Annotated in this window: 201 protein-coding genes, 1 tRNA gene and 1 pseudogene (2 of these 203 only partly in view); 119 read left to right on the forward strand and 84 right to left on the reverse strand. The window is 66.2% G+C overall.

Going from position 1 to position 230,686, the window contains the following annotated elements; all coding sequences use genetic code 11:
- The 3 genes from hpaI to ASE30_RS01775 all read right to left on the reverse strand — a co-directional run.
- A protein-coding gene (gene hpaI / locus ASE30_RS01765) for a 4-hydroxy-2-oxoheptanedioate aldolase (protein ID WP_057282541.1) crosses the window boundary here: on the reverse strand, positions 1-5 show its 5' portion. Its footprint begins 796 nt before the window's first position; the window shows 5 of its 801 coding nt (coding positions 1-5); its start codon is at positions 3-5; its stop codon lies off the left edge, out of view.
- Positions 6-77: 72 nt separating this feature from the next.
- Positions 78-536, reverse strand: coding sequence for a homoprotocatechuate degradation operon regulator HpaR (gene hpaR / locus ASE30_RS01770; RefSeq protein ID WP_057282542.1), 459 nt, complete (start codon positions 534-536; stop codon positions 78-80).
- Between the two features lie 117 nt (positions 537-653).
- Positions 654-1,289, reverse strand: coding sequence for a hypothetical protein (locus ASE30_RS01775; RefSeq protein WP_057282543.1), 636 nt, complete (start codon positions 1,287-1,289; stop codon positions 654-656).
- A 435-nt stretch (positions 1,290-1,724) separates the two neighbouring features.
- Between ASE30_RS01775 and radA the strand changes: the two genes are divergently transcribed.
- The 3 genes from radA to ASE30_RS01790 all read left to right on the forward strand — a co-directional run bounded on the left by radA (position 1,725) and on the right by ASE30_RS01790 (position 4,410).
- Positions 1,725-3,086: a DNA repair protein RadA gene (gene radA / locus ASE30_RS01780; RefSeq protein ID WP_057282544.1), complete on the forward strand. Its 1,362-nt coding sequence runs from the start codon at positions 1,725-1,727 to the stop codon at positions 3,084-3,086.
- A 98-nt stretch (positions 3,087-3,184) separates the two neighbouring features.
- On the forward strand, positions 3,185-3,964 hold the full coding sequence (locus tag ASE30_RS01785) for a sulfite exporter TauE/SafE family protein (RefSeq protein ID WP_057282545.1): 780 nt from the start codon (positions 3,185-3,187) through the stop codon (positions 3,962-3,964).
- 206 nt (positions 3,965-4,170) lie between these two features.
- Positions 4,171-4,410: a hypothetical protein gene (locus ASE30_RS01790; RefSeq protein WP_057282546.1), complete on the forward strand. Its 240-nt coding sequence runs from the start codon at positions 4,171-4,173 to the stop codon at positions 4,408-4,410.
- A gap of 206 nt (positions 4,411-4,616) precedes the next feature.
- On the opposite strand, the gene ASE30_RS01795 is transcribed toward ASE30_RS01790, so the two are convergent.
- From ASE30_RS01795 to ASE30_RS01805, 3 genes are all read right to left on the reverse strand, one after another.
- Positions 4,617-5,573, reverse strand: coding sequence for a 2-hydroxyacid dehydrogenase (locus tag ASE30_RS01795; protein WP_057282547.1), 957 nt, complete (start codon positions 5,571-5,573; stop codon positions 4,617-4,619).
- Between the two features lie 90 nt (positions 5,574-5,663).
- Complete coding sequence (locus tag ASE30_RS01800) at positions 5,664-6,635, reverse strand: tripartite tricarboxylate transporter substrate binding protein (protein ID WP_057282548.1); 972 nt, start codon at positions 6,633-6,635, stop codon at positions 5,664-5,666.
- A 74-nt stretch (positions 6,636-6,709) separates the two neighbouring features.
- Complete coding sequence (locus ASE30_RS01805) at positions 6,710-7,711, reverse strand: tripartite tricarboxylate transporter substrate binding protein (protein ID WP_057283217.1); 1,002 nt, start codon at positions 7,709-7,711, stop codon at positions 6,710-6,712.
- Between the two features lie 223 nt (positions 7,712-7,934).
- Between ASE30_RS01805 and ASE30_RS01810 the strand changes: the two genes are divergently transcribed.
- The 6 genes from ASE30_RS01810 (at position 7,935) to garL (ending at position 14,664) form a co-directional block, all read left to right on the forward strand.
- Complete coding sequence (locus ASE30_RS01810; protein ID WP_057282549.1) at positions 7,935-8,864, forward strand: dihydrodipicolinate synthase family protein; 930 nt, start codon at positions 7,935-7,937, stop codon at positions 8,862-8,864.
- 133 nt (positions 8,865-8,997) lie between these two features.
- Entirely contained in the window at positions 8,998-9,771 is a 774-nt protein-coding gene (locus ASE30_RS01815; protein ID WP_156407506.1) for a FadR/GntR family transcriptional regulator, read from the forward strand.
- A 50-nt stretch (positions 9,772-9,821) separates the two neighbouring features.
- The gene (locus ASE30_RS01820) at positions 9,822-10,934 is read left to right on the forward strand and encodes an Ldh family oxidoreductase (protein WP_057282550.1); all 1,113 of its coding nucleotides are present in this window, start codon (positions 9,822-9,824) and stop codon (positions 10,932-10,934) included.
- A gap of 85 nt (positions 10,935-11,019) precedes the next feature.
- The gene (gene araD, locus ASE30_RS01825) at positions 11,020-12,765 is read left to right on the forward strand and encodes an L-arabinonate dehydratase (RefSeq protein ID WP_057282551.1); all 1,746 of its coding nucleotides are present in this window, start codon (positions 11,020-11,022) and stop codon (positions 12,763-12,765) included.
- A 47-nt stretch (positions 12,766-12,812) separates the two neighbouring features.
- A complete protein-coding gene (locus tag ASE30_RS01830) occupies positions 12,813-13,814 on the forward strand; it encodes a tripartite tricarboxylate transporter substrate binding protein (protein ID WP_082601416.1) in 1,002 nt (333 codons plus the stop codon).
- Between the two features lie 82 nt (positions 13,815-13,896).
- A complete protein-coding gene (gene garL, locus ASE30_RS01835) occupies positions 13,897-14,664 on the forward strand; it encodes a 2-dehydro-3-deoxyglucarate aldolase (protein ID WP_057282552.1) in 768 nt (255 codons plus the stop codon).
- Positions 14,665-14,710: 46 nt separating this feature from the next.
- On the opposite strand, the gene lysA is transcribed toward garL, so the two are convergent.
- On the reverse strand, positions 14,711-15,943 hold the full coding sequence (gene lysA / locus ASE30_RS01840) for a diaminopimelate decarboxylase (protein WP_057283220.1): 1,233 nt from the start codon (positions 15,941-15,943) through the stop codon (positions 14,711-14,713).
- Between the two features lie 111 nt (positions 15,944-16,054).
- On the opposite strand from lysA, the gene ASE30_RS01845 reads away from it, so the two are divergent.
- Positions 16,055-16,969, forward strand: coding sequence for a LysR family transcriptional regulator (locus tag ASE30_RS01845; protein ID WP_057283221.1), 915 nt, complete (start codon positions 16,055-16,057; stop codon positions 16,967-16,969).
- 176 nt (positions 16,970-17,145) lie between these two features.
- Here ASE30_RS01845 and rpsT read toward each other — a convergent pair whose 3' ends face one another.
- The 10 genes from rpsT to ASE30_RS01895 all read right to left on the reverse strand — a co-directional run bounded on the left by rpsT (position 17,146) and on the right by ASE30_RS01895 (position 25,433).
- Entirely contained in the window at positions 17,146-17,409 is a 264-nt protein-coding gene (rpsT, locus tag ASE30_RS01850; RefSeq protein ID WP_025135824.1) for a 30S ribosomal protein S20, read from the reverse strand.
- A gap of 274 nt (positions 17,410-17,683) precedes the next feature.
- Positions 17,684-18,646 (reverse strand): FecR domain-containing protein, encoded by a 963-nt coding sequence (locus ASE30_RS01855; RefSeq protein WP_057282553.1) that lies wholly within the window; start codon positions 18,644-18,646, stop codon positions 17,684-17,686.
- 193 nt (positions 18,647-18,839) lie between these two features.
- Complete coding sequence (murJ, locus tag ASE30_RS01860; protein ID WP_057282554.1) at positions 18,840-20,399, reverse strand: murein biosynthesis integral membrane protein MurJ; 1,560 nt, start codon at positions 20,397-20,399, stop codon at positions 18,840-18,842.
- A 247-nt stretch (positions 20,400-20,646) separates the two neighbouring features.
- Positions 20,647-21,405 carry a 3-hydroxyacyl-CoA dehydrogenase gene (locus ASE30_RS01865; protein WP_057282555.1) on the reverse strand — a complete coding sequence of 253 codons (759 nt, stop codon included), beginning with the start codon at positions 21,403-21,405 and terminating at the stop codon, positions 20,647-20,649.
- A 147-nt stretch (positions 21,406-21,552) separates the two neighbouring features.
- Positions 21,553-22,209: an adenylate kinase gene (gene adk, locus ASE30_RS01870; RefSeq protein ID WP_057282556.1), complete on the reverse strand. Its 657-nt coding sequence runs from the start codon at positions 22,207-22,209 to the stop codon at positions 21,553-21,555.
- Between the two features lie 91 nt (positions 22,210-22,300).
- Positions 22,301-23,065: a 3-deoxy-manno-octulosonate cytidylyltransferase gene (gene kdsB, locus ASE30_RS01875; RefSeq protein ID WP_057282557.1), complete on the reverse strand. Its 765-nt coding sequence runs from the start codon at positions 23,063-23,065 to the stop codon at positions 22,301-22,303.
- A gap of 10 nt (positions 23,066-23,075) precedes the next feature.
- On the reverse strand, positions 23,076-23,258 hold the full coding sequence (locus ASE30_RS01880; RefSeq protein WP_057282558.1) for a Trm112 family protein: 183 nt from the start codon (positions 23,256-23,258) through the stop codon (positions 23,076-23,078).
- A 98-nt stretch (positions 23,259-23,356) separates the two neighbouring features.
- Positions 23,357-24,403: a tetraacyldisaccharide 4'-kinase gene (gene lpxK / locus ASE30_RS01885; RefSeq protein WP_057282559.1), complete on the reverse strand. Its 1,047-nt coding sequence runs from the start codon at positions 24,401-24,403 to the stop codon at positions 23,357-23,359.
- Positions 24,400-24,813 (reverse strand): biopolymer transporter ExbD, encoded by a 414-nt coding sequence (locus ASE30_RS01890; RefSeq protein ID WP_057282560.1) that lies wholly within the window; start codon positions 24,811-24,813, stop codon positions 24,400-24,402. Before ASE30_RS01890 ends, lpxK begins: the two co-directional genes overlap by 4 nt.
- Positions 24,810-25,433: a MotA/TolQ/ExbB proton channel family protein gene (locus tag ASE30_RS01895; RefSeq protein ID WP_057282561.1), complete on the reverse strand. Its 624-nt coding sequence runs from the start codon at positions 25,431-25,433 to the stop codon at positions 24,810-24,812. The genes ASE30_RS01890 and ASE30_RS01895 overlap by 4 nt, the downstream gene beginning before the upstream one ends.
- A gap of 350 nt (positions 25,434-25,783) precedes the next feature.
- Here ASE30_RS01895 and xseA point away from each other — a divergent pair, with 350 nt between their 5' ends.
- The 5 genes from xseA to pcaF all read left to right on the forward strand — a co-directional run bounded on the left by xseA (position 25,784) and on the right by pcaF (position 32,807).
- The gene (xseA, locus tag ASE30_RS01900) at positions 25,784-27,154 is read left to right on the forward strand and encodes an exodeoxyribonuclease VII large subunit (protein ID WP_057282562.1); all 1,371 of its coding nucleotides are present in this window, start codon (positions 25,784-25,786) and stop codon (positions 27,152-27,154) included.
- 177 nt (positions 27,155-27,331) lie between these two features.
- Positions 27,332-27,910: a superoxide dismutase [Fe] gene (sodB, locus tag ASE30_RS01905; RefSeq protein ID WP_057282563.1), complete on the forward strand. Its 579-nt coding sequence runs from the start codon at positions 27,332-27,334 to the stop codon at positions 27,908-27,910.
- 290 nt (positions 27,911-28,200) lie between these two features.
- Positions 28,201-29,907, forward strand: coding sequence for a methyl-accepting chemotaxis protein (locus ASE30_RS01910; protein WP_057282564.1), 1,707 nt, complete (start codon positions 28,201-28,203; stop codon positions 29,905-29,907).
- 135 nt (positions 29,908-30,042) lie between these two features.
- Positions 30,043-31,437: a chloride channel protein gene (locus ASE30_RS01915; protein ID WP_057282565.1), complete on the forward strand. Its 1,395-nt coding sequence runs from the start codon at positions 30,043-30,045 to the stop codon at positions 31,435-31,437.
- Between the two features lie 164 nt (positions 31,438-31,601).
- Complete coding sequence (pcaF, locus tag ASE30_RS01920; RefSeq protein ID WP_057282566.1) at positions 31,602-32,807, forward strand: 3-oxoadipyl-CoA thiolase; 1,206 nt, start codon at positions 31,602-31,604, stop codon at positions 32,805-32,807.
- 110 nt (positions 32,808-32,917) lie between these two features.
- Here pcaF and ASE30_RS01925 read toward each other — a convergent pair whose 3' ends face one another.
- Entirely contained in the window at positions 32,918-33,343 is a 426-nt protein-coding gene (locus tag ASE30_RS01925; RefSeq protein ID WP_057282567.1) for a DUF192 domain-containing protein, read from the reverse strand.
- 201 nt (positions 33,344-33,544) lie between these two features.
- Positions 33,545-33,790, reverse strand: a complete 246-nt coding sequence (locus tag ASE30_RS01930) for a cold-shock protein (protein ID WP_006220277.1) — start codon at positions 33,788-33,790, stop codon at positions 33,545-33,547.
- Between the two features lie 226 nt (positions 33,791-34,016).
- Here ASE30_RS01930 and clpS point away from each other — a divergent pair, with 226 nt between their 5' ends.
- The 13 genes from clpS (at position 34,017) to ASE30_RS01995 (ending at position 57,105) form a co-directional block, all read left to right on the forward strand.
- Positions 34,017-34,331 (forward strand): ATP-dependent Clp protease adapter ClpS, encoded by a 315-nt coding sequence (clpS, locus tag ASE30_RS01935; RefSeq protein WP_057282568.1) that lies wholly within the window; start codon positions 34,017-34,019, stop codon positions 34,329-34,331.
- A 167-nt stretch (positions 34,332-34,498) separates the two neighbouring features.
- Positions 34,499-39,727, forward strand: coding sequence for an alpha-2-macroglobulin (locus tag ASE30_RS01940; RefSeq protein ID WP_156407507.1), 5,229 nt, complete (start codon positions 34,499-34,501; stop codon positions 39,725-39,727).
- Entirely contained in the window at positions 39,724-41,943 is a 2,220-nt protein-coding gene (pbpC, locus tag ASE30_RS01945) for a penicillin-binding protein 1C (protein ID WP_156407508.1), read from the forward strand. Before ASE30_RS01940 ends, pbpC begins: the two co-directional genes overlap by 4 nt.
- 55 nt (positions 41,944-41,998) lie before the next feature.
- Positions 41,999-44,311: an ATP-dependent Clp protease ATP-binding subunit ClpA gene (clpA, locus tag ASE30_RS01950; protein WP_057283224.1), complete on the forward strand. Its 2,313-nt coding sequence runs from the start codon at positions 41,999-42,001 to the stop codon at positions 44,309-44,311.
- On the forward strand, positions 44,311-45,627 hold the full coding sequence (locus ASE30_RS01955; RefSeq protein WP_057282569.1) for a PqiA/YebS family transporter subunit: 1,317 nt from the start codon (positions 44,311-44,313) through the stop codon (positions 45,625-45,627). Before clpA ends, ASE30_RS01955 begins: the two co-directional genes overlap by 1 nt.
- Positions 45,628-45,665: 38 nt before the next feature.
- Positions 45,666-47,330 (forward strand): intermembrane transport protein PqiB, encoded by a 1,665-nt coding sequence (locus ASE30_RS01960; protein ID WP_057282570.1) that lies wholly within the window; start codon positions 45,666-45,668, stop codon positions 47,328-47,330.
- A 6-nt stretch (positions 47,331-47,336) separates the two neighbouring features.
- Entirely contained in the window at positions 47,337-48,050 is a 714-nt protein-coding gene (locus tag ASE30_RS01965) for a membrane integrity-associated transporter subunit PqiC (protein WP_082601418.1), read from the forward strand.
- Between the two features lie 155 nt (positions 48,051-48,205).
- Entirely contained in the window at positions 48,206-52,027 is a 3,822-nt protein-coding gene (putA, locus tag ASE30_RS01970) for a trifunctional transcriptional regulator/proline dehydrogenase/L-glutamate gamma-semialdehyde dehydrogenase (protein WP_057282571.1), read from the forward strand.
- A 241-nt stretch (positions 52,028-52,268) separates the two neighbouring features.
- Positions 52,269-53,414: a branched-chain amino acid ABC transporter substrate-binding protein gene (locus ASE30_RS01975; protein ID WP_057282572.1), complete on the forward strand. Its 1,146-nt coding sequence runs from the start codon at positions 52,269-52,271 to the stop codon at positions 53,412-53,414.
- A 229-nt stretch (positions 53,415-53,643) separates the two neighbouring features.
- The gene (locus ASE30_RS01980) at positions 53,644-54,495 is read left to right on the forward strand and encodes a branched-chain amino acid ABC transporter permease (protein WP_369819294.1); all 852 of its coding nucleotides are present in this window, start codon (positions 53,644-53,646) and stop codon (positions 54,493-54,495) included.
- The gene (locus tag ASE30_RS01985; RefSeq protein ID WP_057282574.1) at positions 54,492-55,580 is read left to right on the forward strand and encodes an ABC transporter ATP-binding protein; all 1,089 of its coding nucleotides are present in this window, start codon (positions 54,492-54,494) and stop codon (positions 55,578-55,580) included. Before ASE30_RS01980 ends, ASE30_RS01985 begins: the two co-directional genes overlap by 4 nt.
- The gene (locus ASE30_RS01990) at positions 55,577-56,380 is read left to right on the forward strand and encodes an ABC transporter ATP-binding protein (RefSeq protein WP_057282575.1); all 804 of its coding nucleotides are present in this window, start codon (positions 55,577-55,579) and stop codon (positions 56,378-56,380) included. The genes ASE30_RS01985 and ASE30_RS01990 overlap by 4 nt, the downstream gene beginning before the upstream one ends.
- Positions 56,377-57,105: an ABC transporter ATP-binding protein gene (locus ASE30_RS01995; protein ID WP_057282576.1), complete on the forward strand. Its 729-nt coding sequence runs from the start codon at positions 56,377-56,379 to the stop codon at positions 57,103-57,105. Before ASE30_RS01990 ends, ASE30_RS01995 begins: the two co-directional genes overlap by 4 nt.
- A 48-nt stretch (positions 57,106-57,153) precedes the next feature.
- Here ASE30_RS01995 and ASE30_RS02000 read toward each other — a convergent pair whose 3' ends face one another.
- From ASE30_RS02000 to ASE30_RS02010, 3 genes are read right to left on the reverse strand one after another with little or no spacing between them, the layout of a single operon-like run.
- Positions 57,154-58,437 (reverse strand): CaiB/BaiF CoA-transferase family protein, encoded by a 1,284-nt coding sequence (locus tag ASE30_RS02000; protein WP_057282577.1) that lies wholly within the window; start codon positions 58,435-58,437, stop codon positions 57,154-57,156.
- A 20-nt stretch (positions 58,438-58,457) separates the two neighbouring features.
- Positions 58,458-59,258 (reverse strand): enoyl-CoA hydratase/isomerase family protein, encoded by an 801-nt coding sequence (locus ASE30_RS02005; protein WP_057282578.1) that lies wholly within the window; start codon positions 59,256-59,258, stop codon positions 58,458-58,460.
- Positions 59,259-59,302: 44 nt separating this feature from the next.
- Entirely contained in the window at positions 59,303-60,298 is a 996-nt protein-coding gene (locus ASE30_RS02010) for a tripartite tricarboxylate transporter substrate binding protein (RefSeq protein ID WP_057282579.1), read from the reverse strand.
- Between the two features lie 127 nt (positions 60,299-60,425).
- Between ASE30_RS02010 and ASE30_RS02015 the strand changes: the two genes are divergently transcribed.
- Positions 60,426-61,133, forward strand: coding sequence for a GntR family transcriptional regulator (locus ASE30_RS02015; protein ID WP_057282580.1), 708 nt, complete (start codon positions 60,426-60,428; stop codon positions 61,131-61,133).
- Between the two features lie 76 nt (positions 61,134-61,209).
- Here the strand turns inward: ASE30_RS02015 and ASE30_RS02020 are convergent, their stop codons facing one another.
- Entirely contained in the window at positions 61,210-62,493 is a 1,284-nt protein-coding gene (locus ASE30_RS02020; RefSeq protein ID WP_057282581.1) for an MFS transporter, read from the reverse strand.
- A 132-nt stretch (positions 62,494-62,625) separates the two neighbouring features.
- Here ASE30_RS02020 and ASE30_RS02025 point away from each other — a divergent pair, with 132 nt between their 5' ends.
- Complete coding sequence (locus ASE30_RS02025; protein ID WP_057282582.1) at positions 62,626-63,237, forward strand: TetR/AcrR family transcriptional regulator; 612 nt, start codon at positions 62,626-62,628, stop codon at positions 63,235-63,237.
- Between the two features lie 181 nt (positions 63,238-63,418).
- On the forward strand, positions 63,419-63,640 hold the full coding sequence (locus tag ASE30_RS02030) for a hypothetical protein (RefSeq protein WP_057282583.1): 222 nt from the start codon (positions 63,419-63,421) through the stop codon (positions 63,638-63,640).
- A gap of 82 nt (positions 63,641-63,722) precedes the next feature.
- Here ASE30_RS02030 and ASE30_RS02035 read toward each other — a convergent pair whose 3' ends face one another.
- Both ASE30_RS02035 and ASE30_RS02040 read right to left on the reverse strand, forming a co-directional pair.
- Complete coding sequence (locus ASE30_RS02035) at positions 63,723-65,012, reverse strand: Nramp family divalent metal transporter (protein ID WP_057282584.1); 1,290 nt, start codon at positions 65,010-65,012, stop codon at positions 63,723-63,725.
- 132 nt (positions 65,013-65,144) lie between these two features.
- Positions 65,145-65,570 (reverse strand): OsmC family protein, encoded by a 426-nt coding sequence (locus tag ASE30_RS02040; protein ID WP_057282585.1) that lies wholly within the window; start codon positions 65,568-65,570, stop codon positions 65,145-65,147.
- A 305-nt stretch (positions 65,571-65,875) separates the two neighbouring features.
- Between ASE30_RS02040 and ASE30_RS02045 the strand changes: the two genes are divergently transcribed.
- The 6 genes from ASE30_RS02045 to ASE30_RS02070 all read left to right on the forward strand — a co-directional run bounded on the left by ASE30_RS02045 (position 65,876) and on the right by ASE30_RS02070 (position 71,451).
- The gene (locus ASE30_RS02045) at positions 65,876-67,030 is read left to right on the forward strand and encodes an ABC transporter substrate-binding protein (protein ID WP_057282586.1); all 1,155 of its coding nucleotides are present in this window, start codon (positions 65,876-65,878) and stop codon (positions 67,028-67,030) included.
- A gap of 177 nt (positions 67,031-67,207) precedes the next feature.
- On the forward strand, positions 67,208-68,122 hold the full coding sequence (gene ehuB / locus ASE30_RS02050) for an ectoine/hydroxyectoine ABC transporter substrate-binding protein EhuB (protein WP_057282587.1): 915 nt from the start codon (positions 67,208-67,210) through the stop codon (positions 68,120-68,122).
- 9 nt (positions 68,123-68,131) lie between these two features.
- Positions 68,132-68,785: an ectoine/hydroxyectoine ABC transporter permease subunit EhuC gene (gene ehuC / locus ASE30_RS02055; protein WP_057282588.1), complete on the forward strand. Its 654-nt coding sequence runs from the start codon at positions 68,132-68,134 to the stop codon at positions 68,783-68,785.
- Positions 68,782-69,453: an ectoine/hydroxyectoine ABC transporter permease subunit EhuD gene (gene ehuD / locus ASE30_RS02060; RefSeq protein ID WP_057282589.1), complete on the forward strand. Its 672-nt coding sequence runs from the start codon at positions 68,782-68,784 to the stop codon at positions 69,451-69,453. Before ehuC ends, ehuD begins: the two co-directional genes overlap by 4 nt.
- The gene (gene ehuA, locus ASE30_RS02065) at positions 69,450-70,220 is read left to right on the forward strand and encodes an ectoine/hydroxyectoine ABC transporter ATP-binding protein EhuA (RefSeq protein WP_057282590.1); all 771 of its coding nucleotides are present in this window, start codon (positions 69,450-69,452) and stop codon (positions 70,218-70,220) included. The genes ehuD and ehuA overlap by 4 nt, the downstream gene beginning before the upstream one ends.
- Before the next feature lie 118 nt (positions 70,221-70,338).
- Complete coding sequence (locus ASE30_RS02070; protein WP_057282591.1) at positions 70,339-71,451, forward strand: NADH:flavin oxidoreductase/NADH oxidase; 1,113 nt, start codon at positions 70,339-70,341, stop codon at positions 71,449-71,451.
- Between the two features lie 73 nt (positions 71,452-71,524).
- On the opposite strand, the gene ASE30_RS02075 is transcribed toward ASE30_RS02070, so the two are convergent.
- The 3 genes from ASE30_RS02075 to ASE30_RS02085 all read right to left on the reverse strand — a co-directional run bounded on the left by ASE30_RS02075 (position 71,525) and on the right by ASE30_RS02085 (position 73,443).
- A complete protein-coding gene (locus tag ASE30_RS02075) occupies positions 71,525-72,175 on the reverse strand; it encodes a dUTP diphosphatase (RefSeq protein ID WP_057282592.1) in 651 nt (216 codons plus the stop codon).
- Between the two features lie 93 nt (positions 72,176-72,268).
- Complete coding sequence (locus ASE30_RS02080; protein WP_057282593.1) at positions 72,269-72,793, reverse strand: hypothetical protein; 525 nt, start codon at positions 72,791-72,793, stop codon at positions 72,269-72,271.
- A 14-nt stretch (positions 72,794-72,807) separates the two neighbouring features.
- A complete protein-coding gene (locus ASE30_RS02085; protein ID WP_057282594.1) occupies positions 72,808-73,443 on the reverse strand; it encodes a DedA family protein in 636 nt (211 codons plus the stop codon).
- Between the two features lie 106 nt (positions 73,444-73,549).
- On the opposite strand from ASE30_RS02085, the gene ASE30_RS02090 reads away from it, so the two are divergent.
- From ASE30_RS02090 to ASE30_RS02115, 6 genes are all read left to right on the forward strand, one after another.
- Complete coding sequence (locus ASE30_RS02090; RefSeq protein ID WP_057282595.1) at positions 73,550-74,590, forward strand: metal-dependent hydrolase; 1,041 nt, start codon at positions 73,550-73,552, stop codon at positions 74,588-74,590.
- A gap of 138 nt (positions 74,591-74,728) precedes the next feature.
- Positions 74,729-75,496 (forward strand): IclR family transcriptional regulator, encoded by a 768-nt coding sequence (locus ASE30_RS02095; RefSeq protein ID WP_057282596.1) that lies wholly within the window; start codon positions 74,729-74,731, stop codon positions 75,494-75,496.
- 69 nt (positions 75,497-75,565) lie between these two features.
- Positions 75,566-76,270, forward strand: a complete 705-nt coding sequence (gene pepE / locus ASE30_RS02100; RefSeq protein ID WP_057282597.1) for a dipeptidase PepE — start codon at positions 75,566-75,568, stop codon at positions 76,268-76,270.
- Complete coding sequence (locus ASE30_RS02105) at positions 76,267-77,196, forward strand: DUF1177 domain-containing protein (RefSeq protein ID WP_057282598.1); 930 nt, start codon at positions 76,267-76,269, stop codon at positions 77,194-77,196. Before pepE ends, ASE30_RS02105 begins: the two co-directional genes overlap by 4 nt.
- Positions 77,193-77,882: an AroM family protein gene (locus tag ASE30_RS02110; protein WP_057282599.1), complete on the forward strand. Its 690-nt coding sequence runs from the start codon at positions 77,193-77,195 to the stop codon at positions 77,880-77,882. Before ASE30_RS02105 ends, ASE30_RS02110 begins: the two co-directional genes overlap by 4 nt.
- A 119-nt stretch (positions 77,883-78,001) precedes the next feature.
- The gene (locus tag ASE30_RS02115) at positions 78,002-78,991 is read left to right on the forward strand and encodes a tripartite tricarboxylate transporter substrate binding protein (protein WP_057282600.1); all 990 of its coding nucleotides are present in this window, start codon (positions 78,002-78,004) and stop codon (positions 78,989-78,991) included.
- A gap of 33 nt (positions 78,992-79,024) precedes the next feature.
- Here the strand turns inward: ASE30_RS02115 and coaBC are convergent, their stop codons facing one another.
- From coaBC to ASE30_RS02135, 4 genes are all read right to left on the reverse strand, one after another.
- Positions 79,025-80,221: a bifunctional phosphopantothenoylcysteine decarboxylase/phosphopantothenate--cysteine ligase CoaBC gene (gene coaBC, locus ASE30_RS02120; protein WP_057282601.1), complete on the reverse strand. Its 1,197-nt coding sequence runs from the start codon at positions 80,219-80,221 to the stop codon at positions 79,025-79,027.
- Positions 80,222-80,377: 156 nt separating this feature from the next.
- The gene (gene lspA / locus ASE30_RS02125) at positions 80,378-80,908 is read right to left on the reverse strand and encodes a signal peptidase II (protein WP_057282602.1); all 531 of its coding nucleotides are present in this window, start codon (positions 80,906-80,908) and stop codon (positions 80,378-80,380) included.
- Positions 80,909-80,910: 2 nt separating this feature from the next.
- Positions 80,911-83,772: an isoleucine--tRNA ligase gene (gene ileS / locus ASE30_RS02130; RefSeq protein ID WP_057282603.1), complete on the reverse strand. Its 2,862-nt coding sequence runs from the start codon at positions 83,770-83,772 to the stop codon at positions 80,911-80,913.
- Entirely contained in the window at positions 83,762-84,727 is a 966-nt protein-coding gene (locus ASE30_RS02135) for a bifunctional riboflavin kinase/FAD synthetase (RefSeq protein WP_057282604.1), read from the reverse strand. Before ASE30_RS02135 ends, ileS begins: the two co-directional genes overlap by 11 nt.
- A gap of 134 nt (positions 84,728-84,861) precedes the next feature.
- Here ASE30_RS02135 and purN point away from each other — a divergent pair, with 134 nt between their 5' ends.
- Together purN and ASE30_RS29845 are read left to right on the forward strand one after the other, a co-directional pair.
- On the forward strand, positions 84,862-85,518 hold the full coding sequence (gene purN, locus ASE30_RS02140; RefSeq protein ID WP_156407541.1) for a phosphoribosylglycinamide formyltransferase: 657 nt from the start codon (positions 84,862-84,864) through the stop codon (positions 85,516-85,518).
- A gap of 1,019 nt (positions 85,519-86,537) precedes the next feature.
- Positions 86,538-87,941, forward strand: a complete 1,404-nt coding sequence (locus ASE30_RS29845; protein WP_057283227.1) for an RsmB/NOP family class I SAM-dependent RNA methyltransferase — start codon at positions 86,538-86,540, stop codon at positions 87,939-87,941.
- A 23-nt stretch (positions 87,942-87,964) separates the two neighbouring features.
- On the opposite strand, the gene ASE30_RS02150 is transcribed toward ASE30_RS29845, so the two are convergent.
- Together ASE30_RS02150 and ASE30_RS29850 are read right to left on the reverse strand one after the other, a co-directional pair.
- Complete coding sequence (locus ASE30_RS02150; protein WP_369819283.1) at positions 87,965-88,345, reverse strand: hypothetical protein; 381 nt, start codon at positions 88,343-88,345, stop codon at positions 87,965-87,967.
- A 350-nt stretch (positions 88,346-88,695) separates the two neighbouring features.
- Positions 88,696-88,872 carry a hypothetical protein gene (locus ASE30_RS29850; protein WP_369819301.1) on the reverse strand — a complete coding sequence of 59 codons (177 nt, stop codon included), beginning with the start codon at positions 88,870-88,872 and terminating at the stop codon, positions 88,696-88,698.
- Between ASE30_RS29850 and ASE30_RS02155 the strand changes: the two genes are divergently transcribed.
- The 3 genes from ASE30_RS02155 to ASE30_RS02165 are packed head-to-tail and all read left to right on the forward strand — an operon-like array spanning position 88,792 to position 92,530.
- Positions 88,792-89,928 carry a fatty acid desaturase gene (locus ASE30_RS02155; protein WP_369819295.1) on the forward strand — a complete coding sequence of 379 codons (1,137 nt, stop codon included), beginning with the start codon at positions 88,792-88,794 and terminating at the stop codon, positions 89,926-89,928. The two genes, ASE30_RS29850 and ASE30_RS02155, sit on opposite strands and share 81 nt — an antisense overlap.
- Complete coding sequence (locus ASE30_RS02160; protein ID WP_057282607.1) at positions 89,925-92,219, forward strand: UvrD-helicase domain-containing protein; 2,295 nt, start codon at positions 89,925-89,927, stop codon at positions 92,217-92,219. The genes ASE30_RS02155 and ASE30_RS02160 overlap by 4 nt, the downstream gene beginning before the upstream one ends.
- Positions 92,220-92,224: 5 nt before the next feature.
- Entirely contained in the window at positions 92,225-92,530 is a 306-nt protein-coding gene (locus ASE30_RS02165) for a chorismate mutase (RefSeq protein ID WP_057282608.1), read from the forward strand.
- Positions 92,531-92,609: 79 nt separating this feature from the next.
- Here ASE30_RS02165 and ASE30_RS02170 read toward each other — a convergent pair whose 3' ends face one another.
- The 5 genes from ASE30_RS02170 to dapC form a co-directional block, all read right to left on the reverse strand.
- Complete coding sequence (locus ASE30_RS02170; RefSeq protein ID WP_156407510.1) at positions 92,610-94,541, reverse strand: ABC-F family ATP-binding cassette domain-containing protein; 1,932 nt, start codon at positions 94,539-94,541, stop codon at positions 92,610-92,612.
- Positions 94,538-95,434 carry a 50S ribosomal protein L3 N(5)-glutamine methyltransferase gene (gene prmB, locus ASE30_RS02175; RefSeq protein WP_057282610.1) on the reverse strand — a complete coding sequence of 299 codons (897 nt, stop codon included), beginning with the start codon at positions 95,432-95,434 and terminating at the stop codon, positions 94,538-94,540. The genes ASE30_RS02170 and prmB overlap by 4 nt, the downstream gene beginning before the upstream one ends.
- A gap of 90 nt (positions 95,435-95,524) precedes the next feature.
- On the reverse strand, positions 95,525-96,664 hold the full coding sequence (gene dapE / locus ASE30_RS02180) for a succinyl-diaminopimelate desuccinylase (RefSeq protein ID WP_057282611.1): 1,140 nt from the start codon (positions 96,662-96,664) through the stop codon (positions 95,525-95,527).
- Positions 96,664-97,485 (reverse strand): 2,3,4,5-tetrahydropyridine-2,6-dicarboxylate N-succinyltransferase, encoded by an 822-nt coding sequence (gene dapD, locus ASE30_RS02185; protein ID WP_057282612.1) that lies wholly within the window; start codon positions 97,483-97,485, stop codon positions 96,664-96,666. Before dapD ends, dapE begins: the two co-directional genes overlap by 1 nt.
- Before the next feature lie 24 nt (positions 97,486-97,509).
- The gene (gene dapC, locus ASE30_RS02190) at positions 97,510-98,706 is read right to left on the reverse strand and encodes a succinyldiaminopimelate transaminase (protein ID WP_057282613.1); all 1,197 of its coding nucleotides are present in this window, start codon (positions 98,704-98,706) and stop codon (positions 97,510-97,512) included.
- Positions 98,707-98,753: 47 nt separating this feature from the next.
- Here dapC and ASE30_RS02195 point away from each other — a divergent pair.
- Positions 98,754-98,840: transfer RNA gene (locus ASE30_RS02195), tRNA-Leu, on the forward strand.
- A 133-nt stretch (positions 98,841-98,973) separates the two neighbouring features.
- Here the strand turns inward: ASE30_RS02195 and ASE30_RS29350 are convergent.
- A pseudogene (locus ASE30_RS29350) lies at positions 98,974-99,135 on the reverse strand (BrnA antitoxin family protein); the annotation flags it as partial.
- A 194-nt stretch (positions 99,136-99,329) separates the two neighbouring features.
- Between ASE30_RS29350 and ASE30_RS02200 the strand changes: the two are divergent.
- The 6 genes from ASE30_RS02200 (at position 99,330) to ASE30_RS02225 (ending at position 104,404) form a co-directional block, all read left to right on the forward strand.
- Positions 99,330-99,779 (forward strand): hypothetical protein, encoded by a 450-nt coding sequence (locus ASE30_RS02200; protein ID WP_057282614.1) that lies wholly within the window; start codon positions 99,330-99,332, stop codon positions 99,777-99,779.
- 258 nt (positions 99,780-100,037) lie between these two features.
- Positions 100,038-100,769 (forward strand): aquaporin Z, encoded by a 732-nt coding sequence (gene aqpZ / locus ASE30_RS02205; protein WP_156407512.1) that lies wholly within the window; start codon positions 100,038-100,040, stop codon positions 100,767-100,769.
- 242 nt (positions 100,770-101,011) lie between these two features.
- Positions 101,012-101,869, forward strand: coding sequence for a 3-deoxy-8-phosphooctulonate synthase (gene kdsA / locus ASE30_RS02210; protein WP_057282615.1), 858 nt, complete (start codon positions 101,012-101,014; stop codon positions 101,867-101,869).
- 66 nt (positions 101,870-101,935) lie between these two features.
- Positions 101,936-102,244: a hypothetical protein gene (locus ASE30_RS02215; protein ID WP_057282616.1), complete on the forward strand. Its 309-nt coding sequence runs from the start codon at positions 101,936-101,938 to the stop codon at positions 102,242-102,244.
- A gap of 167 nt (positions 102,245-102,411) precedes the next feature.
- Complete coding sequence (locus tag ASE30_RS02220) at positions 102,412-104,061, forward strand: intermembrane transport protein PqiB (protein WP_057282617.1); 1,650 nt, start codon at positions 102,412-102,414, stop codon at positions 104,059-104,061.
- Positions 104,062-104,146: 85 nt separating this feature from the next.
- Positions 104,147-104,404, forward strand: coding sequence for a hypothetical protein (locus ASE30_RS02225; RefSeq protein WP_057282618.1), 258 nt, complete (start codon positions 104,147-104,149; stop codon positions 104,402-104,404).
- A 13-nt stretch (positions 104,405-104,417) separates the two neighbouring features.
- Here the strand turns inward: ASE30_RS02225 and ASE30_RS02230 are convergent, their stop codons facing one another.
- The gene (locus ASE30_RS02230) at positions 104,418-104,726 is read right to left on the reverse strand and encodes a hypothetical protein (protein WP_057283229.1); all 309 of its coding nucleotides are present in this window, start codon (positions 104,724-104,726) and stop codon (positions 104,418-104,420) included.
- A gap of 136 nt (positions 104,727-104,862) precedes the next feature.
- Entirely contained in the window at positions 104,863-105,447 is a 585-nt protein-coding gene (locus ASE30_RS02235; RefSeq protein WP_057282619.1) for a TetR/AcrR family transcriptional regulator, read from the reverse strand.
- A gap of 92 nt (positions 105,448-105,539) precedes the next feature.
- Here ASE30_RS02235 and ASE30_RS02240 point away from each other — a divergent pair, with 92 nt between their 5' ends.
- Together ASE30_RS02240 and ASE30_RS02245 are read left to right on the forward strand one after the other, a co-directional pair.
- The gene (locus ASE30_RS02240) at positions 105,540-106,730 is read left to right on the forward strand and encodes an MFS transporter (RefSeq protein ID WP_057283230.1); all 1,191 of its coding nucleotides are present in this window, start codon (positions 105,540-105,542) and stop codon (positions 106,728-106,730) included.
- Between the two features lie 62 nt (positions 106,731-106,792).
- Positions 106,793-107,191 (forward strand): RidA family protein, encoded by a 399-nt coding sequence (locus ASE30_RS02245; RefSeq protein WP_057282620.1) that lies wholly within the window; start codon positions 106,793-106,795, stop codon positions 107,189-107,191.
- Positions 107,192-107,207: 16 nt separating this feature from the next.
- Here the strand turns inward: ASE30_RS02245 and ASE30_RS02250 are convergent, their stop codons facing one another.
- Positions 107,208-108,119 carry a LysR family transcriptional regulator gene (locus tag ASE30_RS02250; protein WP_057282621.1) on the reverse strand — a complete coding sequence of 304 codons (912 nt, stop codon included), beginning with the start codon at positions 108,117-108,119 and terminating at the stop codon, positions 107,208-107,210.
- Positions 108,120-108,239: 120 nt separating this feature from the next.
- Between ASE30_RS02250 and ASE30_RS02255 the strand changes: the two genes are divergently transcribed.
- From ASE30_RS02255 to ASE30_RS02270, 4 genes are all read left to right on the forward strand, one after another.
- Positions 108,240-109,397: a DSD1 family PLP-dependent enzyme gene (locus ASE30_RS02255; protein WP_057282622.1), complete on the forward strand. Its 1,158-nt coding sequence runs from the start codon at positions 108,240-108,242 to the stop codon at positions 109,395-109,397.
- Positions 109,398-109,422: 25 nt separating this feature from the next.
- Positions 109,423-109,809 carry a RidA family protein gene (locus tag ASE30_RS02260; protein WP_057282623.1) on the forward strand — a complete coding sequence of 129 codons (387 nt, stop codon included), beginning with the start codon at positions 109,423-109,425 and terminating at the stop codon, positions 109,807-109,809.
- A gap of 399 nt (positions 109,810-110,208) precedes the next feature.
- Positions 110,209-111,300: an autotransporter outer membrane beta-barrel domain-containing protein gene (locus ASE30_RS02265; protein ID WP_082601420.1), complete on the forward strand. Its 1,092-nt coding sequence runs from the start codon at positions 110,209-110,211 to the stop codon at positions 111,298-111,300.
- A 75-nt stretch (positions 111,301-111,375) separates the two neighbouring features.
- Entirely contained in the window at positions 111,376-111,648 is a 273-nt protein-coding gene (locus ASE30_RS02270) for a hypothetical protein (RefSeq protein WP_057282625.1), read from the forward strand.
- A gap of 21 nt (positions 111,649-111,669) precedes the next feature.
- On the opposite strand, the gene ASE30_RS02275 is transcribed toward ASE30_RS02270, so the two are convergent.
- A complete protein-coding gene (locus tag ASE30_RS02275) occupies positions 111,670-111,969 on the reverse strand; it encodes a DUF2513 domain-containing protein (RefSeq protein ID WP_057283231.1) in 300 nt (99 codons plus the stop codon).
- A gap of 125 nt (positions 111,970-112,094) precedes the next feature.
- On the opposite strand from ASE30_RS02275, the gene ASE30_RS02280 reads away from it, so the two are divergent.
- The 5 genes from ASE30_RS02280 (at position 112,095) to ASE30_RS02300 (ending at position 114,708) form a co-directional block, all read left to right on the forward strand.
- A complete protein-coding gene (locus ASE30_RS02280; protein ID WP_057282626.1) occupies positions 112,095-112,493 on the forward strand; it encodes a hypothetical protein in 399 nt (132 codons plus the stop codon).
- Between the two features lie 93 nt (positions 112,494-112,586).
- Entirely contained in the window at positions 112,587-112,907 is a 321-nt protein-coding gene (locus tag ASE30_RS02285; RefSeq protein ID WP_057282627.1) for a hypothetical protein, read from the forward strand.
- A 368-nt stretch (positions 112,908-113,275) separates the two neighbouring features.
- Entirely contained in the window at positions 113,276-113,479 is a 204-nt protein-coding gene (locus ASE30_RS02290) for a cold-shock protein (protein ID WP_006220190.1), read from the forward strand.
- 135 nt (positions 113,480-113,614) lie between these two features.
- Positions 113,615-114,178, forward strand: coding sequence for a DUF924 family protein (locus ASE30_RS02295; RefSeq protein ID WP_057282628.1), 564 nt, complete (start codon positions 113,615-113,617; stop codon positions 114,176-114,178).
- A gap of 323 nt (positions 114,179-114,501) precedes the next feature.
- Complete coding sequence (locus tag ASE30_RS02300; protein WP_006225311.1) at positions 114,502-114,708, forward strand: cold-shock protein; 207 nt, start codon at positions 114,502-114,504, stop codon at positions 114,706-114,708.
- Positions 114,709-114,810: 102 nt separating this feature from the next.
- Here ASE30_RS02300 and ASE30_RS02305 read toward each other — a convergent pair whose 3' ends face one another.
- Positions 114,811-115,356 (reverse strand): TIGR00645 family protein, encoded by a 546-nt coding sequence (locus ASE30_RS02305; protein WP_057282629.1) that lies wholly within the window; start codon positions 115,354-115,356, stop codon positions 114,811-114,813.
- 259 nt (positions 115,357-115,615) lie between these two features.
- On the opposite strand from ASE30_RS02305, the gene ASE30_RS02310 reads away from it, so the two are divergent.
- The 5 genes from ASE30_RS02310 (at position 115,616) to lon (ending at position 122,612) form a co-directional block, all read left to right on the forward strand.
- Complete coding sequence (locus ASE30_RS02310; RefSeq protein WP_057282630.1) at positions 115,616-116,371, forward strand: M48 family metalloprotease; 756 nt, start codon at positions 115,616-115,618, stop codon at positions 116,369-116,371.
- A 164-nt stretch (positions 116,372-116,535) separates the two neighbouring features.
- Complete coding sequence (tig, locus tag ASE30_RS02315) at positions 116,536-117,846, forward strand: trigger factor (RefSeq protein ID WP_057282631.1); 1,311 nt, start codon at positions 116,536-116,538, stop codon at positions 117,844-117,846.
- 4 nt (positions 117,847-117,850) lie between these two features.
- A complete protein-coding gene (gene clpP / locus ASE30_RS02320) occupies positions 117,851-118,504 on the forward strand; it encodes an ATP-dependent Clp endopeptidase proteolytic subunit ClpP (RefSeq protein ID WP_057282632.1) in 654 nt (217 codons plus the stop codon).
- A gap of 102 nt (positions 118,505-118,606) precedes the next feature.
- Positions 118,607-119,905, forward strand: a complete 1,299-nt coding sequence (gene clpX, locus ASE30_RS02325; protein WP_057282633.1) for an ATP-dependent Clp protease ATP-binding subunit ClpX — start codon at positions 118,607-118,609, stop codon at positions 119,903-119,905.
- A 256-nt stretch (positions 119,906-120,161) separates the two neighbouring features.
- Positions 120,162-122,612 (forward strand): endopeptidase La, encoded by a 2,451-nt coding sequence (gene lon, locus ASE30_RS02330; protein WP_057282634.1) that lies wholly within the window; start codon positions 120,162-120,164, stop codon positions 122,610-122,612.
- Positions 122,613-122,713: 101 nt separating this feature from the next.
- On the opposite strand, the gene lexA is transcribed toward lon, so the two are convergent.
- Together lexA and ASE30_RS02340 are read right to left on the reverse strand one after the other, a co-directional pair.
- Positions 122,714-123,364, reverse strand: a complete 651-nt coding sequence (lexA, locus tag ASE30_RS02335) for a transcriptional repressor LexA (protein WP_057282635.1) — start codon at positions 123,362-123,364, stop codon at positions 122,714-122,716.
- A 155-nt stretch (positions 123,365-123,519) separates the two neighbouring features.
- The gene (locus ASE30_RS02340) at positions 123,520-124,719 is read right to left on the reverse strand and encodes an amino acid aminotransferase (protein ID WP_057282636.1); all 1,200 of its coding nucleotides are present in this window, start codon (positions 124,717-124,719) and stop codon (positions 123,520-123,522) included.
- 75 nt (positions 124,720-124,794) lie between these two features.
- Here ASE30_RS02340 and uvrB point away from each other — a divergent pair, with 75 nt between their 5' ends.
- The 11 genes from uvrB (at position 124,795) to ASE30_RS02395 (ending at position 134,379) form a co-directional block, all read left to right on the forward strand.
- Positions 124,795-126,861 carry an excinuclease ABC subunit UvrB gene (uvrB, locus tag ASE30_RS02345; protein ID WP_057282637.1) on the forward strand — a complete coding sequence of 689 codons (2,067 nt, stop codon included), beginning with the start codon at positions 124,795-124,797 and terminating at the stop codon, positions 126,859-126,861.
- Positions 126,862-127,111: 250 nt separating this feature from the next.
- Positions 127,112-127,603 (forward strand): low molecular weight protein-tyrosine-phosphatase, encoded by a 492-nt coding sequence (locus tag ASE30_RS02350; protein WP_006386176.1) that lies wholly within the window; start codon positions 127,112-127,114, stop codon positions 127,601-127,603.
- A 193-nt stretch (positions 127,604-127,796) separates the two neighbouring features.
- Complete coding sequence (gene iscR, locus ASE30_RS02355) at positions 127,797-128,336, forward strand: Fe-S cluster assembly transcriptional regulator IscR (RefSeq protein ID WP_057282638.1); 540 nt, start codon at positions 127,797-127,799, stop codon at positions 128,334-128,336.
- A 21-nt stretch (positions 128,337-128,357) separates the two neighbouring features.
- A complete protein-coding gene (locus ASE30_RS02360; RefSeq protein ID WP_057282639.1) occupies positions 128,358-129,569 on the forward strand; it encodes an IscS subfamily cysteine desulfurase in 1,212 nt (403 codons plus the stop codon).
- A 33-nt stretch (positions 129,570-129,602) separates the two neighbouring features.
- Entirely contained in the window at positions 129,603-130,007 is a 405-nt protein-coding gene (iscU, locus tag ASE30_RS02365) for a Fe-S cluster assembly scaffold IscU (RefSeq protein WP_006225297.1), read from the forward strand.
- 2 nt (positions 130,008-130,009) lie between these two features.
- Positions 130,010-130,333 carry an iron-sulfur cluster assembly protein IscA gene (gene iscA / locus ASE30_RS02370; protein WP_057282640.1) on the forward strand — a complete coding sequence of 108 codons (324 nt, stop codon included), beginning with the start codon at positions 130,010-130,012 and terminating at the stop codon, positions 130,331-130,333.
- A 3-nt stretch (positions 130,334-130,336) separates the two neighbouring features.
- The gene (gene hscB / locus ASE30_RS02375) at positions 130,337-130,849 is read left to right on the forward strand and encodes a Fe-S protein assembly co-chaperone HscB (RefSeq protein WP_057282641.1); all 513 of its coding nucleotides are present in this window, start codon (positions 130,337-130,339) and stop codon (positions 130,847-130,849) included.
- A 72-nt stretch (positions 130,850-130,921) separates the two neighbouring features.
- Positions 130,922-132,784 (forward strand): Fe-S protein assembly chaperone HscA, encoded by a 1,863-nt coding sequence (gene hscA, locus ASE30_RS02380; protein ID WP_057282642.1) that lies wholly within the window; start codon positions 130,922-130,924, stop codon positions 132,782-132,784.
- Between the two features lie 9 nt (positions 132,785-132,793).
- Entirely contained in the window at positions 132,794-133,135 is a 342-nt protein-coding gene (fdx, locus tag ASE30_RS02385; RefSeq protein WP_057282643.1) for an ISC system 2Fe-2S type ferredoxin, read from the forward strand.
- Complete coding sequence (gene iscX, locus ASE30_RS02390; RefSeq protein WP_057282644.1) at positions 133,135-133,329, forward strand: Fe-S cluster assembly protein IscX; 195 nt, start codon at positions 133,135-133,137, stop codon at positions 133,327-133,329. The genes fdx and iscX overlap by 1 nt, the downstream gene beginning before the upstream one ends.
- A gap of 165 nt (positions 133,330-133,494) precedes the next feature.
- On the forward strand, positions 133,495-134,379 hold the full coding sequence (locus ASE30_RS02395; protein ID WP_057282645.1) for a methylglyoxal synthase: 885 nt from the start codon (positions 133,495-133,497) through the stop codon (positions 134,377-134,379).
- Here the strand turns inward: ASE30_RS02395 and ASE30_RS02400 are convergent.
- Positions 134,372-135,331, reverse strand: a complete 960-nt coding sequence (locus tag ASE30_RS02400; protein WP_057282646.1) for a LysR family transcriptional regulator — start codon at positions 135,329-135,331, stop codon at positions 134,372-134,374. The genes ASE30_RS02395 and ASE30_RS02400 overlap by 8 nt on opposite strands.
- Positions 135,332-135,457: 126 nt before the next feature.
- Between ASE30_RS02400 and ASE30_RS02405 the strand changes: the two genes are divergently transcribed.
- The 3 genes from ASE30_RS02405 to ASE30_RS02415 are packed head-to-tail and all read left to right on the forward strand — an operon-like array spanning position 135,458 to position 138,455.
- Positions 135,458-136,432 (forward strand): tripartite tricarboxylate transporter substrate binding protein, encoded by a 975-nt coding sequence (locus ASE30_RS02405; RefSeq protein WP_057283232.1) that lies wholly within the window; start codon positions 135,458-135,460, stop codon positions 136,430-136,432.
- Between the two features lie 23 nt (positions 136,433-136,455).
- A complete protein-coding gene (locus tag ASE30_RS02410) occupies positions 136,456-137,667 on the forward strand; it encodes a CaiB/BaiF CoA-transferase family protein (RefSeq protein ID WP_057283233.1) in 1,212 nt (403 codons plus the stop codon).
- Positions 137,664-138,455: an enoyl-CoA hydratase/isomerase family protein gene (locus tag ASE30_RS02415; protein ID WP_057282647.1), complete on the forward strand. Its 792-nt coding sequence runs from the start codon at positions 137,664-137,666 to the stop codon at positions 138,453-138,455. Before ASE30_RS02410 ends, ASE30_RS02415 begins: the two co-directional genes overlap by 4 nt.
- Positions 138,456-138,457: 2 nt before the next feature.
- On the opposite strand, the gene ASE30_RS02420 is transcribed toward ASE30_RS02415, so the two are convergent.
- On the reverse strand, positions 138,458-139,261 hold the full coding sequence (locus ASE30_RS02420) for an enoyl-CoA hydratase/isomerase family protein (RefSeq protein ID WP_057282648.1): 804 nt from the start codon (positions 139,259-139,261) through the stop codon (positions 138,458-138,460).
- 227 nt (positions 139,262-139,488) lie between these two features.
- On the opposite strand from ASE30_RS02420, the gene ASE30_RS02425 reads away from it, so the two are divergent.
- The 8 genes from ASE30_RS02425 (at position 139,489) to ASE30_RS02460 (ending at position 147,971) form a co-directional block, all read left to right on the forward strand.
- Positions 139,489-140,313: an ABC transporter ATP-binding protein gene (locus ASE30_RS02425; RefSeq protein ID WP_057282649.1), complete on the forward strand. Its 825-nt coding sequence runs from the start codon at positions 139,489-139,491 to the stop codon at positions 140,311-140,313.
- Entirely contained in the window at positions 140,313-141,191 is an 879-nt protein-coding gene (locus tag ASE30_RS02430; RefSeq protein ID WP_057282650.1) for a branched-chain amino acid ABC transporter permease, read from the forward strand. The genes ASE30_RS02425 and ASE30_RS02430 overlap by 1 nt, the downstream gene beginning before the upstream one ends.
- 3 nt (positions 141,192-141,194) lie before the next feature.
- Positions 141,195-142,232, forward strand: a complete 1,038-nt coding sequence (locus ASE30_RS02435; protein WP_057282651.1) for a branched-chain amino acid ABC transporter permease — start codon at positions 141,195-141,197, stop codon at positions 142,230-142,232.
- Positions 142,233-142,284: 52 nt separating this feature from the next.
- Entirely contained in the window at positions 142,285-143,466 is a 1,182-nt protein-coding gene (locus ASE30_RS02440; protein ID WP_057282652.1) for an ABC transporter substrate-binding protein, read from the forward strand.
- A 61-nt stretch (positions 143,467-143,527) separates the two neighbouring features.
- Positions 143,528-144,322: an ABC transporter ATP-binding protein gene (locus ASE30_RS02445; RefSeq protein WP_057283234.1), complete on the forward strand. Its 795-nt coding sequence runs from the start codon at positions 143,528-143,530 to the stop codon at positions 144,320-144,322.
- Positions 144,319-146,163 carry a long-chain fatty acid--CoA ligase gene (locus tag ASE30_RS02450; RefSeq protein ID WP_057282653.1) on the forward strand — a complete coding sequence of 615 codons (1,845 nt, stop codon included), beginning with the start codon at positions 144,319-144,321 and terminating at the stop codon, positions 146,161-146,163. Before ASE30_RS02445 ends, ASE30_RS02450 begins: the two co-directional genes overlap by 4 nt.
- Positions 146,160-147,314, forward strand: coding sequence for a thiolase family protein (locus ASE30_RS02455; protein ID WP_057282654.1), 1,155 nt, complete (start codon positions 146,160-146,162; stop codon positions 147,312-147,314). The genes ASE30_RS02450 and ASE30_RS02455 overlap by 4 nt, the downstream gene beginning before the upstream one ends.
- Positions 147,315-147,320: 6 nt before the next feature.
- Positions 147,321-147,971: a TetR/AcrR family transcriptional regulator gene (locus tag ASE30_RS02460; protein ID WP_057282655.1), complete on the forward strand. Its 651-nt coding sequence runs from the start codon at positions 147,321-147,323 to the stop codon at positions 147,969-147,971.
- Here the strand turns inward: ASE30_RS02460 and ASE30_RS02465 are convergent.
- The 6 genes from ASE30_RS02465 to ASE30_RS02490 form a co-directional block, all read right to left on the reverse strand.
- Complete coding sequence (locus ASE30_RS02465; protein WP_057282656.1) at positions 147,955-148,275, reverse strand: hypothetical protein; 321 nt, start codon at positions 148,273-148,275, stop codon at positions 147,955-147,957. The genes ASE30_RS02460 and ASE30_RS02465 overlap by 17 nt on opposite strands.
- Positions 148,276-148,290: 15 nt before the next feature.
- Positions 148,291-149,814, reverse strand: coding sequence for a lysine--tRNA ligase (gene lysS / locus ASE30_RS02470; protein WP_057282657.1), 1,524 nt, complete (start codon positions 149,812-149,814; stop codon positions 148,291-148,293).
- Positions 149,815-149,824: 10 nt separating this feature from the next.
- Positions 149,825-150,580, reverse strand: coding sequence for an SDR family oxidoreductase (locus tag ASE30_RS02475; RefSeq protein WP_057282658.1), 756 nt, complete (start codon positions 150,578-150,580; stop codon positions 149,825-149,827).
- A 42-nt stretch (positions 150,581-150,622) separates the two neighbouring features.
- A protein-coding gene (gene prfB / locus ASE30_RS02480) for a peptide chain release factor 2 (protein ID WP_156407514.1) occupies positions 150,623-151,727 on the reverse strand; the annotation gives its coding sequence in 2 pieces (ribosomal slippage) (positions 150,623-151,645 and positions 151,647-151,727; 1,104 coding nt in all).
- A 102-nt stretch (positions 151,728-151,829) separates the two neighbouring features.
- Positions 151,830-153,530 (reverse strand): single-stranded-DNA-specific exonuclease RecJ, encoded by a 1,701-nt coding sequence (gene recJ / locus ASE30_RS02485; protein ID WP_057282660.1) that lies wholly within the window; start codon positions 153,528-153,530, stop codon positions 151,830-151,832.
- Positions 153,512-154,453 (reverse strand): hypothetical protein, encoded by a 942-nt coding sequence (locus ASE30_RS02490; protein ID WP_057282661.1) that lies wholly within the window; start codon positions 154,451-154,453, stop codon positions 153,512-153,514. Before ASE30_RS02490 ends, recJ begins: the two co-directional genes overlap by 19 nt.
- Positions 154,454-154,631: 178 nt before the next feature.
- Here ASE30_RS02490 and ASE30_RS02495 point away from each other — a divergent pair, with 178 nt between their 5' ends.
- The 3 genes from ASE30_RS02495 to ASE30_RS02505 are packed head-to-tail and all read left to right on the forward strand — an operon-like array spanning position 154,632 to position 157,404.
- Entirely contained in the window at positions 154,632-155,864 is a 1,233-nt protein-coding gene (locus ASE30_RS02495; protein WP_235515186.1) for a lipoprotein-releasing ABC transporter permease subunit, read from the forward strand.
- Complete coding sequence (locus ASE30_RS02500) at positions 155,857-156,546, forward strand: ABC transporter ATP-binding protein (protein ID WP_057282663.1); 690 nt, start codon at positions 155,857-155,859, stop codon at positions 156,544-156,546. The genes ASE30_RS02495 and ASE30_RS02500 overlap by 8 nt, the downstream gene beginning before the upstream one ends.
- 39 nt (positions 156,547-156,585) lie before the next feature.
- Positions 156,586-157,404, forward strand: coding sequence for a TatD family hydrolase (locus ASE30_RS02505; RefSeq protein ID WP_057282664.1), 819 nt, complete (start codon positions 156,586-156,588; stop codon positions 157,402-157,404).
- Between the two features lie 35 nt (positions 157,405-157,439).
- On the opposite strand, the gene ASE30_RS02510 is transcribed toward ASE30_RS02505, so the two are convergent.
- The gene (locus ASE30_RS02510) at positions 157,440-158,822 is read right to left on the reverse strand and encodes an ATP-binding protein (RefSeq protein WP_057283235.1); all 1,383 of its coding nucleotides are present in this window, start codon (positions 158,820-158,822) and stop codon (positions 157,440-157,442) included.
- Positions 158,822-159,535, reverse strand: a complete 714-nt coding sequence (locus tag ASE30_RS02515) for a response regulator transcription factor (protein WP_057282665.1) — start codon at positions 159,533-159,535, stop codon at positions 158,822-158,824. The genes ASE30_RS02510 and ASE30_RS02515 overlap by 1 nt, the downstream gene beginning before the upstream one ends.
- A gap of 212 nt (positions 159,536-159,747) precedes the next feature.
- On the opposite strand from ASE30_RS02515, the gene ASE30_RS02520 reads away from it, so the two are divergent.
- The 5 genes from ASE30_RS02520 to ASE30_RS02540 all read left to right on the forward strand — a co-directional run bounded on the left by ASE30_RS02520 (position 159,748) and on the right by ASE30_RS02540 (position 165,513).
- On the forward strand, positions 159,748-161,769 hold the full coding sequence (locus tag ASE30_RS02520) for a ligand-gated channel protein (protein WP_057282666.1): 2,022 nt from the start codon (positions 159,748-159,750) through the stop codon (positions 161,767-161,769).
- Between the two features lie 38 nt (positions 161,770-161,807).
- Positions 161,808-162,758 (forward strand): siderophore ABC transporter substrate-binding protein, encoded by a 951-nt coding sequence (locus ASE30_RS02525; RefSeq protein WP_082601421.1) that lies wholly within the window; start codon positions 161,808-161,810, stop codon positions 162,756-162,758.
- 82 nt (positions 162,759-162,840) lie between these two features.
- Positions 162,841-163,782: an ABC transporter permease gene (locus ASE30_RS02530; protein ID WP_057283237.1), complete on the forward strand. Its 942-nt coding sequence runs from the start codon at positions 162,841-162,843 to the stop codon at positions 163,780-163,782.
- Positions 163,783-163,828: 46 nt separating this feature from the next.
- Positions 163,829-164,758: an iron chelate uptake ABC transporter family permease subunit gene (locus ASE30_RS02535; protein WP_057283238.1), complete on the forward strand. Its 930-nt coding sequence runs from the start codon at positions 163,829-163,831 to the stop codon at positions 164,756-164,758.
- A complete protein-coding gene (locus ASE30_RS02540) occupies positions 164,755-165,513 on the forward strand; it encodes an ABC transporter ATP-binding protein (protein WP_057282667.1) in 759 nt (252 codons plus the stop codon). The genes ASE30_RS02535 and ASE30_RS02540 overlap by 4 nt, the downstream gene beginning before the upstream one ends.
- 60 nt (positions 165,514-165,573) lie before the next feature.
- On the opposite strand, the gene ASE30_RS02545 is transcribed toward ASE30_RS02540, so the two are convergent.
- Positions 165,574-167,691 (reverse strand): 5'-nucleotidase C-terminal domain-containing protein, encoded by a 2,118-nt coding sequence (locus tag ASE30_RS02545; RefSeq protein ID WP_057282668.1) that lies wholly within the window; start codon positions 167,689-167,691, stop codon positions 165,574-165,576.
- 74 nt (positions 167,692-167,765) lie between these two features.
- Positions 167,766-168,581 carry a hydroxyethylthiazole kinase gene (gene thiM, locus ASE30_RS02550; RefSeq protein WP_057282669.1) on the reverse strand — a complete coding sequence of 272 codons (816 nt, stop codon included), beginning with the start codon at positions 168,579-168,581 and terminating at the stop codon, positions 167,766-167,768.
- Positions 168,582-168,759: 178 nt separating this feature from the next.
- Here thiM and ASE30_RS02555 point away from each other — a divergent pair, with 178 nt between their 5' ends.
- The gene (locus ASE30_RS02555; RefSeq protein ID WP_057282670.1) at positions 168,760-169,395 is read left to right on the forward strand and encodes a glycoside hydrolase family 19 protein; all 636 of its coding nucleotides are present in this window, start codon (positions 168,760-168,762) and stop codon (positions 169,393-169,395) included.
- A gap of 13 nt (positions 169,396-169,408) precedes the next feature.
- Here the strand turns inward: ASE30_RS02555 and ASE30_RS02560 are convergent, their stop codons facing one another.
- From ASE30_RS02560 to ASE30_RS02585, 6 genes are all read right to left on the reverse strand, one after another.
- Complete coding sequence (locus ASE30_RS02560) at positions 169,409-170,362, reverse strand: Bug family tripartite tricarboxylate transporter substrate binding protein (protein ID WP_369819296.1); 954 nt, start codon at positions 170,360-170,362, stop codon at positions 169,409-169,411.
- 46 nt (positions 170,363-170,408) lie between these two features.
- Entirely contained in the window at positions 170,409-171,446 is a 1,038-nt protein-coding gene (locus ASE30_RS02565; RefSeq protein WP_057282672.1) for a uroporphyrinogen decarboxylase family protein, read from the reverse strand.
- A gap of 242 nt (positions 171,447-171,688) precedes the next feature.
- Positions 171,689-172,138, reverse strand: a complete 450-nt coding sequence (locus ASE30_RS02570) for a PA2169 family four-helix-bundle protein (RefSeq protein ID WP_057282673.1) — start codon at positions 172,136-172,138, stop codon at positions 171,689-171,691.
- A 221-nt stretch (positions 172,139-172,359) separates the two neighbouring features.
- Positions 172,360-173,646, reverse strand: coding sequence for a M28 family peptidase (locus ASE30_RS02575; RefSeq protein WP_057282674.1), 1,287 nt, complete (start codon positions 173,644-173,646; stop codon positions 172,360-172,362).
- A gap of 49 nt (positions 173,647-173,695) precedes the next feature.
- Positions 173,696-174,673 carry a tripartite tricarboxylate transporter substrate binding protein gene (locus tag ASE30_RS02580; protein ID WP_057282675.1) on the reverse strand — a complete coding sequence of 326 codons (978 nt, stop codon included), beginning with the start codon at positions 174,671-174,673 and terminating at the stop codon, positions 173,696-173,698.
- Between the two features lie 125 nt (positions 174,674-174,798).
- Entirely contained in the window at positions 174,799-175,722 is a 924-nt protein-coding gene (locus ASE30_RS02585; RefSeq protein ID WP_057282676.1) for a LysR substrate-binding domain-containing protein, read from the reverse strand.
- Positions 175,723-175,924: 202 nt separating this feature from the next.
- Between ASE30_RS02585 and ASE30_RS02590 the strand changes: the two genes are divergently transcribed.
- Complete coding sequence (locus ASE30_RS02590) at positions 175,925-178,300, forward strand: DNA internalization-related competence protein ComEC/Rec2 (protein WP_235515164.1); 2,376 nt, start codon at positions 175,925-175,927, stop codon at positions 178,298-178,300.
- A 58-nt stretch (positions 178,301-178,358) separates the two neighbouring features.
- Here ASE30_RS02590 and ASE30_RS02595 read toward each other — a convergent pair whose 3' ends face one another.
- The 6 genes from ASE30_RS02595 to ASE30_RS02620 all read right to left on the reverse strand — a co-directional run bounded on the left by ASE30_RS02595 (position 178,359) and on the right by ASE30_RS02620 (position 185,244).
- On the reverse strand, positions 178,359-178,859 hold the full coding sequence (locus ASE30_RS02595) for a hypothetical protein (RefSeq protein WP_057282678.1): 501 nt from the start codon (positions 178,857-178,859) through the stop codon (positions 178,359-178,361).
- A gap of 196 nt (positions 178,860-179,055) precedes the next feature.
- A complete protein-coding gene (locus tag ASE30_RS02600) occupies positions 179,056-180,411 on the reverse strand; it encodes a four-carbon acid sugar kinase family protein (protein WP_057282679.1) in 1,356 nt (451 codons plus the stop codon).
- Positions 180,408-181,685 carry a ribulose-bisphosphate carboxylase large subunit family protein gene (locus tag ASE30_RS02605; RefSeq protein ID WP_057282680.1) on the reverse strand — a complete coding sequence of 426 codons (1,278 nt, stop codon included), beginning with the start codon at positions 181,683-181,685 and terminating at the stop codon, positions 180,408-180,410. The genes ASE30_RS02600 and ASE30_RS02605 overlap by 4 nt, the downstream gene beginning before the upstream one ends.
- Before the next feature lie 34 nt (positions 181,686-181,719).
- A complete protein-coding gene (locus ASE30_RS02610; protein ID WP_057282681.1) occupies positions 181,720-182,259 on the reverse strand; it encodes a VOC family protein in 540 nt (179 codons plus the stop codon).
- Between the two features lie 72 nt (positions 182,260-182,331).
- On the reverse strand, positions 182,332-184,212 hold the full coding sequence (locus ASE30_RS02615; RefSeq protein WP_057282682.1) for a TRAP transporter large permease subunit: 1,881 nt from the start codon (positions 184,210-184,212) through the stop codon (positions 182,332-182,334).
- A gap of 9 nt (positions 184,213-184,221) precedes the next feature.
- Positions 184,222-185,244: a TRAP transporter substrate-binding protein gene (locus ASE30_RS02620; RefSeq protein ID WP_057282683.1), complete on the reverse strand. Its 1,023-nt coding sequence runs from the start codon at positions 185,242-185,244 to the stop codon at positions 184,222-184,224.
- Positions 185,245-185,356: 112 nt separating this feature from the next.
- On the opposite strand from ASE30_RS02620, the gene ASE30_RS02625 reads away from it, so the two are divergent.
- Positions 185,357-186,418 (forward strand): LacI family DNA-binding transcriptional regulator, encoded by a 1,062-nt coding sequence (locus ASE30_RS02625; RefSeq protein ID WP_057282684.1) that lies wholly within the window; start codon positions 185,357-185,359, stop codon positions 186,416-186,418.
- A gap of 257 nt (positions 186,419-186,675) precedes the next feature.
- On the opposite strand, the gene ASE30_RS02630 is transcribed toward ASE30_RS02625, so the two are convergent.
- On the reverse strand, positions 186,676-187,524 hold the full coding sequence (locus tag ASE30_RS02630) for a class I SAM-dependent methyltransferase (RefSeq protein WP_057282685.1): 849 nt from the start codon (positions 187,522-187,524) through the stop codon (positions 186,676-186,678).
- A 161-nt stretch (positions 187,525-187,685) separates the two neighbouring features.
- On the opposite strand from ASE30_RS02630, the gene ASE30_RS02635 reads away from it, so the two are divergent.
- The 3 genes from ASE30_RS02635 (at position 187,686) to ASE30_RS02645 (ending at position 198,265) form a co-directional block, all read left to right on the forward strand.
- A complete protein-coding gene (locus tag ASE30_RS02635) occupies positions 187,686-189,683 on the forward strand; it encodes a transcriptional regulator (protein ID WP_235515165.1) in 1,998 nt (665 codons plus the stop codon).
- Between the two features lie 180 nt (positions 189,684-189,863).
- Positions 189,864-196,724: an autotransporter outer membrane beta-barrel domain-containing protein gene (locus ASE30_RS02640; protein ID WP_057282687.1), complete on the forward strand. Its 6,861-nt coding sequence runs from the start codon at positions 189,864-189,866 to the stop codon at positions 196,722-196,724.
- Positions 196,725-196,888: 164 nt separating this feature from the next.
- Positions 196,889-198,265: an MmgE/PrpD family protein gene (locus ASE30_RS02645; protein ID WP_057282688.1), complete on the forward strand. Its 1,377-nt coding sequence runs from the start codon at positions 196,889-196,891 to the stop codon at positions 198,263-198,265.
- Positions 198,266-198,379: 114 nt separating this feature from the next.
- On the opposite strand, the gene ASE30_RS02650 is transcribed toward ASE30_RS02645, so the two are convergent.
- The gene (locus ASE30_RS02650; RefSeq protein WP_235515166.1) at positions 198,380-199,108 is read right to left on the reverse strand and encodes an IclR family transcriptional regulator; all 729 of its coding nucleotides are present in this window, start codon (positions 199,106-199,108) and stop codon (positions 198,380-198,382) included.
- Positions 199,109-199,269: 161 nt separating this feature from the next.
- Here ASE30_RS02650 and ASE30_RS02655 point away from each other — a divergent pair, with 161 nt between their 5' ends.
- The 7 genes from ASE30_RS02655 (at position 199,270) to ASE30_RS02685 (ending at position 208,668) form a co-directional block, all read left to right on the forward strand.
- Positions 199,270-200,715 (forward strand): FAD-binding oxidoreductase, encoded by a 1,446-nt coding sequence (locus ASE30_RS02655; RefSeq protein WP_057282689.1) that lies wholly within the window; start codon positions 199,270-199,272, stop codon positions 200,713-200,715.
- 80 nt (positions 200,716-200,795) lie between these two features.
- Positions 200,796-202,160, forward strand: coding sequence for an adenylosuccinate lyase (gene purB, locus ASE30_RS02660; protein ID WP_057282690.1), 1,365 nt, complete (start codon positions 200,796-200,798; stop codon positions 202,158-202,160).
- Between the two features lie 36 nt (positions 202,161-202,196).
- Positions 202,197-203,198, forward strand: coding sequence for a tripartite tricarboxylate transporter substrate binding protein (locus ASE30_RS02665; RefSeq protein ID WP_057282691.1), 1,002 nt, complete (start codon positions 202,197-202,199; stop codon positions 203,196-203,198).
- A 76-nt stretch (positions 203,199-203,274) separates the two neighbouring features.
- Positions 203,275-204,138: a sulfurtransferase gene (locus ASE30_RS02670; protein WP_057283240.1), complete on the forward strand. Its 864-nt coding sequence runs from the start codon at positions 203,275-203,277 to the stop codon at positions 204,136-204,138.
- 6 nt (positions 204,139-204,144) lie between these two features.
- Complete coding sequence (locus tag ASE30_RS02675; protein WP_057282692.1) at positions 204,145-206,463, forward strand: molybdopterin guanine dinucleotide-containing S/N-oxide reductase; 2,319 nt, start codon at positions 204,145-204,147, stop codon at positions 206,461-206,463.
- A 78-nt stretch (positions 206,464-206,541) separates the two neighbouring features.
- Complete coding sequence (locus tag ASE30_RS02680; protein ID WP_057282693.1) at positions 206,542-206,997, forward strand: MarR family winged helix-turn-helix transcriptional regulator; 456 nt, start codon at positions 206,542-206,544, stop codon at positions 206,995-206,997.
- 144 nt (positions 206,998-207,141) lie between these two features.
- Positions 207,142-208,668, forward strand: coding sequence for an MFS transporter (locus tag ASE30_RS02685; RefSeq protein ID WP_057282694.1), 1,527 nt, complete (start codon positions 207,142-207,144; stop codon positions 208,666-208,668).
- A 13-nt stretch (positions 208,669-208,681) separates the two neighbouring features.
- Here the strand turns inward: ASE30_RS02685 and ASE30_RS02690 are convergent, their stop codons facing one another.
- The 7 genes from ASE30_RS02690 to ASE30_RS02720 all read right to left on the reverse strand — a co-directional run bounded on the left by ASE30_RS02690 (position 208,682) and on the right by ASE30_RS02720 (position 217,554).
- Entirely contained in the window at positions 208,682-209,959 is a 1,278-nt protein-coding gene (locus ASE30_RS02690) for a nitrate regulatory protein (protein WP_057282695.1), read from the reverse strand.
- A gap of 13 nt (positions 209,960-209,972) precedes the next feature.
- Complete coding sequence (gene cobA, locus ASE30_RS02695) at positions 209,973-210,752, reverse strand: uroporphyrinogen-III C-methyltransferase (RefSeq protein ID WP_057283241.1); 780 nt, start codon at positions 210,750-210,752, stop codon at positions 209,973-209,975.
- A gap of 17 nt (positions 210,753-210,769) precedes the next feature.
- The gene (locus ASE30_RS02700) at positions 210,770-212,518 is read right to left on the reverse strand and encodes a bifunctional protein-serine/threonine kinase/phosphatase (protein WP_057282696.1); all 1,749 of its coding nucleotides are present in this window, start codon (positions 212,516-212,518) and stop codon (positions 210,770-210,772) included.
- A 13-nt stretch (positions 212,519-212,531) separates the two neighbouring features.
- The gene (locus ASE30_RS02705; protein ID WP_057282697.1) at positions 212,532-213,344 is read right to left on the reverse strand and encodes a formate/nitrite transporter family protein; all 813 of its coding nucleotides are present in this window, start codon (positions 213,342-213,344) and stop codon (positions 212,532-212,534) included.
- Positions 213,345-213,393: 49 nt separating this feature from the next.
- Positions 213,394-213,744, reverse strand: coding sequence for a nitrite reductase small subunit NirD (gene nirD, locus ASE30_RS02710; protein ID WP_057282698.1), 351 nt, complete (start codon positions 213,742-213,744; stop codon positions 213,394-213,396).
- Complete coding sequence (nirB, locus tag ASE30_RS02715) at positions 213,744-216,305, reverse strand: nitrite reductase large subunit NirB (RefSeq protein ID WP_057282699.1); 2,562 nt, start codon at positions 216,303-216,305, stop codon at positions 213,744-213,746. Before nirB ends, nirD begins: the two co-directional genes overlap by 1 nt.
- Before the next feature lie 361 nt (positions 216,306-216,666).
- Positions 216,667-217,554 carry a LysR family transcriptional regulator gene (locus ASE30_RS02720; RefSeq protein WP_057283242.1) on the reverse strand — a complete coding sequence of 296 codons (888 nt, stop codon included), beginning with the start codon at positions 217,552-217,554 and terminating at the stop codon, positions 216,667-216,669.
- A 228-nt stretch (positions 217,555-217,782) separates the two neighbouring features.
- Here ASE30_RS02720 and ASE30_RS02725 point away from each other — a divergent pair, with 228 nt between their 5' ends.
- On the forward strand, positions 217,783-219,414 hold the full coding sequence (locus ASE30_RS02725) for a GMC family oxidoreductase (protein WP_057282700.1): 1,632 nt from the start codon (positions 217,783-217,785) through the stop codon (positions 219,412-219,414).
- On the opposite strand, the gene cfa is transcribed toward ASE30_RS02725, so the two are convergent.
- Positions 219,396-220,586, reverse strand: a complete 1,191-nt coding sequence (gene cfa / locus ASE30_RS02730; protein WP_156407515.1) for a cyclopropane fatty acyl phospholipid synthase — start codon at positions 220,584-220,586, stop codon at positions 219,396-219,398. The genes ASE30_RS02725 and cfa overlap by 19 nt on opposite strands.
- 340 nt (positions 220,587-220,926) lie before the next feature.
- On the opposite strand from cfa, the gene ASE30_RS02735 reads away from it, so the two are divergent.
- From ASE30_RS02735 to greB, 3 genes are all read left to right on the forward strand, one after another.
- Entirely contained in the window at positions 220,927-221,793 is an 867-nt protein-coding gene (locus ASE30_RS02735) for an alpha/beta fold hydrolase (protein WP_369819297.1), read from the forward strand.
- A gap of 68 nt (positions 221,794-221,861) precedes the next feature.
- Positions 221,862-222,707, forward strand: coding sequence for a 3',5'-nucleoside bisphosphate phosphatase (locus ASE30_RS02740; protein WP_057282702.1), 846 nt, complete (start codon positions 221,862-221,864; stop codon positions 222,705-222,707).
- A gap of 68 nt (positions 222,708-222,775) precedes the next feature.
- Positions 222,776-223,327, forward strand: a complete 552-nt coding sequence (greB, locus tag ASE30_RS02745) for a transcription elongation factor GreB (RefSeq protein ID WP_057282703.1) — start codon at positions 222,776-222,778, stop codon at positions 223,325-223,327.
- A 124-nt stretch (positions 223,328-223,451) separates the two neighbouring features.
- Here greB and ASE30_RS02750 read toward each other — a convergent pair whose 3' ends face one another.
- The 3 genes from ASE30_RS02750 to ASE30_RS02760 all read right to left on the reverse strand — a co-directional run bounded on the left by ASE30_RS02750 (position 223,452) and on the right by ASE30_RS02760 (position 226,400).
- On the reverse strand, positions 223,452-224,480 hold the full coding sequence (locus ASE30_RS02750; protein WP_057282704.1) for a DctP family TRAP transporter solute-binding subunit: 1,029 nt from the start codon (positions 224,478-224,480) through the stop codon (positions 223,452-223,454).
- Positions 224,481-224,562: 82 nt separating this feature from the next.
- Positions 224,563-225,861: a TRAP transporter large permease gene (locus ASE30_RS02755; RefSeq protein ID WP_057282705.1), complete on the reverse strand. Its 1,299-nt coding sequence runs from the start codon at positions 225,859-225,861 to the stop codon at positions 224,563-224,565.
- Positions 225,858-226,400, reverse strand: a complete 543-nt coding sequence (locus ASE30_RS02760; protein ID WP_057282706.1) for a TRAP transporter small permease — start codon at positions 226,398-226,400, stop codon at positions 225,858-225,860. The genes ASE30_RS02755 and ASE30_RS02760 overlap by 4 nt, the downstream gene beginning before the upstream one ends.
- A gap of 353 nt (positions 226,401-226,753) precedes the next feature.
- Here ASE30_RS02760 and purL point away from each other — a divergent pair, with 353 nt between their 5' ends.
- Positions 226,754-230,686 carry the 5' portion of a phosphoribosylformylglycinamidine synthase gene (purL, locus tag ASE30_RS02765; RefSeq protein WP_057283244.1) on the forward strand. 117 nt of this gene lie beyond the right edge of the window, so 3,933 of the gene's 4,050 nt are visible here — the first part of the coding sequence; its start codon is at positions 226,754-226,756; its stop codon lies off the right edge, out of view.

The raw sequence follows: 230,686 nt of genomic DNA on the forward strand, positions 1-230,686 counted from the left end.
TCCATGGACTGCGGGCCGATTGGATGAAATGACAGTGGGCGGAACCTGGCCTGCATGGCGTGGCCATGCGATCCAGGCTAGGTGGATTCGTGCGGCCCGGGAGCGTCGCGCCGGATCAGATCGGCCATGGCGTCCACGTCGCGGTACAGGCGGTCCAGCAACTCCTTGCCGATCTTGTCTTCGATTTCCTGGTACTTCGCATCCACCAGGGGGCGCATGCGGTCGATGAGCTTGTTGCTCTTGGCCGTCAGGGAAATTTCCTGGCGCCGCTGATCGGCATTGGAGCGCGCGCGCTTGATCAAGCCCTGCTCTTCCATGCCGGCCAGCATGCGGGTGAGGCTGGGGCTCAGGATCTGGCAACGGCGGGCGATCTGGTTGGGTTCCATGGCGCCCGCTTCGCTCAAGGTGCGCAACACCCGCCATTGCTGCTCGCTGACGCCGGCCGCGTGCAAAATCGGACGGAAATGCGCCATCAGGGTTTCGCGCGCGTATAGCAGCAGGTGGGGAAGATTGCGGTGGTTGAAGCTCGGACTCATGGCGGCAATGTTAGCAAGAAGCCATCCGAAAACTGACCAGATTTACTGCGCGGCCGGCCGTCGTAACCGTTGTATGAACGGCCACGGCGGGGGCCTGTTTTGGGGCCGGATCGGCGGTCACGCCGGATTCTGCCGGGCCAGTTCCTGCAGGTCGTCAGGCAGGGCGAAGTCAGGCGCGCCCTGCTGCAATTGGCGCAACGCCTGCACGGCTTCTTCTTCGCGGTCGTTCACGATCAAGGCCCGGATCTGGGCCACGCTGGCCTCGATGTCTTGTTCGGTGAAGGCCACGGGCGCAGCGGGGGCGGCAGGTTCGGCCTGCGCGCTGTCGGCGGCGGCCGCTTCCGGGGCGGCGGGACTTTCCGCCGTGGCGGGAGAGGGCGGGCTTGGAGCGGGTTCGGCCTGGGGCGCGACGACGCGCTGCATGACCGGCGCGGCCGGCTGAGGCTCCGCAACAACGGGTTGCGGCGCGGGAGCGCGTGCCGGTGAGGCGTCGGATTCTTGCGGGGCGATCAACTGCGTGTTGAGGTCGGGCAGGTCGTCGGCTTCGCGCATGTCGGTCCAGGCGAAGAGGCCCGCCACCATCACCGCGCATGCGGCCGCGCCCCACCCGGGGTGCCAGCTATGGCCAGGGTGCCAGCGCCGCCGCACCGCCGCGTCCAGTTCGGGACTGGTCCCGGGGCCGGGCTTGCGATACAGGGCGCGCAGATCCCGTTCGTCGTCTTCATCGTAAGGGGGGCGATAGGTAATGCTCATGCGCGTACTCCTCGCGCATACGCCTAGTGGCCGGGCGTATGGCGTTTGACCTCTGCGTGCGCCGCGCCGGTGGTCCGGCGATCTCGTCGTGGCTCGGGTCTTGTTCCGGTGTAGGCGGCCTCGTGGAAGGCCGCAAGTTGATTGCGCCGCGATTTCCGCTGCCGCGCCCCGGGGGGCGGCTTGGCTTGAGAATGCCGTCCTGGACTGGACGGTTCGACAATGCGCTGCACCTTTCGATTATGCGCGATTTGAAAAGATCCGGCAGGAAATTTCTTGTGTTTGCATCATGTAACTTCGGGCCGTCCCTTTTTGTGAAAGCAAAATGACAGCGGGCCGCGCCGATGCGGTGCGCACTGGATTCAACGCGGGCTGAAAAACGCGCGCTGCCGCGGCCGCCCCGCGCCGCCGCGCCGGGTTGCCGGTACACTTTCGCGCATGGCCAAATCCCGAACCGTATACGTGTGCGCCGACTGCGGCGGCACTACCCCGAAGTGGCAGGGCAAATGCCCGCATTGCAACGCCTGGAACACCCTGGAAGAAACGGTGGAATCGTCGACGCCCGCCGCGTCGGCCCACCGCTATGCGCCCCTGGCCTCCACCAGCCCCGTGCGCAGCCTGTCCGAGATCGAGGCCCGCGAAACGCCGCGCCAGCCCACCGGACTCGAAGAGTTCGACCGTGTGCTGGGCGGCGGCCTGGTCGCCGGCGCGGTGGTGCTCATCGGCGGTGATCCCGGCATCGGCAAGTCGACGCTGCTGCTGCAGGCGCTGGCCTCGCTTTCCGAAACCTCCAACGTGCTGTATGTGACCGGCGAGGAATCCGCCGAGCAGGTGGCGCTGCGCGCGCGCCGGCTGGGCTTGCAGACGGGCAATGTCAATCTGCTGGCGGAAATCCGGCTGGAAGCCATCCAGTCCGCGGTGTCGGAGCAAAAGCCCACCGTTGCCGTCATCGACTCGATCCAGACCCTCTACAGCGGCGAACTCAGCGCCGCGCCAGGTTCGGTGTCGCAGGTGCGCGAATGCGCGGCGCAACTGACGCGCCTGGCCAAGCAGACCGGCATCGCCATCGTCATGATCGGCCACGTCACGAAGGACGGCGCGCTGGCCGGCCCGCGCGTGCTGGAGCACATCGTGGACACGGTGCTGTACTTCGAAGGCGATACGCATTCGTCCTTCCGGCTGGTGCGCGCCTTCAAGAACCGGTTCGGCGCGGTCAATGAGCTTGGCGTCTTCGCCATGACGGACCGGGGCCTGCGCGGCGTGGCCAATCCGTCCGCCTTGTTCCTGTCGCAACACGAGCAGCAGGTGGCGGGCTCGTGCGTGATGGCTACCCAGGAAGGCACGCGTCCGCTGCTGGTCGAGATCCAGGCGCTGGTGGACAGTTCCCACGCGCCCAACCCGCGCCGCCTGACGGTGGGGCTGGAAGGCAACCGCCTGGCCATGCTGCTGGCGGTGCTGCACCGGCACGCGGGGGTGTCCACATTCGACCAGGACGTTTTCGTCAATGCGGTGGGCGGCGTGCGCATCACGGAGCCCGCGGCCGACTTGCCGGTCCTGCTGGCCATCATGTCCTCGTTGCGCGACAAGCCTTTGCCGCGCGGGCTGATCGCCTTCGGCGAAGTCGGCCTGGCCGGCGAGATCCGGCCCGCGCCGCGCGGTCAGGAGCGTCTGCGCGAAGCCGCCAAGCTGGGATTCTCGATCGCCTTGATCCCCAAGGCCAACGCGCCGCGCCAGCCTATCGAGGGGCTGGAAATCTGGGCCGTGGACCGCTTGGACGGCGCGCTGGACAAGCTGCGCTGATTCCTCGGATCCGCCACGCACCGGCCGCAAGCGACGGCCTTTCTTCTTCACTTTCTGATTGCCCGGTCTGAATCCGGCCGGGCCTGCTGGAGCAAGACGTGAGTCTGTATGTTATCGCCGCGTGCCTGGCTGCGGGCGGCCTGATCGGCTTCATGGGCGGCGTGCTGGGCATCGGGGGCGGCCTGATCGCCATCCCCGCGCTGGTCCTCTTGATGGGCATGTCGCAACAGTTGGCGCAAGGCACCGCGCTCATCATGGTCCTGCCCACCATCATGATGGCCGTTCGCAAGTACAACCAGCAGACGCGCATCGACAGGCGCGTCGCCCTGGCGGGCGCGGGCGGCGCCGTGGTGTTCACGTGGGTGGGCGCGCGGCTCGCGCTGGGCATCGATTCCAGCGTCCTGCGCCAGAGCTTCGCGGTGTTCCTGTTCTTCATCGCGCTGTTCTATGTATGGCAGACATGGCGCGCATCCCGGCCGGCAGCGCGGCGTGCGCAGGCGCCCAAGCGCGACGCGCCCGTCTTCACGCCGCGCCGGGCCAGCGTGCTGGGCATCCTGTGCGGGACGCTTGGCGGCTTCTTCGGCGTGGGCGGCGCGGTGCTGGCCGTGCCCATCATCACCTCGGTCTTCCGGCTTCCGCAGACCACTGCGCAGGCGCTGGCGTTGAGCATGGTGATACCGGGGTCCACCATCGCGTTGATCACCTACACCTGGGCTGGCCAGGCGAACTGGATGGTCGGCGCGCCGCTGGCCATCGGCAGCCTCTTGCTCGTGCCTGTCGGCGTGCGGCTTGCGTACCGGCTTCCTGAACGAAAGCTGAGAGCCTGCTTCGCGCTCATGCTGTTCGCAACGGTGGCGCTGCTCGCTTTCGAGGCCTAGCGCGGGACTCGCCCACGCTCGCCGCGCGGCCAGTGAAAGCGCCGTGAAAGCCTGCTTCATGACCAGGCGTTAGCGGCGGAAAATATATGGTTCCGCGTTGAACCTTCTTGCGGAGAGGGCTTCAAACGGGGTACGGGCCAAGCGGCGATGTTGCCGCCCCGTATCGGAAGAAGGCCATTGGCCTTCACCATCCAGGAGTTCATGAAATGACGACTCACTCCCGTATTGCTGCATTCTTATCCACTTCGGCCTTGTGCCTTGGTCTTGCCGCGGCGCCGTCTGCGTTCGCGGCCGGCGCCGATGCCAACGCCAAGTCGGGCGAGACCAAGTCCCAGGCGCAGCACAAGCATCACAAGTCCGACAAGACGTCCGCCAAGCATGGGACGGAAAAGTCGGGTGGAGCCGCGAAGATGCACTCGTCCGGCGCCACGACGCCGGCGAAGTAATCGCGACGGGCGGCAACGCTCAAGTTCCTTTGCGCAAGAAGACTTCCGGTTCCCGCGGGGCGGAAAGTCGAAAGCCTCTCGGTATGGGCGCCGAGAGGCTTTTCTTTTTGTGGCGCACGGCTTGTGGCGCACGGCTTGTGGCGCACGGCCTGTGGCGCGCGGCCTGTGGCGCGCGGCCGCTTTCGCGGCCGCGGAGCGCATCCGCCTTATTCCACCGGTGTGACCACGCGGCCGGTCTCGAAAAATGCCTGCAGGTTTTCGAACATCATGTTTTCCATCGCCAGGCGCGTTTCTTCCGTGGCGCTGCCGATGTGCGGCAACAGCACGGCGTTGTCGCTCTTGACCAGGGCTTCGGGCACCTTGGGCTCGTGTTCGAACACGTCGAGCGCGGCGCAGCCCAGCTTGCCGGCTTCCAGCGCGGCGACCAGCGCCGTTTCATCGATGACGGGGCCGCGCGCGATGTTGACGATGATGCCCTTGGGGCCCAGCGCTTCCAGCACTTCGCGGTTCACCAGATGGCGCGTGCTGGGGCCGCCGACGGTGGCCACGATGAGGAAATCGGCCCACTTGGCCAGCTCCGTGAGCGACGCCTCGTAGCCGTAGGCGATGTCGTCGCGCTTTCTGCGGTTGTGATAGCGCACTTCCATGTCGAAACCCGTGCCGCGCTTGGCGATGGCTTCGCCGATGCGGCCCAGGCCCACGATGCCCAGCTTCTTGCCGCTGACGCGCAGGCCCAGCGGGATGCTGCCATGCACCTGGCCCCATTGGCCGGCCCGGACGAAGCGTTCGCCCTGGCCCATGCGGCGGGCGCCGGCGATCAGCAGGCCCCAGGCCAGATCGGCGACGCAGTCGGTCAACACGTCCGGCGTGTTGCTGACCAGCACGTTGCGCTGACGGGCGGCTTCGACGTCGATGGTTTCGTACCCCACGCCCCAACTGCAAATGGCCTTCAGGTCGGGCAGGGCGTTGATGAGCTCTGCGCTGGCGCCGAAGTTGGCCGACGTGACGACGGCGGTGACGCCCTTGCCGTGCTCTGCCAGCGCAGCCTTGCGGTCCGGATACTTCCACAGTTCGACGACGTCGTAGCCGTCTGCAAGACGCTTGTTGGCGGTGGGGGAGCCGGCCAGCGAGCCGACCTGGATGATGCGTTGCTTGGTGGTCATGTTGTCGTACGGTTGGGTGGCGAAGCGTTCATGCTACTTGATCAGGCTTGATTCCGGATGAGGGGATGCCACGGGCATCCCCCCTCTGGCTTATTCAAGCTGGATGTTTGCCTTCTGGATCACGTCCTTCCAGCGCTTGACTTCGGCTTGCTGGAATTCGGTGAACTGCTGGGGGGTGTTCGCGACCACTTCAAAGCCCAGGCCTTGCAGGGTCTTCTCGGTCTGCGGGTCGCGCAAGGCCGTCCGCAAGGCCTTGGCAAGCTGCTCCACGACAGCCGGCGGCGTGCCCTTGGGCACGGCAAAGCCCTGCCAGGAATACACCACCATGTCCTTGATGCCGGCCTCCGTCAGCGTCGGCACGTCGGGCAGATCCGTCGCGCGCGCGTCGCCGGTGATGGCAAGGGCCTTGAGCTTGCCCGCCTTGATGTGGTTCTGCACGGCGCCCAGGTTCTGGAACGACACGTTGACCTGCCCGCCGAGCAGGTCGGCGATCGCGGCGCCGCCTCCCTTGTAGGGCACGTCCACGCCCGTGCTCTGCGTGCGTTGGCGGAACAGCACGGCAGACAGGTGGTCGGACGACCCGGTGCCCGACGACGCGTACGACACCGTGCCCGGGTTCTTCTTCGCGTAGGCGACCAGTTCGGCGACGGTGCTGGCGGGAAAGCTGGTTGCCGCCACGAGCACATTGGGATTGCGCACGGCCTGCGTCAGGTACGCGAAGTCCTTGCTCGGGTTGTAGGCCAGATTCTTGTAGAGCGCCTCGTTGATGGCGAAGGTGCCGATCGAGCCGACCATCATGGTGTAGCCGTCGGGCGTGGAGCGGGCCAGCGCCTGGGCGCCGATGGCGCTGTTGGCGCCGGGCTTGTTCTCGACCACGAAGGTCTGGCCCAGAAGCTTCGACAGCGCTGGCGTGACCGAACGCGCGGTGATGTCGGACGAGCCGCCCGGGACGAAGGGCACGATCATGGTGACGGGTTTTTCGGGGTAGCCGGCGGCCTGTGCCGCCGGCGCGCCAAGCACAATGGCGCCCGCCGCGACGGCGGCGCTGATCAGTTTGTTCATGGAGTCTCCTGGTTCGCGTGATGATGAAGAGCCCGCCGCTCACGCGTTGCGGGCGGGCCCGGATCAACGCCGGGTCAGTCGACCTTGGCGCCGGATTTCTTTACGACCTCGGCCCACTTGACGGTTTCCTGAGCCATGAACTGTTTGAATTGGGTGGGGGTGTTGCCCGATGGCGTGGCGCCCTGGGCCTGCAGCTGGGCGCGCACGGGCTCCTGCTGCAAGGCGGCGGCCACGTCGCGCTGGATCTTCTGAACGATTTCCGGCGGCGTGCCCGCCGGGGCCAGCAGGCCGAACCAGCTCGACGCGTCATAACCCTTGACGCCGGCCTCGGCCAGCGTGGGGACGTCGGGCAGGGCGGGCGAACGGTTGGCGGTGGTGACGGCCAAGGGGCGCAGCTTGCCGCCCTTGATGAAGCCCATGGACGAGGGCAGGTTGTCGAAGATCAGGTCGGCCGACCCCGCCATCACGTCGGTCAGCGCGGGACTGCTGCCCTTGTAGGGCACGTGCGTCATGCGCGTGCCTGTCATGCTCTGGAACAGCTCGCCCGACAGGTGCGTGGAAGTGCCGTTGCCGGTGGACGCCATGTTGACGCTGCCAGGGTTGGCCTTCAGGTACTTGATCAGGTCCGCCACCGTGCGGATGCCGTGCTTGTCGGCGAACTTGGGGTTCAGCTCCAGGATGTTGGGCACCGGGATGACCAGGGTGACAGGCACGAAGTCCTTGACCGGGTCGTAGGGCAGCTTGGCGTAGACGGACTGATTGATGGCGTGCGTGCTGACCGTGCCCATCAGCAGGGTGTAGCCATCGGCCGTGGCGCGCGCGGCTTCCGCCGTGCCGACGTTGCCGCCGGCGCCCGCCTTGTTGTCCACCACCACGGGCTTGTTCCAGCTCTTGCCCAGTTCGGCCGCCACCACGCGCGCGGCGATGTCGGCGGTGCCGCCGGCGGGGAAGGGCACGATGATCTTCACGTCGCGTTCCGGGTAGTCCGCCAGGGCCGGCGCGGCCGGCAGAAGAAAGGCGGTGGCCGTCAGCAGGGCGGCCGCGATGAATCGGCCTCTCGCAGGGGCTGCATGCATGGAATTCGTCTCCTCGGTGTGCGCGTGGCCGCGCATCGTTTCTGGGGGTATTCCGCTCCCGGCGCCGCCGGGAGTTTTGACGCCGCATGACGCCCCGGGCGCCCTGCGTGTGTGCTGCCGATCTACTTGTAAAACAAATATAGGTATTGAGGTTGTGCTTGTCAACCAAGTATACTTTTTTCACCCTACTTATTTGACAACTGGATCAGCCAGGAGCCCGTCCATGAAAACTTCTCCGGTCACCGCCCAGGACCTGCAGCGTTCGGTCATCGCCGTGCCGCCCCTGGCCCGCCATGCCGACCTTTCCTTGAATGTAGCGGCCAACCAGGCCCTGCTCGGCCATCTGGAAGCGGGCGGCGTGCGCAACGTGATGTATGGCGGCAATGCCAACTTCTACAACGTGGGCGTCAGCGAGTACGCGCGCATCGTGGACATGCTGGCCGAACTGGCGGGCGCGGACACGTGGATCCTGCCGTCCGTGGGGCCCGACTACGGAAAGATGATGGACCAGGCCGCGATCCTGCGGTCGCGCGCTTTCCCCACGGCGATGCTGCTGCCCATGGCCTTCCCGTATACCGACGCCGGCCTTGCCGACGGCGTGCGCCGCTTCACGGACGCGCTGGCCAAGCCGGCCGTCGTCTACATCAAATCGGCCGACTACCTGGCGCCGGAGACGGCGGCGCGCCTGGTCGAAGAGGGCCGCATCGCCGCCTTCAAATACGCGGTCGTCCGCGACGATTTCTCTCGGGATGCCTACCTGTCGGCCATGCTGCAAGCCGTGGATTCGCGCTGGATCGTCAGCGGTATCGGCGAACGTCCGGCCATCGTCCACTATCGCGACTTTGGCTTGAAGAGCTTCACCTCGGGTTCGGTCTGCGTGGCGCCGCGCGGTTCGATGCAACTGCTGCATCTGCTGCGGGACGGCCGCTACGATGAAGCCGAAGCCGTGCGCGAACACTATATGGGCCTGGAAGACTGCCGCGACAGCATCAGCCCCATCCGCGTGCTGCACGATGCGGTTACCTTGTCCGGCGTGGCGGACATGGGACCGATGCTGCCGCTGCTGACGGGCATCTCCAGCGCCGAACGCGAGCGCGTGGCGCCCGTGGCGCGTGCGTTGGCCGCCTGGGACCGCGAGGCCGCGACGGCGTGAGCGTTTGCGCAATGGCCGGGCCGTGCTGCCTTCGCCGCGCATTGACGTTACGATGAGCGCTCTGCGCGCGTCGCGGACAGTGTCATAGGGCCTGTCCGCGGCGCGCGAACAGGCCCTATCCCCAGGAGGTTCCGTGGCCCGACCCAAAGCATCGCCCCCGCCCGCGCCATCCGCGCCCGCCGCGCCGGAGGTTTCGGGCGCGCCGGTGCTGGAACGCGGGCATCGGGTGCGGCTGGCGGACCAGCTTTACGGGCAGATCTTCGAACAGATCGTGTCCGGCGGACTGAACGTCGGCGACAAGCTGCCGTCCGAAAATGAAATATCCGAACGCTTTGGCGTATCGCGCCCCGTCGTGCGCGAAGCGCTATTGCGCCTGCGCGCCGACGGCCTCATCACGGCGCACCAGGGCCTGGGCACCTTCGTCAGCCATCAGCCGGCGCCCCGCCTGAAGACCTTCAATGACGTGCAGAACGTCAGCGCCTATCTGCGGGCCCAAGAGGTCCGCGTCGCGCTCGAAGGCGATGCGGCGCGCCTGGCGGCCCTGCGCCGCACCGACGAACAGCTCAACAAGATCACCGAGGCGCATGCGGCGTTCGCCGACACCCTGGCCCGCGGTCAGGTGTCCGCCGAAGCGGACCTGGCCTTTCACGCCAGCATCGCGGAGGCGAGCGGCAACGATTTCTACCTGGGCGTGCTTGAGAGCATCCACGAATCGATCAGCGGCTTCATGCGCCTTACCTTGAATCTGACGCGCACCGGTTCCCGGCAGCGCGCGCAACGCGTGGTCGATGAACACGCCACCATCCTGGACGCCATCCGCGAACAGGACGGCGAACGCGCCCGCGTCGCCATGCAATTCCATCTGGGCCAGGCCCGGCACCGGCTGGTGGATCGCGACCGCGACTGACGCCCGTTCCTGGCCCGCCACGAAAAACCAAGGACTACAGGAGACAAACAGTGCGAGGGAATGGATCAATTGCGGCGGCCGTGCCGGTGGAGCAGGTGCAGGAACAGATACTGCAGGTGCTGATGGCGTGGGGCATGGCCGAGGACCTGGCGCTCACCACCGCGGGCCTGATGGCGCGGACGGACCTGCTGGGCATCGATTCGCATGGCATTTCCATGCTGCCCGCCTACGAAGAAAAGTGGCGCGCGGGCTCGCTGCGCCTCGATGCCCGCGCCCGCGTGGTGCGCGACGGCGGCGCCAGCGCGCTGATAGATGGCATGGGCGGGCTGGGCTATCCCGTGGCCGCGCAGGCCATGCACCTGGCGGTCGACAAGGCCCTGGAACACGGCGTGGGCGCGGTGTCGGTCTGCAACTCCCATCACTTCGGGGCGGCTGGCGTGTATGCGCGCATCGCGGTCGAACGCGGCGTGGTCGGACTGGCGACCAGCAGCGCCAACGGCGTCATCATGGTGCCCACGCGCGGCGCCATGCCCATGCTGGGCACCAACCCCATCGCCTTCGGCGCGCCCGCGGCCTATAACGAACCCTTTGTGCTGGACATGGCGACCACCACTGTCGCGGCCAACAAGGTCAAGGTGTACGACTTCCTGGACAAGCCCTTGCCGCCGGGATGGGCGGTGGACGGGCGGGGCGGCGCGGTCACGGATGCGGGCGCCGCCATGGAATTCATTTTCAAGCACCCCGAAGGCGGCCTGACGCCGTTGGGCGGCACGCCTTCCATGAGCAGCCACAAGGGTTACGGCCTGGCGATGATGGCGCAGATTCTGGGCGGCACGCTCAGCGGCAGCGCCTTTGCCGCGCGGCGCGCGTCGACCCGCCGTCCGGGCGAGCCGGACGACGTGGGGCATTTCTTCCTGGCGCTCAACCCCGACGCCTTCCGTGCGGCCGGCTCGTTCGAGTCCGACATGGACGACATGATCGACGCCCTGCACGACACGCCGCCCGCGGATCCGGCCGAGCCGGTGCTGGTGGCTGGTGAGCCCGAAGCCGCCGAACGCGCGCGCCGGCTAGGCCAGGGCATTCCCATTTCCGCGGCCCTGGCCGAGCGCCTGCGCGGCATCTGCGAGCGCGCCGGCACACCGTATCTGCTGGACCCCGCCTGAATCCCCATTCCGATCACGGGCCTGTGCATGGCTGTCTTCAGCGTGAACCGGCCCTAACCCCGCCAAAGAGCAGAGGATGCGAGACATGAGCAATTCCGACAAGCGCAAGAAGCCCGAAGACCTGCGCAGCCACCGCTGGTACGGCGTCAAGGACCTGCGGTCCTTCGGTCATCGTTCGCGCACGGCGCAGATGGGCTATCACCGGTCGGACTACGCCGGCAAACCAGTCATCGCCATCATCAATACCTGGAGCGACATCAACCCCTGTCACAGCCATTTCAAGCAGCGGGTCGAAGAGGTCAAGCGCGGTATCTGGCAGGCGGGCGGCTTTCCGGTGGAAATGCCCGCCATGAGCCTGTCCGAACCGTTCCAGAAGCCCACGACCATGCTCTACCGCAACCTCCTCGCGATGGAAACGGAAGAACTGCTGCGTTCCTATCCCGCCGACGGCTGCGTGCTCATGGGCGGTTGCGACAAGACGACTCCGGCGCTCATCATGGGCGCCGTGTCGATGGACCTGCCCACGATCTTCGTGCCCGCCGGCCCCATGCTGCGCGGCAACTGGAACGGCAACACGCTGGGCTCCGGCTCCGACACATGGAAGTACTGGGCGGAGCTGCGGGCCGGCAATATCACCGAGGAAGACTGGCAGGGCGTGGAGGACGGCATTGCCCGGTCTCCGGGGCACTGCATGACGATGGGCACGGCGTCCACCATGACGGGCGCGGTCGAGGCCCTGGGCCTGTGCTTGTCGGGGGCGTCGTCCATCCCCGCGCCGGACTCGCGCCATGCCCAGATGGCCAGCCTGACGGGCAAGCGCATCGTGGAAATGGTCTGGGAGGATCTGAAGCCGTCCGACCTGCTTACCGCCGCCTCCTACGACAACGCCGTGCGCACGGTGCTTGCCCTGTCGGGGTCGACGAACTCGGTGGTGCATCTGATCGCCATGGCGCGGCGCAGCGGCTTCGCGCTGGACCTGGACCGCTTCGATCACCTGGCGCGCACCACGCCGGTGCTGGCCAATCTGCGCCCGGCGGGCAAGTACCTGATGGAAGATTTCTATTACGCCGGGGGCCTGCGCGCAATGCTGGTGCAGTTGGGCAGCCTGCTGGACACCGGGCAGCGCACGGTGGACGGGCGCACGCTGGGCGAGAACATCGCCGGCGCGCGCATCTTCAACGAGGACGTGATCCGGCCGCGCGCGCAGGCGCTGATCGAATGCGACGGGCTGGCGGTCCTGCGCGGCAACCTGGCGCCGGACGGCGCGGTGATCAAGCCGCCCGCCATGGAAGCACGACTGCAGGTTCACACAGGACGCGCCGTGGTCTTCAAGGACTACAACGACATGGCGGCGCGCATCGACGACCCGGACCTGGATGTGGATGCCGACAGCGTCATCGTCCTGCAGAACGCCGGGCCGCAAGGCGCGCCCGGCATGCCGGAGTGGGGCCAGTTGCCCATTCCGCAGAAGCTGCTGAAGGAAGGCGTGCGCGACATGGTGCGGATATCGGATGCGCGCATGAGCGGCACCAGCTATGGCGCATGCGTGCTGCACGTCGCGCCGGAGGCCTACGTGGGCGGTCCGCTGGCGCTGGTTAAGGACGGCGACCGAATCACGCTCGACGTCCCCGCGCGCCGTCTCGAACTGCTGATCTCGGACGCCGAGCTGGCCGAACGCCGCGCCGCCTGGCAGACACCGCCGCCGCGTTTCGAGCGCGGGTATGGCGTGCTGTACCTGAAGCACATCGGCCAGGCGGACACGGGCTGTGATTTCGATTTTCTTCAGAGCGAGACGCGCGCCACGGCCGCGGGCGAGCCTGAAATCCACTGACCCGGATACCGGGCGCCATACTTAAAAAAACCAACGAGGAGACAACCATGCAACACGATAAGCAATCTGCGCGCAGACGCCTGACCGTCCTGGCCGCGGCGGCAATAGGGGCGATGGCGATGTTGCCGGGCAGCCTGATGGCGCAGACCGGAACGTGGCCCGCCAAGCAATTGAAGCTGGTCGTGCCGTTCCCCGCGGGCGGCAGCACCGATTCCGTGGGCCGCCTGCTGGCCGCGGAGCTGTCCAAGGAACTGGGCCAGACCGTCGTCGTCGAGAACAAGGGCGGCGCCAACGGCAACATCGGCTCGGACGCCGTGGCCAAGGCCGAGCCTGACGGCTACACGCTGCTGCTGTCGGGCGTCGGGTCCAACGCGGTCAGCTACGCGGTCTACCAGAACATGCCGTACCGCAACAGCGACTTCTCCCATATCTCGCTGCTGGCCACCGGGCCCAACGTGCTGGTGGCCAACACGGAGTTTCCCGGCAAGACGTTCGCGGACTTCATCAAGCTCGCGCGCGAGAATCCCGGCAAATACACGCACGCCAGTTCCGGCAGCGGCTCGTCGGGCCACCTCGCCATGGAGATGCTGAAGCAGGACGCCAAGATCGATCTGGTCCACGTGCCCTACAAAGGTGGCGCGGCGGCCATCACGGACCTGATCGGAGGACGCGTTGCGGTGCTGTTCCTCAACCAGGACGCGCTGCTGCCGCAGGTCGCCTCCGGCAAGGTGCGCGCGCTGGCGGTGGCCAGCGCCAAGCGCAATCCGGCCTATCCCGACACGCCGACGGTGGCCGAGTCGGGCTATCCGGGCTTCTCCGCGGAGTCGTGGTTCGGCCTGTCCGCGCCCGCGAAGACGCCGCCCGCCGTGATCCAGCGCCTGAACCAGGCGACGGTGAAGGCGTTGTCCTCGCCCGACGTCCGGCAGAAGCTGGAAAGCGTGGGCTTCGTGGTGGTGGGCGACGATCCCAAGTCGTTCTCGGCGTTCGTCGATGCCGAGATCGCCAAGTGGAGCAAGGCGGCCAAGGCCTCCGGCGCCAAGCTGGACTGAACCTGGCGTCCGGCGCCCCGGCGGGTGCCGGACATCCGCATCGACGCGCACTGTTTTTGTTTTTCCTTACTAGAAGGCGGCAATGAACTCACCTCTACCCAACCGTTTCCGGCAACGCATCCTGGCCCGCGAACGGCTCATCGGATTCTGGATGTGCATGTCCAGCCACATCACCGCCGAGCTCGTCGGGCTGGCGGACTTCGATTGGCTGCTTCTGGACGGCGAGCACTCGCCCAACGAGGTGCCGATGTTCCTGCAGCAGCTCCAGGCCCTGCAGGGCAGCGCCAGCGCCGCGGTGGGCCGTCCATCGTGGAACGATCCGGTCCAGATCAAGCGCCTGCTGGACATAGGCTTCTACAACCTGCTGATCCCCTTCATCGAATCCGAGGCGGATGCGCGCCTGGCGGTGGCCGCCACGCGCTACCCGCCGCAGGGTATCCGGGGCGTGGCCGGCGCGCAGCGCAGCAACCGCTACGGCACGGTGCCGGATTACCTGCAGACGATCAACGACAACATCTGCGTGCTGCTGCAGATCGAAAGCCGCCCGGGGATCGAGGCGGTGGACGAGATTGCCTCGGTCGAAGGCGTGGACGGGGTGTTCATCGGACCGTCCGACCTGGCCGCGGCCCTGGGCCACATCGGCAATCCGGGCCATCCCGAGGTCCAGGAAACCATCCGCCACCTGCATCAGCGCGTGTCGGCCCAAGGCAAGGCCGTGGGCATCCTCGCGCCCGTGCATGCGGACGCGCGCCGCTACCTGGATATGGGCATGCACTTCGTGGCGGTGGGCACCGACCTGGGCGTGTTCAAGCAGGCCACCTTCGCGTTGCGCGAGGCCTTTCCCACCTGAAGCGGCAAGCGTGCAATGGCGCCCGGCAAACGCCGGGCACCATTGCCTAGCCTTCCAGCGCGAGCAGGTCGCCGACGGTCTGGCGGCGGCGGATCAGGCGGGCTTCGCCCTTGTCCAGCAGGACTTCCGGGGCCAGCGGGCGGGTGTTGTAGTTGGATGACATCGACGAGCCGTAAGCGCCTGCATTGTGAAAGACCATGAAGTCGCCGATGCGCGGCTGCGGCAGCAACTGATCGGACATGACGCCGCCTTCGTTCTGGGTGAACACGTCGCCGGACTCGCACAGCGGGCCGGCCACGGCGATGCGTGTTTCGGGCGCGTCCGGCGCCGCTGACCCGTCCGGCGCGTGCACCGAGATGCGGTGAAAGCTGCCGTACATGGCCGGGCGCATCAGGTCATTGAAGCCCGCGTCGACCAGCGCGAAGTCACGCTCGGGGCGCCGGTTGATCGAATGCACTTCCGCGACCAGCACGCCGGACTCGGCGACCAGGAAGCGGCCCGGTTCGATTTCCAGGCGGACATCGTGGCCCAGATACTGTGCGATGCGCTTGCGTGCCGCATCCCACTGTTCGAAGTAGTGATCGCAGTCGATGCGCGGTTCGCCTTCACGGTAGGGAATCGACAGCCCGCCGCCCGCCGAGATGGCCTCGATGTCGTGGTCCAGCGATTTCACCACGCTGACCATGGCGTCGCACACGCTGGACAGATGGCCGTAGTCGACGCCGGAGCCGATGTGCATGTGTACGCCGACCAGCTTGAGCCCATGGCGGCGCACGATGGACACCGCCTCGGCCACATCGTCGATCCATATTCCGTGCTTGCTTTGCGGGCCGCCCGTATTGGTCTTGTTGCTGTGGCCATGGCCAAAACCCGGGTTGATGCGCAGCCACACCCGATGGCCTGGGGAGGTCTGGCCGATACGCGACAGCATGTCCAGCGAACCTGCATTTACGGTGATGTGGTGCTTGAGCACGGTGGCAAGCGTGGCGTGGTCGATCAGGTCCGCGGTGAAGACGATGCCTTCGGGCTCGCTGCGCGGCTCGAAGCCGGCGGCCAGGCTGCGTTCGATCTCTCCCAATGACACCGCGTCGACGACCGCGCCTTCCGAGCGCATCAGGCGCAGGATGTGCACGTTGGAGCAGGCCTTCTGAGCGTAGCGGATGGTGTCGAAGCGGCGCAGTTGCGCGATGCGTTCGCGGATGGTGGCGGCGTCGTACACCCATAGCGGCGTGCCGTGCTCGACGGCGAGTTGGGTGAGTTGGCGCGGATCGAATGCCATGGCGTGCTGGACCTTGTTGAATGAAGCGAAGGCGGGATGATGCCTGGGATGGGCTATCCAGTAAAATGCTTTGATGTTGAAGATCGATTCATTTCTGATATGGAATGCGCCATGCTGACGCATCGGCATATCGAGGTGTTCCGCGCGGTGATGATCGCCGGCAGCGTGACGAAGGCGGCCGACCTGCTCAGCACCTCCCAGCCGACGGTCAGCCGCGAGCTTGCGCGCATGGAGCAGTCCATCGGTTTCGCGCTGTTCGAACGGATAGCAGGGCGCCTGCGGCCCACCGTGCCGGCGCTGGCGCTGTTTGAAGAGGTGCGGCAGTCTTATGCCGGGCTGGAACGCGTGGCGTCGGCCGCGGCGCGTCTGCGGGCGTTCCGGGGCGGGCAGCTATCGGTGATCGCGCTGCCGGCGTTCTCCCATTCCATCCTGCCCGATGCCTTCCAGCGGTTTCACGGCCGGCATGCCGGGGTGAGTCTGTCGGTGGAAACGCAGGAATCGCCTTTGCTCGAGGAATGGCTGACCGCGCAGCGCTACGACCTGGGCCTGACCGAACACGACTCGGTGCCGGCCGGCACGCGGGTCGAATTGTTGCTGCAGGTGGACGAGGTATGCGTGTTGCCGGATGGCCATCCGTTGCTGGCGCGGCCGGCGATCGGCCTCGCTGACTTCGACGGACAGGCGTTCATCAGTCTTTCGTCCAGCGATCCCTACCGGATCCAGATCGATGAGGCATTTGGCGAAGCCGGGGTGCTGCGGCGGTCCATCGTTGAAACGCCCACCGCGGTGTCCGTCTGCACCTTCGTGCGGCAGGGGTTGGGCGTGGCGATCGTCAATCCGCTGACCGCGCTGGACTTTGCCGGCCGTGGATTGCATATTCGCCCCTTGACGCGCTCGTTCCCGTTTCGGGTCAATGTCGTGTTTCCCGAACATCGGCCCGGCAACCCGTTGGTGGACGCATTCATGGCGTCGCTGCGCGAGGCCGCAAGCGCCATCAAGGAAGGGCTCGCCGCCCGGCAGGGTTAGTGCGCGACGCCGCAGTCACGCCACCGCAGTCACGCCATCGCAGTTCACGCCACCGCAGTTCACGCCAAATTAATCCGCACCGTAACCCGAGCAGGCAACAAAAAAGGATGCCCGGGGGCATCCTTCTTCATTTGCCGTATTCGTGACGCCCCAAAAAGCAGGGGCGGCAGAATGGCTTAGGCCAGCGCCTTGATGGCGGCAGCCAGGCGGCTCTTGTGACGAGCGGCCTTGTTCTTGTGGATGATGTTCTTGTCAGCCACGCGATCGATCACGCTGGAGGCCTTCTGGAACACGTCGCCAGCCGCAGCCTTGTCGCCAGCGGCGATGGATTGGCGAACGCGCTTGATGGCGGTGCGCAGCATCGAGCGCAGGCTGGAATTGTGCTTGTTGCGCTCAACGGATTGGCGAGCGCGCTTGCGGGCTTGGGCGGTATTGGCCATGTTGCTATATAAGTTGAATTCGGCAAAGTCGAACATTGTAGCAAGTCCCTAAGGGATTGCAAGCTTTTAATGTCGCTTCAACCGATGGAGCGCCCGTCAACCGGGCGGGGGGCGCTGATGGGATGAATCCCAGGGTTGGAGAACCCTTGCGGGTGGTCCTCATGGGTTGGTCATGAAAGCCCTGAGGAAAACCCGCGGCGCCTACTGGATAAAAACACCGTAATGAGTATACAACGGAAGCGCCCCCGGGATACAGCCGATATCGCCTTCGTTGTCAGGTGGCGACGCTGATCGACACGAACCAGGGGGTGAAACGGCGCACGTGGATGGGCATCTGCTCTTGCAGGCTGTCCAGCGCCGCGTCGGTGTCGTCGAGCGGAAAGTGGCCCGATACCGGCAAACCGCCCGCGGCCATCGACACGCGCAGCGAACCGCTGCGGTAGGGGCGCAAAGCGGCGATCACTTCGGCCAGCGGACGGCCCCGGGCGTCGACCCAGCCGGATTCCCATGCGGCTTCGGCCATCAGTTCGGCACGCGGCGTATCCATGCGGGCGTTGTCGAAACGCGCGCCGGTCCCGGCGCGGATGGTGCCGTGTGCGCCTGACATGGTTTCCACTTCGACTTCGTGTTCGTGCACCGCTACCACGGTACGCTGGGCCTGCTGGCGCACCATGTAGCGCGTGCCCAGGGCGCGGACCGTGCCTTGCGCGGTCTGGACGAGGAACGGGCGGCGCGCGTCGGGTGCGACCGACACCGTGACGGCGCCGTCCAGCAGCCGCACCTGGCGATACGCCGGGGTGAAGTCCAGGTTGACGCGGCTGCGCGCGTCCAGCAGCAGTTGGCTGCCGTCGGACAGGAGGTAGCGGCGGCGTTCGCCCGTGGCCGTGGCGGCGTCGGCGGCCACGTTGTTCAGCGGGTAGAAGGCGTTGCCGACATAAGCCGCAAAGGCGCTGGTTCCGACGAGCGCAAGCGAGCCGGCCAGGAAACGGCGGCGAGGCGGCACGATGGCCGGCGGAGGAGGGATCAGCGGCTGGGCGGCTTCCCCGGTGGCATACCCCGCGGGGTAGGCGTCACCGAGCCGGCCGAACGTCGACCCTGCCAGTGTGCCCGTCAGTTGTTGCCAGGCATTTTCATGGACAGGGTCGGCAGCTCGCCACGCCAGGAAGTCGTTGTAGTCCTGCGCGGTTGCCTTGCCGGAGCGCAGCAACAGCAGCCAATTGATCACCTGGTCCGCCATGGGTTGTCCTTGGGCGTACTTCACTTCATGTTCCCGCGAGTGTGTGTGCGGGGGTCCTTTCGATGGCAATTTTTAAATCATAAAGGTTTTTTACTAAAGATTACGGCCAACTTATCAGTTCTTGACGAATTTAATGCATAAAGCCGGCGCAAAGGCCGGCTTTTGGACGGTAATGTAGCCTGAAAAGCTGAAATTACCGCGTTGGGCGTCGCCCAAAGTCCCTGGGGCGAAACCCAAATAGTAACAACATTCCGAAGTAGACCACGCCGCTGGCGGCCAGGACGCCGGCCAGCAGGGCGGCCCGCTGGCCCGCATGGGCTTGCAGCATCAGCCAGTCTATCCGCCCGTCCGCATACCAAAGCAGCGCGGCAAGCCCCGCCAGGGCGGGCAGCAGCCGGAGCGTGAATTTGGCCCAGCCCGGTCCAGGCTGGTAAAGGCCACGCCGGCGCAGGCCGATCAGCAGCGCCAGCGCGTTCAGGCAGGCGCCCAGGCCGATGGCCAGCGCCAGGCCCGCGTGCGCCATCACCGGTACCAGCACTACGTTCAGGAGCTGGGTCAGGATCAGCACGCCGATGGCGATTTTCACGGGCGTGCGGATGTCCTGCTTGGCGTAAAAGCCGGGGGCCAGGATCTTCACGGCCAGCAGGCCGATCAGGCCGGCGGAATACGAGATGACGGCCAGCCGCGTCTGCAACACGTCCTGGTCGCCGAAGGCGCCATAGTGAAACAGGGTGGCGACCAGGCCGTCCGACAGCAGCGCCAGGCCGACGGCCGCGGGCAGGCCCAGCAGCAGCACCAGCCGCAAGCCCCAGTCCAGCAGTGCGCTGTAGCCGCCGTGGTCATCGCGCGCGTGGGCGGCCGACAGGCTCGGCAACAGGACGGTGCCCAGGGCCACGCCCAGCAGCGCGGTCGGGAATTCCATCAGGCGGTCGGCGAACGACAGCCAGGTCACGCTGCCGGGGGCCAGCCACGTGGCGATGTTGGTGTTGATCAGCAGCGAAATCTGCGCGACGGATACGCCCAGCGTGGCCGGCGCCATCTGCTTGAGGATGCGCTGCACCGTAGGGTCGGTCCAGGCCTGGCGAAAACGGAAGGAGAAGCGGGGTGTCAGGCCCAGCCGCGCCAAGGCAATCCACTGCACCGCCAGTTGCAGCACGCCGCCGATCATGACGCCGATGGCCAGCGCATAGACCGGCACATCCATGCGCGGCGCGAGCCAGATGCAGGCGGCGATCATCGACAGGTTGAGCAGCACCGGCGTGAAGGCCGGAACCGCAAAGCGCCGCCAGGTATTGAGCACGCCGGATGCAAAGGCGATCAGGGACATGCAAAGGATGTAGGGGAACATCATCCGCGTCATCCAGACGGCCGCGCCGAATTCGGTATCGCGGGCCGCGCCGCGCAGGCCGCTGGCCATGGCGGAGACCACCCAGGGCGCTGCCGCGATGCCGATCAATGTGATCAGCATCAGTGCGGCGGTCAGCAGCAGGGCGACGCGGTCAAGCAGCGTGCGGACTTCTTCTTCGGAACGGTTGTTGCGCGCGGCCCCCAGGATGGGCACGAACGCCTGAGCGAATGCGCCTTCGGCGAACAGGCGGCGCAACAGGTTCGGGATGCGGAAAGCGACCCAGAAGGCGTCGGTAATGGGGCCGGCGCCAAAGGCGCGGGCCACCAGGATGTCGCGGATCAGGCCGGAAATACGGGACAGCAAGGTAAAGCTGCTGACCGTGGCCGCCGAACGGAACAGGCTCATGGATGACTACTAAAAAGAAGGGCCACGGACGCGCCACTAAAAAAGCCCCCGGAAGGGGGCTGCGCCACTGCGTACGCCGCGTCCCGAAGGAATGCCCGCCCCAAGGGGAAAAGCGCCCCCTCGGGGGGCAGCAAGCGTGCGAAGCGCGCGCGGCGTGGGGGCATATTTTCCCCGCCGGGCCGCCCCAAGGGGAAAAGCGCCCCCTCGTGGGGCAGCAAGCGTGCGAAGCGCGCGCGGCGTGGGGGCATTATTTAGGTGGCATGCGGATGGCGCCGTCCAGGCGGATGGTCTCGCCGTTGAGCATGTCGTTCGTGATGATGCTCTGGACCAGTTTGGCGTAGTCTTCCGGTCGGCCGAGGCGGGCGGGGAAGGGAATGCTGGCGGCCAGCGAGTCTTGCACCTCTTGCGGCATGCCGAAGATCATCGGCGTGCCGAAGATGCCCGGGGCGATGGTCATGCATCGGATACCGGTCTTGGCCAGATCGCGCGCGATCGGCAGGGTCATGCCGGCGACGCCCGCCTTGGATGCGGCGTAGGCCGCCTGGCCGATCTGGCCGTCGAAGGCGGCAACCGACGCCGTATTGATCATCACGCCGCGCTCGCCGGTGGACTCGGGGGTGTTCGAGCTCATGGCCTCGGCGGCCAGGCGCATCATGTTGAAGCTGCCGATGAGATTGATCGACACGACCTTCTGGAACAGGTCCAGCGGATGCGGGCCGTTCTTGCCGACGATCTTGGCGGCGGGCGCGACGCCCGCGCAGTTGATCAGGCCAAACAGCGAGCCCAGGTCGCGCGCGGCGGCCACGACGTTCTTGCCGTCGGCTTCCTGCGTCACGTCGCAGTGCACGTAGCGCTGGCCCAATTCCTGGGCAAGGGCTTCGCCCGGCGCGTCCTGCACATCGGCGATGACGACCTTGGCGCCATTTTCCACCAGCATGCGCACCGTGCCTGCACCCAGGCCGGACGCGCCGCCCGTGACGATAAATACCTTGTTCGCGATTTCCATGTGTCTATCACCAGATCAGTTCAAGGGAATGAAAGCGGGGAATGAAAGCGGCGCGGCCGGCGCCGAATGTGACAAGGCCTTCGGGGCGCAGCCGGAACGCCTTGCGTCCGGCCGGCGCCGAAGGCCTGCGGGCCACTGAGGCGCCAATCAGCTCTGGACGGCCTCGAACAGGCGCGACTTGATTTCGTCGACAGCGCCCACGCCCGAGATCTTGCGGTACTTCGGGGCCGCGGCGGCGTCCTGCTGCGCCCAGGTCGAGTAGTAGTCGACCAGCGGACGTGTCTGTTCGCGATACACGGACAGGCGGTGTCGCACGGTTTCCTCGCGGTCGTCGTCGCGCTGGATCAGGTCTTCGCCGGTGACGTCGTCCTTGCCTTCCGCCTTGGGCGGGTTGAAGCGCACGTGGTAGCTGCGGCCGCTGGGCTGGTGCACACGGCGCCCGCTCATGCGTTCGATGATGTCTTCTTCGGGGACGGCGATTTCCACGACGTAGTCCAGCTTGACGCCGGCGCTCTTGAGCGCGTCGGCTTGCGGGATGGTGCGGGGGAAACCGTCGAACAGGTAGCCGCTGGCGCAGTCGGGCTGCTTCAGGCGGTCTTGCACCAGGCCGATGATGATCTCGTCGGAAACCAGGCCGCCGGCGTCCATGACCTTTTTGGCTTCAAGACCCAACGGGGTGCCCGCCTTCACGGCGGCGCGCAACATGTCGCCGGTGGAGATCTGGGGAATGCCAAAGTGCTGCGTTAGAAACGCGGCCTGGGTGCCTTTGCCGGCGCCGGGGGGTCCGAGCAAGATGAGACGCATGAGTGCTCCTGATGGGGTTTATTTTTTGTGATCCGGGGGATTATGCCGCAACGCAGCAGCCAATGCGGGGCCGCGCCATGGGAAATAACCCTTATAACGGTTTGCTGTAGATCAAGCGGACGCGTTCCAGGTCCGCCGGGGTATCGACTCCCGCGGCAGGAGGGGTGGAGGCCCGATGGACGACGATAGCGTGGCCATGCTCCATGGCGCGCAGCTGCTCAAGCGATTCGAACCGTTCCAGCGCGCCTTGCGGCAGGGCCGGGTATCGGCGCAGGAACGACACGCGGTAGGCGTACAGGCCGATGTGGTGCCAGGCGGGCAGGCCATCGGCCAGCACGCGTTCGCCGCCGGCGAGCGCATCGCGGGCCCACGGGATGGGCGCGCGCGAAAAGTAAAGCGCGCGGTCATCCGCCGCGCAGACCAGCTTGACGACGTTGGGGTTGAACAGCGCCTCGGCGTCGGCCAGCGGGCAGGCGCAGGTGGCGATGTCGGCCTGGGGGCAGGCCTGGAGCTTGGCCGCCACGGCGTCGATGAGCGCGGGTTCGATCAGCGGCTCGTCGCCCTGCACGTTCACCACGATGGCGTCGTCGGGCAGTCCTAGCTGCTCTACCGCCTCGGCCAGCCGGTCGGTGCCGGTCGGGTGGTCGGCGCGCGTCATGAGGGCGCGCAGGCCGTGGGCCTCTACCGCTTGCTGGACCCGGATATCGTCGGTGGCCACATAGAGCTGCGACGCGCCGGACTGGGCGGCGCGCTCGGCGGTGCGCACGACCATGGGCTTGCCGGCGATGTCGGCAAGCGGCTTGTCGGGCAGGCGGGTCGAGGCGGTGCGCGCCGGGATGATGGCGATGAAGCTCACGATGCGGCGTTCAGCGGGAAGCGGCGGTGTCGTCCAGCGCGCGGGCTTCCGACTCCAGCATGACCGGTATGCCGTCGCGCAGCGGGAAGGCCAGGCGGTCGGCGCGGCAGACCAGTTCGGCCTGCTGGCGGTCGTGTTCGAGGCGGCCCTTGCACAGGGGGCAGACGAGGATGTCGAGAAGGCGGGATTCCATGACCGGGATTCTAAAACAGTTTGCGCCGGGACCGCACCCGCCCGGCGCGCGGGCAATGTTTCGAATCAAATGCGCGGCGCGGGCAAGCCGCCGTCCTTTCAGGCCCGCGGCGTCTCGCGCAGCGCCCGCGCCAGCCAATCGAACAGTTGCGGATCGGAAAAGGCGGCCCGGACCGGCACTTCCCATAGGCGCGCATCGTTCAGGGCGCCGCATTTGATGGCGTCCTTGGAGGTGACCAGGATGGCGTCGGCGGCCAGATCCTGGAAGGGGGACACGCCGTAGTCGTGGTGGTCCGGTAGCGCCAGCGAGGACGCCAGCGTGATGCCGGCCGTGCGCAGCGTTGTGAAAAAGCGCTCCGGATTGCCGATGCCCGCCGCGGCCGCGATGCGGGGCTGGCCGGCAAAGGCGGACAGCGGGCGGGTGGCATGGCCTTCGATCCGCTTCGCGTCCCCCGGCTCCAGCCACATGCGCACCTGCCGAGGCCTGCCTTCGGCGCCGCGGGAGTCCGGCGCGCCAGCGGGTGTGCCGATGTTGGTCACCACGGCGTCCACCTCATTCAGGCGGCTGGCCGGTTCGCGCAGCGGGCCGGCGGGCAGCAGGCGGCCATTGCCGATGCCGCGCTGGTCCTGCACCACGATTTCGATGTCCCGGGCCAAGGCCAGGTGCTGCAGCCCATCGTCGGACACGATCACATCCACCTTGGGGTGAGCCCGCAGCAGCGCCTGGGCGGCCAGGGCCCGTCTGGGGTGGATCGACACGGGGGCGCCGGTGACGCGTGCAATCAGCGCCGGCTCATCGCCGAAACGGGCAGCTTCCAGGGCGCCCAGCCCGACGCGGGCATGCGGGCCGACCTTGACGCCATAGCCGCGGCTGACGACGCCCGGCGTAAAGCCGCGTGCGCGCAGGCCTTCGACGGTGGCTATCACCATGGGCGTCTTGCCGGTGCCGCCTACGTAGACGTTGCCGATGACCACGACGGGCACCGGGGCCCTGTAGACGGCCTTGGCGCCTTCGGCGTACAGGGCGCGTTTGCGCGCCACGGCCCACGCGGTCAGCGCGGACAGGGGACGCAATGCGGTGGATAGCCAGCCGCCGTGCTGCCATTGGCGCGCCAGCAGCGAAGAAGAAGCGCGTTTCGCGGTCACCGGGCAGTCTGGGCGGCGAAATTGACGCGGCCGATGCCGGCCAGCCGCGCGGCTTCCATGATGTTGATCACGGACTGATGCGTGGCCTGGGCGTCGGCATTGATGACGACCAGGGGCTCAGTCTTGCCGGCGGCGGCCTGGCGCAGGGCGTCGGCGATTTCGGGCGGCGTGGAGACGTCGATGAGCGTGCCGTTGAGGGCGTAGCGCCCGTCCTGGCTCACGGCCACTTCCAGCGCGGGCGGCGTGTCCTGCTCGGAGGACGCCTGGGGTAGCGTCACCTTCAACTGCGTGAAACGCGCGAACGAGGTGGTCGCCGCCAGGAAGATCAGGATGACCAGCAGGACGTCGATGAGCGGGATGAGGTTGATATCCAGCTCGTCGCGGTCGCCCCGGGATCCACGGAAATTCATGAACGGCCCTCGCGCGCGGCGGTCGTCGGGGACACGACGCGGATGAGGCGGGAAGCGGCTTGTTCCATGGCGCTGAGATAGCCGTCGACGCGGCCGCGCAGGTAGCGGTGCGCGATCATGGCGGGAATGGCGATGAGAATGCCGAAGCCGGTGTTGTACAGGGCCATCGAGATGCCGCGCGCCAGTTGGGCGGGGTCTCCGCCGCCGGGGGTGTAAGAGCCGAAGATCTCGATCATGCCCACGACGGTGCCGAACAGGCCCATCAGGGGCGCGACCACCGCGATGGTGCCGATGGCGGGAATGTAGCGGCTGAGGTCGTGCGCGACCGCGCGGCCGGCGTCTTCGACGACGTTGCGCAGTTCTTCGCGGGGGAGGTGGCGGTAGCGCATCACTTCGGCCAGCACCCGGCCCAGCGGCGAATTGCGTTCCAGGCGGTGGATGGATTCCGGGGTGTCCTGGTGGTTGCGCAGCATTTCGGCGACCTGTTCGTTCAGGCCGCGCGGCAGGATCAGGCTCCGGCGCAGGGACAGGAAGCGCTCGAAGATCAGCGCCAGGCCCAGCACGGATGTTGCCAGCAGGGGCCAGATCGGCCAGCCGGCCTCGCGCAGAATGGAAAGCAAAGCGGTCAACTCCTGGGGAGCCGGGCACGCCGGACGGCACGCATGGGCATCTGAACAAGCCGAAACTGTAACGGTGCGGCGGGCTTGTGGCAAGGCGGGATCATCCCGAAACTATCCACAGAAACTGTGGATAATTCTGTGCAAAACTCCGCTGGAACGCTTATGGGCACAGGGCTTGCGCTAGTTTGCTTCAATTTCGCGCACCTGAACTTCAGTAAAAAGCGTATAAAAATCAATTAGTTGCACCGAAAATGCTGGCTATCTGGCCGGTTGCTGCAAATTTCTGGGGACGCGGTATCATTGCGCCCCGCTACGCCTGCCCTGTGGACAGGTTCGCATCGGAAAGCCCCATGACAATTGAAGTCGCAGTCACAAACAACGCATTCACGCGGGATATCCTGACAGTTGCTCAGCTGAACCAAGCGGTGGGGCAGTTGTTGGAGCGCAATATCCCGGCATTGTGGGTTCGCGGAGAGATTTCCAACTTCACGCAGGCGGCTTCCGGGCATTGGTATTTCACGCTCAAGGACAGCCGGGCCTCGGTGCGGGCGGTCATGTTCCGCAGCCGCGCCAGCGCGGTGGGTTTCGTTCCCCGCGCGGGAGACCAGGTGGAAATCCGGGCCCGGGTTTCCCTGTACGAACCCCGCGGCGACTACCAGTTGCAAGCCGACGCCATGCGCCGGGCGGGCCTGGGCAACCTGTATGAGGCGTTTCTTCGCCTGAAAGAGCAACTGGCCTCGGAAGGGTTGTTCGATCCCGCGCGCAAGCGCGACCCGGTCCGCCTGCCGCGCGCCATCGGCGTGGTCACCTCGCTGCATGCCGCCGCGCTGCGGGACGTGCTGTCCGCGCTGGCCCGGCGCGCGCCCCAGGTGCCCATCATCATCTATCCGGCCCCGGTCCAGGGGGCGGATGCCGCCAGCAGGCTGGCCGCGCAGGTCCGCGCCGCCAACCAGCGCGCCGAGGTGGATACGCTGCTGCTCGTGCGCGGCGGCGGCAGCATCGAAGACCTCTGGAGCTTCAACGACGAGGATCTGGCCCGGCAGGTGGCGGTCAGCGAAATTCCGGTTATCAGCGGCGTCGGTCACGAAACCGATTTCACAATCGTGGACTTCGTGTCCGATCTGCGGGCGCCCACACCGACGGCCGCGGCCGAACTGGCGTGCGCGCCGCGTTCCGAATTGCTGGGCCAGGTGATGCAGGCGGCCCAGTCCATGGCGCGCGGCCAGCAGCGCCGGCTGGAGCGGGCGGCGCAGCGCCTGGACCGGGCGGCCGCGCAACTGGTGTCTCCCGCCCAGCGCCTGGAGCACCAGCGCGAACGGCTGAACAGCCTGCGCTTCCGTCTGGCGTCCGCCTGGTCCGCGCCGCAAGGCCGGCGCACGGCGCGGGTCAACCTGCTTGCCCAGCGCCTGATGCATCGCGTTCCCGATACCAGCCGCGGCGCCGATCGGCTGACCGGCGCCGCGCGCCGTTTGAGCCAGGCGCATGCGCGCCTGCTCATCCAGGGCCGCAACCGCCTGGCCGCCGCCACCGCGCAACTGCGGGCGCTCGATCCGGGCAACACGCTGGCGCGCGGGTACGCGATCGCCCGCGATGCCGAAGGCCGGATCGTGCGCGATGCCGCTGTCCTGTCGGCGGGCCAGCCGCTGGATCTGAGCTTTGCGCAAGGCGGCGCCCAAGTCCAGGTCCAGCAGACCCGCAAGACGCGCGACGCCGCCGAATAGGACGCGTTCCGCGCCTTGCGCAACGGGCAGGGCGGACCCGCCGACGAAACCACGCCGCGACGTCATAAGCACATGCGCTCGTTAACCCCGCGCCAGCGCGGGGTTAACACGGTATCCTCATTAGTTGCCGATACAATTGAACGGCTTGATCGTGCACTCAACAGAAGGAACCATCACATGGCACATACTCTTCCCCCCCTGCCTTACGAACTGGACGCGCTGGCTCCGCACATCTCCAAGGAAACGCTGGAGTTCCACTACGGCAAGCATCACCAGACCTACGTCACGAATCTGAACAACCTGATCCCGGGTACGGAATTCGAAACGCTGTCGCTGGAAGACATCGTGAAGAAGTCCTCGGGTGGCATTTTCAACAACGCTGCCCAGATCTGGAACCACACGTTCTACTGGAACAGCCTGGCCCCCAAGGCCGGCGGCGCGCCCTCGGGCAAGCTGGCTGACGCCATCAACGCCAAGTGGGGCAGCTTCGACGCCTTCAAGGAAGCCTTCAACAAGTCGGCCGCCGGTAATTTCGGTTCGGGCTGGACCTGGCTGGTCAAGAAGGCCGACGGCACCGTCGACATCGTCAACACCAGCAACGCCGCCACCCCGCTCACGACGGCCGACACCGCGCTGCTCACCTGTGATGTCTGGGAACACGCCTATTACATCGACTACCGCAACGCGCGTCCCAAGTACCTGGAAAACTTCTGGGCGCTGGTGAACTGGGACTTCGCCGCCAAGAACTTCGCCTGATAGGCCTGCGCGGGCGTTCACGCGGCGCGTGCGCCGCGGCCCGTGACACCGACCCCTCGCCATGGCGAGGGGTTTTTGTTTATTCAGAAAGTATTCAGAAAAAATTCAGCTTCCAAAACCCTGTCGATTGTCGAATTCATTGCCGCGAGGTGACGTGCGAACAACGTTTTATTTAGGGAAATCCCTGGGAAATGCGCCCGCTATCGTTGCCCACGGCGTGCGGCTGAACCACGGAGCGCATGGCTGCGGCAAGCCCGCAACAAGCCGGGGTCATTACAGGGAAGGGAAGCATGTTGCGGTTATTTTCGGGGTTGCGCATCGGGGCGCGCCTGACGGGTGCGTTTTTGCTGGTGGCGGTGATAGGCGGGGCAATCGGGGCGTTTGGGGTATGGGGTCTCGCCCGCATCAATGAAATGAACGACCGGCTCTACGACACCGAGTTGCGCGGCATCTCGGATCTGAAGGAAGCCAATATCAACCTGATCTACGCGGGCCGGGCGCGCAACGCCTACCTGGCCGCGACCTCGGACCAGGAGCGCCAGGCGCTGCGCAAGCAGTTCAATGATGCGGTCAAGAACATGGACGCGTTGGGCCAAAAGGTCGGCGCAAGCTTCTACGCGGACGAAAGCAAGCGTCTGCTCGCGCAGTTCACGGAAACCGAGCAGGTCTGGAAGCGCGAATCGGCGGCATTTTTCGACGCGGCCAATTTGCAGCCGCTGACGCAAAGCGATCCCCGCGTGTCCGAGATCGAAAAGCGCGTGATCGCGTCCTCGCAGAAGCTCGATGACCTGATGACGAACCTGGCGGTCAGCAAGGAAAAGACGGCTGCCCAGTCGGTGCAGGAAGGCACGGATCTCTACACCACGGTCCGCGCCGTCATGATCCTCCTGGCGGTGATGGGCGTGGCAGTTGGCATGCTGTTGGGCTGGCTGGTTACGCGCGGCATCGTGCGGCCGCTGGATCAGGCCGTCAAGGCGGCGCGCCAGGTGGCCGCGGGCGACCTGACGACCGACATCCAGGTCACCACGCGCGACGAAACCGGCGACCTCATGGCCGCGCTCAAGGCCATGAACGAAAGCCTGGCTCGCATCGTCGGCGACGTGCGCGACGGCTGTGAGAGCATCGCGTCGGCGTCGTCGCAGATCGCTCAGGGCAACTCCGATCTTTCGCAGCGCACCGAAGAGCAGGCCTCGTCGTTGGAAGAGACCGCCGCATCGATGGAAGAACTCACCAGCACCGTCCAGCAGAACGCCAACAACGCCAGTCAGGCCGACCGGCTGGTCAGCCAGGCATCCAGCGTGGCCGTCAGGGGCGGCGAGGTGGTCGAAGGCGTGGTCCAGACCATGAGCGCGATCTCCGACAGCTCGCGCCGCATCGCCGATATCACGGGCGTGATCGACGGCATTGCCTTCCAGACCAACATCCTGGCGCTCAACGCCGCCGTGGAAGCGGCACGCGCGGGCGAACAGGGCCGCGGCTTTGCCGTGGTTGCCGGCGAGGTGCGCACCCTGGCGCAGCGTTCGGCGGTGGCCGCCAAGGAAATCAAGGCCCTGATCGACGAATCCGCCACGCGCGTCGAGGGCGGCACGCGTCAGGTCGACGAAGCCGGCCGCACGATGCGCGAAGTGGTGGACAGCGTGCGGCAGGTGGCAGCCCTGGTGCGCGAGATCGCGAGCGCTTCGGAAGAACAGTCGTCGGGTATAGGCCAGGTCAATCAGGCCGTGGCGCAGATGGATACCGTGACCCAGCAGAACGCCGCGCTCGTCGAGGAGGCAGCAGCCGCCGCCGCCAGCATGCAGGAACAGGCCGGCCGTCTGGCGCAGGAAGTGCGCCGCTTCAAGGTGGAAGCAGGCGGCGGCTCCGCGCGGCAAGCGCAGGCCCGGCTGATGCCCGCCGCGCCCGCGGCGGCACGCAAGCCGGTCGTGCCGGCGGCCCGGCCGGCTCAGGCGCGGCCCGCCTTGGCCCACGCCTCGGAAGACGACTGGTCCGCATTCTGACCGGCGCTTTTTGTCCGGCGCCGGGCGGTGGCCCGCCGCTGCTGGCCGCTTTTGCCAGCAGCCCTTGCCAGCGTTAGGCCGCGGGTCAGGTGGGAGTGGTAAGGTTAGCCACCCCAAGCCGCCCGCACGCCGTCCATGAGCCTGCCCGACCCCGTCCGCCGAGTCCTCGCCCGCACACGCCGGCTGGCGCGCCGCAAGGTGCGCCAGATCAACCGCCTGTCGCGCAAAAGCACGCAGCTTGCGCTGCTGCTCGGCGGCGCCGCCCTGGTGGCGCTGATGTCGCTGGGCTTTACCTATCTGGCCGACAAGGCGCTGGCCTGGAACCGTCAATGGGTGGCCTATAACGGCTGGCTCGCGCTGCTCGTGATGCCGTTTGGCCTGGCCGCCTTGCGCTGGCTGACGCTGCGCTATGCGCCCAACGCGGCGGGCAGCGGCATTCCCCAAGTCATCGGCGCGCTATCGCTGCCGCCCGGCCCCAGCCAGAACAGCCTGGTGTCGCTGGCGCAGACGCTCTGGAAGATTCCTCTTGCATTCTTCGGCATGCTGGCCGGCGCTTCGATCGGCCGCGAAGGCCCGTCGGTGCAGGTCGGCGCCGCGCTCATGCTTGCCTGGGGCGAATTCTGGAAGCGGCGCGGCGTCCAGCTACGAGGCTTTCATGCCAACGAACTGATCGCCGCGGGCGCGGCGGGGGGCCTGGCGGCCGCTTTCAATGCGCCGCTGGCGGGCGTCATCTTCGCCATCGAGGAACTCGGGCGCGGCACCGTGCTGCGCTGGCAGCGGCTGGTGCTGATCGGCGTGCTCGCCGCGGGCTTCCTGGTCGTGGCGGTCGAGGGCAACAACCCGTATTTCGGCGTGTTCGGCGGCGCTCCGCTGGCGCAGAACATGGTGATGTGGATCGTGATCTGCGGCGCGCTCAACGGTGCGCTGGGCGGCATCTTCGCCAGCTTGCTGGGCAAGGGGCCGGCGGGCGCGGCGCCCCAGTCGTGGCGCGCCTGGATCCGCGCGCATCCGATCTGGACCGCCTTCGCCATGGGCCTGGCGCTGGCCGTGATCGGCCTGTCCACCGCCGGCAGCGTCTACGGCACCGGCTATGCGGCGGCGGCGGACCTGCTGAATGGCAAGGACTCGGTGCCGGACGGCTTCGGCCTGGCCAAGCTCGCGGCCACCGTCGCTTCCTATTGGGCGGGCATTCCCGGCGGCATCTTCACGCCGGCGCTGACCACGGGCGCGGGCATCGGCCATCACATCTGGGAGCTGGCGGGCGACGGCGTGGATCAGCGCGTGCTCGTCCTGGTGTCGATGGCCGCCTTTCTTGCCGCGGCCACGCAGGCCCCGCTGACGGCCAGCGTCGTGGTGATGGAAATGACGGGCAGCCAGCCGATGCTGTTCTGGCTGCTGGTCGGATCCCTGTTGGCTTCCGGCGTGTCGCGCCAGTTTTGCCCGCAACCTTTCTATCATCTGGCGGCCGGGCGTTTTCGCCGTCAGGCCATCGTGGACGCGGGGCGCGCCGCCAAGTCCGCCACGCACTGAAATCGCGCATCGCCGCCGCGTTCCGGGCACCTTGGCGTAAGCGCAAGTGAACGGCCATTGGACACTGTCCGTGCTGCGGACATCCCCGCAATGCACCAACTTGGCGCGCGAGGGCTGCGTTAAGATCAGTCGATCCGTTTTCCTCACTTGACTCCGAGCTTCCCATGACCGTGAATGCCTTTATCTGTGATGCGATCCGTACCCCCTTCGGCCGCTATGGCGGCGCGCTGGCTTCCGTACGGCCCGACGATCTGGCTGCCGTAGCCATCAAGGCTCTGGTGGCGCGCAATCCCGGCGTGCGCTGGGAAGAACTGGACGACGCCATCATGGGCTGCGCGAACCAGGCCGGTGAAGACAACCGCAACGTGGCCCGCATGGCCACGCTGCTGGCCGGCCTGCCGATCGAAGTGCCGGGCGCGACGGTCAACCGCCTGTGCGGTTCGGGGCTGGACGCCATCGGCGGCGCCGCGCGCGCCATCCGTGCCGGCGAAGCGGGCCTGATGCTGGCCGGCGGCGTCGAAAGCATGAGCCGCGCGCCCTTCGTCATGGGCAAGGCCGACAGCGCCTTCTCGCGCAGCGCCGCCATCTATGACACCACGATCGGCTGGCGTTTCATCAACAAGCTGATGAAGGCGCAGTACGGCGTCGACTCGATGCCGGAAACCGCCGAAAACGTCGCCGACGATTTCAACATCAGCCGCGCCGACCAGGACCTGTTCGCGCTGGCCAGCCAGCAGAAGACGGCGCGCGCCCAGAAAGAGGGCTTCTTCGACACCGAGATCGTGCCGGTGTCGATCGCCCAGAAGAAGGGCGATCCGATCATCGTTTCGAAGGACGAGCACCCGCGTGAAACCACGCTGGAATCGCTGGCCAAGCTGAAGGGCGTGGTTCGCGAAGGCGGCAGCGTCACGGCCGGCAACGCGTCGGGCGTGAACGACGGCGCCGCCGCCCTGCTGCTGGCCGACGAAAAGGCCGCTGCCCGCCACGGCCTGACCCCGCGCGCCCGCGTGGTCGGCATGGCGACCGCCGGCGTTGCGCCGCGCATCATGGGCATCGGCCCCGCGCCCGCCACGCTGAAGGTGCTGGCCCAGACCGGCCTGACGCTGGACCAGATGGACGTGATCGAGCTGAACGAGGCGTTCGCCGCCCAGGGCCTGGCTGTGTTGCGCCAATTGGGCATTGCCGACAACGACCCGCGCGTGAACCCCAACGGCGGCGCGATCGCCCTGGGGCATCCGTTGGGCGCCAGCGGCGCGCGTCTGGCCACCACCGCGATCAACCAACTGCACCGCACCGGCCGCCGCTACGCGCTCTGCACGATGTGCATCGGCGTGGGCCAGGGTATCGCGCTGATCATCGAACGCGTGTAAACGCGTTTCGCCGCATGTCCTGCCGTCTGGATGAGGCAGGAACGAAAAGGGAGCCCGGCGGGCTCCCTTTGTTCATCCTGCAAAAGGGACGCTGGGCCCCAGGCGTGCGTTCAAGGCAGGCCGTCGAGCTTCTTGCCGGCCGCGATGCCGTGTTGGTCGAACCAGCCCTGGGCCATCTCCAGCGCGTATCGCACCGGCTTCTTGGCGCAATGCGGATCCTCGGTCTGGGGCGCCATGTCTTCGATGTTGACGATCGTGCCGTCGTCGGCGATAAAGGCAATCGAGAGCGGCAGAAGCGTGTTGCGCATCCAGAAGCACTGCACGTCCGGCCGTTCGAAGACGAACAGCATGCCGTCGTTGCCCGCCAGTTCCTTACGGAACATCAGGCCGTCCCGGCGGGTGGCGTCCGTGTTGGCGACTTCCGCGCGGATAATATGGATGCCCGCGGAGAGTTGGGTGGTGCGCAGGGTGGGCTGAGGGCCGGCCGGGTGCTGGGCGTGGGCAGGCAAGGGCAGCCAGAAGGCCGCGGCGGCCATGGCCCCCGCGACGGCTGCGACGGACGCGGCCCTTAGCGATGCGGCTTTGATGAACGCTGTTTTGAACAACGTATGAACAGCGGGAAACAAAACGGTATTCTTCGGCATGGCCCGGCGCGGTGATTGGAAAATAACAAGGCGGGGCCCGAAAGCCCCGCCTGGATAATGGCGCAACCTTACCGTTGCGCTTTAAAGGGTAACTCAGGCAGCCGTAATATTAAGCGCCTGTTTGCCCTTGGGCCCCTGGATAATCTCGAAGGCCACTTTCTGGCCTTCCTTCAGGGTTTTAAAACCATTCATCTGGATGGACGAGAAATGGGCGAACAGATCTTCACCGCCATCGTCGGGCGTAATGAAGCCAAACCCCTTTGCATCGTTGAACCATTTGACGGTGCCCGTCGATTTGGGATTGTCCCCTTGGACGGCGGTTGCGGTCGTATCAGACATGCGGCCTGCCTCATTGAATCGTATGTTGACAGAAGGGCAATGCGGCCTAGACCCCTGTCCCCCCTCCGGCTTCCTGGCAGATTTTCGATGAATTGAAAAGCCCAGAATGCGTGGATAATGCGCCGCTTTTCTTCGTTGCGTCAAGTATGGATACTACGTATTTCCGCGTGTAATTTTCAGTAAGTTGAGTGGTTGCCGTCCCCAGTTTAAATAGAATACCCGCCCTATGAGTTCTACCTTGGATACCCAGCATGATTTGGTCGTCGAGAAGGCGTCGGCTCGCGCCGCGCCGCCTCCGATGTACCAGGTGTTGTTGCTGAATGATGACTACACCCCGATGGAGTTCGTCGTCAAAGTGCTGCAAAAATTCTTCAATAAGAATCAGGAAGAGGCAACACGGATCATGTTGCAGGTGCATCACGAAGGACGCGGCGTATGCGGGGTATATCCCCGCGACCTGGCCGCCACGCGTATCGCCCAGGTCGGGCAGTATGCGCGGGCACGCCAGCACCCGCTTCAATGCGTGATGGAACCCGTTTGACATCATTAAAGAAACGCCGCCAGCGATGGCGGCGTTGTGCTGCCCGTTGCATTCCGGGTTTCAGGGTAATTAGGTTCTAGCCGCGTACCGAGAAGCGCGCGGCGCGGGTCGGGTCGGCAGCTCCGCCGCTAAGGAGCGTTGCATTCGAGTAGGCGGGGAGGTTGGCCGTGAGTGGAAAGATCAGCAAGACCTGGCTGGCGGTTGCCAGTGTCGCAGTGTTGGCGGGCGCCATCGGCGTGGGCTGGTGGATGGGCAAGGACCGGCAGCCGGCGAACCTCGTTCCCGCTCCCGCCACGCAGACGGCGCCTGGCGCGGCCGCTCCAGCGGCCAGCAACACCCCGCCGGCGCTGCCCGCCAGCGCGGTCGTCGGTGCGGCCGATCCCTTTGCCGCGCTGACCTGCCAGCCCCGTCAATTCAATGACGCGCTGGCGCTGTCCGTCACGTTCACCCAGCCGGTGGACGCCAAGAGCAACCTCGACAGCTTCCTGCAGGTGACCGACATCGGCGCCACGTCGGGCAAGGCCGACGACGACAACGAATCCGCCGCGTCGTCGGGCGACCAGCCCGCCTCGGTGAAGCCTGGCGATTCCGCGCCCCAGGGCAAGATACTGAAAGGTAGCTGGGTCGTGGGCGAAAACCCGCGCATGGTGTATTTCCCCTACGTTTCGCCGCAGCGCAAGTACGCCATCACGGTGCGCGCGGGCCTGCCCGGCGCGGGCGACAAGGTCAAGCTGGCCGAGGGCTCGCATTGCGAGGTGACCACGCAGGCCATGCCGCCTTCGTTCTATTTCGCCAGCCGTGGCGTGGTGCTGCCGGCGGGTCAGAACGGCGGCCTGCCCGTGGCGACCGTGAACGTGCCCGAGGTGGACGTGCAGTTCCTGCGCGTGTCTCCCGAGCGCGTGCCCGAGCTGTTCGAAACCGTCCTGGGCATCGGGCGCAACACCAGCGCCGCCTCCGACGACGAAGATGACGGCGGCTACGACGAAGACGACGGCTGGCGCTATTCCGGCAACCGCAGTTTGAAGGGGTCGGTCAGCAACTGGGACCTGGATCGCCTCAATTCCCTGACGACCAGCGTCTATCAAGGTCGCTTCGTCACCGACGACAAGCCCAATCGCCGCCACGTCACGTTCCTGCCGGTCGAAGGCGTCAAGGAACTGCAGGAGCCCGGCATCTATGTCGCGGTCATGAGCCAGCCCGGCCGTTTCCGCTACGAGTATCAAGTCACGTATTTCTATGTCAGCGACATCGGGTTGCATGCGCGCCGCTATAGCGACCGCATCGAAGCGTACTCGGTCTCCCTGAAGAGCGGCCAAGCGATTTCGGGCGCCGTGTTCGAACTGGTCGATGGCGCCGGCAAATCCCTGGCCAAGGCGGCCGCGGATGCGCAGGGCCACGTCCGCTTTGACGGCAGCTTTGCCAATGCGCGCGTCATCCGCGCGTCGCGCGACAAGGAAATGACGGTGCTGGCGCTGGCCGAGCCCGCCCTGGACCTGTCCGAGTTCGACACGGGCGGCCATGCGTCGCGCCCCAATAATCTCTTTGTCTACGCCGGCCGCAACCTGTACCGCCCGGGCGAGACCTTCAATGTGTCGGTGCTGCCGCGCGATCTGGACGGACGCGTGCTGACGCCGTCGCCCCTGACGGCCACCCTGAAGCGTCCCGACGGCCGCACCGTGCAGACCGCGCTCTGGCAACCCAAGAAGGACCTGCCGGGCTATGTGGAACGCACGATCGACCTGCCGCTGGATGCGCAGACCGGTTCGTGGCTGCTGGAGCTTCGTGTGGACCCGGCTTCGCGTGCGCCGGACGCATCCTGGAAATTCCAGGTAGAGGAATTCCTGCCTGAGCGCATGAAGATGGCCTTGACGTCCGAGCAAGAGGTGCTGTCCCCGGACGACGAGCTGACGGTGGACGTGCAGGGCGACTATCTCTATGGCGCACCCGCGGCGGGCAACCGGCTGTTGTCCACGTTCCAGGTCAAGCGCGACCGTTACGCGCTGGCCCAGCAGTGGCCCGGCTTCATCTTCGGCGATGTGGCCGACGACACGCGCCGCACCTTTGGCGAATTGCCTGAAGCGGCACTGGACGACAAGGGTTACGCGCAGCTCGACATCAATCCGAACACGGCGGGCGCGCACTCGCCCATGAAGGTCAGGGTATCCGCCAGCCTGCTGGAATCCGGCGGCCGCCCGGTGGTGCGTTCGATCGAGCGCAGCGTCTGGCCCGCTTCCAAGCTGATCGCCGTCCGGCCGCAATTCGATAGCGACGTGGCCCGCGAAGGCGCGCCCGCCGGTTTCGAAGTGATCCGCGCCAACGCGAACGGTACGATCGAACCGCTGGCCCAGGCCCAGATGCGCCTGTTCCGCGAAGAGCGCCAGTATTACTGGCGCTTTGACGACCAGCGCGGCTGGAACAGCGGCTACACCGAAACCGAGGAACTGGTGGATTCGCGCGCGATCGCGCTGAACGACCGGGCGCAGTTGACCGTTCCGGTCAAGTGGGGCCGCTACCGCCTGGAAATCACGGATCCGGAAACCGGCGAAACGATGCGCTACCGCTTCTATGCGGGCTGGAACGCGCAGGACGCCGATGCCATGGGCAACCGTCCCGACCGCGTGCAGATGAAGCTGGAAGGCGTGCCCGCCAAGCCGGGCGACACCGTCAAGTTGACGCTGACGCCGCCGCACGACGGGCAGGCGCTGATCACGGTCGAAGGCGATCGCATGCTGTGGTCCACCTGGGTTGCCGTGAAGGCCACCGGCACGCAGGTCGAGATCCCCGTCGACAAAAGCTGGAAGCGCCACGACCTGTACGTTGCCGCGGCGGTCTTCCGTCCCGGCAGCGAGGGCGACCGCGTTACCCCGGCGCGCGCGCTGGGCCTGGCCTTCCTGCCGATTGCCAGCGCCGACCGCAAGCTGGACGTCAAGCTGACGGCCGCGCCCAAGGCCGTGCCCGAGACCAAGACGACCGTGCGCGTGAAAGTGGATGGCGCTCAGGGCAAGCAGGCCACGGTGACCCTCTCCGCCGTGGACGTGGGCATCCTGAACATCAACCAGTACGCCACCCCTGATCCGCTGGACTACTTCTTCGGCAAGCACCGCTACGCGCCCGAATTGCTGGACATGTACGGCAAGCTGATCGAAAAGATGGATGGCACCAAGGGCAAGCTGAAGTGGGGCGGCGACGCCGCGATGCGCGGCGACAGCAAGAGCCTGCCGAAAAAGGTCAAGCTGGTGGACCTGTTCTCCGGCCCGGTGACGCTCAATGCGCAGGGCGAGGCGGACATTCCGCTGGACCTGCCCGACTTCAACGGCACGCTGCGCCTGATGGCAGTGGCCTTCACGCCCGACAACTACGGCAGCACCGACACCGAAATGGTGGTGGCGGCGCCGATCGTGGCCGAACTGAACACCCCGCGCTTCATCACGCCGGGAGACCAGGCCGCGATCGCGCTGGACGTGACCAACCTGAGCGGCGCCGAGCAAAAGGTGTCGATCAAGCTGGAAGCGCTGGATCCGCTGGCCATCGTCGATGGCGTGCGCACCATCACGCTGAAGGACAAGCAGCGGACGACGCTGCGCTTTAACGCGACGACCACGGGCTCGTACGGCCTGGGCCTGATGCGCCTGACCGTGGACGGGCAGGGCGGCGGCAAGCCGGTGCATATCGTGCGCGAATCGGTGCTGCAGGTGCAGCCCGCGTATGCGGCCGAACGCCAGGTGCGCCGGCTGCGTTTGAATCCGGGCGAGACGCAGGCGCCGCAGGCTTCGTGGGTGGCGCCCTACTATCCGGATTCCACGACCGTCAGCCTGACCGTGTCGAACCGTCCGCCGTTCAACGTCAACCGCCTGGTCGAAGGACTGCTCAACTATCCCTATGGATGCACCGAGCAGACGATCAGCGCGACCATGCCGTGGGTGATGCTGGACGAGGATTCCGCCAAGCAGTTCGGTCTCAAGCCCCGCACGCAGGCGGAACGCGCCGCCAAGGTGGCGGGCGCCATGGGCCGCCTGTCCGGCATGCGCAATGCCGTGGGTTCCTACAACCTGTGGAGCGGTTCTTCGTCCCGCGACGTGTGGTTGACGGCCTATGCCGTGGGCTTCATGCAGGATGCGCGCGACAAGGGCTTCGATGTGCCCGAGGCGTCGCTGGACCGTTCGCGGGTGTGGCTGCTGGAACAGGTGCAGCAGAGCACGGGCGGGTTCGGCACGTGGTCGGCCAACCTGCGCCGCAACCTCGAAGCGGGCCGTCTCGACAGCAGCGACGCCAATGTCCTGCGCGAAGACCATCGCCGCTTCGCCGGCCTGGCCACCGCCGCGCTGGCGCTGGCGCGCGACAAGAAGGCGCCGCTGTCAACCGTGCGCCAGCTCTTCGACAACTATCAAGAGCGCGCGCGTTCGCCGCTGCCGCTGGTGCAGTTGGCGGCCGCGTTCAAGCTGATGGGCGACGAGGGGCGCATGAAGCAGGCGCTCGACCTCGCCATGGCGCGCGCCTATGGCATCAACATCAACAACCGGTACAGCACCTACTACGACGAATGGATGGGCGACTACGGCAGCAGCGTGCGCGACTATGCGCTGGCGTATGCGCTGGTCAGCCAGTACGAGCTTCGCCATGAGCGCAGCGAGACCCTGCTGACGCAACTGGCGGGCCGCCTCGGCAACCGTTCCTATCTGTCCACACAGGAACAGATGGCGCTGTTGCTCGCCGCGCGGGCAGTCGGCGGCGACAAGGGCACGCCCTGGGAAGCCACGCTCACGGTCAACGGCGCGCGCAAGCCGCTTGCCGGCGGCAAGAGCGACCAGACGGTCTCGCTGACGGCGGCCGAACTCGCTGGCACGCAGTTGCAGAACACCGGCAGCCAGTCGCTGTTCGTCGAGTACGACATCCAGGGCAGCCCGACCGCGACGCCCGCGCCGCGCAACGACGTCATCCAGCTCAAGCGCGGCTGGTACCGTCCGGACGGCCGCCCCTGGGATGGCGGCACGCTGCAGACCGGCGATATGCTGGTGGTGTGGGTGCAGGCCAGCGCCAACCAGAACATCCCTGATGGGTTGCTGGTGGATCGCGTGCCGGCCGGGTTCGAGGTCGAGAACCTGAACCTGTCCCAAAGTCCGGAGATGCGGGAATGGACGATCGGAGGACGCCGCGTGGCCGACGCCATGGCGGATTCCAACATCAAGCATCGCGAGTTCCGCGACGACCGCTATGTGGCCGCGGTGTCGCTGGGCCGGGGCAAGGTGGACGTGTTCTATCTGGTGCGTGTCGTGACGCCGGGCCGTTATGCGGTGCCGTCGACGGTGGCCGAGGATATGTATCGTCCCGAGATCCGCGGCGTAGGTGAGCAATGGAGCACGGTCGAAATCCGCGATCGCGGCGCCAAGCGTCCTTGAAACCCGCCGCCACCCCCGTGGCGGGCGCCTCGCGCGCCCGCCGCTGGCGGCGGCGCGGAATCCTGGCGGCCAGCGCTTTTTCGGCGCTGGCCGTCTTGTTATTCGTGCTGGACCGCCTTTATCCGCTGCCCCTTATCGATTCGGGCGGGGCGGCGGTCGTCGTGGCCGCCGACGGTACGCCGTTGCGCAATTACCCCAGCCGTGACGGCATCTGGCGCTATCCGGTCAAGCCCGGGCAGGTTTCCGAGCGCTACCTGGAAACGCTGCTGACCTACGAAGACCGCTGGTTCTACTGGCACCCTGGGGTCAACCCGGTGGCGCTTGCCCGCGCGGGCTGGCAATGGGCCACCAATCGCCGCATCGTGTCGGGCGGATCGACGCTGACCATGCAGGTCGCGAGGCTGATCGATCCGCAACTGGCTGGCAAGCCCTCGCGTTCGATGTCGGCCAAGTTGCGTCAGGCCTGGCGCGCCGTGCAGCTCGAAATGCACTACAGCAAGGATGAAATCCTGTCGCTGTACCTGACCCATGCGCCGATGGGCGGCATCGTGGAAGGCGTGGAAATGGGTTCGCGGCTGTGGCTGGGCAAGCCGGCCCGCGACCTGGGCCCCGCCGAGGCCGCCATGCTGACCGCGTTGCCGCAGGCGCCTTCGCGCCTGCGCCCGGACCGCCACCCCGAGGCGGCGCAGGCGGCACGCGACAAGGTGCTGGACCGCATGGCCGAACTGGGCCGCTGGACGCCGGCCGAGGTGGCCGATGCAAAGATCGAAACGGTGATCGCCCCGCCGCTGCGGGCGCGCTGGCTGGCGCCGCTGGCCGCGCAGCGGCTGTTGCAGGAGGCGGGCGGCCGGTCGGCCGCGCGCCGGCCGGGCGAACGTCCTCCGCTGGTGACGTCGACGCTGGATGCGGACATGCAGGCGTCAGTGGAACGGATGTTGCTGGACCGGGTCGATAACCTGCCGCCCAAGGTTTCGATGGCCGTGCTGGTGATGGACAACGACACGCTCGAGATCAAAGCCTACGCGGGGTCTGCGGATTTTTCGGACGAAAGCCGATACTCCCACGTCGACATGGTGCGCGGCGTGCGCTCGCCAGGCTCCACGCTCAAGCCGTTTCTTTATGCCCAGGCGCTGGATGAAGGCCTGATCCATTCCGAAAGCCTGCTGATCGACGCGCCCATGTCTTTCGGAGGCTATGCGCCCGGTAATTTCCAGGCGGCCTTCGCGGGCCCGATCAGCGTGTCGCAGGCCTTGCAGCGGTCTCTGAACGTGCCGGCCGTGGACTTGCTGGACCGCGTCGGACCCGTCAGTTTTGCCTCAGTTATGCTGGCGGGAGGCGTGAAATTACGCTTGCCCGCCGGTGCGCAACCAAATTTGAGCTTGATTTTGGGCGGGGGTGGCACCACATTGGAAGAACTGGTCGGCGCTTACCGGGCTTTGGCCCGCGGTGGCGTGGCGGGGCGGCCCCGGCTCAGGGCGGAGCAGCCCAGGGTCGAGTCCCGTATGATGAGTCCTGGCGCGGCCTGGATCGTTCGCGATATCCTGGAAGGCGGCGGGCACCCGGACCGGCCGTTCTACCAGTCGGGCAGCCCGGCCCGGCAACTGGCCTGGAAAACCGGAACCAGTTTCGGATTCCGGGATGCATGGGCGGTCGGAGTGACCGACAGATGGACGATCGGCGTTTGGGTAGGACGTCCGGACGGCACGCCGAACCCCGGCTTCTTTGGGGCGAATGTGGCGGCGCCGCTACTGCAGGACATCGTGGCGGCCTTGCCGGAAGGCGCCCAGCAGGCCAGGGTCAGGCCCGAAACGGTGCATGCGGCCGTGACGTGCTGGCCCTTGGGCTACAGGCTGGGCAGCGTGCCATCGGGCGCATGTCCCGAACAGCGCGCGGCTTGGACGCTTAATGAAACGGCGCCGCCGTCGTTTGCCGGCTATGCCGACGCCACCAAGGCGCCGTTGCGGCTGGGCGGCGTGGCCAATGGTTCGGTGCTTCGGCCCGTGCCCGGCAAGCAGCAGGTGGCGCTGGAAGTGGATGTGCAAGGCGCCGAGGGCGAAGTATGGTGGATGCTCGATGGCCGTGTTTCAAGTCACGGCGCGGCGGGTCATCCGTTTAATTTGGTGCTGGCGCAAGACGGCCGGTATACGCTTACCGTCATGGATACACATGGCCGCCACGACAGCGTGGTTTTTGAAATCGCTGGCGTTACGCCATGATCGGCATAGAATATGAATCGTGTATTTGACCGCTTCGATGCGTTACGGAGGAAGCGTGATTTCCCAAGAGCTTGAAGTCAGCCTGCATATGGCTTTTGTCGAGGCCCGTTCGGCCCGGCATGAATTTATAACCGTCGAGCATCTGCTGTTGTCGTTGCTGGACAACGCGTCTGCCGTCGAGGTTCTGCGCGCTTGCGCCGCCAATCTAGACGACTTGCGCCGCAACCTGCGCCAGTTCGTTTCGGAAAACACGCCGGTGATCCCGAGCGGCGCCGAAGTCGACACGCAACCGACGCTGGGTTTTCAGCGCGTGATCCAGCGCGCGATCATGCATGTGTCCGCTGGAGGCACCGGCAAGAAGCCGGTCACCGGCGCGAACGTGCTGGTGGCCATATTCGGCGAAAAGGACTCGCATGCCGTGTACTACCTGCAGCAGCAGGGCGTGACACGGCTCGATGTCGTCAACTTCCTGTCGCATGGCATTACCAAACAGCCGCAGGTGGAGTCCGCCGCCGTGCAGAAAGAGCAACAGCCCAATGGTGAAGAGCAGGGCGAATCGCGCCAGTCGCCGCTGGACCAATACGCCACCGACCTGAACGCCGCCGCGCTTGCGGGCCGCATCGATCCCCTGATCGGTCGCGAGCACGAAGTCGAACGCGTCATCCAGGTGCTGTGCCGCCGCCGCAAGAACAATCCGCTGCTGGTCGGCGAGGCCGGCGTGGGCAAGACCGCCATCGCCGAAGGCCTGGCCTGGCGCATCACGCGCGGCGAAGTGCCGGAAATCCTGCAGGCTGCCCAGGTCTTTTCGCTGGACATGGGCGCTTTGCTGGCGGGCACCAAATACCGCGGCGATTTCGAACAGCGTCTGAAGGGTGTGCTCAAGCAGATCCGCGGCAATCCCGACGCCATTCTGTTCATCGACGAAATCCATACGCTGATCGGCGCCGGTTCGGCTTCGGGCGGCACGCTGGACGCGTCCAATCTGCTCAAGCCGGCCCTGTCGTCCGGCCAGCTCAAGTGCATCGGCGCCACCACGTACACCGAATACCGCGGTGTCTTCGAAAAGGACCATGCGCTGTCGCGCCGGTTCCAGAAGATCGACGTGCCCGAGCCCAGCATCGAACAGACCGTGCAGATTCTGCGCGGCCTGAAGAGTCGCTTCGAAGAGCACCACAGCGTGCGCTATTCGGCTGCCGCGCTGTCGGCCGCAGCGGAGCTGTCCGCCCGCTTCATCAACGACCGCCACCTGCCCGACAAGGCCATCGACGTGATCGACGAGGCCGGCGCCGCCCAGCGCCTGCTGCCGCGTTCGCGCCAGAAAAAGGTGATCGGCAAGGTGGACATCGAAAATATCGTATCCAAGATCGCGCGCATCCCGCCGCAGTCCGTCTCCAACGACGACCGCAGCAAGCTCGCCACCCTTGATCGCGACCTGAAGACCGTGGTCTTTGGCCAGGACGGCGCCATCGATGCGCTGTCCGCGGCCATCAAGATGGCGCGGTCGGGCCTGGGCAAGCCGGAAAAGCCGATCGGCGCTTTCCTGCTTTCCGGTCCCACGGGCGTGGGCAAGACCGAAGTGGCCCGCCAGCTGGCATTCACGCTGGGCGTGGAGCTGCTGCGCTTCGATATGTCGGAGTACATGGAACGCCACGCGGTGTCGCGCCTGATCGGCGCGCCTCCGGGCTACGTGGGGTTCGACCAGGGCGGGCTCCTTACCGAAGCCATCACCAAGCAGCCGCACTGCGTGTTGTTGCTCGATGAAATCGAAAAGGCGCACCCGGATGTCTTCAACATCCTGCTGCAGGTCATGGACCACGGCACACTGACCGACAACAATGGCCGCAAGGCTGACTTCCGCAACGTCATCCTCATCATGACGACGAACGCGGGGGCCGAGACCTTGAACCGTCCGTCGATCGGTTTCTCGAACTCGCGGATGGTGGGCGACGAAATGGCGGAAATCCGCCGCATGTTCACGCCCGAATTCCGCAACCGCCTGGACGCGATCATTCCCTTCGCCTCGCTGGACCGCGAGGTCATCCTGCGCGTGGTGGACAAGTTCCTCATGCAGCTCGAAGACCAGTTGCACGAACGCCGCGTGGAAGCCGTATTCACCACGCGCCTGCGTGAACATCTTGCCAAGGAGGGGTTCGACCCGCTGATGGGCGCGCGTCCCATGCAACGCCTCATCCAGGACACCATCCGACGCGCGTTGGCCGACGAGCTGCTGTTTGGCAAGCTGGTCGACGGCGGGTCGGTCACGGTCGACCTGGACGATACGGGCAAGGTTACGCTGGACTTCGACGACAGCGGCAAGCCGCCTTCATCGGACGCGCCAGACAAGCAGGAAGTCGAACTAGTCGATTGATGACCGCGGACCGCCAGCCGCTGATCGAGTGCGAACACTGCGCAAGCATCTATCGCCGACATCAGCTCGAACCTGGCGAGACCGCCAATTGCGCCCGCTGCGGTGCCATACTCTGGCGCTACAGCGGGCTTACTTTGTCCAATTGGCTGGCGCTTGCCATTACCGCTCTGATCGTTTTCGGGGTGGCCAACGCCTATCCGGTCGCTTCCATGTCGGTGCAGGGCATGGTCCAGCAGGCGTCCTTGCTGGACTCCATCTTCATCACCTGGCGCCAAGGGCACTGGGTGGTCGCCGTGATGACCGGCCTGGCCGGTTTCGTGTTGCCGCTGTTGCAGCTCACGGTGCTGCTATGGGTGCTTGGCCCCTTGGCACAGGGGCGCGAGCCGGCCGCCTTCCGTGGCGCCATGCGATTGCTGGGCGCGCTGCGGCCCTGGTGCATGGTCCCGGTGTTCCTGCTGGGGGTCCTGGTCGCGGTGGTCAAGCTGGCCGGCATGGCGGCGGTGTCTCCGGGCATCGGCCTGGGCGCCTTCGGCATCCTGACCATCCTGCTGACCATCTTGGGCCGCCTGTCGCCGCACGTGCTCTGGCGCTACGCGGAGACGGTGGGGGCCGAGCCCGTGCATGTGCCCGAGAGCGGCCCGGACGTGGTGCTTACCGGCTGCCATGTTTGCGGCCAGGTGCAGGCCCTGTCGCGCGAGGCCGGCCCCGAAGACCATCATCACTGCGTGCGTTGCGACGCGCAGGTGCACTACCGCAAACCCGATCATCTGTCGCGCACCTGGGCGCTGCTGCTTGCCGCCGTGGTGTTCTACATTCCCGCCAATGTGCTGCCGGTGATGCAGGTCAACTCGCTGCTGGGCGACAGCGCCCACACGATCCTGGGTGGCGTGGTCGAGCTGTGGCAAATGGGTTCCTGGGATATTGCGCTGATCGTGTTCATCGCCAGCGTGGCGGTGCCGCTGACCAAGCTGCTGGCGCTGATCCTGCTGCTGCTGACCGAGCAATGGCGCAGCACGACCAATCTGCGGCCGCGCACCCGTCTGTATCAAATGGTAGAGTTCATCGGCCAATGGTCGATGCTGGACGTCTTTGTCGTTATATTGCTGGCGGCGCTGGCGGATTTTCAGGGCTTGATGGAAATCAGCGCGGGCGCGGGCGCCGCGGCGTTTGGCGTCGTCGTCATCCTGACCATGCTGGCGGCCATGAGCTTTGACCTGCGGCGTAGTTGGGACCTGGAAGGGCAGAGTGAAATCGAATTGGCGCCGGTGGAAGTCCGGCGCCCGCCGGCGCCCGCCGCCGGCAAGGAAATGGGCTAGGAAGGCCGTTTTTTCCCGCTCACAAAAAGGAAGAGTAGATGTCCGAGCAAGCACCCGGATCCGGTGAAGAGAAGTTCGCGTCGCCCGCGATCTCCCGCAAGCAGAAGCGCCGGATCTCCTGGATCTGGCTGGTGCCTGTGGTTGCGGCGCTGATGGGGCTGTCGCTGGTCGTACGGACCTGGATGCAGGCAGGTCCTGACATTTCGATTTCGTTCAACACCGCCGAAGGCCTGGAGGTGGGCAAGACCCAGCTCCGCTACAAGGACGTGAACATCGGCACGGTGAAATCCATAGGCTTCAATGCCGACCGCAGCAAGGTGGTCGTGCGGGCGGAGCTTGCCAAGGAAGTCTCGGATCTGGCGCGCGAGGGCACGAACTTCTGGGTGGTGCGGCCGCGGCTGGACGTGAGCGGCGTCTCGGGCCTGGGCACGTTGTTGTCGGGTGCTTATATCGGCGTGGACGCGGTGGAAGGCAAGGGCGAGACCGCGCGGGCCACCAAGCTGAATTTCGAAGGCCTGGAAATTCCCCCGGCCGTGACCCACGACCGTGCCGGCAAGCGCTTCATGCTGAAGGCCTCCGATCTGGGATCGCTGGACATCGGTTCGCCGGTGTACTTCCGGCGCATCAATGTCGGCCGCGTGATCGGCTATGCCCTGGACCAGAACGGCAGCGCCGTGAACGTCGAGGTTTTCGTGGATGCGCCCAACGACAAGTTCGTCACCAACGGCACGCGCTTCTGGAACGCCAGCGGCGTGGATTTCAGCGTCAACGCCGATGGCTTGAAGGTCCGCACGCAGTCGCTGGTGTCGATGGCGGTGGGCGGCGTGGCCTTCGCCCCCGTGCAAACGGCGCGGGACGGAGGATCGGCGGCTCCGGCCGACTCGAACTTCGACCTGTATCCCACCGAGGCCGCTGCCAAGGCCAATCCGGACGGCGAGGCCTTCCCGATCCGCATGCGCTTCGATCAGTCGATCCGCGGCCTGACGGTCGGCGCGCCCATTGACTTCAACGGCATCACGCTGGGCAACGTCACCGAGATCAACCTGGACTTCGATCCGGCCACCAAGCGCTTCTATTCGCTGGTGGACGCCACGCTGTATCCGGAGCGCCTGGGCCGCGTTTACGAAGAAGTGCGCGAACGCGCGGTCAAGGATGGCGATGTGGCGGGGCAGCGCTTGCTGGGCGTCATGATCAAGCATGGCCTGCGCGCGCAACTGCGCACCGCCAACCTGCTGACGGGTCAGCTTTACGTGGTGCTGGACGACTTCCCAAACGTCAAGCCGGTCGACTTCCAGCCCTCCAATCCCGCCATCATTCCCACCATTCCGGGCAATCTGGATCAGCTGCAGCAGCAGATCAGCAATATCGTCGCCAAGATCGAGAAGATCCCGTTCGACAAGATCGGCGACGACCTGCGCGCCACGCTGGCCAGCACGTCCAAGCTGATGAACCGCCTGGACAAGCAGGTGGCGCCGGAGGCGCAGAACATGCTCAGGCAGGCCAAGGAATCCATGGCGAACATCAATTCGCTGCTGGCCTCGGATGCGTCCCTGCCGGTCAACACGGAAAAGGCGATGCAGGAATTGAGCCGGGCGGCGCGTTCGCTGCGAGCGCTGGCCGACTTCCTGCAATCCAATCCCGAGGCCTTGTTGCGCGGCCGCGGCCCCGATCCCATTCCCGGCTCCGGTCCCGTCAGGAACTAGACATCCATGAATATCCGACCCCTACGCGGCGCAGAATCCTCCTCCCTGGGTGCGCCAGCCATCGGCCGGCAAGGCAGGCAGCCCAGGCTGCGTGCCGCGCTGGCTGTCCTGGCTTTGTCCGGCGGGCTGGCCGCCTGCGGTTCCTCGCCTCCCGTTCATTACTACACCCTGCAGGCGCCGGCGGCCCCCAGCGCGGGCCGCGCCGTGGCATCCGCTCCGTTCCTGATCGAGGTGCAGGCCGTCAGTATCTCGACTCAGGCCGACCAGCCCCAGCTCATGGTGCGTACCGGCGACGGCAGCGTCTCGGCGCTGTATTCCGAGCGCTGGAGCTCGCCGCTGGGTGACGAGCTGCGCGGCGCCCTGTCCGATGCCCTGAAGCGGGAACTGGGCGCGCTTGACGTGCAAGTGGTCAAACCCGGTCCTGGCGCGGCCGTCTGGCGCGTGCAGACGGACGTGCAGCGGTTCGAACTGGTGTCGGGCAGCATGGCGCAACTGGACGCGACCTGGCGGGTGCGCCCGGTCAACCTGAAGGGTTCCGGCCTGTTGTGCCGCAGTGTCGTGACTGAAACGGTCTCGGATGCCGAGGTGCCCAGCCTGATTGCGGCGCAGCAGCGCGCGGTGGTGAACCTGGCGGGCGCCATGGCCTCGGCGATACGCGGCCAGACGCCGGCGGGTTCGGCGTCGGTGCAGATGATGGGCTGCTCGCCACTGAAGGAATGAGGCGACGCGCGAAAAATCGCGTGATCTCAAGCGGTTAACCTAGGGTTAACCTTAATACAAACACGGTTGCAACCTGTCTAGCATACGGTCCTACCCATGCTGGGTTTCGTTCGGGCCCAGTATTACCTTTGCCATGCGACAGGAAGCAATCTCTTATGGCCAGCACGACCCTCGGCGTCAAAGTCGATGACGCACTACGCGACCGCCTGAAGGCGGCCGCGCACAAGCTCAATTGCACGCCGCACTGGCTGCACAAGCAGGCGATCCTCGCCTACCTGGACAAGATCGAGCGGGGCCATCTGCCCGCCGAAATGTCCCATCTGGGCTTCGATTCGGGCGGCGACGACGAGATAGGTGACGGCCAGTCCGCGCCCACGCCTCCGTTCTACGAATTCGGCCAGGACGTGCAGCCGCAATCGGTGCTGCGCGCGGCGATCACCGCGGCCTACCGGCGCCCCGAGCCCGAATGCGTTCCGCTGTTGCTGGGCCAGGCCCGCATGCCCAATCTGGAAAAAGTGCATGCGATGGCGTCCGGCCTGGTGAAGAAGCTGCGCGGCAAGCGCAGCGGCGGCGGCGTGGAAGGGCTGATCCAGGAATTCTCATTGTCCAGCCAGGAAGGCGTGGCCCTGATGTGCCTGGCCGAAGCGCTGCTGCGCATTCCCGACCGGGCCACGCGCGACGCGCTGATCCGCGACAAGGTCGCGCGCGGCGACTGGAAGTCGCACATGGGCGGCTCGCAATCCCTGTTCGTCAACGCGGCCACGTGGGGCCTGATGATTACCGGCAAGCTGGTGGCCGTGAGCAGCGAACAATCGCTGTCCAAGGCGTTGACCCGCCTGATCGGCAAGGGCGGCGAGCCCCTGGTGCGCAAGGGCGTGAACATGGCCATGCGCATGATGGGCGAGCAGTTCGTGTCCGGCCAGACCATCTCCGAGGCGCTGGCCAACAACCGCAAGATGGAAGCGCGCGGCTTCCGTTATTCCTACGACATGCTGGGCGAGGCCGCCACCACGGCGGATGACGCCGAACGCTATTACGCGTCGTACGAACAGGCTATCCACGCGATCGGCAAGGCCGCGGCCGGACGCGGCATCTATGAAGGGCCGGGCATCTCGATCAAGCTGTCGGCGCTGCATCCGCGCTATTCGCGCGGCCAGCGCGAACGCGTCATGGCCGAGTTGCTGCCGCGCGTGAAAGCGCTGACTGCGCTGGCCCGCAGCTACGACATCGGCCTGAATATCGACGCCGAAGAGGCCGACCGCCTGGAAATCTCGCTCGACCTGCTGGAGGCGCTTTGTTTCGCCCCCGAACTGGAAGGCTGGAACGGCATCGGCTTCGTCATCCAGGCCTACCAGAAGCGCGCGCCGTTCGTGATCGACTACGTGATCGACCTGGCCCGCCGCAGCCGTCACCGCGTGATGGTGCGCCTGGTGAAGGGCGCTTACTGGGACAGCGAGATCAAGCGCGCGCAGGTCGATGGCCTGGAAGGCTATCCGGTCTATACCCGCAAGCTGTACACCGACGTGGCCTACCTGGCCTGCGCCCGCAAGCTGCTGGGCGCCCCGGAAGCCGTGTACCCGCAGTTCGCCACGCACAACGCCTACACGCTGGCGGCGATCTATCAGCTCGCCGGCCAGAACTACTACCCGGGCCAGTACGAGTTCCAGTGCCTGCACGGCATGGGCGAACCGCTGTACGACGAAGTGGTCGGTCCGCTGGCGCAGGGCAAGCTCAACCGTCCCTGCCGCATCTACGCGCCGGTCGGCACGCACGAAACGCTGCTGGCGTATCTGGTGCGCCGTCTGCTCGAAAACGGCGCCAACACCTCGTTCGTAAACCTGATCGGCGACGACAGCATTCCGGTCGAAACGCTGGTGGCGGACCCCGTTGACGCCGCCGCGCGCATCGTGCCCCTGGGTGCGCCGCACGAGAAGATCCCGCTGCCGCGTGAGCTGTATGGCGACCTGCAACAGGGCGCGCGCGCCAATTCGGCGGGCCTGGACCTCAGCAACGAACATCGCCTGGGTTCGCTGTCCGCCGCATTGCTGACCAGCGCGGCCACGCCGTGGCACGCCGCGCCCATGCTGGGCGAGGGCGGCGATGTCTGGGACGCTGCCCGCGCCATCGAAGTGCGCAACCCCGCCAACCTGCGCGACGTGGTGGGCCACGTCATCGAGGCGCAGGCCGACGAGGCCGATCTTGCGCTGCGAGCCGCCGCCAATGCGTCGCCGATCTGGCAGTCCACGCCGGTGGCGGAGCGGGCCCAGTGCCTGCGCCGCGCCGCGCAGTTGCTGGAAGAGCAGATGCAGACGCTGCTGGGCCTGATCGTGCGCGAGGCCGGCAAGTCGCTGCCCAACGCCATCGCCGAGGTCCGCGAGGCCGTGGACTTCCTGCGCTATTACGCCGACCAGGCCGAACGGGAATTCAGCAACGACACGCATCGCCCGCTGGGCACCGTGCTGTGCATCAGCCCCTGGAATTTCCCGCTGGCCATCTTCACCGGCCAGGTCGCGGCCGCGCTGGCCGCGGGCAATACCGTGCTGGCCAAGCCCGCCGAGCAGACGCCCCTGATCGCGGCCCAGGCTGTGTCCATCCTGCGGGCGGCGGGCGTGCCCGCCGGCGCCGTACAGTTGCTGCCGGGCCGTGGCGAAACCGTGGGTGCGCAGTTGGTTGCCAGCCCCGGCGTGCGCGGCGTGATGTTCACCGGATCCACCGACGTCGCGCGCATCATCGCGCGCACCCTGGCGGATCGCCTGGACGACGACGGCCACACCATCCCGCTGATCGCGGAGACGGGCGGTCAGAACGCCATGGTGGTGGATTCCTCCGCCTTGTCCGAGCAGGTCGTGTTCGACGTGCTCAGCTCCGCCTTCGATTCGGCCGGCCAGCGGTGCTCGGCGCTGCGCGTGCTGTGCGTGCAGGAAGACAACGCCGACCATGTGCTGACGATGTTGCGCGGGGCCATGCGCGAACTTGCCGTGGGCAATCCCGACCGCCTCTCGGTGGATGTGGGCCCGGTCATCGACACCGAAGCGCGCAACGGTATCCAGCGGCACATCGAGACGATGCGCACGGCAGGCCATCGCGTGGATCAGGTTGAACTCAACGGCGAATGCCGCCACGGCACTTTCGTGCCGCCGACCATCATCGAGATCGACCACATCGGCGAACTGACGCGCGAAGTCTTCGGTCCGGTGCTGCATGTGGTGCGCTACAAGCGCGATGAACTCGACGCCTTGCTCGACGCCATCAACGGCACGGGCTATGGACTGACCTTCGGCGTGCACACCCGCATCGACGAAACCATTGCCCACGTGACCGGCCAGGTTCACGCCGGCAACGTGTACGTCAACCGCAACATCGTGGGCGCCGTGGTGGGTGTGCAGCCCTTTGGCGGCGAATGCCTGTCCGGCACCGGTCCCAAGGCGGGCGGTCCGCTGTACATGTACCGCCTGCTGGGCACGCGTCCCGCGGGCCTGCCGCCGGCGCTGGATGCCGCGGCGCCGCTGCCGCAACGTATTGCGCTGCCCGGTCCGACCGGCGAAACCAATACCTATATGGTTGAACCGCGTGGCGCGGTGTATTGCGTGGCGGCCACGGACGCCGGCGCGCGCGCCCAATGGTCGGTGGCGCGGCTGACGGGCAACCATGCCTGGTTCGCCGATACGCCGGCGGCGCAGGCGCTGCTGTCCGGCCTGGACGCCGAACAGCAGGGCCAGGCGGGAATACTGGCCGACGCCGAGGTCGATGAGGCCGACTATCATGCCGTGCTGTTCGAAGGCGATGGTGATGCGCTGCAGGCGCTGAACCAGCGCATTGCGCAGCGTCCGGGGGCCATTCTGGCCGTTCACGGCCTGACGCCGGACGCGCTGGCAGCGGGGGCCGGCTACGTGCCGGAACGCCTCTTGACGGAGCGTTCCATCAGCGTGAATACCGCGGCGGCGGGCGGCAACGCCAGCCTGATGACCATCGGTTGACCGCAAGCACGGGGTAACCCTTGGGTATCCAAGGGTTATCTCCAATATCGGGCTAGGTTGCACTGGAAGGAAAATCCGGTCGCACCTCTAGTTTGGCTGTCGCAACCCGGCATTCAGACTTTGCAGAAAATGCATGCGCGGGACCCGTCAACCATCGGGCCCGCGGTAGTAAAAAACAAAGCCTGGCTAAAAAAGCTCAGGTATAACAAGACCTTAAGTCCGACATCCCGGAGGATACCCCATGAAGTTGCACACCACTTTGAAGCTTGCCGCCGCCGCCGTCGCCGCCGCGGGCATGACCGCCGCCGCTCAGGCCGCGGACATCAAATTCGGCTTTGCCGCGCCGCTTACCGGTCCGCAATCGCACTATGGCGAGGACATGCAGAACGGCCTGAACCTGGCCCTGGAAGAAGCCAACAAGAAGGGCATCAAGGTTGACGGCCAGCCCGCCAAGTTCGTGCTGGTGTCGCGTGATGACCAGGCCGACCCGCGCGTCGGCGTGCAGGTCGCCCAGCAATTGGTCGACCAGGAAGTGGTCGGCATCCTGGGGCACTTCAATTCGGGCACGACGATCCCCGCGTCGCGCGTCTACCATGAAGCCGGTCTGCCGCAGATCGCCATGGCCACGTCGCCGGAGTACACCAAGCAAGGCTACGAAACGACCTTCCGCATGATGACCAGCGACACCCAACAGGGCGCCGCCGTCGGCAAGTTCATGGTGGAAAACCTGAAGGCCAAGAAGGTCGCGATCATCGATGACCGCACCGCCTACGGCCAGGGCCTGGCCGACGAGGTCGAGAAGGCGGTCAAGGCCGCGGGCGGCCAGATCGTGCGCCGCGAGTACACGACCGACAAGGCCAACGACTTCACCGCCATCCTGACCAACATCAAGGGTTCCGCGCCCGACGCCATCTTCTACGGCGGCCTGGACGCGCAGTCGGGCCCGATGAAGCGCCAGTTGGCCACGCTGGGCCTGAAGGCACCGCTGGTGTCGGGTGAAATGACCCGCAGCGACACCTTCATCAAGCTGGCCGGCGATGCCGCCGACGGCACCTACGCTTCGCTGGCAGGCGTGCCGCTGGACAAGATGGCCGCGGGCAAGGACTTCGAGCAGCGCTATCAGGCCCGCTTCAAGAAGGCTCCCGGCGTGTATGCGCCGTACGCCTACGACGGCGCGTGGAACATGATCGCGGCCATCGAGCAGGCCGGTTCGGCCAAGCCCGAAAAATACCTGCCGGCGCTGGCCAAGCTGAACCGCAAGGGCGCCACCAGCGAACACATTTCGTACGACGACAAGGGCGACCTGAAGGAAATCTCGGTCACCATCTACGAAGTCAAGAACGGCAAGTGGGAAATGGTTGAAACGATGGTCAGCCAAGCCAACTAAGGCGGCTTGAACGAGGGCGGATCCCGGCTGCGCCAGGGTCCGCCCGCTCTCCGCCAAGCGCCGTCCGGCGCCGCGGCGCGCTACGCCAGGCCGGGCCCTCGGGCCCCGGCCGCGTCAGACGCGATTTTTCCAGGCTTATTCAGCGGCCCCTATGGATATCTTCATTCAACAACTGATTAACGGCGTCACGCTAGGCAGCGTGTACGCCCTGGTCGCCCTTGGCTACACCATGGTGTACGGCATCATCGGGCTGATCAACTTCGCGCATGGCGACGTCGTCATGATCGGCGCGATGGCGGCCACGACGGTCGCCATCTCCCTGGTCGGCGGCGACCCCGGCACCTCGGCCTTTGTCGTACTGGGCGTGGGCCTGCTGGTCTCCGTGCCCCTTTGCATGGCGGTGGGCTGGACGGCCGAACGCGTGGCCTACCGGCCGCTGCGGCGCGCGCCGCGCCTGGCGGCGCTGATCACGGCCATCGGCGTGTCCATCATCCTGCAGAACGTGGCCATGATGGGCTGGGGCCGCAATTATCTGAACTTCCCGCAGGTGCTGTCGCCGCAGGTGTTCGAATTCGCCGGCGCCCGCATGAGCACGTTGCAGATCGCCATCGTGGTGATCGCGGCGCTGATCATGGGCGGCCTCTTGGCCGTGGTGCACAAGACCCGGCTGGGCACGGCGATGCGCGCCACCGCGCAGAACCGCGAAGTGGCGGGCCTGATGGGCGTGAACATCAACACGGTCATTTCGGCCGCGTTCCTGATCGGCTCGGCGCTGGCCGCCGTGGCGGGCATGATGGTCGCGACCTATTACGGCGTGTCGCAGTACACCATGGGTTTCATGCTGGGCCTGAAGGCCTTCACCGCGGCGGTGCTGGGCGGCATCGGCAACCTGGTGGGCGCGATGGCCGGCGGCCTGCTGCTGGGCATCATCGAGTCCCTGGGCGCGGGCTATATCGGCGACCTGACGGGCGGCTTCCTGGGCAGCCACTACCAGGACGTGTTCGCGTTCTTCGTGCTGGTGCTGGTGCTGATCTTCCGTCCGTCGGGCCTGCTGGGCGAACGCGTGGGAGATCGCGCATGACCGGACACCTCAAAAACAGCGGCCTCTCGGCCCGCACCCTGATCGGCATTGCGCTGATCGGCATCGTGCTGGCGGTGCTGCCCTTCGTGATCGGCATGGCCGGCCAGAGCTGGGTGCGCATCCTGAATTTCGCGTTGCTCTATGTGATGCTGTCGCTGGGCCTGAACATCGTGGTGGGCTTTGCCGGCCTGCTGGACCTGGGCTATATCGCGTTCTATGCCGTGGGCGCCTATACCTGGGCGCTGCTGGCCTCGCCGCATTTCGGCCTGCATCTGCCGTTCTGGGCGATCCTGCCGATCGCGCTGGCGGTGGCCTGCCTGTTCGGCGTGCTGCTGGGCGCGCCGACGTTGAAACTGCGGGGCGACTATCTGGCCATCGTGACCCTGGGGTTCGGGGAAATCATCCGCATCTTCCTGAACAATCTGAACGCGCCCATCAACATCACCAACGGGCCGCAGGGCATCAACCGCATCGACACCTTCAAGGTGGGCGAGTTCGCTTTCGGACGCACGGAAAGCCTGCTGGGCATCCGCTTCACGGGTCCGGAAAAGTACTACTACCTGCTGCTCGCGCTGACGCTGATCATCATCCTGGTCTGCGTGCGTCTGCAGAATTCCCGCATCGGCCGCGCCTGGGAAGCCATCCGCGAGGACGAGATCGCCGCCAAGGCGATGGGCATCAACACGCGCAACATCAAGCTGCTGGCGTTCGCCATGGGCGCATCCTTTGGTGGCGTGGCGGGAGCCTTGTTCGCATCCATGCAGGGCTTCGTCAGCCCCGAGAGCTTCTCGCTGATGGAGTCGATCTCCATCCTGTGCATGGTGGTGCTGGGCGGCATGGGCCATATCCCGGGCGTGATCCTCGGCGCGTTGATCCTGGCGGCGCTGCCCGAATTCCTGCGCGCGGTGGTCGAACCGTTCCAGCACATGGTGTTTGGCGCCGTGATCCTGGATCCGGAAGGCATCCGCATGCTGCTGTTCGGCCTGGCCATGGTGAGCGTCATGCTGTTCCGGCCGGCGGGCCTGTGGCCGTCGGCGGTGCGCAAGCGCGAGCTGGCGACCAAGACCCAGGGAGGCGCGGCATGAGCAAACTGCTGCAAGCCCAGGGCCTGGGCAAGCGCTTCGGCGGCCTGCAGGCCTTGTCCGATGTCAGCTTCGACATCGAGCAGGGCGAGATCTACGGCCTGATCGGTCCGAACGGCGCGGGCAAGACGACGCTGTTCAACGTGCTGACCGGCCTCTACATTCCGGAAGAAGGAACCTGCACCTTCGACGGCGTTTCCATGACCGGCAAGAAACCGCATGAAGTGGCCTACGCCGGCCTGGCGCGCACCTTCCAGAACATCCGCCTGTTCGCCAATCTGAGCGCCATCGAGAACGTGATGATCGGGCGTCACATGCGCACCAAGGCGGGCGTGCTTGGGGCGGTGCTGCGCACCCGGGGCACGCGTGCCGAAGAGGCCGCCATCGAGGCGCGGGCGCAGGAGCTGCTGGACTACGTCGGCATCGGCCATCGCGCCAATGATGTCGCGCGTTCGCTGCCTTATGGCGACCAGCGGCGCCTGGAGATCGCGCGCGCGCTGGCGACCGATCCCAAGCTGTTGGCGCTGGACGAACCCGCCGCCGGCATGAACGCATCGGAAACGGTGGTGCTGCGCAAACTGGTCGAGAAAATCCGCGCCGACGGCGTGACCGTGCTGCTGATCGAGCACGACATGAAGCTCGTCATGGGCTTGTGCGACCGCGTGCTGGTGCTGGAATACGGGAAGGTGCTGTCCATGGGCAAGCCTGCCCAGGTGCAGCGCGATCCCAAAGTCATCGAAGCGTATCTGGGCGCCGGGGCAGCCCAGGATCCGTTGATACACAATGAGGGCCAGGCAACATGACGGCATCCCAACCCCTATTGGAGCTGCGTGGCCTCCAGGTGTCTTATGGCGGCATCCGCGCGGTGCGCGGCACCGACTTGCGCGTGGACGATGGCGAACTGGTCTGCCTGATCGGCGCGAACGGCGCGGGCAAGAGCACGACCCTGCGCGCCATCTGCGGCCTGGTTCCCCTGGCGGGCGGCGAGATCGTCTACGCGGGGCAATCGATCGGCGGCCAGAAGTCGCACGAACTCGTCCGCAAGGGCCTGGTCATGGTGCCCGAAGGCCGCGGCATCTTCGGCCAGCTCACCATCGAGGAAAACCTCGCGATGGGCGGCTATATCCGCCGCGACGCGGCGCAGATCCGCCAGGATACCGACCGCGTCTTCACCTTGTTCCCGCGTCTGGCCGAACGCCGCAAGCAGGCGGCCGGCACGCTGTCGGGCGGCGAGCAGCAGATGGTGGCCATGGGCCGCGCCATGATCGCGCGTCCCAGGCTGCTGCTGCTGGACGAGCCGTCGATGGGTCTCGCGCCCCTGATGGTGGAGAAGGTCTTCGAGGTCGTGCGCACCATCGCCAGCGAAGGCGTGACCATCCTGCTGATCGAGCAGAATGCGCGCCTGGCGCTGGAAAACAGCCATCGCGGCTATGTGATGGAATCGGGCGAGATCACCTTGTCCGGTCCGGCGCGCGAGATGCTGCACGATCCCAAGGTGCGCGCGGCGTACCTGGGAGAGACCGAGTAGCGGCGCGCGGGATGCAAGGCGCGCCAGCGCGCCTTGCATCCGTTTGCGCTAGGCTTCCTGGCGCTCGCGTTCGTGTTCGCGGCCCACGGCCGCAACCACGCCCGCGCGGATCAACGCGTCGATCTCGGTTTCCCCGTAGCCGAATTCTCCCAGGATCGCGATGGAGTCCTCGCCCAGGCGGGGCGCCGCGCGGTGGTACTGCGCGGGCGTTGCCGACAGTTTCACGGGCATGCCTACCGTGCGCACCTTGCCCGCCACCGGATGGTCCTGCTCCACCACCATGCCGCGCGCCAGCGTCTGCGGATGCGACAGCGCCTGCGCAACCGAATGCACCGGGCCGGCGGGCACGCCCGCCGCATCGAAGACGTCCAGCCACTCCTGCGCGCCGCGCGTCTTGAGGATCGCGGAGATCTCCGCCACCAGTTCATCCCGGTTCTGCATGCGGTCTCGATTGCGCGCGAAGCGCGGGTCTTCGGTCCATTCCGGCTTGCCCAGCGCTTGCGCGATGCGCTGCCAGTTCTTCTCGTTCGCGCCGCCGATGATGATCCAGTCCGTGCCGGTGGGGAATGCCTGGTAGGGGGCGCTCAGGACATGGGCGGATCCGGTGGGGCCGGGGGACACGCCACTGCCGAAGTAGATCGCGGCGTGCCAGTACAACTGCTGCAGGCTGGCCTCGAGCAGCGAGGTCTCGACGATCTGGCCCTCGCCGGTGCGCTGCTTGTGTTGATACGCCGCCAGCACGCCGAAGGCCGCGAGCAGGCCCGCATTGATGTCCGCCACGGAATTTCCCGTGCGCAACGGCGGTCCGCCAGGCTCTCCGGTAATGGCCATCAGACCCGAGAAGCCCTGCGCCACCAGGTCGAAGCCGCCCTTGTCGGCGTACGGGCCGGTGGTGCCATACCCCGAGACGGCGCAGTAGATCAGGCCAGGGTTTTCCTGGCGCAGCGTGTCGTAGCCCAGGCCGAGCTTTTCCATCGTGCCTTTGCGGAAGTTCTCGGTGACGACGTCGGCGTCGCGGATCATGCGCAGCAGGACCTTCTTGCCTTCGGGATGCTTCAGGTCCAGCGCGATGGCGCGCTTGTTGCGGTTGAGCATGAGGTAGGGCGCCGAGATGCCATTGATCTGCGGATCGCGGTACTGACGCGAATCGTCGCCGCCATCGATCTTTTCGACCTTGATCACGTCGGCGCCCAGATCGGCGAGCATCATGCCGCAGGTGGGGCCGGCCATGATCTGCGAGAGCTCGATCACGCGCATGCCGGCGAGCGCGCCCGCGGGCGCGTCGGATCGGTTGGAGGCCGGGCGGCCGGTGCCGTGGGTATCGTTATGCATGCAAGTTCCTTGATCTGCGTTCAGCGGCCGCTGAATTGCGGCTTGGCCTTGGCCAGGAAAGCGCGGTAGCCGCTGCGGAAGTCCTCGGTGTCGAAGCAGTCGAAGGCTTCATCGCGGTCGGCATCGGTCAGCGCCTTGCCTTGCACCAGGTTGCGCACGAACTTCTTGTGCCAGCGCGCCACCAGGGGCGCTCCGTCGGCGATGCGGCGCGCGGCGGCCCGGGCCTGCTCCGCGACCTGATCGTCCGGCACCACGCGCGTGACCACGCCCAGGCGCAGCGCCTCGGCAGCGTCGAATATCGTCCCTTCCAGCAGCACTTGCAGCGCGGTGGTCGGGCCGACCAGGCGCACCAGCGGCGCCAGTTCGGAATACGACATCACCAGTCCCAGGTTCTTGATGGGAACGCCGAACCTGGCGCTTTCGCCGCAGATGCGCAGATCGGCCAGGCTGGCGATCTCCAGTCCGCCGCCCACGCAGATGCCGTGTATCTGCGCCACCACGGGGTGGCGGCAGTTGCCGATGGCCTCGATCGTGCGGCGCATGACCGCGCCGTACTCCACCGCCTGCCGTTTGTTGCTGCGCGCGGTTTCGAATTCGCTGATGTCGTTGCCGGGTGAGAACGCCTTTTCACCGGCGCCCCGCAGCAGCACGCAGCGCACGCCATCGTCGCGGTCCAGTTCCAGGAAGGTGTCACCGAGCAGGCGCCAGCCGTCGATGGTGAAGGCGTTGAGTTTTTCCGGCCGGTTCAGCACCACGGTCGCGATGTCGCCGTCGCGCTGCAGCAGGATGGGCGAAGACTCGGTGGTAGAGGTAGCGCTCATGGTGTTCCTTTTTCAGAAGCGGGGGGACGGCCCCCCGCTGGGGATTACTGCTTGGTCAGGCCGAGGCTGGCGGTGAGCTTGCCGTACTTGGCCCATTCGTCCCGCACGTAGGCGGCGAACGCCGCCGGCGTCTGCGGCCCGCCGCCCAGGTCCATGCCCTGGTCGGCCAGCTTGGCGGCGACCTCGGGGTCGGCGAGGGTCTGGGCCAGCGCCTGGTCAAGCTTGTCCATCACCGGGCGCGGCAATTTGGCGGGGCCCAGCACGGCATACCACTGCACGACGTCCAGGCCCTTGATGCCGGATTCGGCCAGGGTGGGCACGTCCGGCAGCCGTTTGCTGCGTTCGGCGCTGGTCACCGCCAGCGGACGCAGCTTGCCTGCCTGGATCTGGTTGATGGCGCCGGGCAGGGTGTCGAAGTTCATGTCCACGCTGCCGCCCAGCAGGTCGGTCATGGCCTGGCCGCTGCCCTTGTAGGGCACGTGCTCCATGGAGACGCCGGCGATCTGCGAAAAGCGCGCCGCGCTCAGATGCTGCGGGCTGCCCATGCCGGACGAGGCATACAGCAGTTGCTTCGGCTTGGCGCGGGCGTCGTCCACCAGGTTCTGGACGGTGGTGTAGGCGTGCTTGGCGGGATTCACGACCAGCACGTTGGGCACCGAACCGATATAGCGCACCGCCGTGAAGTCCTTGATGGGATCGATGTTCGATTGCACGACGTAGGGCGCGGCGACCGTGGACTGCATGTTGGCCAGCAGCAGCGTGTAGCCGTCCGGATCGGCCTTGGCCACGTAGTCGGCGGCGATCAGCCCGGATGCGCCCGGCTTGTTTTCGACCACGATCTGCTGGCCCAGCAAGGTGGACAGCCGCGCGGAGAGGATGCGGGCCGATACGTCGGTGCCGCCGCCCGGCACGAAGCCGACGACCAGGCGGATGGGGCGTTCCGGCCACTTTGCCGGGTCCTGCGCCAGAACGGGGCCGGCGGCGGCCAGGCCGGCGGTCAACGCCAGCGTGACCGCCACGGCGCGAACTTGCTTGTGCATAGGAGTCTCCTTGGTGGATTAGGCCTGCCCAGGTGTGGCTTGCTTTATGATTGGGTCAGGTTGGTATTCCATTGGTGTTTGGTATACCAGATACAAAAATAGTCGATGTTGCGAGTGTGAACAACCCATGGCTAACCCTGAAAGCCTGCTTCCGAATGAGTCCGTCCCCGATTTGGCCATCCACCATCCCACCCTTCCGGCCGTCGTGGCGGAGCGGTTGCGGCAACTGATCATCGACGGCACGCTCAAGCCGGGCACCTGGCTGAACGAGCGCGACCTGTGCGACCAATTGAAGATTTCGCGCACGCCGCTGCGCGAGGCCTACCGGATGCTGGCCTCGGACGGGCTGGTGGCGCTGCAGCCCAAGCGGGGGGCGATGGTGATCGAGCTGTCGGCGGACGACATCGAGAATATTTTCGACGTGCTGTCCGTGCTGGAAGGATTGGCGGTGCGCAGCGCCGCCGAGCGCGCCTCGGACGCGGAGCTCGCCCAGGTGGCGCGCCTGCATGCGCAGATGCTTGAAAACTACGAGAAGCGGGATATCCGCGCGTACTTTGCGGCCAGTATGGGGACGCACATAGCGATCAACCGCGCCGCGCACAATCCGGCGCTGACGCAATCCTATGACCGGCTGAATCTGCAGGTCCAGGCCCTGCGCTACAAGTCCAATTTCGACCACGACGAATGGACCACGGCGGTCGCCGACCACGAGGCTTTCGTGCAGGCGTTGATGGCGCGCGACGGCGAACGCGCCGAAGCGCTGATCCGCAAGCACGTCGGCGGCAAAAAGGCCTACAACCTGCGCGGCCGCCCGGGCGCTTCGGCGAAAGCCTGAGCACGCGCGGTCCGCCCTGTGCCGCCGCGGGCGGTTCCGGAGCGCATGGCGGCTTTGCCCCCATGCGCCGCGCCGTTCAGGCCGGCTGCGCCACGACGCGCTTCCTGCCTATCATCAGTGCCAGGACGGCCGCGATGAGGCCGGTCGCGCCGGAGATCACAAAGGCCATCAGGTAGCTGCCTTGCGAGTCGCGCAACGCGCCGGCCATCCAGGCGGCGCTGGCGGCCCCCAGTTGATGGCCCGCGACGATCCATCCGAAGACGATGGGGGCATCGCGTTCGCCAAAGGCTTCCGTGGTCAGGCGCAAGGTGGGCGGCACGGTGGCGATCCAGTCCAGGCCGAAGAAGATCGCGAAGATCGACAGGCTGTAGAAAGAGAAATCGGAATAGGGCAGGTACATCAGCGACAGGCCCCGCAACGCGTAGTAGACGAAGAGCAGCTTGCGCGGATCGTAGCGGTCGGTAAGCCATCCCGATGCCGTGGTGCCGATCAGGTCGAAAATGCCCATCATCGCGAGCAGGCCCGCGGCTTGCACTTCGGGCATGCCATGGTCGCCGCAGAGCGCGATCAGGTGCGTGCCGACCAAGCCGTTGGTGGTAAAGCCGCACACGAAGAACGTGGCGAACAGATACCAGAACGTGCGGGTCCTGGCGGCGCGGGACAGCGCGCCGAAGGTGGCGGCCAGCATGCCGGTGCGGGGCGCGCTGGGCGCGGGCGCGGCGTGGGGGTCGCTGCCGAAGGGTACGAGGCCTACGCTGGATGGGCGGTCCGGCACCAGCCACCACGCCAACGGCACCAGCGCGGCCGCGGCGCCCGCCACCGTCCAGACCACGCGTGTCCAGTCGCCCGACGAGGCCAACGCGGCCAGCACGGGCAGGAACACCAGCGTGCCGGTGGCTGCGCTGGCGGTCAACAGACCCATCATCAGGCCGCGATGCTTGACGAACCAGCGGTTAACGACGGTGGCGCCCATCACGATCGCGACCGCGCCCGAGCCGATGCCCGAGAACACGCCCCAGGTCATGAGCAGTTGCCAGGGTTCGGTCATGAACGCGCTGACGGCGCTGGACGCGGCCATCAGCAGCAGGGCGCAGATCAGGACGCGGCGCAGGCCGAAGCGCTCCATGGCCGCGGCGGCGAACGGGCCGACCAGCCCGTACAGGAAGATGCCCAGGGCGGCCGCGAACGAAATCGAACTTCGGCTCCAGCCGAATGCCTCTTCCAGTGGCACCAGCAGTACGCTGGGAGAAGACCGGAGCCCGGCCGCGACCAGCAAGGAAAGGAAGATGACGGCCACGACGACGAACGCGTACTTCTGCCCGGCGCGGCGGAACGGAAAGGGAGGTTGGGCTATACTCATGTTACTGACCGGTACGTATTGAGGTTTGCGAATAGTACGTACCGGTCAGTAACATCGTCAAGCGGTTTTTTGACGATTCTGTTTTCAGGAGGGCCGCCTCATTCGGGCCGTCCTGCGGAAAAGGAGTTCAGCATGGCCACCAAGATTCCCTTGTCTTCCTCTGCCAAGCCCGCGGCCAAGCCGCCGCTGGCGGCCGAGCGCATACGCAAGACGGCGCGTGAAATGTTCTACCGCGATGGCATACGCGCGGTGGGCGTGGACGCGATCGTCACCCAGGCCGGGGTCACCAAGCCCAGCCTGTACCGCAGCTTTTCGTCCAAGGACGAACTGGCGGCGACCTACCTGCGCGACTACGACGCCGAATTCTGGGCCCGCTTCGATGCCGCCTGCGCCGCGCACCCGGGCGATCCCCGCGGGCAATTGCTGGACTACTTGTCGGGCCTGGGCAGCCGAGCCGTGCAAAACGGATACCGAGGCTGCGGCCTGACGAACGCGGCCGTGGAATATCCCGAAGCGGGCCACCCCGCGCGGGTGGTCGCGGTTGCGCACAAGCAGGAACTGCGCCGCCGCCTGAATGCGATGGCGGCCGAAATGGGCGCCAGCGACCCGGAGGCCTTGGCCGACGGGCTGCTCTTGCTGATCGAAGGCGCTTTCGTTTCCAGCCAGCTTTTTGGGGCGGGCGGACCGGCTGGCAGGGTGGCCGACATGGCCGAAAAGTTGATCCGGATCCATCTTGCCGGCTGAATGGGCTAGGGCGTTGCACAACACTGGTGCGTAAATGGGGGCAGCGTGCACCGTAATGGTGGTGTTTGTACCCATTGCACAACGAACAAAAAAATGTTTGTAGTTTTTATTGCGACGCAGCAAACGCGGGTCTAACATGAAGTCGTGTTGTTCCACATCGCCCTTTCTCAAGGAGAGAACCATGAGCGATACCGCGTTGAAAAATGCCCGTATGTCGGATGCGCTGGAGCGGTCCCTGATCCGCGAGGCCATCAAGGCGGAAACCCTGTCCGGTCCTGCGGTCCGTTCGAGCTGGCTGCGCCTGAAACTGCGCTTGGCAGCGCTGGGCGGGGCAGTGGGCGAAGTCCTGCATGACATGGACGCGGGCCGGCAGCAGCACCCGGTGGTCTCCGCCCACCACTAAGCTCATCCAAGAGCCACAAAAAAACGCCAGCATCCGCTGGCGTTTTTTTTGCCCGTTCGGAACGGGCTAGCCGCGCGTTTGTTCAGGCGACCATGTCCACCAGCAGATAGCCGTCCAGCACAATGATGCTTACGGTGGCGGCAACGGCGGCCCAGGCCCAGGCGCCCCGCAGCACATATTGACCCATCAGGCTCTTGCGGCAGGCCAGCACGACCAGCGGACCCAGGGCGAAGGGCAGCGCCAGGCTAAGGATGACCTGGCTCAGCACCAGCAGTTCGTCCGGTTCCTGGCCGCCGGTGAACGCCAGCAGTCCCACCGCCGCCGCGCCCGCCACCAGGCGCGTCATCAGCGCGCGGCGGCGGTCCGACCAGTCGCTGCGGACCTGGAAGCCCCGCGACAGGATGCGGCCGGCCAGCACGCCGGTGATGGTCGAGCTTTGCCCGGCGGCATAAAGCGCCACGGCGAACACGATGGCCGCGCCGACGCCCAGCGTGTGGCCGATCACCGCATGGGCATCGTCCAGGCTGGAGACGGCGATGCCGGAACCGGACAGGGACGCGGCCGCCACGATCATGATGGCTGAATTGATCAGCATGGCGACGCCCAGGGACACGATGGTGTCGTTGCGCGCCACGCGCATGGCCATGCCGCGCGCTTCGGCCGGAAGTTCTTGCGCGCGCTGCGCCAGGGAGCCGGAATGCAAATACAGGTTATGCGGCATGAGGGTTGCGCCCAGGATGCCCAGCGCGATCAGGAAGCCCTGCGGGTCGCGCAATGCCTGGCCGGTCTCGGTGACCCCATGCGCCACCTCGGTCCAGCCCGGGTTGGCCTTGAACAGCAGGAACACGAACGACAGTGCCACCACTGACAGCAGTCCGGCGATCACGCATTCGTGGTGGTCGGCGTTGCCGCGGGTCAGCGCCAGCACGGCGAAAGTGCCGATGCCCGTGACGGCGACGCCCGCGATCAGCGGCAGGCCGAAAAGCAGCCGCAATGCGATCGCGCCGCCGATCAGTTCCGCAAGCGCGGTGGCCAGGATAGCGGCTTCGCCGGCCAGCCAGGCGGCCTTCGACAGGCGGGGCGAGAGGTGGCGAGCGGTCAGCGTGGCCAGGTCCTGTCCGGTGGCCAGTGCCAGGCGCGAGACCAGGACCTGGAACCCCAGCGCCAGGAACGCGGACGCGATGACCACCATGAGCAGTCCATAGCCGAAGCCGCTGCCGCCGGCGATGTCCGTGGCCCAGTTGCCCGGATCGATATAGCCCACGGCGACCAGAAGGCCGGATCCGACCATTCGGCGCAGGTTCGCCGACACCCGGGCGTCTTGCGCCAGGGCGGCGTGGCCGCCCGAAATCGCGTAGATGAAACCGGTCATGGGATGCTCCTGAGAATGGTTCTCATTTTCTAGAAGCAGCGCCGAACCGTCAAATTGATTTTGCCCAAGGGACGGATAGGAGGGCCCAATGATCCGGCCCCGTCAGGGGCGGAGCATCGGGCCTGGCGGCCATCAGGACTTCAGCTTGGCGTCCATGGAAATCTTGGCGTTGAGCACCTTGGACACGGGGCAGCCCTTTTCCGCCTTGCGCGCGGCTTCCTCGAAGGCCTGCGCGGAGGCGCCCGGGATGACCGCTTCCACGGTCAGATGGACGGCGGTAATGGAAAAGCCGTCGTCGACCTTGTCGAGCGTGACTTCCGCTTTGGTGTCCAGGCTCTGCGCCACCATGCCGGATTCGGACAGGATGTTCGACAGCGCCATGGTGAAGCAGCCGGCGTGCGCCGCGCCCAGCAGTTCCTCGGGATTGGTGCCGGGGGTGTCGCCGAAGCGGGTGTTGAAGCCGTAAGGCTGGCTCTTGAGCGCGCCGCTTTGCGTGGAAATCGTGCCCTTGCCAGTCTTCAGATCGCCCGACCAGGCGGCGGTTGCGGTTTTCTTCATACGTGACTCCTGTGAGGGACGCGGCCATGCGCGGCGCGTCCGGGGTAGGGGAGCGCGTGCGCCGGTGAAGGCGGCGCGCTTTGCCTCAGGCGGCATCGTCGATGATACGGTGCGCCCGGGGGGCTCGCATGGAATCGGCCGTTCGCAACGGCAAGCCGATGTAACGGTAGGGCGGCTGGACGGCAGGAGGGAGCGGCCCCGGACGCCAACGGACCCGGTGGCCGGGGAAACCGGCGTCCCGCATCAGGCAAAATAGCGGCATCCCCTCAACCGCATCCCCTCAACACTTTCCCGAGAGCCGTCTCATGTCCCGCATTCTTGCCCGCTACGCCTGCGCCGTCGCGCTGGCCGTTCCCGTCCTGTCCGCCCAAGCCGAAATCGTGATCGGCGTGGACGTGTCCACGACGGGTCCCGCAGCCGCCATCGGCATCCAGACCAATAATGCGATCCGCCTGTGGCCGAACACGCTGGGCGGCGAGCCCGCGCGTTACGTGGTTCTGGATGACGGCACGGATGTGAGCCGCGCGGTGAAGAACATGCGCAAACTGACCTCTGAAGACAAGGTCGATGCCATCGTGGGGCCCAACATCACCGCCGCCGCCTTGGCCGGGCTGGACGTGCTGGCCGAAACCAAGACCCCGATGATCGCCCTGGCGGCGTCCAGCGTCATTGTCGAGCCGCTGTCCGATCCCAAGCGCGCGTGGGCGTTCAAGATGCCGCAGAACGATTCGCTGATGGCCACCGTCCTGGTCGAGGACATGAAGAAAAAAGGCTTGAAGAACGTGGCGTTCATCGGCTTTGCCGATTCGTACGGCGATAGCTGGTGGAAGGAGTTCTCGGCCGCGGCCGGGTCCGACTTGAAAATCGTGGCGCAGGAACGCTTTCAGCGCACCGACGCGTCGGTGGTGGGGCAGGTGCTGAAGGTCATCGCCGCCAAGCCGGACGCTGTGCTGGTGGCCGGCTCTGGCACGCCTGCCGCCTTGCCGCAGAAGACGCTTTTGGAGCGCGGCTATACCGGCGCCATCTACCAGACCCATGGCATCGGCACGCTGGAGTTTCTGCAAGTGGGCGGCAAGGACGTGGAAGGGACCTTGTTCCCCACCGGCCCTGGCGTGGTGGCGCGTGAATTGCCTGATTCCAATCCGGTCAAGAAGGTCGCCGTGGAATTTGCCGACAAATACGAACATCAGTACGGCGCCAATACCCTGACGCAGTTCGCCGGGGACGCCTATGGCGCCTGGATGCTGCTGGATTCGGCCGTGGCGCGGGCGTTGAAGACGGGCGCCAAGCCGGGCACGCCGGAGTTCCGCCTGGCGCTGCGCGATGCGCTGGAGAACACGCGCGACCTGATCGTGCCCAACGGCGTGCTGAATATCTCGAAGGACAATCACCAGGGATTCGACGAGCGGGCCCGGGTGATGGGCACCGTCAAGAATGGGCGGTTTTCCTATGCCCAGTGATGGCAGTCGAACCCAGATGCGTTTTGTAACGTGTCTTAACGCTTCATAGGGCAACGGATCCCAAAAGCAGGCTTAGGCCTGCTTTTTCATGCCTATATCATTCGTGGTGAAATCATTTAATAGCGTATTATTTTTAGTGAAGCCATGCACCTAGAAATAAATACGGGAGAAAAATTCATGACCTTGCTTCGATCGAGCCGACTGCTGCTGGCGTTGAGCCTGGGCATCCTGGCCGCCTGCTCCGATTCGGGCGCCGACAAGCCGGCGCCGGTGGCGGGCGGGGCGCCGGCCGCCACCGGCAGCACCCTGGAAGCGGCCAAGGCCGCCGGCAAGATACGCGTCGGCTACGCGAATGAAGCGCCGTTCGCCTATATGGACAGCAAGGAAGCCAAGGTGACGGGCGAATCCGTGGAGATCGCCCGCGTCGTGCTCAAGCGCATGGGTATCAATGAGGTGGAAGGCGTGCTGACCGAGTTCGGTTCGCTGATCCCCGGCCTGGCCGCGAAGCGTTTCGACATCATTGCCGCCGGCATGTATGTCACGCCGGAACGCTGCCAGCAGGTGGCTTTCTCGGACCCGACCTATGGCGTGGGCGAGGCCTTCCTGGTCAAACAAGGCAATCCGAAAAAGCTGCATGGCTATGAAGACGTGGCCAAGAATCCCGACGCCAAGCTGGGTGTGGTGGTGGGCGCCATCCAGGGCGACTATGCCGAAAAAGTGAAGATCCCTTCCGGCCAGGTCGTGGTGTTTCCGGACGCCGTCAGCGCCTTGTCCGGCGTGCAGGCCGGACGCGCCGACGCCTATGCCGCCACCGCGCTCACCATCAACGACCTGATGGGCAAGACGCAAGAGGGCAGCGGCCTGGAGAAGGCCGAGCCCTTCGCGGATCCGCTGATCGACGGCAAGGGCGTGCGCGGCTACGGCGCCTATGCGTTCCGGACCGACGACAGGGCCTTCGCCGACGCCTTCAATGCGGAGCTGGCCAAGTTCATCGGCACCGACGAACACAAGAAGCTCGTGGAACCCTTTGGCTTCACCGAGCAGGAGCTGCCCAAGGGCGCGACCGCGGCCAAGCTCTGCGCCGGACAGTAAGGGGCGCCGATGCAGTTGATTTCAGAGCATATCGCGGAGCTCGTCCCGCCCCTGCTCGAGGGGCTGGCCGTCACGCTTCAAATCATGGCGGGGGCGGTGGTGCTGGCAGTGCCATTGGCGCTGGCGTCCGGCATCGGCCGCCTGTCGGTCTTGCGGCCGGTGCGGTGGCTGGCATCGGTCTATGTCGAGGTCTTTCGGGGCACGTCGGCGCTGGTGCAGCTTTTCTGGTTCTACTTCGTGTTGCCCTTGTTCGGCGTGCAACTGCCGGCCATGCTGGTGGGTATCGTCGTGCTGGCGCTGAACGCCGGCGCGTATGGCGCGGAAGTGGTGCGTGGCGCCATCCGCGCGGTGCCGCCCGGCCAGCGCGAGGCGGGCGTGGCGCTGAACCTGTCACGCGGGCAGATCATGCGCCGCATCGTGTTGCCGCAGGCGGTGCCGGCCATGCTGCCGCCCGCCGGCAACCTGCTGATCGAACTGCTCAAGAACACGGCGCTGGTGTCGCTGATCACCATCACTGACCTGACGTTCCGCGGCCAGCTATTGCGCAGCGAAACCCTGCGCACCACCGAGATCTTCACCCTGATGCTGCTGATGTACTTCGCGGTGGCCTTGCTGATCACGGCAGGCGTGCGCCTGCTCGAGCGGAGGGTCCGAGTCCGATGACACCGATTTTCGACTGGTCCTTCGCGCTGGAAATCCTGCCCACGCTGGGTTCGGCGCTGGTCATCACGATCCAGGCCACGCTGCTGGGGATGCTGGTGGCGGTCACGCTGGGCCTGGTGCTTGCGATGCTGCGCCGTTCCCGCCTGCGCATCGTGTCCTTGCCCACGGCGTTCGTGATCGAATTCGTGCGCAGCACGCCGCTGCTGGTGCAGATGTACTTCCTGTTCTACGTGCTGCCCTTGACGGGGGCGCAGATGTCCCCGCTCACGACCGGCATCGTGGCGCTTGGCCTGCATTACGCCACCTATTGCGCCGAGGTATATCGGGCCGGCATCGAAGCCGTGCCGCGTGGGCAATGGGAAGCCGCCACGGCCTTGAACATGTCGCGCTGGCGCACAACTATTGGCGTGGTGCTGCCGCAAGCGATCCCGCCCGTGGTGCCGGCGCTGGGCAACTATCTGGTGGCGATGTTCAAGGACACGCCACTGCTGTCGGCGATCACCGTGGTGGAACTGCTGCAGCAAAGCAAGATGATCGGATCCTCGACGTTCCGGTACACCGAACCCCTGACCCTGGTGGGCGTGCTGTTCCTGGCGCTCAGCCTGGTGGCGGCGTGGGGCGTGCGCGGCCTGGAGGCCCGCCTGCAACGATATGGAGGAAAGCGATGAGCGCCAGCGTAAACATCAAGAATCTGCACAAGCGCTACGGAGAGCTGGAGGTGCTGCGCGGCATCAACCTGGAAATTCCGGCCGGGCAGACCGTGGCCGTGATCGGCCCATCGGGTTCGGGCAAGTCCACCTTGCTGCGCGTGCTGATGACGCTGGACCGGCCCAGCAGCGGCGACATCGAGATCGACGGGCAATCGATGTGGACGGATGCGAGCGGACGCCCGGCGGGCGCCAATTCCGAACACCTGCGCAAGGTGCGCGGCAAGATCGGCATGGTCTTCCAGCACTTCAACCTGTTCCCGCACATGACGGCGTTGGGCAACGCCATGGAAGCGCCGCTGCATGTGCTGGGCATGTCCCGCGATCAGGCGCGCGAGCGCGCCGTGGAGTATCTGGACATGGTCGGGCTGGGCGACAAGCTGGATGTCTATCCCGGACAGTTGTCGGGGGGGCAGAAGCAGCGCGTGGGGATCGCGCGCGCGCTGGCGATGTGCCCGGAGATCATGCTGTTCGACGAAGTGACGTCCGCGCTGGATCCGGAGCTGGTGGGTGGCATCCTGCAGATTCTGCGGGACCTGTCGGCCCGCCGCAGCATGACGATGATCATCGTCACCCATCAAATGAAATTCGCGGAACGCAGTTCGGACCGCACGTTGTTCTTCGATCAAGGCAATATCGTCGAAGACGCGGAATCCCCGGTGCTGTTCAGCCAACCCAAAGAGGCGCGTACGCGCCAGTTCCTGGACTCGGTGATCGAAGGGCAATAGGCGGTGTGCGGTTCAGCGCCTGTCCGGCCGGGCTTAACCCTGCCGGGGGCGCTGGGATTGCTGGCCTTTCGTTTCGCGGGCGCTATGCTGTGGCGTCCAACGCCCCGGAGTTCCCCGCATGAGTCATCTGTTCAGCCCCACGTCAATCGGCAACCTGCCACTGGCCAATCGCATCGTGATTGCGCCTATGTGCGAGTACTCGGCGGAGGAAGGCCGCGCGACCGACTGGCACATGATCCATCTGGGGCACCTGGCGCTGTCGGGCGCCGCGCTGTTGTTCACGGAGGCCACCGCGGTGGAGCCCGATGGCCGCATCTCACCGGGAGATCTCGGCCTGTGGTCGGATGAAACCGAAGCGGCGCTGGGCCGGGTGGTGGCGGCAGTGCGCCGGTATTCGCCCATCAAGCTGGGCATCCAGCTAGGCCACGCCGGCCGCAAGGCATCCAGCGACGCCCCCTGGAATGGCGGCCAACTGGTACCGGCCAGCGAAGGCGGCTGGCAGGGCTGGGCGCCGTCGGCCGTGCCGCACAACGCGCACGAGCCCGCGCCTCATGCGCTGGACGGCGCGGGCCTTGCGCGCGTGCGCGATGCCTTCGTCGACAGCGCTCGGCGTGCCCTGCGTCTGGGCTTCGACGCCATCGAACTGCACGCCGCGCACGGCTATCTGCTGCACCAGTTCCTGTCGCCGCTGTCGAACCTGCGCGAAGACGCCTATGGCGGTTCGCTGGAAAACCGCATGCGTTTCCCGCTGGAAGTGTTCCAGGCCTTGCGTGAAATCACGCCGCCGTCCGTGGCGCTGGGCGTGCGCGTATCCGCTACCGATTGGGTCGACGGCGGTTGGGACGTAGCGCAGACGCTGGCGTTCGCGCAGGCGCTGAAGGACCGCGGCTGCGAGTTCATCGACGTGTCCAGCGGCGGCGTTTCGTCGCAGCAGAAGATACCAGTGGGACCGAACTACCAGGTGCCGTTCGCCGACGAGATCAAGCGCAAGATCGGCATGCCCACCATCGCGGTGGGCCTGATCACCGAGGCGCAGCAGGCCGAGGACATCGTTGCGCAAGGCCAGGCCGACATGATCGCGCTCGCGCGAGGCATGCTTTACGACCCGCGCTGGCCCTGGCACGCCGCCGCCCAACTGGGCGGCCAGGTCGATGCGCCGCGCCAGTACTGGCGCTCGCAGCCGCGCGAACTGAAGGCCTTGTTCGGTGAGACGCGCTTCGGCCAGCGTTAGTCCGGCCGGGCTTTCGCCAAAGCAAGAAAAACGCCGCTACAGCGGCGTTTTTCCTTGGCGGGCCGCGCGGCGTTTACAGGCGCGAGTAAGCCAGCTCCAGTTCGCGATGCAGGACGTCGGCGAAGTCCGCGCTGGCGGGATCCTGCTGCGACAGCAGGCGGGCCAGCACCACGTTGTCTTCTTCGCCGTTCCAGATCTTGATGTAGGTGCCTTCCTTGTAGCCGTGCTGCTGGCGGAAGATATTGAGCACGTTCTTCGAAACGTATTGCGTGTAGGCGTCGTTCCAGCTCATTTCGCAGGCGGTCATGGTCTGTTCCAGCACCTTGAAGCTGGCGCGTCCGCACACTGCCAATCCGCCGATCAGTTCCAGCAGTTCGGGCACGTTCAAGGCGTCCAGCGCATACGCGGCGCCGTCCAGCGTGACCGTGGGGGGCGAGGCCAGGTCGGCCACCAGCGCGCGGGAGGCGGCGTCGACGTTGCCGCCGGCCTGAACGATCGTGTGCGACAGGTAGAAATGCAGGATGTCCACCAGTTCCATCTGCACCTGGGGCAGATCGATGGTCTGCTTCTTCCACCACTTCCAGCCGTAGTGCTCCAGCGCTTCGGCGGATTCGACGAAGGCGGCGCGCAGGAAGCGGGCTCCGCCATTGACCCAGTCCGGATTGATCATGCTGTTCAAGTGGCCCTGCAGCTTCAGCATCGTGGCCGCCTGGGCCTGGTTCAATCCGACTACGTTATTCACTTTTACTCCGGGATTCGTGGGGGGCTTTGCGATTGCGGCGGAAATGTTAGCACCATTGGCCGCCCGGTCCGGGGCTCAACCGGCGTCCTTGCGATGGGACGAGGGCTTGAGCGGCGGGAGCTTTTCCAGGCGCGATCCGCGTGGATTGCGCGCGCTGCTGGCCGCCTTGAACAGCATGAACGCGAAGAACGCGAGGAAGATGGCGGGCATCAGCGCGTCCAGCTCGAATTCGGAGCGCCGCAGCGATTCGAAGGCGATGCGCACGGCGGCCCAGCCCGCCAGTATCCCGCCGACTGTCAGCACGATGCCGATCTTGCGCTGCCTGGCGCGCCGGGCCATCGAAACGGCGCCGACGTCTTCCTGGCCCGGTATGGCCACGCCAGGAGCGGGCCGCATGGGCGGCGGCGCGGTCTTGCCCCAGGGAGCGGTGGACAGCGGTTCGGACGAGGGTGCGGGGGCCGGCGCCGCGACGGGCACGGAAGGCTGGCGGGACGCTTCGCGCTGGCGGGAGACCTGGCCGGGCGTGACGCCGCCCGCGCGCGTCAGGTTTTCGATATAGCGCGCGAAATCGCCGTTCTTCGGCTCCGCATCTATGGCCATGTTTCTCTCCGGGTTCAGTTGCCGCGGCGCCTCGCCGGCTGGCGCCGCTTGCGCATCATGGCTAGCAGCAGCCCGCATCCTAGCAGCACCGAGAACCCCGCGCCGATCATCATGGCGATCTGTTGCGCGTTTTCCGCCGCGCCCAGGCTGCGCGCGGTGACATAGCCCGGCGCCAGCATCAGCGGCAGCCAGAGAATCGCGGACGTGACATTCGCCAACTGGAAGCGCCCATGCGCCATGCCCATCACGCCCGCGACGGTCGGGATGGTGGAGCGGATCGGGCCCAGGAAGCGGCCGATCAGCACCGACGCGAATCCGTACCGGTAAAAGAACAGGCGGGCGCGGGCCACGCCGGTGCGCTGTTGCTTGAGGGGCCAGCGACGCAGCACGCCCGGGCCCGCCCAACGGCCCAGCCAGTAGGACAGGGCATCACCGACGATCGCGCCGGCGATACCCCAGGCAAGAATTCCCCAGGGGTCGAGCGTGCCCGCGCCGATCAGGCCGCCGGTCAGCAACATCAAGGCGGTGGCGGGAATGAACAAGCCCAGCAGCACCATGGATTCGCCCAGGGTCAGCAGAAAAGTGATCGGGCCGGCCCACACCTGGTTGGCCTCGATGAACAGGCCGATCTGATCTATGTAGTGGTCCATGAATGACAAGTTGAAAATTAGCTGAATGCAATCGGGTATCTTAACGCCTGCGTGCGCGGCCTTGGGGTATATAGGCCGTGTGGTGGAAGCTTAACGTCGGGGAACTATGGATTCGGTTACACAAGCAGTGCTGGGCGCGGGCATTCAGGGTGTCCTGCTGGGGCGGGTGCAGGGACGGCGGGCGCTCATCTACGGTGCCGCCCTGGCCACCGTGCCCGATCTGGACGTCCTGATGAGCTACCCGGATCCCGTCTCGCTCATGACCTATCACCGCGGGTTTTCGCATTCGGTTTTCGTTCTGACCGGACTGGCGCTGCTGCTGGCGTGGCTGATACGCAAATACTGGCCGCAGGCGCCATATAGCGGGCGCAGGCTTTTCCTGACGCTGTGGCTGGTGCTGGTGACGCATCCCATCCTGGACGCCCTGACGGTTTACGGCACGCAATTGTTCTGGCCGCTGCCAGCCATTCCGGAAAGCTGGGCGGCCGTCTTCATCATCGACCCGCTCTATACCGTGCCACTGTTGCTGGGCGTGCTGTTCGCCACCGCCTTTGGGATGACGCGGACCGCGCGCCGCCTGCTGGCCGCGGCGCTGGTCTTCAGTACGGCCTATCTGGGCTTCGGCCTGGCGGCACGCGTGGTGGCCGAGCACCGCGTGCTCGAGGCCATGCGCGGGCAGGGCGTCGCCGTCGCCGAACTCAGGGCCGTGCCCATGCCGTTCAACACCCTGGTGTGGCGCGTGATCGCCAAGACGGCCGATGGCCATTATTACGAGTCGGTCAGCAGCCTGTTTGACCGGGATCAGCCGGAATGGCTGCGCCAGCCGCTGAACCTGGAGCTGGGGCAGGCCCTGGCGGGCGTGCCCTTGCATGAACGCCTGCGCTGGTTCACGGACGACTGGTTGCGCTATGACGCCATCGGCGATGCGCTGATCGTGTCCGACCTGCGCATGGGCATGGCGGGGCACTACACCTTCCGTTTCAAGATGGCCGAACGCGCGGCGGATGGTTCGTGGAAGCCGGTCACGCCTTCCGTCTGGCCGAGCGACCGCGGGGGCTGGGCCGAGCTGAAGCTGGTGCTCGCCCGTATCCTCCACGCGCAGCCGCCGCTGCCGCTGGCCCAGTGGTCCGAAGGGTCGACGAAGTAGTCAGGCTTCTATCGGCATTCCCAAGGCCCCCGTGATCCGGGGGCCTTTTTCATGGTCTGCGCGTATTGACCTGTTTCCACTGCTTGCATTATGCTTGTTCGCTAATAAGGAACTTAAGTTCCGTTTTATGGAACACATATGAGCATTCTAGACGGCGTCCAACGCGTGCTGTCGCTATACGCGGAAGGCGCGGCGGAACTGAGCTTCACCGAAGTCGCTGCACGCCTGGCCATGCCCAAGAGCACGGCATCGCGCCTGCTGAACCAGATGCAGAACTACGGCATGCTCGACCAGGACTCGGCCACGCGCCGCTACCGCCCCGGCGCGCTCCTGTCGCAGGCCGTGCGCGCCGGCATGGCCGCCACGCCGCTGGACGAGGCCTGCCGCGCCGTGCTGGTCCGCCTGTCGGACGACAGCGGGCTGACCGCCTATCTCTCCACCCTGAATCAGCGCGAGACCGTCGTGCTGCAACGCCTGAACGGCTCGCATCCCGTTCAGGTGCTGTCGCCGCCGGGATCGCGCCGCGCCGCCTCGGGCACCGCCATGGGCCGTGCGCTGCTGTCGCGGCTGACCGACTCCGAATTCCAGACGCTGTACGGCTCGGACCCCGCGCAGCCCTTGCCGATGGAAGGGCGCGATTGCCCCGCCACCGTTGGCGACCTGACTCGCCTGGTGGCGCAGACCCGCGCGGACCATTGCGGTGTCGCGATAGACCAGGCCATGCCGGGCATCGGCGCGGTGGCTGCGGCGGTGCGCGATCCGGCCACGGGTGAGCTGCGCGGCCTGTGCCTGTCGTTCGTGTCCTTCCAGGCCGACGCCGACCGCGTGGCGCGCCTGCGCGAATCCGTGCTGCAGCAGGTGGCGGCGCTGGGCCGCGAACTGAACGACCCCTATTGGCTGAACTGACTCCCCAGATCCGCGGACGCGTCCGCATTAGCGCGCATCCAGACCAACCTTTCTACGGAAATCCCCTTCATGAACCTCTTGCTTCTCAGCAATTCCAGCAGCGACGCCGGCTATCTGGTCCACGCCATGCCCGACATCCGCGAACTGATCGAAGGCCTGCCGCAAGGCGCGCCGGCCGTCTTCGTGCCGTACGCGGGCGTCACCCGCAACTGGGACGACTACACGGCGCTGGTGGCGTCCGCGCTGGCCGGCACCGGCCTGGACATCCAGGGCCTGCACCTGGCCCAGGATCCGGCCGCTGCGCTCGAAGCGGCCGCGGTCATCATCGTCGGCGGCGGCAACACGTTCAATCTGCTGGGCCAATTGCGCCGCCTGGGCCTGCTCGACGTCGTGGCGCGCCGCGTCCGCCAGGGCGCGGCCTATCTGGGCTGGAGCGCCGGTTCCAATCTGACCTGCCCAAGCATCTGCACGACCAACGACATGCCCATCACGGATCCGGGCGGCTTCGACGCGCTGGGCCTGCTGCCGTTCCAGATCAACCCGCACTACACCAATGCCCATCCGCCGGGACACCGCGGCGAAACCCGCGCCCAGCGCCTGGCGGAATTCTGCACGCTGAATCCCGCGATGCCGGTCCTCGGCCTGCCCGAAGGCGCCGCGCTGCGCGTGCGCGGCGACAGGGTCGCGCTGGTGGGGCCGCACGATGCGCCGCTGTTCCTGGGTCTGGAAGAGCCGCGCGTGTTCCGTCCTGGTCCGCTGGAGATCTCCGCATGAAGCAAGTCATCGACACCATCGAGCTGCTGTCTTCCGCGCATGTCACCGGCGAATCGGTGGCGAAAGTTCTGCGAGACGCCGGCCAGTGCGACGTGGACGTCACGCGGCTCGAGCGCGGCGGCGCCGCCACGGATTTTCTGTCCATCGTCATTCCGGGCGCCGACGCGTCGGCGCCCCAGCTCGGGATCGTGGGCCGGCTGGGCGGCATTGGCGCGCGTCCGGCGGTGACGGGTCTAGTGTCCGACAGCGACGGCGCGGTCGTGGCGATTGCCGCGGCGCTCAAGCTGATGGCCATGGCCCGCCAGGGCGACGTCATGCCTGGCACGGTGCGCATCCGCACCCACATCTGCCCGCGCGCAGGCACGCGGCCGCATCATCCGGTGCCGATGATGCGTTCGCCGTTCCCCATGCGCGAGATGATGTCCCACGAAGTCGACCCGCGCATGGACGCCATCCTCTCCGTCGACACGACGCGGGGCAATCGCCTGGTGAACAAGCGCGGCGTGGCGCTGACGCCGGTGGCCAAGCAGGGCTACCTGCTGCGCATCCCCGAGACCATGCTGGACGTGATGGGCTGGGTCAGCGGCGAACTGCCCTTGACGCTGCCGCTGACGACGCAGGACATCACACCCTATGAAAACGGCCTCTGGCACGTCAATTCGCTGATGCAGCCGGCCATCGTCACGGATGCGCCGGTCGTCGGCGTGGCGCTGACGGCGCAGACCACCGTGCCGGGTTGCGCCACGGGCGTCACGAACGCGGTGGACGCCGATGTCGCCATGCGCTTCTGCATCGAGATCGCCAAGCTGTTCGGCCAACGCACCCTGGGCTTCTTCGATGACGCCGAATGGAACGCGCTGCAAGCCCGCTATGGTTCGATGGCGCACCTGCAGACCGTGGGCCGCGAGCCCGGAGCCGCGGCATGAACGCGCCGACGCCGCGCCGCGTGGCGTTCTTCACCATCGGGCAGTCTCCGCGCAGCGATGTGGTGCCCGAGATGGCGGCGCTGCTGGGCGCGCATGTGCGCATCGACGAGTTCGGCGCGCTGGACGGCCTGGATGCCGCGGCGCTTGCCGCCCTGGCGCCCCGGCCCGGTGAGTACCGCTTCGCCACGCGCATGCGCGACGGCGCGCAGATCGAGCTGGACGCGGCGGCCGCCGAAGCCCGCCTGGCGCACGTGATGCGCCAGGCCGATGACGGGGGCTACGACGTGCTGGTGCCCTTGTGCACCGGCACCGCGATCGCGCCCATGCGCACGCTGGTGGTCGAGCCGCAGCAGGTCGTGGACCATCTGGTCGCGGGACTGGCGCAGCACTGCCGCAAGTTGGGGCTGGTGGTTCCGCTGGCCGCGCAGGTCGACGCCTTTCACATGGCGGTGCCGCTGGAGTGCGAAACCCGCGTCGTGCATGCCTCGCCCTACGAGGCCGACGCGCGGCAGGCCGAGCGGAACTTTGAAGATGCCGGCCGCGAGCTGGCGTCCTGCGACCTGATCGTCATGCATTGCATGGGCTATGCCGATGGCATGCGCCAGGCCGTGGCCCGCGCATCGGGGCGCCCCGTGCTGCTGTCGAACCGCATGGTCGCGCAGTCGCTTGCGCAAATATTGGAATAACGCCGCCGGAAGCAATCCCGAAGTCCCGGCCGCGCACACTTGATCATGCGGCCGGTCCGGGCGAGCGGCGAGAGGAGACGAAGCTGACTTCGTCAATCAATTGTTGGGAGTGTCTTTTCATGTTCAGCCGTACCCTGCACCGCGCCGCTGGCGCACTGTTCGCCGTCACCGCGCTGTCGGCCACGCCGGCGCTTGCCGCCGACGCGTGGAAACCCACCAAACCCGTACGCCTGCTGGTCGGCTTCGCGCCGGGCGGCTCGGCCGATACGCTGGCCCGCCTGCTGGCCGAACCACTGTCCCAGCGCCTGGGCCAGCCGGTCGTCGTTGAAAACCTGGCCGGCGCCGGCGGCAACATCATGGCGTACCGCCTGAGCCAGTCGCCCGCCGACGGCTACACCATCGGCATCGCCGCGGCCGGCTCCATGGCCATCACCCACGTCCTGAATCCCAAGGGCACGACCTACAAGCCCGCCGACTTCACGCCCATCACGCTGGCCGCCGTGCAGCCCAATGTGGTCATCGTGAACAAGGACGTGCCGGCCAACAACCTGGCGGAGCTGAAGGAGTACTTCCAGAATACGCCGTCCGCCACCTACGGCACCGCCGGCGTGGGCATCTCCAACCACCTGATCGCCGAGACCATGCTGTACAAGCTGGGCGTGAAGGTGCCGCATGCCGCCTACCGCGGCGCGGCGCCCGTCATCACCGACCTGCTTGGCGGCCATATCGCGATGACGATGGACAACATCTCCACCGCCGCGCCGCTGGCGTCGCAGGGCAAGGTCAAGGCGATCGCCGTGGCGTCGCTGAAGCGCTCCGCCCAGTTGCCCAATGTGCCGACCCTGGACGAGCAAGGCCTGAAGGGCTTCGACATGCCGACCTGGCAGGGCGTGTTCGCCCCGGCCGGTCTGCCCGCCGACGTGCTGGCCGCTTACTACGCAGCCCTGCAAGACGTGCTCAAGCAGCCCGCGCTCATCGAGAAAATGGCCGGCCTGGGCTCGGAGCCCGTCACCGGCATGACGCCCGAGAAGTTCGGCCAGTTCCTGGAGAACGATCGCAATCAATGGGCGGACATCGTCAAGGCCGCGAACATCAGCCTGGAGCAATAAGCCGGGCGGCGCTTGCCGCCGCCCCTCGCTTTCCTATACGGGCATGCGCGCCGCGATTTCCGCGATCAGGCGGCGCGCCGCGTCGAGCTTGTCGCCGGCAGGCAGCGGGTGCGCGCCTTGCGCATCGAACAGCACGAGTTCCGTGGTGTCCGCGTCCATGACCTTGTGCGCCAGGTTGCCCACCAGCAGCGGGATGCCCTTGCGCGCGCGCTTGGCTTCGGCGTGTTCGGCCAGCTTCTCGGTTTCGGCCGCGAAGCCCACGCACCACGGCCCGTTTTCAAGCTTGGCCACTTCGGCCAGGATGTCCGGGTTGGGTTCGAATTCCATCAGCGGCGCGCCGCCGCCTTCGCTGGTTTTCTTCAGCTTTTGCGTGCTGACGTTCTTGACGCGCCAGTCCGCCACGGCGGCCACGGCGATGAAGATGTCGGCATCGGCGGCGCTGGCCATCACGGCGTCATGCATCTGGCGCGCGGTGGTGACCGACAGCGCGGTCACGCCGCGCGGAACGGGCAGGAACGTGGCGCCCGTGATCAGCGTGACGCGGGCGCCGGCCTCGCGCGCGGCGCGCGCCAGGGCATAGCCCGTCTTGCCCGACGAGCGGTTGCTCAGGACCCGCACGGGGTCCACCGGTTCGGAGGTGGGGCCGGCGGTCAGCAGCACGTGGCGGCCGGCCAGCAACTTGGGCTGGAAGAACGCGATCAGGTCGGTCAGGAGCTCGTGCGCTTCCAGCATCCGGCCATCGCCGGTTTCGCCGCAAGCCTGCTCGCCGGCCGAAGGGCCCAGCACGCTGATACCGTCGGCGCGCAGTTGTTCGACATTGCGCTGCGTGGCCGGGTTGGCCCACATCTCGCGGTTCATGGCGGGCGCCACCAGCAGGGGACAGGCGCGCGCCAGGCACAGCGTGGACAGCAGGTCATCGGCCATGCCGTGCGCCAGCTTGGCCATGAAGTCGGCGCTGGCGGGCGCGATCAGCACGGCGTCCGCGCCACGCGTCAGGTCGATGTGCGCCATGTTGTTGGGCACGCGCGCATCCCATGCGTCCACGAATACCGGGCGGCCGGACAGGGCCTGCATGGTGACGGGGGTGATGAAGTGCGTGGCCGCCTCGGTCATCACCACGTCCACGGTGGCGCCTTGTTCGGTCATGCGCCGTACCAGCTCGGCGATTTTGTAGCAGGCGATGCCCCCGGTCATACCGAGGACGATGCGTTTGCGGGCGAGATCGAGCATGAGGGCGGGGCGGCGGGTTCAGCGCCGTGAAAACGAGGAGTGGAGGGTGATTTTATTCTGCATTGCGGCATCGCGCCGTTCGCCATGCGTTCAGGGGGTGTCAAGCACGGCAAAAGCGGGGCGCCGAGCCGGGGCGTTGCGCCCCGGCTGGCTCCGTCAGGCCTGCGGCTTACGGGCGCGCAACAGCTCGTCCAGCACCAGCAGCACGGCGCCGCAGGTGATGCCCACGTCCGCCAGGTTGAAGGCCGGGAATTGCCAGTCGTTCCAGTAGAACAGCAGAAAGTCCACGACGTGCCCATACACCACACGGTCGATGACGTTGCCGATGGCGCCGCCCAGAATCAGCGTCAGCGCCAGGCTGAAGCGGGGCTGGCCATGGGTGCGTCGCAGCATCCAGATGATCACCACGGCCGCCACGCAGCCCAGGCCCGTGAACAGCCAGCGCTGCCAGCCTTCCTCGGACGCCAGGAAGCTGAACGCGGCCCCCCGGTTGAACACCAGCGTGAAGTCGAAGAACGGCAGCACGTTGACCCGTTCGCCGTACTGGAACGCCGTGTTGAAGTAGACCTTGGTCAATTGGTCCAGCACGATGATCAGCAGCGCCAGGGCCAGCCAGCGCCCCACCCGCGCCGGGGCGGCGCGGGCGGGGACGGAGCCCGTCACTCCGGGTTCGGCGGGGCGGGCCATGCTCAAGCCTTGTCGCGGGCTTCGCCCGAACCGAACAGGTTCGACACGCAACGGCCGCAGATCTCGGGGTGATCCGTGTCCTGACCCACATCCAGGCGCCAGTGCCAGCATCGTTCGCACTTCTTGTGCGCCGACGGCGTGACCTCGATGCGGGTTTCGTTGCCGCCCGCGTGCACGGTGGCGCGCGAGACGATCAGCACGAAGCGCAGGTCATCGCCCAGGCTGGCCAGCAATTGCTGGTCTTCGCCATTGGCGTACAAGTCCACTTCGGCCTGCAGCGATGAACCGATATCGCCGGCCGTGCGCACTTCTTCCAGCTTGCGCTGGACGTCGGCGCGGATGGCGCGCAGGCGCGTCCACTTGGCCGACAGGGCGTCGGCGTCCGCGAAAGGCGGCAGCGCGTGGTAGACCTCGGTGAAGATGGTCGTGCGGGCCGCGTCGGCCTGGTTCTTCAATGCCGAGCCAACCAGTTCCTTCCAGGCCTCTTCCGCCGTGAAGGACAGGATAGGCGCCATCAGCTTGAGCAGCGTCTGCGTGATGTCCAGCAGCGCCGTCTGCGCCGAGCGGCGGGCCAGGCTGCCGGGGGCGGAGGTGTACAGGCGGTCTTTCAGGATGTCCAGATAGAACGCACCCAGGTCTTCCGAGCAGAACGTCTGCAGGCGCGAAACCGCCGGATGGAAGTCGTAGCGTTCGTAGTTGGTCTGCAGTTCGGACTGCATCTGCGCGGTCATGGCGAGCGCGTAGCGGTCGATCTCGAACAGGTCGCCGTAGGGCACCGCCTGCGTCACCGCGTCGAAGTCCGCCAGGTTGGCCAGCAAAAAGCGCAGCGTGTTGCGGATGCGGCGATAGCCTTCCACCACGCGCTTCAGGATCTCGTCCGAGATGGACAGTTCGCCGGAGTAGTCGGTGGAGGCTACCCACAGGCGCAGGATTTCCGAGCCCAGGGAGTCGGACACCTTCTGCGGGGCGATCACGTTGCCCACCGATTTGCTCATCTTGCGGCCCTGGCCGTCGACCACGAAACCGTGGGTCAGCAGGGCTTTGTAAGGCGGCTGGCCATACAGCATGCAGCCGGTCAGCAAGGACGAGTGGAACCAGCCGCGATGCTGGTCCGAGCCTTCCAGGTACAGGTCGGCGGGCCAGGCGAGTTCCGCGCCATGCGATCCGGCGAAGTCGCCGTCCTTGCCGCCGAGCACGGTGGCGTGCGTGCTGCCCGAATCGAACCACACGTCCAGCGTGTCGCGGTTCTTCTCGTACTGGTCGGCTTCGTCGCCCAGCAGGTCGCGCGGTTCAAGCGCCTGCCAGGCCTCGATGCCGCCTTGTTCGACGCGTTGCGCCACCTGTTCCAGCAATTCCGACGTGCGCGGGTGCAGCTCGCCGGTTTCCTTGTGCACGAAGAAGGCCATCGGCACCCCCCACTGGCGCTGGCGCGACAGCGTCCAGTCCGGGCGGTTGGCGATCATGGCGTGCAGGCGGGCGCGGCCCCATGCGGGGTAGAAGGCGGTGGCGTCGATGCCGGCCAGCGCTGACTCGCGCAGCGTGGGGCTGCCGTCCTTGGGCGCCACGTCCATGCCCGCGAACCATTGGCTGGTGGCGCGGTAGATGATCGGAGTCTTGTGGCGCCAGCAGTGCATGTAGCTGTGCTTGTGCTTTTCGACGTGCATCAGCGCGCCGGCTTCCGTGAGCGCCTCGACGATCTTGGGATTCGCGTCCCAGATGGACAGGCCGCCGAACAGCGCCAGGCTGTCCGCGTACTTGCCGTCGCCCATCACGGGGCTGATGAAGTCGGTGTCCTTCATGCCGTGCTCTTTGCACGACACAAAGTCTTCGATACCGTAGGCAGGCGCGGAGTGCACCACGCCCGTGCCGGAATCGGCGGTCACGTAGTCGCCCAGATAGACAGGCGACTTGCGGTCGTAAGCGGCGTTGAACTGCGCCAGCGGATGGCGGAATTCGATGCCCGACAGCGCTTCGCCGGGAACCGTGGCGATGACCTCGCCTTCCAGCTTCCAGGCCTGCAGGCAGGCTTCGACGCGTTCCTTGGCGATCAGCAGCAGCGGGCCGAACTTGGGCACGGGCGTCACGCGCACCAGCGCGTATTCGATTTCCGGATGCACGTTCAGCGCCTGGTTGGACGGGATGGTCCAGGGCGTGGTGGTCCAGATCACGATGGCGCCGTCGTCCACCGAATTCAGGCCGAAGGCCTTGGCCAGCCTGGCGTGATCGGCGAACGGGAAGGCGACGTCCACGGCGGGATCGACGCGGTCTGCGTATTCGACTTCAGCCTCGGCCAGCGCCGAACCGCAGTCGAAACACCAGTTCACGGGCTTCAGGCCGCGGAACACATAGCCCTTGTCCAGGATACGGCCCAGGGCGCGGATCTCGTCGGCTTCATTGCTGAAGTTCATCGTCATGTACGGACGATCCCACTCGCCCAGCACGCCCAGGCGCTTGAAATCCTTGCGCTGGCGGTCGATCTGCTCCAGCGCGTAGGCGCGGGCCTTGGACTGCACTTCGGCCACGGGCAGGTGCTTGCCGTACTTCTTTTCGATCTGGATCTCGATCGGCATGCCGTGGCAATCCCAGCCCGGCACGTAATGCGCGTCATAGCCCGCCATGTTGCGGCTCTTGACGATGATGTCCTTCAGGATCTTGTTGACCGCGTGGCCGATGTGGATGTCGCCGTTCGCATAGGGCGGGCCGTCATGCAGCACGAAGCGCGGCCGGCCGCGGCTGGCCGCCCGGATCGCCTGGTAGACGTGGTTTTCCTCCCATTGCGAAATCCAGGCGGGCTCGCGCTTGGCAAGGTCGCCCCGCATGGGGAAGGGGGTATCGGGCAGGTTGAGGGTCTTTTTATAGTCCATGAACGGCAAAATAGGCGCGCGCGTTTCGCGCGTCTTCGGCGATGGCGGCAGTCAGGGAAGGGAGATCAGGAAATTTTTCTTCGTCCCGCAGCTTTTGCAGGAATTCGACGCGTACGAGTTTACCGTATGCGTTGACGGTCTCGTCGAGCAGATGCGCCTCGAGCAGCACGCGGCCGCGGTCTTCGACGGTCGGGCGCACGCCCAGGCTGGCCACCGCGGGCAGGGCGCGTTCGGCCAGGCCATAAACCTGGACGATATAGATGCCCGAGCGCGCGGCGCATCTCTCGGCCACCCGCAGGTTCATCGTGGGAAAGCCGAGCGTGCGGCCGAGCTTCTGGCCATGGATGACATGGCCGCTGATATGGTAGGGATGCCCCAGCAGGTGGCGAGCGCGTTCCAGGTCGCCCACCGCCAGCGCGGTCCGCACTTCCGAGCTGGATATGCGGTGGCCTTGGCGGTCGGTCACGTCGGCCAGGGTCTGGACGTCGAAGCCGTGCCGCATGCCCGCTTCGCGCAGCAGATCGATATCGCCGCTGCGCTTGTGTCCAAAACGGAAGTCCTCGCCCACCAGCAGCCATTTGGCCTGCAGGCCCTGCACCAGCAGATTCTCGATGAAGGCATTGGCCGACATTTCGGCCAGGCGGGCGTTGAACCGCTCGACCACGACCTGCGAGATCCCGTAGCGCGCCAGCGCGGCCAGCTTGTCGCGCAGCCCGGAAATCCGGGTGGGCGCCAGCTCGGGGCGGTGGTTCAGGGTGGCGAAATACTCCCGCGGATGCGGTTCGAAAGTCATCACGGCGGGCGTCAGCCCGCGTTCGCGGGCCACGTGGCAGACGCGGGCAAGCATGGCCTGGTGCCCGCGATGGACGCCGTCGAAATTGCCGATCGTCAGCGCACAAGGCGCGCGGCGGTCGGGCGGGGGCAGGGATCGGTAGATGCGCAGCGGTGGTTTCACGAGCGAGAGTTTACAATTTTGGATTCCGGGTTTGTTCCAATCCCCTCTTGCACCGCGCGCGCTGGCCGTGACGCGTGCCGGATTTTGGGGTTGGGCGGGCCCGATTTCCCTTGGAATTCTTTATCTTGCCGGAAATTTCTTCTACCAAGCGCCGCCTCGTCATCCTGATTTCGGGGCGGGGCAGCAACATGCAGGCGCTGGCCGAGGCCTGCCGCGACCAGGGCTGGCCGGCGGAAATCGCCGCCGTAATCGCCAGCCGCCCCGACGCCGGGGGGCTGGACTGGGCGGCCGGGCAGGGCATTCCCACCGCCGCGCTGTATCACAAGGACTACGCCAGCCGGGAAGCCTTCGATACGGCGCTGGCCGCCGAAATCGATCGCTATGCGCCCGATTACGTCATCCTGGCCGGCTTCATGCGTGTCCTCACCCCGGGATTCGTCAATCACTATGCGGGCCGGCTGGTCAACATCCATCCGTCGCTGCTGCCGGCATTTCCCGGGCTGCACACCCACGCGCAGGCGTTGGCGACTGGGGTGCGCGTGCATGGCTGCACCGTGCATTTCGTCACCCCGGTCCTGGACCACGGTCCCATCATCGCCCAGGGCTGCGTGCCCGTCGTGGCCGGCGACACGCCGGAACTGCTGGCCAATCGCGTCCTCGCGGTGGAACATCAGGCTTTTCCGGCTGCCGTGCGCTGGCTGGCCGAAGGCCGGGTTACCCTGACGAACGACCATCGCGTGGATGTCCAAGGCGATCCCGAACGCCTCTTCACCTGGTCGCCGGCCGCCTGAGCGGCCCCGAATCGAATTTACCGGGCGGAACTTCCTCCGCCCCACTGGAACACACCATGACTAAACCCCAATCTCCGCGTTCCCGTCCGGCAGGCACCCCGAGGGCCGCCTCCGAAGGACGCGACGGTCGGTCCTTTTTCTCGCGTCCCAAGGGCGACGCCCGCGAGGCGCCCCAGCGTGAGCGCGGCGAGCGCGTGCGCGAAGAGCGCCCCGGCGGCCGTCCGGCAGCGCGCCCGTCCTTCGACGCGCCGCGCGGTGAAAACCGCGGCGGCGAACGCGGTTCCTACAGCCCGGAACGCCGCGAAGGCCAGGGCCGTCCGGATTCGCGTCCGTCCCAAGGCGGCACGCGCGGTGAAAACCGTGGCGGCGAACGCGGTTCCTACAACCCGGAACGCCGTGAAGGTCAGGGCCGTCCGGATTCGCGTCCGTCCCACGGCGGCCCGCGCGGTGAAAACCGTGGCGGCGAACGTGGTTCTTACAGTCCGGAACGCCGTGAAGGTCAGGGCCGTCCGGATTCGCGTCCGTCCTACAGCGGCCCGCGTGGTGAAAACCGCGGCGGCGAACGTGCGTCCTTTGGTTCGGAGCGCCGCGAAGGCCAGGGCCGCCCGGATTCGCGTCCGTCCTACGGCGGCCAGCGCGGTGAAAGCCGCGGCGGCGAACGGGGTTCCTACAGCCCGGAACGCCGCGAAGGCCAGGGCCGCCCGGATTCGCGTCCGTCCTATGGCGGCCAGCGCGGTGAAAATCGTGGCGGCGAACGTGGTTCTTACAGTCCGGAGCGCCGTGAAGGCCAGGGCCGTCCGGATTCGCGCCCGTCCTACGGCGGCCAGCGCGGTGAAGATCGTGGCGGCGAGCGTGGTTCGTACAATTCGGAGCGCCGCGAAGGCCAGGGCCGGCCGGACTCGCGTCCGTCCTACGGCGGCCAGCGCGGTGAAGACCGTGGCGGCGACCGCGACCATGCGCCGCAGAAGCCCCAGTTCAATCGTCCGCGCCAGTCGTACGCCGCTATTCGGATCGATCAGGTGCAGCGCGTCCTGGGCGAGATCCTGCAGTGGACGTATCCGGCCGACGCCGCGTTGTCGCATTGGCTGCGCCACCATCCGAACCTGGGCGCGCGCGACCGCTCCGAAGTCGCCGAAGCCGTCTACGACGTTCTGCGCCACCTGCGCCGCTACCGCCAGTTCGGCGAAAGCGGCGTTGGCCCGGCCTCGCGCCGCCTGGCGATCCTGGGCCTGAACGCGACGCTGGGCGCACAGGCGCTGGAAGAGGGCATGGACGCGGCGGAAGCGGAGTGGCTCAAGCGCGTATCGCACATCGACCTGGCGACCTTGCCCCGCGCCGTGCGGGGCAGCATCCCCGATTGGCTGGACGAGCGCCTGAGCGTCATGGACAGCCCCGAAACGCTGGTTGACGCGCTGAACCGCCAGGCCAGCCTGGACCTGCGCGTCAATCCGCTCAAGGCCGAGCGGGACGCCATGCTGACCGAACTGCAGCAAAGCGCCGGCCGCTACGAACCCGTGGCCATGCCGTTTTCCCCTTGGGGTATCCGCATGGAGGGGCGTCCCGCCATCAACCGGTGGCCGCAATTCGAGAACGGCAGCATCGAAGTCCAGGATGAAGGCAGCCAACTGCTGGCCTTGCTGGTCGCACCGCGCCGCGGCGAAATGATCATCGATTTCTGCGCCGGCGCGGGCGGCAAGACCCTGTTGCTGGGCGCGCTGATGCGCTCGACCGGACGCCTGTACGCCTTCGACGTGTCGGCGGCCCGGCTGGCGCGCGCCAAGCCGCGCTTTGCGCGTAGCGGCCTGTCCAACGTGGTGCCTGTCGTCATCGACAGCGAAAACGATGCCCGGGTGAAGCGTCTGGCCGGCAAGGCCCAGCGCGTGCTGGTCGATGCGCCTTGCAGCGGCATCGGCACCTTGCGCCGCAATCCGGATCTGAAGTGGCGCCAGCACCCCGAGGCGCTGGCCGAATTGGGCAAGTTGCAGGAACGCATCCTGAACAGCGCCGCGCGCTGCGTGGCCCCGGGCGGCCGCCTGGTCTATGCCACGTGCAGCCTGCTGGCCGAGGAAAATGAAGTGCAGGCCGAGCGTTTCCTGGCCAGCCATCCAGACTTCGAGCGCGTGGACGCCGCCGAAATCCTGGGCTCCCGTTGCGAAACGCTGAAGCTCGAGGGCCCGTACGTGCAGCTTCGTCCTGACGTGCATGGCACCGACGGCTTCTTCGCCGCCGTTTTCGAACGGAGGAAGAAGGCCGCCGCCCCGGATGACGCCGAGGCCACCGGAGCCGTCGCGGCCGAGGGTGACGCCGACACCGGGATGGACGTGGAAGCCGGGGCTGCGCCTCAGGCGGACAGCGGCGCCGATACCTCCACCGCTGTCGAAGCTGGGCCGGAAGACGAGGCCGGCAAGGAAGACAAGGCCTAAGGCTGCACAGGCCCCGCGCCGGCTCAGGGAGCCGGCGTGACCCCCACGGTGGCGCTGTAGCGGCGCGTGCCGATGGTCTTGTTCTGGTACTTCACTTCCCAGGACAGGGTGTCGGAGCCGGCCTGATCGGCCTGGTAGACCACCTGCGCCACCGGCACCGCTTTGTAGGCGCAACGGCCGGAATTGTTGGACTGGCCGCGTGTCTGCAGAATGCTGGCCTTGCCCAGCGTCGGCATCTGGGTGATCGCCACGCGGGGCGCCCGCAACGCCAGGCAATCCGACCCGCGGATCTCATAGTAAGAGGCCAGCACGGCGACATCCCCCGATTTCAGCGTTTGCGCCAAAGCAGGGGCGGACAGAGCCATTCCGATCACGGCCAGAACGGAATAAAATTGGGGACGCATTTGTTTGTGCGACATCAGTGGGACAAAAAAGACAGTGGGCGGGCAAGGCGCCGGGCATGAAGTGTGCTCTCGTAGCGTGGCGTCTTCAAGACGAAACGGCCTCGCTGACAGGAACTTTAATCGCGAAATGTAGCCAAATCCTGGTGCCATTGCGAATCTTCCGCCCGTAGCCCGGGCGGCCCGCCCTAGGCGCGGGACTCGGCAAGTCCAGGTCTTTCGATCGCTCAGCGCGGTGGCGAGCGTGGCGAATTTTGCTCAAAACGTTGGCTTAGTCCTTGATTTCGCTCAAAAACTATTTTGAAACTAGATTGTCATCAGACGGCTAAGGTAGGCTAAACTTCAGCCACTTCTCAAGCGAGGCTCATAACAGCTTTATGGATTACATCCTCTCCTTCATTGCCGGCGGTCTGACCCAAGCCACTTGGTGGCAGGTCGTCGTTTTCACTTTGGTCGTGACGCACATCACGATTGTTGCGGTCACGGTTTTTCTCCATCGCAGCCAAGCGCACCGCGGTCTGGATTTGCATCCGGCTGTCATGCACTTCTTCCGCTTCTGGCTCTGGATGACGACCGGCATGGTCACCAAGGAATGGGTGGCCATTCACCGCAAGCATCACGCCAAATGCGAAAAAGAAGGCGACCCCCACTCGCCCATGCTGTTCGGTATCTGGAAGGTGCTGTTCCGCGGCGCGGAACTGTATCGCGAAGAATCGAACAACAAGGAAACCATGGCCAAGTTCGGCCACGGCACACCTGACGACTGGCTCGAGCGCAACGTCTACAGCAAGCACAGCCTGTGGGGCGTGCTGAGCATGCTCGCCATCGACGTCGCCTTGTTCGGCGCCATGGGTGTCACGGTGTGGGCGGTGCAGATGGCCTGGATTCCCTTCTGGGCGGCCGGCGTTGTCAACGGCATCGGCCACTTCTGGGGCTACCGCAACTACAACAGCCCGGACACCAGCACCAACGTGTTCCCCTGGGGCATCGTGATTGGCGGCGAAGAACTGCACAACAATCACCACGCCCATGGCACGTCGGCCAAGTTCTCGGCCAAGTGGTATGAATTCGACATCGGCTGGTGCTACATCAACATCCTGAAGTTCTTCGGCCTGGCCAAGATCAAGAAGGTTGCGCCCAAGCTGAAGCTTGACGACTCCCGCACCGGCATCGACCTGCGCACGCTGCAAGGCGTGATCACGCACCGCTACGAAGTCATGGCCCGCTACGCGGACGTGATCAAAAGCGCTGCCCGCGAAGAACTCAGCAAGCTGAAGGCCTCGCGCCAGGAAGGCAACGCCGAATGCGGCTACACCAAGCTGCACCAGGTGCGCCGCGCCATCCACCGCAACGAAGACATCCTGCAACCCGAGCAGCTTGCCGCCGTGGACAAGGCAATTGCCCAGAACAAGTCGCTCTCCACGCTGGTGCAGATGCGCCGTGAACTCGGCCGTATCTGGGAAAGCTCCAGCGCCAGCAGCGAACAGCTCCTCAATGACCTGCAGGCCTGGTGCCAGCGCGCCCAGCAAAGCGGCATCGCCGGGCTCGAGCAATTTGCTCAACATCTGCGCCGCTACGCGGCATGATGCTAGAGAAGCTCAACCCTGAACAACGCGCCGCAGTAACGTTAGAACCGCAGCACGCCCTGGTCCTGGCCGGGGCGGGCAGCGGGAAGACCCGGGTACTCACCACCCGCATGGCCTGGCTGATTCAAACCGGCCAGGCCTCGCCTTTTGGGCTTCTGGCGGTCACGTTCACCAACAAGGCCGCCCGCGAAATGCTGGCGCGCATGTCGGCGATCCTGCCGATCGACACCCGCGGGTTGTGGATCGGCACGTTTCACGGCCTGTGCAACCGCATGCTGCGCGCGCATCACCGCGACGCCGGCCTGCCGCAGAGCTTCCAGATCCTCGACGTCACCGACCAGCTCGCGGCTATCAAGCGCCTCATGAAGGCCAACGGCGTCGACGACGAAAAGTATCCCCCCCGCGATGTGCAGCGCTTCATCAACGGCGCCAAGGAAGAGGGCCTGCGTCCGCCGGACGTCGAGGCCTACGACGCCCACCGGCGCCGCCTGATCGAGATCTACCAGCTCTACGAGGCCCAGTGCCAGCGTGAGGGCGTGGTGGACTTCGCCGAGCTGCTGCTGCGCGCCTACGAACTGCTGTCGCGCAACGCGCCGGTGCGCGAGCACTACCAGCGCCGTTTCCGCCACATCCTGGTCGACGAGTTCCAGGACACCAACACATTGCAGTACAAGTGGCTGCGCCTGTTGGCCGGCGGCGGCGCGGCCATCTTCGCCGTGGGCGACGATGATCAGTCCATTTATGCGTTCCGCGGCGCGAACGTCGGCAACATGGCCGACTTCGAGCGCGACTACGCGCACGGCACCGTGATCCGCCTGGAGCAGAACTATCGTTCCTTCGGCCACATCCTGGATTCGGCCAATGCGCTGATCGGGCACAACACGGGCCGCCTGGGCAAGAATCTGTGGACCGATCAAGGCGAAGGCGAGCCGGTGCGCGTCATCGAGCAGCCCTCCGACGGCATGGAAGCGCAGTGGATCGTCGATGAAATCCGCTCCCTGATCCACGAAGGCAGCGACCGCCGTGAAATCGCCGTCCTGTATCGCAGCAACGCGCAGTCGCGCGTGCTCGAACATGCCATCTTTTCCGCCGGCATTCCGTACAAGGTGTACGGCGGACTGCGCTTTTTCGAGCGCCAGGAAATCAAGCACGCGCTGGCCTACCTGCGCCTGATGGCCAATCCCCACGACGACACGTCGTGGATGCGGGTCGTCAATTTCCCCACGCGCGGCATTGGCGCACGCACGCTCGAGCAGCTTGCCGACGCAGCCCGGGCGCATGACTCCAGCCTGTACGCCGCAGTCGCGCTGGTGGGCGGAAAGGGCGGATCCAACCTGGCCCAGTTCGCGCAACTGATCCATCGCCTGATCGAAGAAACGCGCGATCTGCCGCTCCCGGAAATGGTCGAGCACATGCTCGAGGCCAGTGGGCTGAACGCCCACTACAAGGCCGAACGCGAAGGCGCCGAGCGGCTGGAGAACTTGAACGAACTCATCACGGCCGCGGCCGTATTCGCCTCCGAGGAAAACTACGACGGCATGCCTGCCGGCGTGGTGCCCGACCAGGGCGCCTCCTCGACGCTCATGCCGGGCGTGGTGGACGCGCCCATCGTGGCGGCCGAAGGCCTGACCCCGCTGGCGGGATTCCTGTCCCACGCCGCGCTGGAAGCAGGCGACAACCAGGCCCAGCAGGGCCAGGATGCCGTCCAGCTCATGACGGTGCATGCCGCCAAAGGCCTGGAGTTCGACGCCGTCTTCATCACCGGCCTGGAAGAGGGGCTGTTCCCGCACGAGAACAGCATCCTGGAGCCCTCCGGACTGGAAGAGGAACGCCGCCTCATGTACGTGGCGATCACGCGTGCGCGGCAGCGCCTGTACATCAGCCTGGCGCAAAGCCGGATGCTGCATGGCCAGACCCGCTACGCCATGCGTTCGCGCTTCCTGGACGAAATCCCCGAACAGCACCTGAAATGGCTGTCGCCCAAGGCCGGGCTGGCTCCCGTGAGCGCCACGGGCGCGGGCTGGGGCGGCGGCAACCGCGGCGACGCTTTTGGCCGCAAGCCGACCAATACCATTGCGCCGCGTCAACCCCGTGGCATCGCCACGGGCGTCACGGTGGGCGACAAGCAGTATCGTGTGGGTCAGGGCGTCCATCACGCGCGGTTTGGCGATGGCACGATCATCGGCCTGAGCGGCGCGGGACAGGACGCCCAGGCGGAAATCCAATTCCGCGACGTAGGCGCCAAGACCTTGGCGCTGGGCATCGCCAAGCTTGACATTGTTCAGGGTTGACACACATGGCCAACAAAGATTCTCCCCAAGCCGAGTTGGCGTCCCTGCGCGCCGAGGTCGATGAAATCGACCAGCAGATCATGCTCTTGCTGGGCGTGCGGTTCCGTTGCACGGACATGATCGGCGAGCTCAAGACGAACCACGGCATGGATCTGGTCGATCCCAAGCGCGAAGCCCAACAGGTCGAACGCATTCGCCGCTTGGCGCTGGAGGCGGGCGTGCCGCCCGCCCTGGCCGAAACCATCCTGCGTGAAGTGATCGATACCGTGATCGACAATCACACCCGCCTGCGCGAGCGTCCGTACTCGTAACATCAGGCCCGGCGGTGCGCGGCAAGTCTGCCCGCGCACGGTCCCGCGCCGGTGGCGGCCTGAGCCGCTGCCCCGCGGATCAGGCTTCGGTCTGGTCTATCTCTTCCAAAGACCCCTGCAGTTCCAGCCACTGTTCTTCCAGCTCGCCCATGCGCTTGCCGTGTTCGCCGTGTTCCGCCATGACCTTCTGGCGTTCCGCGCGCCGCGCATCGGAATACAGATCCGGGTCTGCAATGACGGCATCCAGCGCATGCAGCTTCGTGCGCAGTTTTTCCATTTCGGATTCCACCTTGGCCAGCTTGGATTCCAGCGGCTTGCGCAAGGCCGACAGGCGTTGGCGCAGTTCGGCTTCCGCGCGCCGCTGCGCCTTGCGGTCGACGACGGGTTCGCCGCTGTCGGCGTTCTCGCGCGCTTCGGCGCGCTCGTCCGCATTGCGGGCCGCCAGCCAGTCCCGGTAGTCCTCCAGGTCGCCGTCGAACTCGCGCACCGCGCCGTCCGCCACGATCCAGAAGCTATCCACGGTGGTGCGCAGCAGGTGGCGGTCATGCGATACCAGCAGCATGCTGCCGCCGAAATCCGCCAGCGCCGTGGCCAGGGCCTCGCGCGTCTCCACATCCAGGTGGTTGCTGGGCTCATCCAGCAACAGCAGGTTGGGTTTCTGCCAGACGATCAGCGACAGCGCCAGGCGGGCCTTTTCGCCGCCGGACATGGGGCCGACCTTGCTGGTCACCGTGTCGCCCGAGAATCCGAAACCGCCCAGGTAGTTGCGCAATTCCTGTTCGCGCGCATCGGGCGCCAGGCGGGCCAGGTGGGCGATCGGCGTGCTGTCCACGTCCAGCATGTCCAGCTGGTGCTGGTGGAAGTAGCCGATGGCCAGGCCGCGCGAGGCGCGGCGTTCGCCCGCTTGCACGGGGATCTCTTCGGCCAGGGTCTTGATGAGCGTGCTTTTTCCCGCGCCGTTGGCGCCCAGCACCCCCACGCGGCTGCCCGCGCGCACCATCAGCGTCACGTCCTGCAGAATGGGCACGGCGTTGCCGGCGGCGTCGGTGTAGCCGGCCGACAGGTGCTCCAGGGTCAGCAGCGGATCGGGCACCTGGTCCGGCGAGGGAATGCGGATGTCGATGCCGGCTTCGGCTTGCAAGGGAGCAAGCACCTGCATGCGCGCCAGCGCCTTGACGCGGCTTTGCGCCTGTTTGGCCTTGGACGCCTTGGCCTTGAAACGGTCAATGAAGCCTTGCAACCGGGCCGATTCACGGGTTTGGCGTTCGTAGGCGATATTGGTCTGGCGCAGGCGCTCGGCGCGTTGCGTCAGGAAGTCGCCGTAGCCGCCGCGGTAGCGTGTCAGCTTGGCATGGTCGAAATGCAGTATGGATTTGGCGACCGCGTCCAGGAACTCGGTATCGTGCGAGATCAGCATGACGGTGCCGTCATAGGCCCCCAGCCATTTCTCCAGCCACAGCATGGCGTCCAGATCCAGGTGGTTGGTGGGCTCGTCCAGCAGCAGCAGTTCTGACGGCGCCATCAGCGCGCGGGCAAGCGCCAGGCGCATGCGCCATCCACCTGAAAAGCTCTCGACCGGCTGCGTCCATTCGGCGGGCTTGAAGCCCAGGCCGGCCAGCAACTGCTCGGCGCGCGAGGGCGCGCTCCAGGCGCCGGCTTCCACCAGCGCGGCTTCCACTTCCGCGATCTCGGTGCCGTGATCGTCGGAGAGCGCGGCGCGCTTGGCCTGCAGCGCGCGCAGGTGGGTGTCGCCGTCGATGACGAACTCGCGGGCAGGGCGGTCGTCCGCGTGCAGTTCCTGCTCGACGCTGGCGATGCGCCAGCCCACGGGCACGGACAGGGTCCCGGCGTCCAGGTCGAGCGCCCCGGTCAGGAGCGCGAACAGCGAAGACTTGCCTGCGCCGTTCTTGCCCACGATGCCCACGCGTTCGCCCGGGTTCACGACAAATTCAGCGCCGTCCAGCAGCACTTTCGTGCCGCGGCGCAGGGTCAATCCAGTAGCGCGTATCACAGGCTGAGTTGCTCGCGGGTAAGCAGCAGAAGCTGGTCCGAGGCTTCTTCGGTATCCAGCCAGACGGGCGAAAGCGCCGGAAAGGCAGCCTCGAAGAAGTCGCGTTCATGGCCGATCTCCAGCACCAGCACGCCATCCTGCGTCAGATAGCGCGGCGCCGCGGCCAGGATGCGGCGCACCAGGTCCATGCCGTCGTCGCCGCCGGCAAGCGCCAGTTGCGGCTCATGCAGGTATTCCTGGGGCAGGGCGTTCATCGATCCGCTGTTCACGTACGGCGGATTGCAGACGATCACGTCGTACTGGCGGGCCGGCAGGTTGTCGAACAGATTGCTTTCGTGCAGGTCCAGCCGGTCGGTCAGTCCGTAATCGTCGACATTGCGGCGCGCCACGGCCAGCGCGTCCTGGGAAACGTCGACCGCATCCACATGCGCATACGGGAACGCCAGCGCGGACAGGATGGCCAGGCAGCCTGAACCGGTGCACATGTCCAGCACGTTTTCCACGGCCAGCGCGTCCTGTACCCAGGGCGACAACCCCGCGTCCAACAGCTCCGCGATGGGCGAGCGCGGCACGATCACCCGCTGGTCCACGTAGAAGCGATGGCCGCGCAGCCACGCCTCGTTGGTCAGGTAGGCGGCGGGCACGCGCTCGGTCACGCGCCGATCCAGCAGGTCCAGCACGCGGTCGCGTTCCTCGCGGATCACGCGGGCGTCCAGGAACGGCTCCAGCGTGTCCAGCGGCAGGTGCAGGGCGTGCAGCGTCAGGTAGACCGCCTCGTCCCAGGCATTGTCGCTGCCGTGCCCCAGCGCCACCTGGGCGCCGTTCAGGCGCGAGACGCCGTAACGGATAAGATCGCGCAGGGTCTGCAGTTCTTCGCGGGAGGATTGATTCATAGTAGGCATTCTTTTCACCGCCCGAAGGGCTTGGCGCCCAAAGGGAGAAATGCCCCCGCAAGGGGGGCAGAGAGGTCGCGTAGCGCAGTCTTACTTAGGCAACAGCAGGTTTTCCAGCGTGCGCCGATAAATGTTCTTGAGCGGGTCCAGCGAGGCCACCGCGACACGTTCATTGACCTTGTGGATCGTGGCGTTACCGGGGCCGAACTCGATGACTTGCGGACAGATCTTGGCGATGAAGCGGCCGTCGGACGTGCCGCCGGTCGTCGAGAGCTCGGCGGTGACGCCGGTCTCGGCGTGGATCGCCTGCACCAGCGCGTCGGTCAGCGAACCGCGCGGGGTCAGGAAAGGCTCGCCGCCCAGTTCCCAGTCCAGCTCATATTCCAGGCCATGCTTGTCCAGCACCGCATGCACGCGCTGCTTCAGGCTTTCCGGCGTGCTGGCAGTGGAAAATCGGAAATTGAACAGCGCCACGGCTTCGCCCGGCACCACGTTGGTGGCGCCGGTGCCCGAGTTCAGGTTCGACACCTGGAACGTGGTGGGCGGGAAATACTCGTTGCCCTGGTCCCATTCAATGCCGACGATCTCGGCCAGGGCCGGAGAAAGCTGGTGGACGGGATTGCGCGCCAGATGCGGGTAGGCCACGTGGCCCTGGATGCCCTTGACCGTCAGCTTGCCCGACAAGGAGCCGCGGCGGCCGTTCTTGCAGGTGTCGCCCAGCACGTCGCCGGACGTGGGTTCGCCCACGATGCAGTAGTCGAGTTGTTCGCCCCGCGCCTTCAGCGCGTCGCAGACGATGGCGGTGCCGTCGACGGACGGACCTTCTTCGTCGGAAGTGATCAGCAGGGCGATCGAACCGCCGTGCTGCGGATGGGCCGCCACGAATTCCTCGGCCGCCACCACGAAGGCGGCGATCGAGCTCTTCATGTCGGCCGCGCCGCGTCCATACAGCCAGCCGTCGCGTTCCGTGGGCACGAACGGATCGCTGTCCCACTTCTCGCGCGGCCCCGGCGGCACCACGTCGGTGTGGCCGGCAAAGACCGTCAGCGGCGCGGCGCTTCCGCGCCGGGCCCACAGATTGGTGACGCCGCCCTGCGCGATGGTCTCGCAGGTGAAACCGATGCGTTGCAGGCGGGCGGCAAGCACCGCCTGGCAGTCTTCATCCGCCGGAGTGACCGACGGGCGGGCGATCAGGTCCTTGACCAGATCCAGTACGGACGCGTTGCTCATCAAGCCCTCAGCAAATCATTGATGCTGGTCTTGGCGCGCGTTTGCGCGTCGACACGCTTGACGATGACGGCGCAGGCCAGGCTGTGCGAGCCATCGGCCGACGGCAGCGAACCGGGCACCACCACCGAACCCGACGGCACGCGGCCGTAGGTGATCTTGCCGGTGGCACGGTCATAGATCTTGGTGCTTTGCGACAGGAACACGCCCATGGCCAGCACCGAGTTCTCTTCGACCACCACGCCTTCAACGACTTCCGAGCGGGCGCCGATGAAGCAGTTGTCTTCGATGATGGTGGGGTTGGCCTGCAGCGGCTCCAGCACGCCACCGATGCCCACGCCGCCCGACAGGTGGACGTTCTTGCCGATCTGCGCGCACGAACCGACCGTGGCCCAGGTGTCGACCATGGTGCCTTCGTCGACATAGGCGCCGATGTTCACGTAGGAAGGCATCAGGATCACGTTGCGGGCAATGAAGGCGCCGCGGCGGGCCACGGCCGGCGGAACCACGCGGTAGCCGCCCTGCTTGAAGGCGTTGTCGCCGAAATCCGAGAACTTGAGCGGCACCTTGTCGTAGAACTGCAGGGGGGCCTGGCCCATGATGGCGTTGTCGTTCAGGCGGAACGACAGCAGCACGGCCTTCTTGATCCACTGGTGCACAACCCAGTCATCGTTGATTTTCTCGGCCACGCGCAGGCGGCCCAGATCCAGGCCGTCGATGGTGTGCTCAACCGCTTCGCGCACTTCGGCGCTGGCGTCGGAGGGCGACAGGTTGGCCCGGTCATCCCAGGCTTTTTCGATGGTGGTCTGCAGGTCGAGAGTCATAGCGGCTCAGCTTTTAAAGGTTGATCAAACAGAGGTATGTACAAAATGGGCGATGCGCTCGGCTGCCTGCACGCAGTCAGCCAAAGGCGCCACCAGGGCGATGCGGATGCGGCCATGGCCCGGATTCACGCCATGCGCTTCCCGCGCCAGAAAACTTCCCGGCAGCACGGTAACACCGGTGCGGCCATAAAGGTCGCGAACGAAAGCGGAGTCCGATCCCGGCGTGGCCGCCCACAGGTAGAACGAGGCTTGCGGACGCGACACATCCAGCACGTTCTGCAGGATGGGTACGACCGCATCGAATTTTTCACGGTACTGGCGCCGGTTTTCCTTGACGTGCGCCTCGTCCGTCCAGGCCGCGACGCTGGCCGCCGACACCAGCGGGCTCATCGCACTTCCATGATACGTGCGATACAGCAGGAAGCGGCCAATCAGCGCCGCGTCTCCCGCCACGAAGCCCGAACGCAGGCCCGGCACATTGGAACGCTTGGACAGGCTGGAGAACGCCACCAGGTTGCGGTAGTCGTCGCGGCCCAGGCGACGCGCCGCCTGCAGCCCGCCCAGCGGGGGATTGCCCTCGTCCAGGTAGATCTCGGAATAGCACTCGTCCGACGCGATCACGAAGCCGTGGCGGTCGGAGAGCTCGAACAGCGCTTCCCATTCATCCAGCGACATCACGTTGCCGGCGGGGTTGCCCGGCGAGCACACGAACACCAGGCGCGTCTTCTTCCAGACATTGTCCGGCACCTGGCCCCAGTCGCAAGCGAAATTGCGCACCGGGTCGGCGTTGACGAAGTAGGGCGTGGCGCCGGCCAGCAGCGTGGCCCCTTCATAGATCTGATAGAAGGGATTGGGGCAGATCACCACCGAACCGGCCGCCGGATCGATCACGGTCTGCGTGAACGCAAACAAGGCCTCGCGCGAACCCAGCGCCGGCAGCACCTGCGTTTCGGCGTCGGGCGCGGGAATGCTGTAGCGGCGGGCCAGCCAATCGGATATCGCCCGGCGCAGGGCGGCATCGCCCTTGGTGGACGGGTAGACGGACAGCCCTGCGAGATTGTCGCGGATGGCTTGCGCGACACGCTCCGGCGCGGCGTGCTTGGGCTCGCCTATCGACAGATTGATGGGCGCAAGGCCGTCCGGCTGCGAGCTGGCGGAAGCCAGCAAAGCCCGCAGTTTTTCGAACGGGTAGGGGTGTAGGGCATCGAGGCGCGGATTCATGACGCAAGATTTTACCAAGCAAGCTACAATAGCGGGCTTGGCCTATTGCGAAGGTGGCGAAATTGGTAGACGCACCAGGTTTAGGTCCTGACGCCGTAACAGGTGTAGGGGTTCGAGTCCCCTCCTTCGCACCATTATTAGAATCGTTGATCCCGTATTGGAAAGACCTTTCAGATCAATGGTTTAGTAGGTAGGGTGGGTTGCTGATTGACTGCTAAAAAACAAGAATTCGCAGCCAATGCCCCATCCTGGTCCACCGCCAACCGTTCAATGCGGGGTGTGGGTCTTCAACCAATCACGCAGCGCCGCATCCACCTTCGTCTGCCATCCGGAGCCGGTTGCTCGGAAGCGCTCCAGCACGTCCGGCGATAGGCGAATTGTGATGCGCTCCTTGGTGACATCAGCCTTCGGACGGCCCAGCTTCTTTAGCGGAAGCGAATGTGATGTCCATGTAGTTAATGTATGCACAATAAATGAGTGGGGAAAGGGCTTTTTTGTGCATACATATATTTTTGGCACTTCGTCACCGAAGGCCGCGAGCTGCCGAAATCCTTCACTAAAGTTCTCGCCCCCATAGCCGTTAACGCCGTACCGCCTCCATAAGCTACGGAAAAAACCGCGACATGTTCAATATCATCTCCTTCGCCGTCACGATTATTGCGTTGATCGCGTGGGCAATTTACCGTCAGCAGAAACGGCACAAGGCCTTGCTGGCGAAGTTTCGCGAACACAATCAACGACTGGGTACTTCCTTTCCCGAGACCAGCGTCGACAGCGAACTGATTCTTAGCGACAAGGACAAGAAGGTCGTCATCGCATTCGATCCCCAGACCCAGAAATTGTGCATGGTGTCGGGGGCCAAGGATCCGGGCGAAGTCCTTGATTTTTCATACATCAGGCAATGGCAGTTGAAGTGGACCGAGACCTCCAGCAATGGCGGGCTTTCGTTCAAGAATGTCCACTTCGACTTTTCCACCAGTGATCTCAAAAGGCCGTTGATCAGATTCCCCATTGCGGGCAAAGGCTATGGCGACACGTGGAACAGCCGTCTGGGAATTCTCTTCGGCGCCTGACAGTGCCGGCGCGGGCCATGATCGATCCCTGATCCCGCCGCGCGGGCCAACAGCGGGGCGCGCCGGCGTAGCGCGGCACATCTACGTCTTTGTGTATCGCCCCTCTGCATGATCCCCCCATGACTTCGATGCAGGTACCTTGGTGAAGGCGGCCACGGCCGCCTGCCGGCGCCTGCAGAATCGTCAAGATTTGCACTTCTTTAACGTTGCCGTTCGCGCTTGGCGATACCGTTGGGCTTTCGTTTTCGAGGAGCGGACATGTACTCGCTGACCAAGCGCTGCGGCGCGGAGTTCTTTGGCACGTTCTGGCTGGTGCTGGGCGGTTGCGGCGCCGCGGTGCTGGCTGCGGGCTTTCCGGAGATGGGCATAGGCTTCGCGGGCGTTGCGCTGGCTTTCGGTTTGACTGTCCTGACCATGGCGTTCGCGGTGGGTCATATTTCTGGCGGACACTTCAATCCCGCGGTCACCATCGGCCTGGTGGCGGGTGGCCGTTTCCCGGCCCGGGAAATCCTGCCCTATGTCATTGTCCAGGTGCTGGGCGCCATCGCGGCGGCGGCGGTGCTGGCCTGCATCGCCAACGGCAAGCTGGGGTTCGATCTGAAGGCCAGCCACTTCGCCGCCAACGGCTATGGCGCCTATTCACCCGGCAAGTACACGATGCTGTCGGCGCTGGTGGCCGAAGTGGTGCTGACCGCCGGCTTTCTATTTGTGATCCTGGGCGCCACCAGCAAACGGGCGCCGGCGGGCTTCGCCGCGATCCCGATCGGCCTCGCCTTGACGCTCATTCATCTGATCAGCATCCCGGTCACGAACACCTCGGTCAACCCCGCTCGCTCCACCGGCCCCGCGCTGTTCGTGGGAGGCTGGGCGCTCGAGCAACTTTGGCTGTTCTGGGTTGCCCCGATAGCGGGTGCCATCATCGGAGCCATCGCCTATCGGCTGATAAGCGAGCCCGCGGCGGAACGTGCCTGGCGCAGCCAGAGCGCCTAGTCCGCTCTGGCGTTCGAGGGCATCCACGCGCTGAACGCGCACTGGCGAGTGCCGAAGGGGACCACGGCAAGGGGCTATACGGCTGGTGCAGGCGTACATGGCCTGTTGCACCTTTCGGCGCCGGCGCATTCGGCCCTGGGCCGCCAATCACGGGGGAAAGGGGCGCCCGGAATAAAAACCGGCTTTGGCAGGTTGTACATTACGCACTATCACCTGCCATATTCCTACAGGATTCACCCATCATGACCGCCCCACAAGTCGCAATTTCCTCCTCGATCGCCTGCGCGAACGATCGGCCGTTCGTGTTGTTCGGCGGTATCAACGTGCTGGAGTCCAAGGACCTTGCGCTACGCGCCTGCGAAGAGTACCAGCGCGTGACCAGCAAGCTGGGCATTCCTTACGTGTTCAAGGCCTCGTTCGACAAGGCCAACCGCTCGTCCATCCATTCCTATCGCGGGCCGGGCCTGGAAGAGGGAATGAAGATCTTCGAGGCGGTGAAGAAGGAATTCGGCGTGCCCGTCATCACCGATGTGCATGAACCGTGGCAGGCCGCTCCGGTTGCCGAAGTCGCGGACATCCTGCAACTGCCGGCGTTCCTGGCGCGCCAGACGGACCTGGTGGTCGCGCTGGCCCAGACGCAGCGGGTGGTGAACATCAAGAAGCCGCAGTTCCTCAGCCCGACCCAAATGCTGAATATCGTCGAAAAATTCACCGAGGCAGGCAACGACAAGCTGATCCTCTGCGATCGCGGCACCAGCTTCGGCTACGACAATCTGGTCGTGGATATGCTGGGCTTTGGCGTGATGAAGAAGGTCACCGGCAATCGCCCGCTGATCTTTGACGTGACGCATGCGCTGCAGCAGCGCTCGGCGCTGGATGCCGCGTCCGGCGGACGCCGCGAGCAGGTGGCGGAACTGGCGCGCGCCGGCATGGCGGTCGGCCTGGCGGGCCTGTTCCTGGAAGCCCACCCCGACCCCAAGAACGCAAAATGCGACGGCCCCAGCGCCTTGCCGTTGGACAAGCTTGAACCCTTTCTGACGCAGCTCAAGAGGCTGGATGATCTGGTGAAGTCCTTTGCTCCCATCGATATCGAACCCTGACCTTGGCCGTCATCGCGGATACGCCGAGTTGTTATACGATCCAGGCCACACTTTAGGGAGGCCTGGATGTCTTTGTACGTAATCGTCGCCGTTCGTAAAGAACCCGTCAGCGGGCATATCGCCTATGTGCGCTGGGGCCAGGCCGTGCGCGGCGTGCCCGGCTGGGTCACCGAACCCATGACGGCGGCGGCCTCCGAGGTCATCGAATCCATCAAGGATGGCGCGGAAGTCGAAACGGCGGTAAGCGTGGATGGCCTGACCGTGGCCTCGCGCGCCGTGCGCGTGCTGACCGATGACAACGGTCGGGAGCACCTGGCGTCCGTGCCCGTGCCCAGTTCCACTTTGCACACGCTGTTCGACCTGCCCGAATTCTGACCGGGGCCATGCAGCCCAGCGGCGCCAGCCCGCGCTCGCCGGCGCAGCGTCGGGCCCGGTAGCTACCCATATCGGGAATTCCCCTCTTGCGCGCCGGAGTTGCCGGCGCGAATCTTCTAAGGGATTGTGCCTAGAGTCCGGACGCGTGCTCGAAGAGGATTCCCTCAATGCCTGAGACTGGCCCTGCCGACGGTCAAGCGCCCCCGCAAAAGCGGCGAGGGCGCCGGCTTTCCTGGATCTGGCTGGTGCCCATCATCGCGGCGCTGGGCGGACTTCTGCTGGTGCTGCGGGTATGGATGGAGGCGGGTCCCACCGCCACCATCAGCTTCCAGACGGCCGAAGGACTCGAGGCCGGCAAGACCCAGGTCCGTTACAAAGAGGTCAACATCGGCATCGTCCAGCGGGTGGCCTTGAACCCGGAGCGCACCGGCGTCGTGGCGACGGTGCGCCTCGACAAAGAGGCGGGCGGCCTGTTGCAGGAGGGCACCGTGTTCTGGGTGGTGCGTCCGCGCCTGACCTTGAGCGGCGTGTCCGGCCTGGGCACCTTGCTCTCGGGCGCCTACATCGGTCTGGATCCGGCGGGGCACAAGGGCAAGAACGGGCGGGCGACGGCCAGCAAATTTTCTTTCACCGGGCTGGAAGTCCCACCCGAAGTGGCTCAGGACCGCCCGGGCAAGCGATTCACCTTGAATGCCAGGGATCTCGGCTCGCTGGATATCGGATCCCCCATTTACTACCGGCGCATCGCCGTAGGCCAGGTGGTGGGCTATCACCTGGATCGCAGCGGCAAGGGCGTCAACGTGCAGGTTTTCGTCGACGCGCCCAACGATGTCTTCGTCAACGAGGGCACCCGCTTCTGGAATGCCAGCGGCGTGGATTTTTCGGTGGACGCGCGCGGCCTTCAAATGCATTCCCAGTCACTGCTGTCCGTGCTGGTGGGCGGGGTGGCGTTCGACTCGGTCGCACCTCGGGAGCATGCAGCGGCCAAGGCCGATGCGTCGTTTGTCATCTATCCATCCGAAGAGGCTGCCCGCGCCCAGCCCGACGGCATGCCGTTGCGGATCCGGATGCGATTCGACCAATCGGTCCGGGGGCTGGTCGTCGGGGCTCCCATCGATTCCTTTGGCGCCACGATCGGACAGGTGGACTCCATCGACCTGGAACTGGACAGGACGACCAACCAGTTCTATGCGGTGGTGGGCGCCACGCTGTATCCCCAGCGGCTTGGCGCCAAGACCTTTGAAGAAATCAAGGACTACTCGGGGTCCACTCTGGAGCACCCGTCGGGCAAACTGATGGCGGCCATGGTCGATCACGGCCTGCGGGCGCAGTTGCGCATCGGCAATGTGCTGACCGGCCAGTTATACGTGGCGATGGCGGTATTCCCCGACGCGAAACCCGCGACGTTCAAGATGGAGGACGCGCCGTTCATTCCGACCGTTCCCAACAACCTGGACCAGCTTACACAGCAGATCAGCAGCATCCTGACCAAACTCGACAGGGTGCCTTTCGATGGGCTGGGCTCGGAACTCAGCAATGTGATGCGCGGCGCCGCCAGTCTGGTCACGCGTCTGGACAGGCAATTGGCGCCTGAGGCGGTGGCTGTGTTGCGGCAGGCGGGCAGGTCCTTGGCCTCGGTGGGGGGATTGCTGAACCCCGAGGCCGGTCTTCCCGTCAACACGGGGGTGGCACTGCAGGAACTGGCACGAACGGCCCGGTCCCTGCGCGAACTGTCTGACTATCTGCAAGCCCATCCGGATGCGCTGCTGCGGGGGCGGGCGCCGGACCCGGTGCGGGGACAAATGCCGACGCGTTAGCGCCGGGTACGCGCCTTGCTGCTGGACAGCGCGGCGTTGCTGCTGGCGTATGGGCCGACGGCACCGCGTTGGAGGGGGATTCAGCATGGATCATAGTGAAATGATGGCGCGCATGATCACTCAGCCCGTCGCGCCGGGCAAATTTGACGGATGGGATGGTGTGCTGTCCGCCTTGGCGGATTGCCTGCTGCAGGTGCAGGGCAAGTTGTCCGACGCGGACGTGAAGCGATTCCTGGATGTTGGAGCGCTGGTGTACCGCACTTGCTGTCAGGATGACGCCCGGCAGCGCTGGACCGCCGAGAAGATGGCCGCCTACCATCGCAAGCGTCCGTTCGGCGCTTAGGAGGGCGTTTGGCTCAGTACAGGCATTGCCGCAGTGCGAATTTTCTTCCGAAGGCGTGAACCTCGTCGCCGTCCACGGAGGCGGCTACGTCCCACTGGTCACCGCGGGTGACCAGGATAGACTGGCTGGAGAAAGCATGGCGGAACGCGAATTGCCAGAAGGCCGCCTCCGAGCCCTCCGGCTCCAGGTCATGCGGCCCGATCCGTAACCGGGCCGGCCTCGGCGTCGCGCCCAGCGTCCATCGCAAGGCGATCGCCAGGAACGCGAATCGCGCCGACATCGATGAAGGCTGGATGCACAGGACTCGGATCTTGTTGCTCATGGCCGTAACCCTCTTCAGGTGAAAGCCAGCGTAGCAAAGACGCGCGCGGCATTCCATACCGCGTTTGGTCGATCCCCACAGCCGTTCCAGCGTCCTCGATTCCCGTGCCGCCGTGCCGGGCGGTAGCTGCCTTATCTCAGCGCCGCAACAGGCCGCGTAGCAGCAGGTCCAGCGCCTGCAAGGCGTGCGCCAGCCGCTCGAATCCGTCCCCTTCCTCCGCGATCCAGAACGCGCTATCGGCCAGGCTGCCGTTGACCAGCCGGGCAAGTGCGTGGGAATCCGCGGGTTGGACTACGCCATCGTCCATCAGCCGTTGCAACAGGGCGCTTAGCGAAGCCACGCACTGCGGTTGCGACGCGCCCGGCGCGGGCGCCAGCACGGCGCGCGCGTCCTGCAGCACGATGCGCCGGATTTCGGGCTCGGCGGCCATTTCCAGGTAGCCTCGGCATCGGTCGCGGAACGCGGTCCAGGCATCGGGGGCCTGCTCTGCAATGGCGGTCAGCCGCAGATCCATCTCGGCGTCGATCTGTCCCACCACCGCGGCGAGCAACCCTTTCTTGTCCCCGAAGTGATGGTACAAAGCCCCCCGCGTCAGCCCGGCGGCGGCGGTGAAGTCGTCCATCGACGTGGCGGCATAGCCCGCCTGCCGGAAGGCCTGCCGGGCGGTCGCGATCAGCTTGGCGCGGGTGGCCTCTATCATCTCGGCGCGAGATCGCGACATCCGGCTCTCCTAAGCGCAGTGGCCTGAGTAAATTGACATACGCAATGTATGTGAATAGGATTTCGCTGTCTACCCATCTGCAAAGGATTTTGGTGCCGAACCCGTATCGCGAGTTGTTCCAGGCGCCCGGCGCCGCCGGCTTCGTGCTGGCGGGCGCCATCGCGCGCCTGCCCTTACCGATGATCGGCATCGGCATCATCACCATGTTGTCCCAGGTGCGCGGGGCATACACCCTGGCAGGCGCGGTTGCCGCCACGTTTGCCCTGGCCACGGCCTTGCTGGCGCCCCGCATCTCCCGCCTGGTGGACCGCCACGGCCAGGGCAAGGTGCTGCCGCTGGCTGCCGGCGTTTGCGTCATGGCCCTTATCGGCCTGTCGGCCAGCGTGCACTGGGGCGCGCCGGACTGGGTGTTGTTCGTCTTCGCGGCGCTGGCGGGCAGCCTGCCCAGCATGCCCGCCATGATTCGGGCCCGCTGGACCGAGATCTTCCGGGACATGCCCGAATTGCGCACGGCCTATGCCCTGGAGTCGGTGGCGGATGAACTCAGCTTCATCGTCGGCCCGCCGCTGGCGGTGGGCCTGAGCGTGGCGTTGTTTCCCCAGGCGGGGCCGCTGGCCGCCGCGTTGCTGCTGGCGGTGGGCGTCACGGCTTTTGTCATGCAGCGCGCCACGGCGCCCTCGGTGCAGTTCCGTGAAACCGGGCGCCAGGCCCCGGTGCTGCGCATGCCGCGGATGCGCCCGCTGCTGGCCATGATGTCGGCTATGGGGGTGATCGTTGGAACCATCGATGTGCTGAGCGTGGCATTCGCCAGGCAGCAGGGCATGCCGGCCGGCGCAAGCCTCGTGCTGTCCGCCTACGCCCTGGGCTCGTGCGTGGCTGGCCTGGTCTTCGGCGTGCTGAAGTTCCAGACGCCGCTTGCGCGCCTGCTTGCCATTGCGGCGGGCGTGACGGCGTTCACCACCTTGCCTTTGCTGCTGGTGGACGATCTGCTCACCTTGTCGCTGGGCGTTCTGCTGGCGGGGCTGTCCTTCGCGCCGACAATGATCATCGCGATGGCTCTGGTGGAAAGCAGCGTGCCGGGCAACCGGCTGACGGAAGGGCTGACCTGGCTGGTGACGGGCCTGGGCGCCGGCGTGGCGGCAGGCGCGGCATTGGCGGGTTGGGTGGTTGACCATCACGGCGTCAGCGCGGGTTTCTGGACTGCCGTCGGGGCGGGCGCGGTCGTGCTGCTGGTCGCGTTGCCGGGGGCGCGGGGCAGGGCAGCGCAAGCCGCCGGGGCGTGAAACCGCGGTTGCTAGAATGGCTGGCCGGCGCGTAGCGGGCGCAACGCCATCAGGAGAAACCCATGTCCAGAACCGTCGTGAACCCCGACACCGTCTTCAACTCGGTGCAGTACGGATTCAGCCAGGCCGTCATCGTGACGGGGCAGCGCCGCATGCTGCTGTCCGGCCAGGTCGGCGTCGACGCCGATGAATGCACCGTGGGACCGGGCCTGCAAGTGCAGACCGAGGCCGCGCTGGACAATGTCGAACGCGTGCTGGCCGCAGCGGGCGGCAGGCTCGAGCAGGTCATCATGCTGCGCATCTATATCTGCGACACCGTCCGCGAAGAACAGGAGGTGGTCGCCCAGGCGCTGCGCGACCGGTTCAAGATCGACCCGCCGCCTTCCTCGTGGATCATCGTCAGCGGCCTCTCGCTGCCGGAATGGCTGATCGAGATCGAAGCGGAAGCGATGCTCGACTGACTTTGCTTGCGGCCCCTCAGTCGCCGTCGCGCCAGGGCGGGACGGCGAACGCGGCGCGCAGGCACGCCAGAAAGCCCGCTGTGCGGGCCGACAGTTCCTGCCGCGATTTCACCAGCGCCACCACATTCGCGTCCGGCAGGTTCCAGCCGGCCAGCAAGGGCACCAGCGCGCGGGTCCGCAAATGGCTGGCCACGTCCCACTCCGAGCGCGCGACGATGCCATGTCCCGCCAGGGCCCATTCCAGGGCAGCGGTTCCGGTGTTGCTGGACAGCACGGGCGCGATGCGCACGCCCACGGCCGGCCCGCGACCGCGCTTGAACCGCCATAGGGTCACGTCCTCGTCATTCTCGCGCAGGGCGATGCAGTCATGGTCGCGCAGGTCTTCGGGCTTGGCGGGAGCGCCTCGGCGCGCCAGATAGGCGGGCGAGGCGCACAGGATCCGCCGATTCGGCGCAAGCGGGTAGGCGACCAGGGTCGAGTCGCGCAGTTCGCCGATGTGGACCATGACGTCCCAGTTATCGGAAGCAAGGCGGGGAGGGCCGTCCGAAAGCGTCAGGCTGGCGGTGACATCTTCACTGCTCTTGCGGAACTCCGCCACCAGCCCGGCCACGTACCGCTGCCCGAAGCCTAGTGGCGCAACGACGCGCAGGTGTCCCGCCACGATTCCCCGCCGCCCCGCCAGTTCGTCGGCCAGATCGTTCAGTTCGCCGCAAATCTGCCCGGCTCGCAGCGCCAGCAGCCGGCCTTCGTCGGTCAGGGCCGTGCCGCGTCCCGACCGGTTGACCAGCCGGACACCCAGGCGTTTTTCCAGGGCGTGCAGCCGTTGCGTGACCGCGGGTGGCGTCACGTCCAGGGCGCGGGCCGCCTGCGCCAGGGAACTGGTTGCGGCAAGGCTCAGGAAGAAACGCAGGTCGTCCGTGGTGATCATTCAGTTACCGCTTAATGGAAAATTAAGATCACATTAAACACGCCGGCGAGATGGCGCGCCATACTGCATTCATACGGGTGCGGGATTTTTCCGCATCCCTCCGATATCGAAGAGGCCGTCATGACCCTTACTGCCCCCCCGTCCACGCTGGACGCCCTGGAAACGCCCTGCCTGCTGCTGGACGAGTCGCGCATGACGCGCAATATCGACCGCCTGAACGCGCTGATGGCCGGACACGGGGTGCAATTGCGTCCCCACCTGAAGACCCCCAAGTCCATCGACGTGGCGCGCCGGCTCATGTCGTCGCCCCAGGGTCCCGCCGCGGTGTCGACCTTGCAGGAAGCGGAGCAGTTCGCGGCCGCGGGCATCACCGACCTGCTTTACGCGGTGGGCGTTTCGCCCGCCAAACTGGAACGCGTGCTGGCGTTGCGCGCGCGCGGCGTTGACCTGACGGTGGTGGTCGACAGCATCGAGGCGGCGCGGGCGGTGTCTGCACGGGCCAAGGCGGCCGGCGATCGCATCCCGGCCCTGATCGAGATCGATTGCGACGGCCATCGCGCCGGCGTGCAACCGGGCGACACCGGCCACCTGCTGGCGATCGCCCGGGTGCTGCACGAAGACGGCGCCTGCCTGCGGGGCGTCATGACGCACGCCGGCGAGTCTTATGGATGCCGCAGCGTCGAGGCGATCGCCGACATGGCCGAGCAAGAGCGCTGGGCCGCCGTGAGCTGTGCGCAGGCCATTCGCGAAGCGGGCCTGCCGTGTCCGGTGGTCAGCGTGGGCTCTACCCCGACCGCCCATTTTGCGCGCAGCCTCGAGGGCGTGACGGAAGTCCGCGCCGGGGTATATGTGTTCTTTGATCTGGTGATGGCGGGGCTGGGCGTATGCAGCGTGGATGACATCGCGGCCTCCGTGTTGACGACCGTGATCGGCCATCAGCCCGACAAGGGGTGGATTCTGGTCGACGCCGGATGGATGGCCATGTCGCGCGACCGGGGTACGGCCAAGCAGCCGGTGGACCAGCTGTACGGGCTGATCTGCGACGCGGATGGCACGGTGTATCCCGACGTGTTGCTCGCCGAAACCAACCAGGAGCAGGGCATCATCGAGCTGCGCGCCGGCAGCAATGCGGCCTTGCCCGATCTGCCCATCGGCGCCAAGGTGCGCATACTGCCGAACCACGCTTGCGCCACCTGCGCCCAGCATGACGCGTACGAGGTCGTGCGTCCGGGCGCGCCTGGCGTGGTGGCGCACTGGGAACGTTTTCGCGGCTGGTAGGCCGTCCGATCCAAAGGAACCCGCTATGGAACTCATTCATACGCCCCAGGCGACTCCGCCCGCCGGGCACTACTCGCAGGCGGTGCGCGCCAACGGCTTCGTCTTCGTCTCCGGGCAGTTGGGCTTTCTGCCGCCCGCTGAACCCGGCGTCCGGCCCGTCCTGGCCTCGGGCGCGGCCGCCCAGACCCGGGAGGCGCTACGCAGCGTTGCCGCCATCCTGGAGGCGGCCGGGGCCTCGCTGTCCGCGGTGGTCAGCGTAACGGTGTACATCCCGGATGTCGCGCTTTGGGACGAGGTCAACCGCGTCTACGAACAAGGCTTCGGCGGCCATCGACCGGCACGGGCGATCGTTCCTACCCGCGATCTGCATTTCGGGGCATTGGTGGAAATCAGCGTCGTTGCCGCGGCGTGAACATTGCAGTTCGGGAGGGGCTCGGCGCCTTGCCGAGTTTGCCTCCGGTGAAGGCCACCGTCGGAATGCGGCGCTACGCGGGGTGATGTTGCCCCGCAATCAATAATTACATCTGTTGCTTCTCACTGTAGCGCTTGCTTGCTTTCGCCTGAGCCGGCCGCGCAGAAGTCTCTTGCGCATTCCCCGCGCCCCCGTTTTCGCCCTGGTGATCCGCCCTGGACGTTCGCTGCCCGCGACGTCGTATCTCCCTGGTTTCGTGGGTGATTTTGCCTGTCTAACGCCGAAACAGGGGGCAACAAATGGCCCATATCCACGCCTGAAATTCCGATTCCCACTCGTACAATTTGAAATTGTATTTTGTATAGAATGTAGAAAATCGTGAGCCAACCAGGACGCCGTATGACCTTTAAACCGTCTTTCCTCATGGCGCGGCCCCTTCCGTCCATGACCGCCCGCCTGTCGTCGAAGGGCGTTGCCGCTGCCGCCCTGGTTGCGGCATGTCTCGGTCCTTGGGCGGGGGCTGCCGCCGCTCCGTTGACGCCCGCGCAGCGGGCTGCGATACAGGCCGCTCAGCAGGCAGCGCTCGAGGCGCAGCGGCGGGCCGTGGCGGAATTCAGGCAAGAAGTGGAAGCTCGCGGTGCGAATGCCGTGGCGATGGGCCAAACCGCTTCGATCATGCTGCTGGATACCGAGCTGGGTACGGTGGGGCAGCGTCTTGGGGAACTGCGCGGCCAGCCGAACAAAGGCGGCCTTTGGGTGCGCGGCACGAGCAGCAGCTACAAGGTGGAAACGGCGAACGCAAGCAAGTTCGACCAAGACGCCAGCGCCATCTCGGTCGGGGGCGACTACACCTGGACGGCGACCTCCGCCAAGGTCTACCTCGGCGCGTTCGTCGGGCTTTCGCAGTCCAAGCAGGATGCCGCGTACGGCACCCGCGGAAAGATCGATAGCCGCTACGCAGGCATCTATCTGTCGTACGTCCATGACAACGGCCTATATGTCGACGTCGTCAACAAGGTCGGCAGGATTGACCAGGACGTCCGTTTCGACCTGCCCCTGAACCGTGGCGTCTATACCGACGGCACGTCCCATACGACCTACAGCGGCAGCGCGGAGCTGGGTTATCACTGGCGCCTGGCGGACCAGTGGTTCATCGAGCCCCAGTTGCAGGGCATCTACAGCCGCAGCAGCCAGACGTCGATCCAGGGCAGGGCGGGCCTGCGCGCCGGTCGCGACATCAGCCTGGCGGATGGCGGCACACTTCAGCCCTACGCCAAAGTGTCGTACCTGAAGCAGTTTTCGCACGATGACACGGTGGGATTCGGCAACACGACCTACGACGTGGCGCTTCCAGGAAACCGCTGGCAGATGGGCGGCGGCGTGGCGGTGGAATCCGGGCGTCATCGGGCTTTCGTGGATCTGCAGTACGGGCATGGCGCGAGCGTGACCCAGGAAGTCACCGCGAACATCGGCTACACCTTCCGGTTCTGATCTCCGGCGGACGATCCTTCGGCGGTCGCCGCCTATAATGCGGACGCCTCAACGCCGAAGGTGGAGACCGTCCAAATGCAGTACGAGTATCTGTTCTGGTCCATGGCCGCCATGGTGGCCGCCGCGCTCGCGGGTGGCGCTCTGTGCGGGCGCCTGCGGTCCACCAAGCATGGGCTGATGGGCGTCGCCGGGGTGGCGGCGGCCATCTTCATCACGGTGCTGCTGCTGGCGCGCCAGGGGGGCTTTGCCGACCTGGCGGCCATGCTGTCAATCGCCGCCTTCATGTTCAGTCTGGTGATCGGCGCGGCGGCGGCGCTGCTCACGCGGCGCATACTGCAACGCCGTTGACCGGCGGCGGCGCGGCGCCCCTCATTCTTCCGCGTCGAACTCCTCGTCTTCCTCGTCGTCCTCATCCTGTTCAAGGGCGTCATAGCCCTTCCAGGTGATGCGCCAGCGCGTCGCGCCCGCGGTTGCGGCCGTCTCGCTGATCTGCTTGACCAGTCCAGCGTCGGACAGCAGGTCCAGATGATGCGCGATCAGTTGCAGGCCCTGTTCTTCGGGATGCGGGGCCAGCGCGGCATTCTTGATGTCGTGAGTGCTCAGGTTGGGGCCCGGCGCGTCGCGCAGGGCGCCCAGGATCGTGACGACCAGATCGAAATCGCGTTGCATGATGTCCACCATGTTGGGATAGAAAAGAACACGCCGACAATAGCAGAGTTCGGCTGCCGCGATACGACAGCCGCCGCCGCCGGGTTACAGTCCAGGGTTCTTGCTAACCGACACACACAGAGACCATGAAGAAACCCGCAGAACGAGATTGCCTTGCGGTGATCCCCGGCTATACGGGCCAGGCCGCCAAGCTCTTTCTATCGCGTGGCGAAGACGAACGCATCAGTGGCGTTACCGTCTTCGACCTGCTGGGCCACGTCAAGCACGAGGGCGATGCCGAAGCCGCTGCCGCCTGGGTGGGGACGTGGCTGGCCCAAGAGGCCGACAACCGCAAGGCACGGCGCACCCAGCTCCAGGCGCAGATGTTCATCTGCAAGCTGGTGGGCGACGACAAGGAAGCCTTCCTAAGCGCCCAGAAGCCGCTCATCCGCGTGCTGGCCGAAGCCGGCGTGCGCAGCCGTAGCGTGGCCGCCACGTCCGGAGCCGCGCGGCAGTCACTTGGCCCGAATGTCAGGAAGCATTAGCCCAAGGCTGTTATAGTCGCGCATGGGCGTGCGTGTGCACCTACACGGTGCGTGCCCAGGCGGGCCAGGCCCGCGAATCAAGGAAGATGGAACATGGAAATAGTCAGTCGGCAGGTTGCCGACGTAGCGGGCGGCGTCGAGCTGCACACCACGCTGGATGGCGAGAGCATCAGCGCCTATGTCGTCATGGGCGTCACGGATCTCAATGCGATCGCAGACATCGTGCCGCGCGAGAAAGTCGAGGCGGGGGCGGACATACACGCCTCCAATGTCGACAATGTTGATAATGCGCAAGAACAGATCGACCAAGTCCTGGAAAATATGAATCCCGGCGACGTGGCGGTTTTCCTTTGCTCGGGCCCCGAAGCCTTCGGCGCGGCGCTCGACTTGTTGGGTTTACCTATCGACCAGTAAGCCTGACGGCAAAACCTAAGTGCCATCCAAACGGCGTATTGAGGGTTGTACGCGTTTTGGTGGTGTTTATATAAGCCTTGATTGTTTTAAGATGCGTGGGTGTAAACACCTATGCAGGACCTCGTTTTGCCTATGAAAACGTGTGTTTTTTTTGCGCAGTTTCTCTTTGTTGCATTATTGGCACGTATTTTTTAGGATTATGTTGACTTGTGAGGGGAACATAACGATAGTGTCGGCACACGATCACAAGCGTTGCGATTTTCGTTCAGTGCCGTGCCTTTTCCGGCTCAGCGTTATTGTTCTACTGTCCCCTCCTTGATTGATTCGTGACCTCCGGGCATTTGCCCATTATCTCTAGGAAATACAGTATGGAAACCGGCGTCGTTAAGTGGTTCAATTCGGAAAAGGGTTATGGCTTCATCACCCCGGAAGCGGGTGGTAAGGATCTGTTCGCTCACTTCTCCGAAATTCAGGGCTCGGGCTTCAAGTCTCTGGAAGAGAACCAGCGCGTCAGCTTTGTGACGGCCAATGGCCCCAAGGGCCCGCAAGCCACGAAGATTCAGGTCCTGTAAGGCTCTGATTTTTCGGAAAAAAAGCCCCCTCGTGGGGCTTTTTTTATTGTTGTGCGCGGTATTCTTCGGGCTGTTCCAGCCGATGCGCCGTCTTGGCGCCGACAGCTCCCCACCGCTTCAGGACTCGCCGCCGCCATGACTATTGCCCCCCTTGTTTCCCTTGCCACGCAGCCGCAAGACGTCGTCACCTTTTGGCTGGATGCGGGGCCCCGGCAGTGGTTCAGCAAGGACACGTCGTTCGACGCCCGGTTCCGGGAGCGTTTCGAGGAGGCCCACCTGGCCGCCGCCGCGCGCCAACTTGATGGCTGGCTGGACGAGGCCCAGGGGGCCCTGGCGCTGATGATTTTGCTGGACCAGTTTCCCCGTAACGCCTATCGGGGAACGGCTCACATGTTCGCCACCGATCCCCTTGCCTTGCACTTCGCGGAACGAGCCATCGCCGCGGGGCACGACCTGGCCGTCGATGCGGGGCTGCGGCAGTTCTTTTACCTGCCGTTCGAGCATGCAGAGAGCCTCGTGGCGCAGAATCGGGGCGTGGCCCTGATGGAACCCGTGGATGCGGACTCCCTGCGCTGGGCGGTACTGCATCGCGACATCATCAAGCGTTTCGGGCGCTTCCCGCATCGCAACGCGGCATTGGGCCGGCACACGACACAGGCTGAACAGGATTTCCTGGAGTCGGGCGGCTTCTCGGGCTAGCGGGTCGCGCCCAGTTCTGCACGGGATCCAGAGGCAAGTATCGGCCTGTATCAGTGCATGGCAAGTTGAAAAACTTGCGTGTTCAAAATGGCGGCTGGCGCTTTTTTGCCTATGCGGGACGCTGCACGCGGGGCCGCTGCCGCCCATTCGGATATTTGACGTTTTTCCGCGTTCACCAATACACTGGATTCAGCGAGATTCTCAAGCGACGCGGTCTGCGTTCCTCTTGGTCGCCGTCAGTGGTGCTGCGGTTGCTATCCTCTCCCATCCTTGATGATCTGGCGCCCCGCGAGCAATCGCTTATCTAGGTTCAAGGACATTCCATGGCAACCGGCATCGTCAAGTGGTTCAACGCCGAAAAGGGTTATGGCTTCATCATGCCCGACGACGGCAGCAAGGATCTTTTCGCTCACTACTCCGAGATCCGTAGCGAAGGCTATAAGTCGCTACAGGAAAACCAGCGCGTCACCTTCGAGGTTGGTACCGGCCCCAAGGGTCCCAGCGCCAAGAACATCAAGGTCGCGGCCTAAGACCTTTCGGGTAGCGCTCCGGGCATCTCCCGGCGTACTGCCTATAAAAAAGCCCCCACGCGCAAGGCGTGGGGGCTTTTTTTTTGCGGAGCGGCCGAAGCCTCAGTGCTTGTTGGCTGCCGGGGTCGACAGCCTGTCCACCAGCGCGATTCCCAGCGCCGACAGGATGAACACGGTATGGATGATGGTCTGCCACATGACGCCGGCTTCGGTGAAGCGCGCGTTGGGCGTGCCCATCGTTCCCGCCTCGATGAAAGTGCGAAGAAGGTGGATCGACGATATGCCGATGATTGCCATGGCCAGTTTCACTTTCAGCACGCTGGCGTTGACGTGGCTCAGCCATTCCGGCTGGTCCGGGTGGTTTTGCAGGCGCAGGCGGGACACGAAGGTCTCGTAGCCGCCCACGATCACCATGACAAGCAGGTTCGAGATCATCACCACGTCGATCAGGCCCAGCACCAGCAGCATGATCTCCATTTCGCCGAAGCTGTTGGCATGCGTCAGCAGGTGCCAGAGTTCCTTCAGGAACAGCATCACATAGACGCCTTGCGCGACGATCAGACCCAGGTAGAGCGGTAGCTGCAGCCACCGGGAACTGAAGATCAGGCTGGGGAGCAGGCCTAGGCGGGGAGGGGGGTTCGGGATCATGTTGGGTGCGAGCCGTTTGTTGTTTGCAGAGAAATGCGCGGCGGCAATTCTATCAATGCCGTCGATACGGCGGCATTTGTTTTTGATGACAGAAAATGTTCCCGGCTGGGAGCTAGCATGCCGGGACGGGGCGCGCTCGGGTTTTATGTAAGCGAAGTTCGCATTTGCGAAACTCTGTGCCGAAACGCTTCGAAAGCTTTTCGTCTATATAGAATTGCCGCCTCATTTGCATAGAACGTGTCAATAGGAGTTTGTTCCCATGAAGATCCGCTACACCGTCGCCGCATTGGCCGTTGCGCTTGGTCCGTACTCGGCCGCGCACGCCCTGGATATCGGGGGGCTAGTGGGGGCCGGCGCCAAAGTGGTGCAGGCCGCAACGCTTAGCGATGCCGAGATCAAGACCCTGTCGGACAAGGCTTGCGCGCAAAGCGATTCTCAGGAAAAGATCGCCGCGCCCGGCAGCAAATACGATGCGCGTCTGCAAAAGATCGCCAAGTCGCTGGGTGGCACGGTCAACGGCCAGAAGGCGAGCTACAAGGTCTACCTCACCAAGGACGTCAACGCCTGGGCCATGGCCAACGGCTGCATCCGCGTCTACAGTGGCCTGATGGACATGATGACGGACGACGAGGTGCTGGGCGTGGTGGGCCACGAAATCGGCCACGTGGCCCTGGGCCATTCCAAGAAGGCGATGCAGACCGCTTACACGGTATCGGCGGCACGCGATGCGGCTGGCGCGGCTGGCGGCGCGACGGTCGCCGCCCTGAATTCCTCGCAACTGGGCGACCTGACCGAGAAGTTCATCAATGCGCAGTTCTCGCAGTCGCAGGAAAGCGCCGCGGACGATTACTCGTTCGATCAACTGCAGGCCAAGAAGCTCAATACGCGCGGCCTGGTGACCGCATTTCAGAAGCTTGCCGAGCTGGATGGCGGCAAGAGCGATATGATGAGCTCGCACCCGTCCTCGGCCAAGCGCGCTCAGCACATCGAAGACCGCATCGCCAAGGCCAATTAAGTCTTTAAACAGACGTTTGCCCTCACTTTTCGGGCAGAAAATGGGGCGCGAGCATCCGGGCAAATCCGGGGCTCGCGCCTCTTTGCGTCAGGGTTCCGGAAGTTTCCGGTAAAATGGCGCGTTTATCCGCCCGTAATCTCATCTCTCGGAAAATAGGTCTTTTAATGCAGCCTGTGGTTGAAACCCTCTCCGGCCTGGAGCGCCGTGTTGATCTGGCCGTCTCGGTGGCCGACGTCGAAAAGGAAGTCCAGGCGCAATTGAAGCGCGTGGCTCGCACCGCCAAGGTCCCCGGCTTCCGCCCGGGTAAAGCTCCGCTCGCCATGCTCGAGCGCAGCCATGGCCCCAGCATCCGCTACGACGTGATCAATGGCCAAGTTGGCCGTGCCTTTGAACAAGCCATCGACGGCGCCAAGCTGCGCGTCGCTGGTGCCCCCAACCTGGAACCCAAGACTGACGGCGTTTCCGACGACACGCTGGCGTTCACCGCCACGTTCGAGGTCTACCCTGAAGTCGCCGTGCCGGACTTGTCCGAACTGGCCGTCACGCGCTACGAAACCGCCGTCACCGACGCCGAAGTGCAGCAGACCCTGGACGTCCTGCGCAAGCAGCGCGCCACGTTCGAAGCCCGCGAAGGCCGTGCCTGCGCCGACGGCGACCGCGTCACGCTGGACTTTGCCGGCACCATCGACGGCGTGCCCTTCGAAGGCGGCAAGGCCGAAGATTTCCCGTTCGTGCTCGGCCAAGGCCGCATGCTGCCGGAATTCGAAGAAGCCGCCCGCGGCTTGAAGGCTGGCGAGTCCAAGGTCTTCGAACTCAAGTTCCCCGATGACTACCAAGGTGTCGAAGTCGCCGGCAAGACCGCCGAATTCACGATCACCGTCAAGGAAGTCGCCGAAGGCGTCCTGCCGGAACTGAACAGCGAATTCGCCAAGTCCCTGGGCCAAGCCGAAGGCGACGTCGAAAAGCTGAAGGCCGACATCCGTAGCAACATCGAACGCGAAGTCAAGGTGCGCGCGCAAGGCCGCACCAAGTCCAGCGTGATGGACGCCCTGGTCGAAGCCGGCAAGTTCGACGTGCCGAAGGCCCTGGTCGACAACGACGTCCAAGGCCGTGTCGCCGCAGCCCGCGAAGAGCTCAAGCAGCGCGGCATCCCGAACGCCGAGTCCGTGCCGATTCCGGCTGAAGCCTTCTCGACCGAATCCGAGCGCCGTGTCCGCCTGGGCCTGCTGGTGTCGGAACTGGTCAAGCAAGCCCAGTTGCAAGCCAAGCCCGAGCAAGTTCGCGCGCGCATTGAAGAATTCGCTGAGAACTACGAACAACCCGCTCAGGTTGTCAGCTATTACCTGGCTGACCGCCAGCGTCGTGCTGAAATCGAGGCTATCGTGCTGGAAGACAATGTCGTCGCGCACGTGCTGGAAAAGGCCAAGGTCACCGACGAAAAGGTGCCTTTCGATCAGTTGATGGGGATGGCGTAACACTATGCAGAGATTCACCGATTTCTATGCGGCAATGAATGGCGGGTCTTCGGTGACCCCCACCGGCCTGGGCTACATTCCCATGGTGATCGAGCAGTCGGGGCGCGGCGAGCGCGCCTACGACATCTATTCGCGTCTGCTCCGCGAACGGCTCATTTTCCTGGTGGGTCCGGTGAACGACGCCACGGCCAACCTGGTCGTGGCTCAGTTGCTGTTCCTGGAATCGGAGAATCCTGACAAGGACATTTCCCTGTACATCAATTCGCCCGGCGGATCGGTGTATGCGGGAATGGCCATTTTCGACACCATGCAGTTCATCAAGCCGGACGTTTCCACCCTGTGCACCGGCCTGGCGGCCAGCATGGGGGCGTTCCTGCTGGCGGCAGGCAAGAAGGGCAAGCGTTTCACGCTGCCCAACTCGCGCATCATGATTCACCAGCCGTCTGGCGGCGCCCAAGGGCAAGCCTCCGACATCCAGATCCAGGCTCGCGAGATCCTGGACCTTCGCGCCCGCCTGAACCGCATTCTGGCCGAGAACACCGGCCAGACGATGGAGCGGATCGAGCTGGACACGGAACGTGACAACTTCATGTCAGCCGAAGATGCGGTATCGTATGGACTGGTGGACAAGGTGATGACCTCCCGTTCGGAAGGCTGACTTCCCGGTTGATCCAGACCCCCTGCCATCATGTTTGAGTAAGCGCATGCGCTAGACCTTTCATCCGGTCTGGCGCATCTTTACCTGAGATACGAAACAAATATGCCTGAAAAAAAGGGATCGGCAGACGCAAAAGTGCTGCATTGCTCGTTTTGCAATAAAAGCCAGCATGAAGTCCGCAAGCTGATCGCGGGTCCGTCGGTATTCATCTGCGATGAATGCATAGACCTGTGCAACGACATCATCCGCGAGGAAGCGCAGGCGACCGCGCGCGCGGCGATTCGTTCCGAACTGCCCACTCCGGCCGAAATCAAGACCTTCCTCGATCAGTACGTCATTGGGCAGAACTCGCCCAAGCGCATGCTGGCCGTGGCGGTTTACAACCACTACAAGCGCATTCGCCACGGCGAGATCAAGGGCGACGAAGTCGAGCTCTCCAAGAGCAACATCATGCTGATCGGCCCCACGGGGTCGGGCAAGACGCTGCTGGCTCAGACGCTGGCGCGCATGCTGAACGTGCCCTTCGTCATGGCCGATGCCACCACGCTGACCGAAGCCGGCTACGTGGGGGAAGACGTCGAGAACATCATTCAGAAGTTGCTGCAGAACTGCAACTATGAAGTGGAAAAGGCGCAGCGCGCCATCATCTACATCGACGAAATCGACAAGATCTCCCGCAAGTCCGATAACCCGTCCATCACCCGTGATGTCTCGGGCGAGGGCGTGCAGCAGGCTTTGTTGAAGCTCATCGAAGGCACGGTCGCTTCGGTGCCCCCGCAGGGCGGCCGCAAGCATCCGAACCAGGACTTCGTGCAGGTCGACACGACCAACATCCTGTTCATCGTGGGCGGCGCCTTCGATGGTCTGGAAAAGGTCATTCGCGACCGCACCGAAAAATCGGGCATCGGCTTCTCGGCCTCGGTGCGCGCCAAGTCGGAACGCGGCGTGGGCGAACTGTTCTCCGAAGTCGAGCCCGAAGACCTGATCAAGTTCGGCCTGATCCCCGAACTGGTCGGCCGTCTGCCTGTCGTCGCCACCCTGGACGAACTGGACGAAGCGGCCCTGGTGCAGATTCTGACCGAGCCCAAGAACGCCTTGCTCAAGCAGTTCCAGAAGCTGTTCGCCATGGAAGGCGCTGAACTGGACGTGCGCCCCGGCGCTCTGAAGGCCATCGCCCGCAAGGCGCTCAAGCGCAAGACCGGCGCGCGCGGCCTGCGGTCCATCATCGAGCAGGCGCTGCTCGACACCATGTATGACCTGCCTTCCCAAGGCAACGTCAAGCGGGTGGTGCTGGACGAAGGCGCAATCGAAGGCGAGGGCAAGCCCCTGCTGATCTACGCCGACGAAGCCGCCGCCTCGGAGAAGCCAGAGCGCGGAGAAGTCCGCGACGCCGCCGCCTGATATTTCAAAAAAGCCCGTTCTCGTAACGGGTTTTTTTCTCTATGGGCGCGCCACTGGTACAAACACGCTTTTCTCGCCGCGGCGGCGCCCTCATACTGAGAGCGCTGTCTGGGGTTTTTACAGCCTTTTGGTTATCCTGGCGCCGAGATCTTGAATTTTCGGCTATTGTTCCCATAACAGACGTAACTGACGAGTTTGCTCGGGTATTCCCGATCCTCCCGTCCCCGATACGCCGAGTCATACCGAGGAACCTCCTATGTCTGCCAGCCAGACCCTGCCTTCCGACCCGATCGACCTTCCCCTGCTGCCGCTGCGCGATGTCGTAGTGTTCCCGCACATGGTCATCCCGCTGTTCGTCGGCCGTCCGCGCTCCATACGCGCGCTCGAGGTTGCGATGGAAGCGGGCAAGAGCATCATGCTGGTGGCCCAAAAGTCCGCCGGCAAGGATGACCCCACGCCTGAAGACGTCTACGAAATCGGTTGCGTTGCCGGCATCCTGCAAATGCTCAAGTTGCCCGATGGCACCGTCAAGGTGCTGGTCGAAGGCACCCAGCGCGCCCGCATCAACAGTATTGAAGATGCCGATTCGCATTTCACCTGCCAGGTTTCGCCGATCGAACCCGACGCCATGCAAGGCTCCGAAACCGAAGCCCTGCGCCGCGCGATCGTGGCTCAGTTCGAGCAGTACGTAAAACTCAACAAGAAGATCCCCCCGGAGATCCTGACCTCGCTGGCTGGCATCGATGATGCCGGTCGCCTGGCCGACACGATCGCCGCGCATCTTCCGCTGAAGCTCGAGCAGAAACAGAAGATGCTCGAGATCGTCGGCACCTCGGAACGCCTCGAAGGCTTGCTCACACAGCTCGAAACCGAAATCGACATCCTCCAGGTCGAAAAGCGGATTCGCGGGCGCGTGAAGAAGCAGATGGAAAAGAGCCAGCGCGACTACTACCTGAATGAGCAGGTCAAGGCCATTCAGAAGGAGTTGGGCGAAGGCGAAGAGGGCGCGGACATCGAAGAGCTTGAAAAGAAGATCATCGCTGCCCACATGCCTAAAGAGGCGCGCAAGAAGGCCGATGCCGAGCTCAAGAAGCTCAAGCTCATGTCGCCCATGTCGGCCGAAGCCACCGTGGTGCGCAACTACATCGATACGCTCATCAACCTCCCCTGGAGGAAAAAGAGCAAGATCAACAATTCCATCAGCAACGCTGAAACGGTGCTGGACAACGACCACTATGGCCTCGAAAAGGTCAAGGAACGGATCCTCGAATATCTTGCCGTGCAACAGCGCGTGGACAAGGTGAAGGCTCCGATCCTGTGCCTGGTCGGCCCTCCGGGCGTGGGCAAGACCTCGCTGGGGCAGTCCATCGCCAAGGCGACGAACCGCAAGTTCGTCCGCATGGCGCTGGGCGGCGTGCGCGACGAAGCCGAGATCCGCGGCCATCGCCGTACGTACATCGGTTCCATGCCGGGCAAGATCGTCCAGAACATGTCGAAGGTCGGCGTGCGCAATCCCTTGTTCCTGCTTGATGAAATCGACAAGCTGGGCATGGACTTCCGCGGCGATCCTTCGTCGGCGCTGCTCGAAGTGCTGGACCCGGAACAGAACCACACGTTCCAGGACCACTACATCGAAGTCGACTTCGACCTGTCCGACGTCATGTTCGTGGCAACCAGCAACACGCTGAACATTCCGCCCGCGCTTCTGGACCGCATGGAAGTGATCCGCCTGTCGGGTTACACCGAGGAAGAGAAGATCCATATCGCCCGCGACCATCTGCTGCCCAAGCTGATGAAGAACAACGGCGTGAAGGATAGCGAGCTGACTGTCGACGACAGCGCGCTGCGCGATATCGTGCGCTATTACACCCGCGAAGCCGGTGTGCGTGCGCTCGAACGCGAAGTGGGCAAGATCTGCCGCAAGGTCATCAAGCAGTTGCTGACCCAGAATGACCGCGCCAAGGCCGAGGGCAAGATCCTCGAGGTCAAGCCTGTCAACGTCACGGGCGACAACCTGAGCGACTACCTGGGCGTGCGCCGCTACACCTTCGGCATGGCCGAAAAGGAAAACCAGACCGGTCAGGTGACTGGTCTGGCGTGGACGGAAGTCGGCGGCGACCTGCTGACGATCGAAGTCGCGGACATGCCTGGCAAGGGCGTCATCCAGCGCACGGGTTCGCTCGGCGATGTGATGAAGGAATCGGTTGAAGCGGCCCGCACCGTTGTGCGTTCTCGCGCTCGCCGTCTGGGCTTTGCCGACAGCATCTTCGAAAAGCACGATATGCACGTCCACGTGCCGGAAGGCGCGACTCCCAAGGACGGTCCGTCCGCGGGTATCGCGATCACCACGGCCATGGTGTCGGCCTTGTCGCGCATCCCCGTGCGCGCCGATGTCGCCATGACGGGCGAAATTACGCTGCGCGGCGAAGTGCTGCCAATCGGCGGCTTGAAGGAAAAACTCCTGGCGGCTCACCGCGGCGGTATCAAGACGGTCTTGATCCCGGAAGAAAACGTCAAGGACTTGGCGGAGATCCCGGACAACGTCAAGAACCATCTTGAGATCGTGCCGGTACGCTGGATCGACAAGGTGCTGGAACTGGCCCTGGAACGTCTGCCCGAGCCTCTGGCCGAGGAAGAGGCGGTCAAGGAGCCCCTGGTCGCCAAGCCGGCAGAGCCGGGTGCGACCGACCCTGTGCTGAAGCACTGATCGCGTCGTGAGCCCCTGCGGACGCGCCCTGCAAAGGGTGCATCCAAAAACAAACCCCGCCTGAGAAGGCGGGGTTTTATTTTGCCGCCAGCGGGCGGGGTTTAGTGCAGCGCGTGGGTGCGGATCAGGCCGACCGCGATGCCTTCCAGGGCGAATTCCTGATCGGCCTCGACTACGATGGTTTCGAAGTCCGGGTTTTCAGGCAGAAGCTCGATATGGCCGTTCTGGCGCTGCAGACGCTTGACGGTGACGTCGTCTCCGATGCGAGCCACGACGATCTGGCCGTTGCGGGCTTCGGAGGCCTTTTTGACAGCCAGCAGGTCGCCTTCCAGGATGCCGGCGTCGCGCATGCTCATGCCGCGTACCTTGAGCAGGTAATCGGGCGCCTGCGCGAACAGGTGGGGATCGACGCCGACTTCTCGTTCGACGTGCTCGGCGGCAAGGATGGGGCTGCCCGCCGCCACGCGGCCGACCAAAGGCAACAGCAATTGAGCCAGTCCAGGAATAGGCAGCGAGCTTTGCGCCGCCGCGGCCGCGGCATCCTTCAGGCGGATGCCGCGCGAGGCGCCGGCGGTAAGTTCGATGGCCCCCTTGCGGGCCAATGCCTTGAGATGGTCTTCCGCCGCGTTGGGGGAGCGAAACCCTAGGGCCTGGGCAATTTCGGCGCGCGTCGGCGGGAAGCCGGTGCGCGTGACGGTCTGCCTGATAAGGTCCAGGATTTGTTGTTGGCGATCAGTGAGTTTGCTGGCCATGGCGATGATCCGGTGCGAGCGGACTGTACATATATACAGCGCCATTCTGGGGGACACAGCGTAAAAATGCAAGCGCACACCGGGCGCCAACGAAAACGGGACCCGAAGGTCCCGTTTGATGGCTGGCCGCAAGGGCCTGCCCGCCGCGTGCCGCTTTACAGCACTGCGGCGATGCCGGCTGCCACCTTGTCGATGTTGCCGCTATTCAGCGCGGCGACGCAGATCCGGCCGCTGGACACGGCGTAGACGCCATGTTCTTCACGCAGGCGGTCCACCTGTGCAGCGCTCAGGCCCGAGTACGAGAACATGCCGCGCTGCTCCAGCACAAAGCTGAAGTCCTGCTTGCCGCCGTGTTCCTTGATTTTGTCGACCAACTGCTTGCGCATCAGACGGATGCGGTCGCGCATGCCGGCCAGCTCTTCTTCCCAGAGGGCAAAGAGTTCGGGCGTGTTCAGGACGGTCGAGACCACCGTGCCGCCGTGGGTGGGCGGGTTGGAATAATTGGTGCGGATGACGCGCTTCAATTGGCTCAGCACGCGAGTGGCTTCGTCCTTGCTGCCGGCGACAACCGTCAGCGCGCCGACGCGCTCGCCGTAGAGCGAGAACGACTTCGAGAACGAGGAGCTGATGAACATGGTCATGTCCAGGTCGGCGAACATGCGCACGACCGAGGCATCTTCCGTCAGGCCGTCGCCAAAGCCTTGGTAGGCGATGTCCAGGAACGGAACCAGGTTGTTTTCCTTCACGACGGCGGCGATCTGCTTCCACTGGTCGGCGGTGGGGTCCACGCCGGTGGGGTTGTGGCAGCACGCGTGCAGCACGACGACGGTCTTGGCCGGCGCGGCCTTCAGGTCCGCCAGCATGGCATCGAAGTTCAGGCCGCGGGTGGCGGCGTCGTAGTAGGAATACGTGCCGACTTCAAAGCCGGCGCGCTCGAACAGCGCGCGGTGGTTTTCCCAGCTGGGGTTGCTGATCAGCACCTTGGATGCCGGCAGCAACTGGCGCAGGAAGTCGGCGCCGATCTTGAGCGCGCCGGTGCCGCCCAGGGCCTGAGTGGTCAGCACGCGGCCAGCGGCGGCCAACGCGGAATCCTTGCCCAGCAGCAGGGCTTGCGCGCCGCTGTTATAGCCGGCGATGCCTTCGATCGGCAGGTAGCCGCGAGCGGCGGCGGCCTCGATGCGGGCGGCTTCTGCCTTGCGTACGGCGCCCAGCAGGGGGATCCGTCCCTGGTCGTCGTAATACACGCCGACGCCCAGGTTTACTTTACCCGGGCGCGTATCCGCGTTGTATTGTTCGTTCAGGCCAAGAATGGGGTCGCGCGGCGCGAGTTCGACGGAATCGAAAAGGGTGCTCATGGGACTCTGATGAGGTGGGTGGACGCAGTACGAGGTGCTGTGGATAATGGGGGGTTTACCCTGGAACAGTCTAGCATGCCTAAAAGCGCAATAGACCCGAGTGCGGTGGTGCCTGCCGCAGGTCCGGGATTCGTCGATTTTCCTGACAGCCCGTTTCATCTCTATCAGCCGTACCCGCCCGCTGGAGATCAGCCCACGGCCATCGAAGGGCTGACGCAGGGCGTCGAAGACGGCCTGATGTTTCAGACGCTGCTTGGCGTGACGGGGTCGGGCAAGACCTACACCATGGCCAATGTCATTGCGCGCATGGGCCGCCCCGCGCTCGTGCTGGCGCCCAACAAGACACTGGCGGCGCAACTGTACGCCGAGATGCGGGAGTTTTTCCCGAAGAATGCGGTCGAGTATTTCGTCTCTTACTACGATTACTATCAGCCGGAAGCCTACGTGCCTACGCGCGACCTGTTCATCGAAAAGGATTCGTCCATCAATGAGCATATCGAGCAGATGCGGCTGTCGGCCACCAAGAGCCTGCTAGAACGCCGCGACACGATCATCGTGGGGACGGTGTCCTGCATCTACGGTATCGGTAATCCCGGCGACTATCATGCGATGGTCCTGATCCTGCGGACCGGCGACCAGATCGCCCGGCGCGAGATCCTGGCGCGCCTGGTCGCCATGCAATACACCCGCAATGATGCCGAGTTCACGCGCGGCGTCTTCCGCGTGCGCGGCGAGACCATCGACATCTTCCCGGCGGAAAGCGCCGAACTGGCATTGCGGCTTACGCTTTTCGACGACGAGATCGAAAGCCTGGAGCTGTTCGATCCGCTGACGGGCCGCATTCGCCAGAAGCTGCCGCGCTTCACGGTCTATCCCGGCTCCCATTACGTGACGCCGCGCGATACCGTGTTGCGCGCCATCGAGACGATCAAGGAAGAATTGCGCGAGCGCGTCAAGCGTTTCGTGGACGACGGCCACCTGGTCGAAGCCCAGCGCCTGGAACAGCGCACCCGGTTCGACCTGGAGATGCTTCAAGAGCTCGGGTTCTGCAAGGGCATCGAAAACTACTCCCGCCACCTGTCGGGCGCCGCGCCGGGAGATCCCCCGCCGACGCTGATCGATTATCTGCCGTCCGATGCGCTGATGTTCATCGACGAAAGCCACGTCACCATCGGCCAGTTGAGCGGCATGTACCGGGGGGACCGTTCCCGCAAGGAAACCCTGGTGCAGTACGGCTTTCGCCTGCCGTCCGCGCTGGACAACCGCCCGCTGAAGCTCGAAGAGTTCGAGACACGGATGCGCCAGTGCGTCTTCGTGTCGGCAACCCCCGCGGCGTATGAAAAAGAGCACGCCGACAACGTGGTCGAGCAGGTTGTGCGGCCTACGGGGCTGGTCGATCCTCTAGTCGAGGTCCTGCCGGCACGTACCCAGGTGGACGATCTGCTGGGCCAGATCAAGGCCCGTGTCTCGCAAAGCGAGCGCGTGCTGGTCACCACCCTGACCAAGCGGATGGCGGAGGACTTGACGGACTTCCTGAGCGAGCACGGCGTGAAGGTGCGCTACCTGCATTCCGACATCGACACTGTCGAGCGAGTCGAGATCCTGCGCGATCTGCGCCTGGGCACTTTCGATGTGCTGGTGGGGATCAACCTGCTGCGCGAAGGCCTGGATATCCCCGAGGTCTCGCTCGTGGCGATTCTGGACGCGGACAAAGAGGGCTTCCTGCGTTCCGAGCGCAGCCTGATCCAGACCATCGGACGGGCGGCGCGCAACCTTAATGGCCATGCAATCCTCTATGCCGACCGCATCACGGATTCAATGCAGCGCGCCATGGAAGAAACCAGCCGGCGCCGGGCCAAACAGCTTCAGTTCAATAAGGACAACGGCATCACGGCGCGCGGCGTGCACAAGGCCGTGCGCGAACTGATCGACGGCATTGTGGCGCCTGTCCAGCACGACGCGTTGGAAGCGGCGGTCCCCGCCGAGTTCCTGAAGGACGAGAAGGCCCTGGCGCGCGAAATCAAGCGCCTGGAAAAGCTGATGATGGATCACGCAAGAAACCTGGAATTCGAGCAGGCCGCCGCGGCCCGGGATGCGCTGACCGCATTGAAGCAGCGGGTGCTGCTGGACGGGGCTGTGTAGCCGAAAAGCAAGGCTCCAAATGTATCATTTTGCTGACGCCAAGCTGAATTCCGCAGAAATCTGTTGCGTTGCAATCCGGAGGTCACAATCGCACTGAATCCCGCCCGCAAACTTGTGAGGCGGGACTTTAAAATAGCGCACAAGCCTATGATTTAAAAGGGTAAAAAAGAGGTTCCGGTTTGCTTTTTGTCAATTGCGCAGCCGCAAAAAAAGCTTGCCTTATCTCGGGTTTTCCCGCACACTTGCTTCCATGATGACCAAGGTACTTTTCGTTTGCATGGGCAATATCTGTCGCTCGCCGAGCGCAGAGGGCGTGTTTCGCCATTTGGTGAACGACGCGGGTTTGGGCGATGTGGTTCGCATCGACTCCGCGGGCACGCACGCGTTTCATATCGGCGAGGCGCCTGATGCCCGGGCGCAGGCTGCAGCACGTAAGCGCGGCTACGAGATCACGCACTGTGAGGCGCGTCAGGTCACCGCGGAAGATTTCCGCGACTTTGATCTTATCCTCGCCATGGACTGGGACAATCTGTCCGCCATGCAGCAACAGTGCCCCAAAGCATACCAGCACAAGCTGATGCTGCTGATGCGCTTTGCCAATGAGTTCGAAGAAGCCACCGTGCCCGATCCGTACTACGGCGGCGCCGATGGCTTCGGCAAGGTTCTGGACTACCTGGAGGACGCCTGTCAGGGTGTTCTTGAACTGGTCCGCAAGCGCGCTACCCAGTACCAGGCGGCCTGATCCGTCCCGACGTAGAACCGCCTGTGGCGCGGTTCTTCAGGTACATGGCAGTGAAAAAACCGCGCAAATGCGCGGTTTTTTCTAGCCGGGAGTCATACCAAATTAGTCGGGAATAGGCTATACTTGAGCCAATTACTCGGGTATTGACCGCCGGATTCGCCGACGGCCATTGCCGAATCACAGGGAACCCACCATGCGGCTAACTACCAAAGGGCGTTTCGCCGTGACTGCCATGATCGATCTGGCTATGCGGCAGCATAGCGGCCCGGTCACTCTTGCGGCCATCAGCCAGCGTCAGAACATCTCGCTTTCCTATCTGGAACAGCTCTTCGGGAAACTGCGTCGCCACGAACTCGTGGATAGCGTGCGTGGCCCGGGCGGCGGTTATTCCCTTGCCCGCCTGGCGCGCAACGTGACGGTCGCCGACATCATCTTCGCTGTCGACGAACCGCTGGACGCCACCAGCTGTGGCGGCAAACGGGACTGTACGAGCGGCAACGATGGCAAGCCGGGCAAGTGCATGACGCACGAACTCTGGGCCACGTTGAATCGCAAGATGGTCGATTACCTGGATTCGGTGTCCCTGCAAGATCTTGTGGATCAGCAGCGCGTGCGCCAATTGCAGGAAGCCACCAATCAAGCGCAGGCCTGCGCAGTGCGTGTGAACAGGGTAGGGGGCGGCACCGCCGCCAACGCCCCGACCACCACCGTCGCCGCCAATGCCACCGTATAAGAAGTATCAGGAGCTGTAGAAATGACCACCCGCCCAATCTATCTGGACTATTCGGCCACGACCCCGGTTGACCCCCGCGTCGTGGACAAGATGGTGCCGTGGCTGTATGAGAACTTCGGCAACCCGGCTTCGCGCAGCCATGCTTTTGGCTGGGAGTCGGAAGAGGCCGTCGAGCGCGCACGCGAAGAAGTCGCCAAGCTGGTCAACGCCGACCCGCGCGAGATCGTCTGGACCTCCGGCGCAACCGAATCCAACAACCTGGCCATCAAAGGCGCCGCGAATTTCTACGCGGAACGCGGCAAGCACATCATCACCGTCAAGACCGAGCACAAGGCCGTGCTTGACACCTGTCGCGAGCTGGAACGCCAAGGCTTCGAGGTCACCTACCTGAACGTGAAGGACAACGGCCTGATCGATCTGGATGTCTTCAAGGCCGCGCTGCGTCCCGATACCGTGCTGGTGTCGGTGATGATGGTGAACAACGAGATCGGCGTGATCCAGGACGTGGAAACGCTGGGCGAGATCTGCCGCGAAAAGGGCATCATCTTCCATGTGGACGCCGCGCAGGCGACCGGCAAGGTGGAAATCGACCTGCAAAAGCTCAAGGTCGATCTGATGTCGTTCTCGGCCCACAAGACCTACGGTCCCAAGGGCATCGGCGCGCTGTACGTCCGCCGCAAGCCGCGCATCCGCATCGAAGCGCAAATGCACGGCGGCGGTCACGAACGCGGTTTTCGCTCGGGCACGCTGGCCACGCACCAGATCGTCGGTATGGGCGAGGCTTTCCGCCTGGCGCGCGAAGAAATGGGCACCGAGAACGAACGCATCCGCATGCTGCGCGACCGTCTGTGGAATGGCCTGTCGCAGATCGAAGAGGTCTATCTGAACGGCGACATGGACCAGCGCGTGCCGCACAACCTGAACGTGAGCTTCAATTACGTCGAAGGCGAATCCCTGATCATGGCGATCAAGGAACTGGCCGTTTCCAGCGGTTCGGCCTGCACCTCGGCGAGCCTGGAGCCGTCGTATGTGCTGCGTGCCCTGGGCCGCAACGATGAATTGGCGCACAGCTCGATCCGCTTCACGCTGGGCCGCTTCACCACCGAGCAGGAAGTGGATTACGCGATCGAGCTGCTCAAGAGCCGGGTTGGCAAGCTGCGCGATATGTCGCCGCTGTGGGAAATGGCCAAGGAAGGCATCGACTTGAACACCGTGCAGTGGGCTGCGCACTAAGCGCCCGCGCCTGGATATACGTGGAGAATTAACATGTCTTACAGCACCAAAGTTCTGGATCACTACGAAAACCCGCGCAACGTCGGTTCGTTCGACAAGTCGGACGAGTCGGTGGGCACCGGCATGGTCGGCGCGCCGGCCTGTGGCGACGTCATGAAGCTGCAGATCAAGGTCAACGAAGCCGGCGTCATCGAAGACGCGCGCTTCAAGACCTACGGCTGTGGTTCGGCCATTGCGTCCAGCTCCCTCGTGACCGAGTGGGTCAAGGGCAAGACGCTGGATCAGGCCATGAACATCCGCAACACGCAGATCGCCGAAGAACTCGCCTTGCCGCCCGTGAAGGTCCACTGTTCGATCCTGGCCGAAGACGCGATCAAGGCCGCGGTGCAGAACTACAAAGAAAAGCACTCGGTTCCGGCCGAAGCGGTGGCGGGCTGATCATGTCCGTCACCCTGACCCAACAGGCCGCCACCCATATCGGCCGCTACTTGCAGAAGCGCGGAAAGGGTATCGGCTTGCGGCTCGGCGTTAGGACGACGGGCTGCTCCGGCATGGCCTACAAGCTCGAGTATGTCGACGAGGTCGCTTCGGAAGACATCGTCTTCGAGAGCTTCGGCGTCAAGGTCGTCATCGACCCGAAGAGCCTTTCGTACCTGGATGGCACGGAACTGGATTATGCCCGCGAGGGCCTGAACGAAGGCTTCAAGTTCCGCAACCCCAACGAAAAGGCGACCTGCGGCTGCGGCGAGTCGTTCACGGTGTAACGCTTGGCTGGAGACGATCACTTCAGCCTGTTCGGCTTGCCGGCGCGTTTCGACCTGGATGCCCAGGCCCTGGAAAGCGCCTGGCGCACCGTCGCCGCGCAGGTCCACCCCGACCGCTTTGCCACGGCCAGCCCCGCGGAACGCCGCGTGGCCATGCAGTGGGCGGCGCGCGCCAACGAGGCTTACCGCCAACTGAGGGATCCGCTGCTGCGTGCGCGCTACCTGTGCGAACAGGCCGGCGTGGACTTGCAGACCGAAAGCAACACGTCCATGGACACGGCTTTCCTGATGCAGCAGATGACCTGGCGCGAAATGCTGGACGATGCGCGCGACGATGGCGGCGCCTTGACCGCGCTGCAAGCGGAACTGGACGAGGCGCGCACCGAGATGCGCGCCACGCTGACCCGTTTGCTGGACGACGAGCAAGACTACGCGGCGGCCGGGCTCAAGGTGCGGGAATGGATGTTCGTGGAAAAGCTGGCGCAAGAGCTGGCGCACGTCCAACCCGCTGGATAGCCAAAGCTGCGCTGGGGTGTCCGTGCAACGGGCGCCGGCACAGCGCGGCCTACTGACCAGAAAAATAGAATCATGGCCTTATTGCAGATTTCCGAGCCCGGTGAGTCGCCCGCGCCGCACCAGCGCAAGCTGGCGGTCGGGATCGACCTGGGCACTACCAATTCGCTGGTCGCGGCGGTGCGCAGCAGCGTCGCCGAAGTGTTGCCCGACGCGCAAGGCCATGCCTTGCTGCCGTCGGCGGTGCGCTATTTTCCGGACGGCAAGGTCACGACCGGCCGCGAGCCCCTGGCGCAACAGGCCGAAGATCCGCTGAACACCGTGGTGTCCGTGAAGCGGTTCATGGGCCGTTCGCTGGAAGAGGCCCGCGCCTCGCGCGCGCCGTACGAATTCGTGGACGCGCCCGGCATGGTGCGTATCCGCACGGCCCAGGGCGACCTGAGCCCGGTCGAGGTGTCCGCGCAGATCCTGGCGGTGCTGCGCCAGCGCGCGGAAGACGTGCTGGGCGATGACCTGGTGGGCGCCGTCATCACGGTGCCCGCGTATTTCGATGATGCCCAGCGCCAGGCGACGCGCGACGCGGCCCGGCTTGCCGGGCTGAACGTGCTGCGCCTGCTGAACGAACCGACCGCCGCGGCGATCGCCTACGGCCTGGATCACGCCTCGGAAGGCGTGTACGCGGTGTACGACCTGGGCGGCGGCACGTTCGATATTTCCATCCTGCGCCTGACCCAGGGCGTGTTCGAAGTGATTTCCACCGGCGGCGATACCGCGTTGGGCGGTGATGATTTCGACGCCCTGATCGTGGATCACGCGGTGGCCAGGCTGGCGGCCGGCGAGTTGTCGCCCGCCGACCGGCGCGGCCTGCTGATGGCGGCCCGCGCGGCCCGCGAAGCCTTGTCCGACGCCGACACGGCCAGCCTGAAGCTGGCGCTGTCCGACGGGCGCGAGGTGGATGTGGCCTTGACCCGCGCCGGATTCGAGGCGCTGGCCCAGCCGCTGATCGAACGCACGCTGGATTGCGCGCGCCGCGCCTTGCGCGATGCGTCCTTGAAGCCCGCCGATGTGCGCGGCGTGGTGATGGTGGGCGGCGCCACGCGCATGCCCGTCGTGCGCGCCGCCGTGGGCAAGCTGTTCGGCACCGAACCCTTGACCGATCTGGATCCGGATCAGGTCGTGGCGCTGGGCGCGGCCCTGCAGGCCAACCTGCTGGCCGGCAATCGCGCGCCGGGCGAAGACTGGCTGCTGCTGGACGTGATTCCCTTGTCGCTGGGCCTGGAAACGATGGGCGGGCTGGTTGAACGCATCATCCCGCGCAACAGCACCATCCCCGTGGCGCGCGCGCAGGAGTTCACCACATTCAAGGATGGCCAGACGGCCATGAGCATCCACGTGGTGCAGGGCGAACGCGACCTGGTCGCCGATTCCCGTTCCCTGGCTCGCTTTGAGCTGCGCGGCATTCCTCCCATGGTGGCGGGCGCCGCCCGCATCCGCGTGACCTTCCAGGTGGATGCGGATGGCTTGCTGAGCGTCACCGCGCGCGAACAGAGCCAGGGCGTCGAGGCCATGGTGTCCGTCAAGCCGTCCTACGGCCTGTCGGACGACGAAATTGCACGGATGCTGGCCGACAGCGTGGCGCAGGCCGACACCGACGCGCAGGCCCGCATGCTGCGCGAGCAGCAGGTGGACGCGCGCCAGTTGGTGGAGTCCGTGCAGGCGGCGCTGGCGGTTGATGGCGACCTGCTGGACGCCGAAGAGCGCAAGCGGGTGGACGAGTGCCTGCAAGCCGCGATTGAAGTGCAGCAAGCTCAGGATGTGGATACGGTGAAAGAGGCGGTGCAGGCCTTGTCGGCCGCGACCGACGACTTTGCCGCGCGGCGTATGGACCGCAGCATCCGCGCCGCGCTGGCTGGCCGCAAACTTGACGAAATCGCCTGATAAGAAGTTATGCCTAAACTGACTGTACTGCCTCATCCCGATTACTGCCCGGAAGGCGCCGTGATCGAAGACGCGCCCAAGGGCGTGTCGATCTGCCGTGTGCTGCTGGACAACCATATCGATATCGAGCATGCCTGCGAGCTGTCGTGCGCCTGCACGACCTGTCACGTCGTGGTCAAGCAGGGCTATTCCTCGCTGGAAGACGCCACGGACGATGAAGAAGACCTGCTGGACAAGGCCTGGGGCCTGACCCCGACGTCGCGCCTGTCCTGCCAGGCGGTGGTGACGGACGCGGACCTGACGGTCGAGATCCCCAAGTACACGATCAACCACGCGAAAGAGGGCCATTGATGAAGTGGACCGACACCTACGAACTCGCCGCCGCGCTGGTGGACGCGCATCCCGACGTCGACCCCAAGACGCTGCGGTTCATGCAGTTGCGCGAATGGGTCATGGCCTTGCCTGGCTTCAGCGATGATCCCGCCCACTGCGGCGAGAAGATCCTGGAGGCCATCCAGATGGCCTGGATCGACGAGGCGGACTGACCGCCACGCGGCAAGACGCTCCCTCCGGGGAGCGTTTTTGTTTCCGGACGGCATTCATGGCCCATCCTGGGCCGCGCGGCGGGGATCCGCTTTTGCCATGCCGCGGTCTCGATGCCACGGTATCATCGGGGATCCGTTTGTTGTCTTCCTAGCCCGAGTCCACCGATGCCCGCTGCCCCATTGCGTTTTGGCCTGGCCGCCAATCGATTGCACCATGAAACCCCCGATGCCGCCTTGTTCACCTGGCTGCGCGCGTGTTCGTCCACGATACGCGAGCTGGGCGTGCAACTGCACACCGTCGGCCGCACCCACGACGCGATCGTGCGCGAAGGCATGCTGCAGGGCTATGGCGGCCTGGTTCGCTACCCGTATGGCCGCGAGGGCGGCCTGATGAAGCTGGTGGCCCGCGTGACCGAAGGCCGCGACGGCCAGGCGCCATTCGACGGCGCGATCTACCTGATCGATCCGGTCGACCCTTCTTCGATTTTTCCGGAAGCGCTGGCACTCAAGCGCCAGTGCATCACGCACGGCCGGCCGTTCATTTCAACGCTGGCCGGCGCCATCGAATGGATGGAAGTCGAACGCATCCATGCGGGACTGGCGCCGGACGCCTCGGCGTCGCGCCATTTCAACTTCACGGGGCAGACGCTGGCGATGATTGCCCACGATGCGCTCAAGGACGAGATGGTGGCCTTTGCCAGCGAACACTTCGACGTGTTGTCGCGGTTTGCGCGGCGCGTGGCGACGGGCACGACCGGCGGCAGGCTCAACGAGCTGGCCTGGTCGCGCGGCTGGCCCAAGGATACGCCGTGGGTGCACCGCTATCTGAGCGGGCCGCTGGGCGGCGACGCGCAGATCGCGGAGCTGGTGCTTGAACATCAATGCCAGCGTGTGATCTTTTTCGAGGATCCGCATGTCGCGCGCCAGCACGAGGCCGACATCCAGTTGCTGGAACGCGCCGTGCGCGTGGTCACGGAATCGGCCACCTGCGCGACGTCGCCCACGGTGGCGCGGCGGTGGGCGCAGGCGGTGGAAAAGCGCGTTATCTGACCCTGGGCCTCGCGGGCGCGCCGGCGGGCCGGGCGTCCGCGATGATGCGGCCGACGCGGTCGGCGACGGCCGATGCCGCCATCGACAGCGGCAGGACATCCGAGCGGCACAGAAACACCGGACGCGTCATGCGCGGCTTGCTTATCCGGTGCAGGACGACATCGCCGCGCGTGGCCTCGTGGCGCACGGCCTCGTACGACAGGATCGTGTGCGCGACGCCGGCCTGCGCCAGTTCGATCAGTTGCGGAATGGCATTGGCTTCGGCAATGACACGGAAGTCAACGCGCTCGCGCTGCTGATATTGGTCCAGCAGGCGCCGCAGGCTGTGCGGATTGCCCGGCAGCACCAGCGGTAATGCCGACAGGGCCCGCAGGCTCATGGCGGGAAGCGCGTGCAGGTCGGCGGCCGGCGGCTTTCTGCCCCGCTTGGCCGGCGGGGGGGACACCACCACCAGTTCCTCATCGATCAGGTGCTGGAAGCGCAGATCCACCGATGCGTCGTCGCTGAAGGTCAGGCCCAGGTCGGCGTGCCCTGAACTGACAAAACCCGGAATGTACCCGGTACTGGATTCGATGATCTTCAGGTAGACGCCTGGCCAGTGTTCCAGGCTGAACCGCAGCAGCGGCACGGTCAGCAGCTTTGCCATGGACATCGACATCGCCAGCGACACCGTTCCTCGCGGTGCGCTGAGGTCTTCGCGCACATCGGCGCGCGCCGAGTCGATGCGACCCAGGATCTCGCGCGCGTGCGCAAGCATGCGCGTGCCGGCCGCGGTGGGGGTGACGCCGCGGGCACTGCGGTGCAGCAGCACCACGCCCAGATCTTCTTCCAGATTGCGGATCAGCAGGCTCAGCGCAGGCTGCGCTACATGCAGCGTTGCCGCCGCGCGGCTGATCGAACCCGTGGAAACCACCGTGACGAAGCACTGCATCGCCCGAATGGACATGGCCATGGAAGCACTCCAGTCAGCGCGAGCCATCATGAATTTATTATGGCCTGCATATTTAAACGGTATTTCCAATATACCAAGCCGCTTCGGATAATGAACGCCAGCCCCGAAAAAAATAACGGAGACATCATGGCGTTCAATAGAATCCTTGCCGCGTGCCTTGCGTCGGCAACCCTGGCCACCCCCGCGTGGGCCGATAGCTGGCCTTCAAAGCCGATCACGCTGGTTGTGCCATTTTCGGCTGGCGGACCGACCGATTTCATCGCCCGCCTGGTGGCGGAACCCCTGGCGCGCGAGCTTGGGCAGCAGGTCATCGTGCAGAACAAACCCGGCGCCAGCGGCAACGTCGGGTATCAGAGCGTGCTGAACGGCCCGCCCGACGGCTATACGCTGATGCATAACACCGTGGCCATGCAGGCCATCAACCCGCTCATGTATCCCAGCGCCAGGATGCATCCGCTGCAAGACTATGTGCCGATCGGCACCACGGGCGCCATGCCCAATCTGCTGGTGGTGAATCCCGAGCGTACGCCCGTCAAGACGCTCGCCGAACTGGTCGAACGCGGACGCGCCGCGCCCAACGGGCTGAGCTACGCGACGTTCGGGCCGGGCAGTTCGCCGCATGTGTACGGCGCTTCGTTGCAGAAGCTGGCTGATTTCCAGGCGGTGGGCGTGGCTTACAAGGGCAGCGCGAATGCCGTCACGGATGTGATTGGCGGCCAGGTCGACTTTCTGTTCGACAGCATGTCCACCAGCCTCGGCCAGGTCCAGGGCGGCAGGCTGAAGGCGCTGGCGATCACGTCCGCCGAGCGTTCCCCCATGCTGCCCGATGTGCCGACGCTGAAGGAAGCCGGCTATCCCAGCCTGGATCTCAAATTCTGGTTCTCGTTGCAGACGCCCGCCGGCACGCCGCCCGAGGTGGTGCAAAAGCTGCGCGACGCGGTGGCGCGCGTGGTGGCGGACGATGCCTACCGCAAGGCGATGCAGGACCGCGGCGCCGAGGCATTCCAGGTGGCGCCCGCGCAACTGGACGACTTCTTCAAACGCGAAACCGCGCAATGGACCCAGGCCGCGAAGACCATCGGGCTGAAGGCCGAACAGTGACCATGTCCGCCTCCGCCGTCCGCATGACTCCGCTGAAGAACATCACGGTCCTGGACCTGAGCAAGGTGCTGGCCGGGCCGCTGTGCGGCCAGTATCTGGGCGAGCTGGGGGCCCGCGTGATCAAGGTCGAGCCCGTGGGCACCGGCGACGACACGCGCGCCTGGCTGCCGCAGGATGCCGGCCAGTCCGCGACGTTCATGGCGGTCAATCACAATAAGCGCAGCCTGGCCGTGGACCTGAAGACCACGGAAGGGCGTGCGGTGGTGCATCGCCTGGCCGAACAGTCGGATGTGGTCTTGCAGGGATTTGGCGGCAAGACCGCCGCGCGCCTCGGCGTGGACTACGCGACGCTGAGCCGCCTGAATCCGAAGCTGGTGTACTGCGAGATCTCGGGCTATGGCCGCGAGGGGCCGATGGGCGAGGAGCCGGGCTACGACGTGATGCTGCAGGCGTTCAGCGGCATGATCAGCACGATGGGCGAGCCGGGCGGCAACTTCGCCCGCGCCAGCTTTTCGCCGGTGGACCTGGGCACGGGCTCGTTCGCGCTGAGCGGGATCCTGGCCGCGCTCCTGGAACGCAGCCAGACCGGCAAGGGGCAATACCTGGACGTGTCGCTGCTGGATACCTCGCTGGGACTGATGTCGTACATGGCCCAGAACTATTGGCGCACGGGCCAGGTGCCGCGCCGCATGGGGACCGGCCATCCGGCGATGTGTCCTTATCAGGCGTTCCGCGCCGCCGATGGCGACCTGATGCTGGGGGTGGGCAACGACGCGCAGTGGCAACGCTTTTGCGCGGTGGCGGGCCTGCAGGATTATGCGGACACGCCCGAGTTCGCGAGCAATGCGGATCGGGTGCGCAATTTTGACGCGACCGTCGCCTTGGTTCAGGCGTGCATCGGAACGCGAACCGTAGCGCAATGGCTGAAAGCACTGAAGCCCGCGGGCATTGCGTGTTCGGCCATCCATACCCTGGATCAGGCCTTGTCCCATCCACAGGTCGCCGCGCGCGAGCTGATCGTGACCAGCCGGCACCCCGTTCTGGGCGAGGTGCAGAACGTGGGCCTGCCGATACGGTTCGGACGCCAGCCGCGCCAGGCCGCGCTGCCGGCGCCATTGCTGGGGGAGCATAGCCGGGAAATCCTGGCCAGCCTGGGTTACGCGGAGCACGAAATCGAGGCGATGCTGGCCGCCGGCTGCATACAGGACCACGCCCGTCACGGAGAACCGGCATGAAGTATCTGCGCTATGTAGTTCGAGACCGGATCGCTGAAATGCATCTCTGCCACGCGCCCGTCAATGCGCTGGATGTGGACATGCTTGATGAGCTGATCGCGGCGTTGGCGCAGGCCGATGCGGACCCCGATGTGCGCGCCGTCTTGATGGCCAGCGATCTGCCCGGCCGGTTCTGCGCGGGGCTGGACATGAAAAAGCTGCTGCAAAGCACGCCGGCCCGTATCCATGAGTTGCTCACGAAGCTGTACATCAAGCTGTACGACGCGCAGTTCAATCTGAGCAAGCCGTCGATCGCGGTGGTGTCGGGCGCGGTCCGGGGCGGCGGTATGACGGTGGCCATTTCCAGCGACATGATCGTCGCCGCGGACACCGCCACGTTTGGCTATCCGGAAATCGACGTGGGCGTGTTGCCCGCGATCCATTACGTGCATCTGCCCGCCATCGTGGGCAAGCACCGCGCGTTTGACCTGCTGTTCACCGGCCGGACCTTCGGCGCGCAAGAGGCGCAGGGGCTGGGATTGGTGGCGCGCGTGGCGCCCGAAGCGGAACTGCTGGAGCAGGCGCGCGTACTGGCGCGCGCATTGGCGGACAAGCCGCCGCAGGTCCTGGCCATAGGTCGCCGCGCCTTTGTCTACAGCAACGACAACGAATACCGGCGCAGGGTCGCGACGGCGGTCGAGGTGTTCTGCAATGCTGCCGCCACGCCGGAAGCCCGCGAGGGCTTGAGCGCCTTTGTGCAGAAGCGCGCGCCGGACTGGTCCGCCGTGGGCGGCGCGGCGGCGCGCTAGCGTCACCGTCCGGTGAATAGCGGGGTGCGCTTTTCGCGGAAGGCCTTCACGCCTTCCGCGAAGTCGGCGCGCGTGGCGGAGTCCAAAAAGCGCGCGGTTTCCTCGGCCAGTTGGGTTTCCAGCGTGGCGTGTCCGGCCGAACGTAGCAGGTCCTTCGCGCCCGCAATGCCATGCGGCGCGTGCCGGGCGATGTCCTGCGCGTAGGCCTGGGCCGCTGAATCGAGTTCGTCTGCAGGGGCGGTCCGCGTGACGATGCCCCAGGCCAGCGCGTCGCTGGCGGTGAAGGCGTCGTGCCGCAGCAGCAGATCCAGCGCGCGCTTCGGGCCCAGCACGCGCATGAGTCCGTGCGTCATGCCCGCGTCGGGCGTGGCGCCCAGCTTCAGATAGGCCGTCATGAAGCGCGTTCCAGTATCGGCGATGGCGAGGTCGCAGGCCAGCACCAGCGACAGGCCGGCGCCGGCCGCGACGCCATGTGCCTGCGCGAGCCAGACCTTGTCCATGCGCGCGATGCGCGCGATGAAATCGTTCAGCGGCGTGAACAGGTCCAGCAGCGTGCCGCGCACCTGAGCGGGTTCGCCGGTGAACATGCCGATGTCTCCGCCCGCGCAGAATGCCTTGCCGGCGGCGCGCAGCAGGACGACGCGAATGGCGTCGCGCGCTTCCAGCCACTGCGCGGCTTGTTGGAGGTCTCTGGCCATGGCGACATCGATGGCGTTGAGCGTGTCCGCGCGGTTCAGCGTGACGGTGGCGATTGCGCCGTCGGTCTCCAGCAGCAAAGTCTGGAAGTGCGGAAGGTCCTGGGTCATGGGCAGTCTCCGTTTTCGGGTAAATACCAACTGTCGATCCAAAAACCGCGATGCTAAGGTCTGAACCGAGCGCTTGCTTGGTTTTGTTTTGAGCACGTTTAGCGTAACGCATAGAACGATTTTCCGGCGCTGTACTGGCGTAGGTAAAGCGGGTCGCCAGATTCACTGTCGAAAAAGATGTTCGCCCCAGGCGGCAAAAAAACTTCGCGACAAAAGCGAGGAGACAAATGGTGGATCAGTCCGACAGGCCTCCCTTGCTGGAGGTGGATGGGGTGACGCTGGCGTTCGGCGGAGTCAAGGCGCTTACGGGCGTGGGCTTTCGCGTCGCGCCCGGCTCCATCACCACGGTCATCGGCCCGAACGGCGCCGGCAAGACCTCGCTGTTCAACACCATTTCCGGTTTCTACAAGCCCGCGTCGGGGCAGATCCGCTTCGAAGGCCGCGACATCACACGGATGGCCGCGCCGGAGCGCGCCCGGCTGGGACTCGCGCGCAGCTTCCAGAACATCGCGCTGTTTCGCGGCATGACGGTGCTGGACAACATCAAGCTGGGCCGCCATGCGCATCTGCGCAGCAATGTGCTGGACGCCCTGTTCTATCTGGGCCGGGCGCGCCGCGAGGAGATGGCGCTGCGGGCCGACATCGAAGAGCGCATCATCGACTTCCTGGAGATCGACCATATCCGGCACGCGCCGGTAGCGGCGTTGTCCTACGGCCTGCAAAAGCGCGTGGAGCTGGCGCGGGCACTGGCGATGAATCCCAAGGTGCTGATGCTGGACGAACCGGTCGCCGGCATGAACCGCGAAGAAACCGACGACATGGCGCGCTTCATTCTGGATGCGCGGTCGGAATGGGGCCTGACGGTGCTGATGGTGGAACACGACATGGGCATGGTGATGGACCTGTCGGACCACGTGGTGGTGTTGAACTTCGGGCAGGTGATCGCGGACGGCACACCGATCGAGGTGCAGGCCAATCCCGAGGTCATCAAGGCCTATCTGGGCGCGGGCGATGTGGGTGACCTGCGGCGCCGCCTGCGGGAGGCGGCCTGATGGATGGCCTGTTTTTCCTGGAGGTCACGCTGGCGGGGCTGGGCAGCGGCGGGCTGTATGCCCTTGCCGCGCTGGCCTTCGTCATCGTCTACAAGGCGACGCGGGTGGTGAACATCGCCATCGGTGAATTCCTGATGCTGGGCGCCTACGTGTTCTATGCGTTCGCGACCGGCATGGCGTGGCCCATCTGGCTCGCGATCCTGGGCGCGGTCGTGGTGTCCGGCGCGCTGGGCGCGCTGGTCGAGCGGCTGACGATACGGCCCATGCTGGGAGAGGCGCCGATCTCGGTGTTCATGATCACGGTGGGCCTGGCTTCGATCCTGGTGGGGGCGGTGGAGCTGATCTGGACGGCCGACCAGCGCCGGCTGCCGGAGTTCATGCCGCGCGCGCCCGTCATGATCGGCGAGGCGTTCGTGGCGCCCAAGGTCTTCTACGGATTCTGGGTGGCGGTGGTGCTGGCCCTGCTGGTGCTGGTGGTGTTCCGCTATTGGCGCGGCGGAGTCGCCTTGCGCGCCACGGCGTCGGACCAGGGCGCGGCCTATGCCATGGGCATCAATGTGCCGCGCGTGTTCTCGCTGGCCTGGGTGGCGGCGGGCGCGATCGCGGCGGTGTCGGGCGTGATCGTGGGCGCCATCGGCGGGATCTCGTCGTCGATGGGCGTGTTCGGCCTGTCGGTGCTGGTGGTGGTGATCGTGGGCGGCCTGGACAGCGTGGCCGGGGCCCTGGTCGGCGGGATCTTCATCGGACTGCTGGAGGCATGGGCGGGCGCCTACATGGGCGGCGAATACAAGCTGCTGGCCACCTTCATCGTGCTGGTCGTGGTGCTGATGGTCAGGCCATACGGCCTGTTCGGCACCCGTGAAATCGAGAGGCTCTGATCCATGCGTATCGCGACTGCCAAGCAGACCTATCTGGCCGACGAGGCGCTGTTCGATACGCGGACCCAGCACCTGTGGCTGGCGCTGCTGGCGGCGTCCCTGGTGCTGTTTCCGTTCGTGGCGGATGCCTATTGGCTTTACCTGGCCTGCCTGGTGGCGATCAATATCGGCAGCGCGACGGGGCTGAACATCCTGACGGGCTACACCGGACTGGTCAGCCTGGGGCAGGCCGCGTTCATGGGCCTGGGGGCGTATACGGTGGCGGTGATGGAGCTGCGCCTGGGCACGCCCGTCCTGATCAACCTGCTGGGCGGCGGCCTGGTGGCCATGGCGGGCGGGCTGCTGGTCGGCATTCCGTCCCTGCGGGTCAAGGGGCTGTACCTGGCCATCGCCACGATCGCGGCGTCGTTCATCGCCCATTTCATTTTTGCGAACTGGCAGTTCACGGGCGGGACCACCGGCCTGCAGGTGCCGCCGGCGCGCGTGCTGGGCATCGACCTGGATACCTCGTTCAAGATCTATTGGCTGATCGTGCCGGTGACGGTGCTGATGGTGCTGGGGGCGGCGAACCTGTTCCGCACCCGCATCGGGCGCGCCTTCATCGCGATCCGCGACCGCGACATCTCGGCCGAGGTGCTGGGTATCCGCCTGCTGCGCTACAAGCTGCTGTCGTTCGGGCTGTCGTCGTTCTACGCGGGCGTGGCGGGCGGCCTGTGGGCGTACTTCTTTCGCGTGGTCACGCCGGAGAGCTTTCCGCTGATCATGTCCATCTTCTTCCTGGCGGCCATCATCGTGGGCGGCATGGGCTCGATCCTGGGTTCCATCCTGGGCGCCATCTTCATGACGATGGTGCCTGAATTTCTGAAGCTGATCGTCGGCTGGCTGCCCGTGGGCGGCGACGCGCTGCGGCTGATCTCGCCAGTGCGCACCATCGTTTTCGGCCTGCTGATCGTGGGCTTCTTGATCTTCGAGCCGCACGGGCTCGCGGAAATCTGGCGGCGCGTGCGCCGATTCTTTCACCTCTGGCCCTTTCGCACCTAGCGGTTCGACCCCGACGTGACGGCGGCCACCCATAAGACCCAGGAGACAAACCATGAAGCGCATCCGGATAGGCAGCGGTTTATCGAAGTGGTTGGCCCCGTTGGGCCTGGCGGCGGCGATGGCGGCGGCGCCCGCGGCCTACGCGGCCGAGGATCTGGTGCTGGGCGGGTCGATTCCGCTGAGCGGCGTGTTCGCGTTCGCGGGGCAGGGGATCCACGCGGGCATTACCGACTACGTGAAGATCGTCAACGACCAGGGCGGGGTGAAGGGGCGCAAGCTGCGCTATGTGCCGGAAGACACGGCATACAAGGTGGATGCGTCGGTGGCGGCGTTCAAGAAGATCACCAGCCAGAACAAGGTGAACTTCTATTACGGTGATTCGACCGGCTTTTCCAAGACGATCAACGCCGAACTGAACCGCACGGGCGACATCCTGATGACCGGCGCGTCGTTCGCGACCGAGCTGAACGATCCCGCGAAGTATCCCGCGCAGTTCATGCTGGGGCCCGACTACACAGAGATGTTCGGCATCCTGCTGCGCTATATCGCCAAGGAGCAGCCCGGCGCCAAGGTGGCGTTCGTGTATTCCGACACGGAATTCGGCCGCGATCCGATCGCCAGTTCGCGCGCGGTGGCCGAGAAGCTGGGGCTGAAGGTCGCGACCGAGATCATGACGCCGCCGGGCAGCGTGGACGTGTCGACCGAGGTCATCAAGCTGCGCCGCGCGGATCCGGATTTCACGATCTTCCATGGGTACGTGCTGGCGCCCATTCCCGAGTTCGTCGGGCAGGGCAAGCGCATGGGCCTGAAGACGCGGTACATGGGCACGTTCTGGACCATGGACAACTCCACCGTCATGCAGATGGGCGAGGACGCCGAGGGCTTCATGGGCGTGATGCCTTACCGGTACTACTACGACACGGCCGCCGACGCGCCGATGCTGAAGAAGATCCGCGAAATGCGCCCGCAGTACCAGAGCACCGGCTACATGCAGGGCTTTCTGGCCGCCATGCTGTTCACGGAAGTCGCCAAGCGCACGCTGGACGCCGGCAAGGAGCTGACCGCCGCCAACATGAAGGCCGCGCTGGATGGCATCAAGGACTTCGACACGGGCGGCCTGATCGGCGTGCCGGTCACCATCAAGGGCAATTCGATACCGGTGGGACGGATCTACCGCGCCGACGTGAAGCAGAAGCAGATGGTGCCCGCGTCCGACTGGATCGTGCTCAAGTGAGGTTGCCGTGAATCCGGGACATGACGCGCGGACAGAGGCCGCCGGGGCGCCGCCTTCGGCGGTGCTCGACATCAACAACATCGAGGTCGTCTACAACAAGGCGGTGCAGGTGCTGCGCGGCTTGTCCCTGTCGGTGCCGGCCGGCAGCATCGTTGCGCTGCTGGGAAGCAACGGCGCCGGCAAGTCCACCACGCTGAAGGCGGTGTCCGGGCTGCTGGACCTGGAGGATGGGGCGCTGGTGCGCGGGCAGATCGTCTTCAATGGCGGCGATACGGCCGGGGCCAAGCCCCAGAACCTGGTGCGCTCGGGCCTGGCGCATGTGATGGAAGGGCGCAGGGTCTTCGAAGACCTGACCGTGGAAGAGAACCTGGTGGCCGCGACGTATGCGTTGACGGGCAGGTCCGGGGCGCGCGTGGACTTCGATCTGGTCTACGGCTATTTCCCGCGCCTGTTCGAGCGGCGCCGCGGGCTGGCCGGCTATCTGTCGGGCGGCGAGCAGCAGATGCTGGCCATCGGCCGGGCGCTGATCGCGCAGCCCAGGCTGATGCTGCTGGACGAGCCGTCGCTGGGGCTGTCGCCGATGCTGGTGGAAAGCATTTTTTCCATCATCGCGCGCATCAACAGCGAACAGGGGGTGTCGATGCTGCTGGTGGAACAGAACGCGTCGGTGGCGCTGGCGGTGGCGCACTACGGCTACATCATGGAAACCGGCAAGGTCGTGATCGACGGCAGCGCGGAGAAGCTGGCGGCGGATCCGGACGTGCGCGAGTTCTACCTGGGCGTGGGCGGTTCGGGCGAGACCCGGGGCTTTCGCGACATCAAGCACTATAAGCGCCGCAAGCGCTGGCTCTCATGATGGACGCGCCTTTCGACCGGGACGGCTGGCCCGCGCTGACGCTGCCGCAGATGCTGCGTGAACAGGCGCGCCGGCAGCCATCCGCCATCGCCATCCGGCAGAAGGACTTTGGCATCTGGAAACCCCTGTCATGGGCGGAGTACTGGCAGCGCGCGTGCCGCATCGGCCTGGGCTTGCGCGCCTTGGGGCTGAGCCGCGGCGGACGAGTGGCCATCGTCTCCGACAACCGCGTGGAATGGCTGCTCACGCAGATGGGAGCGGGCGCGGCTGGTGGCGTGGCGGTGGGCGTGTATTCGACCAGTCCCGCCGAGGAAATGGGCTATGTGCTGGAGCACGCCGACGTCGAACTGGTGGTGTGCGAGGACCAGGAGCAGACCGACAAGGTGCTGCAGGTGGCTGGACGGCTGCCGCTGCTGCGCCGCATTGTGATGATCGAAACGAAGGGCCTGCGCTCGTATGCGCCGCAGGACCGTGCGCGCATCGTGCCGTTCGTCGAGGTCGAGGCCGACGGCGGCAAGCGGGAAGCGGCGGAGCTGGCGGCGATGAACACGATGCTGGACGGCCAGCGGCTGGACGACACGGGCTTGATGATCTACACCTCCGGCTCCACCGGCAGGCCCAAGGGCGCGATGCTCAGCTACGGCAACATGCGCGGTGTCGCGCCGGGCATTGCCGAGCGGCTGTCGATGGATGCATCGACGGTGCATCTTTCGTATCTGCCGCTGTGCCATGTGGCCGAACAGATGCTGTCGACCTTCGCGCCCATTTACCTGGGCGCGCAGGTGAACTTTGGCGAATCGATCCGGACCGTGCAGGAAGACCTGCGCGAAGTGGCTCCGACAATATTCCTGGGCGTGCCGCGGATCTGGGAGAAGCTGCATGCGGCGATCTCCATCAAGATGCAGGAGGCCGGGCCCGTGCAGCAATGGCTGTACCGGAAGGCGCTGAGCCAGTGCGCGCCATTTCTTGAAAAGTCGCGCGGCCAGTATGGGCTGGGAGAACGATTGACGCACCTGCTGTGGTATTGGCTGGTGCTGCGCGCCCTGCAGAATTTCATTGGACTGCGGCGGGCGCGGGTGGCGATGACGGGCGCGGCGCCCATTCCACCGGACGTGGTGCGTTACTTCCGCACGCTGGGCGTGCCGCTGGTGGAGGTCTACGGGTTGACGGAGTCGGCGGGGATGATCTTCGGGCAACACCCCGACCGGGTCAAGGTCGGCACCGTGGGCGAGCCGATCCTGGGCGTGGAATGGCGGGTGGGAGACGCGGGCGAATTGCTGGTGCGCGGCGAGATGGTGTTCCAGGGCTATTACAAGAACCCGGACGCCACGGCCGATGCCGTGCGTGACGGCTGGCTGCATACCGGCGATGTCGTCGCGGAGGAAGCCGGACGCGTGCGCATCGTGGACCGCCTGAAGGACATCATGATCACGGCGGGCGGCAAGAACCTGACGCCATCCGAGATCGAGAATGCGGTCAAGGGCAGTCCGTACATCAAGGAGTGCATCGTGATCGCGGATGGCCGGAAGTACGTGTCGGCGCTGATCCAGCTTGAGTTCGAAACGGTGGGCAAGTGGGCGGAGTCCCGGCGCATCGCGTTTACGCATTTCCGGTCGCTGGCCGAATGTCCGCAGGTGCGCGAGCTGGTCCAGCAGGAAATCGCGCGCGCCAATGCCGGGCTGGCGCCGGTGTCGCAGATCAAGCGTTTCCATCTGCTGACCAAGGAACTGGACCACGACGACGGCGAAGTCACGGCGACGATGAAAGTCAGACGCGCCAGCATCTATCGCGTCTACGCGGACGAAATCGAAACGCTCTACGTCGAGGAGACGACCGCATGAACGAAGCCGTGATCGTGGAAGCGGTGCGCACGCCTTTCGGCCGGCGCGGCGGGTGGTGGGCACAGACCCGGCCGGACGCGCTACTGGCCAGTACCGTGCAGGGCCTGCTGGCGCGCGCCGGCCTGCCCGGAAACAAGGTCGAGGACCTGATCGCCGGCTGCGTCAGCCAGGCGGGCGAGCAGGGCGCCAACATAGGGCGGCTGGCGGCGATGCTGGCCGGGCTGCCGGAAACCGTGCCGGGCGTGTCCCTGAACCGCATGTGCGGATCCAGCCAGCAGGCGGTGCATTTTGGCGCGCAGGCGATCGCCGCGGGCGATATGCGCTACGTGGTCGCGGGCGGAGTGGAAAGCATGAGCCGCGTGCCGATGTTCCTGGACGTGACGCTTGGGCAGGGCGAGTTCCAAGGATTCGATACGCTGAATCCGGCCCTGCTGGAACGCTTTCCGTTGATCCATCAGATCGAGAGCGCCGAACGGATCGCCAGCCATTGGGGGCTGTCGCAGGCCGAGATGGACCAATGGGCGCGCGAAAGCCACGCCCGTGCATGGGCGGCGGCCAGCGCCGGACTGCACGCGGAGCTGCTGCCGGGCCCGCATGCGGACGCGCGGCGCGATGAAGGCATCCGCGAGGCCACCGATCCCGCCCGCATGGCGGCCATGGCGCCTGCGCTCAGGTCCCCGGGGCAGGGCGGCGTGACGGCGGCCAATGCCAGCCAGCTCGCGGACGGCGCGGCGGCGGTGCTGCTGGCCGACCGCGACACGGCGCTGGCCGATGGCCTGCGCCCGAGGGCACGATTCCTGGCGCGGGTGGTGGTCGGTTCGGACCCGGTGATGCAGCTCACCGGCGTCATCCCCGCCGCCCGTCAGGCGCTCGCGCGCGCCGGATTGGTGCTGGACGATATCGACTGGATCGAGATCAACGAAGCTTTTGCCAGCGTGGTGCTGGCCTGGCAGCGCGAACTGGGCGCGAATCCGGCGCGCGTGAACCCCTGGGGCGGCGCGATCGCGCATGGGCATCCCTTGGGCGCGACGGGCGCGGGCCTGATGGGCAAGATGCTGACGGGGCTGGAGGCCACCGAGGGCGAATTGGGCATGCAGCTCATGTGCATCGGTCACGGCATGGCGACCGCCACCATCATCCAGAGGTTGTGAAGCGGTATGGACAAGACCGGGACGGCGGCGTCGCGGGACGAAGGCGCGGATTCCGAACGCCGCAAGGAACTGGTCCTGACGGCGGGACGGCTATTCAGCAGGCGCGGCTATGAGCGCACGACGGTGCGCGAGCTGGCGCGCGCCGTGGGCCTGCAGTCCGGCAGCCTGTTCCATCATTTCCGCAGCAAGGAAGAGATCCTCGTGGCGGTCATGAACAACGGCATCCAGGAAGTGATCGACCTTGGCGAACGGGCGCTGGCCTGCTATGACGTGCCGGCGGATCGGCTGGCGGCGCTGTTCCGCGTTCACATGTGGAGCATGCTGCACGGCGCGGGCGGAGATGCGATGAATGCGCTGGTGTACGAATGGCGCAGCCTGTCGGGGCCAAGCCAGGCGGCGGTGAAGGTGCTCAGCGACCGCTATGAGGCGATGTGGCAGTCGGTGGTGGCGGCGGCGGTGGAGGTCCGGTTGATCAGCGGCGACGCGCGCGTCATCAAGCGCTGCGTGCTGGGCGCGATGAACCTGACCGTGCAGTGGTACAAGCCCGGCGGGCGGCTGGCGCCGGCGGAGTTCATCGATGCGATGCTGCAGGCAGCGTTGCCGGCGTTGCCGGCGGGCGCCGGCAAGTGGCCCTGCGAGCCTAGCCCCGGCGCTTGAGAAATGCCGCCACCGCGCAGGCGATGGACAGCGCCAGCAGGGATCCGGATACGGGCAGCAGGAAGTCCGCCTCGCCGTGATAGCCCCCGCCAGTGACGCCGCCCGCCACGCCACCCATCCACAGCAGGGCGGTCAGCAGCGCCGCCACGGCGGCAATCGCGGTGGCGATGCACAAGGCGATGAATACCGGGCGGCGCGCGGCCACGGGCCGGTAAGGCGTGCCGGGCTGGACGCGGCGAGGCTGCTTGATCCAGTAGACCAGCCCCGCCACGACCAGCAGAAGCATCAGGATCTTGAAGATCATGATGCCGACCGCTGCTTAGTCTTCACGGCGCAGATGCGGGAAGAGGATGACGTCGCGGATGCTGGGGCTGTCGGTCAGCAGCATGACCAGGCGGTCGATGCCGATGCCGCAGCCGCCCGTCGGGGGCATGCCGTATTCCAGGGCGCGGATGTAGTCGGCGTCATAGAACATGGCTTCTTCGTCGCCGGCGTCCTTGGCTTCGACCTGCGAGCGGAAGCGTTCGGCCTGGTCTTCGGGGTCGTTCAACTCCGAGAAGCCGTTGGCGATTTCGCGGCCCGTCATGAAGAGCTCGAAGCGTTCGGTGATGCCTGCGCGGGTGTCGGAAGCGCGCGCCAGCGGCGAGACTTCCACCGGATAGTCGATGATGTAGGTGGGGTTCCAGAGCTTGGCTTCGGCGGTCTCTTCGAACAGCGCAAGCTGCAGCGCGCCCAGGCCGGCGCGCGACAGCACCGGGCCGTCGGCGTCGGCGCCCAGCTTCTTGAGTTCGGCGCGCACGAAGACGGCGTCGTCCAACTGCGCCTGCGTGTAGCCCGGGGCGTACTTCAGGATGGCTTCGCAGATGGTCAGGCGGTCGAAGGGCTTGGACAGGTCCAGCTCGCGTTCGCCGTAGGTGAGGACGGCGCTGCCGGTGGCCGAGATGGCGGCCTGGCGGATCAGCTCTTCGGTGAAGTCCATGAGCCAGCGGTATTCCGCGTAGGCCGCATAGAATTCCATCATCGTGAATTCAGGGTTGTGGCGCGGGCTGACGCCTTCGTTGCGGAAGTTGCGGTTGACTTCGAACACGCGCTCGAAGCCGCCGACGATCAGGCGCTTCAGGTAGAGCTCGGGTGCGATGCGCAGGTACATTTCCATGTCCAGCGCGTTGTGATGCGTGACGAAGGGCTTGGCCGCCGCGCCGCCCGGGATCGGGTGCAGCATGGGGGTTTCGACTTCGAGGAAGCCTGAGTTCAGCATGAACTGGCGGATGCTGCCCACGGCCTTGCTGCGGGCCTCGAATGTGCGGCGGGTGGCGTCGGTCATGATCAGGTCGACGTAGCGCTGGCGGTAGCGCAGTTCCTGGTCGGCCACGCCATGGAACTTGTCGGGCAGGGGGCGCAGCGACTTCGACAGCAGGCGCGCCGTGGCGGCATGCACCGACAGTTCGCCCTTGTTGGTCTTGAAGACCGACCCTTCGATCGCGATGATGTCGCCGATGTCCCATTGCTTGAACGCGGCGTAGTTGTCTTCGCCCAGCGTGCCGCGGTCCAGGTAGATCTGGATGCGGCCGGTGCTGTCCTGCAGCGTGGCGAAGCTGGCCTTGCCCATGACGCGCTTGAGCATCATGCGGCCGGCGACCTTGACGGTGACGGCGGCGGCGGCCAGGGCTTCCTGCTCCTCGCCGTCGTACTTGTCATGCAGGGCGGCGGCGCGGGCGTCCGGAACGAAATCGTTGGGGTACGCGACCCCGGTTTCGCGCAGTTTGGCCAGCTTGGCGCGCCGTTCGGCGATCAAGCGGTTTTCATCCTGGGCGGGAGCCGGAGTGGTCGAGTGGTCGGTCATGGTCGGGGGATCAGTCGTAATTGCGGATGTCGTCGATTTCGGTCGTGCCGAAATCTTCGCGATCCAGGTAGGCGAGGAGGCGGGAGGCTACGTGGGCGGGCGAGGTCAGCTTGCCGGTCGCGTGGAGGTCCTGGAACCTTGCCACCGCCGGGAAGCTTGCGGGGTCGCTGGCGCGCAGGGTGGCCTGCATGTCGGTGTCGACGATGCCGGGGGCCAGCGCGACGATGCGGACGCCGTCGGCGCCTTGCTCTGCTTTGACCACGCGCGCATGCATGTCGAGCGCGGCCTTGGTGGCGCAGTACACGCCCCAGCCGGCGGTCGGGTTGCGGCCCGCGCCGGAGGAGATGCTCAGCACGCGGCGGTCGGCCTGGAGGCCGGTCACGGCAGCCAGGAAGCGCGCCGTGAGCAGCATGACGGCGGTGATGTTCAGGTTGACGGCGGCGGTGATGGCCGCGCCGTCGGTGAGCGCGTCGGTGCGCGCCACGGGGTGCACCGTGCCCGCGTTGTTGATGAGCAGATAGCGCTTCGCGTCGCGCGGCAGCGCGGCGCAGATGCGTTCGGCGGTGGATTCGGCCGCTTGCACGTCCGAGAGGTCCACGGACAGCTGTTCCAGTTGCACGTCCTGCGAGCGCGCATAAGCGGCCAGCTCGGGGTCTTCGCGGCGCGCCAGCGTGATCAGGCGGGTGCCGGGTTTGGCCAGGCTGCGCGCCATGGCGGCGCCGATACCGCGTGAAGCGCCGGTAAGAATTGCGATGGTGTCAGACATTCGTGGACCTCTGGGTGAGGGTAGCGGGAAGAATCGCGGAACTTAGACGCCTTGCTTCAGGCTGGCCTGGATGAAGGGATCCAGATCGCCGTCCAGCACTTTCTGCGTGTTGGAGATTTCGACGTTCGTGCGCAGGTCCTTGATGCGGCTCTGGTCCAGCACGTAGGAACGGATCTGGTGGCCCCAGCCCACATCGGTCTTGGAGTCTTCCAGCTTCTGCTGTTCGGCCATGCGGTTGCGCATTTCCAGTTCGTAGAGCTTGGACTTCAGCATCTGCATGGCTTCGGCGCGGTTGCGGTGCTGCGAACGGTCGTTCTGGCACTGGACCACGATCCCGGTGGGGATGTGGGTCAGGCGCACGGCCGAGTCGGTCTTGTTGATGTGCTGGCCGCCCGCGCCCGAGGCGCGATAGGTGTCCACGCGCAGATCGGCGGGGTTCACATCGACTTCGAACGAGTCATCGACTTCCGGGTAGACGAAGACGCTGGCAAACGACGTGTGGCGTCCGCCGGAAGAATCGAAGGGGCTCTTGCGGACCAGGCGGTGCACGCCGGTTTCGGTGCGCAGGTAGCCGAAGGCGTATTCGCCTTCGATCTTGATCGTGGCCGACTTGATGCCCGCGACTTCGCCGTCGGATTCTTCAAGGATCTCGGCCTTGAAGCCCTTGCGTTCGGCGTACTTGAGGTACTGGCGCAGCAGCATCGAGGCCCAGTCCTGCGCTTCCGTGCCGCCCGCGCCGGCCTGGATGTCCAGGAAGCAGTTCAGGGGATCGGCCGGATTCGAGAACATGCGGCGGAATTCCAGGCTTTCGAGCTTTTCCTGGAAGGCGTCGGCGTCCTGCTCGATTGATTCGAGGGTGGCGTCGTCGTCGTCGGAGGCGGCCAGTTCGAAGAGTTCGTTCGAGTCGGCCAACCCGGAGCCCAGGAGCGTGAGGGTTTCCACCACGTCTTCCAGCGCTTTCTTTTCACGGCCCAGGTCCTGGGCGTGCTTGGGGTCGTTCCAGACGGCCGGGTCTTCGAGCTCGGCGTTTACAACGTGCAGGCGTTCAGCTTTGGCATCGTAGTCAAAGATACCTCCGTAGAGCCTGTTCGCGCTCCGCGTAATCGGCGAGGCGGGCTGCGAGCTGGTTCTGACGTTCGGCTTCCATGATGATCCTGTCCTGATGACTTTTGTGCGAAACCTGGCATTTTACCGTGGATGGGGCCGATGGGGGCGGGCGTGCCGGGACAGGCGCCCGCCGCGTCCCTTTTTATGCGGCGTGCTCGATGACCAGCTGCACCGACACCATGTCGTTCCAGACGTTCTGCTCCAGGCGGTAGGCGGCCTGGATGTGTTCCGGCAGGGACTGGTCGTGGCCGAACCAGATGGCGTCAAAGCGCTGGTGGCCGCGCTCCAGCGACAGCTTCAGGTGCTTTTCGCCGACCAGGCGCTGGTTGCGCACCACGAACTCGTCCAGGAACAGCGGCGCGGCAAAGCCCGCGCCCCAGACCTGCTGCTGCAGCATGCCGGCCACGTCGGCATTGGCGTAGCCGGTTTCCAGCGATCCATCGGTTTCGATGACGGGCTCGAAGCTGTCCCGCCCGGTCAGTTCGCGCACGGCCGCGTCGAAGGCGGGCGCGAAGGCGGGAAAGTCCGCCTTGCCCAGCGTCAGGCCGGCCGCCATGGCGTGGCCGCCGAATTTGCGGATCAGGTTGGGATGGCGCTTGGATACCAGGTCCAGCGCGTCGCGCAGATGCACGTCGGGGATCGAGCGGCCGGAACCGCGGATTTCGTCGTCGCCCGCGGGTGCGAAGGCCAGCGTTGGCCGCCAGAATTTTTCCTTCAGGCGCGAGGCCACCAGTCCCACGACGCCCTGGTGCCAGCCAGGATCGAATACGCAGACGGTGGCGCCCGCCGACGCGCTGGGTTCTTCCATCGCGGCCAACGCCTGTTCGCGCATCTCGGCTTCGATCGTGCGGCGTTCGCGGTTGATGTTGTCGAGCTCGCGGGCCATTTCCAGCGCCTGCGCTTCGTCGTCGGTGGTCAGGCAGGCGATGCCCAGGCTCATGTCGGCCAGCCGGCCGGCGGCGTTGATGCGCGGACCCAGGGCAAAGCCCAGGTCGAAGCCGTTGGCGCTGCGCGGCTCGCGGCCGGCGACGGCGAACAGCGCGCGCAGGCCCGGCTGCAGGCGGCCGCTGCGCATGCGCTGCAGGCCTTGCGTGACGAGCAGGCGGTTGTTGGCGTCCAGCTTGACCACGTCGGCCACCGTGCCCAGCGCGACCAGATCGGAGAGCGCGTCCAGGCGCGGCCCGCCATCGGCGGCGTAGACGCCGCGGCGGCGCAGCTCGGCGCGCAAGGCCAGCATCATGTAGAAGATGACGCCCACGCCGGCCAGGTTCTTGGACGGGAAGCCGCAGCCCGGCTGGTTGGGGTTCACGATGGCCAGGGCGTCCGGCAGGGTGTCGCCCGGCAGGTGGTGGTCGGTGATGACCACGCCGATGCCGGCCGCGTTGGCGGCGGCCACGCCGTCCACGCTGGCGATGCCGTTGTCTACCGTGATGATGATGTCGGGCTTGCCGGCGCGGTGCTGGCAAGCCAGGTCCACCACGGCGGGGGACAGGCCGTAGCCGGTCTCGAAACGGTTGGGGACCAGGAAGTCCACGTCCGCGCCCATGGCGGACAGGGCGCGCAATCCCACCGCGCACGCGGTGGCGCCGTCGCAGTCGTAGTCGGCCACGATCAACAGCTTCTTGCCGGCCTGGATGGCGTCGGCCAGAACGCCGGCGGCGTGCGCGGAATGCGTCAGGCCGGCGGGCGGCAGCAGCGACGGCCAGGCCAGCCTGGTCTGGTCGGGATGCGTGACGCCGCGGGCGGCCCACAGGCGCGCCAGCAGGGGATGGACGCCCGAGGCTTCCAGGGCGTGGCAGGCGGCCAGATCGGCCGGACGGATCGTTAAGCGGGGTGAGACCACCAGGCGCTCCAGTTTTTCTTGGGGGCGGGCAGCAAGGCTAGCAGGCCCCCGCGCGGTTTCAGGGTAAGGGCGGCCTTGCGGTCGTCGCCCAGCAGCAGCAGGTCCACGGGCGTGGCGGGCAGCCCTTTGGCGCCGGCCAGCGGGCGCAGGTGGCGCGCGTCGAGTTCGGCCAGGGCATCCAGCCATGCCGCCCAGTCGCCGGCCCGCTGTGGGGCGTCCAGCGTGGTCAGCACTTGCGCGGGGGCCGCCGACGCCGCCGTCCAGGGCGTGCCCCCGCCATACAGCCAGAGGGCGTTGACCGGGGGCGCGCCGCGGGCCGCGCGGGCGTCATTGACGGGGTGTTCGTGCCACGCCATCTGTATTTCATTGAGCAGCCGCCGCCACGGGCGCATCGCGGCGTCCTGGCGCCACCATTCGTTCAGGCGCTGCCCCGCCACGGCCATCGGGCTGGCGGTCTGGGGACGCAGGCCTTCCGGCAGGCGCAGGCGCCAGCGTTCGGGCGACAGGGCCTGGACCGCGAAGCCGGTGTCCTCGAACAGAGGACGCGCCGTATCCAGCAGGGCGGCCGTTTCCTCCGCGCGCAGATCCATGATGCCGGGGTCCAGCAGGGTGGCCTGATCCGTGCCCAGCGCCAGATGGACCAGGTCGGCCAGCCAGATGGCCGCGCCGTCGTCCTGGCCGCCGGCCAGCAGCGGGCCCAGGCCCGCGCCTTGCAGGAGGCCCGGTTCTGGCGTGTAACCCGCGCGGTCGAGCTGCCAGGATTCGAAGGCCGTGCAGCCCTGCGCGCGCAGGTCGAAGGGTTCGGGCCTGGCCGGGGCAGCCTGCAGCCAGCCGTGCAGCGTGGGCGCGCGTTCCGGCAGCAGTTTGGCCAGTTCGGCGGCAACGGGGAGGGCGGGCAGGGCGCCCGGAATGACGATCAGCATGGCCGCGATTGTAGTCCGCGCGGGCCAGGGGAACTAAGCGGCGCCGGCGGCTGCCATAGCTTGTCACGCCTGGTCGTGGACCCGCACATCCGCGGGGCGATCCAAAGGCGGTTAATGCAATAATGCGCTCGTGCTGAAAATACCCTACGAACTCTGGATAGGCGCCCGCTATGCCGGGTTGGCCCGAATCCGCCAGCGACGCGGGCGCCGCGATCGCTTCATCTCCTTCATCGCCGCCAGTTCCATGGCCGGGATCGCGCTGGGCGTCGCCGCCCTGATCGTGGTGCTGTCCGTGATGAACGGGTTCCAGAAGGAAGTCCGCGACCGCATGCTGTCGGTGCTGCCGCACATCGAACTCTACATTCCCGGCGCCTCGCCCGAACGGGTGCTTGAACAGTGGCAGCAGTTCGCCACCGCGGCCGAACAGAGTCCCGAAGTCAAGGCCGGCGCGCCGTTCGTGGCGGCCCAGGGCATGCTGGTGCGCGGACAGGCCCTGCGCGGCGTCCAGGTGCGCGGCATTGACCCCGCCACCGAGGGCAACGTGTCCGACCTGCCCCGGCAGATGGTGTCGGGCAAGCTGACCGATCTGAAGCCGGGCGGCTTTGGCGTGGTGCTGGGCAACGAGCTGGCCGACGGCATGGGCGTCAAGCCGGGCGACACGCTGCTGATGATGGCGCCGCAGGGCTCCATCAGCCCGGCGGGCTTCGCGCCGCGCATGCGCCAGTTCACCGTCGTGGGCGTGTTTTCTTCCGGCCACTATGAATACGATTCGTCGCTTGCCTTCGTCGACAACGAAGACGCCGCCCGGGTGTTCCGCGAAAGCGGCACCGCCGGCGTGCGCTTGCGGATCGCCGACATGCAGAAGGCTCCCGAAGTGGCGGCCGAGCTTCGGAACGTCCTGCCGCCCTATGTGATGGCCAGCGACTGGTCGCGCAACAACCGCACCTGGTTCGCGGCGGTGCAGACCGAAAAGCGCATGATGTTCCTGATCCTGGCCCTGATCGTGGCTGTGGCGGCGTTCAACCTGCTGTCGTCCCTGGTCATGGCCGTGAAGGACAAGCAATCTGATATCGCCATCCTGCGCACGCTGGGCGCGGGGCCTGGCGAAGTGGCGCGCATCTTCCTGGTGCAGGGCGCGCTGATCGGCGTGATCGGCACCTTGCTGGGCGTGGCCGGCGGCATCGCCATCGCCTACAACGTCGATGTGATCGTGCCCTTCATCGAGCGCCTGCTGGGCGTGCACTTCCTGCCGCGCGAGATCTATTTCATCAGCGCGCTGCCGTCCGATCCCCAGATCGGCGACATCGTCACGATCGGCGTGACGTCGCTGGTGCTTTCGCTGCTGGCGACCTTGTATCCGAGCTGGCGCGCATCGCGCCTGCAACCCGCACAGGTGCTGCGCCATGACTGATTCCCTGACGCCAGCGCTGCAGGCCGACAACATCGTCAAGGTCTACGACGAAGGCCCCGCCCGCATCGAGGTCCTGAGCAACGTCACCCTGTCGGTGGCGCGCGGCGAGATGGTCGCCATCGTGGGCGCCTCGGGCTCCGGCAAAAGCACCTTGCTGCATATCCTGGGCTTGCTGGACATGCCGTCCAGCGGGTCCGTGTCCGTCGATGGGCAATTGGCCGTCGGTTTGTCGGAAGCGAAGAAAAGCGCGGTGCGCAACCGCAGCCTGGGCTTTGTGTACCAGTTCCACCACCTGCTGGCGGAGTTTTCGGCGCTGGACAACGTGGCCATGCCGCTGATCGTGCGCCGCGAGAACCGCGACATGGCACGCCAGGCCGCGCACGAGGTGCTGGGCCTGGTGGGGCTAACCGCCCGGGAAGGCCACTTCCCCGGACAGTTGTCGGGCGGCGAACGCCAGCGGGTGGCGCTGGCGCGCGCGCTGGTGACCCGGCCGGTGTGCGTGCTGGCGGACGAGCCCACGGGCAACCTGGATCGGCACACGGCGCACAATATGTTCGAACTGCTGACGCGGGTGAACCAGGAGTCGGGCACGGCGTTCGCCATCGTGACGCACGACCCGGAGCTGGCCGCCCGCGCGGACCGCCAGTTGCTGATGGAAAACGGCCGCCTGGTTTCGGGTTAGACGGAGCGGGCGGATAATCCAGCCTAGGAGACCACGCCCATGCTCATCGACACCCATTGCCATCTGGACGCCGCCGAGTTCGACGCCGACCGTGAACAGGTAGCCGACCAGGCCTGCGAGGCCGGCGTTCAGGCCATCGTGATCCCCGCGGTCGAGCGCGCCAACTTCCCGGTGGTGCGCGACCTGGCCGCCCAGGTCGCCGGAGGTGCCTACGCGCTGGGTATCCATCCCCTGTTCGTGCAGCGCGCGGCCGATTCCGATCTGGACGCGCTGCGCGACGCCATCAGGCAAGCGCTGGGAGACCCCCGCTTTGTCGCCATTGGCGAGATCGGCCTGGATTTCTTCGTGCCCGAGATCGCCTCGGGCGAACCGCGCGAGCGCCAGGAACGTTTCTATGCCGCCCAGTTGGCGATGGCGGCGGAGTTCCGGCTGCCGGTGCTGCTGCACGTGCGCAAGTCCCAGGACATCCTCTTGAAGCATCTGCGCCGGCACGACCGCATCGGAGGCATCGCGCATGCGTTCAACGGCAGCGCCCAGCAGGCGCAAGCGTTCATCGATCATGGCTTCGCGCTGGGCATGGGAGGCGCCATGACCTACGAGCGCGCGCTGCAGATTCGCCGGCATGCGGTGGATGTGGGGCTTGAGCACCTGGTGCTGGAAACCGACGCGCCCGACATCCCCCCCGCCTGGCTGCATCCGCCCGAGCGGCGCAACCGCCCGGGCGAGCTGGTCCGTATTGCCCAGGTGCTGGCGGAGCTGCGCGGGATCACGCCAGCGCAGGTGGCCCATGCCACCACGGCCAACGCCATGCGCGTCCTGCCGCGCCTGCCGGCGGCCATACTGGCGGATGCCGACTGACCAGCCCGGCAATCGCCTTTCAGGGCTTCTGAAGATCAGGCGCGCAAGCGCGGCAGATCCATGCGCACGCTCAGACCATGCGGTGATACGTTGCGCGCCGAGATGACCCCTTTGTGGGCGGCCACCGCGGCCTGCGCGATGGACAGGCCCAGGCCGGCCCCGCTGCCCGGAGACGAGGCGGCGCGGTAGAAGGGTTCGAACAGGGAGGCCAGGTCTTGCGTGGCCACGCCCGGCCCGCGATCCTCGATCTCCAGGCTCGCCTCGTTGGCGTCGACCAGCAACCGCACGCGGATCATGCTGTGCGGCGGGGCGAAGCGCAGGGCGTTGCGCAGCACGTTTTCGATGGCGCTGGCCAGGCTGCAGCGGTCGCCGAGTATCGGCACCGGCGGCGGCGCATCCCACGCGATGCGCAGGTGACGGCCTTCTGCTTCGTAGCGGGCATCTTCCACCACGCCCGCCACGACTTCCGACAGATCCAGCGTTTCGGTGGGCGCGGGCAGCGCGCCCACGCGGGCCAGCCGCAGCGTGTTGCCCACCAGGGAATCCAGGCGCTCGCATTCGCGTTCGATACGGTCCAGCTGCAGGTCGCGCCGTTCGTCGTTGCGCCGCGCCAGCTCCGAGGCCAGCCGCAAGCGCGCCAGGGGGGACCGCAGTTCGTGCGCGATGTTGTGCAGAAGCTGTTCCCGCGTGTCGACCAGCGCCTTCAGGCGGACCGCCATCGCGTCGAAGTCGCGCGCCAGCAGGCCGAGTTCATCCTTGCGCTTTGCGAGCTTGGGCGGCGTGTGGGTGTCTAGGCGTCCGGCCGCAAGCGCATGGGTAGTGTGGCGCAGCTGCGCCAGCGGCGCCGTGATGTGGCGCGTCAGGGCCCAGCAGAAGGGCGCGGTCACCGCCAGCGCGAACAGCAGCAGCGCCAGCGCCACCGGCGATAGCGCCAGCACTTCCCAGCGCGAAGCGTCGAATGGCAGGAACAGCATCAGCAGTTCCGAGCCGTCCGGCAGGGTCAGCAATTGAGGCTCCCACCAGGACACGCGCTCGCCCGTCGGATCGGCGGGCGGGTAGTCCGCGCGCGGGGACCGGTCGGGCGCCGCGCGGTAGGCGATCAGCCAGTCATGCATGCGGGTGGGCAGGCGCCGGCCCAGGATATCCGCGTCCTGGCTGTCCATGATGTAGATCTTCAGGGCCGAGTAGCGCTTGTCCATGGCCCAGACCCAGCGCTCGAGTCCTTCCTTGCCGTACGTGTGGGCGATCTGGGCGGCGTCGCGCGTCAGATTGCCGGGGTTCAGGCCGTCCAGCGAATTGAAGCGGTACCAGGCGACCGCGGCGGTCAGCATCATGCCGCACACCAGGATCACGGCCATCGCGCCCCAGAAGGTCAGGAAGGCGCGCCCGAACAAGGAACGGGCGGGGTGCCAGGCCATCATGCGGCGCCCGCCAGCACATAGCCCAGGCCGCGCAGGTTGCGGATGGACAAGGTGTCGGCGCTGGTGTCCAGGCGCAGCTTCTTGCGCAGGCTGCTGATGTGGGTGTCGATGCTGCGGTCGTAGCGGTCGGGCGTGCGCCCCAGCGCGTACAGGCCGATCTGGTCGCGGGCGATCACCTGGCCCGGCGCGCGCATGAGGATCTCCAGGATGCGCTGTTCGGCGCCGGTCAGCGCGACCTCGTCGGCGCCCAGGCGCGCGCGCCCGGTGGCCGGATCCAGCGATAGCGCGCCCAGGCTCAGGCAGGGCCGGGGGGTGTCGGGCGTTTCCACGAAGCGGCGCATGACCGCGGTGATGCGGGCCTTGAGTTCGCGCGGGCTGAAAGGCTTGGCCAGGTAGTCGTCGGCGCCGAACTCCAAACCCAGCACGCGGTCCGTCTCGCCGCCGTGCGCGGTGAACATGATGACCGGCCGACGCGAGCGTTGCCGGTAATGCTTGAGCAGGTCGAGTCCGTTGCCGTCGGGCAGCATCAGATCCAGCAGCACCAGCTCGAAGTCGTCCTGCGACAGCAGGGCCTGCCCCTGAGCGCCGGTGTGCGCGAGCGTGAGCTGGCAATGATTGGGTTCGAGGTATTCGCGCAGCATCTCGGCCAGTTCGACGTCGTCGTCGATCAGCAAAATGCGGTGCGCCACCGTTGAGTAAGTGAAAGGCATGCGTCGTCAGCGTCCTGCATCCGGCAGTTTGGCCGAAGGCCGCGCGCCGAAGTGTCAAGAAATGCAAAGAAGATAAAAGATGCGGAAAGCGTGTTGCCGGCTCCCGCCAGGTCCAATTCTAATATGAGAATGGTTTTCATTCATAAGACAGAGACAGACACGACGCCGCACGCGGGGTGTGGCGCGGGCCTGAGACGGGAGAAATCGGAATCATGAGCAGGAAACAACTGGCCGCCGGCCGGCGCGTCGTGGCGTCACGCACGCAGTTGGCCGCGGCCCTGTGCGCCGCGGGTTTCGGCATGGGGCCCGCGGCCCTTTGGGCGCAGGGCGCGAACACCGCCACGACCATGGACACCGTGGTGGTCACGGCCAGCGGCTTTGAGCAGCGCATCCAGGATGCGCCCGCCTCGATCAGCGTCATCACCCGCGAGGACCTGGACAAGAAGTTCTACCGCGACCTGAACGACGCGCTGGTGGAAGTGCCCGGCGTCATCGTCACCGGCGGCGGCGACCGCCAGGACATCAGCCTGCGCGGCATGGGGCCGAAGTACACCTTGATTCTGATCGACGGCAAGCGCCAGAGCTCCCGCGAGACGCGCACCAACTCGGATTCCACGGGCGTGGAGGGCGGCTGGACGCCGCCGCTGTCCGCCATCGAGCGCATCGAAGTGGTGCGTGGCCCCATGTCTTCGCTGTACGGCTCAGACGCCATGGGCGGGGTGATCAACATCATCACGCGCAAGGTGCCGTCCGAGTGGCACGGCGAGATCCGCATGGATACGACGATCCAGGAGAGCAGCAAGTCGGGCGATATCTACCAGGGCAACTTCTACCTTGCCGGCCCGATCAAGAACGATCTGCTCGGCCTGCAGATCTACGGCCAGGCTACGCAGCGCGACGAAGACGACATCTATGACGGATTCCGCAAGCGCAACGCGGAGTCCGTGACCGCCAAGCTGGCGCTGACGCCCAACCGCGATCACGACATCGTGCTGGAAGCAACCGCGATGCGCCAGAAGTTCCAGGAAACGCTGGGCAAGACCGTCCAGCCGCTGGCGCCGGGCGAAGCATGCGCGCGCACGGGCTGCCCGGCGTCGTCGGAAACCGACTACCGCAGCAGCAAGTGGGCGCTGTCCCACACCGGGCGCTGGGGCTGGGGCGTGTCGGACAGCTATGTGCAAGAGGAAGAGTTCGACAACCGCTCGCGCCAGATGAAGATCAAGAACCTGGACCTGCAGACCTCGTGGTCCTTGCCGCTGGGTTCGCACATGCTGACGCTGGGCGGCAGCTATCTCAGCCAGCGCCTGAACGACCAGACCGGCAACCAACTGGCCGGCGGCCCGAACAAGGTCGAACGCTATCAATGGGCCCTGTTTGCCGAAGACGAATGGCGCCTCACCGAGAGCTTCGCCGTCACCACCGGCCTGCGCATGGACGAAGACGAGAACTTCGGCTCGCATTTCAGCCCGCGCCTGTATGGCGTGTGGCACATGGCCGAGCGCTGGACGCTGAAGGGCGGCGTATCCACGGGCTTTCGCGCGCCCGATCTGCGGCAGACGGTGGCTGGCTGGGGCCAGACCAGCCGCGGCGGCAATATGTACGGCAATCCGGACCTGACGCCTGAAAAATCGGTGACCCAGGAAATCGGCCTGCTGTACGACGACGGCGAGGGCATGAACGCGGGCGTGACGCTCTTCAACAACGACTTCAAGGACAAGATCACCCGCGTGGCGTGCCCGCTGTCCCAGTGCACGGACGGCCCGAACCAGTTCGGTTCGAACCCGACCACGTACATGAACGTCGACAAGGCGGTGTCGCGCGGGGTCGAAGCCAGCCTGAAGCTGCCGCTGGCCAGCGACTGGTCCATGACCAGCAGCTACACGTACACCAAGTCGGAACAGAAGTCGGGGCAGTACAAGGGCGAACCGCTGAACCAACTGCCCAAGCACCTGTTCACCACCACCGTGAACTGGCAGCCGTCGGATGCGCTGCAGGCCTGGGCCCGTGTGAATTTCCGCGGCCGCGAAAGCCAGCCCATCACCGGTCCGTCGTCGGGAGACCTGGTGGCCCCGTCCTACACCTTTGTGGACCTGGGCGGATCGTACGCCGTGAACAAGACCGTTTCGGTCTATGCCGGCATCTACAACCTGTTCGACAAGCAGGTCGCCTACGAAGACTTCGGCTATGTCGAGGACGGTCGCCGGTACTGGCTGGGCGTGGGCGTGAAGTTCTGAGATCGACGGGCGCGCCGCGCCCACACTGGAGAGTTTGCATGAAGTATGGAATACAGGCGGGCCAAGCCCGCCGCTGGGCGGCCCGGGCCGGCGCGGCTCTGGTTCTGGGCGCCGCGGCCACCGTCTGCGCTGCGCAGACCACCGTGCCGGTCAAGCACGCGCGCGGCGAAACCGCCGTGCCGGCCAATCCGTCCAAGACGATCGTGCTGGACCTGGCCGTGCTGGACACCCTGCATGCGCTGGGCGTGGACCCGGCGGGCGTGCCGAGCGCCGCCAAGCTGCCCCCGCAGCTGGCCCAGTACGCGGACAAGCGCTACCTGAAGGCGGGCACGATGTTCGAGCCCAATTACGAGGTCATCCATGCGGCCGCGCCGCAGCTCATCTTCGTGGCTGGCCGCTCCGCGCCCAAGTACGACGAACTGGCCAAGCTGGCGCCGACGGTCGACCTGACGGTCGATGCCAAGGACCTGGTCGGCAGCGTGAAGCGCAACACCGAAACGCTGGCCGCCATCTACGGCAAAGAGGCGCAGGCCAAGGAAAAGCTGGCTGCGCTGGACGCGTCCATCTCGTCCCTGAAGGCCCGGGCCGCCAGCTCGGGTACCGCGCTGATCGTGCTGACCACCGGCGGCAAGATGAGCGCTTACGGCCCCGGCTCGCGCTTCGGCGTGATCCATGATGCTTTCGGCGTCAAGCCTGCCGCCGCTGGCCTGAACGTGTCGAATCACGGACAGGCGATTTCGTTCGAGTTCATCGCCCAGACCGATCCGGACTGGCTGTTCGTGATCGACCGCGACGCCGCCATCGGCCGCGAAGGCGTGTCGGCCCAGCGCATGCTGGACAATGATCTGGTGCGCCCGACCAAGGCGTGGAAGAACCAGCGCGTGGTGTATCTGAACGGGTTCAACTGGTATCTGCTGGGCAGCGCGGGCCTGACGGCGATGCAGCAGAACGTGGACCAGATCGCCGCGGCGCTGGCGCAAGGAAAGTAAGCGGCATGCGGGATGCGTGGATGGGCCGCCGGTGAACTGGCGGCGCGCGTTGAGCGGCTGGGGCGGCCTGGCCGCCGTGCTGATGCTGTTGCTGCTGCTGTGCGCGGCCAGCATCAGCCTGGGCGCGGGCCGGATGTCCTGGGCGGCGCTCTGGAGCGGGGGCGAGGAAGCCGAACGCGCCTGGCGCTTCCTGATGGTCAGCCGCGTTCCGCGGACCCTGGCGCTGCTGCTGGCGGGCATGGCGCTGGCGGTGGCCGGCCTGATCATGCAGATGCTGGTGCGCAACCGCTATGTGGAACCCACGACGGCGGGCACCGTGGAATCGGCCACGCTGGGCATCCTGGCCGTCACGCTGCTGGCGCCCGACACGCCGGTGATCGGCAAGATGCTGACGGCCACGGGCTTCGCGCTGGCCGGCACCTTGCTGTTCCTGGCGCTGCTGCGCCGGGTGCCGCTGCGCACGCCCTTCATCGTGCCGCTGATCGGGCTGATCCTGGGCGGCGTGATCCATGCGGTGACGACCTTCATCGCGTACCGCTTCGATCTGCTGCAGTCGCTGCACGCCTGGACCACCGGCGACTTTTCCGGCGTGCTGCGCGGCCGCTATGAACTGCTGTGGATCGGCTTCGGCCTGGCCTGCGCGGCGTATGCCGCCGCCGACCGCTACACCGTGGCCGGCATGGGCCGCGAGTTCGCGTCGAACCTTGGACTGAACCATGCGCGGCTGACGCTGGTGGGCCTGCTGATCGTGTCGGCCATCTCGGCCGTGGTCGTCGTGACTGCGGGCGGCATTCCCTTCCTGGGCCTGATCGTGCCCAACGCCGTCAGCCTGGTGCTGGGCGACAACATGCGCCGGGCCATCCCATGGGTGGCCGCGCTGGGCGGGGTGTTCGTGCTGGCCTGCGACATCATCGGCCGGCTGGTCATCCACCCCTACGAGATTCCCATCGGGACCGTCGTGGGCGTGCTGGGCAGCATCCTGTTCCTGTGGCTGCTGCGCACGCGGAGGAACCGCCTTGGCTGAGTTCCTGCCTTCCGTGTCCGTTGCGCGCTCGCCGCAGGCGTGGCGCCTGGCAGTGCTGGCGGCCGTCGCGCTGGCCTGCGTGGCCGCCTTCATGACGCTGGGCGCGAATGGCCAGTGGTCCTTCGTGATCCCGTTTCGCGGCGGCAAGCTCGCGGCCATGCTGCTGGTGGCCTATGCCGTGGCGGTGTCGTCGGTGCTGTTCCAGACCATTACGCACAACCGTATCCTGACGCCCGCGATCATGGGCTTCGATGCTCTGTACCTGCTGATCCAGGCCGTGGTGGTGTTCGGCTTCGGGCAGGCGGCGGCCAGCGCCAGCCATCCGGTCGCGGCGTTCCTGCTGGAGGTCTGCGCCATGACGGCGTTCGCCTGCCTGCTGTTCCGATGGCTGTTTTCCGATGCCGTGCGCAGCCTGCACCTGATGATGCTGGTGGGCATCATCTTCGGCCTGCTGTTCCGCAGCCTGTCCAGCTTCGTGGTGCGGCTGATCGACCCGAACGAATTTTTGGTGCTGCAGGACCGCATGTTCGCCAGCTTCAATTCGGTGCGCGTGGAACTGCTGCCGATTGCGGCGGCGGCCGTGTGCGGCGCGTCCCTGCTGATCTGGCGCATGCGCCGCCGTTACGACGTGCTGGCGCTGGGGCGGGAGATCTCCGTGAACCTGGGCGTGGACTACCGCCGCACCCTGATGGTGACCTTGGCGGCGATTGCCGTGCTGGTGTCGGTGTCCACGGCGCTGGTCGGGCCCGTGACCTTCTTCGGCCTGCTGGTCAGCAACCTGGCCTATCACGCCATGGGTTCCGACAGGCACAGGCACACGGTGCCGGCTGCGGCCCTGTTGAGCGTGATCTTCCTGGTGGGCGGGCAGACGCTGCTGGAGCGCGTGCTGGGCCTGAACACCACGGTCAGCGTGGTGATTGAATTCGTGGGCGGCGTAATGTTCCTCGTCCTGATCCTGCGCAAGGGGCGCCGATGATAGAAATCCAGAACGTCAGCAAGCAATACGGCGATGCCGTGGTGATCGACGACGTCAGCCTGCATCTGCCGGCGGGCGGAGTCACAGCCATCATCGGACCGAACGGGGCGGGCAAGTCCACCTTGCTGTCCATGGTGAGCCGGTTGCTGCCCATGAGCGCGGGGCGCGTGCTGGTGGAAGGCCTGGACGTGACGCGCGCCGACAGCCGCGAACTGGCGCGCCGCCTGTCGATCCTGCGGCAGGACAACCACCTGCCGCTGCGGCTGACGGTGAAGGACCTGGTGGCCTTTGGCCGCTATCCGCACACGGGCGGCCGCCTGACATTGGACGACAAGGGCCATATCGACCAGGCCATCGCGTATCTGAACCTGGAGCCGCTGGCCGGCCGCTATCTGGACGAGATGTCCGGCGGACAGCGCCAGCGCGCGTTCGTGGCGATGGTGCTGTGCCAGGACACGCGCTACGTGCTGCTGGACGAGCCGCTGAACAGCCTGGACATGAAGCATGCCGTCGCCATGATGGGCACCTTGCGCCGGGCGGCGGACGAACTGGGGAAGACGGTTGTGCTGGTGCTGCACGACATCAATTTTGCCTCCAGCTACGCGGACCGCATCGTGGCGATGCGGCAAGGGCGCATCGCCCGCCACGGCACGCCGGCCGAATTGATCCGGCCGGACGTGCTGAGCGAACTCTACGAACTGCCGATCGACGTGCACGAGATCGGCGGCAAGCGCATTTGCGTGTATTACCGCTAGGCGCGGAACCCCAAGGCAGAGCGCCCCATTGCAGGGCGCCCGCCTGCCCAGCCTGCCGCGCTACAGGCTGAGATCGATCGCGTAGCGCGACAACTGCGTGACCGGGTCCGGCGTGGCGTCGTACACCGAGACATTGGTCACGCCATGCGCCGTGGCCATCGCCAGGGTGCCCGGCACCGACGAGAACACCACCGGCCCCGCCAGGACGCCCAGTTGCTTGAAGCGCCAGCTTCGGTCCAGGCCGTAGGTCGACAGGTCCAGCGTCGGGTTCTTCTTGATGTAGCTGATCAGCACGTCGCGGCTGGCATCAGGGGCCTGCAACACGATGTCGCCCTTGCCGCCCGCCAGGCCGGGGAAGTCGCCGCCGCCGCTGGCGCGATAGTTGTTGGTCACGACCAGGAACTCCGCGGCCAGATCCAGCGGCGCGCCCTGATACATCAATCCCGTGATCCGCGAGCCCTTGGGCTGGGTCACGTCGATCTCGTACTGCAAGGTGTTGCCGGCGGCGTAAAGCACGTCGAAGTTGAACGTCGGAAAGCTCGTGTCGATCAGGTCCTGCGGCGCGACCTGAGCCGGGTCGATCTGCTTGAACTGTTCAGCGGTCTTCTCCAGCCATTGGCGCACGATGTCGCCGCTGACCCGCACCACCTGCAGCGTGTTGGGATACAGGTAGAGATCCGCGGCGTTGTTGATGGCGATGTTGCCTTGCTGCACATAGGTGAAGTCGCCCGGGCCATTGCGGCCGCCCTTGAACGGCGCGGCGGCCGACAGGATGGGCAGGCCTGCGTATGACGGATTGTTCTTCGCGATGTAATCGGTCAGATAGTCGATCTGCGCCATGTTCACGACCTGCAGCGCGGAGACGTCGCCCGTCAGCGCGTAGTACGTGGCCATGTCGAACTGGCTCTCCCCGATCGGCGTCTTGACGTAGTCGATGGTTGCCGCGTGCTCGGCCTGCACGAGCTGCTGCACGGCGGCGTCCGGCTCCACGTAGGTGGCGGGCGTGGCGCCGCTCTGCGCGGTCAGGCGCGTGGAGATGCGCTGCACCTGGGTCGCGTCCTTGCGCACCTGCCAACCCTGGTCGTACGTTAGCGTCAGCGTGATCTGGCCCAGATTGTTGCCCCACTGGCCCGCCTGCACCGTCGGCACGCCATTGATCAGGCCCTTCTCCAGTTCGACGCCCGGCTGTCCGGCGAACGGCGATTTGGCGTTCGTGTCGGGAAACAGCAGATGCTGGTGGCCCGTGATCAGCGCGTCGATGCCGGGCACCTGGCTCAGGTAGCCCGCGCCGTTCTCCATGCCCGGGCTATAGGCGGTCGTCAGGTCGATCCCGCCGTGCGCCAGCGCCACGATCAGGTCCGCACCCGCCGCCTTCATTTCCGGCACGTAGCGCGCCGCCGTCTCCTTCCAGCCCGTGACCTCCACGTGGCCTTCCAGGTTGGCCTTGTCCCATTGCATGATGGGCGGAGGCGCAAAGCCGATCACGCCGACCTTGAGCGGCACATCGATGCGCTTGCCGCTCGCGTCCGTGGCCTGGAACGTCTTGTTCAACAGCACCCAGGGCTTGAAGATGGGCTGCTTGGAAGCCGCGGACACCACGTTGGCCGACACGAACGGGAATTCCGGCGCCGCGCAGTCCTTCGCGCCGGCCGGATTGGTCAGCGCCGTGCCCTTGCCGATGCCGGCCAGCCCGAAGTCCACATTGGTGATCTGCGACAGGAAGGGCAGGCCATAGTTGAATTCGTGGTTGCCCATGGTGGCCGCGTCATAGGACAGCAGCTTCATCTGCTTGTAGACGGCGATCATGCCCGAGCATTGCACCGGCGACACCAGCGCCTGGTAGTCCGACAGCGCGGTGCCCTGGATCGTGTCGCCATTGTCCAACAGCAGCGTGTTCGGGTGCTGCTTGCGCGCGTTCGCGATCAGCGTGGCGGTGCGGTCCACGCCATAGCTCTTGTCTTCGGCAAGTTTGTAATAGTCATAGCCCAGCACATTGGCGTGCAGGTCGGTCGTGCCCAGAATGGCGACATCCAACGTCGCTCCCTGGGGCACGCTGGCTTGAGGCGGCGTGCCGGGCGCGGCGTTGTCGTCATCGTCATCGCCGCCGCAGGCGGACAGGCTGGCTATCAGCGCAAAGCTGGCGGATACCGCGAAGATCTTGCGTACGTGTGGCTGCACCGTCTTTCCTCCGTGTTGAAGGAAGGAATTCTGGGGACGGTGTGTGACCTACCCGTGACACGGCCGGGGCAATATCAACGCAGCGGCGATTCCCGGTTCAGGCAGTCAGGCTCCAGCGCGGCCAGCGCGTCCAGGAACCGCCAGGCGAAAGATCCCGGCCCTTCCGCCTGCACGGCTGCCCGCTGGCCGGCGATGCCAAAGCAGGAGAGGGCGGCGACGGCCGCGGTGTACGGGTCGTCTTTGGACACGGCGGCGAAGGCGCCGACGACGGCGCTGAGCGCGCAGCCGGTTGCGGTCACGCGGGGCATCAAAGGGGAACCGCCTGCAATGCGTACCGAGCGCCTTCCGTCAGTGACGAAGTCCACTTCGCCAGTCACTGCCACGACTGTCTGGCGGCGTTTTGCGATGTCCAGGGCGGATTGCTCCGCTTGGGCGACGGCGTCGCGCGCATCCACGCCCTTGCCCGCGCTCTGGCCACCGGCCAGCGCAATGATCTCCGACGCATTGCCGCGGACGATGGTGGGCCCGAGATCCATCAGGCGCTGAATGGCGTCGCGGCGAAAGGCGGTAGCGTGATGCGCGACCGGGTCCAGCACCCAAGGCGTACTCGTCTGGCGGGCGGCCTCGGCGGTCAGCAGCATGCTGTCGAGCCACGGGGCGGACAGGGTGCCGATGTTGATCACCACCGCGCCGGCCATGCGCGCGAACTCTGGCGCCTCCTGTTCCGCATGCACCATGGCGGGCGACGCGCCGATGGCCAGCACGGCGTTGGCGGCGTAGTTCATGGACACGAAGTTGGTCAGGCACTGCACCAGGGGCGCGTCGCGGCGGACGGCAGCGAGGAGGTTCTGGGAAGTGTGGGCGAGGGAGTGCGGGTCGGAATCGGTCATGCCTGGCGGTGCTGGTATCGGGGACATGTAGTTTATATATTCTTGCAGGAATCCCTGACCCGGCAGGACGGCATGAAGAAGGCGACCTCAAAAACCAGGTTCTGAACATACCCAGAATGAGGTATGAAATGTCCGCGAGACTTGGCTCAAAATCAGCGCGACACGAAGGGGAACAATCATGCTGAGTCCCGAGCAGCTGCAGCGAGTCTTTCCGAATTGCCAAGGTCCGGCAGCCTGGGTCGATGCGCTGATCCCGGCATTTCAAAAATATGAAATAGAAACGCCGGACCGAATGGCGAGTTTTCTTGCACAGACGGGCTACGAATCGGGCCAATACAACCGGCTGGAAGAGAACCTCAACTTCACGACGGCCGCGCGGCTGACCAAAGTGTGGCCAAAGCGGTTTCCCGATGAGGCGTCAGCCCTGCCATATGTGAACAACCCCCAGAAGCTCGCCAACAGGGTGTATGCGAGCCGGATGGGCAATGGCGATGCGCAGAGCAACGACGGCTACCGGTTTCGCGGAAGGGGAATCATCCAGTTGACCGGCCGCAGCAACTACGACTCGGCAGGCGACGCCATGGGCGTGGACCTGATCGATGCGCCGGAATTGCTGTCGGAACGGAAATGGGCCGCGCTGAGCGCAGGATGGTTCTGGCAGTCGCGTGGGCTCAATGAGCTTGCGGATGACCGGACCCACGATGAAGATCTGGAAGACTTCGCGCGGATCACGCGTCGCATCAATGGGGGAGTGGTTGGCTTGAAGGAACGCTTCGCGTTATTCCAGCGGGTCTATGCCGAACTGGTGCGATAAGCGCTCCGGCTTTTTAATTCACTGTAATGTTCGCCGACTTGATCACCTGCGACCAATGCGCCGTATCCTGCGCCACGGTCTTGCCCAACTGCTCGGGGTTCTGATAATTCACCCGCACGCCCGCCTCGGTGGCGGTCTTGATGAGCTCCGGCTTTTGCAGCCCGGCCTCGAGCGCGGCGCTGATCTTCTGCACCACGGCGTCCGGCGTGCCGGCCGGCGCGAACAGCGCTACCCAGGCGTCCAGCTCGAAGCCCGGATACCCCTGTTCCGCGGCGGTGGGAACATCCGGAATCATCGGGTGGCGCGCGGCGCCGGCAACGGCGATGGCGCGCAGCTTGCCCATCTGCACATGGCCGATCACCGATGGCGGCGTGGTCACGAAGAGCTGGACGCGGCCGGACAGGACGTCCTGGATGGCCGGACCCGAGCCCTTGTAGGGCACATGCACCATGTCCGTGCCGGTCATCTGCTTGAGCAGTTCGGTGCCGACGTGCGGCACGGAACCGCTGCCTTGCGAGGCATAGTTGATTTCACCGGGGTGCGCCTTGGCATAGGCGACCAGCTCTTTCAGGTTATGCACGGGCAGCGAGGGGTGCACCGTCACGACGTGCGGCGCCACCGCCACCATGCCCACCGGCTTGAACGACTCGGTGTTCCAGCGCAAGCCGTTGAACATCGACGGATTGCCGGCGTGATACATCGAGTACGACGCCAGCAACGTATACCCGTCGGGTTGCGCGGCCGCCACCAGGTTATAGGCGATGTTGCCGCTGGCGCCGGTCCGGTTGTCGATGACGGTCGGTTGGCCCAGTGCGGTCGCCAGCGGTTCGCTCGCCAGGCGCGCGGCCAGGTCCACGATGCCGCCGGGGGGCACCGGCACCACGATCGTGATCGGGTGCGTCGGGAAGTCCTGGGCGGCCGCCAGCGGCGCCAGAAACGAGAAAGAGAGGGCGATCAGTTTGCGCAACATGGATGGACACCTAGGCCGGCAGCGGGCGGTTGAGGGTTGGCGCTCAGGCGCGCTGGGCCAGTTCGGCGCGCACGATCCGGGCGCCGTCGACCATGGCCTTCATCTTGCCGAAGGCCACGTCGCGCGGCAGGTACTTCAGGCCGCAGTCGGGCGCGATGATCAGGCGTTCGGGCGCTACGTGCGGCAACGCGCGGCGTATGCGCGCGGCGACCACTTCGGGCTGCTCGATCTCGTTGGTCGACAGGTCCAGCACCCCCAGCATGATTTCCTTGTTGGGCAGGGTGTCCAGCACCGCGCAGTCCAGGTTCGATTGGGCGGTCTCGATCGAGATCTGGTGCGCCGAGCAGCCGCACAGCTCGGGCAGGAACGAGTAGCCGTTCGGACGCGCGTGGATGACGGCGGCGTAGCCGAAGCAGATGTGCACGGCCGTGCGGCCCGTCACGCCTTCGAGGGCGCGGTTCAGCACTTCCACGCCGTATTCGCGGGCCTTCTCGGGGCGCGCCTGCATGTAGGGTTCGTCGATCTGCACCACGTCGGCGCCGGCCGCGAACAGGTCGTGGATTTCTTCATTCACGGCCTGGGCGTAGTCGTAGGCCATCTCGGTTTCCGAGCCGTAGAAATCGTTCTGCGCCTGCTGCGCCATGGTGAACGGACCTGGAACCGTGATCTTGATCTGGCGGTCGGTGTGCGCGCGCAGGAATTGCACGTCGCGCACCTGCACGGCGTGCTTGCGGCGGATCTTGCCCATCACGCGCGGCACGGGGTTGGGATGGCCGCTGCGGTCCAGGGCCGAGCCCGGGTTGTCCAGGTCCACGCCTTCCAGCGCGGTGGCGAAGCGGTTGGAGTAGCTTTCGCGGCGGACTTCGCCGTCGGTGATGATATCTATGCCGGCGGTTTCCTGGTCACGGATCGCCAGCAGGGTGGCGTCGTCCTGGGCCTGTTCCAGCCATTCCGGCGCGACGCGCCAGAGTTCCTGGGCGCGCACGCGCGGCGGGAACCGGTCGCCGAGACGCTTGCGATCGATCAGCCAATCGGGCTGGGAATACGAACCGACGAGCGTGGTGGGCAACAGCAATGACATGGGAACTCCGAACTGGGAAAGGCGATGGAAAAGCGAACCCGGCTTTATAGGCGATATAGCGTGAATTGGGTTTGCGGGCAGATTGAGAAAAATTCACGCAATACCCGGCAGGGTGTTTTGCTTCGGCTTTCGGTTCGCGGTGAGGCGCCGCCGTGGAAGGTGAGGCGGCTTCAGGCCAGGGAGTGCCATTGCAGCACCGTTCCCCCGGCGGCGATCAGCGCGCCGGGGGAACGTCAGGCACGTTAGGTCGTGGCCCGGTAGCGGTTACGCAGGTCGCGTATCTGGTCGTGATTGCGCAGCACGCCCTGGTATTGGCGTTCGACGATCGCTCGAACATTTTCCGGCAGGATATCTTTCAGGGCTTTGGCGTAGGCCGCCTTCGCCACGTCCTCGCCGCGTTCGCACTCTTCGAGCAGGACGAGATCCGTGCGGCTTGCAACGGCGGCCTTCAGGTTGGTCCAGCCCCGGTGCATAGCGCCGGACACCGTCCCGCTGTCTTCCGGCTTGCCGCCCATTTGGCTCACCAAGGCCTGCAACTCCGACGCGCCGGCGGCGCAATCGCGCGCGCGGTTCCTGAAGAGTTCCTGCAGTTCAGCGGTCTTGGTGTCGTCGGCCGCGGCGGTAAAGCCCTTTTCGCCATCCTTCGAGGTTTCGATGAGATCGTTCAATACCTTGATTACATGGTCCGCCATATCGGTCTCCTTGGATTCAAATCACCAGGCGGCGTCCGCCGCCTGTCGAATTGGAGACTCAGCATGTAGCGTGCCTGGCTGGACGGGGCGGGCCTCCCCGGGGGGGAGGGACGCATGACAGGCCGGTCTTTTCAGTGTTGTGTCCGTTGCCGGCTCGGGAGCGGGTGCAAATTCTGCACATCTTGCCCCCGGGGGCGGTTCATCGGGAACCTGCGGGTGTCTCAGACGCCGGGGCAGGTGGAGCCTGATTTCAATGCGTCCAGTTCCTGGTCGGTCATACCCAGGGCCAGCGACGCCATCGCGCACGTCACCGCCAATGCATTGCGCATTTCGCTTTCCAGAATGATGTCCGGCACGTCGCCACGCGACAGGATGTGGCGCACGCGCGATTGGGGCTTGTCAAAGCCCGCCACCAGGCGAAGGGCGGGGATGCCGTGCCTGGCGAAATTGGCGTGGTCCGAGTTGGGCATGAAGGGCAGCCAGTGCGACACGGGCACGCCAGCCCGCTCGGCGGTGCTTTCCACCACGCGCGCCAACGCGGGATAGTCGCTGATCAGCGCGCACAGGGTGTCGTCGCCAGCCACGGTGTCCAGATTGATGTTGATCTTCAGGGCATGGCGTTCGGCGGCCGCCATGTCCGCCAGATAGCGCGCCGAACCCGTCAACGCCCACTCTTCGGCCGTGAAGAAGCACACACGCAGCCCCGGCGTGCCGGGTCCCAGGTGTCCCGCTAAGATGCGCGCCGCCGCCAGCGCCACGGCGACGCCCGTGGCGTTGTCCAGGGCGCTGCTGCCGAGGTTATGGCCATCCATGTGCGCGCTGATGACGATCCGGCTGTCGCGTCCGCCGGGCAGGTCCAGGACGCCGGCGCAGGCCATCGAATCCCGCAATTCTTCCCCCTGGATATGCAGCTGCACGCGGGCGCCGGGCTGCGCGCTCAATGCCAGGGCACCTTCATGGTCGATATAGGCGGCCGGAATGCCGGCGCCATCGCGGGGCCGCCCTGACGATCCGGACAAGGGACCGGCGCCAGGCAAGGGGTTGGCGATCAGGAACGCGGCGGCGCCCTGGGCTACCGCCATGTCGTACTTGCGGCGGCGGTGTACATGCCCCGGAGAGAACGGATATTCGTGGCGCACCAGCACGATCTTGCCGCGCACGGCATCGCCCGCGCGCTCAAAGTCCTCGGGGCGGCCGGTCCCAAGGTCCAGTACGGCGCCTTCCAGCCCCTCGGCGTCTGTCGATGCCGAACGCAGCAGGGGCACGCAATCCAGGTTCAAGGGCTTGTCGCCCAGCAAGGTCAAACTGCTGGAGATACAGCGCCAGCCGTCGTAGGGCACCGACACCCGACGTACGTCGGGTCCGATCTCCCGCAGGCGCTTCAGCGCCCATTCCATGGCTGCCTCGTCCTGCCCGGTGCCGGACAGGCGTCCGCCAAAACTGCAAATGGTTTGAAAATCGTTCATCAGGGCCGCGTCGCCGGCGGCCGCCTGTTGCCAGGATGTCATCGATGTCTCCGGCGCCGCGCGGCAATGCGCGCGACGCATACAACGTGTGTTATTCGAAAGTGATCTTGGCGCGCTGGACAAGGTCGGCCCAGCGCGTGAAGTCCTGCGCCAACAGCGCTTGCAGCGCGGCGGCGCTGGTGTCCGGCGGCAGGTTCATGCCGACGCTGGTCAAGCGTTGCTTGACGGGCTCGGACTGCATGACTTTGGCCATGGCGTCCGACAGCTTTTTCTGCACGGGCTCTGGGGTGCCCGCCGCCGCCACCAGCCCCCACCAGCTTTGCACGGTCAGGCCCTGGTAGCCCAGTTCCTGGAAGGTCGGGACGTCAGGCGTGTCCGCCTGGCGCGAGGGCGAGGAAACGCCGATGGGTTTGATTTTTCCGCCCTGATAGAGCGCCACCGCCGACGCCATGGTGGTGAAGCTGGCGTCGATCTGGCCGCCGGCCAGATCATTGACCGACGCGGACGCGCCCTTGTAGGGGATATGCGCGAACTTGGTCTTGGTGGTCAGCATGAACAGCTCGGCCATCAGATGGGTCAAGGACCCATTGCCGCCCGACCCCATGGAAATGGTTCCCGGCTTGGCGGCGGCTGCCTTGACCAGGGCGTTGACGTCCTGGGCCTCGAACTTGGGATTGACGAAAAGATACATGGGCGACAGGCCCAGCAGCGTGATCGGGGCGAAGTCCTTCTTCGCGTCGTACTTCACGCGGTCCTTGTACAGCGCCGGAACGATGGTGAACGGCACATCGGCCAGCAGCAGGGTATAGCCGTCGGGCGCTTCGGTGGAGACATAGGCGGTGCCCAGCATCGAACCCGCGCCAGCGCGGTTTTCGACGATGACGGACTGGCCAAGCTGGGCGCTCAATTGATCGCTGATGGCGCGGGCAACCACGTCGGAGCTGCCACCGGCCGAATAGGGCACGACGATCTTGATCGGTTTATCGGGATAGGCCGCGGATGCCGCTTGCGCGCTGACCAGAAGGGCGGGGACGGCCAAAGCGGCCAGGGTTTTTTTCCACTTGAACATGATTTTCTTGGTGATCCATGAATGGTTTCACGTCATTGTGGTGGCTGCTCCCGCGGCGGGCAAAGGAAGTATGCGCATGGGATATTCCAATCTGGAATGCCGTCTGTGCGCAGCCCGGCCTGCCCTCAAGCCAGTCCTGCGTGGTGCCGGGTCTGCGCGTTCAAAAGCTGCCCCTGTGCGATGACCCAATCGCAGAATGCCTGGCAGTACGGACCGCCCACATTGGGGCGCGGCTGCATCAGGTGATAACCGTAGCGGCCTTCGACTGTCTCTCCGAAAGGGCGGACCAGTTGGCCGGATTCCAGATGGTCCAGCACCATGCACAGCGGCATGATCCCCGCGCCCAAGCCGTTCATCACGGCCGGCAGCAAGATCGAAAAACCCTCGTATTCGGGTGCCGTGGCGGCGGGTCCGGACCACAATGGCGCCACGTCGGCTTTCCATTCGTCCCAACCATAGCCGCGCTGGGCCCGCTTCAATAACGGCAGGCGGGTCACGTCTTCCACGGATTTGACGGGATGACGCTTCAATAGCGATGCCGCGGCGACCAGCGTCATTTCGCGTCCGCAAAGATACTGCGCGCTCATGCCGGAGACGTAGCCGGTATGGAGTTGGATTTCGGCATCGAACCGTTCCGAACGGTCGCGCCCATGCAGCAGCCGAGGACGGATGTTGACGCGGATCTCGGGGTGCGAATCAAAGAACTCGGACAGCCTGGGCAGCAGGAAGAACTGTGCGAACGATGGCGACACCGCCACGTTCAGGGCGACGCGCGACGTGGGATTCGCCACCAGCGCGTCCGCCTCGTCGATCAGGCGTACCGCCGCGCTGACGCGTTCCAGGTACAGGGCGCCGGCATAGGTCAGGCGCAGCCCCGCCGGCATACGCTTGAACAGGGCCGTCCCCAGGCGTTCCTCAAGAGCGGCTACGTGTTTGCTGACTGCGCTTTGGGTCAGGCTTAGGGCTTCCGCCGCCCGGCTGAAATTCAGGGTCTCGGCGGCGGTAAGGAAAATGCGCAGCGAGGACAGGGAGTTGCGGGTGCCTTTCATCGGAATCGGGAGAAGGGATGTGATTGCTGAGTAATGTACTTCGTGTTCCCGCCCGCAGGCGGTAGACCGGCGTGGATAAATCCATTCACCCGAAGGCCCGCTCAAACCCGCTGCCACCTACGCTTTCCCATTTCGGGAGAGCGACATCACGGGCCGATTATTCTGCCTATCGTTCGTGGCGGGTGCGGGGCTGGTGCAGGTCTTGCCGGCCTTGCCCGGCCCGTCGGTGCTGTGGCTGGTGGCTTGGGCGGGCAGTGTTGCCTGTGCGGGGTGGGCGCGCGCGGACCGTCATGTGATGCGCGTGCTGGCGGCATTGGCGCTGGGCTTTGCCTTCGGCTTCATCAACGCCGCCCTGCAAGCACAGCACCGCCTGGACGACGCGCTCGCAGACTTGCACCAGGACGAAGTCTCCCGCCTGGTGCTGCGTGTCATCGCGTTGCCGGACGGCGATGCCCAGCGCCAGCGCTTCCTGGCGGAACTCGATCAGCCCGCCCGTCCCGGAATCCCCGCCCGCATCCAGGTCACCTGGCAGGGGGCGGCCGGGGTGAATCAAAACCTGCCGCAGGTGCTGCCCGGACAGGTCTGGCGCATGGCGCTGGTGCTGCGGCGGCCGCACGGTTTGCTCAATCCCGCCGGGCCCGATACGGAAGGGCGCATGTTCGCGGATGGCGTGCGCGCGACGGGCACCGTGCGCGGGCAGCCGGATCTGCTGGCTGACCGGCCGTGGGCGATGCCAGGCATCGCGATAGAGCGGGCGCGGCATCATGTGCGCGAGGGCATGCGGGCGGCGTTGGGCGCGCATCGCTACGCGCCGGTGATGATCGCGCTGGCGATCGGGGATCAGGCGGGCGTTGCGCGCGACGACTGGCGGACCTTCAACCGCAGCGGCATCACGCACCTGGTGTCGATCAGCGGCATGCATGTCACGTCCATTGCCGGCATCGCGGGATTGCTGGCCTCGGCGGTCTGGCGGCGCTTGCGATGGCGGGGCGTGGGCCTGGCGGAGCGTGCGCCGGCGCGGATTGCGGGCGGCGCCGTTGCGGCTGCGGTGGCGCTGCTGTACTGCCTGCTGGCGGGTTGGGGCGTGCCGGCGCGCCGCACGTTCTTCATGCTGCTGGTGGTGTTGATGGCGGCCCTGTCGCGCTTGCCGCTGTCGGCGGGCAGGGTGCTGGCCTGCGCGGGGGCCTTGGTGGTGGCGCTGGACCCTTGGGCGCCCATGTCACCCGGATTCTGGCTGTCGTTCGGGGCCGTGGCGGTGCTGCTGCGCATTGCCAGTGCGCCGTTCGATGCGGACGCGGGCTGGCGCGCGCGCTGCATGACCGGGCTTGGGCAGGCGGTGCGCCTGCAGCTCATGGTGACCGTGGGCCTGATGCCGCTGCTGGCATTCCTGGTGCATCAGGTGTCGCTGGGCTCGCCGCTGGCCAATGCGGTGGCCATCCCGGCGGTGACATTCATCGTGACGCCGCTGGCATTGTTGTGCGCGGCCTTGTCCCGCGTGCCGGGCGCGCAGGATCTTGCGGCGATGGCGGGACAAGCCGGGCTGGCGGCCTTCGACCTGACCATGGCGCCCGTGGCATGGGTGGGCAATGCCGCTTGGGCCAGCGTGCCGGTCGCGGCGGCGGGCTGGCCCTGGCTGCTGCTGGCGGTGGCGGGCATGCTCTGGGCGCTGCAGGCGCGGGGCTGGCCCGGACGGCATCTGGGATGGGCCTGCATGCTGCCTTTGCTGTTCTGGCGGCCCGACCGGCCGGAGCCCGGCCATTGGCGCATGAGCGCGATGGATGTGGGGCAGGGCAGCGCCATCCTCGTGGAAACCGCGGGCCAGTCGCTGCTGTTCGATGCGGGGCCGCGCAGCTACGGCGGCAGCGATGCGGGCGAGCGCGTCGTGGCTCCGTTCCTGCAGGCGCGCGGCATCGGGCGGCTGGATGTGCTGGTCCTGTCGCATGCGGACATGGACCACGTGGGCGGCACGCGCGCCGTGCTGGCCGCCGTGCCGGTGGCGCGCGGCTTTGCTTCGTTCGACCTGCCGGCCTTTCTGCGGCGCGATGCAAAGGTATGGCCGGACGCGGGCAACGCGCAGCCGGCATTGCCGCAGGCGATGGCGCGTTGCGAACGAGGAGTGAGCTGGGAGGCCGACGGTGTGGTGTTCACGTTTCTGCACCCGGCGTCAATCAAAAATACGCGGGCGGAAGACCGCAATGCCGACAGTTGCGTGCTGCGGGTGCAGGGCCTGCGCCATTCACTATTGCTGACCGGGGATGTGGGCGTGGCGCAGGAGCAGGAGCTGGCCGCGCAGGGGCTTGCACCTACCGACATCGTGCTGGCCCCGCATCATGGCTCCGCGTCGTCTTCCGGCCGGGAGCTGGTGAAGGCGGCAGGCGCGGATCACGCGATCGCGCAAGCGGGGCATCTGAACCGGTTCCGCCATCCCGCCCGGGCGGTGGAACTGCGCTGGACGCGCGCCGGGGCCAGGTTCTGGCGCAGCGACCGGGACGGCGCGGTCATGGCGGAATCAAGCCCTGGGGGGCTGGAGGTGTGGGGGCAGCGGGAGCGGGGCGGGCGGTACTGGCATGAACGCTAGCCTTGCTCGCCGAACCCGGCATGAACGCTAGCCTTGCTCGCCGAACCCGGCATGGACGCTAGCCCTGCTTGCCGAAGCCGCCCGCGGCCCACTCCGAGGCGCGTTGCACATTCAACTTGTACGTCGGCGCCACATGCACCTCGGCCAGTTGTTCACCGGAAGCGTCATAGGCGCTGAGCACGGCGTATGGTTCGTCTTCGTCGGGAACGATGTCCAGCTTGACGGTCAGGCGGCCATCGGCGGCATCGATGGTGACGCTCTTGTGCAGCGTGGCATGCAATTGCTGTTCGTGCCGGCGCAGGACTTCGTTGGCGGTCTTGACCAACGTGATGAAGGCGGGGGAATCGAGCGGCTTGGGGTTCTTTTTGTCACGGCCCATGGTCCAGGGGCCGACCAGGGCAGGTTCGGCTTCGCCGTCCTTGGTCATCTCGACGGCCCAGCCGTCGTCGTCCTCGTTCTTGATGACCCGGGCGGTCCAGCCATCGTCGCACCAAAGCCTGGGCTCCTGCGTCTTGATGTCTTCGGGGGCATCGGTGTACGGGGTTGGGGTGTCATTCACTGCTGTGTTTCTCCTGGATTCGTGTCCCGGCAGGCCGCCTTGCATCATGCGCAAGCGATTCTTGCGCAGTGGACTGATGACGTCCGCGCGGACGAGGCGGGATTTTGCCGCGGGGCAGGGCAGTCATCATAGCCCGCGGGCACGGGGTCCAGGTTGAGGCCCTGGGCGGCGGGCGCGACGACCGGAAAAGGAAGCCTCAGGCCTGTTGGCCGGCCGCCAGTTCGTCGAACAGGAAGTCGCCGCCCATCTGGCCGCCCTTGAGCATCAGTTCGATGCCGTCGGTGGCCGGATCGTCGCTGCGCGTCAGGCTGACGGTCACGCCGGGCGCCAGCACGCAGCGGAACGCCAGGCCCCACAGGCCGAGCGCCAGCGTGGCCTGGCTGGAGGTGTCGCCGCCGGCGATGCCGATGCGCGACAGGCGTTTGCCGCCCTGCGCGGTGGCTCGCACGATGTCGGCCACCATCCGGCCGGTGGCGCGGGCGGTGGCCGCGGTGTCCTGCGCGGTGACGGCCTGGGCCGGTTTGTCGGTATGCACCAGGACGTTGCGCCCACGGGCCAGCGTGGCGGCGGCCATCTGGACCTGCCGCGCCGCATAGTCGGCATCGGCAAGCAGACGTTCCACGTGCAGCGGCTGGCGCGCGTAGTGCTGGCAAGCGGCGATCTGCCGGGCGGTGACCGGAGACAGGCTGCCAGCCACGACCAGCACGGGGCCCGTGGCCGGGGCCAGTGGCGCCGCGTCAAAGCCGTGCGCGCGCCCGGCGGGCGCGGCGCGGGCCAGGGCCTGCTGCACGCTGCTGGGGCCGACGGCCAGCAGTGGCGCGCGGGACGCCGCGCGCCAGATCAGGCCGCCGATGACGGCAAGTTGTTCGTCGTCGATCAGGTCCAGCAGCACGGGGCCGTCCGTGGTCTCGATGACGTGGTCGATCCAGTTGTTCAGCACGGTGGTGTCTGTTGCCTGCCGCAGACGCGGATAGGCGGTGTGCGGCACGGAGAGAATGCCGGACAGCCCCTGGGCCTGCAGGTGCAGGCGCAGATCGGCTTCGTGCATGGGCGTGACGGGGTGCGCGCTCATGACGGGGTGGCGGTCGATCCGGTGGATCTCCGGCGCCGATCCGGCGCGGGCAAAGAGCTGGGCAAAGCTGCAGTAGCGGCCGATGCTGGGCTGGCCGCCGACGATGGGCACCATCGGGTTGGGCATGTGGGTGCGCAGTTCGCGGATGGCCGCGCCGATGCTGCCGACGTGCGGCGCGCTGTCGAAGGTGGAACAGCACTTGTAGTGCAGCACGCGGGCGCCGGTGCCCGCCATGAACCGGCCCACGGCGCGCAGCTCGATCTCCATGTCGGCGGGGGCCATGCCGCGCGCGGCGCCGGCGATGCCGATGGCGTCCAGCGCGCCTGCGCGGTGCAACTGCTGCGGCGTGGGCACGCCCAGGAACAGCAGGCTGCGCAGGCCCGCGCGGGCGACCTCGGCCAGCGTGTCGGTGGCGCCGGTGAAGTCGTCGCCGTACCAGCACACCTGCGGGGCGGGGGCGCTGCGCTCGCCGTCAATCATGCGCGGCTTCCGAAGAAGGCCAGCGCGCGCTGCAGCTCGGGCGCGTTGCGGGCGTAGTCTTCAAGGCTTTGGTTGTCGCGCACCGCGTGCCAGGCCTGGCGGATGCTCTGCACGCCGGCGGCGGGGCCGTCCGGGTGCGCGAGGATGCCGCCGCCCGACATGAACAGCAGGTCGTCGCTATGCACTGCGGCCCAGGTGGCGGGCACGGTGCCGGCCCATTGGCCGGAAGAAAACGCGGGCATGACGGCGTCGTCGATGCCGGGCGTCAGGGACGCCAGGCAGTCGCGCGCGGAGTCGACGACCTCGCTGTCTTCCTGCGCGAATTTTCCTTGCAGGCCATGCACGTGCATGTGGTCAACGCCCGCCAGCCGCCAGAGCGTCTGATAGGCCTGGAACCCCATGCCCAGCAAGGGGTGGCGGGACAACGCGCCGTAGCCGTTGCGGTGGCCGTGCAGCGCCAGCGGGGTGCTGCGGCGCAGGGTCTGGATGGCGGAGTAGCCGCACCAGTTCAGGCTGGCCATCACGCACGACCCTTGCTCGCGTTCGATCAGGTCCGCGTGGCGGCGCATGGCGTCGGTTTCGTCGCTGATGTTGAACGCCACCATGACGTTGCGGCCGGTGCGGTCGCGGTGCGCGCGCACCACCGCCATCACCGCGGCCACGCGCTGGGCCAGAGGGGCATGGGCGGGATTGGCGCAGACTTCATCGTCCTTGATGAAGTCCACGCCCGCCGCGCAAAGCTGAGCGACCAGGTGCGCGGTTTGTTCCGGGGACAAGCCCACGTTGGGCTTGATGATGGTGCCGACAAGCGGGCCCGTGTCCACGCCGGTGCGCGCCCGCGTACCGGCGATGCCCACTTGCGGCAGGTCGAACTGGGCGCGGTAGTTGGCGGGCAGTTCCATGCTTTCCAGCCGCAGGCCGGTCACTTCGCCCAGGTCATACAGATTGCCGCCGACCGTGGCTGCCAGCGTGGGCAGATTGGCGCCGACGTTGGCGACGGGGAAGGCGATGCGCACCCGCGCGCGCTGGTATTTGCCCGGCATGCCGCCGGGTTGGCGCGCCAGCCAGGCGTTGGGCAGGCTGGGCGTGCCGACGGATTCCAGGGTCTCGATGGACTCGATGCGCGCCCGCGCCCGGGCGCGCAATTCGTCCGTTTCGCCCTGCACCCGCGTGAAGGTGCCGCAGGACTGCTCGCCGGCCATGACCTCCGCGACCCGGGCGGGGTCCATGGGGGTTTCGATCAGGTAGGTGGCGGTAAACGATTGGGAATTCATGTTGACGGTGTGCGGCGTGGCCGGGTGGGGCGTGTCAGAGACGGGTCAGGTCGGGGAAGGCGCGGACCGGATCCTTGCCGTCCCAGTCCATCGAGCTTTCGCGGATCAGGTCGAACAGGCGGCCCTTGGGACCGGCCACTTCGGAAAGCTCGATCACGGTGCCCGGGTGGTACTCGGTGTCGAAATAGATGAAGCGGCCTTTTTCTCCGACCTCGCCGCTCATCTTGGGCTTGAAGCCTTGCGCCAGCAGGCGCTCCAGATCGGCGTCGTAGCTTTCGGTCCAGTAGGCGACGTGCTGCAGGCCGGTGCGGCCGGCTTGCAGGAAGTCGCGGTACATGGAGGGCACGTCGTTGCGGGTCTGGATCAGCTCGACCTGCACAAATCCCGAGTTGGCCAGGGCCACCGAGTTGTGGGGTTCGTAGCCGACGCCGTCGTACTGGTAGTTCACGATCGGCACGCGCGGGTTGTAGTACCACGGGCCCACGCCCAGCGTGGTGCTCCAGTAGTCCATGGCGGCTTCGATGTCATGCACCACATAACCGAGTTGGCGGATTTCGCCCAGAAAACGACTCATGATGGATCTTTGTAAAAGAGGTGGCTAAGAGGCGCGAAGGGCGCGGCCGGGTTCAGACCCCGCCGCGTCGCGTCACAGGAAACCGATAGAAAACCAGGGGAAGGCCGCGACGATGAGCAGGCCCACCAGTAGCGCGGCGATGTAGCCCCAGATCGGGCCGATGCCTTCGTTGGGATCGACGCGGCTGATGGCGCAGGCGCCGTAATAGCCCACGCCGAAGGGCGGCGCGAACAGGCCGATGCCCATGGCGAAGATCACGACCATCGCGTAATGGACTTCGTGCACGCCTGCCTGCACCGCGATCGGGAACAGCAGCGGGCCGAACAGCACGATGGCGGGGATGCCTTCCAGCACGCTGCCCAGGATGATGAAGGCCACGATGGACACCGCCAGGAAGCCGTAGCTGCCGCCGGGCATGCTGGCCATTAGGCGGGCCAGGTCGCCCGAGAATCCCGATTGCGTCAGCGCCCAGGCCATGGCGGTGGCGCACCCGACGATCAGCATGATGGCGCCCGAGAGCGAGGCGGTTTCGATCAGCATGGGCTTTAACCGCGCCCAGTCGAAGCGGCGGTAGATCAGGATGCCGACCACGGCGGAATACACGATGCCGATGGTGGATACCTCGGTGGCGGTCGCCACGCCTTCGACCACGGCCGCGCGTATGACGAAGGGCAGGGCCACGGCGGGCAGCGCGATCATGAAGAAGCGCCCGATCTCCTTGAAGCTGAAGCGCTGCACCAGGCTCAGGTCTTCCTTGCGGTACCGCCACCACACCACCGAGCACAGCGCCAGTCCCAGCACCACGGCGGGCAGCAGTCCGCCGGTGAACAGCGCGGCGATCGACACGCCCGTCACCGAACCGATGGTGATGAGCACGATGGACGGCGGGATGGTTTCGGTCTGCGCGCCGGTGGCCGACAGCAGGGCCACCAGGTCGCCGGGCTTGGCGCCGCGCTTCTGCATTTCGGGGAAGAGCACGGGCGCGATGGCCGCCATGTCGGCGATCTTCGAGCCCGAGATGCCCGACACCAGATACATGGCGCCGATCAGCACGTAGGACAGGCCGCCGCGCACGTGGCCCAGCAGGCTGGCCAGGAACTGGATCATGGCGCGCGCCATGCCCGTCATCTCGATCAGCGAGCCCAGGAAGATGAACAGCGGCACGGCCAGCAGCATCAGGTGGGACATGCCTTCGTCCAGCCGGCCCACCATCACCACCATGGGCGTGTTGGTGCTCAGCGCCAGGTACGAGAAGGTGGCCAGCGCGAACGAGAAAGCGATCGGCACGCCGGAAAACACGGTGGCGGCGACGATGCCCACGAAGAAGATCACCAGATTCAGCTTGCCCAGGCCTGCGAACAGCGGCTGCGCCAGCCAGAACAGGGCGGCCACGGCCGCCACGCCCGCCAGCGCCATCAGCACCTGCGGCAGCGGCTGCGTGCGCAGCAGGCGGAGCAGAGCGATGACCGCCATCAGCGCCATGCCCACCGGGATCGCCGCGGCGCGCCAGGCGTTGCTGAGTTCCAGCGCGGGCGTGATGATGAAGTGTTCTTCGTGCGCGTATTCGATGGCGGGCGCCAGGATCAGCACCAGGAAGGCCAGCGACGCGGCCAGGGCCGCGGTTTCAAGCTGCGCGCGCCGTGCCGGGCTGACGTTGTTGACCAGCGCCGTCATCCGCATGTGCTCGCCGCGCCGCAGCGCGACGACCGCGCCCAGCATGGACAGCCACAGGAACAGGATGGACGCGAGCTCGTCGGACCAGACCAGCGGACTGTGGAACGCATACCGCGCCACCACGCCGGCGAACAGCACGAAAATCTCGATCAGCACGATGGCCGCGGCGGCGTGTTCGACCACGGTGCCCAGCACGCTGTCGAGCGCGCCGGCCGCCCGGCGCAGGGGATTGGCCGGCAGCACCGGGGCCGCGGCGTGGGGAGCGGACAGGGAGGACATGGCGCGACCTCAGGCCAGCTTGCCGACGGACTGCTCCAGCAAGCCCCAGGCCTCGTCGCCGAAACGGCCCTTCCACTCCTTGTAGAAACCGGCGGTGCGCAGCTGTTCCCGGAAGCTGTCGGCGGACGGCTGGTTGAACTGCAAGCCCTTGGCTTCCAGGTCCGACTGCACCGACGCGTTGAGCTTCTTGATGTCTTCGCGCTGGGCCAGGCCGGCTTCGTTGATGCCGCGCGCGACGATGGTCTTCAGGTCCGCGGGCAGGCCTTCCCACATGCGGCCGTTGGCGATGAACCAGTAGCCGTCCCAGATGTGGTTGGTCAGGGAGCAATACTTCTGCACTTCATACAGCTTGGCGACCTGGATGATGGGCAGCGGGTTTTCCTGCGCGTCCACCACCTTGGTCTGCAAGGACGAATAGACCTCGCTGAACTGCAGGCTGGCCGGCGCGGCGCCCAATCCCTTGAACATGGAGATGGGCAGCGAGCTGACCGGCACACGGATCTTCAGGCCGTCCATGTCGGCGGCGGTGTTGACCGGCGCCTTGCTGCTGGTGGTCTGGCGAAATCCGTTGTCCCACATCTTTTCGAAGGCGTAGAGGCGCCGTTGCGCGATGGCGGCCCGCACGTGCGCGCCCAGCGCGCCGTCCATGGCGCCCCAGACCTGGCTGTAATCCTTGAACGCAAACCCGACGGCATTGATCGCGGCCACCGGCACGAGCGTGGCGATCACCAGGGCGGACGGGGTGAAGAAGTCGATGCCGCCCGAGCGCACCTGGGCCAGCATGTCGGTATCCCCGCCCAACTGATTGTTCGGGAAGATCTTGATGTCCACCCGGCCGTTACTTTCCTTCAGGATGCGGTCGGCGGCCTCTTGGGCCCGGATGTTCAGCGGATGCGTCACCGGCAGGTTGTTGCCGTACTTGAGCGTGTAGTCCGCCGCGCGGGCAATCAGGGGAAAGCCGCCGCCCACCAGGGCAAGGGCGGGAACCGCAGCGAGGCGGCGCAGGGCACTGCGGCGTGTAAGCAGCTTCATGGTTGTCTCCATAATCGTAGTTATGATGTTTTTTGATGTGCCACAAATACGCCAAAGCCATGCGGCAGAGTGGACGATAGTGAATAGGCGCTATCATCGTCAAACCTTATTCATGATGGTTTTTGATGTGAATAGAGAATCCTCCGAACGCAAGCTTGCCCGGCTCGCCGATGTTGCCGCGCGTGCCGGCGTGTCCACCGCCACGGCCGACCGGGTGCTGAACCGGCGCCCCGGCGTGCGCGCCGCCACCGCGCAGAAGGTGTTCAAGGCGGCCATCGAACTGGACTACCTGCCCGAGCAGGAGGTCTACGCCACGGCCGTGCCCGACCCGATGCGGCTGGTGTTCCTGCTGCCGCGCGGCAGCAACCGCTATCTACGCATGCTGGGCGATACCGTCAGCTACGCGCACGAGCACTTCGCGCCGCTGAACGCGAAGTGCCAGGTCGAATACGTGGAAAGCTTCAATCCCGATGCGCTGGCGCAGGCGCTGGCCAAGCATGGCAAGCGGGCCGACGGGATCGCGTTCATGGCGCTGGAGCACCCGGTGGTGCGCGAGGCCGTCAACGCCCTGGCGCAGCAGGGCGTGCCGACAGTGACGCTGATTTCGGATATCGCCAACAGCGCGCGCACGGCGTACGTGGGCCTGGACAACCGCGCCGCGGGCCGTACCGCGGGCTACCTGATCGCGCGTTTCATCGGTTCGCGCGCGGCGCACGTGGCGCTGATCGCCGGGTCCAGGCATTACCGCGCGCACGAAGAGCGCGAAAGCGGCTTCCTGCAGCTCTACGCCGAGCAGTTCCAGGCCATGCAGGTGGTGGACCTGCGGGAAGGCTACGACGACGCGCAGCGCAACTACGAGCAGACGCGCCAGTTGCTGGAGCAATATCCGCAGCTTGCCGGCATCTACAACATCGGCGGCGCCTCGGACGGGGTGGCGCGGGCGCTGAAAGAGGCGGGGCTGCAGCACCGGGTCGTTTTCATCGGCCATGGACTGACGCCGGATACCCGGGCATTGCTGATCGACGGCACGATGGACGCGGTCATCACGCAAAGCCCGATGGAGGCGCTGATGAGCTGCGTGCGGATCTTCAGCAACCTGCGCGACAAGCGCAGCGCGATGAACGGGGTGGAACTGGCGCGCAGCCAGGTGATCTTCCGCGAGAACCTGCCGTAGGCCGCGGGCCGGCTCCCCCAAAAGCACCCATGGCAGCGCCACGGGCGTATTATTTCGGCTATGGGCTCGCTCCCAGTGCGGCAGTGGGCCGGCACGCCACTGCCAACCCCGCATAAGGTTGCTCAACCAAGGTTGCTCAACATCGGCCGCCCGGGCCAGCCGGCGGACGGCCGTGAAGGCGCTGCGCCATGGATCACTTCCTGTCTGCCGTCCGCCTGGATGGCCCGGACGCCCGCAGGGCTGGGATCACGGCCCGGTCACCGCCGGGTGATCACGATCTCCAGATACTCGCTGGGCACCACCACCGCGGAGTCGCCGGATCGATTGAACCGCTCGATCTGTGCCGTGATATCGCTGGTCAGCGCTGCCTGCGCCGCGGGTTCCAGCGCGGCAAACGCCTTCAGCAGCGGGCCGTAGTAGGTCTTGAAGACCTGCAGCCAATGCTCGGGCGAACGATAGCGGAACACGAAATGGCGGGGCTCGGCCTTGATCGAGGACGCTTGGGCCCCGAACATTTCCTCGATGCGCGCCTTGGTGCCCCACAGCGCGGGCGACTTGACGCCGGCGGGCGGAGGCAGGTGCTTGCCGATGGTCTTGAAGATCTGGCCGATGAAGCCGTCCGGCGTCCAGTTGGCCATGCCGATCTTGCCGCCGTGCTTGCACACGCGGATCAGCTCGGACGCGGCCTTGTCCTGGTCGGCCGTGAACATCACCCCGAAGGTCGACATGACGACGTCGAACCCGGCGTCGGGGAAGGGCAGCGCTTCGGCGTCGGCTTCCTGGAATTCGATCTTCAGGCGTTCGGCGGCGGCGCGCTCGCGGGCCCGTCCCAGCAGCGCCGGAACGTAGTCGGTCGAGACCACGTCGCACCAGCGGCGCGCGGCGGCCATCGAGGCATTGCCGTTGCCGGCGGCCACATCAAGCACCTTTTGACCGGCGCGGACATCAAGGGATTCGCACAGCTGTTCTCCTACGATCTGCAGCGTGGTGCCGACGACGGCATAGTCCCCGGAGGACCAGGTGCCCTGCTGGCGGGTCTTCAAGGCGGCCAGGTCGGGCTGTGCGGTGTCACGCACATCACTGGTGGCAAGGGAGGTCATGGACATGGTCTGTCTCCAATAGAGCGGTGGGTGCGCGGCGGCATTCACGACCATCGCGCCGGGGCATTGCAACCAGCACCGCGAAGGCATTCGCGCGCCGTGCTCCCCGATGCCTACGATAGAAACCGTCCGTGGAGGCGAGCGTGGTAGCGGGCGTGGAATCCACGGTGGAATTTGGTCCCGCGCCCATCCACGTGCGCATGCTGGGACCCATGACGGTCAGCCGGGCGGGCGCCGCCCTGGCGCTGCCGCCATCGCGCAAGCTGCGCGCGCTTATTGCCTACCTGGCGCTGGCCCCGCACGCCGTCAACCGGGCGCATCTTTGCGAGCTGCTGTGGGACATCCCGAACGACCCGCGCGGCGAATTGCGCTGGTGCCTCAGCAAGGCCAGGTCGCTGCTGGACGAGCCCGGGCGCCGCAGGATCGAGACGGCGCAGGACACGGTACGGCTGGATCTGGCCGATTGCCGGGTGGACGTCATCGACATCGGCCTGGCGATGCAGCAGGGCATCGACAAGGCGGACCCGGCGCGCCTGCGCGCGCTTGCGGCGCTGTTCGTGGGCGACTTCCTGGAAGGGCTGGAGATCGGCCGCAGCCCGTTCTTCAATAGCTGGCTCACGGCGCAGCGCCGGCGCCTGCGGGCCTGCCACACCGCCGTGCTGGAGCACCTGGCCGCAAGCCTGCCGTCCGGCTCCGAAGAGAGCTTCGCCTGCCTGGACAAATGGCTGCACCTTGCCCCCTTCGACCGCCACGCGCACGAACTGCTGCTGGATTCGCTGGGCTTTCGCGGCCAGTGGCGCGAAGGCGAAGCGCATCTGGCGGCGGCGGTGCGCACCTTCGAGGCCGAGGGGCTGGACTGGCGGCCGTTGCGCGAGGCGTGGCGGGAGGTCCGGTCCCGGCGGGCGAGTCCCGCGCAGATCCCGGTTGATGCCGACGCGGCGCCACCGCGGGGCCCCGCCGACAATGCGGTGGAACGGGCGGGCCGCGCGTCGATCGCGGTCATGCCGTTCGTGGACCGGTCGGCGCAGGCGGGCGTGCGCGGGGGGCTGGCGGACGGCCTGGCCTTTGACATCATCACCCGGCTGGCGAAGCTGCGCAGCCTGTTCGTCATCGCGCAGGGCACCGTCTTCGCCCTGGACCAGCGCAGCGTGGGGCCGGAGGAGGCGGGCCGCACGCTCAATGTGGACTACGTCGTCAGCGGATCGCTGCGGCGCCAGGACCAGCGCGTCGCCGTGGACGTTCAACTGGTCGACTCCAGGACGGCCCGCATCGTGTGGACGGACGTCTTCGATCACAAACTGGACGACGCGTTCCTGACGCTGGACGAGATCGGCAACCGGATCGTGGCGTCGATCGAGATCGAGATCGAGGCCGCCGAGCGCAACCGCGCCATCCTGACGCCGCCGACTTCGCTGGACGCGTGGCAGGCGCACCACCGGGGCCTGTGGCACATGTACCGGTTCAACCATGCGGACAATGAGCAGGCGCGGCACTTCTTCGAGATGGCGGTACGGCTGGATCCGACGTTCTCCCGCGCCTACGCGGGCCTGTCCTTTACCCACTGGCAGACGGCGTTCCAACGCTGGGGCGAGCAAGGGCCGGCCATCGACCTGGCGTTCGAGACGGCCGGGCAGGGCCTGATCGCCGATGACCGTGATCCGGCCGCGCATTGGGCCATGGGCCGGGCGCTGTGGCTGCGCGGCAACCAGGACCAGTCGCTGACCGAATTGCGCAGCGCGGTGGACCTGAGCCCCAATTTCGCGCTGGGGCACTACACGCTGGGCTTCGTGGACTGCCAGTCGGGGGACGCCGAAGCGGCGATCGGCGCGTCCGATTATTCCCGCCATCTGAGCCCCTTCGACCCGCTGCTGTTCGGCATGCTGGCCGTGCGCGCGCTGGCGCTGGTCCGCCTGGGCCGGCTCGACGAAGCCGCCGGCTGGGCAGTCAAGGCAGCCGCGCGTCCCAACGCGCATGTGCACATCCTGGCGATCGCCGCCTGCTGCCTGGCGATGGCCGGCCGGATCGACGAGGCGCTCGGCTTCCTGCCGCTGCTGCGCAAGGCGGCGCCGTCGTATCGCGTTGATGATCTGCTGACGGCGTTCCGCCTGACGCCGGACGCGCAGGCGCTGTTTCGCGAGGCGGCCAGGCGCATCGGAATCGGCTGACGCGGCGCCGTGGGCGCCCACCTTCCCCCATCCGCGCGGGTCTTCGGGACTACGACTAAAGTCGGATGTACTAGTACTTTCGAACTGCTACTCTCGGCCAGGCTCTGGGCACCCCCGCCCGGGCGGACTCTTGGCTGTGCGTATTTGTTGCGTGTCGGTCAGCTCACTCATGGCGCGACAATGCAGAACAGATCGAAATCGACAAAGACCGCACACCGTCAGGCCCGCAAGAACACACCCAGTACCGCCACGCAGCCCAGGCTGAACTACGCAAGCCGGCTGTTCCTGGCCGCGTGGTGTTCGGCGTTTCCCCTCGCCGGCGCCGTGGCGCAGCAATCGCTGGTTTGCACGGGCTACAACCCGATGAGTTGCAACAACGACAGCGGGACGTTGACCGCGCCGGTGACCCTGACCGACAGCGATCAGAATTTCAACGTCACCAACAATGCCACGCTCGTCCTGAGTGACGGCGCCAACCCCGTGGGCGTGGAGATATTCAGCCAAGGGATACAGGGCACGCAAGGCAGCCAGACCGACCGCAACGGCGGCCAAGGCTATGACCTGACGCTGACCAACAACGGCAGCGTGTCGATGAATATCAATGGAATCGCCACGGAGATGGCCATCGGCGTGCGGGGCAGCAGCCGCGGGGGACTCGGCCTGCCGCAAAAGCCCAGCAGCGACAACGAGGGGGGCAACGGCGGCGCGGGCGGCACGGTCACGCTCACGAATAACAACGCCGTGACACTCGGGTCAGGTACCAATGCCAGCTATTCAAGCGGCGCGATGGGTGTCTATGCGGAAAGCGCGGGCGGCAATGGCGGCCCGCCGGAATCCCATGCCATCGACCACTACGGCGGCAACGGCGGCAACGCCGGCACGGTCACGCTGACCAACAATGCCTCCGTTTCCCTGGGAACCGCGGGTACGCCCTTGCTGGGCAGCGTCCGGGCCTGGGCGGTAGCGGCCGAGAGTTTCGGCGGCAGCACCGGCAATTACGCAAAAGGACAGATCACGGATGGCTCACCCGCCGGCCAGGCGGGCTCCGCGGGTGACGTGACCCTGACCAATCTGGGCAATGTTTCCGTCTATTGGACGACCATACCCGGGACCACGACGTCCGACGGCGTGGTGGGCATCATGGCCCGCAGCTTCGGCGGCACGGGCGGCTTCAGCGACTACTCCGACGATTCCGGCGGCAACGGCGGCAATACGGGGCAGGTGAAGGTCAATGTCGGCTCGGCGGCGGGCGGCGCGAAAACCCTGGTGGTCGCGAGTGGCGGACCCGGCCTGAGCGGCAACAGCGCAGGCGTGCTGGGCCTGTCCAGAGGCGGGGTCGGCGGCAATCAGGAGTCCCATGGCGCCAGCGGCGGGGCGGGCGGCAATGCGGGCGGCGTCACCATCCAGCTCAACAACACGCAGGTCAGCACGGCCGGGGATGGCGTGGCCGGCGTGGTGGGGTTTTCACGCGGCGGCAACGGCGGCCAGGGCAACGCCACCGACCATAGTACGGATGGCGGTAACGGCGGGAACGCCGGCAATGTCAGCGTCTCGCTGGATTACTCGGGCAGCACGCCCGCCCAGGCCTCGTCGGTGTCGACCAACGGCCTCGCGGCCTATGGCCTCCTGGCGCAGAGCGTCGGCGGATTTGGCGGCACGGGCACCTCGCAGGGCGGCATCGGCCAGAATGCCGGGACCGCGTTCGCGACCACCCTGAACTACTCGTCCGTCACCACCATCGGCGACTTTGCCGCCGGTATCGTGACGCAATCGATCGGCGGGGGCGGAGGCACGGGCACCGACTTCACCGATGGCCTGGCCGGGGCGGGTGGCAACGGCGGCAATGGCGGATCGGGCACGGACTCCACGATCTCCACCTCGGGGGCCATCAGCACCACGGGACAGCATGCCTATGGCCTGCTGGCGCAGTCGATCGGCGGCAGCGGCGGCACTGGCGGCGTCGGTGCGGGGCTGCTCCTGGCGCTTGGGGGAGACGGCGGCGCCGGCGGCGGCGGCGGCACGGTGTCGGTCACCAACGCGGGCAGCGTCAGGACCAACGGCTATGGGTCCACCGGCATGACCGGCCAATCCATCGGCGGCGGCGGCGGCGCGGCGGGCGCCGCTGGCGGCTTGATCGCCATTGGCGGATCGGTGTCCGCCTCGCAGAACAACAGCGGCGGCGGGGTCACCGTGACCAATACGGGTCTGGTCAGTACCCAGGGCGACGCGGCCATCGGCCTGCTCGGCCAATCGATCGGCGGCGGCGGCGGCAGCGCCGCGACGACGGCGGGCCTGTTGTCCATCGGGGGCACCGGCGGTTCCGGCGGCAACGGCGACTCGGTGACGGTACACGCGGACGGCACGCAACAGACGTCGGGCCGGTATGCCTACGGCGCGGTCGCGCAATCGATCGGGGGCGGGGGCGGCAATGGCGGTGATGCATTTGGCGTCACCACCGCGGCGCCGATTCCGACCTTGGGCGGCAGCGCGGGGGCGGGAGGCTCGGGTGGCGTGGTCTTCATGACCGTCAACAACAACGGCGTGTTGGGTACCGTGGGCGATGGATCGACGGGGCTGCTCGCCCAGTCGATCGGCGGCGGCGGAGGCAGCGGCGGCTCGGCGTCGCAGCTGGGTGTGCTGGATACCGTGTCCCTGGCGATTGGCGGGGCCGGCGGCAGCGGCGGATGGGCCAATACGGTGACCGTCCAGACCTCGGGGGCGACCCTGACGACCAACGGCGCCAGCGCGGCGGGCATCGTCGCCCAGTCGATCGGCGGCGGCGGCGGCAGCGGCGGCACCGCCCAGTCGCTGGATGTGAACCTGGGATTCAGCCTGGGGGTCACGGTAGGCGGCAGCGCCGGCTTGGGAGGCAGTGCGAACAAGGTCAGCGTGACGCTGGACAACACCAGCGTCAGCACAGCCGGCCTGACCCACGGCCGGCCGCCGGCCGCGCCCGGCTCCAAGGCGGTCGACCAGACGGATTCCTACGGCATTCTTGCGCAGTCGATCGGCGGCGGCGGCGGCAACGGAGGCAGCGTGGCATCGCAGAGCATCGCGCTGGAAGCGCCGATTCCCGACGGCACCTCTTTCGCGATTGGAACGGCGGTGGCCGTAGGCGCTTCGGGCGGCTCGGGCGGCGACGGCAGCGAAGTGGATGTGACGCTGTCCGGCACCAGCGCGGTCCAGACCGACGGCCAAGGCTCGCACGGCGTGATGGCGCAGTCCATTGGCGGCGGCGGCGGCAACGGCGGAGACTCCAAGGCCATGAGCCGCACCGTCACGATCGAAGACACCGCCGTGGCGGTCAATGTCGATACCGCCGTCGGCGGCCAAGGCGGTGTGACGGGCGACGCGGCGCTGGTCAACCTGCAGCTCCATGACACCGCCCGGATCACGACCTACGGCGATTATTCCAATGCGCTGATGGGGCAATCCATTGGCGGCGGCGGCGGGAATGCGGGCATCGGCAGCAGTGGATCCGGCGGCATTGCCAGCGGCAAGTCCTACACGGTGAATGTCGGCGTGGGCGGCAAGGGCGGCGCCGGCGGCGAAGGCGGACCGCTCCAGGCGACGCTGGACCCGGGCGCCCGCATCGCCACCTTCGGCTCGGGTTCGCGCGGCGTTCTGCTTCAATCGATCGGCGGCGGCGGCGGCGCGTCGCAGGGCGCCACCGTGGACCTGGGACTGCCATTTTCCAGCGGCGGCGGCGACACGGCTGCCTCCGCCACCACCAGTTTCAGCGCATCGGTGAATGTTTCTGTCGGTGAAAAAGGGGCCGGAGGCGGCAGCGGCGACACGATAACGCTGACCGACAACGGCACCATCATCACCTGGGGCAACGATGCGGACGGCCTATTGCTGCAGTCCATTGGCGGCAGCGGCGGCCTGGGCGGATCCGCGGGCTCGGATGCCTCGGCGGGGCCTTCGTCGTATCCCTCGGGCGGGAACAATCCCGACGCTCCTCCGCCTCCTCCTTCGAACGACACGAATCTAGGCTCGTACTCGCTGTCGGTCGCGGTGGGCGGCAAGGGCGGCGGCGGCGGCAATGGCGGCGCGGTTACCGTGAACTACGCCGGCCTCACCGCGACGCAAGGCGAGCTTGCCGACGCCATGGTGGTGCAGTCCATTGGCGGCGGCGGCGGCGTGGGCGGGTCGGCCACCGCCAAGGGCGCCAAGGGCGACGCGGCCGTGCAGATCGCCGTGGGCGGCACGGGCGGCGCGGCCGGCGACGGCGGCCTGATCACGCTGAACATGCAGGGCAAGGCAAACGGCAAGTACAGCGTGCTGGACGCCGGCCAGTTTGCCACCCTGGGCAACGTGGCCTACGGACTGCTGGCGCAGTCGATCGGCGGCGGCGGCGGCCAAGGCGCCGATGGTTCTTCCGACGTCACCTACAAGACCGCCACGACGCCGTCGTTGCTGCTTGGCGTCAATGGAACCGGCGGCAATGGCGGCCGCGGCGGCGCCATCAACATGAATGCGCCGGGCAGCCTGGTCGGGGCGTTGACGCATGGAACCGGATCTCACGCCGTGGTGCTGCAATCCATTGGCGGGGGCGGTGGCACCGCCAGCATGGGGAGCAGCGTGTCCGTCAAGGGCTCCAGCCTGATCCTGCAGTTCGGCGGCGGCGGCACTGGTAGCGCCAGCGGCGGCGGCGACGTCACCGTGAATTCCTCGCTGCTGTCGGCGACGACCGGCCATGGCGCCTATGGCTTCGTCGGCCAGTCCATCGGCGGCGGGGGCGGCATCGCCTACGCGGGCCAGGCGGCCAACATCAGTTCGGCGACGATCGACAACACGGGCCAAAGCAACGCGAACGATGCGTCGGGCGGCGCCGTCAATGTCACCCTGAACGCCGTTTCGGGAACGTCCCAGATGGACGACTATCTAGATATGCGGACTCTCGGCTCCGCGGCGCATGGCATCGTGCTGCAGTCGATCGGGGGCGGCGGCGGAATCGCGGGCGATCCCGCGGCGTCTTCGCTGCAAATGGGGTGGCAGGGCGGCGGGCAGGCCAGATCGGGGGCCACCAGCGCCAACGGCGGAGACATCACGCTGAATCTGAATTCCATGCGGATCAAGGCCACCGGCGACAACAGCTACGGCGTCATCATGCAGTCGATCGCGGATGGGGGCGGCCTGGGAGGCACCACGCAGGGGAGCTTCGCGGGGTCGGTGTACAACCACGCCAATGGCGGGGGTTCTAAGGCGGGCAGCATCACGTTTACGCAGACGGGTGGCCAACTGTTGGTTTACGGAAGCAACCCGGTCGGCGTTTTTGCCCAGAGCGACGGCAATATTTCCCAGGCGTCGCCTATTTCCCTGACCATCAACGGCACGCTTCAGACCATGACGGGAGACCCGAACGGCGTCGGCGTATGGCTGGACGGCGGCTCGGTCGGCAACACCGTCACTGTCGGCGGCTGGATCGACTCCACCGTCGCCGTGCAGCAGACGCGCAACGGCGTCACCACCGTCACCAACACGGGGACCATCTCCGGTTCGCAAATCCTCACCGCCGACAACAGCGACGCGGTCGGCGTCGTCAACAATACCGGCACCTTGCTCAACGCCGCCATCATCAAGGGCACGGTCTTCAACGACGGGGCCGTGCTGATCGGCTCGCGCTCGCAGCTAGGCCAGATGCGCGTGACCAACGACTTCAACCAGGGCGCGGCCGGCGCGCTGCATGTGAACACCGACTTTTCCAACATGCAGGTCGATACGATCTCGGTCGACGGCGCGGCGCGGCTGGGTGGGCGCGTGCAGATCGATGCGTTGACGCTGATGCCCAACCGGGAACTGACCTTCATGCAAGCTGGAACCCTGACGCCGAATGCGGCCGTGGGCGGCGCGTCGGACCTGTTCGACTTCAATGCCCGCTACACGCCCCGGACGGCGTCGGTGTCGGTGGGCAATGCCAATTTCAATGCGCTGTCGAGCAAGTACGGCGTGGGATCCAATCTGCGTGAAATGGGCAACCATCTGCAGAATATCTGGGACCGCGGCAGCAACGAGGAGCTTGGCGCGCTGTACGCCCAGCTCGACTATGCGGCCGCCGGCGGCGCATCCGGCTATTCGTCCGCGCTGAGCGACCTGTCGCCGGGCGCATCCGCCGCGCCCGCCGCGCTGGCAACTGGCGCCATGAAGGGCTTCGGCGATTCGCTGTTCAGTTGCCCGTGGTTTTCCGGCAAGGACGCGCAGACCTCCGAAGGCGACTGCACGTGGGGCCGCATCACCGACAAGACGACCCGGCTGGATGCGGGACGCGGAACATCGTCGACCAGGTCCGAGTCCATGTCCTATCAGCTTGGCGCCCAGAAGCGCATTGCGCCTAGCTGGATCCTGGGATTTTCGGGGGCCTACGAGAACAGCACCATCCGTACCGACGACAGCCGCATCCGCAGCAAGGGCGACACGGGCTACCTGGGCGCCGTGCTCAAGTACGAAACCGGTCCCTGGACCTTCTCGGGCGCCACCTACGGCAGCTACGGCGCGTACGACAACCAGCGCACCGTCGGACTGACGAGCGCGCAGGCCAAGAGCGATTCCAAGGTCTGGTCGATCGGCCAGCAGTTGCGCGCGTCGTACACCTACGCGACGGACAAGGCCTACATCAAGCCCTACGCCAATCTGGACCTGATCTACACGAGCATGCCGGGGTACAGCGAACGGGGCGCGGGGACGTCCAACCTGAACATCAAGAGCGCCGACAACCTGACGGCACTGCTCAGTCCGGGGATCGAAGTGGGCGGCCGGATCGACTTCAAGAACGGCTACACGGCGCGTCCGTTTGTGAATGTGGGCGTATCGCTGGCCAGCACGGACAAATGGGATTCCCGCGCCCAGCTCGCCGCGGCGCCCGCCGGCAGCCCGGATTTCAAGACCACGCTGGATACGGGCCGCGTCTTCGGGCAGGCATCGGTCGGTGTGCAACTGAGCAGCCGCGGTGGCTTCGACGTGCGGCTGCAATATGACGCCGTGGCCTCGGATCGGGTGCGCAGTTCGGGTGGGTCCGTCAAGGCGACGTGGAGGTATTGAGCGCAGTGGGCGGCGTGCGGTCCGGGCGGCAGCGCCCGCCGTACGTCGCCGGTTGGATATAGAGACGTTGCCGGACCGCCGTTTGCGATTTATTCCCAGCCAGCGCTTGTAATGCTGTATTGTTTCGTTGAATAAAATTAATTCCATTCAATGAAACGATAATTATGTCCACTTTCCCTGAGACCACGCTGGTTGCGCATCTGTCCGCCCTGCAACGGCGTCCGATATCTCCGGCCACGCGCCAGCGTTTGGCGCAGGCCTTGCTGGACTGGTTCACCGCCGGCTGGTCCGCTGCGCGCACACACGCCGCCGCAAGCTACCGCCGCCTGGGCCACGACTGCCATCCCGGGCCGGGAGACGTTCCGGTCTTCGGCGGCGCGGCGATGACCGTGAACGGCGCGGCGTTCGCCAACGCCGCGGTTGCGCACATCCGTGAAATCGACGACGCGCACCGCGCCGCCATGTTGCACCCGGGCGTCGTGTCGGTCACGCCCGCGCTGGCGCTGGCGGGAGGCGCAGGCATGACCCAGCGGCAGGTGGCCGACGCGGTCATTGCGGGCTATGAGGTGTCGTTGCGGCTGGGCGAGGCGCTGGGCACGGGCCACGCGGCGGGTTTTCACGCCACGGCGACGGCCGGCGCCGTAGGGGCGGCGGCATCGGCTGCGGTGGCGTTGGGGCTGGAGGGCCAGTCCCTGCACGATGCGCTGGGCATCGGCGCGACACAGTCCGCGGGCTTATGGCAATTGGTGGACGACGGCGCGCATGAGGCCAAGTCCCTGCATCCGGCGTTCGCCGTGCGCAACGGACTCGCCGCGGCGTACGCGGCGCGCGCGGGGCTGCCCGGCGCGCGGCGTTTCGCCACCGGTTCGCGCGGGCTATACCGCCTGCTGGCGGGGGACGGCCCGCTGGATGCGCTGGACGGCGGGCTGGATGCCCCCGAACGCCTGAACACCGCCACCATCAAGGCCTGGCCGTGCTGCGCACAGCTTTTCACGCCGCTGGACGCTGCCCGCGAGTTGCTGGACTTGCATGCACCGGCGCCCGAGGACATCGAATCCGTCGACGTGGAAATCTTCACCCATGCGTTGAAGATCGCCGGGGTCGATTGGCCCGTCAAGCCCGCGGAAACCTGCTTCAGCCTTCGGTACGTGGTGGCGCGCCTGCTGCTGACGGGCAAGCTGGGCATCGACGACATGGAATCCCCGGACCTGGACGCGCCAGACCTGCTGGCGCTGGCGCGGCGCATCACCGTACGCACCAGCGATCTGTTCCAGCAGGAATTCCCGCGCCTGCGGCCTTGCCGGGTGACGCTGGCGCTCAAGGACGGACGCCGGTTGAGCGCACTGAGAAAGCTGCGCCGCGGAGACCCCGAAGATCCCTACACCTGGCCCGCGCTGCAGGCGCGCATGCGCGCCTTCGCGCCCGCGATGGACGATGCAACGGCCGCCGCGATCGTGGCGTGGTGCGAGCGGTTTACCGACCCCGCCTACGACGACGCCGTCTGCGTGCCGGGCGCGGCGCTGTTCGGGGCCCGCGCCTAGGGCCGGGATGCGAGGTTTGGCGGGGCCGCCCGACGGCTGGTCAGGCGCCGCTCTGGGGCGGGTCTGCCTGAAGCCGGGCAGGAGCCGGTCTCGGGCGGGTCTACCCGAAGCCGCTCAGGCGCCGGTCTTCGGCGTCCACCCCGCCGGCGCACAGGTGCGAAAGCCCTGCTGCCCCAATTCATGGCGCACGATCTCCACCGCCTTGAGCTGCGCCGCCTCGTTGTGGCGCGAGGCCAGGCCCAGCACCACCAATGCGCCCACGAACGTGTCGTCGGCATCGAACACCGGAACGGCCACCGACGCCATTTCCGCCACGCGTTCGGACCGGGTCATGGCGTAGCCCTTTTCGTGGATGTCGCGTTCCAGCGGCGTGTCGCCGCCGGTGAAGGCGCGCAACACATGCGCCGACGATCCGCCGTCCTTCAGGCCGAGCCGCTTGCCCACTTCGACGTGGTGGCGCACTTCCTTGGACGTGTTCTCGCGGTACAGGCAGATGCGGTCATCGCCGCTGCGCACATACAGCGCCACGGTCTCGCCGGTCTGTTCCATGACGGCGCGCAGCACCGGCTGCAGCCGCGAACCCAGGTCGAACGTGTCGCGGTACAGCATGCCCATGTGCAGCAGCGCCGGTCCCAGCGCATAGGTGCTGCTGTCGTAGCGATGGATCATGCGCGCCTTGATGAACACGGCCAACAGGCGGAGCAGGGTGGCTTTGTCCAGCCCCGTGCGCTCCGCCAGGTCGCGCAGCGACAGGCGCGGGCTGTCCTCGTTGAAACATTCCAGGATGGAGATGCCGCGTTCGAGCACGCCGGCGGGCGGCTTAGGGGAATTCTGGCTTGACACGGTTTCCAATGCTTCCTATAGTTTTGTTCAATAAAACTAATTTTAATCAATGAAACGCAAGTTGGCTACCCGAGCAAGGAACCGCCAGCTTGATGTTCGACCAGGAGACACGCGTGACGCAATGCCGGGAGATCGCATCCGGCCCTGCGAACCGAAGCATTATGCCCAATCACATCGATGCCTTCGCGGCGGCGCTGGCCACCATAGTCGGACCCGCCCACGTTTTGACCGTGCCGGGCGATACCGCCCGCTACACCTCGGACTGGCGCCGCAATTTTCCGGGATCCGCGCGCGCCGTGGTGCGTCCAGCCAGCACGCAGGAGGTGGCGCGGGTGGTGACGCTGTGCGCCGCCGCGGGCGTGGCGGTGGTGCCGCAGGGCGGCAACACCGGCCTGGTGGGCGGGTCCACCCCCGACGTCTCGGGCCAGGAAGTGGTGTTGAGCCTGGACCGCATGACGGCGGTGCGCAGCGTGGATCCCCTGGACAACAGCATCACGCTGGAGGCGGGCTGCACGGTGCTGGCTGCCCAGCAGGCCGCCGCCGCCGCCGGCCGGCTGTTCGCCCTGTCGCTGGCGTCCGAGGGCAGCGCCACCGTGGGCGGCGTGGTGTCGACCAACGCGGGGGGCGAACAGGTGCTGCGCTACGGCAACACCCGCGACCTGACGCTGGGCCTGGAAGTGGTACTGGCGGACGGCAGCGTGCTGGCGCAATTGGGCACCTTGCGCAAGGACAACACCGGGTATGACCTGAAGCAGCTTTTCATCGGCGGCGAGGGCACGCTGGGCGTGGTGACCGCCGCTTCCTTCAAGCTCTATGCGCAGCCGCGCAAGGTCGTGACCGTCTGGGCGGCGGTGCCCACGCCGCTGGCGGCCGTGGACCTGCTGGCGCGGCTGACCGACGCGGTGGGTGAACGCGTCACCGCGTTCGAGCTCATCGGCCGCCAGACGCTGGTCCAGGTGCTGGCGCATCCGCTGGACGGCATGCGCGAGCCGCTGGACGGGCAAGGCCCGTGGGCCGTGCTGTTCGACGTGTCCGAGACGTCCGCGCTGATGGATCCCGAACCCGCCGTCCACGGCGTGCTCGAAGCCGCCATGGAAGAGGGCGGTGTCAGCGACGCGGTCATCGCGGCGTCCGGCCGCCAGGCGCACGAGCTGTGGGCGCTGCGGGAGCACGTCCCGGAAGCGCAGCGGCTGGACGGCCCGTCGATCAAGCACGATATCTCGGTGGCGGTATCCCGCATTCCCGATTTCATCGCGCTGGCGGGCGCGCGGCTGGAGGCCTTGATGCCGGGTATCCGCATTGTCTGCTTCGGCCACGTTGGCGACGGCAATCTCCACTACAACCAAAGCAAACCGGCGGGCATGGACGACGCCGCCTTCCTGGCGCGGGCCGATGCGGTCCACGACGTGGTGCACGGCGCGGCCGCCAGCCTGGGCGGATCCATCTCCGCCGAGCATGGCATCGGCCGGCTCAAGCAGGATGCCTTTCTGCAATTCAAACCCGCAGTATCCGTCGCCGTCATGCAGCGCATCAAGCAGGCGCTTGACCCGCGCGGGACCTTCAATCCGGGCCGTCTGTTGCCGCGTCCCGTCCGTGAGCCTTCTTGACTCAGCGCTCTCCAACCCAGCCCTCTCTAACCCAGTCCTCTCAATAACCAGCCCTTTCATTCAACCCAGGAATCCGCGTCATGTCCGTATCCGTTTTTGATATGCAATCGCTCCAGCACCTATGGAGCACCGAAGAGTTGCGTGCCATCTTTTCCGAAGAGAACCGCATCCAGAAATGGCTGGACTTCGAAGCGGCGCTGGCCGACGCGCAGGCCGAGCTGGGCATCGTCCCGGCGGCGGCGGCCAAGGAAATCCGCGCCCAGGCCAAGGTGGCCAATATCGACATCGGCGAGATGTCGGCGGAGATCCGGCGCATCAAGCATTCGCTGGTGCCGGCGCTCAAGCAGTTGCAGGCACGCTGCGGCGCGGACCACGGGGAATGGGTGCACTACGGCGCCACGACGCAGGACGTGGTCGACACCGGCGTGGCGCTGCAGCTCAAGGAAGTGCACGCCGTGATCCTGCGCGACACCGTGGCGGTGGGCCAGGAACTGGCGCGGCTGGCCCAGACCCACCGCGACACGCCCATGGCCGGGCGCACGCATGGCGTGCAGGCGCTGCCCATCACCTTCGGCCACAAGTGCGCCGTCTGGCTGGACGAGTTGTCGCGTCACCATGACCGGTTAAAGGAATGCGAGGCGCGCGTGCTGGTGGGCATGGTGGCGGGCGCCGTGGGCAGCCAGGCGTCGCTGGGTGAGCAGGCCGAGGAGGTCGAACGCCGCACGCTGACCAAGCTGGGGCTGGGCACGCCGCCCGTCAGTTGGGCGCCGGCGCGCGACCGCTACACGGAATACGCGCTGGTGCTGGCGATGCTGGGCGCCACCTTGTCGAAGATCGGCAACGAGCTATTCAACATGCAGCGCAACGAGTTCGGCGAGGTGGAAGAGGCATTCTCGTCGGGCAAGCTGGGGTCGTCCACGATGCCGCACAAGCGCAATCCGACCTCCGCCGAGAACCTGGCGGGCCTGTGCCGGCCGCTGCGCGCCAGCGCGGCGCTGATGCTGGAGGGCATGGTGCAGGAAGGCGAGCGCGACGGCGTGGCCTGGAAGATCGAATGGAAGGCGCTGCCCGAATGCTGCCTGATCGCGGGCGCCATGCTGTTCCAGGCCAAGAACCTGCTGGCCGGGCTGCGGGTGGACTCGGACGCCATGGCGCAGAACCTGGACCGCATGCGCGGCTACCTGCTGTCGGAACACGTCATGCTGGAACTGTCGGATCGCGTGGGCAAGCAGACCGCGCATGAATGGATCTACGAAGCGTCCATGCACGGCATCACGCACAAGCTGGATTTTGGAGAGGCGCTGAGTCAGCATCAAAAGCTGGCCGACCTGCTGGGGCCGGATGAAATCCGCAGGCTGACCGATCCGGCGGGCTATCTGGGGCAATGCGCCGCCTCGGTGGACCGGGTCGTAGGCCGGCAACAGGCGGGATGGCTCGCCGCCTGACCGCAGCCTGATAAAAACATACAGGAGACAAACACCATGCGCATTCCCTTCATGAACCTGATCGTTCGGCGGCCCCTGCGCGCCGCGGCCGCCGTGACGCTGGGCCTTGTCGCCCTGGCGGGCGGCGCGGCGCACGCCGCGTATCCCGCCAGGCCCATCACGCTGGTGGTGGGCTTTCCGCCGGGCGGCGGGGGCGACCTGTACGGCCGTCTCATCGCCACGGCCATGGGCAAGACGATCGGCCAGACCGTCATCGTCGAGAACCGGCCGGGCGCAGGCGGCAACATCGCCGCCGGCCTGGTGGCCAAGGCCGCGCCGGATGGCTACACCATCCTGCTGGCCATGAGCGGCAACCTGGCGGTGTCGCCCGCGCTCAAGCCGCAGAGCCTGCCGTACAAGGTGCCCGACGATTTCGCGCCGGTCGGCCTGATCCTGGAGGCGCCGCATGGCCTGTTCGTGGCTACGCAATCGCGCTTCAAGACGGCCCAGGAAGTCATCGGTTCGGCGAAGGGCAAGGAGATGACTTTCGCCTCCACGGGGACCGGCGGGGCGGCCCACATCGGCATGGAGACGATCAAGGAACTGGGCCATCTGAAGCTGCTGCACGTGCCGTACAAGGGATCGGGCCCCGCCATCACCGACATGATGGGCGGGCAGATCGACATGTTCTTCGCGACCGCGTCGCCGCTGGTGCCGCAGGTGCAGCAGGGCCAGTTGCGCGTGCTTGCCCTGACCGGCAGCCAGCGCAGTCCGGTGTTGCCGGACGTGCCCACCTTCAAGGAACTGGGCATCGATATGACCATGACGCAGTGGTATGGCCTGGCCGCCCCGGCCGGCACGCCGCCCGATGTGCTGAAGGTGCTGTCCGACAATCTCTCGCGCGCGCTGAAGGACCCGTCGGTGCAGAACGCGATCCGCAAGGACGCCGCCATGGAGCGCGACCTGCCGCTGGATCAGTTCAAGCAGTACATCGTGCAGGACATCGCCAACTACCGCAAGGCCGCCACCCCAAGCCTGCTCAAGCAGATCGGGCAATAGGCGCGATATTCCCCACCTTAATCACGGAGACTTTTTCATGTTGCAGAACAGGACCGATACGCGCGCGGGATCACGCATGCACACCACCCTGATCAGCGCGGATGAACTGGCCCGGGCCCTGGCCGGCCCGCAGGCGGACCAGGTCCGGGTCCTGGACTGCGGCTTCGAGCTGACGGACCCCGCGGCGGGCCAGCGCCAGTTCGATGCCGGCCACATTCCGGGGGCGGCCTATGTGCATCTGGAAGACACGCTCAGCGGCCCGAAGACGGGCACCAACGGGCGACATCCCTTGCCGGACCCCGGCGCGCTGGCCCGGGCGCTGGCGGCGCTGGGCGTCGGCGACGGCACCCAGGTCGTGGCCTATGACAATGCCGGCGGCATGTACGCCGCGCGCCTGTGGTGGCTGCTGCGCTGGATCGGCCATCAGTCGGTGGCGGTGCTGGATGGCGGCGTGGGCGCCTGGCGGGAAGCGGGCCATCCGCTGACCACCGATGCGCCGATGGCGCGCGCGCCCGGCAACCTGCGGGCCCGCGACGGCGGTTTGGCCACGTTGCGCTACGCGCAGTTGCTGGAAACGCGCGGCGCGGACGGCCCGCTGGTGCTGGATGCGCGCGCGCCCGACCGCTACCGCGGCGAAAACGAAACCCTGGACGCGGTCGGCGGCCACATCCCGGGGGCGCGCAACCGCTTCTTCCGGGACAACCTGGCCGCCGACGGCCGCTTCCTGCCGGCGGACCGCCTGCGCCAGGACTTCCAGGCGCGCATTGGCGACCGTTCCCCCGCCGATGTGGTCCACCAGTGCGGCTCTGGCGTGACGGCATGCCACAATCTGCTTGCCATGGAAATCGCCGGCCTCTCCGGCGCGGCCCTCTATCCCGGCTCGTGGAGCGAATGGAGCGCGCAAGCCGGCGCCCCGGTCGCCACCGGCCCAGAAGCCTGAGCCCTTATGGATCACGCCACCTCCCGCCCGATCCGCCCGGACACCGGCCGTAAACCCCACAGCGCCCATTGGGGGGTGTTCTCGGCCGCCTGGAAGAACGGCGCGCTGGACGTTCAGCCGCATCCGGGCGACCCGGACCCCAATCCCTTGATCGACAATTTCATCAACGCGCTGGACCATCCGGTGCGCGTGACCGCGCCGATGGTGCGGCGCGGCTGGCTGGAAAATGGCCCGGGTCCGGACGCGCGCCGCGGCCGCGATGGCTATGTGCAGGTCGGCTGGGACGAGGTCCTGGACCTGCTGGCCGGCGAGCTCCGGCGCGTCAAGGAACGGCACGGCCCGGAAGCGGTCTTCGGCGGTTCCTACGGCTGGTCCAGCGCGGGCCGCTTCCACCATGCCCAAAGCCAGGTGCACCGATTCCTGAACACCGCGCTGGGCGGTTACGTGCGGTCGGTCAACAGCTACAGCGCCGGCGCCTCGGCCGTGATCCTGCCGCATATTCTGGGCAGCATGGACGATGTGGCGCGGCGCAACGTCACGTGGGAGCAGATCGTCGAACACACCGACGTGGTGCTCGCGTTCGGGGGCATGGCCCTGAAGAATTCGCGCGTGGCCAGCGGCGGCATCAGCCGGCACATCGAACGGGAGTCCATGCGGCAGGCCGCGGCGCGCGGTTGCCGCTTCATCAATATCAGCCCGCTGGCGTCGGACTTTCCGGACGACGCGAAGGCGGACTGGGTGCAGGGCGTGCCCGGCACCGATGTGGCGTTGATGCTGGCGCTTACGCATGAACTGGTCGCCAACCGCCAGCACGACGAGGCCTTTCTGGCGCGGTACTGCGAAGGGTGGGATGGCTTCCTGGCGTATCTGCAGGGGCATCAGGACGGCCAGCCCAAGAACGCGGCCTGGGCCGCGCCGATCTGCGGCGTGCCGGAAGACCGGATCATCGACATCGCGCGCCTCTTGCCCGGCAAGCGGGTGCTGGTCACGGTGGCCCATTCGCTGCAGCGCGCGGAGCACGGCGAACAGCCGGTCTGGATGGCCGCGGTGCTGGCGGCGGCGCTGGGCCAACTGGGCCTTCCCGGCGGCGGCTATGCCTACGCGCTGGGCACGCTGGCCCACTACGGCAAGCGCAGCAACGCGGTGCCTGTGGCGTCCTTGCCGCAGGGCGTGAATGGCGTGAAGGCCTTCATCCCCGTTGCGCGCATTTCGGACATGCTGCTGCATCCCGGCGCGCCCTTCGATTACAACGGCAAGCGCATGCCGTATCCCCACATCCGGCTGGCCTATTGGGCGGGCGGCAATCCCTTTCATCACCATCAGGATCTCAAGCGGCTGACCCGGGCCTTCGCCACGCTGGACACCTTCATCGTCCATGAGATCGGCTGGACCGCAACCGCGCGCCATGCCGACATCGTGCTGCCGTGCACGATGACGCTGGAACGCGAGGACATCGGCGGCGCGCCGACCGACCCGCTGCTGGTGGCCATGCACCGCATCGCGGCGCCCAACGGCCAGGCGCGCGACGACTACGACATCTTCGCGGACCTGTCCGAACGCCTGGGCACGCGGCAGGCCTTCACGGAAGGGCGCAGCAGCGGCCAATGGCTGCGCCACCTTTACGAGAAGACGCGCGCCGCGTTGCAGGAAAAGGGACTTTACGCGCCGGACTTCGACCAATTCTGGGAACAGGGCGAGCTGGCCCTGCCGCAGCAGGACGATGACGGCGGCATCTTGCGCGCGTTCCGCCAGGATCCCGCCGGCAAGCCCTTGCCCACGCCCAGCGGCAAAGTGCAGATCAGCTCGCCTGCCATCGCCGGCTTCGGCTACGCGGATTGCCCGGGACACCCCGCGTGGCTGGCGCCGCAAGATGCGCCAACGCCGGCCTATCCGCTGTTCCTGGTCGCCAACCAGCCCGCCACGCGGCTGCACAGCCAGCTTGATTTCGGCGCGCACAGCGTGGCCCAGAAGCGGCAGGGCAGGGAAGTCTGCACCCTGCACCCGCGGGACGCCGAGGCGCGGGGCATCGCCGAGGGCGACATCGTGCGGCTGTTCAATGCGCGTGGCGCCTGCCTGGCCAGCGCCACGCTCAGCGCAACGGTCATGCAGGGCGTGGCGCAATTGCCCACCGGCGCCTGGTACGACCCGGTGGACGACGCCGACGGCAATGTGGCGCTGTGCGGCCACGGCAATCCCAACATCCTGACCCGCGATGTGGGCACCTCGTCATTGGCGCAGGGCTGCAGCGGCCAGCTCACGGCGGTGCAAGTGGAGCGTTTCGACGGCGCCTTGCCGCCCATACGCGCCTTCGACGGCCCCCGGTAAGCGAAGGGGGCTTGCCATGTAGCTGCCTAGGCAGCTAATATGCGGGCTTGTCCTCCAACGCCTCGCGCCAGGTCCACCATGAGCAACGCTGCCCCCTCCGTGCTGGACGAGTTTTGCACCGGCGAGCTCGGCTTCCTGGTGACCTCCGTGCGCAACGGCATCCACGAGGCGCTGGAGCGCGAACTGGCGCCTTTGCAGATCACCGTTCAGCAATACGTGGTGCTGAACTGCATCGTCAAGGGATGGGGCCGCACGCTCAGCGATTTCTGCCGCGTGCTGGCCTACGATTCCGGCGCCATGACGCGGCTGCTGGACCGCATCGAGGCCAAGGGATTCATCCGCCGCGTCGAAAACGCAACGGACCGCCGCAGCTCGCTGATCGAACTGACCGAGCAGGCCCAGGCCGCCTTCCCGCAGGCGCGTCAGGCGACCGAAGTGGCGATCCGCCGGCTGCTCGACGGGTTCTCGGAAGCCGATGCCGAAACGCTGCATAAGCTGTTATCACGCATCCTGATCAATGCCAGGGCGGACTGATTCTTCGGTCTGCTTTTTTTTAATTATTTATCTGCCTAGGCATATACAGCCTGGGCATAGAACCCACCGCCACCATGCACATCCCGTTCCCCTCCGCCATTACCGTGTCTCGATGCGCGGCTTCGGCCTGACGCCAGATCGCTCATGTCCCACCCCAAACCCCCCATCGCGTTGCTGCTGGTCATCGGCGCGCTGACCTTCATCGACTTCCTGCAGAACGGCATGGCGACGTTCGCCGCCGCGCCCATCATGGGCGAGATCGGCGCCAGCCCGGAGGAATACACGACCATCGCCGTGATCTATGCCTGCGTGGCGGTCGTGTTGATTGCGTTGCAGGGCTGGCTGGTGCATCACCTGGGGTTGCGGCGCTACCTGCTGGCGTCGCTTGCGGCAGCGGCGGCGGGCGCGGCCGTCTGCGCGCTGTCCCGCGGCCAGGCCGGGTTCCTGCTGGGCCGCGTGCTGATGGCCGTGGGCTGCGCGGCGATGCTGACGTCGTCGCGGCTGACGGTGAATCTGATTCCACCCGGCCCGGCGCGCTTTCACGGCATCAAGGCGCTGGCCACGGGACTGTGCACAGGCACGGCGCTGGCGCCATGGCTCGCATCCGTGGCGGTGGAACACCACGGATGGCCGCTGATGTTCTGGCTGGTCGCCGCCTTGGCTATCCTGGCGATGATTCCCGTGGCGATCGCCATGCCGGGCAGGGAGGGCACGGCCACGGTGGCGGGGCAGGCGCGTTTCGTGCCGGTCGCGGCGCTGGGATTGGGCAGCTTTCTGCTGCTGCATGCCTTGCAGCGGTCCTATTACGATTTCTTCAGTGACCGCTGGCTGTTGCTGCTGTACGCGGCGGCGGGGCTGGCGGCGCTGGCCTATTTCGTGCGCGCCGAAACGCGTAACGGCGCGCCGCTCTTGAAGCTGGGCGGCCTGAAAGAGGCGCGGTTCCTCAGCGGCCTGGCGCTCTTCATGCTCTGCTACCTGATGCTGGGCGCCAACGGTTATCTGGTGCCCCAGATGATCCAGCGCGCGCTGGGTCATCCCTGGTCCACCGCGGGCCAATTCCTTGCGCTGGGATTGGGCGCCGGGGTGCTGACGTTCGCGGCGATGTCGCAGCTGCTGCCGCGCTGGCCGTCGCCGCGCAAGTTCTTCGTCGCGGGGTTCCTGGCGTTGGCCGCATTCGGGGCGCTCATGTCGCGGCTGACGCCCACGGCCAATCTGTGGACCGACGTGTTCCCGGCATTGGCGTGCTATGGCGTGTTCATCATGATCGTCATGCCGACGACCGCCATGCAGACGTTCACGGGCCTCACGCGGGATCCGGCGGTTTTCGCGCATGCGCAGCAGGTGAAGAACATGCTGGCGCAGATCGGCCAGGCGCTGGGCATCATGGTGGCCACGGTAGGGCAGCAGTGGTTTGCGTCCCGGCACGACGACGCGCTGCGGCGCGGCCTGGTGGCGGGCAATGTGCGCCTGGAGGCGGCGCTGGCGCAGTTGACGCAATATTTTTCGGCCGTGGCCGATCCGGCGCAGGCACGCGACATGGCGGCGGCCCAGATCGGGCAGATGGTCAGCCAGCAGGCGGCGCTGCTGGCCAATCTGGATCACTTCAGGATATTGGCCGCGGTGGCGCTGGGCGGGGTGATGGTCAGCCTGATCCAGCGGGTGTTCCGCTAGGGTGGAAGGACGCTCAGTTGCCGGCCAATTGGCCGATGACCTGCCGCGCCACGTCCGACACGGACACGCCGCCGTCCATGGCGGCGCGCTGCAGGCGTTCGTGCGCGGCCTGCTCGGTCAAACCGTACTGGCTGATCAGCAGCAGCTTGGCGCGGTCGATGCGCTTTTTTTCTTCCAGGGCGCCGCGCACGGCGCTGAGCGCATCGTCCGTGCGTTGCATGCGTAGCGTCTGCTCGCGCATCATGTCCAGTATCGACCGTTCCAGTTCGCTGCCCACGCCGTCCCGGGGCGCGGTGTCCACCAGCCGGCTTTGCATGCTGAACACCATGCTGGGCGCGCGGCCGCTGGCGTGGTCGGCATAGCGGCTCAGGAGCAGCCGGCGGTCGTCCAGCTCCTGGCGGGTTTCGGCGATGCGGTGTTCGCACTGGCGCGCCAGCGCCTGGGCAAGCAGGCGTTCGACGTCCCGCATCGCGTCGATGCGCGCGGTGCACAGGTCGAACCACAGCTCGGCCAGCGCGCCGTCCACGGGCTGGGCGTCGACGGTCTGCTGCGCCATTTCACGCAGGCGCTGCACCGGCTGGCCCTGTTGCTGGATGGCTTGCCAGCGCTGCAGGGCGTCGCCGTCCGCGTACTGCGCGTAGATGTCGAAGCTGCGCCCCTGATTGGCGGCCAGGCCCAGCATGCGGGCCTTCTGGGCGTCCGTGAAAAAACCCGCCCTGAACCCGGTCACGCCGCAGGCGCGTTCCTGGCCGCTAAGCTCCTTGCCCTGCATGAAGTTCAGCAAGGCCACCAGGATGCGGGTGACGCCGGGATCCAGCGCCGAGTCGGCGGCTTCGAACACCACCGCCAGCAGGCTGCCGATCACTTGGGTGAAGCGCGCGTCCGCGTCTTCCGCGGGTATCGACTGGTCGCGGACCTGGCGGCGCAAGCCGGGCAGTTCGTCCAGGCGGAACAGCGCGAACGCGATGGCATTGAGCAGGCGGGCCTTGCCACGGCCATGCCCCGTGTCGGCCGCAAGGCCGTCGAGAAAGCCGCGCGCATCCGATTCGACAGTGGTGGCCTCCGCGCTCAGGCCGGCAAGTGTCTGTAGCAGGCGGTGCTGTGGCAGGCTTTCCGCCGGGCCGCAGAGCGTCAGGCTGGAGTAGCCGCGCTCCTTTTGCAGCGCATGCACCAGGGCGCTTATGTGCACCACCAGTTCGCAGGTTCCCGCCAGCGCTTCCAGGCCCTGGAGTTCGCTGCGCCGGGCGGCTAGCAGAAAACGCAGCGGTGGCGGCATGTGGCGTTCGGCCATGAAGGTTCCGGATTCAGGCGCTGCGGCGCAGCGAGGGTTCGAACGGGGACAGCGCCGGCAGCGGCGCGTCGGCGGCGCCCAGGACCTGGCAGGCGGCGACCTCGCCGATGATCAGCACGGCCGGGCTGCGCAGGCCGAAGGCGTCGGCGTCGCGCTCCATGGCGGCCAGCGTCGAACGGCATTCGCGCTGATCGGACAGCGAGGCGCGTTCGATCATGGCGACGGGGGTGTCGGCGGCCATGCCGGCCGCGCGCAATTGGCTGCTCATGTCTTGCAGTTTAGCGACTCCCATGTAGACAACCAGCGTGGTGCCACTGCGTGCCAGGCCGGTCCAGTCTGGCGTCGTGCCATCCCGTGAATGAGCGGTAATCAGTGTAACGCCCTGCGCCATGCCGCGTTGCGTCAAGGGAATGCCGCAGGACGTGGCGGCGGCAAGTCCGGCGGTGATGCCATTGACGATTTCGCAGGCCACGCCGTGGTCGCTGAGCCATTGGGCCTCTTCGCCGCCGCGGCCGAAGATGCAGGGATCGCCGCCCTTCAGGCGCGCCACGCGCAAACCCTGCCGGGCATAGCGCAGCATCAGGCGCTGGATGAATTCCTGCGGCGTCGATCGACAGCCGCCGCGCTTGCCCACGTACACCAGGCGCGCCTGCGGACAGTAGTCCAGGACCTGCGGATTGACCAGGTCATCGACCAGGACGACATCGGCGCGGCCCAGCGCCTTCACCGCTTTGAGCGTCAATAGTTCGGGATCGCCGGGGCCGGCGCCGATCAGCCATACATTAGGATTCATGGCATGCACACCTGTACTCAAGATTTGAACAATAGGACGGCGACCGTGATGGCCAGGACCAGGCACAGTCCCTTCCAGAAGGCCACGGGATTGCGTTCCAGCAAGGGCAGGCGTTCGCCCCGGCCGGCGGCGTCGGCCGGATGGCGCAGCGCATAGGTGAATTCGGACAGCTCGGGGGTTCGGGCCTGCGGATCCGGATGCAGGGCGCGGCTGAGCACGCTGTCGATCCAGACGGGAATCTCGCGGTCGCGGTCCAGCACGGAAACGTAGTTCAGCCGCATTTGCGCCGCGCGGCTGCGGGCGCGTGCCGCTTCGGCGCCATAGGGCAGCCGGCCCGACAGCATCTGGTAGAGCATGGCGGCCAGCGAATAGATGTCTGACCGGGAGGTGCCTTCCTCGCCCAGGAAGTACTCGGGCGCGGCGTACTGCGCGGTGCCCAGGACGGGCATGGGCTCGCCGTCGGCCTGCGCCTGCTCCTGTATGCCGGCGGCGCGGGTCGAGCCCAGGTCGATGATCTTTGCCGTGCCGTCCGGCGTGATGATGATGTTGTCCGGCCGCAGATCCTGATGCACGATCTCCAGCCGGTGAAAGGCCTGCAGGCCGCGCGCGATCTGTTCGATGATCTCGATGGCCGGTTCCAGGTCCGGCCGCGGGTTGGCGGCCATCCATTGCGTCAGCGTGCGGCCTTCGATGTACTCGCTGACCGTGTAGAGCGTTCGGCGCTGACGGGTGCGCGGCCAGGCGCGCACGACGTGGCGGCTGTCGATGCGGCGCGCGATCCATTCCTCGGTCAGCAGGCGTTCCAGGTAGGCCGGGTCATGGCGCAGGTCCAGCGACGGGATCTTGATGACGACCGTGTCGCCGCTGGCGATGTCACGCGCCAGATAGACGTGGCTGCGGCTGCTGGCGCGCAATTCGCCGGTGATGCGAAAGCCCTCGAATTCCTGGCCCACATCCAGCAAAGGCGGGCAGGGCAGGCTGCCGGAATACTGCGCGAGTTCGCTGGCCTGGCGCGCGGGCAGGGCGTCGATGCGCACAATCTGCATCGTCAGGTTGTCGTCGCTGCCGCGTTCCAGCGCCAGCCGCACCAGCGCGCGCGCGGCATCGTCCAGCGTGTCGGGATGCGCGGCGACGGTGTCCCGGTAGTCCTGTTCGGTCAGGTGCTCGTACACGCCGTCGGTCGCCAGCAGGAACACGTCGCCCAGCTCCACGGGCTGGGTGTGATAGTCGATTTCCAGGTGCGGCGACAGGCCCAGCGCGCGGCCCAGATAGCTTTTGTCGTGCGCCACCCAGACGCGGTGATCCTCGGTAAGCTGTTCCAGCGCGCCGTCGCGCAGGCGGTAGATGCGGGCGTCGCCGATGTGCAGGATATGCGCCGTGGTCGCCTTGAGCACCATCACGGTCAGGGTGCACACGTAGCCCCGGTCCTGGTCCTGGCCGTGGCGCTGCCGGCTTTGCGAATGCAGCCAGGCATTGGCGGCGCTCAGCACCTTCTGCGCCGATTTCTTCACCGACCAGGTTTCGGGGGTGCAGTAATAGTCTTCCAGGAAGCTTGCCACGGCGGTTTCGCTGGCGATGTGGCTGACGTTGCTGCTGCTGATACCGTCGGCCAGCGCGATCGCGATGCCCTTGGCGCCCAGCAGCGGCTCGCCCGGCACGCACAGCCCGTGGAAGTCCTGGTTGACGGGCTTGACGCCCGGCTCCGTGTGCTGGCCCACCGCCACCTTCAAGGAGGCGGCGAGGGCGCCGGGCGCGTAGCTGTCCATGAAAAGCGCGCGTTCAGTTGAAGCGGCGTTTGGGCGCGGTCTTCATGTGCGTGGTGTAAAGCGTCAGACCGGTCAGCGAGATGCCGCCGATCAGGTTGCCCAGCACCACGGGGATCTCGTTCCAGATCATGTAGTCCATGATCGAGAAATTGCCGCCCAGGATCATCGCCGACGGGAACAGGAACATGTTGACGATGGAGTGCTCGAAGCCCATCGCGAAAAACAGCATGACCGGCATCCACATGGCAATGACCTTGCCGCTGACGGACGTGGAGATCATCGCGCCCACCACGCCCAGCGACACCATCCAGTTGCACAGCACGCCGCGGATGAAGATGGTCAGCATGCCGCCGGCGCCGTATTCCTTGTAGCCCAGCGTGCGGTTTTCGCCGATGTGCGAGATGACCTCGCCGACCTTGTTGGGCGGCACCGAAAAGCCATAGGTGAAGACGATGGACATCAGGACGGCGACGGTCAGCGCGCCCAGGAAATTGCCCACGAACACCAGGCCCCAATGCTTCAGGATGCCGTTCACGGTGACGCCCGGGCGCTTGTCGAACAGCGCCAGCGGCGTCAGGACGAACACGCCCGTCAGCAGGTCGAAGCCCATCAGATACAGAATGCAGAAGCCCACGGGAAAGAGCGCCGCGCCCAGGATGGGCGAACCGGTCTGCACGGTGACGGTGACGGCGAACACCGCGGCGATCGCCAGGATGGCGCCCGCCATGAAGGCGCGGATCAGGACGTCGCGGGTCGCCATGTAAAGCTTCGATTCGCCCGCATCCACCATCTTGGCGACGAACTCGGAAGGAACTAGATAGGACATGATGTTTCCTGTTGCTTTGCTGATATTGAATGGAGTCCGGCGGCACCCGTCAGGCGATTTCCACCGCGTCGCCGTTGAAGCGCGCCTGCCAGGTCCGCAGCCGCTGTTCGGGGTATTGCACGCAGCTTCCATCCGCCAGGCGGAAGTGCTGCTTGTAGAGCGGAGAAGCCACCACCAGGTCGCCGCCCAGATGGCCGACGATGCCGCGGCCGATCACGTTGACGCCCGACTTCGGGTCGCGGTTCGATACGGCATACAGGCCTGGTCCGCCTGCGTCCGGCAGATAGAACAGGGCCACCTGCTCGCCGTCCACCAGTGCGACCACGCCGGAGTTCGGCACCAGGTCGCGGCGGTGGCAGGCGTGCTGCCAGACGTGTTGTTCGCAAGCGTGGGCGTTCATCAGACGACCTCCTCGGCGATGGGGATGACGCGCTGCGCCGCGCGCGCCGGGGCGGGCTTGGGCTGGCCGCGTTCCTGCACGAACTGGATGTCGGGGTCGCCCCGGCTGTCGTTGACGAAGGTGCGGAAGCGCTTGAGTTTTTCGGGATCGTCGATGGCGTTGGCCCACTCGCATTCGTAGCGGTCCACCACCAGTTGCATCTGCGCCTCCAGCTCCGCGCCCAGGCCCAGGCTGTCGTCGATGACCACTTGCTTCAAATAGTCCAGCCCGCCTTCCAGGGACTCGCGCCACACGGAAGTGCGTTGCAGCTTGTCGGCCGTGCGGATGTAGAACATCAGCACGCGGTCGATGTAGCGGATGAGGGTTTCGTCGTCCAGATCGGTGGCGAACAGTTCGGCGTGGCGCGGACGCATGCCGCCGTTGCCGCACACATACAGGTTCCAGCCGTTCTCGGTGGCGATCACGCCGATGTCCTTGCTTTGCGCCTCGGCGCATTCGCGGGTGCAGCCGGACACGGCAAACTTCAGCTTGTGCGGCGCGCGCAAGCCCTTGTAGCGGTGCTCGATGTCCAGCGCCATCTTCACGCTGTCCTGCACGCCGTAGCGGCACCAGGTGCTGCCGACGCAGGACTTCACCGTGCGAGTGGACTTGCCGTAGGCGTGACCCGTTTCGAACCCGGCATCGATCAGCTCCGACCAGATGCCCGGCAGTTCATGCAATTGCGCGCCGAACAGGTCGATGCGCTGGCCGCCGGTGATCTTGACGTACAGCTTGTACTTTTTGGCGACGGCGCCGATGGCGATCAGGCCTTCGGGCGTGACCTCGCCGGCCGGAATGCGGGGCACCACGGAATAGGTGCCGTTCTTCTGCATGTTGGCCATGAAGGTATCGTTGGTGTCCTGCAGCGGCACCAGGTGCGGGTCCTGGATGGGGCGGCTCCAGCACGAGGCCAGGATCGATCCCACGGCGGGCTTGCAGATTTCGCAGCCCACATGGCCGCGCCCGTGGCTGGCCAGCAGTTCCTCGAACGACTCGACGCCGCTGACGCGCACGATCGAATACAGCTCCTGGCGGGTGTAGGCGAAGTGTTCGCACAGGCTCTTGTCGACCGCGACGCCGCGGCTGGCCAGCTCGTGTTCCACCACCTGCTTGAGCAGGCCCGCGCAGCCGCCGCAACCCGAGGCGGCCTTGGTGCAACCCTTGACGCTGGCCAGGTCCGTACAGCCGCCGTCGATGGCGTCGCAGATGGCGCCCTTGTTTACGTTGTGGCAGGAACAGATCGTGGCGGTGGCGGGCAGCGCGTCCACGCCCAGCAGCGGCGCGGCCTGGCCTTGGGGCAGAATCAGGCTGGACGGGTCTGCCGGCGGCGCGATGCCGTTCTGCGCGTACTGCAGCAGGGTGTCGTAGTAGCTGTTGTCGCCCACCAGCACGGCGCCCAGCACGCGTTTGCCGTCCGCGGACACCACCAGGCGGCGGTAACTGGAGCCGGCTTCGTCGATGTAGCGGTAGCTGCGCGAGCCCGGCGTCGCGCCGTGCGCGTCGCCGATGGAGCCGACATCCACGCCCAGCAGCTTGAGCTTGGTGGACATGTCGGCGCCCGTGAACGCCGTTTCGGGGGCGCCGCAAAGCTCGGCCGCGACGATGCGCGCCATCTGGTAGCCGGGCGCCACCAGGCCGAACACGGTGCCGCTCCAGGACGCGCATTCGCCGATGGCGTAGATGCGTTCGTCGCTGCTGCGGCAATGGCCGTCGATGGCGACGCCGCCGCGCTCGGCCAGCGCCAGTCCGGCCTTGCGCGCCAGATACACCTGCGGCCGGATGCCGGCCGAGAACACGATCAGGTCGGTTTCCAGCGGCGCGCCTTCGGCAAAGCGCATGCGGTAGCGGTACTGGGTGCCGGGCTTGATGTCCTGCGTGGCGCGCGACAGATGCACGCCCACGCCCAGCGATTCGATGCGGGCCTTGAGCGCCGCGCCGCCGGCTTCGTCGAGCTGCACCGGCATCAGGCGCGGCGCAAACTCCACCACGTGCGCTTCCAGGTTCAGCGACTTGAGGGCGTTGGCGGCCTCCAGCCCCAGCAGGCCGCCGCCCACGACCACGCCGCGCCGCGCGCCGCTGGCGGCCTCGCGGATCAGGTCCAGGTCGTCGATGCTGCGATACACCAGGCGCGACGCGCCTTCGGCCCCGGCGATGGGCGGCACGAAGGGATAGGAGCCGGTGGCCAGCACCAGTTTGTCGTAGGCGGTGCGGCCGCTGGCGGTGACCACCTCTTGCTGGTGGCGGTCGATCTCCAGCACCGGCTCGCCCAGGTGCAGGGTCAGGCCCTCCTGTTCGTACAGCGAGGCCTCGCCCAACGCCATCGACTCGGCATCGCGCCCGTTCAGGTATTCGGACAGGTGGACGCGGTCATAGGCGCGGCGGGTCTCCTCGCCGAAGACGTGGATGCGATAGCGCGCGAGCGCGCCGCGGGCGACCAGTTGCTCGACGCAATGGTGGCCCACCATGCCGTTGCCGATGACAACCAGCGTCTGCAAGGAATCGGAAGTGGCCGCTACATTCATGGGATATCCCCAGGCTTGGATATTCGGGTTTCTGAAAGACAAACGGCGCCCTGGACCTTTCGGTCTGGGCGCCATTGCCGGTACTGCTCGAATTGTCTGGGCGGGTTTGCGCCCGCACATGACCTATCAAGCAAAGTCCGTGCCAGGAATTTGGTAGGGGCGTGAAATAGGGAGATTTCCCCTAAGGTTCATAGGAGGAAAGGGACGCCGGGCGGCGCGCCCGATGCGTTCGGCCTCGCGGTACGCGCAGCGGCCGATGCCTCGAATCGGTGCATAGCCCTGTGCGCCTTGCACCCGTATGGCGCAGCGCAGCATGCCTGCCGAGCGCCGTCGCCGGGCAGCCGAATGCGGCGGCGCCGCCTTAGCCGAACGCGGCCTGCACGGCGGCGAACGCGGCGGCCACCAGCGGGTCCTCGCGGCGCGACGCCTGAGTAATGAAGGACAGCTCCGCCTGGATGGACAGCCCCTTCACCAGCAAGAGGCCATTGGCCTGGGACTCGCGCAGCGCGATGGAGTCGCGGGCCAGGGACAGGCCCACGCCCGAGCGCACCAGATCCAGCATGGACGCTTCCTGGTCCACCTCCGCCACCGCGTGGGGCGCGATGCCCAGCGCGTCGAACTTGGCGGATAGTAGCCGGTGGTGCACGGAATCCGGCGGCGTCCAGATCCACGGCAGCGCCCCGATCTCGGCCCAGCCCCGGCCCGCCACCTGCGCGCTCCAGCCCTTGGGCGCCACCACGTAGTACGCGAACGAGGCCAGCGGCCGCGCTTCGAGGCCGGGCGGATGGCCGGTCTTCTCTTGCGGCCCCAGGAAGAAGCCCACGTCCAGCTCGCCCGAGCGCACTTGCCGGCCGACCGACCCGGACATGCCGTGGCGCAGGGTGGGGCGGATCTTGGGGTAGTGCTCCACCAGGTATTGCAGCGTGGCGCCCAGCCGCAGGAATTCCGGATCCAGGATGGTGCCCATGCGCAGTTCGCCCTGGACCGTGTCGCGCAGGGCGCCGATGGCACGCTGGAAGTCTTCCAGCGCGTCCAGTATCCGTTGGGCCGAAGGCAGCAGCGCCCGCCCGTCCGCGTTGGGCGCCAGGCCCTGGGCGGTGCGCGCGAACAAGGTCAGGTCCAGCGACTCCTGAAAGTTCTTGAGCTGCAGGCTCAGCGCGGGCTGGGTCAGGTGCAGGTGCTCGGCCGCGCGGGTCAGGTTGCCTTCCTGCGCGACGGCGGCAAAGGTGCGGATGTGCTTCAGGTCCATGGCGTCGTCCGAAAAGAAGGGTTGCCGCTGCCGGGAGCGGCCAACCCGGGCAAAGCCGCTGAGCATTATTAGAGATGCTTATAAGGCGTTTTTCAACAATTCATTGGACAGCAACGTGCCGCTGCGCCAGAGTCATGCCAGATGCCCGGCGCGCGTTCACGCGCCGCAGCCGGGTCGGCTCACCCTCGCAGGCGTCCGTCTGGACCCGCGACCTGATAAGAAGAGCTTATGGAGACATACGACTACATCATCGTGGGCGCGGGTTCGGCCGGCTGCGTGCTGGCCAACCGCCTGAGCCGCGATCCCGCCGTGCAGGTCCTGCTGCTGGAGGCCGGCGGGCGCGACAACTATCACTGGATCCACATCCCGGTAGGCTACCTGCACTGCATCGGCAATCCCCGCACGGACTGGATGTACCGCACCGCCGAAGAGCCCGGCCTGGGCGGACGGTCACTGATTTATCCGCGCGGCCGCGTGCTGGGCGGGTGCTCGTCGATCAACGGCATGATTTATATGCGCGGCCAGCGGGAAGACTACGAGGACTGGGCCGCGCTGTCGGGCGACCCCGCCTGGAGCTGGGACCAGGTGCTGCCGGTCTTCAAGCGCAGCGAGGACTATCACCGGGGCGCGGACGAGCACCACGGCGCGGGCGGCGAATGGCGCGTGGAGTCGCAGCGCCTGCGCTGGGACATTCTTGAGGCCTTTGCCAGCGCGGCCGAACAGGAAGGGATTCCGCGCGTGCCGGATTTCAACCGGGGCGACAACTTCGGCAGCGGCTACTTCGAGGTCAACCAGCGGCGCGGCTGGCGCTGGAACACCGCGAAGGCGTTCCTGCGGCCGGTGCAAAAGCGCCAGAACCTGCATGTGATGACCGGGGCCGTGGCCGAGCAACTGGAATTCGACGGCAAGCGCTGCGTCGGGGTGCGCGTGAACCGCGAAGGGCGCGCAACGACATTGCGGGCGCGCCGCGAGGTCATCCTGTCGGCCGGCGCGGTCAACACCCCGCACCTGCTGGAGGTCTCGGGCATCGGAGAACCCGCGCGCCTGCGCGAAAGCGGCATTGCGCTGCGCCACGCCTTGCCAGGCGTCGGCGAAAACCTGCAGGATCATCTGCAACTGCGGGTCATCATCAAGGTGAACGGCGTGAAGACGCTGAACCGCATGGCGTCGACCTGGCTGGGCAAGGCCGGCATCGGCCTGGAATATCTGGTCAATCGCAGCGGCCCCATGAGCATGGCGCCGTCGCAACTGGGCGCGTTCGCCAAGTCGGATCCCGGCCAGGCGCGCGCCAATGTGGAATTCCATGTGCAGCCGCTGTCGCTGGGCGCCTTCGGCGAACCTTTGCACGGGTTTGACGCCTTCACCGCCAGCGTCTGCAACCTGCGGCCCACCTCTCGCGGCAGTGTCCATGCCCAAGGCCCGGTTGGGCGCAAGGGGGCGGAGGCGCCCGTCATCCGCCCCAACTATTTGAGCACCGACGAAGACCTGCAGGTGGCGGCCGATTCGATCCGCCTGGTGCGCCGCATCGCCGCGGCGCCCGCGCTGCAGCGCTACAAGCCGGAAGAGTGGCTACCCGGCCCGGCCTTCCAGACCGAGGCCGAACTGCGGCAGGCGGCGGGCAAGATCGGCACCACCATCTTTCACCCCGTGGGCACCTGCGCGATGGGCCGGGACGCGGACAGCGGCGCGGTGGTGGACGCGCGGCTGCGGGTGCACGGGCTGGAAGGCCTGCGCATTGCCGATGCGTCCATCATGCCGCTGATCACGTCCGGCAACACCAACTCGCCCACGATCATGATCGCGGAACGCGCCGCCGACATGATCCTGGAAGGGCCCGCGGTTCAGCGCAGCGAACGATAGGTCTGCTGGCGTTGCGGATGCGTCAGCATCACTTGCCAGAGCTGCCCCTCGCGGGACCGGAAGAACCCGGCGCAGCACATCAGGTAGTACTTCCACATCCGGTAGAAGCGGGTGCCGTAGCGGGGTTCGAGCGCGGGCCAGGCGCGTTCGAACCTGTCCCACCAGGCCATCAGCGTCCGGTCATAGTCGGCGCCGAAATTGTGCCAGTCTTCGATGATGAAGCGGCCTTCCACGGCCGTCGCGATCTCGCGCGCGGACGGCAGCTTGCCGTTGGGGAACACATAACGGTCGATCCAGGGATCGGTGCTTTGGCTGGTGGCGGCGATGCCGATCGTGTGCAGCAGGAACGCGCCCTCCGGCGCCATCAGGCGCTGCACGTTCGAGAAGTAGGTGTCGTAGTTTTTCGGACCCACGTGTTCGAACATGCCGACCGAGACCACCTTGTCGAAGCGGCCTTCCAGGTCGCGGTAGTCCTGCAGCAGCAGTTCCACGGGCAGGCCCTTCACGCGTTCCTGCGCCAGGGCGAGCTGCTCTTTGGATACGGTCACGCCGGTGACCTTGACGCCGTAGCGCTCGGCCGCGAACTTGGCCAGGCCGCCCCAGCCGCAGCCGATGTCCAGCAGCGTCTCGCCTTCTTTCAGTTGCAGCTTGCGGCAGATCATGTCCAGCTTGGCCAGTTGCGCCTCTTCCAGCGTCTGGGCGTGTTCCCAGTAGGCGCAGGAGTAGATCATGCGGCTGTCCAGCATGGCTTCGAACACGTCGTTGCCCGCGTCGTAGTGCTGTTCGCCAACCTCGAATGCCCGGTTCCGGGATTGCAGGTTGAACAGCTTGTGGCGCAGGTGCTCGGCGATCAGCTTGATGCGCGCCACGCCCAGCGCCGCCGATCCCATGTCCGCGCGCAGAAGGCGCGTGAAAAGCTCGTCAAGCTGGTCGCAGTCCCACTCGCCGTCCATATAGGATTCGCCCAGGCCCAGCGACCAGCTCGCGAAGACCCGCTCGTACATGTGCTTGTCATGGACCTGGATATCCCACGGGCGCGTGCCGTTGATCTGGACGTCCGCGCGCGAAAGCACGTCCTGGAGGACTTTGGGCGGCTGGGGAGGAGGGGGGCTGACGGAGGAATGATCGGCGGAATGATCGGTCAGCGGAGGAACGGGACTGCTTTGCTGCATACGGACTCCATATCAATTTTGGGATGACTGATCTGGCAATGCCTGAAGCTTTTTACTGTGCGCCTGGGCGGGTGCGCAACTCCAATTTAATGATTGGATCGCGCCGATAGGCAACGCCAATTGCCGCGGCGCCTGGCGCCCTTGCGGGCCGATCCGGTTGGGATGATCGTAGCGATGACCGGCCGGATAGTCCAGAGCAAGGCGGCCCGGTCCTATAAGATAGCGGCCAAAGTGCGCTGCCGCCTCGGCCCGCGCCGATCCGTGGAGTGTATCGATCGTGGACAGTCTGGAACCCCGTTTGGATTTCGTCACCTGCGCCAGCCCGGCGGGCCTGCACCGCATGGCCTACTGGGAATGGGGCGATCCGGCCAACGATCAGGTGCTGCTCTGCGTCCATGGACTGACCCGCAGCGGCCGCGACTTCGATGCGCTGGCCCGCCGGCTGGCGGGCCGCTACCGCGTCGTCTGCCCGGACGTGGTCGGGCGCGGCCGTTCGGACTGGCTGGTCAATCCGGCCTTCTACACGGTGCCGCAATATGTGTCGGATATGGTGACCTTGATCGCGCGCCTGCGGCCGGCCGGACTGTCCTGGGTGGGCACGTCGATGGGCGGGCTGATCGGCATGGCGCTGTCGGGCGCGGCGGTCTTCGCGAAGGCCATGCTGGCCATGCGCCCGCACGCGGGCATGCTGCCGCCCGGGCAGGGCATCCGCTTCGACAAGCTGGTGCTCAACGACGTGGGGCCGCATCTGGAAAACGGCGCCCTGGCCCGCATCGGCCAGTATGTGGGCCAGCCCGGCGAGTTTGCGTCCTTCGAAGAGGCGGTTGCCACGATGCGCGCCAACTCCGAAACCTTCGGGCCGCATACCGACGCGCAGTGGGCGGAACTGGCCAAGTACCTGTATCCCGAGCAGGGCGGAAAGTGGGTCAAGCACTATGACCTGGCGATCACCCAGGCGCTGACCGCGCAGACACCCGACGAACTGGCCGCGGGCGAACAGATTTTGTGGCGCTCCTATGACGCCGTCGACTGCCCCGTGCTGATCGTGCGAGGAGAATTGTCCGATCTGCTGACGCGCGCGACCGTCCACGAAATGCTTGAACGCAACCCGCGCGCACAGGCGCACGAGGTGCCCGGCGTGGGCCACGCGCCCACGCTGATCGCCGCCGACCAGGTGGATCCGGTGGCGGATTTTTTGCTGGCCTGACCCGGGGACGGTAATACGGGGACGGCGTGGCGCTATGCCTGGTGCCGGGCCTTCTCTACAATAGCCCCATGAAAGCGCCCACCCTGAACATCGATCTGCATTGCCATTCCACCGTGTCCGACGGCGCGCTCGCGCCCCGGGACGTGGCGCAGCGGGCGCACGCCAACGGCGTGGATGTCTGGGCCCTGACCGATCACGACGAGGTGGGCGGCCTGGCCGAAGCCGCGGACGCGGCCCGGGATCTGGGCATGCGCTTCGCCACCGGCGTCGAAATCTCCGTGACGTGGGCAGGGCTGACGGTGCATATCGTCGGCCTGCGGTTCGATCCCACGAATGCCGTCCTGACCGAGGGCCTGCGCAAGACCCGTTCCGGCCGCGCCGAACGCGCCAAGCGCATCGGCGAACGCCTGGCGGACATGGGCATGCCCGGCGCCTACGAAGGCGCGCTGCCGTTCGCCGGCAACCCCGAACTGATCAGCCGCACGCACTTCGCGCGCTACCTGGTTGAAGCCGGCTACTGCCCGGACGTCCAGGCCGTGTTCACCCGGCATCTGGGCGACGACCGGCCCGGCCATGTGCCGATGCAATGGGCCACGCTGGCCGAGGCGGTGGGCTGGATCCGCGGCGCGGGCGGCCAGGCCGTCATCGCGCATCCGGGCCGCTACAAATACACGCCCACGCAGTTTGCCGCGCTGTTCGACGAATTCCTGCAATTGGGCGGCGTGGGCATCGAGGTCAACACGGGCAGCCACACCTCCGAAGAAGCCCGCCAGTACGCCGACGTGGCGCGCCGCTATGGTTTCCTGGCGTCGCGCGGGTCGGACTTTCATAGTCCCAAGGAAAGCCGGATGGACCTGGGCCGCCTGCCCAACCTGCCCTCCGACCTGAAGCCGGTCTGGCACGACTGGTTCTGACGCGGGCGGCATCGGCCGCCCATTCCGCAAGCCATCATCAGTGACCCCGCCATCGCGGCGCAACCGCCATGAATAAAGCCTTTGTCAAAGAGTCCGACCACGAGGACGACGACGATCTGCCGCAGGCCCAGGCCTTGCCGGCAGGCACCAAGAACTACATCACGCCCGAAGGGTACGAGCGCCTGCGCGCCGAACTGACGCACCTGATGAACGTAGAGCGTCCTTCGGTCGTGCAGGTGGTGTCGTGGGCCGCGTCCAACGGCGACCGCTCGGAAAACGGCGACTATCTCTACGGCAAGAAGCGCCTGCGCGAGATCGACCGCCGCATGCGCTTTCTGACCAAGCGGCTGGACATCGCCGAAGTCGTGGACCCCAAGGCCCAGCCCAATCGCGACCAGGCATTTTTTGGCGCAACGATCTCCTACGTGGACAAGGCGGGCGAGGAACACACCGTCACCATCGTCGGCGTCGACGAAGCCGAGCCCCTGGCCGGCAAGATAAGCTGGATCTCCCCCGTGGCGCGGGCCCTGATCAAGGCCCGCGAAGGCGACACGGTCGTGCTGCGCACGCCCGGCGGGATCGATGAGCTGGATATCCTGGAAGTCAGTTACCCGGACTAGAAAAAAATAACGGGCGCCAGCTTGTGGCCGGCGCCCGTCTGGTGGGCGGGATCTGACGTCCCTGCCTCGGTTGGCGGCTTGCGCCGCCGGTTCCCCTGGGGCTTGCTGCGAATCTGTCGCGGGTTTACTTCTTGCGTTCGGCGATGGACTTTTCGGCCATGTTGACGAGGTCTTCGCCGATCTGCTTCTTCCACTTTTCGTAGACGGGCTTGGTGACCTTCACGAAGGCATCGTGGTCCGCCTGGGTCAGCGTGGTCACGGTGACGCCGTGGCCGGCGATTTCCTTCAGCAGCGACGGGTCCTCGGGCGTGACGCCCTTGCGCGCGATGACGATCTGCTGCTTGCCGGCGTCCAGCGCGGCCTGGCGCACGATGTCGCGGTCCTTTTCAGACCAGGAATTCCAGACTTCGCGGTTGACCACGAAGATCAGCGGATCGGCCACGTAGTTCCACAGCGTCAGGTACTTCTGGCCCACGGTGTAGAGCTTGGAGCCGGTGTAGATGGACAGCGGGTTCTCCTGGCCGTCGACCGCGCCGCTGGCCAGCGCCGGCTGCGCATCCGCCCAGCTCATCTGCGTGGGATTGGCGCCCAGCGCGGTGAACGTGTCGATGTACAGCGGCGAACCCACCACGCGCAGCTTCATGCCCTTCATGTCGGCGGGCTGCTTGATTTCGCGCTTGGAGTTGCTGATCTGGCGGTAGCCGTTTTCGCCCCAGGCCAGCGGCACCACGCCGGCCTTCTCGATGAGCTTGAACATCTCTTTGCCGACGTTGCCTTGCACCAGCGCGTCGATGGCCGCGTAATCGGGCATCAGGAAGGGCAGGGAGAACAGGTTGAGCTGCTTGACCTGCGGCGACCAATTGATGGTGGACCCCACGGCCATGTCGATCACGCCCTGGCGGATGGCCGTGAATTCGCGGGTCTGGTCGCCCTGGACCAGCGAGGTGCCCGGATAGACCTTGATGTTGATGCGGCCCTGCGTGCGCTCGCGCACCAGGTCCGACCAGATGACGGCGCCTTGACCCCACGGGAACGTGGGGCCGACCACGATGGAGAGCTTGTACTCGGGCTTGTAGGTTTGCGCATGCGCGGGCGCCATGCCCACCACGGCTGCGGCGCACAGCGCGGCTCCGATCAGGTTGCGGAATTTCATGTTGCGTCTCCTCTCTTTGCGAGTCTGTCTGTTGTTGTAGTCAAAATGCGTGCGGCTTTCGGAGCCGCCCCGTCCAGCCGTTTCAATAGCCCAGCTTGCGCGGCAGCCACAGCGCCAGTTCGGGGAACACCAGCACCGCGACCAGCACCAGGAACATCGCGCCCAGCAGCCACACCACCCAGCGCACCGTGGACTCCATGGGAACGCGCGCGATGCGGCACGACACCATCAGGTTCACGGCCAGTGGCGGCGTGAACTGACCCAGCGCCACCTTCAAGGTCAGGATCACGCCGAACCACACCGGATCCCAGCCATAGGCGTTGGCAATCGGCATCAGCAGCGGCACGAAGATCAGGAAAATCGAGATGCCATCCAGGAACATGCCGACGGTCATCAGCAGCAGGATCAGCAGCGCCAGCACGCCCCATTCGCCCAGGCCGGAATTGACGATGGCGTGGGTGATCGGGTCGATCACGCTGAGCGTGGACAGCGCCCAGGCGAAGATGCCCGCCAGGGTCACGACCAGCATGATCACGGCGGACAACTCCGCGGCTTCGCGCAGGATGGTGTACAGGTCGCGGAATTTGATCGTGCGGTGAATGAAGCCGCCCACGAACAGGCCGTAGAACACCGCCACCACGGCGGCCTCGGTGGGGGTGAACCAGCCCATGCGCATGCCGCCCAGTATCAGCACGGGCGCGGCCAGGCCCCAGGAGGCGTCGCGCAGGCTCTTCCAGAAAGGCGGGCGCGGCAGGTGCGATTCCAGCGCGCCCATCTTGTATTTGCGCGACAGCCAGACGGCCGGCACGATCAGGGCGAAGCCGGCCAGGATGCCGGGGATCATGCCGGCGGCGAACAGCGCCGGCACGGAGGCGCCGGGAACCAGCACCGAGTAGATGATGAAGGCCACGGACGGCGGAATCAGGATGTCGGTGGCGGCGCCGGCCGCAACCACCGACGCCGAAAACGAACCGGGATAGCCGGCGCGCGACATGGCGGTGATCATGACGGCCCCCACGGCCGCGGCGCAGGCCGGGCCCGAACCCGAGATGCCGCCCAGGAACATGGCCACCGCGATCGACACCAGCGGCAGCATGCCGGGGCCGCGGCCCACGATGGCGATGGCGAAATCCACCAGGCGCTTGGCCACGCCGGAGCGGTCGAAGATGGACCCCACCAGCACGAACATGGGAATGGCGAGCAGCGGATACTTGGCAAGGCCGGCGTAGAAGTTCTGGGGCACCGTCAACAGGCCATACCAGGGCGTGTCCAGGTTGGACAGCACGATGGCGACCGTGCCGCCGATGCCCAGCGCCACGCCGACCGGCACGCCGATCAGCATCAGGACGATGAAGACCGTGAAGAGGATGGCGGCGATCATTGCTGCGCGTCTCCCTGCGTGCCGCGCGCGATGCGGCGCAGGGTGCCCAGCGTGCGCAGTGAGATCGCCGCGGCCATGACCGGCAGCCAGATCGAATACCACCAGGTGGGCACGCCGATGGCCGGCGAGGTTTCCTCGTACATGTATTCGTCCAGGACCAGCTTCACGGACAGCACGGTCAGCAGCAGGAAGAACGCCAGCACGCATCCGCTGGAAATCAGCGCCATGATGCGCTGGCGGCGCGGCGATCCCGAGTCGGCCAGGATTTCGATGCGGATGTGATGGTTGCGGACAAAGGCCACGCTGCCGCCCGCCATCGTCAGCACGATCAGCAGGAACACCGAGATTTCCTCGGTCCAGGCGAAGGACTGGTCGGTGAAATAGCGCACCAGCACGTTCAGGAAGGTAATGATGGCCAAGGTGGCCAGCAGGATCACGGCCAGCCAGTCTTCGATGGCCAGCGGCACCTTCACGGCGGGATCTGCTTGTGCGGGGAGGATCGGTTCGACGGGTTCGGCGGGGGCTTCTTGGCGGGACATGTGAGGCAACGGCCAACGCGCGGGTACGCGCTCTTATAGGTTGGGGTCGCTGCATCCTACCGTCGAGCCGCAAGGGCGGGTGTTCGTGTTTTCCCGCGGTGCGGGGATACCGCAACATGGTGCACCGCATCAAGCGCGCCGGGAAGGATGCTTTCCGCTATGAATATTCCGGTATGGGGGCAACGCTTTTGCCGGATGCTGCCATGCACCATACGAGTGCGGGGCGCTTGGAATTCTTTTGTAACACTGGCCAAAATCGGACGGGTAGCCCCTTGTTGAACAAGCGCTCCGGGAAAACCCCTTAAACGGGTAAAATCCCATCTTTGCACCTCTCTCTATACGGCGCCCGCATCGTGTCCCTAGTTCAGCATCTGCCTGGTTCCTCCGTCCTGTCCTCCTTTCGACGTGATCGCCTTCTGGCGCAATTGAAGGACGCCGGCCTGCCGGTGGCCGACATATCCGCCCGCTACGAGCACTTCGTCAGCACCGACGCCGCCCTGACGGCCGAACAGCAGCAACACCTGACCCAACTGCTGGACTACGGCACGCCCAGCACGGCGGACGCCCCGGCCAAGAGCCTGTCGCTGCTGGTGATCCCGCGCCTGGGCACGATTTCCCCGTGGGCCAGCAAGGCCACCGATATCGCCCACAACTGCGGCCTGTCGTCGGTGCACCGCATCGAACGCGGCGTGCGCTACACCATCACGCCCGAGCGCGGCCTGTTGGGCACCAAGTCCTTCGACGACGCCATGCTGGCCCGCGCGGCGGATTGCCTGCATGACCGCATGACGGAAACCGTGGTGGACGCCGGCTTCGACGGCCAGGCGCTGTTCCAGCCGCTGGCCGGCAAGCCCATGCGTACCGTCGGCGTGCAGGCGCGCGGGGTGGATGCCCTGGCCGAAGCCAACGTCTCGCTGGGCCTGGCCCTGTCCGAAGACGAAATCGAATACCTGGCCAAGTCCTTCACCGACCTGGGGCGCGACCCCACCGACGTCGAATTGATGATGTTCGCGCAGGCCAACAGCGAACACTGCCGCCACAAGATCTTCAACGCCGAATGGGTGATCGACGGCCAGGAACAGCCCAACACGCTGTTCGGCATGATCCGCGCCACGCACAAGGCGCAGCCCGAAGGCACCGTGGTCGCCTACTCGGACAACGCCGCCATCATGGCAGGCGGCCCCGCGCAGCGCTTCCAGGCCGGCGTGCCGGGCGTCACCGGCGAGGGCGCGGAAGGCGCCAGGTACATCCGCCGCGACACCACCGTGCACACCCTCATGAAGGTGGAAACGCACAACCATCCGACCGCGATTGCTCCGTTCCCCGGCGCATCCACCGGCAACGGCGGTGAAATCCGCGACGAAGGCGCCACCGGCCGCGGCTCCAAGCCCAAGGCTGGCCTGACGGGCTTCACCGTGTCGCACCTGCGTTTCGACGACGCGCTGCAGCCCTGGGAAGCCGATCACCACGGCCTGCCGGACCGCATCGCCACCCCGCTGTCCATCATGATCGACGGCCCCATCGGCGGCGCGGCGTTCAACAATGAATTCGGCCGGCCCAACCTGCTGGGCTATTTCCGTTCGTTCGAACAGACCGCCGGCGGCACGCGCTGGGGCTATCACAAGCCCATCATGATCGCGGGCGGCCTGGGCAGCATCGACGCGGGCCTCACGCACAAAGACGTGATTCCGCCCGGCGCATTGCTGATCCAGTTGGGCGGCCCGGGTTTCCGCATCGGCATGGGCGGCGGCGCGGCCTCCAGCATCAGCATGGGCAGCAACTCGGCCGAACTGGACTTTGATTCCGTCCAGCGCGGCAACCCCGAAATCGAACGCCGCGCCCAGGAAGTCATCGACCGCTGCTGGCAGCAGGCCGAAAACAACCCCATCATCGCGATCCACGACGTGGGCGCGGGCGGTTTGTCCAACGCCTTCCCGGAACTGGTCAACGACGCCGGCCGCGGCGCCATCTTCGACCTGAAGCGCGTGCCGCTCGAAGAATCGGGCCTGTCGCCCGCCGAAATTTGGAGCAATGAATCGCAGGAGCGCTATGTCCTGTCGATCCTCCCCAAGGACCTGGAACGCTTCGACGCCATCGCCCGGCGCGAACGCTGCCCCTACGCGGTGGTCGGCGTGGCCACCGAAGAGCGCCAGCTGCGCGTGGTGGACGGCGAAGGCCTGCCCGGCCTGGACACGATCCGCCCGCAGGGCGACGCCGAAGTGCGCCCCGTGGACGTGCCGATCGACGTGATCCTGGGCAAGCCGCCGCGCATGACGCGCGACGTCAAGCGCCTGCCCGGTGTATCCGGGCCGCTGGACCTGGCCGGTATCGACCTGACCGAAGCCGCCTACCGCGTGCTGCGCCACCCCACCGTGGCCAACAAGTCCTTCCTGATCACGATCGGCGACCGCACCGTTGGCGGCCTGTCCAGCCGTGACCAGATGGTTGGCCCGTGGCAGGTGCCGGTGGCCGACTGCGCCGTGACGCTGGCCGACTACGAAGGCTTCCGCGGCGAAGCCATGTCGATGGGCGAACGCACCCCCATCGCCATGCTCGACGCCCCGGCCTCGGGCCGCATGGCCGTCGCCGAAGCCCTGACCAACCTGGCCGCCGCCGACGTGGCGCGCCTGGAAGACATCAAGCTGTCGGCCAACTGGATGGCCGCCTGCGGCGTGGCCGGGCAAGACGCCGCGCTGTATGACACCGTGTCCGCCGTCAGCGAACTGTGCCAGGCCACCGGCCTGTCCATCCCCGTGGGCAAGGATTCCCTGTCCATGAAGACGTCCTGGGAACAGGACGGCGAGCAGCGTCAGGTCGTGGCGCCGGTGTCGCTGGTCATCACGGCGTTCGCGCCCGTGGCCGACGTGCGCGCCAGCCTCACGCCGCAACTGCGCACCGACGCGGGCGACAGCGTCCTGATCCTGATCGACCTGGGCCGCGGCCGCCACCGCATGGGCGGTTCCATCCTGGCGCAGACCTACAACCAGGTCGGCGAGACCGTGCCGGACATCGACGCGCCGCAAGACCTGCGCGCGTTCTTCATCACCATCCGCACGCTGGCCGAAGTCGGCACCATCCTGTCCTACCATGACCGCTCCGACGGCGGCCTGTTCGCCACCTTGACCGAAATGGCCTTCGCCGGCCGCACCGGCATCTCGGTGAACCTGGACATGCTGACCTTCGATCCGCAATCGGCCGATTGGGGCGACTACAAGATCCGCCCCGAACAGGTGGCCGTGCAGCGCGACGAACTGACGCTCAAGGCGCTGTTCACCGAAGAAGCGGGCGCCGTGATCCAGGTGCCGGCCTCGCAGCGCGACGCCGTCATGCAGGTGCTGCGCGGCGCGGGCCTGTCGGCCCATTCGCACGTCATCGGCGGCCTGAACGGCGCCGACGAAGTCGAGTTCTACCGCGACGGCAAGAAGATCTGGGGCCAGCCGCGCGCCGACCTCGGCCGCGCCTGGTCCGAAGTGTCCTACCGCATCATGTCGCGCCGTGACAACCCCGCTTGCGCCCAGGCCGAGCTGGATGTCTGGAACGACACGAAGGATCCGGGCATGAGCCCGAACGTGTCCTTCGATCCTCAGGAAGACGTGGCCGCGCCGTTCCTCAACCTGGCCAAGCGCCCGCGCGTGGCGATCCTGCGCGAACAGGGCTGCAACAGCCAGGTCGAAATGGCCTGGGCCTTCGATACCTCGGGCTTCGAGGCCATCGACGTCCACATGACCGATCTGCTGTCCGGCCGCGTGGACCTGGCGCAAGTGCAGGGCCTGGTCGCGGTCGGCGGCTTCAGCTACGGCGACGTGCTGGGCGCGGGCGAAGGCTGGGCGCGCACCATCCGCTTCAACAGCAAGCTGTCGGATCAGTTCGCGGCCTATTTCGCGCGCCCCGACACCTTCGCGCTGGGGGTGTGCAACGGCTGCCAGATGATGGCGGCCCTGGCGCCGATGATCCCGGGCGCCGAACACTGGCCGCGCTTTACGCGCAACCAGTCGGAAAAGTACGAGGCGCGTCTGTCCATGCTGGAAGTGGCCAAGTCGCCGTCGATCTTCTTCGCCGGCATGGAAGGCGCCCGCGTGCCGGTGGCCGTGGCCCACGGCGAAGGTTTTGCCGACTTCTCGCAGCAGGGCGACGCCAGCCGCGTGCTGACCGCCGCGCGCTTCATCGACAACAACGGACAGGCGACCGAGGCCTATCCGTTCAACCCGAACGGCAGCCCGGGCGGCCTCACGTCCGTCACCACCGCCGACGGCCGCTTCACCGTCATGATGCCGCACCCGGAACGC

It is taken from the genome of Achromobacter sp. Root83, assembly GCF_001428845.1.
GTDB lineage: Bacteria > Pseudomonadota > Gammaproteobacteria > Burkholderiales > Burkholderiaceae_B > Achromobacter.

Coding starts and splice junctions, on each gene's coding strand:
- fdx (WP_057282643.1), top strand. CDS start 132,794: ATGCCTAAACTGACTGTACTGCCTCATCCCGATTACTGCCCGGAAGGC.
- murJ (WP_057282554.1), bottom strand. CDS start 20,399: ATGAGCCTGTTCCGTTCGGCGGCCACGGTCAGCAGCTTTACCTTGCTG.
- pepE (WP_057282597.1), top strand. CDS start 75,566: ATGAACCTCTTGCTTCTCAGCAATTCCAGCAGCGACGCCGGCTATCTG.
- dapE (WP_057282611.1), bottom strand. CDS start 96,664: ATGAGCAACGCGTCCGTACTGGATCTGGTCAAGGACCTGATCGCCCGC.
- iscU (WP_006225297.1), top strand. CDS start 129,603: ATGTCTTACAGCACCAAAGTTCTGGATCACTACGAAAACCCGCGCAAC.
- adk (WP_057282556.1), bottom strand. CDS start 22,209: ATGCGTCTCATCTTGCTCGGACCCCCCGGCGCCGGCAAAGGCACCCAG.
- ASE30_RS02150 (WP_369819283.1), bottom strand. CDS start 88,345: ATGCGTCCCCAATTTTATTCCGTTCTGGCCGTGATCGGAATGGCTCTG.
- lexA (WP_057282635.1), bottom strand. CDS start 123,364: ATGGCCAGCAAACTCACTGATCGCCAACAACAAATCCTGGACCTTATC.
- ASE30_RS02605 (WP_057282680.1), bottom strand. CDS start 181,685: ATGAATTCCCAATCGTTTACCGCCACCTACCTGATCGAAACCCCCATG.
- ASE30_RS02530 (WP_057283237.1), top strand. CDS start 162,841: ATGCTGTTGCTGCTGCTGTGCGCGGCCAGCATCAGCCTGGGCGCGGGC.
- kdsA (WP_057282615.1), top strand. CDS start 101,012: ATGACCGCCCCACAAGTCGCAATTTCCTCCTCGATCGCCTGCGCGAAC.
- ASE30_RS02460 (WP_057282655.1), top strand. CDS start 147,321: ATGGACAAGACCGGGACGGCGGCGTCGCGGGACGAAGGCGCGGATTCC.
- ASE30_RS02425 (WP_057282649.1), top strand. CDS start 139,489: ATGGTGGATCAGTCCGACAGGCCTCCCTTGCTGGAGGTGGATGGGGTG.
- ASE30_RS02675 (WP_057282692.1), top strand. CDS start 204,145: ATGGATCACGCCACCTCCCGCCCGATCCGCCCGGACACCGGCCGTAAA.
- ASE30_RS02305 (WP_057282629.1), bottom strand. CDS start 115,356: ATGATCCCGAACCCCCCTCCCCGCCTAGGCCTGCTCCCCAGCCTGATC.
- ASE30_RS02435 (WP_057282651.1), top strand. CDS start 141,195: ATGCGTATCGCGACTGCCAAGCAGACCTATCTGGCCGACGAGGCGCTG.
- uvrB (WP_057282637.1), top strand. CDS start 124,795: ATGCCTAAAAGCGCAATAGACCCGAGTGCGGTGGTGCCTGCCGCAGGT.
- clpS (WP_057282568.1), top strand. CDS start 34,017: ATGAGTTCTACCTTGGATACCCAGCATGATTTGGTCGTCGAGAAGGCG.
- lysA (WP_057283220.1), bottom strand. CDS start 15,943: ATGGCATTCGATCCGCGCCAACTCACCCAACTCGCCGTCGAGCACGGC.
- ASE30_RS01805 (WP_057283217.1), bottom strand. CDS start 7,711: ATGCATGCAGCCCCTGCGAGAGGCCGATTCATCGCGGCCGCCCTGCTG.
- ASE30_RS02265 (WP_082601420.1), top strand. CDS start 110,209: ATGACCTTTAAACCGTCTTTCCTCATGGCGCGGCCCCTTCCGTCCATG.
- ASE30_RS02610 (WP_057282681.1), bottom strand. CDS start 182,259: ATGAGTCGTTTTCTGGGCGAAATCCGCCAACTCGGTTATGTGGTGCAT.
- ASE30_RS02655 (WP_057282689.1), top strand. CDS start 199,270: ATGCCCAATCACATCGATGCCTTCGCGGCGGCGCTGGCCACCATAGTC.
- ASE30_RS01985 (WP_057282574.1), top strand. CDS start 54,492: ATGACCGGACACCTCAAAAACAGCGGCCTCTCGGCCCGCACCCTGATC.
- ASE30_RS02755 (WP_057282705.1), bottom strand. CDS start 225,861: ATGATCGCCGCCATCCTCTTCACGGTCTTCATCGTCCTGATGCTGATC.
- ASE30_RS02645 (WP_057282688.1), top strand. CDS start 196,889: ATGTCCACTTTCCCTGAGACCACGCTGGTTGCGCATCTGTCCGCCCTG.
- ASE30_RS01965 (WP_082601418.1), top strand. CDS start 47,337: ATGAATATCCGACCCCTACGCGGCGCAGAATCCTCCTCCCTGGGTGCG.
- ASE30_RS02360 (WP_057282639.1), top strand. CDS start 128,358: ATGACCACCCGCCCAATCTATCTGGACTATTCGGCCACGACCCCGGTT.
- ASE30_RS02475 (WP_057282658.1), bottom strand. CDS start 150,580: ATGTCTGACACCATCGCAATTCTTACCGGCGCTTCACGCGGTATCGGC.
- ASE30_RS02020 (WP_057282581.1), bottom strand. CDS start 62,493: ATGAGTATAGCCCAACCTCCCTTTCCGTTCCGCCGCGCCGGGCAGAAG.
- iscR (WP_057282638.1), top strand. CDS start 127,797: ATGCGGCTAACTACCAAAGGGCGTTTCGCCGTGACTGCCATGATCGAT.
- ASE30_RS02275 (WP_057283231.1), bottom strand. CDS start 111,969: ATGCAACGCGATTTCGATCTGGTCGTCACGATCCTGGGCGCCCTGCGC.
- ASE30_RS02070 (WP_057282591.1), top strand. CDS start 70,339: ATGAGTCATCTGTTCAGCCCCACGTCAATCGGCAACCTGCCACTGGCC.
- ASE30_RS02200 (WP_057282614.1), top strand. CDS start 99,330: ATGTTCAATATCATCTCCTTCGCCGTCACGATTATTGCGTTGATCGCG.
- ASE30_RS01955 (WP_057282569.1), top strand. CDS start 44,311: ATGACCGCGGACCGCCAGCCGCTGATCGAGTGCGAACACTGCGCAAGC.
- ASE30_RS02410 (WP_057283233.1), top strand. CDS start 136,456: ATGACTCCGCTGAAGAACATCACGGTCCTGGACCTGAGCAAGGTGCTG.
- ASE30_RS01990 (WP_057282575.1), top strand. CDS start 55,577: ATGAGCAAACTGCTGCAAGCCCAGGGCCTGGGCAAGCGCTTCGGCGGC.
- ASE30_RS02215 (WP_057282616.1), top strand. CDS start 101,936: ATGTCTTTGTACGTAATCGTCGCCGTTCGTAAAGAACCCGTCAGCGGG.
- prmB (WP_057282610.1), bottom strand. CDS start 95,434: ATGAATCAATCCTCCCGCGAAGAACTGCAGACCCTGCGCGATCTTATC.
- ehuD (WP_057282589.1), top strand. CDS start 68,782: ATGACACCGATTTTCGACTGGTCCTTCGCGCTGGAAATCCTGCCCACG.
- lspA (WP_057282602.1), bottom strand. CDS start 80,908: ATGGCCCGCCCCGCCGAACCCGGAGTGACGGGCTCCGTCCCCGCCCGC.
- ASE30_RS02285 (WP_057282627.1), top strand. CDS start 112,587: ATGGAAATAGTCAGTCGGCAGGTTGCCGACGTAGCGGGCGGCGTCGAG.
- iscX (WP_057282644.1), top strand. CDS start 133,135: ATGAAGTGGACCGACACCTACGAACTCGCCGCCGCGCTGGTGGACGCG.
- ASE30_RS01910 (WP_057282564.1), top strand. CDS start 28,201: ATGTTGCGGTTATTTTCGGGGTTGCGCATCGGGGCGCGCCTGACGGGT.
- ASE30_RS02255 (WP_057282622.1), top strand. CDS start 108,240: ATGACCCTTACTGCCCCCCCGTCCACGCTGGACGCCCTGGAAACGCCC.
- ASE30_RS02575 (WP_057282674.1), bottom strand. CDS start 173,646: ATGACATCCTGGCAACAGGCGGCCGCCGGCGACGCGGCCCTGATGAAC.
- ASE30_RS01865 (WP_057282555.1), bottom strand. CDS start 21,405: ATGGAAATCGCGAACAAGGTATTTATCGTCACGGGCGGCGCGTCCGGC.
- ASE30_RS02525 (WP_082601421.1), top strand. CDS start 161,808: ATGAAGTATGGAATACAGGCGGGCCAAGCCCGCCGCTGGGCGGCCCGG.
- ASE30_RS02735 (WP_369819297.1), top strand. CDS start 220,927: ATGGCCTACTGGGAATGGGGCGATCCGGCCAACGATCAGGTGCTGCTC.
- clpX (WP_057282633.1), top strand. CDS start 118,607: ATGCCTGAAAAAAAGGGATCGGCAGACGCAAAAGTGCTGCATTGCTCG.
- radA (WP_057282544.1), top strand. CDS start 1,725: ATGGCCAAATCCCGAACCGTATACGTGTGCGCCGACTGCGGCGGCACT.
- ASE30_RS01995 (WP_057282576.1), top strand. CDS start 56,377: ATGACGGCATCCCAACCCCTATTGGAGCTGCGTGGCCTCCAGGTGTCT.
- ASE30_RS02510 (WP_057283235.1), bottom strand. CDS start 158,822: ATGGCCTGGCACCCCGCCCGTTCCTTGTTCGGGCGCGCCTTCCTGACC.
- hscA (WP_057282642.1), top strand. CDS start 130,922: ATGGCCTTATTGCAGATTTCCGAGCCCGGTGAGTCGCCCGCGCCGCAC.
- ASE30_RS02290 (WP_006220190.1), top strand. CDS start 113,276: ATGGAAACCGGCGTCGTTAAGTGGTTCAATTCGGAAAAGGGTTATGGC.
- ASE30_RS02095 (WP_057282596.1), top strand. CDS start 74,729: ATGAGCATTCTAGACGGCGTCCAACGCGTGCTGTCGCTATACGCGGAA.
- greB (WP_057282703.1), top strand. CDS start 222,776: ATGAATAAAGCCTTTGTCAAAGAGTCCGACCACGAGGACGACGACGAT.
- ASE30_RS02415 (WP_057282647.1), top strand. CDS start 137,664: ATGAAGTATCTGCGCTATGTAGTTCGAGACCGGATCGCTGAAATGCAT.
- ASE30_RS02690 (WP_057282695.1), bottom strand. CDS start 209,959: ATGGCCGAACGCCACATGCCGCCACCGCTGCGTTTTCTGCTAGCCGCC.
- pcaF (WP_057282566.1), top strand. CDS start 31,602: ATGACCGTGAATGCCTTTATCTGTGATGCGATCCGTACCCCCTTCGGC.
- rpsT (WP_025135824.1), bottom strand. CDS start 17,409: ATGGCCAATACCGCCCAAGCCCGCAAGCGCGCTCGCCAATCCGTTGAG.
- ASE30_RS02500 (WP_057282663.1), top strand. CDS start 155,857: ATGACTGATTCCCTGACGCCAGCGCTGCAGGCCGACAACATCGTCAAG.
- ASE30_RS02105 (WP_057282598.1), top strand. CDS start 76,267: ATGAAGCAAGTCATCGACACCATCGAGCTGCTGTCTTCCGCGCATGTC.
- ASE30_RS02005 (WP_057282578.1), bottom strand. CDS start 59,258: ATGAGCGCTACCTCTACCACCGAGTCTTCGCCCATCCTGCTGCAGCGC.
- ASE30_RS01845 (WP_057283221.1), top strand. CDS start 16,055: ATGCTGACGCATCGGCATATCGAGGTGTTCCGCGCGGTGATGATCGCC.
- nirD (WP_057282698.1), bottom strand. CDS start 213,744: ATGAACGCCCACGCTTGCGAACAACACGTCTGGCAGCACGCCTGCCAC.
- ASE30_RS02700 (WP_057282696.1), bottom strand. CDS start 212,518: ATGGACAGCTACGCGCCCGGCGCCCTCGCCGCCTCCTTGAAGGTGGCG.
- araD (WP_057282551.1), top strand. CDS start 11,020: ATGAGCAATTCCGACAAGCGCAAGAAGCCCGAAGACCTGCGCAGCCAC.
- ASE30_RS02350 (WP_006386176.1), top strand. CDS start 127,112: ATGATGACCAAGGTACTTTTCGTTTGCATGGGCAATATCTGTCGCTCG.
- ASE30_RS02505 (WP_057282664.1), top strand. CDS start 156,586: ATGCTCATCGACACCCATTGCCATCTGGACGCCGCCGAGTTCGACGCC.
- ASE30_RS02000 (WP_057282577.1), bottom strand. CDS start 58,437: ATGCATAACGATACCCACGGCACCGGCCGCCCGGCCTCCAACCGATCC.
- ASE30_RS02035 (WP_057282584.1), bottom strand. CDS start 65,012: ATGACCGGTTTCATCTACGCGATTTCGGGCGGCCACGCCGCCCTGGCG.
- cfa (WP_156407515.1), bottom strand. CDS start 220,586: ATGCAGCAAAGCAGTCCCGTTCCTCCGCTGACCGATCATTCCGCCGAT.
- ASE30_RS02045 (WP_057282586.1), top strand. CDS start 65,876: ATGTCCCGCATTCTTGCCCGCTACGCCTGCGCCGTCGCGCTGGCCGTT.
- ASE30_RS01890 (WP_057282560.1), bottom strand. CDS start 24,813: ATGAATTTCCGTGGATCCCGGGGCGACCGCGACGAGCTGGATATCAAC.
- ASE30_RS02520 (WP_057282666.1), top strand. CDS start 159,748: ATGAGCAGGAAACAACTGGCCGCCGGCCGGCGCGTCGTGGCGTCACGC.
- dapC (WP_057282613.1), bottom strand. CDS start 98,706: ATGAATCCGCGCCTCGATGCCCTACACCCCTACCCGTTCGAAAAACTG.
- ASE30_RS02600 (WP_057282679.1), bottom strand. CDS start 180,411: ATGATTGACGGCGAGCGCAGCGCCCCCGCCCCGCAGGTGTGCTGGTAC.
- ASE30_RS29850 (WP_369819301.1), bottom strand. CDS start 88,872: ATGCAAATCCAGACCGCGGTGCGCTTGGCTGCGATGGAGAAAAACCGT.
- ASE30_RS01925 (WP_057282567.1), bottom strand. CDS start 33,343: ATGGCCGCCGCGGCCTTCTGGCTGCCCTTGCCTGCCCACGCCCAGCAC.
- ASE30_RS02400 (WP_057282646.1), bottom strand. CDS start 135,331: ATGGCCATGTCCATTCGGGCGATGCAGTGCTTCGTCACGGTGGTTTCC.
- ASE30_RS01960 (WP_057282570.1), top strand. CDS start 45,666: ATGTCCGAGCAAGCACCCGGATCCGGTGAAGAGAAGTTCGCGTCGCCC.
- garL (WP_057282552.1), top strand. CDS start 13,897: ATGAACTCACCTCTACCCAACCGTTTCCGGCAACGCATCCTGGCCCGC.
- ASE30_RS02080 (WP_057282593.1), bottom strand. CDS start 72,793: ATGGCCATAGATGCGGAGCCGAAGAACGGCGATTTCGCGCGCTATATC.
- tig (WP_057282631.1), top strand. CDS start 116,536: ATGCAGCCTGTGGTTGAAACCCTCTCCGGCCTGGAGCGCCGTGTTGAT.
- ASE30_RS01975 (WP_057282572.1), top strand. CDS start 52,269: ATGAAGTTGCACACCACTTTGAAGCTTGCCGCCGCCGCCGTCGCCGCC.
- purB (WP_057282690.1), top strand. CDS start 200,796: ATGTCCGTATCCGTTTTTGATATGCAATCGCTCCAGCACCTATGGAGC.
- ASE30_RS02420 (WP_057282648.1), bottom strand. CDS start 139,261: ATGACCCAGGACCTTCCGCACTTCCAGACTTTGCTGCTGGAGACCGAC.
- lon (WP_057282634.1), top strand. CDS start 120,162: ATGTCTGCCAGCCAGACCCTGCCTTCCGACCCGATCGACCTTCCCCTG.
- ASE30_RS01915 (WP_057282565.1), top strand. CDS start 30,043: ATGAGCCTGCCCGACCCCGTCCGCCGAGTCCTCGCCCGCACACGCCGG.
- ASE30_RS02490 (WP_057282661.1), bottom strand. CDS start 154,453: ATGCTGATCGTCATTCCGGGCGCCCTGCCCGCCCTCCCCGTTGCCGCC.
- ASE30_RS02440 (WP_057282652.1), top strand. CDS start 142,285: ATGAAGCGCATCCGGATAGGCAGCGGTTTATCGAAGTGGTTGGCCCCG.
- ASE30_RS02260 (WP_057282623.1), top strand. CDS start 109,423: ATGGAACTCATTCATACGCCCCAGGCGACTCCGCCCGCCGGGCACTAC.
- xseA (WP_057282562.1), top strand. CDS start 25,784: ATGACAATTGAAGTCGCAGTCACAAACAACGCATTCACGCGGGATATC.
- ehuC (WP_057282588.1), top strand. CDS start 68,132: ATGCAGTTGATTTCAGAGCATATCGCGGAGCTCGTCCCGCCCCTGCTC.
- ASE30_RS02760 (WP_057282706.1), bottom strand. CDS start 226,400: ATGTCCCGCCAAGAAGCCCCCGCCGAACCCGTCGAACCGATCCTCCCC.
- ASE30_RS02295 (WP_057282628.1), top strand. CDS start 113,615: ATGACTATTGCCCCCCTTGTTTCCCTTGCCACGCAGCCGCAAGACGTC.
- ASE30_RS01830 (WP_082601416.1), top strand. CDS start 12,813: ATGCAACACGATAAGCAATCTGCGCGCAGACGCCTGACCGTCCTGGCC.
- ASE30_RS02220 (WP_057282617.1), top strand. CDS start 102,412: ATGCCTGAGACTGGCCCTGCCGACGGTCAAGCGCCCCCGCAAAAGCGG.
- iscA (WP_057282640.1), top strand. CDS start 130,010: ATGTCCGTCACCCTGACCCAACAGGCCGCCACCCATATCGGCCGCTAC.
- ASE30_RS01810 (WP_057282549.1), top strand. CDS start 7,935: ATGAAAACTTCTCCGGTCACCGCCCAGGACCTGCAGCGTTCGGTCATC.
- nirB (WP_057282699.1), bottom strand. CDS start 216,305: ATGAATGTAGCGGCCACTTCCGATTCCTTGCAGACGCTGGTTGTCATC.
- ASE30_RS02685 (WP_057282694.1), top strand. CDS start 207,142: ATGTCCCACCCCAAACCCCCCATCGCGTTGCTGCTGGTCATCGGCGCG.
- ASE30_RS02160 (WP_057282607.1), top strand. CDS start 89,925: ATGATGCTAGAGAAGCTCAACCCTGAACAACGCGCCGCAGTAACGTTA.
- ASE30_RS02665 (WP_057282691.1), top strand. CDS start 202,197: ATGCGCATTCCCTTCATGAACCTGATCGTTCGGCGGCCCCTGCGCGCC.
- ASE30_RS02625 (WP_057282684.1), top strand. CDS start 185,357: ATGATGGTTTTTGATGTGAATAGAGAATCCTCCGAACGCAAGCTTGCC.
- ASE30_RS01880 (WP_057282558.1), bottom strand. CDS start 23,258: ATGGAATCCCGCCTTCTCGACATCCTCGTCTGCCCCCTGTGCAAGGGC.
- ASE30_RS01795 (WP_057282547.1), bottom strand. CDS start 5,573: ATGACCACCAAGCAACGCATCATCCAGGTCGGCTCGCTGGCCGGCTCC.
- ASE30_RS02455 (WP_057282654.1), top strand. CDS start 146,160: ATGAACGAAGCCGTGATCGTGGAAGCGGTGCGCACGCCTTTCGGCCGG.
- ASE30_RS02110 (WP_057282599.1), top strand. CDS start 77,193: ATGAACGCGCCGACGCCGCGCCGCGTGGCGTTCTTCACCATCGGGCAG.
- ASE30_RS02010 (WP_057282579.1), bottom strand. CDS start 60,298: ATGCACAAGCAAGTTCGCGCCGTGGCGGTCACGCTGGCGTTGACCGCC.
- ASE30_RS02750 (WP_057282704.1), bottom strand. CDS start 224,480: ATGAAATTCCGCAACCTGATCGGAGCCGCGCTGTGCGCCGCAGCCGTG.
- ASE30_RS02465 (WP_057282656.1), bottom strand. CDS start 148,275: ATGATCTTCAAGATCCTGATGCTTCTGCTGGTCGTGGCGGGGCTGGTC.
- ASE30_RS01790 (WP_057282546.1), top strand. CDS start 4,171: ATGACGACTCACTCCCGTATTGCTGCATTCTTATCCACTTCGGCCTTG.
- ASE30_RS02450 (WP_057282653.1), top strand. CDS start 144,319: ATGATGGACGCGCCTTTCGACCGGGACGGCTGGCCCGCGCTGACGCTG.
- ASE30_RS02245 (WP_057282620.1), top strand. CDS start 106,793: ATGTCCAGAACCGTCGTGAACCCCGACACCGTCTTCAACTCGGTGCAG.
- ASE30_RS02430 (WP_057282650.1), top strand. CDS start 140,313: ATGGATGGCCTGTTTTTCCTGGAGGTCACGCTGGCGGGGCTGGGCAGC.
- ASE30_RS01775 (WP_057282543.1), bottom strand. CDS start 1,289: ATGAGCATTACCTATCGCCCCCCTTACGATGAAGACGACGAACGGGAT.
- ASE30_RS02250 (WP_057282621.1), bottom strand. CDS start 108,119: ATGATCACCACGGACGACCTGCGTTTCTTCCTGAGCCTTGCCGCAACC.
- ASE30_RS02270 (WP_057282625.1), top strand. CDS start 111,376: ATGCAGTACGAGTATCTGTTCTGGTCCATGGCCGCCATGGTGGCCGCC.
- ASE30_RS01980 (WP_369819294.1), top strand. CDS start 53,644: ATGGTGTACGGCATCATCGGGCTGATCAACTTCGCGCATGGCGACGTC.
- ASE30_RS02225 (WP_057282618.1), top strand. CDS start 104,147: ATGGATCATAGTGAAATGATGGCGCGCATGATCACTCAGCCCGTCGCG.
- ASE30_RS02585 (WP_057282676.1), bottom strand. CDS start 175,722: ATGAAAGGCACCCGCAACTCCCTGTCCTCGCTGCGCATTTTCCTTACC.
- ASE30_RS02090 (WP_057282595.1), top strand. CDS start 73,550: ATGGATTCGGTTACACAAGCAGTGCTGGGCGCGGGCATTCAGGGTGTC.
- ASE30_RS02720 (WP_057283242.1), bottom strand. CDS start 217,554: ATGGACCTGAAGCACATCCGCACCTTTGCCGCCGTCGCGCAGGAAGGC.
- ileS (WP_057282603.1), bottom strand. CDS start 83,772: ATGGACTATAAAAAGACCCTCAACCTGCCCGATACCCCCTTCCCCATG.
- ASE30_RS02015 (WP_057282580.1), top strand. CDS start 60,426: ATGGCTAACCCTGAAAGCCTGCTTCCGAATGAGTCCGTCCCCGATTTG.
- sodB (WP_057282563.1), top strand. CDS start 27,332: ATGGCACATACTCTTCCCCCCCTGCCTTACGAACTGGACGCGCTGGCT.
- ASE30_RS02540 (WP_057282667.1), top strand. CDS start 164,755: ATGATAGAAATCCAGAACGTCAGCAAGCAATACGGCGATGCCGTGGTG.
- ASE30_RS02640 (WP_057282687.1), top strand. CDS start 189,864: ATGCAGAACAGATCGAAATCGACAAAGACCGCACACCGTCAGGCCCGC.
- ASE30_RS02620 (WP_057282683.1), bottom strand. CDS start 185,244: ATGAAGCTGCTTACACGCCGCAGTGCCCTGCGCCGCCTCGCTGCGGTT.
- ASE30_RS01930 (WP_006220277.1), bottom strand. CDS start 33,790: ATGTCTGATACGACCGCAACCGCCGTCCAAGGGGACAATCCCAAATCG.
- ASE30_RS02630 (WP_057282685.1), bottom strand. CDS start 187,524: ATGTCCATGACCTCCCTTGCCACCAGTGATGTGCGTGACACCGCACAG.
- ASE30_RS02565 (WP_057282672.1), bottom strand. CDS start 171,446: ATGTCATTGCTGTTGCCCACCACGCTCGTCGGTTCGTATTCCCAGCCC.
- coaBC (WP_057282601.1), bottom strand. CDS start 80,221: ATGCTCGATCTCGCCCGCAAACGCATCGTCCTCGGTATGACCGGGGGC.
- lysS (WP_057282657.1), bottom strand. CDS start 149,814: ATGACCGACCACTCGACCACTCCGGCTCCCGCCCAGGATGAAAACCGC.
- putA (WP_057282571.1), top strand. CDS start 48,206: ATGGCCAGCACGACCCTCGGCGTCAAAGTCGATGACGCACTACGCGAC.
- ASE30_RS02230 (WP_057283229.1), bottom strand. CDS start 104,726: ATGAGCAACAAGATCCGAGTCCTGTGCATCCAGCCTTCATCGATGTCG.
- clpP (WP_057282632.1), top strand. CDS start 117,851: ATGCAGAGATTCACCGATTTCTATGCGGCAATGAATGGCGGGTCTTCG.
- ASE30_RS02310 (WP_057282630.1), top strand. CDS start 115,616: ATGAAGATCCGCTACACCGTCGCCGCATTGGCCGTTGCGCTTGGTCCG.
- ASE30_RS02515 (WP_057282665.1), bottom strand. CDS start 159,535: ATGCCTTTCACTTACTCAACGGTGGCGCACCGCATTTTGCTGATCGAC.
- ASE30_RS01855 (WP_057282553.1), bottom strand. CDS start 18,646: ATGGCGGACCAGGTGATCAATTGGCTGCTGTTGCTGCGCTCCGGCAAG.
- ASE30_RS02280 (WP_057282626.1), top strand. CDS start 112,095: ATGAAGAAACCCGCAGAACGAGATTGCCTTGCGGTGATCCCCGGCTAT.
- ASE30_RS02580 (WP_057282675.1), bottom strand. CDS start 174,673: ATGTTCAAGTGGAAAAAAACCCTGGCCGCTTTGGCCGTCCCCGCCCTT.
- ASE30_RS02340 (WP_057282636.1), bottom strand. CDS start 124,719: ATGAGCACCCTTTTCGATTCCGTCGAACTCGCGCCGCGCGACCCCATT.
- ASE30_RS02300 (WP_006225311.1), top strand. CDS start 114,502: ATGGCAACCGGCATCGTCAAGTGGTTCAACGCCGAAAAGGGTTATGGC.
- ASE30_RS02670 (WP_057283240.1), top strand. CDS start 203,275: ATGCACACCACCCTGATCAGCGCGGATGAACTGGCCCGGGCCCTGGCC.
- ASE30_RS02395 (WP_057282645.1), top strand. CDS start 133,495: ATGCCCGCTGCCCCATTGCGTTTTGGCCTGGCCGCCAATCGATTGCAC.
- ASE30_RS02725 (WP_057282700.1), top strand. CDS start 217,783: ATGGAGACATACGACTACATCATCGTGGGCGCGGGTTCGGCCGGCTGC.
- dapD (WP_057282612.1), bottom strand. CDS start 97,485: ATGACTCTCGACCTGCAGACCACCATCGAAAAAGCCTGGGATGACCGG.
- hpaR (WP_057282542.1), bottom strand. CDS start 536: ATGAGTCCGAGCTTCAACCACCGCAATCTTCCCCACCTGCTGCTATAC.
- ASE30_RS02555 (WP_057282670.1), top strand. CDS start 168,760: ATGCTGAGTCCCGAGCAGCTGCAGCGAGTCTTTCCGAATTGCCAAGGT.
- thiM (WP_057282669.1), bottom strand. CDS start 168,581: ATGACCGATTCCGACCCGCACTCCCTCGCCCACACTTCCCAGAACCTC.
- ASE30_RS02085 (WP_057282594.1), bottom strand. CDS start 73,443: ATGGACCACTACATAGATCAGATCGGCCTGTTCATCGAGGCCAACCAG.
- ASE30_RS02025 (WP_057282582.1), top strand. CDS start 62,626: ATGGCCACCAAGATTCCCTTGTCTTCCTCTGCCAAGCCCGCGGCCAAG.
- ASE30_RS02030 (WP_057282583.1), top strand. CDS start 63,419: ATGAGCGATACCGCGTTGAAAAATGCCCGTATGTCGGATGCGCTGGAG.
- ASE30_RS02115 (WP_057282600.1), top strand. CDS start 78,002: ATGTTCAGCCGTACCCTGCACCGCGCCGCTGGCGCACTGTTCGCCGTC.
- aqpZ (WP_156407512.1), top strand. CDS start 100,038: ATGTACTCGCTGACCAAGCGCTGCGGCGCGGAGTTCTTTGGCACGTTC.
- ASE30_RS02705 (WP_057282697.1), bottom strand. CDS start 213,344: ATGTCCTATCTAGTTCCTTCCGAGTTCGTCGCCAAGATGGTGGATGCG.
- ASE30_RS02615 (WP_057282682.1), bottom strand. CDS start 184,212: ATGTCCTCCCTGTCCGCTCCCCACGCCGCGGCCCCGGTGCTGCCGGCC.
- ASE30_RS02680 (WP_057282693.1), top strand. CDS start 206,542: ATGAGCAACGCTGCCCCCTCCGTGCTGGACGAGTTTTGCACCGGCGAG.
- ASE30_RS02235 (WP_057282619.1), bottom strand. CDS start 105,447: ATGTCGCGATCTCGCGCCGAGATGATAGAGGCCACCCGCGCCAAGCTG.
- ASE30_RS02040 (WP_057282585.1), bottom strand. CDS start 65,570: ATGAAGAAAACCGCAACCGCCGCCTGGTCGGGCGATCTGAAGACTGGC.
- cobA (WP_057283241.1), bottom strand. CDS start 210,752: ATGAATCCTAATGTATGGCTGATCGGCGCCGGCCCCGGCGATCCCGAA.
- ASE30_RS02740 (WP_057282702.1), top strand. CDS start 221,862: ATGAAAGCGCCCACCCTGAACATCGATCTGCATTGCCATTCCACCGTG.
- ASE30_RS02165 (WP_057282608.1), top strand. CDS start 92,225: ATGGCCAACAAAGATTCTCCCCAAGCCGAGTTGGCGTCCCTGCGCGCC.
- ASE30_RS01800 (WP_057282548.1), bottom strand. CDS start 6,635: ATGAACAAACTGATCAGCGCCGCCGTCGCGGCGGGCGCCATTGTGCTT.
- ehuA (WP_057282590.1), top strand. CDS start 69,450: ATGAGCGCCAGCGTAAACATCAAGAATCTGCACAAGCGCTACGGAGAG.
- ehuB (WP_057282587.1), top strand. CDS start 67,208: ATGACCTTGCTTCGATCGAGCCGACTGCTGCTGGCGTTGAGCCTGGGC.
- ASE30_RS02405 (WP_057283232.1), top strand. CDS start 135,458: ATGGCGTTCAATAGAATCCTTGCCGCGTGCCTTGCGTCGGCAACCCTG.
- ASE30_RS02570 (WP_057282673.1), bottom strand. CDS start 172,138: ATGGCGGACCATGTAATCAAGGTATTGAACGATCTCATCGAAACCTCG.